The following is a 224928-nucleotide window of genomic DNA, read 5'->3' as shown; positions in this document are numbered from 1 at the left end:
CCTGAACACCACCGTGATTTACGGCGGCGTGTCCCAGCAGCGCCAGGAAAAGGCACTCAAGGCCGGCGTCGACATCGTCATCGCCTGCCCGGGCCGCCTCGAAGACCTGATGAAGCAGAAGGTCATCAGCCTCGAGTCCGTCGAGATCACCGTCCTGGACGAGGCCGACCACATGGCGGACCTCGGCTTCCTGCCGGTTGTCCAGCGCCTGCTGGACCGCACCCCGGAAAAGGGCCAGCGGATGCTGTTCTCCGCCACGCTGGACAACGGCGTGGACAAGCTGGTCCGCCGTTACCTGTCCAACCCGCTGACGCACTCCGTGGATGAGCCGCAGGCAGCGGTGTCCACCATGGAGCACCACGTGCTGCTGGTCCAGGACCAGACCGCCAAGAAGCTGCTGGTCAAGGAACTGGCCGGTGGCCAGGGCCGCCGCATCATGTTCATGCGCACCAAGCACCACGCCCGCAAGATGGCCCAGTTCCTCACGGACAACGGCATCCCCACGGTGGACCTGCACGGCAACCTGTCCCAGAATGCCCGTGACCGCAACCTGGCGGAGTTCGCGTCCGGCGACGTCCGCGTCCTGGTCGCCACCGACGTCGCCGCCCGCGGCGTCCACGTGGATGACGTTGAACTCGTGGTCCACATTGATCCGCCCACGGAGCACAAGGCCTACCTCCACCGTTCAGGCCGTACGGCCCGCGCCGGATCCAGCGGAACCGTGGTGACGCTGACCCTCCCGGAGCAGAAGAGCGAGGTGTCGAAGCTGATGAAGGCTGCCGGCGTCGACGTTTCCATCGAGAAGGTCAGCCACAATTCGCCGTCCATCGCCAAGCTTGTCGGCGAACGCGCGGCTGTTGTGGAACCGCACGTCCGCGCTGCGCAGCTTGCAGCCAAGTCCCCGCAGCAGGGCGGCGGCCGCTCCACCGGCGCCAACGCCCAGCGCAAGCGCGCAGCCCGCAGCACGGGTGCTCCCCGCGCCGGCGGACGCGGCGGTACAGGCGGACGCGGCCGCGTTTCGGCTGAACGCCCGGACCGCAGCGAACGCAACGACCGCGCAGCAGCAGGCGACGACCTGCGTACGCAGCGCCCGGCCCGGTCTTCGGACGGACGCCGCAACAGCGCATCGGCTGCGACCGCATCCGGCCGTAACCGCCGCCCGGCAACCGGCCAGCGCGCCGAGGGTGCCGGCGGCGGCCAGCGTGCAGGCGGAGCCTCCCGCGGCGCCGGTGCAGCTTCCGGCCGTCCGGCACGCGCCGCCGGTCCCCGCCGCGCCACCGCGCCGGCGTCGAACGAACGCCGTTCCCGCTAAGGCATAGCAACAGCCGAAAGAGGCGCCGCACCCACGAGGTGCGGCGCCTCTTTTGGCGTCTGCTTTACGCGCGAGCGGGCTACTCCGTGTAGAGCCCCATTCCACGCAGCACATTGCGGCGGGCAGCATTGGAGAGAAGGAACCGGCGGCCGGTTGTCAGTTCCGGATCAATGCGGACAAACGCGTTTTTCGTCCCCGCCTGCCAGGGGAAGAGCGGGAGTTCCTCGGAATCCAGGATCTCCGAGAAGTCTTCGAGCAGGGTGGCGCCGCCCTTGAGCACCACGCTCCAGGCGGAGGACAGCGTGTCATCGTAACCGTCAATTTCGAACGCAACCCGATTGCCCGAGAGCGCGCCGGCCAGCTTGGTTCCGGTCGCGGTGCGGAAAACCACCGTGCCGTGGTCAACGGCGAAGTTAACGGGGAAAATTTCGGGATGTCCGTCGACAATTACGGCGAGCCGGCCGAACTTGGCTTGTCGGACGTAGGTCCAGCACTGGCTGGAAGTCAGGTGGTCTGCGGGGTTCTCGTCGCTGATCGGCATGGCGCCAGTCTAGGACAGGTGCAGGCGGGCGGGTATGCAGGCGGCGAAGCCGTGGCTAATCAGTACCGGGTAGAGAACAATGGAGCCATGAAAGCGATCCTGAACGTCATCTGGCTTCTGTTCGGCGGTATCTGGCTTGCCCTCGGTTATGCACTGGCGGGTGTGATCTGCTGCCTGCTGATTGTCACCATCCCGTTCGGTATCGCATCCTTCCGCATCGCCAACTATGCGCTCTGGCCGTTCGGTCGGACGGTCGTGGACCGGGGCGGGTTCACCGGCCCGCTCAGCCTGCTGGGAAACATCATCTGGCTGCTGCTGGCCGGCATCTGGATCGCCATTGGACACATCCTGACGGCCATCCCCATGTTCGTGAGCATCGTCGGGATTCCGCTGGGCATCGCGAATTTGAAGATGCTGCCGATTTCGCTGATGCCGCTGGGCAAGGTCATAGTGCCTACGGACACCTGGCAGATCACTCCGTACGCCGGGAACGCGTACCGGCAGCCGGGCTACCAGGGCCGGGTTGCACCCCGGCAGCAGTGGCCCTCCTGAGCCGTTCCCTTCGCGGTTAGCCCTGGGCGCCCTCAAGGAAGGCCTTCATCAGCGGCCCGCCTGAGGTGGAGCCCCGCTCACCCTGCTCCACGAACACCGCAACGGCCAGGTCGCCCTGGATCGCCAGCACCCATGCGTGGGTTTCCGGCGGCGTCTGGCTGCCGAACTCAGCGGTTCCGGTCTTGGCGAGCACGGGTTCGCCCGGCACGCCGAGCAGCATCTGCACTCCGCCTTCGGCGACGACGGCGCGCATCATTTCCCGCAGCGATGCGGCTTCCTCTGCCGTGAGGTTCCCCGGCACCGGAGCTGTCGTTTCCGGAGCGGAAGCGGTGGGAGAAGCCGAAGCGGACCCGCCGGCCGGGGCCGGCGAGGCGGATTCCCGGATCAGCGTGGGGGAGACCCGTTCACCCTTGCCGATAGAGGCACCGGCAACCGCCATGGCGAGCGGGGAGACCAGGACCTGCCCCTGTCCGATCAGCGAGGCTGCATGTTCGGTGCCTTCAGCCTCCGCCGGCACGGAGCCCAGGAAAGCGTCCGTGCCGATCGAAGCATCCACACCGATACCCAGGTCTCCGGCGGCAGCGGAGAGGCCCTGCTGGGAAACGGTGCCCTGGGCATTGAGGAAGGCAGTGTTGCACGAGTTCGCGAATGCCGTGCGCAGCGGGATGCTGCCAGTGGCCTCGGCCGGGTAGCCGGGGACGTTGTTGAACTTCCGGCCGTCGACGTTAAGTTCGGACGGGCACTCCACAGTGCTGTCCGGTGTGGTGCCGTTACGCAGCATTGCCAGCGCGGTGGCTGTCTTGAACGTGGATCCCGGCGGGTACTGGCCCAGGAGGGCGGTTTGCTGGCCTTCGCTGCCGGGGCCGTTCGCCACGGTCAGGATTTCGCCGGTGGAGGGCTGGATGGCCACGATGGCGGACGCCGACGGCTCCTGCTCCAGGACTTCCTCAGCCAGCTGCTGCAGCCGTGGATCCAGGGTGGTCTGCAGATCAGCACCCGTCTGCGGGTCGATGCTCTTGACGGTGTCGCTGGTTCCGGCTGCATTTTCGACGGTGACTGTTACGCCGGGACTGCCCTGGAGCTGCGGGTTGTACTGCTTCTGCAGCCCGGACAGACCGGTCTGGTCCCCGGCGGACACCCTGCCCTCGGATTCCTCAACCAATTCCGCAGTCGCCTCGCCCACTGTGCCCAGCAGGGCACGGGCAAAGCTGCGGGTGGGCGCCAGGATCCGCTGCGCGGGTATGGCAAGTGCGCCGGGGATGGCTTCGATGGCCGCCGGGGTTGCCGGTCCCTCAGCTTCCTCACGCTGGACAAGCGCCTCGACAAAGGCTTCGGGGCCGGAGGCCTGCACCTGGGCGGTGTACGAGGATGGGTCCAGCCCCACCAGTTCGGCCAGTGCCGCCGACGAGGACGCATACTGCTCCTCGGAGAGGTCCGGCTTGTTGATGCCGATGCGGAGCACCGGCCGCGCGTTCATCAGCGGTTCCCCGTTGCGGTCGAGGATGTCTGCGCGGCCGCCTGGAGTAGTGGAGCGGACCAGCCGATCGCCGTCGACAAGGGGACTGAACAGTACCGATGGTGCCCACTCAACCAGCCACTTGTCGTCTTCACCGCGGCGGAGCTGGGCGGAACTCTCATAGGTCCAGTCGGGCTCCGAATCACTGTTGACGTCCCAGGCATAGGTCAGCCGTGCGGTGGCGGCGGCGTCGTCGTCCTCGTCTTCCTCAACGCCGGCCACCGCGACGGCAGGGCGGATCGGGCCCATGCCGGCGAGCAGCTCTTCCAGCTCGGCATTCACGTCGGCGGGGGTGCCCGCCGTAAAGGCAGACGCCGAAACATCCATCTGGCTCAGGCCCTCCGCCAATTCGGCGGCGGCGTTGTCAGGCGCCGGCTTGTCCCCCGAGCAGGACACCAGGGTCAGGGCCAGGGCGGCCACGGCAAGGACGGAAACGGAAGTACGGTTTTTCCCCATCCGCACAGGCTACCCGGGGTGGGTCCCGACTATGGATTCGGGACACGCAAAGGACGGTGCGGAATCTATCAAAGGGATTTGCGCTGTTCCGATTTCCTCGATGCGGCTCACCATCGGTGCCCGTCTGCTGTGATCCCGGGGCCGGTTTGCCCCGGTCGGGAACCCTGTGCAGGGCATGTTTTCCCTGCTACGGTTTTTGGAAACGGCCAGGGACGTGGCCTTATAAATACAACTCGCTTCCACCGGCACCTGCGGACAGCCGGAACGGCCGCAAAGGCCGCTGGAGGACCGGATCGGTTGCCGGTTGTTCTACGGCAGGAGTGGGCAAAATGTCCGATCTGGACATAATTCTCGAGAAGACGGTGCGGTCCTACGGGCGGCGGCAGATCCAGGCCGGCCACGCACTGATGATCGTCATGGCACGCGATATTCCATACCCCATCGGAGAAGTGTGGTCCGCGCTCGCGGATCCGGAACGATTGGGTCAATGGGTGGCGCTTCCCGAAGGGGACCTGCGGCGAGGCGGCACCTACAGTCTCCCGGACGGATCCCACGGAGCGATCCTCCGTTGTGACGGCCCCCGCCTTCTGACCGTGTCCTGGGCGCGGGAAGGAACCTCCGCTGCCGAGGTGGAATTTCACCTGACCGGGGAGAACGGCGATACCCGGCTGGAACTGCGGTACGCCTCGGTGCGCAAGGGATTCGCGGTAACCGCGGCCCCCGGCGCAGGACTCTGGACCGGCGGTGCGGGGTGGGAATACTTCCTCGACGTCCTGGAAGAGTACCTGGCCGGGAATATCCCCGAGGAGCCGCCCGGGATCCGTTTTGAAATCGAAGCAGCCGGGCCGCTGGCACAGCTCTTTGAAGCGCGGAACGAACGCTGGCGAAGGACGGCAGACGAATTCGACCGGGAGCACATCCCCTAGGCGTCCCCAGCCGCGGTGGTGCGGTAGGGAACTTTACTTCAAAAGTTGAGCGAACTAGACTCAACTTTGTTTAGCATTGCGGAAGCATTCTTCGCTGAGGTTTTGAGGAGCCACCGTGGAAACCAAATTCACGAACAAGAGCCAGGAAGCACTTTCGGCTGCGGCCATGAACGCGAACACTGCGGGGAATCCGCAGATTGAACCGGCGCATCTGCTGAAAGCGCTTATGGACCAGCGGCAGGGGGTCGCCGTCGCCCTCCTGAAGGCTGCAGGAATCAATGTGGACACCGTCAGCGCCGCTGCCAGCACCGCCATTCACCAGCTGCCTTCCTCCTCCGGCAGTTCAGTGGCGCAGCCCCAGTTTTCCAGGCCCCTGCTTCAAGTCATCAACGCGGCGCAGCAGGAGGCAGAGAAGCTGGGGGATGCCTTTGTCTCCACCGAACACCTCCTGCTCGGGTTGTCCCTCGACAACGGTCCCGCAGGAAAAGCGCTTCGGGACAACAACGCCGGGCACGACGCGCTCAGCGCCGTGCTTCCAACCGTACGAGGAGACCGCAAAGTGACCAACGCTGATCCGGAGAACACCTTCCAGGCCCTGGAAAAATTCAGTACCGACCTGACGGAAATGGCCCGCTCGGGCAAGCTGGACCCCGTGATCGGGCGGGACGCCGAGATCCGGCGCGTCATCCAGGTACTCAGCCGCCGCACCAAGAACAACCCGGTACTCATCGGCGAGCCGGGCGTGGGCAAGACCGCGGTCGTCGAAGGATTGGCCCAGCGCATCATTGCAGGGGACGTGCCCGAGAGCCTGAGCGGCAAGACCCTGCTGTCCCTTGACCTTGGATCCATGGTCGCCGGCGCCAAGTACCGCGGCGAGTTCGAGGAGCGGTTCAAGGCCGTGCTCGAGGAAATCTCCAATGCCGAAGGCCAGATCGTCACCTTCATCGACGAGCTGCACACCGTAGTAGGGGCGGGTGCGGCCGAAGGGTCCATGGACGCCGGCAACATGCTCAAGCCAATGCTGGCGCGCGGAGAGCTGCGGCTGATCGGCGCCACCACGCTGGACGAATACCGCGAAAATATCGAAAAGGACGCGGCATTGGAGCGCCGTTTCCAGCAGGTATACGTGGGCGAGCCCAGCGTCCCGGACACCATCGGCATCCTGCGCGGCCTGAAGGAGCGGTACGAGGCCCACCACAAGGTCGCCATCGCCGACTCCGCCCTGGTTGCCGCCGCAACGCTGTCCAACCGCTACATCACCGGACGCCAGCTTCCGGACAAGGCCATTGACCTGGTGGATGAGGCTGCTTCCCGCCTGCGGATGGAAATCGACTCCGCGCCCGAGGAAATCGACGAGCTCCGGCGCGCCGTAGACCGGCTCACCATGGAGGAACTCGCACTGGCGAATGAAACGGACGAGGCCTCGATTGAGCGGCTGGCCGTCCTGCGCGAGGACATGGCCAATAAAAAGGAACAGCTGGCCGCGCTCAACGCCCGGTGGGAAGCCGAAAAGGCAGGCCTCAACCGCGTCGGTGACATCAAGGCCCAGATTGACGAGCGGCGGAGTGAGGCGGAGAAGTTCCAGCGCGACGGCGACCTCACGGAAGCCTCCCGCATCCTGTACGGCGAAATCCCGGCTCTCCAGAAGGAACTGGAAGCAGCGCAGCAGGCGGAGGCGAACAGCTCCGGAGAAGAAACCCGTGAACTGATGGTCTCCGAGGAAGTCACCGCAGACGACATTGCCGAAGTGGTCTCCGCCTGGACGGGTATCCCCGCCGGGCGGATGCTGCAGGGCGAATCCCAGAAACTGCTGGACATGGAAGAAGCCATCGGCTCGCGCCTGATCGGGCAGGGCAAGGCCGTGGCGGCGGTCTCGGACGCCGTGCGCCGCTCGCGGGCAGGCGTCAGCGACCCGGACCGCCCCACCGGTTCCTTCCTGTTCCTAGGCCCCACCGGCGTCGGCAAGACCGAGCTGGCGAAGGCCCTGGCGGACTTCCTCTTCGACGACGAGCGGGCCATGGTCCGCATCGACATGAGTGAGTACTCCGAGAAGCACGCGGTATCCCGCCTGGTGGGTGCGCCTCCCGGATACGTGGGCTATGAAGAGGGCGGCCAGCTCACCGAAGCGGTGCGCCGCCGCCCCTACTCGGTGATCCTGCTGGACGAAGTGGAGAAGGCACATCCGGACGTCTTCGACATCCTGCTGCAGGTGCTCGACGACGGCCGGCTGACTGACGGCCAGGGCCGGACGGTGGACTTCCGCAACGTCATCCTGATCCTGACGTCCAACCTCGGGTCCCAGTTCCTGGTGGACCCGGGCCTGACCGAGGAGCAGAAACGCGAATCGGTGATGTCCATGGTCAACGCGAACTTCAAGCCGGAGTTCCTCAACCGGCTCGACGACGTGATCCTGTTCGATCCGCTGAGCCTGGAGGACCTGACCCGGATCGTGGACATCCAGGTGCGTGCCCTGGCCAACCGCCTCCACGAGCGCAGGCTGGTGCTTGACGTGACCGATGCAGCACGGGAATGGCTGGCGCTGACCGGCTACGACCCCGCGTACGGTGCCCGGCCCCTGCGCCGCCTGGTGCAGCGTGAAATCGGCGACCAGCTGGCCCGCGGGATCCTGGCCGGAAAGATCAGCGACGGCAACACGGTCCTGGTGGATAGGCCCGCAGACGGTCTGGACGGGGACGGACTGGTGGCCGAGCCCGGGCTGACGGTGGCAGCGGTCTAGGTCCGAAGACCAAAAGGCGCGCGGCGGATGATGCCCGCCGCGCGCCTTTGTGCTGTTTGGCTGCGCTTACTCCCGTACCCGCTTACTCCTGCACCAGGGACTCGGTGAGGTCCTGGCCCTCGGGGGCGAAAACAATGCAGTCCACGCGGCGGTCGCCGGAGGCCCAGGTCTGCTCGGTGGGGATGGACTTGGTCAGCTTCAAGCCCGGGGACTCCGCGGCGGCGTCGGCATACTCCACGGCCTTGCAGACCTCGTTGACCCGCTCCTCCAGGGCGCCGGTGCCGGGGAAGGCAGCATCCTCGGTGTAGCTGTCGGTGGCGACCAGCTGGGCGTTGTGCGGCGTTTCGCAGGTGACTACGGTGGCGCCGGAGTTGACGTCGTCCCAATCCTTCAGGCACGCGCCCTCCACCAGCTCCAGGGGGCTCACATCCTCGGAGATGACGCCTTCCTCTTTGTCGTTAAAGACGAACACGAAAAGCAGGATGGCGACGACGGCGGCGAGCACAACGCCGCCGAGTACCAGAAGCAGGCGGGTGTTGCTCTTGCCCTTGCCGCTGCCCTTTGCCGCGGCGGGAGCGATGGCTGCCGCCGTCCCTGCCCCTGTTGCGGAGGCCGTGGTGCCGGAGGCTGCGCCGGGCTGCCTGGATGCTGCTGTTGCCCCCGCTGCCTGGCTTTCGGCCAGCCGGCGTGACCGGCGGGTGTCGCCCGCCGGCACAGCTGCCGTAACGGGCTCCGGTTCGCCGGACGCAGCAACCGGGGCGACTGCGCGCTCCTGGGGTGCGGCGGTCATCGGTGCGGCCGCGTTGATGCCATGCAGGGGATGCGGTTCAGTGTCCCCTCCGGACGGCTCCTGCTCCGCTTCAGCGGCCGGTTCAGGTGTTTCACCGGGCGCCGGAACGTCTAGCCCTGCGGCGGCTTCACCTTCGCCGCCATCGGCTTTGGGGCCCTCAGCCTCGTCGGTGCTGTCGGGCACGGCTTCAGTCTCGGTGCCCTCGGCGTTGGAGTTATCTGCACCGTCACCGTGGTCCGCGGCGTCTTCCGTACCGTCGGTGCCGTGTGGCACGGCTTCAGCCTCCGCGCCGTCGGCCGCAGCGGTACCGGCAGCTGAACCGGAGGCCGTTGCCTCGCCATCTTCGGGTGTTGAACCGGAAAGAGCGGTCGTCTCGTCAGTTTCTCCAGGCCCATCGGTGCCGGCGGCGTTAGCGTCCACCTGGACTTCGGTCCCGGCAGGAGCCGGTTCAAGTCCGGACAGGCGCCCTGCTTCCGCCGCGTTGGCCTCGGCTGCAGCGGTTTCCGAGGCAACCTGGTCGAGGGCCGCTGCTTCCACGGCGTCCTCACTCAGGGCCGGCTCGGCCAGGGAGGGTTCTTCCAGTTCGAGGTCCTCGGGTGCCACCACCACCGGCTCCGCGGGAAGCTCCAACGCAGCGGTTTCGTCACCGTCGCGTTCAGTTCCGGCGTCCGTAGCCAGTGCAGTCGCTGCGGAGCCCGCGCCGTCAGCCCCTTCGGCAGCCATGTCAGGCTCCCCGGCACCCTCGAAACTGCGTTCCCAGACACCGGCGTCGTGGTTTCCGTCTTCGGAGAGCCACGCGGGGGAGTCCGAATGCGCGCTCAGATCGGGGAGGGCTCCCGGCGTACTGTCCTTCTCCGGCGGCGGATAAACCGCTTCCGGTGTACTTTTCTGATCGCTCATGGTGAACGTCTGTCCTCCCTGTAGGCGGTGGCATGATGCACCCCAAAACTGTCTCTACCCCTGACTTTAGCCAATATCAGAGGGTGGGCGCAGGGACCGGCGTGCCGGAGGCCCTGTGCTAATGCCCCGGGAATACTCCTCGCCGCGGTCAAGGGGGCACAAGCCAGCGGGAAAACATGTAACCTGTACTTACGACAAATTGACCAAATATTCCGGGGCCCTCGTTCATCTGCCCGAACGACTAACCTCCGGATCGACGCAAAAAGGGGGTCACGCCATGGGGCGCGGCCGTCAAAAGGCAAAAGCAACCAAGCAGGCTCGGGAGATGAAGTACTTCACCCCGGCCACGGACTACTCGGCGCTGCAGCGTGAGCTCTCAGGACCGACGAGTCGTCCATCCAGTCGATATCCCGAGGAGCCGGCTGAGCCCGACTACTCGGCGTACGAAGATAAGTACGCGGATCAATTTGGCGACGATGACGATGATGAGGGTAACCGCCGCGTAGGCTAGCGGTAATTTCCTCAACGACGTTGGCCAATTGCCTCCTTCAGCGGATCACCTTAGGGTGGGTCCGCTGATTGGCGTTAAGCCTGTAAGTAGGTTTCTCTTAGGTCAAGGCCCCGCACCGGCGTATCCGGTGCGGGGCCTTGCTCTACCCGGCCGGAGCGCTCAGGCGTAGGTCCCGACCAAGCGGACGGCACCGCCGTCGACGCCCTTGGCGCCCTGCACAAAATCGGAATCGGCGCCGGACGGCGTTTCAATCCCGCCGACGGTGCCCATGACCCATGCAGGGACGCCGCGGGCCGCGAGGCGCTCGAGGGCGGCCTCCGCGCTTCCTGCATCGACGATCGCCACCATGCCGACACCGAGGTTCAGCGTCCGTTCAAGGTCCGGCTGAGGCACGTTGCCCAGTTCAGCGATCAGCTTGAACACCGGCGGCAGTTCCCAGGTGGAGCGGTCCACCGTGGCCTGCAACCCCTTCGGCAGCACACGGGCCAGGTTTGCTGCCAACCCGCCGCCGGTCACGTGGCTGAAACCATGCACTCCGGCCGCCTCGTAGCGGGCGAGGTCAAGGCAATCCGCGGCGTAGACGCGGGTAGGTTCGAGCAGTTCCTCGCCCAGGGTGCGTCCCAGTTCGGAAACCTGGCGTTCAAGCTGCCACCCGGCATGGTTGATGACGCGGCGGACCAGGGAGTAGCCGTTGGAGTGGATCCCCGAAGATGCCATACCGATGACTACGTCGCCGCGGCGCACCCGGTCCGGGCCGAGGAGCCGGTCCGCCTCCACCACGCCCGTGGCAGCGCCCGCGACGTCGTACTCGTGCTCACCCAGCAGGCCCGGATGCTCGGCGGTTTCCCCGCCGACCAGCGCCGTGCCGGCCACCTCGCAGGCCGCCGCGATGCCGCGGACTATGTCGGCGATGCGCTCCGGCACCACCTTGCCGCAGGCGATGTAGTCCGTCATGAACAACGGCTCGGCTCCCACCACCACGATGTCGTCCACCACCATGCCCACGAGATCGAAGCCGATGGTGTCGTGGATGTCCATGGCCTGCGCGATGGCAACCTTGGTTCCGACGCCGTCCGTGGACGTTGCGAGCAGCGGCTTCCGGTAGCTGAGCAGCCGCGAGGCATCGTAAAGGCCGGCGAAACCGCCCACTCCGCCCAGCACCGACGGATTGTGGGTGGCCTTGACGGCCGCCTTCATCAGTTCAACGGCTTTATCGCCGGCTTCGACATCCACTCCTGCGGACGCGTAGGTGATGGAGGTGGCGTTCATACGGCTTCTTTCTTTTCGGCGTCGGTAAGCAGGTTCTCGTATTCGCTGTCCGGTCCCGGGTCACAGCCGTTGGATCCGGCGGCTTCCGCGGGATTGGCAGGTTCCAGCAGGTTCTTCCCCAACCGGTCCGCGGCGGGCAGTTCGATCGGGTAGACACCGGTGAAGCACGCCGTGCACAGCCGTTCCCGCGGCTGCAGGGTCGCATCGATCATGCCGTCTTCGGAAATGTACGCCAGGCTGTCCGCACCGATGGACGCGCGGATTTCCTCCACGGCAGCGCCGTTGGCGATCAACTCGGCCCGGGACGCGAAGTCGATGCCGTAGAAGCACGGCCACTTCACCGGGGGAGAGGAGATCTTCACGTGGACCTCGAGGGCGCCGGCTTCGTGCAGCATCCGGACAATGGCACGCTGCGTATTGCCGCGCACGATGGAATCATCCACCACCACTACCCGCTTGCCGCGGATTACCGATTCGAGGGCGTTCAGCTTCAGTTTGATGCCGAGCTGGCGAAGGGTCTGGCTGGGCTGGATGAAGGTACGGCCAACGTAGGAGTTCTTGACGAACCCGTGGGCAAAGGGAATGCCGGACTCCTCGGCGTATCCCACTGCCGCCGGGGTGCCGGATTCCGGAACCGGGATCACGATGTCCGCCTCGACCGCGTTTTCCCGTGCCAGCTGGCGGCCCATCTCTACCCGGGATTCGTAGACCGACCGGCCGGCAATGGTGGCGTCGGGGCGGGCGAGGTAAACGTACTCGAACACGCAGCCGGCCGGCGTCGGCTCCCCGAAGGTGCGGCTGCGGACCCCGGATTCGTCAATGGCAATGAATTCGCCCGGCTTGATCTCCCGGATGAAACTGGCTCCCACCGTGGCGAGGGCGGAGCCTTCGGAGGCCACCACCCAGCCACGCTCCAGCCTTCCAAGCACCAGCGGCCGGACGCCGTAGGTGTCCCGCGCGGCGTAGAGGGTGCCCTCATCCATAAACACAAAGGAGAACGCGCCGCGCAGTTTCGGCAGCAGCTCCATGGCCGTGTCCTCCAGGGAGCGTCCGTCGCTGCCGTTGAGCAAAGCGGTGACCAATGCCGTGTCGGAGGTGTTGCCCTGGGCGATTTCGCCGGAGCGGGGCCGGCCTTCGCGCTCGAGGATCAGTTCATACAGTTCAGCGGAGTTGGTCAGGTTGCCGTTGTGCGCCAGGGCCACGGTGCCGCTCGCGGTGGCGCCGAGGGTGGGCTGGGCATTGGCCCAGTGGGAGGCTCCGGTGGTCGAATACCGGCAGTGCCCCACCGCAATGTGCCCCAAAAGTGTATTGAGCGTGGTTTCGTCGAAGACCTGGGATACCAGCCCCATGTCCTTGTATACGCTGATGCGGTTGCCGTCGCTGGTTGCTATGCCGGCGGACTCCTGTCCGCGGTGCTGCAGGGCGTACAACCCGTAATAGGTAAGCTTCGCCACCTCTTCGCCGGGGGCCCAGACTCCGAAGACTCCGCAGGCATCCTGCGGGCCTTTTTCTCCGGGCATCAGATCATGGGAAAGCTGTCCGTCTCCACGTGCCATGTGTGAATTGTCTCATGGACAACCGTCGGCGCGGGCTGTGCGCGCAACCGTTACGACGACGGCTGTTCCCGGCTCTCCGGTTCCGCGGGATCTACGCTTTCCACCATGGACCGGCGGGCCCTGCGGACACTGATCCAATCCAGGATGAGGGCGGTCAAGGCGCCCAGCAGCAGCCCCGGGAGGCCGAACATGACGGTGAAGAACCCGAGGGTGGCTTCACGCGTGAAGCTGGGGTTCTCGGCCCCGCCGTAAGCGACGAAGAGGGCAGCAATAAACCCGGCAACCACGCCCAGTGCCAGGAAAGGGACGAAACGGGGAGCGCGGCGGACCGTAATCTCGCGGCGCTCAGGGCTGTGCTGCTCGGAAACCATGCTTCGATTCTACCGGCCGGGCACTCTCCCGCTTGCCGATGGAAACCAGGCGCGGACGGGACGGATCCCGGCCGGGGATCCTAGGACCCGGTCCGGAAGAGCGGCAGGACCTCGGAAAGGTCCGCGCGCAGCCCCGAGGCGGCCACCTTCCCCGCGGCAACGGCGTCGGCCCAGGACTGCCGGCCGGTGACCAGCGCCAGCCAGGTGGCGCCGTCGGTCTCGATGACGTTCGGGGGAGTGCCGCGGGTGTGCCGGGGGCCGGCCACGCACTGGGTCACCCCGAAGGGCGGAACCCGGACCTCGACGCTGTTGCCGGGGGCGCGTTCGGCAAGTTCCTCCAGGGCATACCGCACTGCCATGGCAGTGGTGCCGCGGTCAGTTGCCCCGGCTGCCGCTGCCTGCAGGGCGGCCCTGCCGTCTTCGCCCGAGATCCGGCGCCGTGCCACGCTTCTAGCCCAGCAGCGCCGTGACCGGCGCACCCAGCCGCAGGCTTCCCACGGGCTGTCCGCCGCCGAGTACCGGCTGCATGATCTTGGTCAGCACCTTCTCCACGGCCAGCGGATCGACGGCGCCGCTGGCAGCCAGCAGCGTCAGGCCCACCAGGGATGCGGCGCGGGTATTGCCGTCGAGCATCTTCAGCGCCACGGCAACGCCGGTGTCGGTGCCCAGCACCAGGACACCCTCGGCGCCGTTCTTGGCGATGATCCCCAGGTCCTCCATCACAACCGAGTTCTCGCGGCCGTGGCCGTGCACCGCCCACGGGTAGTCGAGCATCGCGGTGGCAACCGTTGCCGCACGGGCGTTGCCGTGCTTGCCGGACGGCGCCTTGGCCAGCCGGCCGATGCCGCGGGCCAGCCCGGTCAGCGAGACAGCGGCCAGCGGCGCGCCGCAGCCGTCCACCGCCCAGTGCTGCACGGTTTCACCGGTGAACTCCTCGATCACCTCTGCGATGCGGCGCTGCAGCGGATGCTGGGGATCCAGGTAGGTGGCGTGGTCCCAGTTGTTCTCGGTGCACGCCCAGAGGAAGGCGGCATGCTTGCCGGAACAGTTGAATGCGATCCGCTGAGGCCCCTTGCCTTCGCGGATGAGTTCATTTCGAGCCTCGGTGTCCTGCGGCCAGTCCTCGGGGCACTGCAGGTGCCCCTCGGTGACGCCGGCGGCGGCCAGCATGCCGCGGACGACGTCGGTGTGTTCCCGGGAGCCGACGTGGCTGGCGGCGGCAAGTGCCACCTGCGGCCCGCGCAGCGGCACCCCGGACTGCATGGCCGCGACGGCTTGGAACGGCTTGAGCGTGGAGCGGGGGAAGATCGGCGTGGTGATGTCACCGAGTGCCGTGACCACGGTGCCGTCGGCGGCCATCACGACGGCGGAGCCGATGTGGCGGGATTCAATAAAACCGTTGCGCTCCAGCACTGCCAGTTCAACGGCGTCGGACGCGGTAAAAGTTGCGTTCATGTTATTCAGTCTAAAGGGGTGCGGGGGGCGAACCGGCGATGACGGCCCCGGCACCGCCGTCGATCTCGCTGCCCCCCGCCGTTCCTCGGTATGCGCCGCACCGCTGCAGCGCCCGCACTTCCACTATCGATCCGCCTCGGGGCTACCTGCAAGGGACGCCGGCCTGCAGGTACCGGACGAATGGCAAATAGGTAGCCACGGATGCCAAGCTGCCGCGGGCAGGCATCCCGGCGGGCAATCCGTGCCGCGGCGTCATGTTGGGCAGGTGCTTTCAGGCGGTCCATCCCAGCAAGTACCCTGATCTACTGTGAAGGTTCTCGTAGTAGGCCCCGGCGGCCGCGAACATGCCCTTGTCCGAGCGCTCCTAGCTGATCCCTATGTCCGCGAGGTCCACGCGGCACCCGGGAACGCAGGCATTGCCCAGCTGGTGCCGGTCCACCCGGTCGAGGCCACCGACCCCTCCGCGGTCACGGAACTGGCCCGCTCCCTCGGTTCCGACCTGGTGGTCATCGGGCCGGAAGCACCGCTCGCGGCAGGTGTGGCCGACGCGCTGCGGGAGGCGGGGTTTGCCGTGTTCGGTCCGTCACGGGCCGCCGCCCAGCTCGAAGCTTCCAAAGCCTTCGCCAAGCAGGTCATGGCGGCCGCCAACGTTCCCACGGCCATGGCGCGCATGGCCGGCACCATGGAGGAAGCCGCCGACGCACTCGACACCTTCGGCACCCCGTACGTGGTCAAGGACGACGGGCTGGCCGCGGGCAAGGGCGTGGTGGTGACTTCGGACCGGAACGAAGCACTGGAGCATGCCCGCGCCTGCTTCGAGGCGGGCGGAACCGTGGTGATCGAGGAATTCCTGGACGGCCCCGAGGTCTCGCTCTTCGTGCTCTCGGACGGACGGCATGTGGTGCCGCTGGCTCCGGCCCAGGACTTCAAGCGGATTTTCGACAACGACGCCGGCCCCAACACCGGTGGCATGGGCGCCTACTCGCCTGTGGACTGGGCACCGGCCGGGCTGGTGCAGGACGTAGTCCGCCGGGTTGCGCAGCCGACCATCGACGAAATGGCTTCCCGCGGCACCCCTTTCGTGGGCGTGCTTTACTGCGGGCTTGCCCTGACGACGCGCGGGGTGCGGGTCATCGAATTCAACGCCCGCTTCGGTGACCCGGAGACGCAGGCGGTGCTGGCCCGGTTGAAGACACCGCTCGGCGGGCTGCTGATGGCGGCGGCCAAGGGGGAGCTGGACGCCATGGAACAGCTGAAATGGGACCCGCGCCCCGCCGTCGCCGTCGTGGTCGCAGCAGAAAACTATCCGGGCAAGCCGAGGACCGGTGACCGGGTGCGCGGGCTGAAGAAAGCCGGGCGGCTGGAGGGCGTACACGTGCTGCACGCCGGGACCAAGCTCAAGAAGGACAAAGTGCACAGCGCCGGCGGGCGGGTACTTTCCGTTGTCGCGCTGGGTTCGGACCTGAACGAGGCGAGGGACCGTGCCTACGCCGGCGTCGATCTGATCCGGCTCGAAGGGTCCCAGCACCGCACCGATATTGCCCTGAAGGCTGCCCGCGGCGAAGTGCGGGTTCCGGAAGGCAGCTCGGGGCAGCCGGGCAGCACCGCCGAGCCGGAGGCCGAAGTGGCCCGCGAAGGGAAACTCGCATGAGTGACGGTACGGGCCGTGCGCCCCAGCTGCCCGGCTGGCGGCATGTGTATTCGGGCAAGGTGCGCGATCTGTACGTGCCCGAAGGGGACGGGGACGACGCCGGCCGCGTGCTGGTAGTGGCCAGCGACCGGATCAGCGCGTATGACCACGTGCTGGCCAGCACCATTCCGGACAAGGGCCGGATCCTCACCCAGCTCAGTCTTTGGTGGTTTGACCAGCTGGGGGACATCCCGAACCATGTGATTTCCGCGCGGGAGGGTGTTCCGGAGGCGGTGGCCGGCCGGGCGATGATCTGCAAAAAGCTGGAGATGTACCCGGTGGAGTGTATTGCGCGCGGTTACCTGACCGGCTCCGGGCTGGCCGAGTACCAGGCCTCCCGCACAGTATGCGGGTTGCCGCTGCCTGCCGGGCTGGTGGACGGTTCGCGGATTGAACCGGCCGTGTTTACCCCCTCGGCCAAGGCCGAGCAGGGCGAACATGACGAGAACATCACCTATGAGGCAGTGGTGGACACAGTGGGCCCCGGCACGGCGGAAGAGCTGCGTACGCTGACGCTGCAGATCTACACCCGGGCAGAAGCCGTCGCACGGGAACGCGGGATCATCCTTGCGGATACCAAAGTGGAGTTCGGAAAGGATCCGGTGACCGGTGCGGTCACTTTGGGGGACGAAGTGCTGACCCCGGATTCGTCCCGTTTCTGGGACGCGGCACTGTATTCACCCGGCCAGGCCCAGCCGTCCTTCGATAAGCAATATGTGCGGGACTGGCTTACCTCACCGGCCTCGGGCTGGGACCGGTACTCCGATGCGCCGCCCCCTGCCCTCCCGGACGACGTCGTCGGACGCACCCGGAGCCGGTATGTGGAGGCCTACGAACGGCTTACCGGGGAGAAGTTCGTCTAGTCCCGGCATGTGCTCTTGGCACCTTAACGCAAAAGGGCCGGTCAGATTTCTCTGACCGGCCCTTTCTGGTCGGGGTGACAGGATTTGAACCTGCGACCTCGTCGTCCCGAACGACGCGCGCTACCAAGCTGCGCCACACCCCGTAACCACTGTTCCGCTGAAGTGTTTGACGACCTCGCGAAGCAACTTTACAAGGATACTAGACAAATCCCGATTCCGCGAAACGGACGTCTTGAACCTCTCCGGCGGCCCCTGCGGAAGGCCGGTCCGGAGCCCGATCCGGGCTTAGGTGTCCCGCGCCGTCAGGGTCAGCAGGACTGCCTCGGGACGGCAGGCAAAGCGCACCGGTGCGTAGCGCGAGGTGCCGATGCCGGCGGAGACGTTCAGCGGCACCCGGCGTCCTGCGTGTGCCCAGGAGGTCAGGCCGCGGGCCTGCCAGGTCGGCAGGTCGCAGTTGCTGACCAGGGCGCCGTAGCCGGGAATGCAGACCTGTCCACCGTGGGTGTGCCCCGCGAGGATGATCTCGGCGCCTCCGCCGGTGAACTCGTTGAGCACGCGCTGATAGGGAGCGTGGGCGACGCCGATCTTCACTTCGGGTGCTGCGTTGTTTCCCGGGGATGGGGATACGCCGGACGGAGCAAAGCCCTGATATTTGTCCCGTCCCAGGTGCGGGTCATCCACTCCGGAAAAGTTCAGGCGCAGGCCGGGCAGGTCCATCACACTGCTGGTGTTGGTCAGGTTCTGCCAGCCGGCGTCCTGGAAGGAGTCGAAGAGGCTGCCCCAAGGCAGCTTCTCAGGTTCGCGCCGATGCTTGGAGGGGCCGGTGAAGTATGTGAACGGATTCTTCAGGACCGGGGCGTAGTAGTCGTTGGAGCCCGGGACAAAGACGCCCGGGAAACGCATCACGGGTTTCAACGCCTCAAGCACGGCTGGTACTGCCTGCGGGTGGCTGAGATTGTCGCCGGTGTTGACTACCAGATCCGGTTCCAGCTCAGCCAGGCCCTGCAGCCAGCGGACTTTCCGCTCCTGTCCGGGAACAAAGTGGATGTCCGAAAGGTGCAGGACCCGCAGGGGAGCGCTTCCGGTCGGCAGGACCCGGACGGTTTCTTCACGGACACCGAAGAGGTTCCGTTCTATCAGGGAGCCGTAGGCGAAGGCCGCAGCGCCGGTGCCGGCGAGGCCGCCGGCCAGCCATGCTGCCTTCCGCACCACGGAGGTGAGGGTCGAATCAGCCACTAGCCGTTACCGCCGCCGTTACCGCCGCCGTTGCCGCCGCCGTTACCGTTGCCGCCGCCTTCACCGCCGCCGTTACCGCCGTTACCGTTGCCGCCACCGTTACCGTTGCCGCCGCCTTCACCGCCGCCGTTACCGCCGTTACTGTTGCCGCCGCCGTTGCCAGGCCCCTGATCTGCGGCAGGGGATGCCGGCGGGGAAGCCGGCGGAGTGGCGCGGGGCGGTGCCGTGTTGCCGACCATGCTCGCCGGGGGAGCGGTAAACGCGTTGGCTTCGTACTGGCCGGCAATCCGCTGGATGTAATTCTTCCAGGAGGGACCGGCGATCAGGGAGCCGTCGATTTCCGGGTAGGTCCGTCCGCCGATCAGCTTGTCGGACATGGTGGTGTTATTGGCTTTCCAGTTGCCGATCCACGAGGCGGTGACCATTCCGGTGCTGTAGCCCATGAACCAGGTCTGCGAGCGGGTGTCGTTGGTGCCGGTCTTGCCGGCGGTGGGAACACCGACCTGCAGGTTCACACCGGAACCGTTGGTCATCACCCGCTGAGTGGCCATATTGACGCCCTGGGCAACCTCTTTGCGCATCACCTGCTCGCAGGACTGCTCCGGAACCGGATATTCGGTGCCGTCGGCGCCGGTGACGGACTCAAGCGCAATGGGGTCACACTTCACGCCTTCGGCGGCAAGAGTAGCAAAACCGGTGGCCATGGACAGCGGAGAGGCGTCGCCGCCGCCGCCGAAGGTGGACGGCGGGTCGACGGAGAGCATGTCCTCTTTGCCTTCCGAGCTCTTGCCGTTGTGGATTCCTGCGGCAAAGGCGATTTCCTGGAAGGAGCACAAATCCAGCTGGTTGATCTCCGCGAGGGTGATGGTGTTGTAGGACTGCGCCAGGCCGTCCAGGACGGTGGTGCTCTTGTAGTTCGTGTCGCCGTAGTTGATGGGCGTCCACGGTTCAAGTGCAACGTAGCGGCCGCCGGGCAGGCACTTGGCGTTCCAGGAGTGCCCCGCGGGGTAGGTGCGCTTGGACCCGTTCAGGGTGGTGTTCAGGGTTTTGCCCGAATCCAGCCAGGCAGCAACTGTGAACGGCTTGTACGTGGACCCGGGCTGGAAACCACCCAAGCCGTTGAGCGGTTTGCTTGGATCACCGTCTTGGTTGACGTCCACGTTGAAGTTCTGGACGGAGTTGCCGTCCGCGAGTTCCGGCGTGTACCGGGTGTTCTGGGCCATGGTCAGGATCTTGCCGGTGCCCGGTTCGATGCTGACCATCGCGTGGCCGATCTCAGCGTCGGTGGTGTCCGGATTGGCCGTTTCGTTGACGGCTGTCTGCGCGGCATTCTGGAAAGTTGGGTTCAGGGTGGTCTTGATGGTCAGGCCGCCGCGCTTGAGCAGCTTGTCCCGATCTTCCTCGGTGGCGCCGAAGTTCTCGTCGTTGAGCACAAGGCGTGTTACGTAGTCACAGAAATAGGGGGCCTGTGAGGCACCAACGCAGTTGCTCGATACCGGCGTGATCTGCAGGTCCAGTCCGGTGGCAACAGCGGCGTCGAAGTCTGCCTGCGCAATGCGGCCCTTATCCAACATGGCCTGGAGCACCAGGTTCCGGCGTTCCAGGGCGCGCTCGGGGTTCAGCTCCGGGCTGTAGAAAGTGGGACCGTTGACGACGCCGGCCAGCAGGGCCGACTGGGCGATGGTCAGGTCCTTGGCATCAACGTTGAAGAAGTAGCGGGCCGCAGCCTGGACGCCGTACGTGGTGCCGCTGAACGGAACGATATTGAAGTAGCCCTCAAGGATTTCGTCCTTGCTGAGCTCTTTTTCCACCGCAATTGCAAGCTTCATTTCGCGAAGCTTGTCGCCAACCGATTTACCGCCGCTGAAAACAACTTCCTCGTTGTTCTGCATGTTGGTGTCAATGATGACGTTGTTTACGTATTGCTGGGTGATGGTGGAAGCACCGCGCGTGCTGTCACTGGTGGCATTGGACACAAGGGCCCCCATGATGCCCTGCAGGTCCACCCCGCCGTGATCGTAGAACCGGTCATCCTCGATGGCCAGCATGGCATCCACCATATTCGGCGACACCTGGTCGAGGGTCACCGGCTGGCGGTTCTCCTCGTACACCGTGGCGATCAGGGAGCCGTCGTTTGCGTAGATCTTTGACGGCGTGGCCAGTGCCCCGCGTTCCAGCTCCGAGGGAAGCTGGTCAAAGAACTGGATGGATCCGGATGCGGCTGTGCCTGCTGCTGCGGCTACGGGAACCAGGAGACCGGCAGCCAGGACTCCGCAAAGAGCACTGATGCCGAAGAACGCGACGAGCTTCCCGAGAGTGGTCGCCGTGTCAAAGAACGGTGATTTGCGTGCTGCCATGCGAGACAGTCTACAAGCACGTTACGCTTTCCCTTATGACCAAATGGGAATACTTCATTACGCCTCTTCCACTGCACACACCCGGCCAAGTCCTCAATATGCACGGGGACGAAGGCTGGGAACTGGTACAGATCGCTTCGGCGCCGAACGGAACCGGTTCCGTCGCCTACATGAAACGCGAAAAAAACCAGTGACCAGCGCTGCCGGTGCAGTCTCGGCTGTTGAGGTCAGGCTCCGGGAACTGGGCCTGAGCCTTCCGGCCGTCGCGTCTCCGGTGGCCGTCTACGTTCCGGCCGTGATCACCGGAAACCTCGTCCACACTTCCGGCCAGTTGCCGTTTGTGGACGGGGTCCTGCCGGCCACGGGCAAGGTCGGTGCCGAAGTGGGCGCAGAGGAGGCCGCGTCCTACGCGGCCATCTGCGCCGTCAATGCCCTGGCCGCCGTGAAGGCTCAGATTGGTGACCTTGACCGCGTGGTACGCGTGGTGAAGGTGGTGGGCTACGTCGCCTCCGACCCTTCCTTCACCGGCCAGCCGGCCGTCATAAACGGTGCTTCCGAGCTGCTGGGAAATGTCTTCGGCCAAGCGGGAAGCCATGCCCGTTCCGCCGTCGGCGTCGCGGTCCTGCCCCTGGACGCGCCTGTTGAAGTAGAAATGATCGTTGAATTTGCCTAACTCCACAGTCCGGCTTTTCCCGGTAGCCCCAGCGGACCGAGTGGCGGCCCAGACATGGTTCGAGCGCCCCGACCGCACGCCCCGCAAACCGCGGCTGGCGTCCTCGGTGGTGCTGCTGCGGGACTCCCCGCGCGGTACCCAGACGTACCTTTCCTACCGGCGCGGCGAATCGCCCCTGGGTAAGGTCGCCTTCCCGGGCGGCAGCATCGAAGAGAACGACGACGCGCAGGTCGCGTGGTACGGTCCGGCCCCGGCACTGTGGGCGAAGTCCATGGGTGCCGACGACGCGCGGCTCGCCCGCCGCCACGTCGTGGCCGCGATCCGCGAGTTGTTCGAAGAAACCGGCATCCTGCTCGCCGGCCCCGACGAGTCCACACTGCTGGAAAGCAACCGCGGCCCGGAATGGATGGCTGCACGGACGGCCATTGCCACCCAGGAGGCATCCTTCCTGGAGCTGCTTAAAAAGCGCGGCCTCGGCCTGCGCACTGACCTTTTGCGCCCGCTCTCCAACTGGCACAGCGCCGACTTTGCGCTCCGGCGCTTCGATACCCGTTACTTTGCCGCGGTCCAGCCGGTGGGCCAGGATGCCACCCTGCTGGAGGGTAAAGGTGTCTGGGCAGACTGGAAACCGGCGGCGGAAGTCATTGCCGCGCGGGACAGCACCGAGCTGGGCGACGAAATTGGCCAGCCGGACACGACCGGGCTGACCCTGGGCGAATTGGTGGTTCCCGCCGTCGAACTCACCCTGGAAAAGGTAGCGTCCGCCCGAGGCTGTATCGCGTATCTTTCGAGCCGCCGGCCCGCGGCCGTTTACCAGCCGGAACTGGTCGAGGTTGATGGGAAGCCCTGCGTAGCCGTCCGCCCAGGTGGCGGCACCGAAGGATCCTCCCAGCACGGGCGTTAGCCGGCCTCGGCTCGGCCGGTGCACAAACGTGCACGGATCTCAACCAACAACGGCGGCATCGGTCCCAGGGACCGGCGCCGCCGTTGTTGGTGTTTCGTGCCTTTAGCGGGAGCGCTGGCGCAGCCGCTGGACATCAAGAATGACAACCGCGCGGGCTTCCAGGCGCAGCCAGCCACGCTGGACAAACTCGGCGAGGGCCTTGTTCACCGTTTCGCGGGAGGCGCCAACCAGCTGGGCCAGCTCCTCCTGGGTGAGCTCGTGCGCAACCAGGATGCCGTCGGTCGCGGGACGACCGAAGCGGTCCGCCAGGTCCAACAGCGCCTTTGCCACGCGGCCCGGAACGTCGGAGAACACGAGGTCCGCCAGGGACTCGTTCGTCCGGCGAAGCCTGCGGGCCAGTGCCTGCAGCAGCTGGACGGAAACCTCGGGGCGGGTTTCAATCAGGGCGCGCAGGTTCTCGTGCCGCAGGCCCGCAAGGCGGGTTTCGGAAACGGCGGTTGCCGTGGCGTTCCGGGGCGAGGGATCAAAGAGGGCCATCTCGCCGAACAGTTCGCCCGGGCCGAGGATCGCCAGCAGGTTTTCCCGGCCGTCCGGGGCGGAGCGGCCAAGCTTGATCTTGCCGGAGACGATGAAATAGAGCTGGTCGCCCTGATCGCCTTCGCGGAAGACGGAGGCGCCGCGTGAGAGGTCGACCTCAGTGAGCTCTTCGGTCAGGGCGGCGAAGACGTCGTCTCCCAGAGAGGCGAACAACGGCGCGCGGCGCAGTACCTCGATATCCATGAAATCTCCTGTAAATAGTGGTCTCTCCTTATTATCTTGCCGCACGTCACCCCCTAGTGATACCTAAAGCACGTTTGTTCACCGATAGGTCCGAAAAAGAGGGCAGGACCACAGGCGCCGGGTCAATCCTGATAACGGGTTCCGGAGGTTGTCCCTATAAACTCGCACTGCAGCGGCCTTCCACCGCCCGGCCACCCGATTGACACGCTTGGAGCTCTTTGTGCTCGGACTGACACTTCTGGACATCATCCTGCTCCTCGTCCTGATCTTCTACCTCGTTGCAGGACTGCGCAACGGACTGGTGGTGACCCTCGGCGGGATCGTGGGATTCGTTGCCGGCGCCGTTGGCGCCTTCTTTGCCATTCCGCTGGTTGCCGAATGGGTCCCGGATAACGGCTGGCGGCTGACGGTGGTCATTGCCACGGCCGTCGTCCTGGTGCTCGTGGGCCACGCGGCCGGGGCCGCGCTTGGCGGAATGATCCGCAGGTGGCTGAATTTCCCGCCGCTGAAGTTCCTGGACCGCGTACTCGGCGGTGCCGCCAACCTTGTAGTGGCAGCGCTGGTCATGGCCATGCTTGCGTTCAGCGTGACGACGCTGGGCGTTCCGTTCCTGTCCCAGCAGATTGCCGCCTCGAAGGTACTCACCACCATTGACGATGCCACCCCCGAGCAGGTGAAGACCTGGAGTGCGCAGATTCGTTCCTTCACTGTCTCCGAGGGGCTGCCGACCATCCTTGACAGCGCCGCACCCCAAACGGCTGTCCCGCCCAGCGCGGAGGTGGACTCCGAGGAGCTGCGGACCGCGTCGGCGTCGGTCCTCAAAATCACCGGCACGGCGTATCAGTGCGGTCAGAACCAGACAGGGTCAGGCGTTGTGGTGGCGGATGACCGCGTGCTCACCAACGCACACGTGGTTGCCGGCGTGAACGAACCAGTGGTGGAGGTCCCCGACGGCAGCGTGCTCCCCGGACGGGTGGTCCACTTCGATTCAGCACGCGACCTGGCCGTCCTCGCTGTGGAAGGGCTCGACGCCGATCCCGTCCCCGTGGGCGAGCCGCTTGCGGCCGGCACCACCGCGGCCTTTGCCGGTTATCCGGCAGGCGGCCCGTTCCGGCTGCAGGCCGCAAGCGTCGAGGGCCTGTCCAACGTGTCGGTCCGGGATATCTACGGAACCTCCCCCACGGTGCTGGAGGTCTACACCCTGGCCGCGAACGTGCAGCAGGGTAATTCCGGCGGGCCGCTGCTGGACATGGACGGCCGCCTCGCCGGCATCATTTTCGCCAAGACCACCAGCGACCAGCCGATCGGCTATGCCCTCTCACTGGCTGAGGTCGGCCCTGTGGTTGACGCCGCACCGGGTTACGACAGCCCGGTTTCCGCCGGCCAGTGCACCAGCAAATAATCCTGCCCCAGCTGCGCCGTGCCGGCCATGGCTACTCCGCGGCCCGGCCGCCCGCGGACCCGATCAGGTAGTCCACCGCCATGCGGTAGCCGCTGATACCGGCCCCGCAGATCACTACCTCCGCCACCGCGGAGACGAAGGAGTGGTGGCGGAACTCCTCGCGGCGGTGGATGTTGCTCAGATGAACCTCGACCACCGGCAGCTCCACGCCGGACAAGGCGTCCGGGATGGCCACCGACGTGTGGCTGTAGGCACCGGGATTGATGACAATGCCGTCCGCAGTGCCGCGCGCCGCGTGGATGGCATCGATCAGATCGCCTTCGTGGTTGGACTGGACACAGTCCACGGTCCAGCCGTGGGCGGAGGCCGCGGCCATTGCCGCGGCCTCCACATCCGCCAGGGTGGAGCTGCCGTAGATCGCCGGTTCGCGGGTGCCCAACAGGTTCAGGTTGGGGCCGTTAAGGACGAGGAGGTTGCGGGTTCCGGCTGCAGTCATGGCTTAACTATGCCGGAGCTTGGATAAGAAGGCTGCACGGCGGCCGTGTTGCGCGCTGTCATGCGGCGGGCGGCCAGCGCGCCGGCAATGGTGATCAGGGACATCAGGGCCAGGGCGACGCCGGGATGCCACCACGCACCGCCGGTTGCGTTGGAGAACACCTGGGTGATGGACGGGGTGAACCCGGAGAGGATGCCGGCCAGGCTGTAGGCCAGGGACATGGCGGTGAAGCCGGTTCGGGCCGGGAACAGATCCGCCATCAACCCGCCCAGTGCCGCCCATGCCGCCGTCGGCGCGATGCCGCCGATGAGGATGGTCAGGATGTAGACCGGCGCGGTGGCATTGCTGATGATGAAGTACAGCGGGAAGGAGATCAGCAGGGTGGCCACGGCTCCGGCCATCACCATCCGTGCCGAACCGATCCGGTTGGCCAGGAAACCGAACGCGGGGATAGTTGCCAGCTGCAGCACCGAACCGACCAAGGCCGCGTTTAGGACCGTGGATTCGGACAGCCCAAGCACAGTTGTGCCGTAGGACTGGGTGTAGGTGGTCATCAGGAAGTAGGAGCCGATACCGAGCAGTGCAGCCGCGGCCGCCACCAGGACTGCAGCCCACTGGGTGCGGAGCACCTCCAGCAGCGGAACCCGGGTGATCTGGTGGTCCTGTGCCACGCCCTTGAAAACGGGGGTTTCATCGATGGCCAGCCGCAGGTACAGGGCGATGCCCATAAAGGGGAAGGCCAGCAGGAACGGAATGCGCCAGACCCCGGCCGCCAGGTCCTCGTCGGAAACCTGGGTGAGCAGCAGGAAGATGCCGGTGACCATGATGGTGCCCACCGGCGAACCGATCTGCGGGATGGCCGCGTACAGCGCCCGCTTTCGGGGAGCGGCGTGCTCGGTGGCAATCAGGATGGAACCGCCCCATTCACCCCCGACGGCCAGGCCCTGGAGGAGGCGCAGCGCCACCAGCAGCAGCGGCGCCCAGATCCCGATGGTGTTGTAGTCCGGCAGCAGGCCGACGGCGCCGGTGGCGGTACCCATCAGGACGATGGTTCCGATCAGGGACGTTTTGCGTCCTACCCGGTCACCGATGTGGCCGAAAAGAATGGCGCCCAGGGGCCGGGCGATGAAGCCCATGCCCAGGGTCAGGAAGGACAGCAGGATGCCCGTCGCTGCATCCACGTCGGGAAAGAAAATCCGGTTCAGGATCAGGGCTGCGGCGGTGCCGAAAACATAGAAGTCGTAGGACTCCAAAGCGGTGCCGATAAACGAGGCGCCCGCAACTTTGCGGGCCATCTTGGAAGAGGAGGGGGTGGGGGGTGCGGCTGGTGCGGCCGGTGCGGGTGTAGTAGACACAGACAGGAATTGTCCTAGCAGCGGCGGCTTTCACCAAGTCCATGAGTCCAATGTCACATCGGCCCGGATTTCCGCGGAGCTAGGAGGGCTGTCCCGGTTTCGGGAGGCGGGGAAGAACCAGCGCCCTTCCGGCGGTGATCAGTGCCGGTTCGACGGCGGTGCCGTCCGCCACGTATCCATGCACCATTGCGCCGTCCCGCAGCATCAGCAGCTGGTCCGCGAGCTGTCCGGCGTCCGCGATGCCCAGCTGCTGCAGCCGTTCGGTGACGAGGGAATGCAGCCACGCGCGGTGCTCGGAAACAACCACCCGGACGGGATGGCCGGGGTCCGGATATTCCGCCGCCGCATTGATGAACGGGCAGCCGCGGAAGCCTGCGCTGCAGGCCTCGGCACCCATCGCTTCAGCGAACTGCAGCAATCCGGTGCACGGATCCGGGTCCAGCTCCGCGGCCCGTGCCCGCATTGCCGCCGACTGCTCCCGCAGGTAAGCGACCACGAGGTCATCCTTCGAGCGGAAGTAGCGGTAGAAGGTCACCTTCGTGGTGCCGGCAGCGGCAATGATCTTGTCGGCACTGACTGCCCGGATTCCCTCTCGGTAAAACAGGAGAGAGGCCTGTGCCAGGATGCGCTCCCGCACGGATGTAGCTGCCATCATGGTTCCCCTGACTCCCTCACTTGCAGTAGACGTACTAGTTAGTCTACCTTGAGGTCTACCGACTTTTCCCCACAAAAGGAGTTCCCCATGAGCGCTTTGTACACTGCCGCCGCCACCGCCACCGGCGACGGCCGCAACGGTGAAGCCCGTAGCAGCGACGGCAAGCTCGAGGTGAACCTGTCCACTCCGACCGAAATGGGCGGTTCCGGCGAAGGTACAAACCCGGAGCAGCTTTTTGCCACCGGCTACGCCGCATGCTTCCTCTCCGCACTGAAGATGATTGCCCGCGCGGAAAAGGCACCAATCTCGGATGCCGCCGTGACGGCGGACGTCAGCATCTTCAAGAACGACGACGGCGGCTTCAAGCTGGGCGTTGAACTCCACGTGGAGATGTCCGGCGTCGACGAAGCCACTGCGGACAAGCTGACCCAGGCCGCCCACCAGGTCTGCCCCTACTCCAACGCCACCCGCGGCAACATCGACGTGAACCTGGACGTCACCGTCGGCTAAGCCGCACGGTTAAACAACGGCAGGTGCCGTCCCGATCAGGGGACGGCACCTGCTGTTGTCTGCGGGGCCTACTTCTTGAGCGAAGCCGCAATCTGCTGCATCACTGTATTGTCCGCCAGCGTGCTCGAATCGCCGGCTTCGCGGCCCTCGGCCACGTCCTTGAGCAGCCGGCGCATGATCTTGCCGCTGCGGGTCTTGGGCAGTTCGGGAACCACCAGGATGTGCCGCGGCTTGGCGATGGGACCGATCTCCTTGCCCACGTGGTTGCGCAGGGTGGTGACAATGTCGTCGTCGTCCTTTGCGCTGCCGCGCAGGATCACGAAGGCAACCACGGCTTCTCCGGTGGTGTCGTCCGCAGCGCCGACGACGGCGGCTTCGGCCACCGACGGGTGGCTGACCAGGGCGGACTCGATCTCCGTGGTGGAGAGCCGGTGCCCGGAGACATTCATAACGTCGTCCACGCGGCCGAGGAGCCAGATGTCACCGTCCTCGTCCTTCTTGGCACCGTCACCGGCGAAGTACATGTTGTCGAACCGGGACCAGTAGGTCTCCTTGAAGCGTTCCGGGTCACCCCAGATGCCGCGCAGCATGGACGGCCAGGGTTCCTTGACCACGAGGAAACCGCCGGACCCGTTGGGCACCGATTCGCCCATCTCATCCACCACGTCCACTGAAATGCCGGGGACGGCCACCTGGGCAGAGCCCGGTTTGGTGGCCGTGATGCCGGGCATCGGCGCGATCATGTGGGCGCCGGTTTCCGTCTGCCACCACGTGTCCACGATGGGGGCGGGGTGTTCCTTCTTGCCGCCGTTGGCGCCGATGACCTGCCGGTACCACATCCACGCTTCGGGGTTGATCGGTTCGCCCACGGAGCCCAGTACCCGGATGGAGTCGAGGTTGTACTTCTGCGGAATGTCCCGGCCCCACTTCATGCAGGTGCGGATGGCGGTGGGCGCGGTGTAGAGGATGGAGACCTTGTACTTCTCCACCAGCTCCCACCAGCGGCCCTGGTGCGGGGTATCCGGGGTGCCTTCGTAAATCAGCTGCGTGGCTCCGTTGATCAGCGGGGCGTAGGCGACGTAGCTGTGGCCGGTAACCCAGCCGATGTCCGCGGTGCACCAGTACACGTCCGTTTCGGGGTGCAGGTCAAAGGTGTTCAGGTGCGTAAAGGCAGTCTGGGTGAGGAACCCGCCGGTGGTGTGCAGGATGCCCTTGGGCTTTCCCGTGGTTCCCGAGGTGTAGAGGATGAACAACGGATGCTCGGAGTCGTGGGCTACGGGGGTGTGCTCGGCGCTCGCAGTGTCCACGACGTCGTGCCACCAGCGGTCCAGGCCGTCGTTCCACTCCACGGGCTCGCCGTTGCGGCGGACCACCAGCACGTTTTCGACGGTATGGCCGTCCTTGGCGAGGGCTTCGTCCACGGCGGGCTTGAGTGCGCTGGGCTTGCCGCGGCGGTAGGAGCCGTCCGCCGTGACCACAAGCTTCGCCTCGGCGTCATCGATCCGGCTGCGCAGGGCGTCGGCGGAGAAACCGCCGAAGACCACCGAGTGCACGGCGCCGATCCGGGCGCAGGCCAGCATGGTGATAACCGCTTCGGGGATCATCGGCAGGTACACCGCTACGCGGTCGCCCTTGGCGACACCCAGGGATTCGAACGCATTCGCCGCCTTCTTGACCTCTTCGGTCAGCTGCGCATAGGTGTAAGTGCGCGTATCCCCGGGTTCGCCCTCGAAGTAAATGGCCACCCGGTCTCCGCGGCCTTCTTCGACGTGCCGGTCCAGGGCGTTGTACGCCGCGTTGAGCTTGCCGCCGACAAACCATTTGGCGAACGGAGCATCAGTCCAGTCCAGCGCCTGGGTGAAATCCTGTTCCCAAGAGAGAATGCTCCGCGCCTGCCGCGCCCAGAATTCGGGGCCCTCGGCTGCCGCCTCCTCGTACAGCGAGGGCCGGGCCACTGCGGATGCTGCAAATTCGGCACTCGGCGGGAAGCTCCGGCTCTCATGCAGCAGGTTCTCGAAGGCGTCTCCGTGCTTCTTTGCAGGGGACTGATCAGACATGGTTGAACCCTTTCACTTCGCTGAAAAACCATCACTAGGGGAATCGTGCATGGCTGCAAACCACCCTATCCCCGGATTTACGCCACTGTGTCCGCGCTCACATAATCGGTTACAAAACGGCGCGATTATGCGGTGAGCGGTATGTCACTCCGCCGGGACGCGCCGCCCCCGCGCTAGTCTGCCTCGCCGTCGTTGATTAGGCTGTCTGAAGGAAGCAACCGCCTACGTACCGTAGATGCGCACCTCCAGTTCTTGTCCGCACCCCGTGCGGACAAGCGGCAGGGGGGTCGTGAATGGAGATCAGTATGAACAACCCCCCTGTTGAGAACGAGGCCCGCACCACGGCCGGATCTTCGGAAACCGGCGGACACCCCTCCGCGACGGACAAGGGCCTGCAGGCACATCCGGCCGCCACGGACCAGGAAGCCCTCGTTGGGCCCTTCGGGCTTCGGGACACCGTTGTAGGCGCCTCGGTCCTGGTGATGCTCGTGGGCAGCATCCTGCCGTTCTTCACGGTGACCCGTCTTGGGTTTGAAGAGGACTTCAACCTTTGGAATGCGTTTTCCCTGTTCTTCATCGGCATTGGCATCCTGCTGCCGCTGCTGGTAGCCGGACTGTTTGCCGGCCGCCGCCTCGCACCCAAGATGAAACCCCGCGTCGGATCGCTTTCCCTGGACCAGTTCGCCTCCGTGGCAGCTGTGCTGGCCCTGGCGTTCTTCTTCATCCAGACGGTGACCGACTTCAGCGTCGGCGCGATGGTCGCGCTGGTCGGTTCCCTGGGCCTGGTGGTGTCCACCACCCTGGCGCCGCACCTTCCCTTCTTTGCCCGGGAATTCCGTAACCGCCCCGAAGCTGCTGCCGCGCTGACTGCCCGCGACGCTTTGCCGCTGCGTCCGCGTCCGGCCCGCCCGAAGCCTGAAGCGAAGCCGGAGACGGAGAACGCCGCCGGCGCCCGCCGTTTCACCAACCCGCTGCGCCGCAACGAGGACACTCGCACCACCGTGCATGACGCGCCGAGCCAGGGCGGCTCCGAACTTTCCGCTCAGGGCGGCACCGCCGTCGTCGGAACCTCCACCGCCGGGGCGGCAGCGGCCGCTCCCGCCACCTCCGCGCACGCTGCCTCCGCCCCCTCGACGCAGGTTTCCCCTGCCACGGCATCACCGGCTACGCAGGCGCAGCCCGCTGCCGCTCCGGCCGCCGGAATGCAGGCCGAGGAGCCCATGGCCGCCACGACCGTGAATCCGGTGGTCCGCGGCGCCGGAACCCCCGAAACGTCCGCAGCAGGGGCCCACGAAGCCGAAGCCGGCAACGCGGAACCCATTACCGCTACCCGTGACGAGTCCGAGGCAGTGGTCGAGGCGTTCTGGTTCGCCGTGGGCACCCCCCGCCAGATTGTCGACGAGCGCACCGGCCTGCCGCTGTTTATGTTCCACCCGGGTGACTGGGAACTGGGCCTGGAAGACCGCGGCGACGAATTCCTTGTCCAAGACAAGCGCACCGGACGCATCGGCGTGCTGCGCGACCTCAGCAACATTGAGCGCGTCGACGCCGACCAGTAGGACGTTCGGGCCATCAGCAGTATCCAACCGTCAGTAGAAGGACACCCAGCAGTGGCAAAGGCAACCGGCAGCGATCCGTCCCTCCTCGCTTTGAAGCGGAGGGCACGGCGGATCAACCGGATGCTCGGCGAGGTTTATCCCTACGCCGTGGCCGAGCTGGACTTCACCAACGCGTTTGAGCTGCTGGTGGCCACTGTGCTTTCGGCGCAGACCACGGACATCCGGGTCAATGCCGTCACGCCCATCCTCTTCGCCCGGTACCCCGACGCCAAGGCGATGGCGGAGGCCGACGAGGAGACGCTGCAGGAGATAATCCGGCCCACCGGATTCTTCCGTGCGAAAGCGGCCAGCGTGAAAGCTTTGTCCACCCGGCTGGTCGACGAGTTCGACGGCGAAGTGCCGGACCGGCTCGAGGACCTGGTCACCCTGCCCGGCGTCGGCCGGAAGACCGCCAACGTGGTGCTTGGCAACGCTTTCGGCGTTCCGGGAATCACGGTGGACACCCACTTCGGGCGCCTGTCCCGCCGGTTCGGCTGGACCACTGCCACGGACCCGGTGAAGGTGGAAGAAGACGTTGCGGCGCTGTTCGAGCCGAAGGACTGGACCCCGCTTTCCAACCGGGTGGTGTTCCACGGCCGGCGGGTCTGCCACGCCAAGAAACCCGCCTGCGGCGCCTGCGCCGTCGCCCAGCTCTGCCCCTCCTACGGTGAAGGCGAGACGGACCCCGAGAAGGCACGCAAACTGCTCAAGTATGAGCTGGCCCCCGGCCGCGAGGAACTGCACGCCCGGATGATGGCCGCCGAAACCCGGGCCCAGCTGCGGGCCGCCGGCTTCGGTCTGGAAGCATGAGCGCCTACGCCGATCTGCGGGCGCTGGGTGTCTCCGCAGCGGCCCGCACCACCTACTTCGACGCGAACCTGGAGCTGATGCGCCGCAGCGTGGATCCGGCCACGGCCCGCCGTGCCGCCGTGCTGATTCTCTTCGGCAACCTGGATGACAAGCCCTCGGACTTCCGCTCCGCCGGGGTCCCCGCCGAACTCGATGTCCTGCTGATCGAGCGGGCAGCCACACTCAACGACCACCCCGGTCAGGTGGCCTTTCCCGGCGGCTCCCTGGATGCCGGCGACGCCGGCCCGGAAGCCGCTGCCCTTCGCGAAGCCCGGGAGGAAACGGGACTGGACCCCGACGGCGTCACGGTCCTCGGGACCCTGCCGGAGGTGGGGCTGCCCGTCAGCAACTTCCTGGTCACCCCGGTGCTGGGCTGGTGGGACCGGCCCACGCCGGTGGACGTGGTGGACTACGGAGAGTCCGCATCGGTGTTCCGCGTACCGGTGGCCGACCTGCTCAATCCGGAAAACCGGCGGACCGCCGTCATCACGAACGGCTCGCGGACGTACCGTTCGCCGGCCTTCCGCGTGAACGGGGTGCTGGTGTGGGGCTTCACCGGCATCATCCTCAACGCCGTGCTGGATGAACTGGGCTGGACCCTGCCCTGGGATGAGGGCCGGGACATCGTTCCGGCTCTCTAGTCGGCACTGCTACTTGGCGTCCGCGTAGGAGTCCACGGCAACTGTAACCACCGGGAACTCCAGCGGAATCGGCCCGAACAGCAGCCGTGTGGCCGCCGATGCTGCCTCCGTCACCAGCGCGCTGACCTCCTCGACCCGTTCGGCGGGGACCTGGAGCATCACCTCGTCATGCAGGAAAAAGACCAGTTCCCCGGCGGGGGAGGACGAGGACGCCGCCCGCAGCCGCCGTCGTATCTCCGCCAGCCAGCACAGCGCCCATTCCGCCGCCGTCGCCTGGACCACGAAGTTGCGGGTGAACCGGCCCTGGGCGCGGGCGAGTGAATCGGCGCGGCGCTGCTCCTCGGCGCTGGTGCTTTGCTGGGCGCGGAGCCAGCGTTCCGAAACAGGCGGCGAAGTGCGGCCCAGATGGCTGCTCACCACCTGCCCGGCCTCACCTGCCCGGGCGCCGCGTTCCACCACGGCGATGGCCTGCGGGTAGGCGCGGGTCAGCACCGGCATCAGCCGGCCCGATTCCCCGCTGGTGGCACCGTACATGGCCCCGAGCATTGCCATCTTGGCCTTGGCCCGGTCGCCGTCGAAACTGCGGTCGGCGATGCCCTGGTAGAGGTCCTTGCCGCGGGCCGCTGTCGCCAGTGCATTGTCCTGCCCCAGGGCAGCGAGGACCCGGGGTTCCAGCTGCGCGGCGTCGGCCACGATGAGCCGGTGGCCGGGGTCCGGGCGAACGGCGTCCCGCACGGTCTTGGGAATCTGCAGCGCCCCGCCGCCGCGCGAGGCCCAGCGCCCGGACACCACGCCGCCCACCACGTACTCGGGCCGGAAGCGGCCGCCGTCCACCCAGGCATCCAGCCAGGCCCACCCGTTGGCGGTCAGGAGCCGGGACAGCTTTTTGTACTGCAGCAGCGGCTCGATGGCGGGATGGTCCTGCTGCTGCAGCTCCCAGGAGCGGGTGCTGTGCACCTCGATGCCGGCGCGGTGCAGGGCACGCAGCAGCTCCTGCGGGGAGTCCGGGTTGAAGCCGGGGTTGCCCAGCAGCCGGCGCAGCTCCGCGGCCAGCTGTTCGAGCTTTTCGGGGCGCTGGCCCTCCGGGGGCCGGGGGCCGAGGGTGTCCCGGAGCATGGCTTCGTGGATGTCCCGGCGCCACGGGATGCCGGAGTTTTCCATTTCCACGGCAATCAGGCCGCCGGTGGACTCCGCGACGGCCAGCAGGTTCAGTTTCGCCGGGGACGCGGAACGCGCGATCGCATCCAGTTGGTCCGCCAGCTCGGCGGCGAGCTCTGCAGCGGTGGCCTGCTGCGGTCCGGCCGCCGTGCCGGCGGGGGCGTCGAGGGTATCGAAGATGGAGGTCTGGTCGGGGGAGTGCTGGACCGGGAGCAGCTGGCGGGGTGCCGGGTCTGGAGCCTCTTCCGCGGCGCGCAGTTTTTCGATGTAGGGAGTGGAGGGCACCGACTCGGCGAACCGCAGGATCCCGCGGACCAGCGCGAGGTCGTGGCAGCGCTCCACCGTGAGTCCGGCATCCAGCAGCCGGAAATAGACTGCGCGGGCGGATTCCCAGACCCAGCGGACCGGCTGTTGTTCATAGTGCCGAACGGCCGCGGCCAGCCGGTCCCGGGTGATGACGACGGCGGGCGCGGAGGGAACGCCGGCGTCGTCGGTTTCCTGCAGGGTCCAGGTCTCGTCCTTCGCCTGGGCAGCGCCGGTGCCGGGTGCGAGGACGATGTACATGCTTCTATTCTCACCCGGAACCGGCAGCACCGTGCTTAGCTGCTTCGGGCGGGGGAACCTGCGGTGCGGCGATAGGGGAGACTGGAAGCTCACCAACTCTCAGGGCGGAACCACTTGATCACTCTTCAGCAGGACAATGACGGCTTTATTCGTATGGACCGGCATTTCCCGGCCTCCGCCTCCATCGCGGTCCGCTTCAGCGACGGAACCAGCGAAGTGCTCACCGGCGCCCGGCTGAACAAGGCGTACGACGACGCCGTGGCCGTTTTCCGCGCAAAGAACCATCTGGATGCCAAGGGTTTCTCCCGTGTGCCGAAGAAGGTTTTCCCCGGCGCCAACAAGATCAATGTCGTTCCGGTGCAGCCCGGGATGGGCGACTAGCTCAAACTCACGCCGATTCCACGGTGCGGGCGCCCAGGTGCCCGGTGACGAGCCTCAGCAGTTCGGGCACCACCGCGGGGGAGAAGTAGTGGCCCATACCGGGGATCGTGGCCAGCCGTGAGCCGGGTATGGCGGCCACCGTCGCGGCGCCCCCGCTGGGATGCACAATCGGATCCCGGTCGCCGTGGATGACAAGTGTCGGTACCCGGATTCCGGCCAGGGCCCCGGTGCGGTCGGCGGAGGCATGGATGGCGCCGAGCTGCCGGGCCCGGGCCGTCCCGCCGTCCGGATAGGCTCCGCGGTCCCAGGCCTGGCCGGCCAGTTCGGCTTCCGTCGCCGGATCCGCCGGGTGGGTCCGCCCGGAAAGATGACGCATCATGGCCACGCGTGCCCGGATGAACTCCTCGCGGGTCCGCGGCGGCCGTGCCGCGAACCGGCGCTTGGTGGAGAAAGCTGCGGCACCCACGTCCCGGGCTCCCGTGGTGGAGATGACGGAGGTCAGGGTCAGGACGCGGTCCGGGTGATGGGCGGCCACGGACTGGGCGATCATGCCGCCAAGCGACATCCCCACCATGTGGGCCCGGCCCACCTGCAGGTGCTCGAGCAGCCCCGCGACGTCGTCGGCCATGTCCTCAATCCGGTAGGCGCCGGGCATCGGCCGGGCGAGTGCCTGATGCAGCAGGGTGGGCGTGGGGGTGTCCATTCGACCGGAGCGTCCGACGTCCCGGTTATCCGGCCGGATGACGCGGTAACCGGCAGCAGTCAGGCCCTGCACGAATTCCGCCGGCCACGCCGCCAGGTCCAGGCCGAGGCCGGACAAAAGAACCACCGGCTCGCCGTCGTCGGGCCCCTCGATCCGGTAACACAGCCGCAGCCCGGACTCGAGCGTGACGAACCGGTCCTCCGCCGAATTGTCGGCCCCGCCGGCATCGCCGCTGAAGTGCAGGTACTCGTCCGCCAGCGCGCCTTTCTGCAGGTCCCTCCGGTCGGCCAGGAAGTTCATGGTCATCAGCCAGGGAGCCTGGTCGCCCTGCCGGGGCAGCGACGACAGGCTGCGCTGGACATACCCGGCGCCAAAGTCCAGCAGCGGCCGGGTGGGCATGCCCGGCGGCGCCACGGGGACGGCCGATGTGTAGCCGTGCCGGTCCATGGAACTGAGCAGCCGCGAGAACCACTGCGTCAGAAGCCCGACCTTCAGCGTCCAGGAGGCGTTGGTGTAACCGATGGCGAAGGCCATGTTCGGGATGTCGCTGAGCATCACTCCGCGGTAGGCAATGTGCTCGGCCAGGTTTACCCGCACGCCGTCAAGCTTCAGTTCCATACCGCCCAGCACCTGGACGGTGAATCCGGTGGCGGTCACCACGACGTCGGCCGCCACTTCCTCTCCGGAGGCCAGCCGGAGGCCGCGCTCGGTAAACCCGGTGGTCCGGCCGGTCACCACGGTTGTGTTGCCGCTGCGCAGGGCGGTGAAGAAATCGCCGTCCGGCACCGCGCACAGCCGCTGGTCCCACGGCCGGTACGGCGGGTTCAGGTGCTTATCCAGCTCAAAACCATCCGGTACATTACGGGACTGGATACCGCGGATGAGCTTCCGGGCAAGGTTCGGCCAGCGCTGGCAGAACACCCAGATGGCCCGCTGGCGGCGGGCACTGACCTCGGCCATGATCCGGCCGGTGCGTTCGGGCCCGACGACGCCGCGCAGCCGCCGGGCCAGCGGATCCTCCGCCGGGACGGGAAGGATATAGGTAGGCGTGCGCTGGACCATCGTCACGCTGGCGCCCATCTCCGCCAGCGCCGGAACCAGGGTGACGGCCGTAGCGCCGCTGCCAAGGACCGCAATCCGTTTCCCTGCGACGTCCAGTTCCTCGGGCCAGTGCTGCGGATGCACCACCGGTCCGGCGAACAGTTCCCGGTCGGGCAGCTCCGGTGCGTAGCCCTCACCGTAGCGGTAGTAGCCGGCGGCATTGAAGATCCAGCCGGCGGTGAGCTGCAGGATCTCCCCGGTCCCCACCGGTTCGGCCGGGACAAGGTCGGGGCCGGCTTCCGGCGTCCGCGTGCGCTCGACCGTGACGGTCCAGTGCGCGTCCCGGCTGGACCAATCCGCGGAGAGCACGCGGTGGTGGTAGCGGATCAGGGAATCCACACCGTACTCGGCGGCGGTCTCTTTGAGGTAGTGCAGGATGCTCGGGCCGTCGGCAATGGCTTTCTCTTCACGCCACGGGCGGAAGTCGTAGCCGAAGGTGTAGAGGTCCGAGTCGGAGCGGATTCCGGGGTACCGGAAGAGGTCCCAGGTGCCGCCTGCGCGGCCGCGGGTCTCCAAGAGGGCGACGGAACGCCCCGGATGGTCCATGCGCAGGCGGCAGGCCGCGCCGATGCCGCTCAGGCCGGCGCCGATGATTAGCACGTCCAGATGTTCCATGTCGGTTTCCATAACTCTCCGCTTCCTTCGCCGGCACGCCGCTGTGCCGGATTGTCGGTGCCGAACCGTCGCTGAACCGTTCCTGCTGCATTGTCCGCTCCCGGTTAGCGCCGACCCTATCGGATTCCTCCGACGGTAGCTGATGCAGCCGGAGGCGGCCGGACCTTTCCTCCACAACCTTCTTGCCGGCAGCAGTTCCTCAGGATGCATCGGGCGGCAGATACACCGGGCCGGTCCTCGGTGCGACGGTGAAGCGCATGGACATGGAGCGAGGTGCGCCGGGCACCGGCCGGACACGCACCCGACGGCTGCCGGAAACACGGCCCGGCCGCAGGCTGCCGGGCACGGCTGGCGGGGACGCCGTCGTCGCTGTGCTCGTGGCCGCGGATCAGGCGCTGCAGGATGAAGTGGCCCGGGTCGCTGCAGCTGCCGGCGTGGAGATTCCCGTGGCTCCGGATATCCCAGAGGCGATGGCCTTGGTACCGGATGTGCTGCTGCTGGGCAGCGGGCACCTCCGGTTCCTGGCCGAACAAGGAGGGCCGGGTCGCGCGCTCGCCGCTGCGGGAGCCGGTTCGGCAGGAACGGGGAAGCCCGAGGTCATTGTGGTCAGCCTAGCGGAGGACTCCAGCGTCTGGGACGCGGCTGCGGGAAGTTCCGCGGGCCGGGTCGCGGTCCTCCCCGCAGCGGCCGGCTGGCTCGCGGGCTTTCTCGGCAGACGGCGCAGCCTCGCCGGGGGTACGGTCCTGGGGGTCTTGGGCGGCGGGGGAACCGGTGCCTCCACCGTGGCGTGCTGGTTGAGTGCCAATGCCGCTGAGATCGGCCACTCGGTGCTGTTGCTGGAGGGGGATGCCTGGGGAGTCGGCTTGGAGTGGGCTTTGGGGGCCGCCGATCTGGAGGGGATCCGCTGGCCGGATTTGGAGGGGCTAAGCGGCAGCCTGAATCCCGTGCAGCTCGCGGCCGGGTTACCGGCGCTCGCCGGCTTTTCGCTTTTGAGCAGGGGGACAGGGTTCCCTCCGGCTGATGAGGCTGTTGCCGCGGCGGTCATGGACGCAGCGCGGAGCGGATATCAGCTGACCGTTGTTGATTTGGGCCGGACCGTCGGCGCAGCGTCGCTGCTGCCTTTCTGCGACCAGGTGCTGTTGGCGGTGCCGGGCCGGACAAACGGGGTCCTGGGGGCGCAGGCATTGCTGCCGTACCTCCGGGAGGTGCCGGCCCATGTAGTGGTGCGCGGGCCGCTTGGAAACGGATTGGACGAAGTCCTGGTGGCCGAAGCCCTGGGGTTGCCGCTGTCCGGTTACCTGCCCTTCCAACGGGGAAGCGGCGGGGAGTACGGCCAGGCGCTGGCGGGTGCGGGAAGGCGCCGGATCAGGCGCGTATCGCAGCGGATTCTGGCGACGGTGTTGTCCGGGCCGGTTGGGGCAGCGCCGTGAGTATGTCCGGTGCCGGCAGCGGGGGAGTTCACCGCCCACGGCGTGGCCAGCCGCTTGGCCAGCCGCTTGGCCCGGATCCGCTGTTGGCACGGGTGCGGGACCGGATGCTGGCACGCTCCGAACCGGTGACTGGAGCACGGCTCGCGGCAGCGGTGCAGGCCAGCGGGCAGCTCCTGGGCTCCGAGGGGACACTGCACGCGGTGGACCGCATGCGCGCCGAGCTGCAGGGCCTGGGCCCGCTTCAGCCGCTGGCATTGCTTCCCGGCGTCAGCGACATCCTGGTGAACGGTCCGGACCGGGTCTGGGTGGATGCCGGCCGCGGCTTGGAACTGACGGCCATCCGGTTTGCCTCGGACTCGGAGGTGCAGGCCCTTGCCACGCGCCTGGTGGCGGCCGGGGGCCGGCGGCTGGACGATTCCTGTCCCTGCGTCGATGTCCAGCTGCAGGGTTACCGTGTGCATGCAGTGCTCCGCCCGGTTTCCACCGGGGCTACGCTCCTCTCGGTCCGTATTCACCGGAGCCGGTCTTTCACCCTGGCGGAACTGATACGCGGCGGAACCCTGGACCGTGAGTGTGAAGCCCTGCTCCGCGCCATTGTCCGCCGACGCTTGAACTTTCTCGTCAGCGGAGCCACCGGCACCGGGAAAACGACGCTTCTCTCCACGTTGCTTTCCCTAAGTGGACCGCAGGAACGGCTGGTGCTGGTGGAGGACGCAGCGGAACTGGAACCGGACCATCCCCATGTGGTGGGCCTGCAGAGCCGGCACGGAAACGTGGAGGGCAGCGGGGTATTGGATCAGGCCGAACTGGTGCGGCAGGCCCTGCGCATGCGGCCGGACCGCCTCGTGGTGGGGGAGTGCAGGGGAGCCGAGGTCCGGGAACTCCTGGCAGCGCTGAACACCGGCCACGACGGAGCCGGCGGAACCATTCACGCCAACTCTGCCGCGGGAGTGCCTGCCCGGTTGGTGGCATTGGGCGCACTTGCCGGTATGGCGCCGGAAGCAGTGGCGCTGCAGGCCGCAGCAGCCCTGGACGTGGTGGTCCATCTGCACCGGTCCGCCGGCACCCGCACCATTGCCGAGATTGCGGTCCTGGTGATCGCCGACGGAAAACTGACTGCCGTTCCGGCCCTGGTCCTCAGCGGAGGGGAATACCGGCGCGGCAGCGGGTGGTCCGAGCTCGAACAGCGGCTGGAGGTACGGGCAGCCGCTGAAAGCGGTGCCGGATCCGTGCCGGCGGGCAGTTAGTGTCGGCGTGGCAGGGCTGACCGTCGCGGTACTCCTCGCCACGGCCGCGGCCCTGACACTCGGGGCTCCGCCGCGCCGGCCGCCGGTTGCCCGCCGCAGGTCTGCGCGCGTAGCGGACGGCCTTCTTCTCCGGCGGCGCCGTCGCCCTCGCCCAAAACTCGACGGTGATGCCCCGGCGCTGCTGGTGCGGGAACTGGCGGGGCTGCTGTCGGCGGGACGCTCAACCCATCGGATCTGGGCGGACGCAGCCACACTGTACGAAGCCCCGGATTCAGCGGAGATCCCCGTTCACCCCTTTTCCCCGGTGCTGCAGGCGGCCGCGGCGTCGGCAGCGCTGGGTCTTAGTCCGGTGCCGGTGCTTGCCGCCGCGGAGCGGGCAGGCATCAGGGAAACCGATCCGGCACTGCAGCAGCTGTGGTCCGGTTTGGCTGTCTGCCTGCGCGTATCGGAGCGGAGCGGTGCCCCGTTGGCCGTTGTGCTCAGCCGGTATGCCGGGCAACTGGAAGCCGCCCGTGATGCCGCCTCGGACCGGGAAGCGGCAATGGCCGGCCCGCGTGCCACTATGCGGCTCTTGACCTGGCTGCCGGGCGGCGGGATCCTCCTGGGCTACCTGCTGGGCGGCAACCCGCTGCAGATCCTGACGGCGACGCCGCTGGGGTGGCTTGCGGCTGCAGCCGGGACCGGGTTCTGGCTGGCAGGGCGTCTGTGGTCTTCACGGCTGGTGCGGAACGCCCAGGCTCCGGTGCAGGGCAATTCCGGATGACCGGCCTGCTGGTGTTCGCGCTCCTTTCGACGGCCGCCCTGCTCCTGACCGGATCCGAGGAGCGTCCGCGGCAGCAGCACCTCCGGCAGAGGATCGAACCCGGGTCGGAGGGCAGCACCGGCGATCCCGCCCTGATGCTGGATTTGATTGCGGCGATGTTGGAAGCGGGACAACCGCTGCCCTCGGCGTTGGCCATTCTGCGTGACGGCGTGGATCCGGCTACGTCCCAGGATCTTGACCGGCTCCTGCAGGCACTGGACCTCGGAATTCCCTGGGATGCCGCGTGGCAGTTGTCCGCCGGTTGCGCCTCCGCCGGAGCGCAGCCAACGGGTGGGGAACGGGTATCCCGGGTCAGCGGAATGCCAGCCTCGGCACTCGCGGCACTCGGTCCGGCGCTGCGCTTCACAGCCGTTACGGGGGCACCGTCAGCTGCTGTGCTTCATTCCCAGGCGGACGCCCTTCGGCGGCGCCGGCAGACGGAGAGCAGGCGGCGTGCAGCGGCGCTCGGGGTTCGTCTGGTGATGCCGCTGGGGTTGTGTTCGCTGCCCGCGTTTGTGGCTTTGACCGTGGTACCGCTGCTGATGTCCCTGCTGCCAGGGTGGAAATAACCCGTTTCGGCAGGACTGGTTTCACCTGTTTGTTCCTCCACAGCCCACCGCCGGATCGGGGTTGTCCCCATCAGCGTCGGGGCTGCAACCGTCGGCCGGCGGCCGGAGGCAGGATCGAAGTTCAGACCCTTTCAGCAGGAGGAAAGACACATGCCACACAGCACCAGATCCGTCGCCGCACCATCCCAGGCCGCTGCCCGCTCCGAAATGGATGGGGGAGGGCAGGACAGACGGCAGGCCTGCCCGAACCCGGAATCGGACGGCAGCCACGGGGTGTACAGCCTGTCCGGGCGCACTGCCGAGGAAGCTCCCCGCCTGACACTGGTGAAGCCGCTGCCGGCAACGCAGGAACCGGTGGATCCGTCGTGGGATGACCGAGAGGCCGGCATGGCCACCGCCGAATATGCCATTGCCACGCTGGCGGCCGTGGCTTTTGCGGGTTTGCTGGCCATCATCCTGGGCGGTGACGAGGTCCGCGGCATGCTGGTCTCACTCATCCGGTCCGCGCTGACTTTGGGGTAGGCGAAGGGAACGGAGTGCGGGAAAGTGCCAACGGGACAGACATGCCTGGACCAGCCGTCACAGCGGAGTCGGCGGGGATCGCAGCCGTGAAACCACAGGACGCGAGGCAGAAGATGACAGCCGCCGGTGCGGCACGCGAAACTCCGAGACAGAGCGACCGCGGAGCGGTGACAGCCGAGTTCGCGGTGGCGCTGCCAGCCATTGTGCTTGTCCTGGTGGGCGGGCTGACCGGTATTTCCGCAGGTATCACCCAGCTTCGGCTGGAGGAGGCAGCCCGGGCGGCGGCGCGTGAGGTCATGCGCGCAGATCAGCCCGCCGCGGCGGCTGCAGTTCAGCGGCTGGCCGGCGATTCGGCCGAGCTGATCCTCTCTGTTGAGGGGGCATGGACCGCTGTGGAGGTGCGCAGTTCCCTGACCCTGCCCGTGCTGAGCCTGCTCCCGCTGGAACTCTCCGCCGACGCCGTCGCTTTCCCGGGGGACGGAGGCCTGCCGCATGGCATTCCGTCCACCGGGTAAACCCCAAGCCGAAGATGTGGCCGGAGCCCACGGGGATCCCGACGCCAGCCGTCCGGAAGGCGGAACGGAAGGCAGGACGGAAGGCAGGGATGAAGGCAGGACAGAACCGGCCAACACCGCTGCTAACACCGCACCGAATGACCGGGGTGCCGGTACGGTTGCCGCGCTGGCGATCTGCATGGTGTTGCTGGGGTTCTCCGTGGTCGCACTGGTGATGGTGCAGGCATCAGTGGCTGCTGTACGGGCCGCCGCTGCCGCGGATCTCGCCGCGCTCGCCGGTGCGGATGCCCTGCGCGGGCTGGGGCCGCCCGGAACCGCTCCCAGCGCGGACTACGCTGCCGGCATTCAGGGTTCCAGCGGCCTCGGTGGCGGTACGGGCGCCGATGCCGGCAACCAGGGTTCCAGTCGCCTCGATGCCGATGCCGACGCCGACCCCGGTGCAGGTGCCGCTTCCCGCACCGGGAATGCCTGCAGGGTGGCCGGAGAAGTAGCCGCGCGCAACAACGCCGCACTGCGCGACTGCACTGCGGATCCACGTTCCGGCACCGTCACCGTGGAAATGGAAGTGCAGGTCCCGGCGCTTCCGGTGCCGGCCACGGCCCGGGCACGAGCCGGACCTCCCGGCTAGGTCTGGCGGCCGTCCGGCTAGGAGGTCAGGGCCAGGGCCTCCGGAGCGTGGTCCAACAGCACATTCAGGAGCGTGACGGCACCCTTCTTATCCAGCGGATTGTTCTTGTTGCCGCATTTGGGGGACTGCACGCAGGAGGGGCAGCCGCCGTCGCATTCGCAGGCACGGATGGCATCGCGGGTCGCAGCCAGCCAGATCCGTGCCGCCTCGTAACCTCGCTCGGCAAAGCCGGCGCCGCCGGGATGCCCGTCGTACACGAAGATGGTCGGCTTCTCAGTGTCTGCATGCAGGGCAGTGGATACCCCGCCGATGTCCCAGCGGTCGCTGGTCGCCACGAGCGGCAGCATGCCGATGGAAGCGTGTTCGGCGGCATGCAGGGAACCGGGGAAATCAGCAGAGGCAAGCCCGGCCGAGACGAGGAACTTCTCATCTATGACAAACCACACGGCCTTGGTGAACAGTTCCTTGGCCTCCAGTTCCAACGGCTCCTCACCGAGGATCTCGTTCGAGATCAGGGCCTTGCGCTGGTAGGAGACCACCTGCGTGGTGACCTTCACCGTGCCGAAGCAGACCTGGATGCCGTTCCACTCGGAGGTGCGGTCCGTTTCCAGCACCTCTACCTGCGTGATGTCACGGGCCTGGGTGTAGAACTCCGGATTGGTGAGGGTGACCATGGCGCAGTGGTCGGCCTCGTTGAGCTCATCCACCAGGAACGTCTGCCCCTGATGGACGTAGATTGCCCCGGTGTGCGCCTGGTACTGCGCCTGCGGGGAGTCCATGGTGCCCAGCAGCGTGCCGGTCTCGGTTTCGACGATGTTGATCGGCCCGCCGCCGGCCGCCCGCAGGTTGACCATGGACGCGGCGCTTTCCGGATGCGTCCAGAACCAGCCGGAGGGCCGGCGCCGCAGATAGCCCTGGTCCACGAGCTGCTCCAGCAGCCCGCCCGCGGTGGGACCGAACAGCTCCCGTTCGTCCGGAGTTATCGGCAGCTCGGCCGCGGCAGCGCACAGATGCGGTCCCAGCACGTACGGGTTGGACGGGTCAAAGACCGTCGCCTCCACCGAAATGTCGAAAATGGCCTCGGGATGGTGCACCAGATAGGTGTCGAGCGGATCGTCGCTGGCGACAAAAGCGGCCAGCGCATCCTGCCCGGACCGCCCGGCCCGGCCGATCTGCTGGAACAGCGATGCCCGGGTGCCAGGCCAGCCGGCAACCAGCACCGCGTCCAGCCCGGAAATGTCTATGCCCAGTTCCAGCGCCGAGGTGCTGGCGATACCCAGCAGTTCACCGCTGCGCAGCCGCCGTTCCAGCTCCCGCCGTTCCTCCGGCAGGTAGCCGGAACGGTAGGCCGCCACCCGGTCCGGCAGGGATGGATGTACCTCGTCCAGCAGCCGCCGGGTGATGGTGGCAATGGTTTCCGCCCCGCGGCGGGATTTGATGAAAGCGATGGTGCGGACCTGCGCTGCGACCAGGTTGGCCAGCAGATCGGCGGTCTCCGCCACCACTGTGCGCCGCGACCGTGCTCCGTTCTCGCCCTTCAGCTCGGTCAGCTGCGGCTCCCACAAGGCCACCGTGGTGGACCCGTGCGGCGAATGATCCTGCGTCACGGCGGTGACCGGTGCACCGATCAGCCTGCTGAAGGAATCCGACGGTTCGGCGGAAGTGGCCGAGGCACCGATGAACACCGGATCGGCACCGTAGTACCGGCAGATCCGCCGGAGTCGGCGCATCAGGTTGGCGACATTCGAACCGAAGACCCCGCGGTAGCTGTGCGCCTCGTCGATGATGACGTATTTCAGGCGGCGGAAGAACCGCGCCCACCAGGCGTGGTTCGGCAGGACGCCGAAGTGCAGCATGTCCGGGTTGGCGAGCACGAGGTTGGCATGGTCCCGGATCCAGCGCCTGGCACCCGTGTCCGTGTCGCCGTCGTACGTCTCGGCCCGGACCGTGGGAAGCTGCAGCGACTTGACCGCGGCAAGCTGATCGGCAGCCAGCGCCTTGGTGGGGGCCAGATACAGTGCGACGGCGCCGGAGGGCTCCAGCGTGGCGCGGTCGTCGAGGGAAGTACGGTGGATCGCGTCGAGGACGGGCAGCTGGTAGGCCAGCGACTTGCCCGACGCCGTGCCGGTGGCAATGATCGTGTGCTGCCCGCTGTGTGCGGCTTCGGCGGCTTCCATCTGGTGCGCCCACGGCTCGTGGATGCCGCGGCGCTGGTAGGCGGCAACGACGTCGGGGTGCGCCCATTCGGGCCACGGCGCGGTGACGGCACGGCGCGCAGGAATATGGTGCACGTGCATCAGCTGCTCGGGCTCGGCGCCGCCGCCCAGCAGCGGAATCAGGGAATCATGAAGAGCCACGTGCTCATTGTCCCACCCGGAAATCCGCGGGCACGCATGTTCACTGCCGGGGGAAAAGGGGGTACGAAGGTCAAAGCCGCGGCTCGAACATAACGACGGCGGCGAGGGACTCCCAGCCCAGGTACCGGTAGAGCTCCTGCCCGTCCAGCGAGGCGATAAGCAGCCCGGAATCGGCGTCGTCCTCCAACGCCAGCGCGGTTAATGCCCGCATCACGTAGCTTCCCAAGCCCCGGCGACGGTACGCAGGCTCCGTGATGATCCGGTCAAACACGGCGTAACCGTCGATCACAGCGACCCGTCCCTGCGCTATCGGCTGCCCCGCGTCAAGCACCGTTACGGTGCCCACCTTGTTCTCGTGGGTGCTTTCGGTTTCATAGTCGTCCCACGGCAGCACGGGGTATTCGATGTCCTGGCCCGCCATATCGGCGACCATCAGGACCTCGTCGCTTGAACGGAGGTGCAGCCCGTACACGGACGCCGCCCCATGGATTTCGTGGACCCGCGTGGTCACGATGGTGAACAGCCGGGTGGGGCTGTGCCGGGCGGAAGAAGCCAGGGCGGCGAACTCGTCGTGGGAGGGTTCGAGCGCGAAATACTCCCAGTCATTGGTCCGGTCATGCAGGAGTGCCGCCGGAAAGCGGCCCTCATGGCGGGTCCGGTACCCTCTGGCCTGGGCCCACCCGGAGACCCAGGTCTCAAGCAAATCGTCATCCAGCGCTCTCATAGATGCACACTAGCGGCCACCCGGTGCGAACGGTATGCATCCGAGATGAAATGCGGATGCCTGCCTCGGTCTACCCTTGTCTTGTGGCACTGAACCGAATCGCACTGTATTACGCTTTCACTCCTCTTCCCGACCCGGAGGCAATCCGCCTCTGGCAGCGCGCGCTCTGCGAAAAACTGGGCCTGCGCGGGCGCATCCTGATCTCGCAGGACGGCATCAACGGCACCGTCGGGGGAGAGTTGGACGCCGTCAAGGCCTACGTCAAGGCCACCCGGGAATACCCCGCCTTCAAGAAGATGGACATCAAGTACTCCGAGGGCTCCGCGGAGGATTTCCCGCGCCTGAGCGTGAAGGTGCGCAACGAGATAGTGAGTTTCGGCGCACCGGGCGAATTGAAGGTGGACGAAAACGGCGTGGTCGGCGGCGGCACGCACCTGCGCCCGGAAGAACTCCACCAGCTGGTCGAAGAGAAGGAAAAGGCCGGCGAGGAAGTGGTCTTTTTCGACGGACGCAACGCCTTCGAAGCGCAGATCGGCAAGTTCAAGGGCGCCGTGGTGCCCGACGTGTCCACCACGCATGACTTCATCGCCGAACTGGAATCGGGCAAGTACGACGACCTCAAGGACAAGCCGGTGGTCACCTACTGCACCGGAGGCATCCGCTGCGAGGTGCTCTCCAGCCTGATGGTGAACCGCGGGTTCTCCGAGGTCTACCAGATGAAGGGCGGCATTGTCCGATACGGGGAAACCTACGGCGACAAGGGCCTCTGGGAAGGCTCGCTCTACGTCTTTGACAAGCGGATGCACACCGAATTCACGGACGACGCCGTGACCATCGGCCAGTGCGTGCGTTGCCAGGCCCCCACGAGCAAGTTCGAGAACTGCTCCAACCCGTCCTGCCGCAAGCTGACCCTGTACTGCGCGGACTGCGCCTCGGACCCCGCCACGCTCCGCTGCCCCGACGGCTGCGACGGGTAACGCCCCAAACTTACTTAGGCTGCGGCTAACTGCCTATATACTTCCCCACCCGCCGTTGTTAGCATCGCGGCACGGGCGCTGGCGCCCGGAACAGGCCTGAGCGGAACCGGCGTCTGCCGGGCACCCCGGATTCGGGCGCAGCCCAAAGGCGGGGGAATATGGAAACGGTTGACACGGCAGACGCCGCAAAGAAGACAAATGAATGGGACCGGATAGTCGATGTCCTGGTGGTGGGATCGGGCGCAGCCGCGCTGACAGCGGCCATCACCGCAGCGGACGAGGGACTGGATGTCCTGGTCGTGGAAAGCACCAAGCTCTGGGGCGGCACCACCTCCATTTCCGGCGGCGGTCTCTGGATGCCCAACAACCCCCTGATGAAAGAGGCAGGGGTGCAGGACAGCCAGGAGAACGCGCTCACCTATATGGAAGAGGTGATTGCCGACGTCGGTCCGGCCTCCTCGCGCGAACGAAAACTCGCGTTCCTGCGCACCGTGCCCGAGGTCGTGACGTTCCTGGGCGGTCTCGGGGTGCAGTGGATGCGCTCCAAGGACTACCCGGACTACTACCCGGACCGGCCCGGCGGCATGGTCGGACGTTCCCTCGAGGTGAAGGCCTTCGACACGAAACTGCTGGGGCCGTGGTTCAAGCAGTCCCGTCCGGCGGCATCGGGCATCCCCGCGCCGCTGGCCACCGACGACGTCTGGGAGCTCTCCAGGGCCTGGTCTACGCCGAGCGGGTTCATCCGCGGTGCCCGCTTCGTTTTCCGCACCCTCGGGGGCCTGGTCCGGGGCAAACGGCTGTACGGCCTGGGCGGAGCCCTGTCCTCCTCGCTGATGTACATCGTGCGTAACCAGCAGACGCCGGTCTGGCTCTCGGCACCGCTGACGGACCTGGTCCAGGACGACGACGGCGCGGTGCTGGGCGCCGTCGTCCGCCGTCAGGGACGGGACGTCCGGATTCGGGCAAGGCGCGGCGTGGTGCTGGGCGCCGGCGGCTTTGCACGAAACGCCGAATGGCGGGAAAAGTACCAGGGCCTGGAGAAGGAATACTCCTCGGCGCCGGAAGGCGACCTCGGACAGGCCATCGACATTGTGGCCTCCCGGGGCGGCGCGCTGGCGCTCATGGACGATGCCTGGTGGGGGCCGACCGCCGTCGGGCCCAAGGGAAAGGTCACCTTCACCCTTGCCGAGCGGTCCATGCCGTTCTCCCTGGTGGTGGACGCTGCGGGCAAGCGGTTCCTGAACGAGTCCGAATCCTACGTGGATTTCGGCCACCACATGCTCGAGAACAACAGAAAAGTACCGGGCGATCCCGCCTGGCTGGTGTTCGAGGCCCGGCACGCCCGCCGCTACCTGTTCAACGCCCTGCTGATCGGGCGCAAGGACTGGACGCGGCAGGGACTGCTGCTTCGGGACGAGACGGTGGAGGGACTGGCGGAGAAGATGGGTGTGCCGCCGGCCGCCCTGCAGGCCACTGTGGAACGGTTCAACGGCTTCGCGCGGACCGGGGTCGACGAAGATTTCCATCGCGGCGACACCGTCTATGACAACTACTACAGCGATCCGCGGGTGAAGCCGAACCCGAACCTGGGTCCGCTGGAGAAGGCGCCGTTTTCCGCCGTGCGCCTGTACCCCGGAGACCTGGGCACCAAGGGCGGACTGGTGACGGACGCCGATGCGCGGGTGCTCCGCGAGGACGGCAGCGTCATTCCCGGCCTGTATGCCGCGGGAAACACCACGGCGTCCGTCATGGGCCGGACCTATCCAGGGGCCGGGGCAACCATCGCACCGGCCGTGGTCTTCGGTTACCGTGCTGCCCGGCACGCGGCGGCCCACGGGCTCTCCGCTGTGGACCCGGCGGAGGCAACACCGGCGGCATTTGAGTCAGCACCGGCGGAGGCAACACCGGCAGCACCGGCAGCAACACCGGCGTCGGCGGCCGGAGTGCAGGGCACGGCCGGGTAGCGGGCTCTCAGGCAGGGCGGACGGGCATCCGGATGCGAAGGAGGTGCCCGTCCGCCGATTGCACGGACCGCCGATAGCGCGGCCCTAGACTGGGGGATGTGATTGATTTCTCTTCCGTTCCTTCTGCACCCCTGAGCCGCGACACCTGGCTCCTCAAGGCGCTCGCCGCCGATTTGGAGGAGGCCGGATACACCGTAAACGGTGTGGCCGGGTTCCTAGGCGAGGCCGCCTCGGCGGCCCTGCAGCGGGACCAGCTGGTTCCGGCCCTGCTGGCCTGCCGTGCGGAAGCGGAAGCGGCTTCTCCCCGTCGAGTGGCGGTTCCCATCCAGCTTTGGCTGTTGGGGGAAACGGCTGAGCGGGCCGAACTGGACAGCGCGTTCCCGCGCACCGGCACCGAAGGCCTGCTGGAACTCGGACTCATTGAACGCGGACGCATCTTCGGCACCTTCCGGGCAGCAGTGGACCTGCGCCCCTACGGCACCGACGACGGCGGCTCCGGTTCCGCCGGGAATCCCGACGGTGACCTCTGGGTGGCCAGCGACCTGGGCAGCCACCAGCGGCCCGGTGTGCTGCGCCGCGACCACGTCCTCGGCATCGGGCAGGCCTCCCTGAGCCTGGCCCAGCTCACCGTACGCGCGCCGGTGGGACGTGCCCTGGATCTGGGCACCGGATGCGGGATCCAGGCCTTCCATCTGCTCCGGCACGCGGACCACGTCACGGCAACCGACATTTCCGAGCGAGCCCTCGGCTTCGCCCGGTTCAACCTGCTGCTCAACGCCCCCCAGCTGGACATCGATCCGGACCAGCCCGAGGAGCGGTTCACCCTCCGGCTCGGCAGCCTGCTGGAGCCAGTTGCCGGCGAAAAGTTTGATCTGGTGGTCTCCAACCCGCCGTTCGTCATCACTCCGCGCACCGGCGGCGGCGACGATGAGAGGTACACCTACCGCGACGGCGGCCTGGCCGGTGACGGCATCGTCGCGGCCCTGGTGGCCGGACTGGAGGAGGTCCTGCGTCCGGGCGGCACCGCCCAGATGCTGGGCAACTGGGAGATCCCGGCCGGCCGGGACGAGGAATGGTCCGCCCGGCTCGAGGAATGGCTTCCGGACGGGACAGACGCCTGGGTCATCCAGCGTGAAACCCTCACCCCGACGGAGTACGCCGAAATGTGGCTCCGCGACGCCGCGCAGGGCCGCGAACGCGAGGAATACGCTGCGGCGTACGCCGGTTACCTGGCGGATTTCGCTTCCCGGAATGTCGGCACTGTGGGGTTCGGCTCACTTTGGCTGCGCCGACGCCGGAAGCCCGGCGCCGAACCGCTGCGCAGGTTCGAGGAAATCACCCATCCCATCGAACAGCCCGTGGGCCCGCACCTGGATGCCGCCGTACGCCGATTCGACTGGGTCAGCAGCCGCACCAAGCTGGAGACCGTGCACCTGCTGGTTGCCGACGACGTGACGGAGGAACGCCATCAGCGCCCCGGAGCCGAGCATCCCGGGGTGATTCTGCTCCGTCAGGGCGCGGGACTGCGGCGGACCAACCTCATGAGTACGGAGCTCACCGGGTTCGTGTCAGCCTGCGACGGCGAGCTCTCCGTGGGACAGATAGTCTCAGCCCTCGCCGCCCTGCTGGACCGCCCGGAACCTGAGTTTGGCGAAAACCTGATCGCGGAAGTGCGTAATCTGGTCTTGGACGGGTTCCTCGTTCCGGACCGCTGGTAGGCACTGCGCCTGTCCCGGTGCAGATCATGCCTGCGGTGCTTTCCGGTTACCCTAGTGCTGGGGCATCGCGCATACTGTCTGTGGATGTACCGGACTGCCGATGCACCAAAGCGCCGGAACGACGCGCCCCGAACTTATTTGAACCACCCCGTTACGTAGGAGAACAGTGCCAGTTAAGGCAACGGACAAGAAGACCGGCAAGAAGAAGCTTGTAATTGTCGAGTCTCCGGCCAAGGGCAAGACCATCGCCGGATACCTCGGCGAAGGCTTCGAGGTGACGGCGTCGATGGGTCATATCCGTGACCTTCCGCAGCCCTCCGACCTGCCCGCCGAGTTGAAGAAGACGGGTGTCGGCAAGTTTGCCGTGGACCTCGACAATGACTTCGAGCCGTATTACGTGGTCTCCGCGGACAAGAAAAAGAAGGTCGCCGAGCTCAAGGCAGCCCTCAAGGACGCCGACGAACTCTACCTCGCAACTGACGGTGACCGCGAAGGTGAAGCCATTGCCTGGCACCTGCTCCAGGTGCTCAAGCCCAAGGTCCCGGTGCACCGCCTGACCTTCCCCGAAATCACCAAGGAAGCCATCCAGCGCGCCCTGCTGGAAATGCGCGACGTCGACGTCGCCATGGTGGATGCCCAGGAAACCCGCCGTATCCTTGACCGGCTCTACGGCTACGAGATTTCCCCGGTGCTGTGGCGCAAGGTTGCCCGCGGCCTGTCCGCCGGACGCGTGCAGTCCGTCGCCACCCGGCTCGTGGTCGAACGCGAGCGGGAGCGCATGGCGTTCCGCGCGGCGTCGTACTGGGACCTTGTGGGAACCTTCGCTACGGAAGCGGCCGAGAAATTCAAGGCCCGCCTGGTTTCCGTCGACGGCTCCCGCGTAGCCACCGGCAAGGACTTCACAGACCGCGGTGAGCTGAAGTCCAAGACTGCCGTGCACCTGGACGAAGCAGCAGCCGTGTCGCTTGCCGCCGGCCTGGAATCGGCCGCGTTCAGCGTCCGTTCCGTCGACACCAAGCCGTACACCCGCCGTCCGGCCGCGCCGTTCACCACCTCCACCCTGCAGCAGGAAGCCGGCCGCAAGCTGCGCTTCTCCTCGCGGGTGACCATGCAGGTGGCCCAGCGGCTGTACGAAAACGGTTACATCACCTATATGCGTACGGACTCTCCGGCGCTGTCGGACCAGGCCATTAACGCCGCCCGCCGCCAGGCCTCGGAGCTTTACGGCCCCGAGTACGTGCCCGAAGCCCGGCGCGTCTACAAGGGCAAGTCCAAGAACGCCCAGGAAGCGCACGAAGCCATCCGCCCCGCCGGTGACTCCTTCCGCACTCCGGCGCAGGTGGCCTCCTCGCTGCGCGGCGACGAGTTCCGGCTCTACGAGCTGATCTGGAAGCGTACCGTCGCCTCCCAGATGGCCGACGCCAAGGGTTCCACGGCATCCGTGCGCATCGGTGCAGTATCCGCTGACGGGCGCGACGCCGAGTTCTCGGCTTCCGGTACGGTCATCACCTTCCGCGGCTTCATGGCTGCCTATGAAGAGGGCCGCGACGCCGTCCGCGACGACGACGAGGCCGAGGGCACCGAAGGCGCCCGCCTGCCGGTGTTGAAGGCCCAGGACACCCTGACCGCTGCAGACATCGCTGCCGGCGGCCACGAGACCTCCCCGCCGCCGCGTTTCACTGAAGCGTCGCTGGTGAAGATGCTCGAAGAACTCGGCATCGGCCGCCCCTCCACGTACGCCGCCACCATCTCCACGATCATGGACCGCGGCTACGTGACCAGCCGCGGCCAGGCCCTCGTGCCGAGCTGGATCGCGTTCTCCGTGGTCCGCCTGCTGGAGGAACACTTCACGGATTACGTCGACTACGACTTCACCGCGGAGCTCGAAGAGGACCTGGACCGTATCTCCCGCGGCGAAGCCGGCCGTGTGGAGTGGCTGAACCAGTTCTACTACGGCGACCGTGTGCAGACCGGCCTGCACACCATCGTGAACGACCTCGGCGAAATCGATGCGAAGGCGATCAACTCGATCGAGATTGCCGACGGCATTGTGCTGCGCGTGGGCAAGTTCGGCCCCTACCTGGAGCGTCCGCTGCCCGCAGACGCCCCCGAAGGGACCGAGCCCGAGCGGGCGAACGTTCCCGAGGACCTGGCCCCTGACGAACTCACCGCCGAAAAGGCCGTGGAACTGATGGAGACCGCCGCTCCCGAGGAGCGCGTGCTGGGCACCGATCCGGAGACAGGCCGGACCATCGTGGCCCGCAACGGCCGCTATGGACCGTACGTGATCGAGCTGATCCCGGAACCCACCGAAGAGGACCTGGCGAACCAGCCGGTGGAGTACTACAAGAACGGCAAGCCCAAGCCGCCGAAGAAGCCGGTGAAGGTCAAGCCGCGCACCGGGTCGCTCTTCAAGTCCATGAGCGTGGAAACGGTGACCTTGGACGAGGCGCTGAAGCTGATGAAGCTGCCGCGCGTCCTGGGCACCGACGCCGAGGGCAACGAGATCACGGTGCAGAACGGCCGGTTCGGTCCGTACCTGAAGAAGGGCACGGATTCACGGTCGATCGGTTCCGAAGAGGAGATCTTCACGATCACGCTCGAGCAGGCGCTGGAGATCTATTCCCAGCCGAAGCAGCGCGGCGGCCGGCAGGCTGCGGCACCGCTGGCTGAATTCGGTGCCGACCCCGTGTCGGAAAAGCCGATTGTGGTGAAGGACGGCCGCTTCGGTCCCTACATCACGGACGGCATCACCAACATCACGGTGCCCCGCTCCACGGCCATCGAAGAGCTGACCCGGGAGCAGGCCATTGAGCTGCTGGCGGAGAAGCGCGAGAAGGGCCCGGCGAAGAAACCCGTGAAGAAGCGCGCGGCGCCTCGGAAAGCCCCGGCGAAGAAGTAGGGGCCGGTAGAGCGATAATGGAATCATGCGCCTAGGCGTTCTCGACATCGGGTCCAACACCGTCCACCTCCTGCTGGTGGACGCCCATCCCGGTGCGCGTCCCGTCTCCTTCGCCTCGCACAAGCGCCCGCTGCAGCTGGTGTCCTATCTGGACGCCGACGGCGCGATAAGCGAGGCCGGGCAGGACGAACTGATCGGGTTCGTCAACGAGGCCTGGAACTTCGCCCGCCGGCACGGCGCGCAGGATCTGCTGGCCTTCTCCACCTCGGCCATCCGGGAATCGGCCAACGGCGCCGAGGTCCTGGCCCGGGTGCAGCGGGAGACTCCGGTGCAGCTGGAGGAACTCTCCGGCGGAGACGAAGCGGCGATGACTTTCCTCGCCGTCCGCCGCTGGTACGGCTGGGGTGCCGGTTCCATCCTGGACCTGGATATCGGCGGAGGTTCCTTCGAAATGGCACTGGGCCAGGACGAGCTTCCGGAAATCGCCCGGTCCCTGCCGCTCGGTGCCGGACGGCTGACCCGGGACTGGCTTCCCGAGGATCCGCCCTCGCCCAAGAGCATCAAAAAGCTGCGCAAATACATCCGCGGCATGGTCGGGGAAGCAGCTGAGGAGTTCAGCGCCTTCGGCCGCCCGGACCTCGTCGCCGGAACGTCCAAGACCTTCCGGTCGCTGGCGCGCATTGCCGGCGCCGCGCCGTCGGCCGCCGGACCGTTTGTGCCCCGCGTGCTCACATTGGAGGACCTGTCCCTCTGGACCAAGCGGCTGGGTGCCCTGAGCGCCCGGGACCGTGCCGGACTGGACGGTGTGTCCGCGCTGCGCGCACCGCAGATGCTCGCCGGAGCGCTGGTGGCGCAGGCCGCCATGGAAGCCTTCGACGTGCAGTCCCTGAAGATCTGCCCCTGGGCGCTGCGCGAGGGCTTGATCCTGCGCCGATTCGACACGCTTCGTTTTGAAACAACCGGCGACCTGCCCCGCGGCCCCGCCGAAGGGGAGGAATTCCTCGTGGCTGCAGGGGCGGGTCCTTCGTCCAATGGAAAGCCAAGCTGAACATGCCGACGTCCCTCCCGCAGCCCGGACGCGCCGCTATTCCGGTGGCGCTGTCCAGCGCTTCCGTGTACCCGCTGTCCGTACATGACACCTTCGCGGTGGCTCATGACCTGGGCTATGACGGTGTCGAAATCATGGTCACCAACAGCCAGGTCAGCCAGGACCCGGACTCCCTCAGGGAGCTGAGCGAGCAGTACCGGCAGCCGATCCTGGCCATCCACGCTCCCACCCTGCTCCTGACGCAGCAGGTCTGGGGTGCGGCCTGGACAAAGATCGAGCTGTCCGCGGCGATGGCCGCGGAAGTAGGTGCTGCCACCGTGGTGGCACACCCTCCGTTCCGGTGGCAGACGGGTTACGCGGAGAACTTCGCCGAAGGCGTGAAGGACATCGCCGAACAATACGGCGTCACCATCGCCGTGGAGAACATGTATCCGTGGCGGGTCCGGGGGCGCGAGGCCAAAGCCTACCTGCCGCACTGGAACCCGATCCCCGAGCCGTATGAAAACGTCACCTGGGACTTTTCCCACGCTGCCATCGCCGGTATGGACTCCTTTGAACAGATCCGCAAACTCGGGGATCGGCTCCGGCACGTCCACCTGACGGATGGAACTCCCAACGGCAAGGATGAGCATCTGCTGCCCGGCGAGGGTACGCAGCGGTGCGCCGAGGCGTTGTCCTACCTGGCCGACGGCGGTTTCGACGGCGTGGTGGCCGTGGAGGTCAGCACCCGAAAGGCGCGGGGAGCGGGGGAGCGCGAGGAACAGTTGAAGCAGACCCTGGAGTTCGCGCGGGAACACCTCCGGCCCAAAGCCGTCCTGGCCGGACACGACGCCTAATAGCCGGCGGGCTTTGCCGGTCCGAACCGGCGTATTAGCGGCATGACAGAATCGAAGTCATGGAAAGCGCACAGAATCCCCGACTGACATTCCTTGGCTGCGGCTCGATGAACGAAGCCATCCTCGGCGGAATCCTCGCCGGAGGCCTTGCCGCCGAGCAGGTAACCGCCACCGTCCGCCGCGCCGAACGGGCTGAAGAGCTTCGCACGGCCCACGGCATCACCGTCCTTGCAGGCAGCGAGGATCCGGACGCGAACCGGAAAGCCGTCGCCGAAGCCGACCTCGTCATTGTGGGCGTCAAGCCCGTGGGCGTGGCTGACCTGCTGCGCGAAATCGCTGCGGACCTGCCCCGCGGCGCCGTCGTCCTCAGCGTGGCTGCCGCCGTGCCGCTGGCCCTGATGGAGTCGCTGCTGCCGGAAGGCCAGTCCGTCATCCGCGCGATGCCCAACACCCCGTCCCGCCTCGGCCGCGGCGTCACGTCCATTTCCGCCGGCCGTTCCGCGGGCCCCGACGCGATGGACCTGGCCCGCCGCGTGCTGTCCGCCACCGGCACCGTGGTGGAGGTGCCCGAAGAACAAGTCGACGCCGTTTCCGCCGTCAGCGGTTCCGGCCCCGCCTACGCGTTCTACCTGGCCGAGGCCATGGCCCGGGCCGGCGTCGAGCTCGGCCTGGACCCGGATCTCTCCGCCCTGCTGGCCCGCGAAACGGTGGCAGGCGCCGGGTACATGCTGGCCGAGCCCGACGCCGATGCTCCGGCCCTGCGTCGAGCCGTCACCAGCCCCAAGGGCACCACGGAAGCGGCGATCCGGACCTTCGACGAGCTGAACCTTCCCGGCGTGATCGAGGCCGGTGCCCGTGCGGCAGCGGCTCGGGCCGAAGAGATTACGAAGCAGCTGACTGCTTAGGGCTGGTTTCCTGGCTCCGCCGGCTGGATCTGTTGGGTCCGGGTCTGGGCCCGTGGCTGGGCCGGCTGCGCCGGCCTCCGGGCCTGGCTCCGGCGGCAACGAAATTCCTACGCTCGCAGGGCTCGCTCGGAATATTAAAGCCGCCTCCGCCAGGCCCTTCGGCCGGCTCGTTTCGCTGCAAGTCCAGCACTGCGCCCAGGATCCCCTCGGTTTGTCGGGTTCCCTGCGGTTTGTGACAATCCCTGCGCCGCGCGGCGGAGGGAAGTGCACAAACCGCAGGGCTTTGGACAAACCGCAGGGTTTGCGTTCGGTCGACAGGCATCACCGGCGCTGCCGGCTGGGCGGGTTGTTGTGATTCCTTCTGCCGCCTTTGCCTCGGCGACTGCGCGCATCAACGAGTCCGGTGCCCGTGCGGCAGCGGCCCGGGCATCGGAAATCACGAGGCAACGCACCGCGCAGATCTGTCTAGCTCTACAGACGGGGTGCGTGCAGGTGCGAACCGCCGGAAGGCGTGGCGGAGGCGGCTTTAATGTTCCAAGCGAGCCCTGCGAGCGAGGAATTTCGTTGCCGCCGGAGCCACGCCTGAAGCCGGCCCGGCAGGCTACCGGAAAACCGACCTACGGCCGGGCCGCAAACCGTTCCAGCAGATCCACGTGCCCGGACACGATCAGGGTGTCGCGGCTGGAGACCTTGGTATCGGGCTGCGCGTAGGTGAAGTCCTCACCGGGGGATTTCACGCCGACCACGGTGACGCCGTACTTCGCCCGTACATTGGACTCGCCGAGGGTGAAGCCCTGCGTCTCCTTCGGCGGGTACATCTTCACGATTGCGAAACCGTCATCGAACTCGATGAAGTCCAGCATGCGGCCGCCCACCAGGTGCGCGGCCCGCCGTCCGGCGTCGGCCTCCGGGTAGATCACGTGGTTCGCCCCGATGCGGGTGAGGATCTTGCCGTGCGCCGGCGTGATGGCCTTGACCCACAGGTGCTCAATGCCCAGGTCCACCAGGTTTACGGTGATCAGCACGCTGGACTCGATCGAGGTTCCCACGCCCACGACGGCGGCGGAGAAGTCCTCGGCGCCCAGTTGTTTGAGTGCCTCGATGTTGGTCGCGTCGGCCTGGACCACGTGCGTCAGCAGGCCGGACGCTTTCTGGACGAGCGCCGGATCGCGTTCCACGGCCAGTACCTCGCGGCCCTGGCGGACCAGCTGCTCGGCGGTGGCGGCACCGAAGCGGCCGAGTCCGATGACCAGGACCGGTGCGTTGTGGGGAGGTCTGTCAGCCAATGATCGGCCTTTCTTCGGGGTAGTGGTAGAGGGTGCTGCGGTGGCGCACGGCGAGTGCCGCGGCAAGGGTGATGGTGCCGACGCGTCCGGCGAACATAAGCATCGACAGGACGTACTTCCCGGACGGCGGCAGGGCTTCGCTGAGGCCGGTACTCAGCCCCACCGTGGCGAAGGCGGAAATAACCTCGAAGAGGACCGGCTCCAGGGACTCATTCGTGATGACCAGCAAGGCCGACGTGGCCACCGCCACCAGGGTGGCGCCCAGGATGGTCACCGAGATAGCAACCCGCATGGCGCCCTGCGGGATGGTGCGGCCAAAGGCCCGGACGTCGGCGTCGCCCCGGGCCTCGGCCACCACGGCCAGGAACAGGACGGCGATGGTGGTGACCTTGATGCCGCCTGCCGTGGAGGCGGAACCGCCGCCGGCGAACATCAGCATGTCGGTAAGGAGCAGGGTGCTGGAGTCCAGGTCCGTCATGGAGACCAGGTTGAAGCCGCCGGACCGAGTCATCACCGAGGCGAAGATCGAGTGGATGATCTTGTCCCCCAGGGACAGGTCCCCGATGGTGCTGGTGTTGAACCACTCAAAGGCGCCCCAGATTATCGCGCCGGCCACCAGCAGGATGGAGGACACCAGCACGGTCAGCTTGGTGTGCAGGTTCCATTTGCTGACCCGGGCACGGGTCTGCAGCAGGACCATGATGACCGGAAAGCCCAGCGAGCCGATAAATACACCGAGCATCAGCGGAATGAGGATCCACAGATCTTCTTCGTACGGCACCAGGCCGTCGGAGTGCGGGGTGAAACCGGCGTTGTTGAACGCGGAAATGGAATAGAAGACCGCATGCCAGATTGCCTGGCCGGGGGATTCACCCAGGATCATGAACCGCGGCGCCATGATCAGGGCCAGGGCCAGTTCAATGACGACGGCGGTGCTGAAGACGATGCGCAGCAGGTGGCCCACTTCGCCGAGCCGGCCCGTGTTCATGCCTTCCTGGGCCATGAGCTTGCCGCGGACGCCGAGCCGCTTGTTCACGGCCAGCGCCAGCAGCGAGGCCAGGGTCAGGATGCCCAGGCCGCCTACCTGGATCGCGATCAGGATCAGCACCTGTCCGAAGGCGGACCAGTAGGTGGCAGTGGAGACCACGGTGAGGCCGGTGACGCAGACGGCCGAGACCGCGGTAAAAAAGGCGTCGTGCAGCGGCGCGGATTCTCCGCTGCTGGAAGCGGCAGGCAGGCTCAGCAGGGCGGTGAAGAGCAGGATGACCAGGCTGAACACGATAAGCGCCAGCCGCGCGGGCCGGCCGGTGACCAGCCCGCCCACAAACTCACGGATCCGGGCAACGATGGCGGGACCGCTGTGCTGCTCTTTCTCCAGCAGGGATTGCCGTGGGATTGCCATGGGTGGTCCAGTTCTTTTCCGCGGTGGTTCCGCTCAGTAGTAGCACTTATCCGGCAGATGGGCGCGGACACCAATATCAGAGTAGCGCCCGCATCACGTAGCCTGTCTGCATGATCAGTTCCGGGCTAAGCCTTCCCATTATGCCGACGTGCATTGTCTGGGATGAATCCATGCTGGCTTACGATTTCGGCGCAGGCCATCCGATGAGCCCGGCGCGCCTGGACCTGACGGCCCGGCTGGCCCGTGAACTGGGACTTTTCGACCTCGAAGGCGTCTCCATGGCCGAGCCGTACGTCGCCTCGGCGGCCGACCTGCTGACCGTCCACGGCTTCGACTACATCAGCGCCGTGCAGGCAGCCGGAGCCGACCCCGCGAACTGCAACACCCTGCTGGGACTGGGCACCGAGGACACGCCGGTCTTCGCCGGCATGCACGAAGCCAGCGCCCGGCTGGTCGGCGGTTCCCTGGCCGCCGCAGACGCCATCCTCTCCGGCGAGGCGACGCATGCGGTCAACTTCGCGGGCGGCATGCATCATGCCGGCTATGAAAAAGCGTCCGGATTCTGCGTCTATAACGACGCCGCGGCCGCCGTCGCGCGGCTCCTTGCCAACGGTGTGCAGCGGGTGGTGTACATCGACGTCGACGCCCACCACGGTGACGGCACGCAGAACATTTTCTGGGACGATCCGCGCGTTATGACCATCTCGCTGCATGAAAGCGGACTGACCCTGTTCCCGGGGACGGGATTCGCCAACGAAACCGGCGGCAAGGCAGCCGAAGGAACCGCGGTCAACATTGCCGTACCGGCGCGTACCACCGACGCCGGCTGGCTGCGGGCCTTCCACGCAGTGGTACCCCAGCTGACTGAGGCCTTCGCCCCGGAAGTGATTGTCAGCCAGCACGGCTGCGACAGCCACACGGATGATCCCATGACCAGCCTCCGGGTCAGCGTGGAGGCCCAGCGGCAGGCCGCCCTGACCATCAGCGACCTGGCCGGCCGCCTGTGCGAAGGACGCTGGATTGCCACCGGCGGAGGCGGCTACAACGTTGCCTCCGTGGTGCCGCGGTCCTGGGCGTTGCTGATGTCGGTGGCTGCCAACGGTCGGGTGCGTCCCGCCACCCCGCTGCCCCCGGCCTGGCGCGACTACGTGCTGGAGAAGCACGGCGTGAAGACGGGCGAGACGCTGGGTGACGGGGCCGATATCTGGTGGCGTTCCTGGGAAGTGGGCTACGACCCGAATGACGAGATCGACCGGACCGTGATGGCCACCCGCAAGGAACTGTTCCCGCTGCACGGGCTGGATCCTTGGTTCGACTAGGCGGTTCCTCGGGGATGCTCCCGGTCCCATATCCGCTAGGGTAAATGCCATGGTCTTTGACGATGTGTTTGCAGTAATCGCGGAAGGTACGCGGCGTGAAATCCTGGGCGCCCTGCGTACCGGCGACAAGTCCGTAGGGGCACTGGTGGAGGAACTCGAGGTCAGCCAGCCCACGGTCTCCAAGCACTTGAAAGTGCTGCGCGAAGCCGGACTCGTCTCCATGCGGGCCGAAGGCCAGCGCCGGTACTACTCCCTGGAAACTGCTCCGCTCGAGGAACTGGTCCTGTGGCTGCGGGCCTTTGAGCTCGCGTCACTCACGGAGTCCCGCCTGGCATCCGTTTCTGCAAGCCCCCAACCCGCCACCGCTGCTGCCGCAGCGGCCGGTGCGCTGGTGCCCGGCGCCGCAGAGACCCGCTCGCTGCCGGTGGACGCCGGCGTGCAGAACCTCGGCCGCACGGTGGGGCGGGCCGCAGAGCGGGCCGCCGACCTGTTCGGCCAGTTCCCGAAATTCCGCCGCCGCCGGCCCTAGGGACGCGGCCCGCAGGCACTTTGGCCCGCCTTGCATCGCATCCCCGGCATCCGCGGGGCTAGCGTAGTCCTAACCGGGGAATCCAATCTCTAAGGAGCAGCACATGGAACGTGTACTGACGCGCGTACGCGACGACGTCTTCCGCCGCAATCCCGGGGAAACCGAGTTTCACCAAGCCGTCGTGGAAGTCTTCGACTCCCTCGCCCCAGTGCTGCGCAAGCATCCCGAATTTGCCGAGGCCGCGATCCTGCAGCGGATCTGCGAGCCCGAACGGCAGATCATCTTCCGGGTGCCCTGGGTAGACGACAAGGGCCAGGTGCAGATCAACCGGGGCTTCCGGGTGGAATTCAACTCTGCCCTCGGCCCGTACAAGGGCGGACTCCGCTTCCATCCCTCCGTGTACCTGGGCATCATCAAGTTCCTCGGTTTCGAACAGATCTTCAAGAACGCTCTCACCGGCATGCCGATCGGCGGCGGCAAGGGCGGCTCGGACTTCGACCCGCGGGGCAAGTCCGACGCTGAAGTGATGCGCTTCTGCCAGTCCTTCATGACCGAGCTGTACCGGCACATCGGCGAGTACACGGACGTTCCGGCCGGTGACATCGGCGTTGGCGGCCGCGAGATCGGTTACCTCTTCGGACAGTACAAACGCATCACGAACCGCTACGAATCAGGCGTCCTCACCGGGAAGGGCGTGAGCTGGGGCGGATCCCTGGTCCGTCCCGAGGCCACCGGCTACGGCGCGGTGATGTTTGTCGAGGAGATGCTCAAAACCAAGGGCATGAGCCTGGACGGGCAGCGGGTGATTGTCTCCGGCTCCGGCAATGTGGCCATCAACGCCATAGACAAGGCCCAGATGCTCGGCGCCACGGTGGTGGCCTGCTCGGATTCCGCGGGCTACATAGTTGATGAAAAGGGCATCGACGTTCCGTTGCTGCGGCAGATCAAGGAAACGGAGCGGGGCCGGATCTCGGAATATGCCGAGCGCCGCGGACACTCCGTGAACTACGTGACGGAGGGTTCCATCTGGAACGCGGGAGCCGGCGTCGCCCTGCCCTGCGCCACCCAGAACGAACTGGACGAAGCGGACGCGCTGGCATTGATCAAGTCCGGGGTCCGGGCCGTGGCCGAGGGTGCGAACATGCCGTGCACTCCGGCCGCCATCAGCGCCTTCCAGGCCGCCGGGGTGCTGTTCGGCCCGGGTAAGGCGGCCAACGCGGGCGGCGTCGCCACCTCCGCGCTGGAGATGCAGCAGAACGCGAGCCGGGACTCCTGGTCCTTCGAGCATACGGAACGCCGGCTCAGCGAGATCATGGTCAACATCCACGAGCGGTGCGCCCGGACTGCGGAGGAATACGGTTCCCCCGGCGACTACGTAGTGGGCGCCAACATCAGCGGCTTCGTGAAGGTAGCCGATGCGATGCTGGCCCAGGGCGTGATCTAGACCGGCTTGCACTGCCCGGGCCCCGCGGCCGCGGAAAGAACTTCCACTATGGTTACTCCTGCCACTACAGTAGGGACCATACGGGGCCATCAGTGACGCACGTCGCAACAGGCCGGTGACGCGATATCCTTCAGCCGCAGGTGCTCCCACATGGCTTGCTGTCGGGAGCGGCGGCAATGAGCAAAGGAACGGGACTAAATGGCAGACGAGGGAAACTTCTCGGATGTGCGGTTTCTGACGGTATCGGAAGTTGCCGACGTCATGCGGGTCTCCAAGATGACTGTGTACCGACTGGTCCATTCCGGCGAGCTGCCGGCCGTCCGTTTCGGCCGGTCCTACCGTGTGCCGGAATCGGCCGTCCAGAAGGTGCTCCGCGACGCCGTTATTGACCGGCGTACAGACACTGCCTAAGCCCTGCCCCGGGTATCCGTCTTCAGATAACAGCGACGGAGTGGACCGTTCCCGGCTGCTGTTCCGGGCTGGCAAATTCCACAGCCCCGAAGCTGTACCCTGTTAAGGAACGTTTTAATCGAAAGCCAGTAACTACCGGCAACCAGCCCCTGTGCCCACGGCAACAGGGGAAGGGAATCGGTGACTCCTAATAAGTTTGTGAGGACTCTGTGGGTTCAGTAATCAAGAAGCGCCGCAAGCGTATGGCCAAGAAGAAGCACCGCAAGCTGCTTCGCAAGACCCGCCACCAGCGTCGTAATAAGAAGTAGATCCTTCTTAGCGACCGTTGTCAGCTGGCCCCCGCTGCATGTGCAGTGCCGGGTCCGCTAAGGCAGAGCCCGCCAGTCCCCAGGGATAGGCGGGCTCCGGTTTTTAAGCAGCCGGGCGGCTAGCTCTGCCGGGCTGTCAGCGGGCCCGCACCCAGGAGAACCCCCGCCACAGCCCGTAGGCAGCCCCGGCAACGGTTGCGGACTTCAGGCCCAGTGTTGCCGCCCTGCGGCCTGAACGGAAGTCGTACACGGGCCAGTTGCGCTCACGGGCATGACGGCGCAGGCGCGCGTCCGGATTGATCGCCACCGGATGGCCCACCAGACTCAGCAGCGGAACGTCGTTGTAGGAATCGCTGTACGCCCAGCAGCTTTGCAGATCCAGGCCTTCCTTCTCGGCCAGCGCCCGGACACCGGCAGCCTTGGCCGGCCCATGCAGGAACTCACCCACCAGGCGCCCGGTGTACATGCCGTCGGCGACCTCGCTGACTGTGCCGAGGGCGCCGGTGAGATCGAGCCGGCTGGCGATAACCGAAGCAACTTCGATGGGCGTTCCGGTGACCAGCCAAACCGGCCTGCCGGACTTCATATGCTGCTGGGTCAGCGCCCGGGTGCCGGGCCAGATCTTGGAGACAATCATCTCGTCGTAGACCTCTTCGCCCAGCGTGCGCACGTCCTCCGAAGAGAGGCCGGTCGCGAAGGCCAAGGCGGCGTCGCGGACCGAGTGGACGTCCTTGAGGTTTTCACCCTGCAGCATGAACCTCAGCTGCTTGCTCGCGAACCCGGCTGCTTCACGGATGGTGAAGACTTTCCGCTGGTACATCTTCCGGCCCACATGGAACAGGCTGGCACCGCGCATGAGCGTATTGTCGACGTCGAAAAAGGCCGCTTCGCCAGGTTTGCCCACCGCGTCTGTGGTTCCGGTGGCTCGGACTACAGTGGCTCGGGGCATGGTCCGAGTCTACGCAAAACCCGGCCTGAGCGCGGAAATCCGACGTATTGGGGCTATTTTGGACATATGAGTGAATCCGTCGGACCGGAAGTCGTCCTCCTTACCCGGCCGGGCTGCCATTTGTGCGAAGACGCCCGCCTGGTGCTCCGGCGCGTGGGGGAGGACCTTGGCATCCCCTGGCAGGAACGCAGCGCGGAGGAAGACCCGGAACTCGCCGCCCGCTTCGGTGAGGAGATCCCGGTGTTGTTCATCGACGGCGTCCAACGGGACTTCTGGAAAATCGACGAAACACGGCTGCGGCGCCTGCTGGGGTCGTGATGGCATCCGAGGAAGTCCGGTCGGAACGAGCCGATCTGGAGAGCGGGACGGCCAACAGCGGCCAGGCGGCCGGAACGTCGTCGGCCGCAGCGGGCGAAGGGCGGCACATACCGCCGGCGTCACTGGCGCGGTTGACCATCTACTTGAGGGCGCTGTCCGCCATGCTGGCCGACGGGATAGAACGTGTGTCCTCTGAAGAGCTGGCTGAAGCCGCCGGCGTCAATTCGCCCAAGCTGCGCAAGGATCTGTCCTACCTGGGGTCCTACGGGACCCGCGGCGTCGGATACGACGTCCCGTATCTCAGCGGACAGATTTCCGCCGCTCTTGGCCTGACATTGAACTGGCGGGTGGCCATAGTAGGAGCCGGCAACCTCGGCCGCGCCTTGGCAGGCTATCCCGGGTTCGGCTCGAGGGGCTTCGAGGTTGTGGCACTGTTCGACGCCGACCCGATGGTAATCGGCCAGGAGGTGGGCTGGCTAAGGATCAGCCCGGTGGACTCGCTGGAAGCAGTGCTCGCGAAGACCGGGGCAAACATGGCGGTGCTTTCGGTGCCCGCCGAGGTTGCCCAGGATCTATGCGACCGCCTCGTGGAATCCGGGATTACCAGCATCCTCAGCTTTGCTCCGGTAGTGCTGCAGGCGCCCGAAGAAGTCCAGATCCGCAAAGTGGACATGGCGACCGAACTGCAGATCCTTGCCTACCACGCACAGCGCTCACAGGTTTCGCAGATCGCCGCCCGGGCCCGTCTGGCGCGCTAGGGCCGGATCCGGCTGCAGGGTTTCCGCCTGGGCCCCGAGACGATGGTGCGGCTTTGCCTGGTGCCGTTGCGGTCCGAACGGCTGCACGGAGGGTACCCGCGGGTGGAACCACGGAGCTGCTCCCTTGGTGAAGGTGATCGCGGCTCCTGCGACACCCAGGGCTGCCGCGAGAGACTGGGTGCCGGTTCCTGCGTTCACCGCGTAGAACAGTGCGGTGCCGGCAAGGACCGCGGAGACTACCCGCGCCCAGCGCCGCTTGTCCCGAACGGCAACCGCAAGCAGCAGGGCGGTTCCCATGATCACCAGGGCATAGGCGATCGCTATCGCCGCGAGCGTCCTGGCATAGTGGGTGCCGGTCACTCCGTACCGCTCGAGGAGGGCAAGGGCAGGCGGCAGCGAATCAGGTACGGGCATCCGGGAAACGGCTGAAAGGGTGCCCCACAGATTGAACAGGCCCGCACCTGAAATCAGCGCGAATGCGGCTGCAATGGCAGGAACCGGGTTGCCGGTTTTCGCCGGCAGCCGGCGTTGCACGGCCCGCACCACCACGGCTATCGCGTGCCCTGTGGTGCGGGCTGCCACTGAGGTGGTGTGTGCGACGGCGCGGGCACCGACGGCTGTGGCGTGCCCTGTGGTGCGGGCTGCCACTGAGGTGGTGTGTGCGACGGCGCGGGCACCGACAGCTGTGACGCGCGCTGTGGTTCGGGTACCCACGGCCGTGGCGTGCCCTGTGGTGCGGGCTGCCACTGAGGTGGTGTGTGCGACGGCGCGGGCACCGACGGCTATGGCGTGCGCCGTTGTTCGGGCTGCATTGGAGATGGCATTTCCGATGGTGCGAACTACCACGGCACCGGCGTGCGCCGTGGTGCGGGCGGCCGTCGCAACGGCGTCAGCGACAGTGCGGGCAGCCGACGAAACGGAACGTGCAACGGTCTGGGCCGCCACCGACACCGCATGGGCGGCAGCCCGCGCCCCTGCGACCGTCGTGTGTACGGCGGATTGGGCCGCCGCCGATGCGGCGTGCGCAACAGACAGTATCCAGTTCCAGACGGCATGCGCCACGGCTTGGAGCCATGCCGAGGCGGCACGGGCTCCGGCGCCGACACGGTTGGCCCCGGACTGGACCGCAGCGCTGGTGGCATGGGCACCGGCCTGGACCTGAACGGATGTTGCATGCGCCCCGGCGTGGACACCTGCAGAAGTTGCGTGGGCCCCCGCTTGAACCCGGGACGAAACGGCGTGTGCCCCGGTGCGGACCCGAACAACCCCCGTGCGGACGCCGGCAGAGGTGGCCCGGGCTCCCGTTCGGGCTTGGTTGGAGGTGGCCTGCGCCGCGGCTTGGATCCGAGTGGACGCACGGCGCACCAAGCTGCGGAGCCAGGAGTAGGCTCCCTGCACTCCTATGCGGAGCCAGACGGCGGTCCCGACCGCCCCGGCCCGAAGCCAGGCGGATAGGCCACGCAGGCCTGCGCCCAACCACGCAAAGGTGCCGCGAATACCGCTGCCAATCCAGGCGACGACACCCTGGAGCCCGGTTCGGAGCCAGAGGTAGAGGGCGTGGCCGCTGCCATTCTCCCCGGTCCCTGAGGATGAGCCGGGTTCAGGGGAGGTAAGTTCCTCCCGGTCCGGAGAGCCGCGGCCGGGATCGGAACCTGCTGGGGAGCCCCCGGATACCGTCGGGGGATGGAGCGGTGCTTCCGGGATGAAGATGTTGGCCCCTGCATACTCCGGAGAATCGACTGCCCGGTGCAGATAGCGCAGGGGAATGCGTGTTTTTTGTTGCTGCGGGTTAGGAAGCAGAGCTGCCATGGTCCTCCCCTTCACGGCGGAACGGCACCTCCGGGGCACCTTGCGAAGCAACTGGCCGCCGGAGGAGAACACAACGCTACGCGGGCACGGCCGGTGTGTGACCCCTCCACTGCGAAACCCGATCCGGCAAGGGAAAAGTCCCGCCGAAACCGACGGGACTCTGCGAACTCAGTAGGGGTAGAGCGGAGCCTTGCGGAAGTACGGGGTGGACGGCCGCAGATACAGCATCACGATCCCGGCAATTCCCAGCAGGCTGGAGGCCAGCGAAATCAGGCTCAGTGGTGAGGTGAAGTAAGCGCCCAGCATGGTGAGGATGCCGATCAAGGAGAAGGCGGCAAACACGGTGCCTAGAATGCGGGCCCAGTTTTTCCCCCTCCGCACAAAGAGCGCGATCAGTAGGTAGATTGCAAAGCCGATCAGGGCCACGACGATGCCAAAGGAAATGAGGAAGGAGCTCACGCCTTCTTCGTCCAAACCGGTTTCGGCGAACGCCTCCTGCTCCTGGGACGTCATGATCGACGGCAGGCTGAAGGAGGTGATGATGTTGTTGATGAGGCTCAGCACGCCTGCCGCAATGATCAACCAGGATCCGATGATGACCTCGCGAGGGGCAGGGCCCTTCGCCGGTTTGACCGGCGGTGCATAGGAGTAGGGCTGGGCGTAGCCGGAGGGCTGGGTGTAGCCGGAGGGACCGGACTTGTCGTAGGGGCCGCCAGGGGCATACTGGCCGTACTGCGGCTCAGGGCGGGAGCCGGGACCGGCTCCGGGAAGGGTGAATCCATCGGGATTCGCAGCGCCGCCTGCACCCGCGGGGGTGGTGGGGCCGTCCGGATTGGTCGGGTGGTTGGGCTCGCGCCCTTGCTCGGGAGTGTTTTCTGGTGTGCTCATGTCCGCCTGCTTGCTGGTTGGTGTCTCGAAGCGGCTGGACGAAGGTGCCGTCGGCGTGGCCGGGGCGCCCCCGCAGCCAAACATCCAGCGTATCGCGGTGGGGTCGGGACGGTCAGGGGTCCCGGAAAGATGGCCCCGGAACGCACCCCGGAAAACAGCCCCAAAAAAACGGCCCCGGACCAATTGGTCCGGGGCCGCCCTGTGGGGGGGAATATGGGGGTCTAGGCTGCTACGAAGGCCGCGTCGACGTTGATGGTGACCTTGTCGCCCACCAGGACGCCGCCGGTTTCCAGTGCCGCGTTCCAGGTCAGGTCGAAGTCCTTGCGGCTGATCACCGTGCTGGCGGAGAATCCGGAGCGGGTGGCGCCGAAGGGATCCACGGCCACACCGTTGAACTCCGTGTCCATGACGACGGAGTGGGTGATGCCCTTGATCGTCAGGTCGCCGGTGACCTTGTAGGTGGAGCCGGCGCTTTCAATTCCGGTCGCAGTGAACGTCAGCTCCGGGAACTGCTCGACGTCGAAGAAGTCCGCGCTCTTGACGTGGGCGTCGCGGTTGGCGTCGTTGGAGTTGAAGGAGTCAGCGGCAATGACGGCAGTTACCACGGTGTCAGCCAGGGTCTCGCCGACCACGAGCGTGGCCTCGACCTTGTCGAAGTTGCCGCGGACCTTGCTGATGCCGGCGTGACGGACGGTGAAGCCCACTTCGCTGTGGGAGGCGTCGAAATTCCAGGTTCCGGTGGTGAGGCCGCTGGGGATCATGGAGAGCTCCTTCTGGTAGCGGTGCTGCCGGGAGGCCCCGACGGCACTTTCATGCATTTGCATACAGTGTTGCACGGTTTGGTTAAAGGTTCAAGTGAAATGGGCCTGTCGATTTCGAAGATTTAGCTGACGGCTCCAACTCTGCGAAACTGGGACACATGTCCCGCTCATCCATACACCTCGTGCGCCACGGTGAAGTCTTCAATCCGGACAAGGTCCTTTACGGACGCCTTCCGGAGTTCCATTTGTCCGACCTCGGGCGCCAGATGGCGGACCGGGTGGCGGAACACTTCATCGAAGAGCGCAGCAAGGGGGCCAACCTGGTCTACCTGGTTGCTTCGCCGCTGACCCGGGCCCAGGAGACCGCCGCCCCGCTGGCGGCCGGACTGAACCTGGAGATCGCCACGGACGAGCGGATTATTGAGGCGGAAAACCGCTTTGAGGGTATGTCCCGCATCAAGAGCCAGCTGCGCAATCCGCGCTACTGGCCGCTCCTGCGCAATCCCATGCGGCCTTCCTGGGGGGAGCCGTACGCCAAGCAGGTTGCCCGTGTGATGTCCGCCGTTGATGATGCGCGGATGCGCGCCGTGGAACTCGGCGGAGATGATGCCGAAGCCGTTTTGGTCAGCCACCAGCTGCCGATCTGGGTCACCCGGCTCGCCGCCGAGGGGCGGAAGCTCTGGCATGACCCCCGCCAGCGCGAGTGCACATTGACCTCCGTCACCACCCTGGAGTTCGACGGCGCCGTACTCACCGGCGTGCGCTACGCCGAGCCCAGCGCGGACCTCCTTCCCGGTGCAGCAAATGTTCCGGGAGCATAATAGAATTACTACGCGTTGTAGAAGTGGCTCCTCCCTGCCGCGATGAAAGCTGGAAATCCTTGAAGAACCGCACACGCCCTGCTGAGCCGGAAGCCCTTGGACGCCGTTCCTTCCTTCGGCTCGGTGCCGGGCTGGCCCTCGCCGTCCCCTTTGCCGCAGCTGCCGCCGGCTGTTCCACGGATGACCCCCTGGCCGAGCAGGCCAACGCCGGAGACAACAAGAACTACATTGCCGGAGACGGCTCCGTCACTGAATACGACGCCGCCGAACGCGGCGAAGCGGTGCAGTTCTCCGGTTCCCTGTTCGACGGCACCGAGGTTACCTCCGCCGACTGGGCGGGCGACGTCGTCGTACTCAACTTCTGGTACGCGGCCTGCGCCCCGTGCCGGAAGGAAGCCCCGGACCTGGTGGAGCTGCACGATGAGTTCGCCGGTGCCGGTGCCCGCTTCTACGGCGTGAATATCCGGGACGAGAAGGCCACCGCGGAAGCCTTCGAACGGAACTTCAACATTCCGTACCCCAGTTTCCGGGACAAGGACGGCGGCGTGCTGCTGGCCATGACCAACTTCGTTCCGCCGTCGGCCGTACCCACCACGCTGGTGCTGGACCGGCAGGGCCGCGTGGCTGCCCGCATCCTCGGACTGGCAGACAAGGGCACCTTGAAGGCCCTGATCAGCGACTCGCTGGCAGCGTAGGGACAGTGTCCTTCCTTACTGCCGTCGTGGCCCCGGTGACCGAGTCCACCGCCAATACCTTTGCCGACACCGTCCTGAACGGGTCCGTCCTGCTGGCTATCCCCGTGGCTGCCCTCGCAGGCCTCGTATCCTTCCTTTCCCCCTGTGTGCTGCCCCTGGTTCCGGGCTACCTCGGCTATGTCACCGGGTTGACCGGCGTCGACCTGCAAAAGCAGCGGCGGGGACGGATGTTCGCCGGCATCGGATTGTTCGTGCTCGGCTTCTCCGTGGTCTTCGTGGCCCTGGGCGCCGGAATCGGACAGCTGGGTGCGTGGTTGAAAGGCTCCGAACAGGCTTGGATCTCGCAGGTCCTTGGCCTCGTTGTGATCCTGCTGGGCATCGTGTTTATGGGCGGCATGAGCTGGTTCCAGCGGGACCGCAAGATCGAAGCCAAGCCGCCGGCCGGGCTCTGGGGAGCTCCGGTGCTCGGCATCACCTTCGGGCTGGGCTGGGCACCGTGCATCGGCCCAACGCTTTCGGCAGTTCAGTTGCTTTCCTTCTCCGGCAGCGACGCCAGCGCCGCAAAGGGAGCCCTGCTGACCTTCGTGTACTGCCTCGGACTGGGGCTGCCTTTCCTGCTCATTGCCGTCGGGTTCCGCCGCGGCATGGGCGCCCTTGGCGTCTTCCGCCGGCACCGGCTGGCCCTGCAGCGTTTCGGGGGCGGCATGCTGATTGCCCTGGGCCTGCTGATGGTCAGCGGTGTCTGGAACCAGTGGATCAACCAGCTCCAAGGTTGGTTGGGTAATGTGACCCTGCCGATCTGATGCCGAAACCCAGTGAAGAACAGACGACCAATGAGAACACCTTGACCCCGGGACCGGATGACGTGACAGACAAAGCAACAACGCCCCGCCCGTCCAACCCCCGCCCTGCCAAGGGACGCCGGGACGACGTTGCGCTGCCCGCCCTGGGGCTGCTTGGCACGCTGCGCTGGGCCTGGAACCAGCTGACCAGCATGAAGACGGCGCTGTTCCTGCTGCTTCTGCTCGCCGTCGCCGCCGTGCCCGGATCACTGTTTCCGCAGCGCCCCGCCGATCCCTCGGTAGTCACGCAGTACATCAAGGACAATCCCGAAACCGGGCCCTGGCTGGACCGCTTCCAGCTTTTCGACGTGTATTCCTCCGTCTGGTTCTCGGCGATCTACCTGCTGCTGTTCATCTCGCTGATCGGCTGCGTGATTCCCCGGGCCAAGGCCCACTTCAAGGCCATGCGTTCCAAGCCTCCGCGCACCCCGAGCCGTCTCTCCCGGATGCCCGAATACGGCACGCTGACGGTTCCGGCGTCGATGTCTATGACGCCGGCCGAAGCCGTGCGCGACGCCGCGAAGATCCTGCGCCGCCGCGGTTACCGTGTGGATGTCCGGGACGCGGACGGCGACCGACCCTCCGTTGGAGCCGAGCGCGGCTTCGCCAAGGAACTGGGCAACCTGGTGTTCCACACCAGCCTGATCGGCGTCCTGGCCTGCGTGGCTCTGGGCGGGTTGTTCGGCTACAGCGGACAGAAGATCGTGGTGGAGGGGGAGTCCTTCGTCAACACCCTCGTCAGCTACGACACCTTCACACCCGGCTCCAACTTCACCGAAGCCCAGCTGAGCCCCTATTCGCTGACACTGGACGACTTCCAGATCGAGTTCGACCGCGAATCCGAGACCCACTACGGACAGCCCCTGGACTTCACGGCGAACGTGACCGTGAAAGAAGACCCCGGGGCCGAGCCCGAGGAACAGGTCCTGAAGGTCAACTCGCCCCTGACGCTGGGCGGCACCCGGGTGTACCTGGTGGGCAACGGCTACGCCCCGGTAGTGACCGTGCGCGACGGCGAGGGCAACGTGGCGCTGGAAGGCCCGGTCGTGGCCGTTCCCACCGACGCCATGTACACCTCCCTTGCCGTGATCAAGGCCCCGGACGCCAAGCCGGACCAGCTCGGCTTCGTCGGATTCTTCCTGCCCACCGCCATGATCGACGAAGCCGGAGTCAGCTACTCCGGCGACCCGGATCCGATCAACCCCCAGCTGAACCTCAACTCCTACTACGGCGACCTGGGGCTGGACGAAGGTGTGCCCTCCAACGTCTACGTGCTGGAAACCGAAGACCTGACCCCGCTGAACAACCGCGACCTCGACGCCGGCGGCATTGTGCTGGGCGCCAACCAGACCTACGAACTCCCCGACGGCAAGGGATCCATCACCTTCGACGGCCTCAAACGGTACGCCGCCCTGGACATCCACTACGATCCGGGAAAGACCGGCGTCCTGGTGTTTGCCGTGCTCTCCCTGTCCGGTCTGGCTGCCTCGCTGTTCCTGGCACGTCGGCGGGTCTGGGTGCGGGCAGGCCAGCATCCCGACGGACGGGTCATGGTCGAATACGGGCTGCTGGCCCGGGGCGAAGATCCCCGGCTGACCAGTGAAGCAGCTGCGCTCCGCGGACTGTTCGCGGAGAAGTGGTTGGCACGGCAGGACGCAGAAGGACAGAATGTTGGACGGGCCACCGTCTCCGCAAACGCAACGGCGGACAGCAATGCCGCAGAAAATCCAGGTAAGGACCAGTAATGCCCTCCATCGATTACACCCTCGCCCTTTACAGTGAGCGCTTTATGCTGCTGGCGGCGTTCGCCTACACGGTCGCCTTCCTGGCGTTCGCGTGGGACCTGGCAAAGAGCAGCAAGACCATCCGGGCGGTGGAGAGCCGGCTGGAACAGAAGACCGCCGTGCGTGAAGCCGTTCCCGCCGGCTCCGGCAACGGCTTCGCCCGGGACTGGGATGCCGACGGCAGCCGCGAGGCACAGACCGCTGACAGCGCCATGGGCTACACCGGTCCGCGGCGCAACGCAGCCCGGGTAGGCGTTGCCCTGACCGTGCTGGCCGCAGCCGTCCACGCGGCCGGCGTCATCACCCGCGGCATGGCCGCGCACCGGGTTCCCTGGGGCAACATGTACGAGTTCTGCACTACGGGCGCCCTGGTGGTGGCCGTGGTGTTCCTGCTGGTGCTGACCCGCCGGGACCTGCGCTTCCTCGGCACCGTGGTGGTGGGCCTGGTGCTGGTTATGATGATGGCCGCCACTATCGGCTTCCCGACGCCGGTGGCACACCTGGTTCCGGCGCTGCAGAGCTACTGGCTGATCATCCATGTTTCGGTTGCCGTGATTGCGTCGGCACTGTTCACGCTGACGTTCGCCATGTCCGTCCTGCAGCTCCTGCAGGCTGACCGCGAAACCCGGATCCGCTCCGGGCGCAAGGAACGGCTGCCGTTCATGCGCATCGTGCCCTCCGCGCAGAGCCTGGAAAACCTGTCCTACCGCATCAACGCAGTGGCTTTCGTATTGTGGACCTTCACCCTCATGGCCGGCTCCATCTGGGCCGAACAGGCGTGGGGCCGGTACTGGGGCTGGGATACCAAGGAAGTCTGGACCTTCGTCATCTGGGTGGTCTACGCAGGCTACCTGCACGCCCGTGCCACCCGCGGCTGGACCGGAACCCGTTCCGCCTGGCTGTCGATCGTCGGCTACCTCTGCGTGGTCTTCAACTTCACGATCGTCAACATGTTCTTCTCCGGCCTGCACAGCTACTCCGGCGTCTAACTCAACCGGGGTCCAGCCCCACAAGGGCTTGGCTGCCCGGCCCCGCAGACATGGAAAGACCCGTTCCGGGACATCCGGAACGGGTCTTTTTATATGCAGCTATGGCTGCGAAGTTGCTGCAGGGGCCTCAGGCGCCGGGCTTGCCGTCGTCGTTCTGTTTGTCCCTGCCTTCTTCCTTGGCCCGCAGCGCGGCCTCCCGGGCCCGCAGCTCGGCTTCCTTCTGTGCCTGGCGGCGCCGGACCTCGAGATTGCGCAGGAACTCCGGATCGTCGTCGGGCGCCGAGGGGCGCCGCGGCTCGCGCGGGCCGGGCCCGGCGGAGGGCCGGCCGAACAGGAACCAAAGCACTGCGCCCAGGACCGGAATGAGGACGATGGTGAACATCCAGGACACCTTGGAGATGCTGCGCACCTCGTTTGCCCGGGACATGAGGCAGTCGATAACGGCGTAAATGATCACGGCAGCGACGATGATGACGCCGAACAAGACAAGACGGGGCATACGGACATTGTAGTGGAGGGCACGGTCCGTGGCGTCGGATGGACGGAAGGAACACCGGGGACGCCGAGCGCCTAGAATGAAGGCGTGGCTTTCTGGAAATTTACTGCTCTCCGCCTGGGTTTGGTGGCCGTCTTCTTCGTGATCTGCATGGTGCTGCAACTCGGCCTCCTGCTCTCGGCGCTTGCCGCCGCCGTCCTGGCCTGGTGCGTGACCTACCTGTTTGCCCGCGATATGCGGGACGAAGCGGCCCGGACGGTACAGCGGCGCTTCACCGAGGAACGTGCACCCAAGCGCAACCGCGGCGAACTGGATGATTCCGCGGCGGAGGACACCTTGGTGGCCGAGAACCCGGACGTGCAGATCGACAACGACCGCCGCCGCGACGCCTAGCCTGCCGCGGCGACGCGGTAAGCCTAGGCCAGCAGCCGCGTAAGGACGAGTCCGGCGCCGTAGAGCACGCTGAAGCCGAGGTTGATCAGGCCGGTGTGCTTCAGGACCGGGATCAGGCTGGAACCCTTTTTACCCGTGAGCATCAGCCCGCAGGGCAGGATGCACGCCGGAATGAGCAGCAGCACCAGCAGGATCCACGGGTAGCTGCCCGCGATGAAGAGCGGCAGCAGCAGCGCCAGGGCCAGCATCATCACGTAGCTGATCCGTGCCGCGCCGTCGCCCAGCCGCACGGCGAGGGTCCGCTTGCCGGCCACCCGGTCCGTGGGGATGTCCCGGACGTTGTTGGCCATCAGCAGGGCCATGGCGATCAGGCCGGTGCCGATGGCGCCCAGCACCGAGGCTGTGTTGATTTCCAGCGCCTGCGTGTAGGTGGTGCCCAGCGTGGCCACCAGTCCGAAGAACACAAAGACGAAGATGTCGCCCAGCCCCCGGTAGCCGTAGGGGTTCTTCCCGCCCGTGTAGCCCCAGGCAGCGGCAACGCAGCCGATGCCCACGAGGATCAGGTACGGCGTGCCGGCCAGGACCACGAGGGCCACTCCCGCCAGCATGGCGGCGGCGAAGCAACCGAACGCCGCGTACTTGACCTGCTTCGGGGACGCCAGCCGGGAACCGGTCAGCCGCAGCGGCCCCACCCGGTTGTCATCCGTGCCGCGGATGCCGTCCGAATAATCGTTCGCGTAGTTCACGCCCACCTGCAGCAGTACGGCAATCAGGGCGGCCAGGACGGCACGGACGGGAGAGAAACCCCCGAGGTCGTACGCGGCGGCGGATCCGATAATGACCGGCGCGATTGCCATCGGCAGCGTCCTGGGACGGGCGCCTTCTAACCATTGGGCGGCTGTAGCCACGGTGTTGTTCCTTAGTTCTTGAGTTGAGACAGGTGCGTAAAAGACGGGTCAGTGCCGCGCGGCGGCCAGCAGCCGCAGCAGCGTCATGCGGTCCGCCTTGCCGTTGGGCAGCAGGGGCAGGGATTCAAGCAGCAGGACCACCTTCGGGACGGCAGCGGCGCCCAGCCGGGAGCGGACGGCATCTCGGATCAGTTCGGGGTCCACGCTGCCCACGACGGCGGCGCCCACCCGGGAGCCCCATTCGGCGTCGTCCAGGCCCAGCACAAAGGCCTGGTCGACGCCGGCAACCGTCTCCACTGCCTCGGCCACGGCCTGCGCGGAGACCTTGATCCCGCCGCTGACAATGACGTCGTCCAGCCTGCCGGAGACGGTGACCCTGCCGGCGTCGTCCACTGTGCCGGTGTCATCCGTGCGGAACCAGCGGCGTCCGGAGTTGAACCGGAAACGGTCCTCGGTCAGGTCCGGACGGCCCATGTACCCGTCCGAAAGGACGTCACCGGCAATCCAGAGGCGGCCCTCCCACCGGATGACGTCGACGCCGGGCAGCGGAACGCCGTCGTAAACGCACCCGCCGCAGGTTTCGCTCATCCCGTACGTGGTCACAATGTTCAGCCCGTAGCCGCGGGCCTTTTCCAGCAGGGGAGCGCCGGCCGGAGCGCCGCCGAGCAGGATGGCGTTGAACCGGCGCAGCACGCGCAGGGTTTCCGGCGCCGGATCCTGCAGCAGGCGGTGGAGCTGGGTGGGCACCAGCGAGGTGAAGCGGTTGCGGTCCGTCATGTCCTCGGCGGCGCGGGTGAACACCTCGGCGCTGAACGGCACGGACAGGTCCATGAAGACCGGCTGCGTCCCGGCGTACAGGGAGCGGACCAGGACCTGGATGCCGGCAATGTAATTGACCGGCAGGGCCGCCAGCCACTGCCCGTCCGCCTTCAGGGCCATGGCGGTGGCCATCGAGGACGCAGCCAGCGCGTCCGTGCTGAGCATGGTCTGCTTCGGGGTGCCGGTGGAGCCGGAGGTGCTCACCACCAGGGCAATGTCGTCATTGGGCAGTTCACCCTCGAACGTCTGGTCCGGGTCGGTGTGCGGCGCCACCGCGGGGCCTTCACCGGCCAGGGCATCGGCAAGCGGGGAGAGGAGCATGCCGGCGTCGAAGCCGGGGGTAATCAGGACTGGGAGCAGTTCCAAGGAGGTCCTAGAAGTAGTAGGGGAACGAGGACCAGTCCGGGTCGCGTTTGGCAAGGAACGCTTCCTTGCCCTCCACCGCCTCGTCCGTCATGTAGGCCAGCCGCGTCGCCTCGCCGGCAAAGACCTGCTGCCCGGCCAGGCCGTCGTCGGCCAGGTTGAAGGCGAACTTGAGCATCCGGATGGCCTGCGGCGACTGCCGGGCAATGTCTGCGGCGTATTCCAGTGCGACCTTTTCCAGGTCCGCGTGGTCCACGGCTTCGTTGACGGCGCCCATGGCCACCATCTCCTCGGCGGAGTACTCCCGGGCGAGGAAGAAGATCTCGCGGGCCTTTTTCTGGCCGATCTGCCGGGCCAGGAGCGCCGAGCCGTAACCGGCGTCGAAGCTGCCCACGGTCGCGTCGGTCTGCTTGAACTTGCCGTGCTGGCGCGAGGCGATGGTCAGGTCCGAGACCACGTGCAGGCTGTGGCCGCCGCCGGCTGCCCAGCCGTTCACGACACTGATGACCACCTTGGGCATGGTGCGCATCAGGCGCTGCACTTCCAGGATGTGCAGCCGGCCGGCGCGCGCCGGGTCGATGGTTTCCTTCGTCTCTCCCTCGGCGTACCGGTACCCGTCTCGGCCGCGGATCCGCTGGTCCCCGCCGGAACAGAAGGAGTGGCCGCCGTCCTTGGGGGAGGGGCCGTTGCCGGTGAGCAGGACGGTGGCGACGTCGGGCGTCATCCGGGCGTGGTCCATGGCCCGGTACAGCTCGTCCACGGTGCCCGGGCGGAAGGCATTGCGGACCTCCGGCCGGTTGAACGCGATACGCACGGTCGGCAGGTCACGCACGACTGCGCCGTCGGCGTCGCGCTCCACCTGGCGGTGGTACGTCATGTCCTGCAGGTCCTCGAACCCGGAAACAAGACGCCACTGCTGCGGGTCGAAGATATCGGACACCTGTACTGGAAGTTCTGTGCTCACAAACCGAGTTTATCGCCAGTGGGCAAAACCGCCGGACGGCGGGCTCCCGTCCGGCGAAGCATCCGCCCGGGCACCGGTGTGCCCGGCTCCGGGGCCAGTTCTCCGCTTACCCCTGTCGGGTCCGTGCGCCCTGCCCCAAGCTTGTAGGTATGGCTGGCTCCGTTTCGGGGATCGATGGCCCCGCATCCGATGCAATGCTCTCTCTCGGCAGGTTCTTCACCCGGTGGGATGAAACGGGTGACGGACGGGCCGTGTTCCGGGAAGGCGGCCGTGAGGGGGACGCCTTCTACCGGAACCGGTGGAGCCACGACAAGGTGGTGCGCTCCACCCACGGCGTGAACTGCACGGGCTCCTGTTCGTGGAAGGTGTACGTCAAGGACGGGATCATCACCTGGGAGGCGCAGGAAACCGACTATCCTTCGGTGGGGCCGGACCGGCCGGAGTACGAGCCCCGCGGCTGCCCCCGCGGTGCGGCCTTTTCCTGGTACACCTATTCCCCCACCAGGGTCCGGTTCCCCTACATCCGCGGGGTGCTGCTGGAAATGTACCGGGAGGCCAGACAGCGCACGGGGGACCCGGTGCTGGCCTGGGAAGAGATCGTGAATGATCCGCAGCGCCGCCGGACCTACCAGCAGGCCCGCGGCAAGGGCGGGCTGGTGCGCTCCAGCTGGGCCGAAGCACTGGAGATGACGGCCGCAGCGCACATTTCGACGATTCGGAACTACGGACCGGACCGCTGCACAGGCTTCTCGCCGATTCCGGCCATGTCCATGGTGTCGCACGCGGCCGGAGCGCGGTTCATCAACCTCATCGGCGGGGTGATGAACAGCTTCTACGACTGGTACGCGGACCTTCCCGTGGCCAGCCCGCAGGTCTTCGGCGACCAGACAGACGTCCCCGAATCCGGGGACTGGTGGGATGCCACCTACCTGATGATGTGGGGCTCCAACATCCCGGTGACCCGCACCCCGGATGCGCACTGGATGGTGGAAGGGCGCTACCGCGGGACCAAGGTGGTCTCCGTCAGCCCCGACTATGCAGACAACACGAAGTTCGCGGACGAATGGCTGCCGGCCGCCGCCGGCTCCGACGGTGCGCTCGCCATGGCCATGGGACACGTGATCCTCAAGGAAAACTTCGTGGACCGGCGCGTGCCGTTCTTCGAAGGCTACGTGCTGCAGTACACCGACCTGCCGTTCCTCGTCACGCTCGAGGAGCGGGACGACGGCACCGTGGTCCCCGGAAAGTTCCTCACCGCCGCGGACCTGGGACGCCGCGAAGCCAAGGCCTCCGACTCCGCGTTCAAGACGGTCCTGCTGGACCGAGAGGCCGGCACACCGGTAGTGCCCAACGGATCGGTGGGCTTCCGGTACAACGAGGCCGACGCCGGCAAGTGGAACCTCGACCTGCAGGGCGTGGTGCCGGCACTGTCCATCGCGGATGCCGCGAGCGTCCGGCAGGGGACCAGCCGGGTGGACCTGCCCGCCTTTACGGATCCCGGCGGCACGGGGTCCGTCCTGCGCCGCGGCGTGCCGGTGACCACCGTGGCGGGAAAAACCGTCACCACCGTGTTCGATCTGATGCTTGCCCAGTACGGACTCGGGCGGAACGGCCTGCCGGGGGACTGGGCGGCGGGCTACGACGACGCCGCAACCCCTTACACTCCGGCGTGGCAGCAGGAGGTCACCAACGTGGCCCCCGAAGCCGTGATCCGCACGGCCCGGGACTTCGCGGCCAACGCGGAGAAGTCGAACGGCCGGTCCATGATCATCCTCGGCGCCGGCATCTGCCAGTGGTACCACGGGGACGTGACCTACCGGGCCATCCTGGCTCTGCTGATGCTCTGCGGCTGCCAGGGCCGCAACGGCGGCGGCTGGGCGCACTACGTGGGCCAGGAAAAGTGCCGGCCCATCACCGGCTGGGCGGCCATGGCTTCGGCCGGGGACTGGAACCGGCCGCCGCGCTTTATGATCGGCACCGCGTTCTGGTACATGCATACCGACCAGTTCCGTTCCGACGGCTATTCCTCCGACTCGATGCAGTCACCCCTGGCCAGCGGACACCTGCGCGGTCTGCACACCGCCGACGTCATCGCGAAGTCCACCCGGATGGGCTGGATGCCTTTCTTCCCCCAGTTCGATGCGAAGAACTCCCTCGATGTTGCCGACGAGGCGGCTGCAGGGGTGGCCCGGGGCGAGGCGCCCGACGAGCCGGGGTGGGTGGCGCAGCAACTCAAGGACGGGCGGCTGCGGTTTGCCGTGGAGGACGTGGACGCTCCGGAAAACTGGCCGAGGACGCTGATCCTGTGGCGGTCGAACCTGCTGGGCTCCTCCGCCAAGGGGGAGGAGTATTTCCAGAAACACCTGCTCGGCACGCTGAACAACGTGATGGGCGCGGATCACAGCGAGTCCCGGCCGCGCGACGTCGTCTGGCGCGAAGACGCGCCGCAGGGCAAGCTCGATCTGCTGGTTTCCGCCGACTTCCGGATGACGAGCTCCACGCTGCTGTCCGACGTCGTGTTTCCCGCTGCCACCTGGTACGAGAAATACGACCTTTCCTCCACGGACATGCACCCCTACGTGCACGCGTTCACGCCCGCCATCCCGCCGCCGTGGGAAGCGAAGACGGATTACGACCTGTTCCGCCTGCTCTCGGAGGAGTTCTCCCGGCAGGCCGCCACGCACCTCGGCGTGCGGAAGGACATGGTGGCCACGGCACTGACCCATGACACGCCCGGAGAGATCGCGCAGCCCGGAGGGCACGCCCCGGACTGGAAGGGCACCGACATCCCCGCGGTTCCGGGAAAGAACCTGCCCTCCCTTGCCGTGGTGGAGCGGGACTATACGGCCATCGCCGAGAAGTTCGCCGCCGTCGGACCGCTGGCGGACAAACTGGGATTCACCACCAAATACGTCAAGTACGACGTGACGCGGCCCTTGGAACAGCTGGCCCGCAAGCACGGCGTCTTTGACCGGGGCGCGGCGGCGGGCCGCCCGGCCGTGGACACCGACGCCCGCATGGCCGAGGCGATCCTGCTGCTCTCCGGTACCACCAACGGGGAACTGGCCGTGCAGGGGTTCCGGACCCTGGAGAAACGGACCGGAACGCCGCTCGTGGATCTGGCCGAGGGGGCCGAGGACCGGCAGATCACATTCCGAGACACCCAGGACCGGCCGACGCCGGTGCTGACCTCCCCGGAGTGGTCCGGTTCCGAGACCGGGGGCCGGCGCTACGCACCGTTCACGATCAACATCGAACGGCTCAAGCCCTTCCACACCCTGACCGGGCGGATGCATTTCTTCCTCGACCATGACTGGATCCTGGACATGGGCGAGGCCCTGCCGATCTACCGGCCTCCGCTGGACATGCACCGCCTGTTCGGGGAACCGCAGCTGGGCACCCGCGGGGAGCTCTCCGTGGCAGTGCGCTACCTGACCCCGCACAACAAGTGGTCCATCCACTCCGAATACCAGGACAACCTGCTGATGCTCTCGCTGTCCCGCGGCGGAACCTCGGTATGGATGAGCCCGCAGGACGCCGCCCTGATCGAGGTATCGGACAACGAGTGGGTGGAATGCGTGTCCAACTCCGGGGTGCTGGTGGGCCGGGCGATTGTCAGCAGCCGGATGCCGGCCGGAGTGATTTACGTCTACCACGCGCAGGAACGCATCATTGACGTGCCCAAGTCCGAAGCCACCGGCCGGCGCGGCGGCATCCACAACTCCGTGACCCGGATCCTGGTCAAACCCACCCACATGATCGGCGGGTATGCCCAGCTGTCCTGGGCCTTCAACTATCTCGGCCCCACCGGCAACCAGCGGGACATTGTCTCCGTGGTGCGTAAACGTTCCCAGGAGGTGCAGTACTGATGCGGATCATGGCGCAGACAGCAATGGTGATGGCGCTGGACAAGTGCATTGGCTGCCACACCTGTTCGGTGACCTGCAAACAGGCCTGGACCAATCGTGCCGGCACCGAGTACGTGTGGTTCAACAACGTGGAGACCCGGCCCGGGCAGGGATATCCGCGCAGGTACGAAGACCAGGAGCGGTGGAAGGGCGGCTGGGAGCTGAACAACCGCGGCAGGCTGAAGCTCAAAGCCGGCGGGAGGCTGGCTAAACTTTTTGGCATTTTTGCCAGCCCGGTCCAGCCGGAGCTGAATGACTACTACGAGCCCTGGACCTACGACTACGAAAACCTGATCAACGCACCGGCCGGCAACGACTTTCCCGTGGCCAAGCCCAAGTCCCTGATCACCGGCAAGGACATGAAAATCACCTGGTCGGCCAACTGGGACGATGACCTGGGCGGGTCCGAGCGCACCGGCGGGCAGGACCCGGTGCTGGAGAAAATGCGCCGGGACGCGGAGGAGAAGGTGAAGCTGGAATTCGATTCCACCTTCATGTTCTATCTGCCGAGGATCTGCGAGCACTGCCTGAATCCCTCCTGCATGGCTTCCTGCCCGTCGGGCGCAATCTACAAGCGCGAAGAGGACGGCATTGTGCTGGTGGACCAGGACCGCTGCCGGGGCTGGCGGCAGTGCATCACCGGCTGCCCGTACAAGAAGATGTACTTCAACCACCGCTCCGGCAAGGCGGAGAAGTGCACGTTCTGCTATCCGCGCATCGAGGTGGGCATCCCCACGGTCTGCGCCGAAACGTGTGTGGGCCGGCTGCGGTACATCGGGATCTTCCTGTACGACGCCGACCGGGTCACCGAAGCCGCGTCCGTGCCCAACGAGCAGGACCTCTACGAGGCGCAGCTGGACCTGATGATGGACCCCAATGATCCGGAGGTCATTGCCGGCGCCCGGGCCGAAGGCATCCCGGAGGACTGGCTGGACGCCGCCCGGCGCTCGCCGGTCTACGCCCTGGCCAAGGAAATGCGGGTGGCGCTGCCGCTGCACCCCGAATACCGCACGATGCCGATGGTCTGGTACGTGCCGCCGCTGTCCCCGATCGTGGACGTGCTGAAGGAGCAGGGGCACGACGGCGAAGCGGCGGAGAATCTCTTCGGCGCCATCGAGGCCCTGCGGATTCCGGTGGAATACCTCGCCGAACTGTTCACAGCAGGGGACACGGACCTGGTCACCGCAGTGCTGCGGAAACTCGCCGCCATGCGCGCCTACATGCGGAACATCACCCTGGGTGATGAGCCTGACGAGCGGATCGCGGCCGACGTCGGCATGACCGGCGCGCAGATTGTCGCGATGTACCGGCTGATGGCCATTGCAAAGTACGAGGAGCGGTACGTGATTCCCGCCGCGCACGCGGAGGACGCGCACAACCTTGAGGAGATCGGCTGTTCCCTGGATGTGGACGGCGGCCCCGGGATGGGGCAGACAGGGGTCTTCGGTGAGGCTTCCGGGCGGCCGATGCCCGTGGCGGTGGAGAACTTCGAGGCCCTGCAGGCCCGGCAGCGCGGGGAGGACCCGACGGGCAACGGCAACCTGGGCGGGCGGGTGAACCTGCTCAACTGGGATGGACGGGGCTCTCCGCAGGGGCTGTTTCCGGCCAATAACAACCGCGGGGCACCCGATGAGGGTGCCGGCGAGGGCCTGGGCGCGGGATACGACCAGGCCGAGGGCGACGGGCCCGGTTCGGATCAGGGCAGGGCTGATAAATGAGCCTGCTGGAGAAGCTGCTCGGCAAACCCGGGAAGGGCACCCTGGCGCCCGAGCCCTACGCCGATGCCCGGCCGGGCCGCAGCCGGGTGATCCGGCAGGCGGCTGCCCTGCTGCTCGAATACCCCGACCAGCAGCTGGTGGAACTGATCCCGGGAATCCGCGCGGCCCTGGCTGAAGCCGGGGCACCGGCGGAGGAGCTGGAGCCGCTCTTCGCCTGGCTGTCGTCCCGGCCGCTGCCGGATGTGCAGGCGGCCTATGTGCAGGAATTCGACCTGTCCAAGCGGCACAGCCTGCACCTGACCTACTGGACCGACGGGGATACCCGCCGCCGGGGCGAGGCACTCGCCGCCTTCAAGGAGATCTACCGCTCCCACGGTGTGCTGCCGGAAGGCACCGAGCTGCCGGACTACCTGCCCCTGGTGCTGGAATTCGCCGCCAAGGTTTCTCCGGAGGACGGTTACGAACTGCTGCAGCGCTACCGTCCGTCAGTGGAACTGCTCCGGCTGGCCCTGCGGGACGACGACCTGCCCTACGAGGGCGTCCTGACCCTGGTCTGCTCCACCCTTCCCGGTGTGTCACCCGAAACCCAGGCCGCCGTGATGCGTACGGCGGGCTACGGCCCGCCCACCGAAACCGTGGGGCTGGAACCGTACAGCTCGCGGCTGCTGCCGGTGAGCGAAAGGAGCCACCCATGACTGCCGTACCCGCACCGCTGGACGTGCCGCCGCCGGGGAACGTGCAGGTGGGTGTGGACGACGTCATGCTTTGGGGAGTGCTGCCCTATCTGGTGCTGGCCATCCTGGTGCTCGGCTCCATCTGGCGGTACCGGTATGACCAGTTCGGCTGGACCACCCGGTCATCCCAGCTCTACGAGTCCCGGCTGCTGCGCATTGCTTCCCCGCTCTTCCACTTCGGGATCCTGGCGGTGATTGTGGGGCATTTCGTCGGATTGGTGATTCCGAAAACCTGGATGGATGCGATCGGACTCAACGAGGACACCTACCATTTCTTCGCCCTGAGCGTGGGCATCCTGGCGGGCGTAGCCACACTGGTGGGGATAGTGCTGTTGATTTACCGACGCCGGACCACCGGCCCGGTCTTCATGGCCACCACCCGCAATGACAAAGGGATGTACATCTTCCTCCTGGCGGCGATCCTGACCGGACTCGCGACCACGGTCTTTTCCGTTTTCGACACGAACATCGTCAACTACCGGGACACCGTGGCGCCGTGGTTCCGCTCCATCTTCATCCTGCAGCCCGACATCACGGGAATGACGGCTGCCTCCATGTCCTTCAAGATCCATACGGTCTTCGGGCTGGTGCTCTTTGCCCTCTGGCCCTTCACCCGGCTGGTCCACGCGTTTACCGCGCCCGTGCACTACCTGTTCCGGCCCTATATCGTCTACCGCTCACGGGGCCGGCGGCCGGTTCCGGGGGCCAGGACGCCGCGCGGCGGCTGGGACCCCGTGGGGACCCCCGACCGGGACCGCCCGGGCACACCTTAGGAACCGAGTTCATCTGGCGGAAGGCAGGCAGCCCATGTCCACAGCATCTTCTCCTCCGGCCGCAGGCGCAGACCTCCGGTCCGGCCAGCTGCGGAACCTGATCGTCGCAACCATCGCCTCCACAGTGGGGTTCTGGGCCTGGACGATCATCGGACCGCTCTCCAGCCGCTACGCCGCAGACATGGACCTGGGTGCCGGACAAACCTCGGTCCTTGTGGCCATGCCGATCCTGGTCGGCTCGGTGGCCCGGATTCCCGTCGGCGCCCTGACGGACCGTTACGGCGGCCGCGTTATGTTCACCGTGATCCTGGGAGTGACGGCGCCGCTGGTACTGCTTACCGGAATCGTCGGCCAGCAGGGCAACTTCCCCTTCCTGGTGGTCATCGCGTTCTTCCTCGGCATCGCCGGGACCGTCTTCGCGATCGGCATCCCCTTCTGCTCCGCCTGGTACGAACGCAGCCGGAAGGGCTTCGCCACCGGGGTGTTCGGGGCCGGCATGGTGGGGACGGCCGTATCGGCGTTCTTCACCCCGCGGCTGGTGGCCGCCGTCGGCTACATGGGCACCCACATCACCATCGCCGTCGTCGTCGCGGCCATGGCAGTGCTGAGCTGGCTGATCCTGCGCGAATCCCCGGCCTGGTCAAGACCCACGGAACCGGTGCTGCCGAAGATCACCCACGCCTTCACCCTGCGCGTCACCTGGCAGCTGTGCTTCCTGTACGGCGTGGTGTTCGGTGCGTTTGTGGCGTTCTCCAACTACCTGCCCACCTATCTGGGCAATGTCTACGATTACGATGCGACCGCGGCAGGAACCCGGACCGCAGGCTTTGCCGTGGCCGCCGTCATCGCCCGCCCGATCGGCGGCACCATCGCGGACAAGGTCGGGCCGAAACTGGTCACGCTCGCTTCCTTTGCCGGCACGGCGGTCCTGGCCGTTATTGTTGCCCTCCGGCCGGAGGAGGAGGAGGTCTACGGTACGGCGTTCATCCTGATGGCCTTGTTCCTGGGGCTGGGCACCGGCGGAGTGTTTGCCTGGGTGGGCCGTGCCGCTCCGGCGCAGGACGTGGGCACCGTCGGCGGGATTATTGCCGCCGCCGGCGGGCTCGGCGGCTACTTCCCTCCGCTGGTTATGGGGGCAACCTATGATCCGGCGAACCGCAGCTATTTCGTGGGCCTGATGCTGCTAGCGGCCTTTGCCGCCGTCGCCCTGCTGCTGACGTTCACGGTGCGCAACGGCGGCAAGGTGGATACCCGCTCCGGTACCTGAGCCCTTGGCCTCCGGGGACCGGCGGGTAGAGTCGGAGCATGGGTGCAACTGAACTGATTCTGGTCCGCCACGGTGAATCCGCCGGCAACGTGGCCGCTACCCGCGCAGGCCGCGAGGGCGCCGAACGTATCGACCTTCCCTGGCGGGACCCCGATGTCCCGCTCAGCTCCGACGGCGAGCAGCAGGCGGCAGCGCTTGGCCGCTGGATTGCCGGGCTTCCCGCCGAAGAGCTGCCCGAGTCCGTCTGGTGTTCGCCCTACCTGCGGGCCCGGCAGACGGCCGAACTAGCGGGGCTGGCCGGCCTCACCGGTGGCATGCAGATTGATGAGCGTCTGCGGGACCGGGAACTCGGGATCCTGGATCTGTTGACCTCCGCCGGCGTCGCGGCGCGTTTCCCCGGGGAAGCCGAACGCCGGTCCTGGCTGGGGAAATTCGCCTACCGTCCGCCGGGCGGCGAGTCCTGGGCCGACGTCGCGCTGCGGCTGCGGTCGGTGTTCCGGGACCTCGACGACGAGGAAGACGGCAAGCGTGTGGCAGTGGTTTGCCACGACGCCGTGATCCTGCTGATCCGCTACGTGCTGGAACGGATGAGCGAGCAGGAACTGCTGGACACCGCCGCCGCCAACAGCGTGCGGAACGGATCAGTGACCCGACTGGTGCGCCCCACCGGCACCGGGCCCTGGAAACTACACACCTTCAACAGCGTGCTCCACCTGCAGGACAGCGGAGCACCGGTAACCGAACATGCAGGAGAAACCGATGACATCCACCCCCGTTGAGCTTGTTACCCCCGCACTGCTGCGAGGCTGGCGGCTTTCCACCGAGGCCTCCGGGAAGGAGGACCGCGGCACCGTGCTGGTGATCGGCGGAGCGCGCAGCACCCCGGGAGCGGTGATGCTGACCGGGCTTGCCGGACTGCGGGTCGGCGCCGGCCGCCTGACCATGGGGTTGGCGGAATCGGCGGCGATCGCCGTCGCCGTGGCCATCCCCGAATCCGGGGTGGTGGGACTGCCGGAGGAAGACGGCGGGATTGACGGCGCGGCGGCCGGCAAGCGGCTCGAATCCGATCTTTCGACGGCGTCGGCAGTAGTGATCGGCCCCGGCCTGGACGACGCCGAGCAGGCCGCAGCGCTCCTGCGGTCAGTGGTTCCGCTGCTCGGGGAAAAGACACAGGTGGTACTGGACGCCTTTGCCCTCGGAGTGCTGCCCGGGCTGCCGGAACTTTACGACACCCTGGCCGGCCGGCTGGTCCTGACCCCGAACGGTGCTGAAATCCTGCGCCTCCTCGAGGACGAGGATGCCGACGAAGACTCCCTGGACCTGCCGAAAGCCTCCCTGGAGGTGGCACGGAAATACCGGGCGGTGGTCAGCGCGCACAACGTCATTACCGCTCCTGACGGAAGGAGCTGGGAAGTGCCGGCCGGGAACTCGGGCCTGGGCACTTCCGGGTCCGGGGATGTCCTTGCCGGTGCGGTGGGCGGGTTCCTTGCCCGCGGTGCGACGCCGGAACAGGCAGCGTGCTGGGGCACCTATCTGCACGCGGTGAGCGGGGACCGGCTCTCCGCCTCGCGGGGACCGCTCAGCTTCCTGGCGCGGGAGCTGCTCGAGGCCATGCCGCCGGTGGTCGCGGAGTTGAGCTAGCGAGGGCTGTATCCCGGCGGAACGGCCCATATCCTGAGGTAATGACAGCGAACGAATACCGGACCGGCCCTCCGGGGCGACCTGCGGCCCACATTCCGTGGCTTTCCTACCGTTTCACCCGCCGTGACGCCGTGGCAGCAGGTTTCTACGTGGTGTTCCTGCTGGTCCTGAGCTTTGCGCCCGGACTCGTTATGCCTGTCCTGGTGATGCTGGTTCCGGATCCGGTTGCAGCCGCCTACGTCCTGAACCTGGCGTTTTACGGGGTCGCGGGCCTCCTGGCTTTCCTCGCGGCCCGGCCCTACGTGGTGCGGGAAACGAAGATTCTGGCTACCCGGCCGGTGCTGTCCCTGTCCCTGATTCCGGCAGGCGTCCTCGCGATGCTCATTGTCACTATGATCGGGGCGTTGCTGAGCGGGCAGGTCGAAACGGCGGTGAACCAGGAAGCGGTAGAGGGATTTGTGGGGTCCGTTTCGCCGTGGCTGGTGGTGCCGCTGCTGGTGGTGCTGGCGCCCTTTGTCGAGGAGTACATTTTCCGCCACCTGCTGATCGGCAAGCTCAGCCGGTACTGGAACCTCTGGGGCTGCTGCATCCTGTCGGTCCTGTTATTCGCCTCCATCCACATTGTGGGCAAGGAATCCCTGACCCTGCCGGTGCTGATGCCCTACCTGGCGATGGGCGCCACCCTCGTAGGCATCTACGTCTGGGCCGGAAACAATTTCGTGCTTTCCTACGGTGTGCACGCGGCGAAAAACCTGCTGGGTGTCATCCTCCTCTACAGCGTGCCGCCGGAGCTGTTGCAGCAGTAGCTGCGCCGTTGATGCCGCCAGCCGTGCCGACTGACCACTCCGGTAGCATCAGCACCATCCGGTCGGCAAAGGCAAGCCGGCAACAACGTGGGGGACACATGGCACTAGGGTCGGCGTTTGGAATTCTGTATCTGCTCGTGGTTATCGGGACGGCGGCTCTGGTGCTGTGGGTACTGGTGTTGTTGATCGTCTTCCTGCGGCTGCGCATTGCCCAGCTTCGTGGTGCGTCAGGGGAAACCGGACCGCAATAGCATCGCACTGTTCCAATGCGGCCGGTTTCGTCCGCAGGGCTTGCTCTGCCCCGGAACCCGTTGGAATTCCGGGGCAGAGCGGCAGCTAGGAGTCGGCCTTTTCGATCCGCTCAGTTTCCGGGGCCCGAACCAGGGAGCCGTTGCAGGGAACCACCCGCTCCGGCCGGGCCAAGTAGAAAAAAGAACTCCGGGCATCCGAGTCGAATCCACCGGGCACCATCAGTGTGGAATAGCGCTGGCACCACTGCGGGGTATCGACGGCGGCCGCGAGCGCCGTGGCGACGGCCGGAACATTGTGGAACCACATCAGGTGCTGGGTACCTTCGGACACCAGGTAGATGAGGTCCAGCTGCGGATCGGCCGTGACTTCGACGTCCGACCACTGTTCCCAGCCCTCGAGACGGCGGCTGTGAATCCAATGGATGTTGTGCCCCGGGGCGAAGCCGCTGCAGTTGCTGAGACCGGATTTGCTGACACTGGAGATGCTCACAGTGGGTTCCTTTGCAGGTTGTCCTTGCCTGCGACGAATGACGCAGGCCGCTTCGTCATCCGAACCACCCGCCGAACAGTGGGGTTGGTGTGGGGCCAGTCGGAGCTTTTGTGCCCGGCAAACCGGGCAAAGGCCACATCTCGTGAAGCTGAAAACTACTCTAGCGGAGGCCACTGACATTTCGACAGAGGCCGTTTCAGAGGGTGCCGCTGGGTTGGGCGTGCGTCGTGTGGGTGTGCGCCGGGCGGACCGGAACGGCGGCAACGAAAATCCCTGCTCGCAGAGCTCGCAAGGATTATTAAAGCCGCCTAACCCGGCCCGTCCGGCACCCACGTTCGCACCTCGCCTTCCGTCGGCGCGAGGACCTCGGGGGCGAACGTCTGCACACTCACACCGGGGGCCCGGGGTTGGGGGGATGCAACCGTAGCTGGGAGGAGCTGGACAGCACGCGCCCGCCGCCGGAGGGGCTGGAGGAAGGCGGCTTTAATATTTCCCGCGAGCTCTGCGAGCGGGGAATTTCGTTGCCGCCGTTCCAGCCCCGCAGGGGGGCGGACCCGAGGGGCGGACCCGGAGGACCGGGGCGGACCCGGTCCAGGGACGAAACCTACCGCCAGCCGGCCCCCGGCGCCACAAGCTTGACGATGCTCTCCAGCAGATGCGCGTTGTACTCCACACCCAGCTGGTTGGGCACGGTCACCAGGACAGTGTCGGCTTCCTGCACGGCAGCGTCCGCGGCCAATTCGGCAGCAATAACATCGGGTTCACCGATGTAGCTCTTGCCGAACCGCGCCAGCCCGCCGTCGAGGTGGCCCACCTGGTCCCGTCCTTCGGCCTGCGCGCGCAGCCCGAAGTAGTGCCGGTCCTGCCCGGTCACCAGCGGAATGATGCTGCGGCTGACGGACACCCGCGGGGCACCCTCGTGTCCGGCGTCGGCCCAGGCCTTCCGGTACACCGCAATCTGCTCGGCCTGCAGCTGGTCGAACGGCACCCCGGTGTCCTCGGTCAGGAGCGTGGAGCTCATCAGGTTCATGCCCTGCTCACCGGTCCACTTGGCGGTGGCCCGGGTCCCGGACCCCCACCAGATCCGCTCCGGCAGTCCGGGGGACAGCGGGTCAATAGCCATGGCTCCGGTGCTGCCGGTCATGGCCGGATCGGCCTGCGCCACTCCGGCGCCGGCAATGGCGGCACGGAACACTTCGGTGTGCTGCCGGGCCATGTCGGCGTCGGAGGAATCCGGGCCGGGAACGTAGCCGAAGGACTCATAACCGCGCAGGGCGGGCTCGGGGGATCCCCGGCTGATGCCGAGCTGCAGCCTGCCGCCGCTGATCAGGTCCGCCACTGCGGCGTCTTCTGCCATCGCCAGCGGATTCATGTAGCGCATGTCGATCACTCCCGTGCCCAGCTCGATCCTGCTGGTCCGCGCGGCCATGGCGGCGAGCATGGGGAAGGGGGCGGAGAACTGCGGGGCAAAGTGGTGCACCCGCATATACGCGCCGTCGACGCCGATTTCCTCGGCGGCGACCGTCAGCTCAATCTGCTGCAGTATTGCGTCCTGCGCACTGGGAGTCATCGACCCCACGGCATTCCGGTAATGTCCGAAGGACAGGAATCCTATTTTCTTCATAGAAGCTCCAGCGCCGGAAGCGTCGGCAGTATTCCCGGTCACCTGCGCCGAACCAGCGAAAGGAAACAGCCCTCATGCACATCACCATGGTCCCGGGCTATCAGGGCTCACCGCCGGAGCAGTGGCAGAGCCGCTGGGAAGCGGAGCTGCCGGACGTCACCCGCATCGCGCCGTCGTCGTGGGATGACCCCGAGCTTCAGGACTGGATGGAGGCGCTGGACCGGGCCGCCGGCGCGCAGAAGGGGCAGACGGTCCTCGTGGCCCACAGCCTGGGCTGCCTGGCCGCGGTGGAGTGGCTGCATCGAAACCCCGACGGCGCCCGCGGAGTGTTCCTGGTCAGCCCGCCGGATCCCGTTGCCGCCTCGTTTCCGCAGGCCGCGGAAACGTTCCGGAATCCGCGGATGCAGGAACTGCCAGTGCCCGGCCTCCTGATTGCCAGCGAGAGCGATCCGTACTGTGCGCTGCCGTCCGCCCAAAGCATCGCTGCGGCCTGGAAACTGCCCGTTATCAACGCCGGCGAGCTCGCCCACATCAACGAAAAGAGCGGGGTGGGCTACTGGGAGCAGGGCCGCGACCTGCTCACGGCCTTCACCGCAGGGCTGGGGGAACCGGCCGCAATCGGATAAGAATGGGCACATGGACCTTCCAGTGATGCCTCCGGTTGCGCCGATGCTGGCCAAATCCGTCAGCGCCCTGCCCCGCGGGGACTACCTGTACGAACCCAAATGGGACGGATTCCGGTCCATCATTTTCCGGGACGGCGACGACGTCGAGATCGGCTCCCGGAACGAAAAGCCGATGACCAGGTACTTCCCCGAACTCGTCGAAGCGCTCAAAGCGAACCTGCCTGAGCGGTGCGTGCTGGACGGCGAGATCGTCACGGTGGCTCCGGACGGCAAACGGCTGGACTTCGAACTGCTGCAGCAGCGGATCCATCCCGCCGCCAGCCGGGTGAAACTGCTCGCGGAGGAAACCCCGGCCCGGTTCGTGGCCTTCGACCTGCTGGCCCTGGGCGACGTCGACTACCGGAACCGGCCCTTCTCCGAACGCCGGGAGGCCCTGGTGCAGGCGTTGAAAACGGCGCAGGCACCGGTGTCCGTCACCGCCGCCACCGACGACGCCGACCGGGCGCAGGACTGGTTCGGCCGTTTTGAAGGTGCCGGCCTGGACGGTGTGGTGGCCAAACCCCTGGCCGGCCCCTACGCGCCGAACAAGCGCACGATGGCCAAGCTCAAGCACGAACGCACGGCGGACTGCGTGCTCGCCGGCTACCGGGTGCACAAGTCCGGCCCCGATCTGATCGGCTCCCTGCTGCTGGGGCTCTACAACGACGACGGCGTGCTGGTGAACGTGGGGGCGGCAAGTTCCTTCCCGATGGACCGCCGCCGGGAACTGTTCGAGGAACTCCAGCCGCTGGTCGCCGTCGAGGACGGACACCCGTGGGCCGAGGGGGAACAGGAGAAGGGGACACGCACCCCGCGCAACTCCGAGGGCAGCCGATGGAGCGGGAAAAAGGACTTCTCTTTCGTGCCGCTGCGCCCGGAACGGGTGGTGGAGGTGCGCTACGACCACATGGAGGGGGAGCGGTTCCGCCATGTGGCCCAGTTTTCCCGCTGGCGGCTGGACCGCACGCCCGAATCCTGCACTTATGAGCAGTTGGAGGAACCGGTGAAGTTCGACCTGGCGGAGGTGCTCGGGAGCTAGCGGAAATTGTCCGGCGGGGCTAGGCAGGGAAGCACTTCGGTGCCTAGCATTTTTTGGCGGCATCTCCGGTCCGCGGGCCCGGCGGCCGCGGACACCCGCCCACAAGGAGCCAAAGATGATCCAGGCAGCCGACCTCGAAACCCTCCGCAACGTAGTCCACGGCCCGCTGAACAGTCCCGGGGAGCCGGGGTACGCCGTCGACACCGCCGGCTTCAACCCCTCGGTGATCCAGCGTCCCGATGCCGTGCTCGGGGCAGCCGCCGTCGAGGATGTACAGAATGCCGTCCGCTGGGCAGCTGAGCGCGGCATTCCTGTCGGGATGCAGGCGACCGGCCACGGTGCTGCCGCCGTGATGGACGAGGGCCTGCTGATCAACACCTCCCGGCTGCAGGACCTGGCGGTGGACCCCGACGCCGGCACGGTCACCGTGGGTGCCGGCGTCCGCTGGCGCTCCGTGCTGGAGGAGACAGTGCTGCTCGGGCTTACGGGCCCGCACGGCTCCTCCGGAACCGTGGGAGTGGTGGGCTACGCGTCCGGCGGAGGGCTGCCGCTGATGGGCCGGGCGCTGGGATTCGCCAGCGACCATGTGCAGGCGATCGATGTTGTGACTTCCGACGGCAGCCTGAGGCACCTCGAAGGAGGCAGCGCCGAAGACGCCGGGTTGTTTGCGGCGCTGCGCGGCGGCAAGGGCAATTTCGGCGTCATCACGTCCATGACGCTCGGGTTGACCCCGTTCCGGGAGTTTTACGGCGGCGGCATCATGTACCCGGAAGACGCCGGTCCGGAGGTGCTGGCTGCGTTCCGAGCCTGGACACCCCAGCTGCCGACGGATGTTTCAGCGTCCCTGGCCTTCCTGCACCTGCCGGATGTCCCGTTCCTTCCCGAGGAACTGCGCGGTACCGCGCCGGTGCACCTGCGGTTCGCTGTGTTCGGCAGCCGGGAAGAGGGCGACACGCTGCTGGAACCCATGCGGCATGTATCCGCGCCCTTCATGGATACGGCCGGGCCGATGGACTACGGGGCAGTAGGCAGCATCCACATGGATCCGGACGAACCGGTGCCCGGCCTGGACCGCGGGACCCTGCTGGCCGAGCTGCCCGATGAACTGGCGGCCGGTTTGCTGGGCCAGGTGGGGCCGGGATCGCATACTCCGCTGATGATGACGGAAATCCGGTTGATGGGCGGATCCCTGGCTCTGGATCCTCCGTTCGAGGATGCGGTGTCCGGCCGGCAGGCAGGCTTCAACCTCTACTCCGTGGGACTCAACGTCCCGCCGGCCGCGGACGCCACAGCAGCGGCCCTGGATCTGCTCGACGTCGTCGTCGGCCCCTACACTGCGGGTGCGCTGGTCAACCTCAGCGGACCGGCACGCACGGAGGCGGGCGCCCAGCCTGCGTGGGATCCGGAGGTTTTCGGACGGCTGCAGGCGGCCAAGGCCGCCTATGATCCGCAGAACCTCTTCCGGTTCGGCCACGCGGTTCCGCTGCCGGCCTCCTGAGAACGGTTTCTGTGGCTGGGTCGACCCGTACGGAAGGTGGCGCTACCGATGGTGCCCTCGCCGGCAGCCGACCCCGAACTCGCTGCCTGCGTCCTCGAGGATGGCCGCGGTGTAGCCCTCCCGGTAACCCGTCTCCGTGGGGTGCAGGTTGTACGGGCTTGCAGTGTCGAAGATGATCCACGAATCGGCGGAACCGACACCGTGCCCGGCAAACTCGTCCACCACGTCCACAAACACGCCGTCTTCGGGAACCTGCGCGGCGATGACGGCATTCAGGGCGTCGGTGCCGCCATTGAACAGGGCCTGTGCCTCGGCACTGAGCGGTCCCGGAGCGCCGGCTTCGAACAGATGCGGGTATCCGGTAACCACCAGGGTGGCCCGTGGTGCCGCCTCGGCGATACTGGCAAATGCCGCAGCCAACTGCGGTGCCAGCGCGGTTTGGGCGTAAGCGGTGGCCTGCTCGATGGCCGGGGCGCAGGTGACCGGCAGCTGCGCCCCGGCGCAGGCGGCCACCACGGCACCGAACCGGACGTCGTTGCCGCCGATCGTCAGGGTCACGACGTCGGTCCGGGCGTTGAGCTCGCCGTAGGCTGAGGCATTGTTGATCTGTTGGGGCAGGTCCACCGGCGCGTCGGACGGAGTGCTTAGGGCCGTTGCGCCGGCGCAGGTGGCGTCAGCTTCCAGATCCACCCGGTTCAAGGCGTCCAGCAAGGCGGGGTAGCCCTGTGCGGTACGGCCGCAGGCGTCCAGTAGGGGACCGCCGCCGTAGCCGGAGGCGTAGGAATCTCCGAAGGCCACATAGTCGACGTCGCGTCCCCAGCCCTGACCGCCGCCGTGCCCTCCGCCGTGGCCACCTCCATGCCCGTGCCCGCCGCGGGAATCGGATTCGTGGCCACCGGCAGTGGCCGGGGCAGTGCCACCGGCAGTGGCCGGGGCAGTGCCTCCGGCCAGGAGGGCGGCGGTGGTCAGGGTCAGGACAGCCAGACGGCGGAACAGCAGCGGTTTGGGGCTCATCATCGTGCTCCTTAGCGGGGGTATTGCAAACGTTCGAGGGCAGAAGTCTGTCGCAGGGAGGGGGCAGCGGCAACCAGCAGTACGCTGTCGCGGCACCGCGGCAGTATTTAAAGTCCAACGGGTGTGGGAAGGGCGGCTTTCGGCTAGGGTGTCGATATACCGACCGCATGGTCAGTAATCCCGCGGCAACGATGCCTGCAGGAGAGCGGCTGCGGTTTCTTCCCGTTTCGAAAGGCACCGAAATGACGGCCACCGCCATCGACGTCGAAACCGTTCCCAGCTACGTCCGGGGGGCCTGGTGGACACCGGATCCCGCCGGAGTCCGCGGCACCGAAGTGCACGATGCCAGCACCGGCGAGCTGCTGGCGCTGGTCAGCAGCGAGGGTCTGGACACCGCCGCCGTCGTCGACTATGCCCGAACCGTCGGGCAGGCCGAACTGGGGAAGTCCACCTTCCACCAGCGGGCCCTGCTGCTCAAGGAACTCGCAATGCACCTCAATGCGCAGCGCGAGGAGCTGTACGCCGTGTCCGCCCGCAGCGGCGCCACCCGGACCGATTCCCTCGTGGACATTGACGGCGGGATCGGCGTCCTGTTCGCCTACGGTTCCAAGGGCCGCCGCGAACTGCCGAACTCCACCGTGATTGTCGACGGCGCCGTGGAACAGCTCGCCAAGGACGGGTCGTTCCTCGGTGAGCACATCTACACCCGCATTCCCGGCGTCGCCGTGCAGATCAACGCCTTCAACTTCCCGGTCTGGGGCATGCTGGAAAAGCTGGCCCCGGCGTTCCTCGCCGGGGTGCCGAGCATCGTCAAGCCCGCCAGCCCCACGGGGTACATCACGGCAGCGGCCGTGCGGATGATCGTGGACTCGGGCATTCTTCCCGCCGGATCCCTGCAGCTGATTTCCGGTTCCGCGCGGGACCTGCCGGACCACCTCGACTACCGGGACATGGTCTCCTTCACCGGCTCGGCCTCCACCGCCGAACGACTGCGTGCCCATCCGCAGATCGCCGTCGGCGGTGTCCGCTTCACGGCGGAAACAGATTCGCTGAACGCGGCACTCCTGGGCCCGGACGCCGTTCCCGGTACCCCCGAGTTTGACGCCTTCATCCGCTCCCTGGTCACCGAAATCACGGCCAAGGCCGGCCAGAAATGCACCGCAATCCGCCGGGCCATCGTCCCTGCCGGGCTCGTCGATGACGTGGTTTCCGCCGCCGGGGAGCGCATCCGCGGGCGCGTGGTCCTGGGCGATCCGCGTGCCGACCACGTGACGATGGGTGCCCTGGCCTCCCGGGAGCAGCTCGACGGGGTCCGGGAAGCGGTGCAGCGGATGCTGGCGGCCGGCGCGCAGCTGGCGCTGGGATCGCTGGACGCCCCCGACGTCGTACGCGCCGACGGAAGCGAGGGAACCTCGCCGGACGGCGCCTTCATGGAGCCGCTGCTGCTGACCTGGCCGGACAGCGACGCGGATGCCCTGCACAATATCGAAGCCTTCGGCCCCGTGGCCTCGGTGGTGGGCTACACCGACGCCGCCGACGCCGTCCGGCTGGCCGCCCGCGGCGGAGGATCGCTGGTCGCCACGGTCTGCACCAATGACCCGGACGTGGCCCGGGAAATGCTTACCGGCATCGCCGGACACCACGGGCGGGTATTGTTCCTGAACCGCGAAGACGCGCGCTCCTCCACCGGGCACGGTTCGCCCGTGCCACACCTGGTGCACGGCGGTCCAGGCCGTGCCGGCGGCGGCGAGGAGCTGGGCGGCATCCGTGCGGTGCGGCATTACATGCAGCGCACCGCCGTGCAGGGCTCACCGAATATGCTCACCGCCCTCACCGGTATCTGGCATCCGGGGGCGGACCGCCGGTTCGACGCCGGCCATCCGTTCCGCAGGCACCTCAGCGAGCTGCGGGTGGGCGACGCCGTGCGGTCGGACCTGCGGGAAGTGACCCTCGAGGATATCGCCGCCTTTGCGGAGACCACCGGGGACACGTTCTACGCCCACACGGACGCTGCAGCCGCGCAGGCGAATCCGTTCTTCCCGGGCATCGTGGCGCACGGCTACCTGCTGCTGTCCTGGGGTGCTGGCCTGTTCGTGGATCCCGCGCCGGGGCCGGTGCTGGCCAACTACGGACTGGAAAACCTGCGGTTCCTGACGCCTGTGGCGGCGGGGGACTCCATCCGCGTGACGCTGACCGCCAAGAAGATCACGCCGCGTGAAACGGACGGGTACGGCGAGGTGGCCTGGGACGCCGTCCTGACCAACCAGAACGACGAACTGGTGGCCACCTACGACGTGCTGACCCTGGTGGAGAAGTAAGTTCCGGAGGGGCGGGCCAGGAGTTCGGGCTAGGCATTCCGTTTGCGGTAGGCCTGCATCTTTGTGCGGGCGCCGCAGATCTCCATGGCGCACCAGGTTCCGCCCCGGTTGCGTGAAGTATCGAAGAAGACCCAGCGGCAGACGTCCCGGCGACACGCTTTCAGGCGCTGAAGCTGGGCCGGGTCGGCATGGACCAGGACGGCACCGATGCGGGCGAGTGCCTCGCGCACCGGGGGCTGGGGGACCGGTTCGACGCGCGGCTCTCCTCCGGAGGCCACGACCCGAACGGGAAGCTGCTCCAGGGCGCGGTCCAGGCGCTCCAGGCCGACGACGGTGTCGGGTGCCGGTGTGCCGTGCAGGTGCCCGCCGTCGTCGTGCGCAGCCTCGCTGTGCCCGCCGTCGTGGTGCGTGAGGAAGAGGGAACGCAGCCCCTCCCGAAGTTCGATCGCCAGGGCAAGGTCCTCATCAGTAGCCTGCGTGCCTGCTCCGACGAGCCCATAGCTGCCCAGCCACGCCGTCAGGCTGTCGGTGTTGTCCAGGGCGTCCTGCCCGGCTTCCCGGTCGGCAGTATTGGCGAACACCTGGAGGAGCCGCAGGGGAGCAGGGGCCGGTGCGCGCCCGCCCGGCTCCGGGTATCCGCTGTCCGCAGGAACATTTGGTTCCGCAGTGTTACCACTCATAGCTGATTGCCGGTAACGTATGCCGGAGCAGCGGAAAAGGACAGGCCGTCAGGGGACCCAGCTATGCACGCATCAGCTCGATCGAGGATGGCTCGTCGTCCCGACCGCCTGGCTCGATTCTTCGTCGCAGCGGGTCTCCCTATCCGGCACATGCCTTCATTATTGCCCGTCACAACCGCAGCCGCCGTACAGCCGAGGGCCGCGGCATGAAGGACCCGAGCTGGGTGCTGCTGCGCACCGACCGCAGTTTCCGCCGCTACTGGCTGGGGCAGGGCGCTGCCAGCGCCGGGGCCCAGGTCACGGGCATCGCGGTTCCGCTGGTTACAGCCATCGCCCTCGATGCCGGGCCGGCGGCGGTCAGCCTTGTCGCTGCGGCCGGCACCCTGCCGTACCTGCTGCTCTCGCTGGTGGCCGGGCATCTCCTGCAGGGACGGGACCAGCGGCGCTCCATGGTGGCGGCCGATCTTGCCCAATGCGTGCTTCTGGCCCAGATTCCCGTGGCCTGGGCCGGGGGATGGCTCAGCGTCCCCCTGCTGGCCGCCGTCACCTTCCTCAGCGGCTGCTGCGCGTTGATCTTCGGGTTATCGGCCTTCGCCTTCGTGCCCGCGCTCGTTGCGGACCGGGACCTCGCGCCGGCCAACCGCGCCGTCCAAGCCACTCGAACCGTCACGGAGATCAGCGGCCCGGGGCTGGCCGGCCTGCTGGTCTCGGCTGTGGGTGCCCCCGGCGCCTTGATTGCCACTATGCTTGGGCACCTGGCTTCCGCTGCGGGAGTAGCCTCGAGCCGCCCCCGGTCCCGGACTGTCGGTGCGGGCTCGACGGCGGTGGTCCCCGACCCCGGCCCCGAGCCCGGCCGATCCTCGAAACCCGCCCCGTCCAAGGAGAAGCGGCCCACCATCCTCACCGGACTGCGGATCCTGTTCGCTGACCGCCATCTGCGCGCCTTGACCGTCCACGCGGCCACCTATAACGCGGCGGAACAGATCCTGATGCTCAACCTGATTCTCTGGGCGGTGCAGCAGCAGGGCGTCGGTGTTGGCGCCTATGGCCTGGCGCTGGCCGGAGCCGGTGTCGGCGGGCTTCTCGGCACCCTGGTTGCGCTCCGCCTGGCCGACAAAGCAGGCCTTGGCCCGGCATTTGCCGTTTCGCTGGTGCTGTCCTGCGCGGTGCCGCTGCTGCTGCCGGTCTGGCCGGTCACCGGGTGGACCCTGGCTGCTGTCATTGCTGCGGTCATGCTGCTGCGGGGCATCGGCGAGGGCAACGCCAATATCTACTCGCTGACGATGCGCCAGCAGCTCATTCCGCGGGATGAACTCACCCGCTCCGCCGGTGCCTATACCCAGGTGATGTACGGCTCGATTCCGCTGGGCGCCCTGCTGGCCGGCGTCGTCGGCGAATCGCTGGGGGTCCGCGCCGGAGTCCTGATCGGCGCCGTCGGGCTGGTGCTCTCCGCGGTGCCGATGCTCACCCCCGCGTTCCTGCGGCTCCGCACCATCCCTGTCCCTGCCGCCGCCTGACGGCTGCGGGGACACATGCTCAGGCCCGGCGGGTGTGCAGCCCGTCGAAGACCATGGTGATGATGTTGTCCGCGAGCTTCTGCGCGGGCAGCGGCCCGCCGGGTCGATACCATTCCACGATCGAGTTGATGGTGCCGAACAGCAGGCGCGTGGTGGTGCGCGGATCAATGTCGCTGCGCACCGACCCCTCGCTGCGGGCCGCGTCCACGAGCCCGGACACCCGGTGGTCGAACTCGCGGCGGCGAGCCAGGGCACTGCGTTCGATTTCTGTGTTGCCGCGCAGGCGCAGCAACAGCGTCACGAACGGCAGCCGCTCCGTCAGCACCTCGATGGTGCCGCGCAGGACGAATTCCAGCCGGGCATCCGCCGCACCGGCCGAAGCCCGAGGATCATCCAGCACCGCCTCAAGCCCGTCCAGCGCGTGGTCCAGCGCCAGGCGCAGCAGATCGCCCTTGGACGTTACGTGGTGGTAGATCGCGGACTTCGTGATGCCCAGGTTTTCCGCCAGGATTCCCATGGACGCGGCTTCATAGCCGTGCCGGTTGAAGACGTCGACGGCCACATTCAGAACTGTCTGCTGGTCGTATCCGGGCCGGCCGCGGCGCGGTCCGGATGCCGGGCCGGACGCAGGGCCGACGGCGGCAGCGGTCTGCTCCGGTTCAGTCTCGGCAGCGGGAACGGGAGCAGGTTCGGAGGAAGCTCCGGCGGCGGCAGGCATGGCGCTATTTTCCCACGTCAACGGGCGGTTCACTGCGCCGGGGCGGTATCGGTGCCACGGCGCAGGTCGTAGATCCGGCGCAGCTTGCCGCTGGAGCGTGCCAGCGTCCCGGGGTTGACCACCTCAACGAGGCAGGAGGAACCGACGTGGATCTTGACCTGCGCGGCGAGTTCCAACGCAGCCGCCGCGGAGTCCGGCGTCGTGGCGTCTTCACGGCGCTCGATCCGGACCGTGAGCTCATCCAGGCGTTCCGGGCGGGTGATTTCGAGCTGGAAGTGCGGGCTGAGCGCCGGGATGCGCAGCGCGATTTCCTCGATCTGCGTGGGGAAGAGATTGACGCCGCGCAGGATGATCATGTCGTCGCTGCGGCCGGTGATGCGTCCCATCCTGCGCATGGAGGGCCGGGCCGTTCCGGGCAGCAGACGGGTCAGGTCATGGGTCCGGTAGCGGATGATCGGCAGCGCCTCTTTCGTCAGGGAGGTAAAGACCAGCTCGCCCGGCTCGCCGTCGCCCAGGACCCGGGTCTCGTCAAACGGGTCGATGATCTCCGGCCGGAAGTGATCCTCCCAGATATGGGCCCCGTCCTTGCTCTCCACGCACTCGCCGGCCACGCCGGGCCCCATGACTTCCGAGAGTCCGTAAATGTCGCACGCGTCCAGGTCCATCAGCGTTTCGAGTTCGTGCCGCATTTCCTCGGTCCACGGCTCGGCCCCGAGGACCGCGTTCTTCAGCGAAGTCGAGCGCGGATCGATGCCGGCCGCTGTCATGGCGTCGGCGATGGCCAGCAGGTAGGTCGGCGTGCAGAGGATGGTGTCCGGTTCGAAGTCCACGATGAGCTGGACCTGCCGCTCCGTCTGCCCGCCGGAAACGGGGATCACCGTGCAGCCGAGTCTCTCCGCGCCGAAGTGGGCCCCCAGCCCGCCGGTGAAGAGACCGTAACCGTAGGCATTGTGCACCTTGTATCCCCGGCGCACTCCGGAGGCACGCAGGGAACGGGCCACCAGGGTGCTCCAGCGGTCCAGGTCTCCGGCGGTGTAGCCGACGACGGTAGGCCGCCCCGTGGTTCCGGAGGACGCGTGGATGCGGGCCACCTGCTGCTGCGGGACGGCGAACATCCCAAACGGATACGTCGAGCGCAGGTCCTCCTTCGTGGTGTACGGGAACCGTGCGAGGTCGCTCAGTTCGCCCAGGTCGGAGGGGTGCACCCCGGCGTCGTCGAACTTGCGCCGGTACAGCGGAACCCGTTCGTATGCGTAGGCGACGGTCTGCTTCAGGCGCACCAACTGGAGGGCCTCCAGTTCGTCCCGGCTCATACGTTCCTCCGGGTCCAGCGTCGAGGGATCGGCTGCGGCGGACTTGATCGGAGCAGAGGGGGCTTTCATGGGCGGCTTTCGATCGAGGCGCCGGACGGTGTCCGGGCGGGGTTGGGGATGGTGCGCGAACGTCCGCGGAAGAGGGCGACGACGGCGGCGGTCCCGTCGGGGCGTTCGGACCGCACCTCCACGTCGTAGACGCCGCTGCGGCCGTTGCCGGCACGGTGGTCGGCGGAAGCAGTCAGCCGGTCACCAGCCCTGGCCGGAGCCAGGAAGGTGACGTCGGCACCGGCGGCCACCGTGATGTGTTCCCGTTCCCGTGCCGGCCCGCCGCCTTCCGGATTGCAGGCCAGGGCGAAGGCCGTGTCGGCAAACGCGAAGACCATCCCGCCGTGCCCGATGCCGAAACCGTTGACCATCTGCGGGCGGAGCAGCATCGAAATACGTGCCGTGCCGGGGCCGATGTCCAACACGTCAATGCCCATCCAGGCCGAGGCTGCGTCGTCGACCAGGAGGGGATGGGCAGGGGACGCGACCCCGGGAACCTCGGTGTCAGCCATGGGACCTCTTTTCTTTACCGAATGTTCATTAGGTAATCCCGCCATGCGTTCGGCTGTCAAGGATTCCGGCTGTCCCGGTCGGCGGCCGCCTGCGGACCGAACTTCCAGACAGTCGGGGAATGGCTGGGGGCAGTGGCGTAACCTAGTGAGGTGACTCTCTCTGCGGCCACAGCCGTTTCCGGTCCTGTCCGCCCTCCAATGTCTTCCCTTTTGCCTGAGTGGCTGGACCCCCAGGTATTCCTTGCCGACCCGGCCCTCGCGCCGTGGGTGGTCCTGATGGTCTGCGGCATCGTGTTCGCAGAAACCGGGCTGCTGATCGGCTTCTTCCTGCCGGGGGATTCCCTGCTGTTCACCGCCGGGCTCCTGGTGGCTACGGGCACCATCGATATCAACGTGTGGCTGCTTGCTGTCCTGGTCTTCATCAGCGCCTTTGTAGGCGACCAGACCGGCTATTACATCGGCAGGAAGGCCGGCCCCGCCGTCTTCAACCGGCCGGACAGCAGGCTCTTCAAGCGGGAGAACGTAAGGCGTGCCCAGGTGTTCTTTGACCACCACGGCGGCAAAGCCGTGATCCTGGCCCGGTTCGTACCGGTGGTTCGGACCTTCACCCCGGTGGTGGCCGGCGTTGCCGAGATGAAGTACAAGGCGTTCGTTTCGTTCAACGCGGTGGGTGCGTTCGTCTGGGGCGTCGGCGTGACCCTCCTGGGCTACGTCCTCGGCGACCGCGTGCCCTTTGTCCGGGAAAACCTGGACCTGATCTTCGTGGCCGTGGTGGTGCTCTCCGTGATTCCGATTGTCATTGAGGTCCTGCGCCAGTCCCACAAGGCCGTCACCAAGGATGATGACGAGGAGGACGACGGCGAGGACAGCGGCACCGAAGCGGCTGCGTCAGCAAAGGAAGCCGGTACCGTACCGGAGCGCAACGCCGAGACCGGACGTGCCGCCGACGTCGTCGAACACTCCGGCCGGCACGCCGGTTCCGCGGAAGCCCGCCGCATCACCGCACCGAAGCCGAAGGTGGAAGGCGCAGGCGCGGTCGAGTAGCCGTCGAAGCCCCGGCTGGAGAACGTCCAGCGCAAGCAGGCCCGGACCGATTGGCCCGGGCTTTTTTGTGCCCGCCGGAGCCGGACGGCGGGGCATCCCTCGGTAACGATTTCATAACCGCCGCGGCCCCATCAGGGGGTTGACCTGCGGATACGTAGCTGGGGTGATTTTTTGCGGGGCGTGTGGGAGCGCTCCCACTTGACATGTGATTCAGCACACATCACGATGGCCTGAGCTTGTGGGAGCGCTCCCACCGTTTTATCTTGGCCGCCGGTTCGGCAGCAGGGCGCATCCGTAAGGCAGCGGCACGGAACGCGCGGAGGTATCGCGGACGCTCGTGCTTCGATACCCGGATTATGACAAAGGAGTCAGCAATGAGTACCAAACCCACTTCCGCCGGCCGTGCACGCCGCGGACCTGCGCTTGCCGCATCCGTTGCAGCCGCAGCCCTTCTCCTGACCGCCTGCGGCGGGGGCGACGACGGAGCTTCCGACGGCGACGGGACGGTGACGCTCAGCGTCAGTACCTTCAATGAGTTCGGTTACGAGGACCTGTTCAAGGAATACGAGGAGGCAAACCCCAACGTCAAGATTGTCCATGACAAGAAGGCGACGTCGGACAATGCGCATGACAACCTGAACACCAAACTCGCTGCCGGTTCCGGGTTGTCGGATATTGAAGGCATCGAGGTGGACTGGCTGCCCGAACTGAAGCAGTACCCGGACCAGTTTGCCGATCTTGCCAGTCCCGAGGTTGAGGGCCGTTGGCTGGACTGGAAGACCGAAGCCGCCACCACCGAGGACGGCAAGCTGATCGGTTACGGCACCGATGTTGGCCCCGAAGGCGTCTGCTACCGCGCTGATCTCTTCGCCGCTGCAGGCCTTCCGACAGACCGCGAGGAAGTTGCCGAGCTGCTGGAGGGCGACTGGGACCACTACTTCGAGGTGGGCGAGCAATTCACGGAAAAGTCTGATGCCGCGTGGTACGACTCGGCCATGGCTGTGTACCAGGGCCAGATCAACCAGGTCCAGAACGCCTACGAGGAAAATGACGGCACCGTCATTGCCACCGAGAACCCGGAGGTGAAGGACATTTACACCAAGGTCCTCGAGAACTCCGTGGACAAGGACCTCTCTGCCCACCTGGAACAGTGGTCCGACGACTACACGGCAGGTTTCCAGAGCGGCGCCTTCGCGACCACGCTGTGCCCGGGCTGGATGCTTGGCAGCATTGAGGGCAACGCAGCCGGCGTTGAAGGCTGGGACATCGCCAACGTGTTCCCCGGCGGCGGCGGCAACTGGGGCGGCTCGTACCTGACGGTTCCCTCGCAGGGCAAGAACCAGGAAGAGGCCATCAAGCTGGCGCAGTGGCTGACAGCGCCCGAGCAGCAGATCAAGGCCTTCGAGTCCAAGGGGACCTTCCCGAGCCAGGTCGAAGCGTATGAATCCGAAACCCTGCTGGGCTCCACCAACGAGTTCTTCAACAACGCACCGGTGGGCGAGATCCTGGTGGACCGGGCGGAAGCCGTCACCATGACGCCGTTCAAGGGCCCGAACTACTTCACCATCAACACGTCGATGGCGCAGGCACTGAACCGGGTGGACGTGCTCAAGACGGATGATGCCGACTCCTCCTGGGAGAAGTTCGTAGCCAGCGTGGACGCTCTGCAGTAATCCCTCCAGGCCACCGGTGCCTGCGGCTGCATACTGCGTCGCAGGCACCGGACCACCACTTCTTGCCCTCGCAACGTTAGGAAGAAACCCATGGCCGTCACCGTCAAGCCGCCCGCAGCGCGGACGCCGGTACGCCGGGTAGGGTTCAGCAGCAGGCTGGCCCGCTGGGACGTAAAAGTCTCCCCGTACCTCTATATCTCGCCGTTCTTTATCCTGTTCTCAATCGTGGGACTGTTCCCGCTGATCTACACCGGATGGGTCTCGCTGCACAACTGGAACCTCATCGGCGGCAACCTCGGATTCAGCGGCACGGAGAACTTCACCTTCGTCCTGTCCCAGCCCTACTTTTGGAACGCCGTCGGCAATACCTTCAGCATCTTCCTGATCTCGGCCGTTCCGCAGATCATCGTGGCCATTGCCATTGCTGCGGTGCTGGACGCCAACCTGCGCGCCAAGACATTCTGGCGCATGGGTGTGCTGCTTCCCTACATTGTTGCGCCGGTGGCCGTGGGACTCATCTTCGGCAACCTCTTCGCCGACCAGTCCGGTGCCATCAACGGTGCGCTGACGTCTTTGGGGCTGAGCCCGGTTCCGTGGCATGCCAATCCTCTCGCCAGCCATGTGGCTATTGCCGTCATGGTGGATTTCCGCTGGACCGGCTACAACGCGTTGATCTTCCTGGCAGCCATGCAGGCGGTTCCGCGGGATATGTACGAAGCGGCAATCATCGACGGCGCCAGCCGCTGGCGGCAGTTCATCTCGGTGACTGTCCCCATGCTGCGGCCCACCATCATCTTCGTGGTCATCACCGCAACCATCGGCGGACTGCAGATTTTCGATGAACCGCGTGTGTTCGACAATTACGGGCTGGGCGGAGCTGACCGCCAGTGGCAGACCCTGACCATGTATATCTGGGAACTGGGCTGGGGCCAGCGCAACCTGGGCCGGGCGTCAGCCGTGGCATGGCTGTTGTTCGTCATCATCGTTCTCATTGCGGCACTCAATTTCCTTATCACCCGACGCATCGCCACCCAGGGAGGACGGAAATGACTTCCGTACCCATGGTCGAACAGACCGCCGGCCGCAAGGCGGCCGAAGCAGCCAAACGCCGCCGGGACCGCGGCGGTGCGCAGCCTCCGCGCCCGTCACTGGCGCGCGGGCGGAAGACCGGCGGTTTCAACCGCCGGCCGGGCTTCCTCACCTACGGACTGCTAGGCGCCGTCATTCTTGGATCGGCGCTGCCGATCCTGTGGTCCGTCCTGGTGGCAAGCCACGACAGCACAGTGATCGCCAAGGGTGTCCCGCTGATTCCGGGCGGCAACTTCTTCGCAAACGCAGCGACGGTGCTGGATACCATTCCGTTCTGGAAAGCCCTGGGCAACAGCATCCTTGTCTCCACTGTGACTGCTGCTTCCGTGGTGCTCTTCTCTTCCATGGCAGGTTTTGCCTTCGCGAAGCTGCGCTTCAAGGGAAACAAGGCACTGCTGGTGTTCGTAGTGGCCACCATGGCCGTTCCTACCCAGCTTGGCGTCATTCCGCTGTTCATTGTGATGTCCAAGCTGGGCTGGACCGGCACCATGGGAGCGGTCATCATCCCCGGGCTGGTCACCGCCTTCGGCGTGTTCTGGATGACCCAGTACCTGCAGGACGCTCTGCCGAACGAACTGATCGAGGCGGTGCGCGTGGACGGTGCCAATATGTGGCAGGCGTTCTGGCACGTGGGCCTGCCGGCAGCGCGCCCGGCTGCGGCGATGCTGGCACTCTTCACCTTTGTCGCCACCTGGACCAACTTCTTTTGGCCGTTGATTGTGCTCAATGCGCAGAACCCGACCCTGCCGGTGGCCCTGCAGCAACTGCAGTCCGCACGCTTCGTGGACTATTCGGTGGTCCTTGCCGGCGTCGTACTCTCCACCATTCCGCTCTTCATTGTCTTTGCCCTCGCAGGACGGCATCTGGTTGCAGGAATCATGCAGGGAGCGGTGAAGGGATGACCATGAACAACAACTCCTCATTCCCGTCCGGATTCGTGTGGGGTGCGGCGACCGCCGCCTACCAGGTGGAGGGCGCTGCTTCGGAAGACGGCCGGAAGGATTCCATCTGGGACACTTTCAGCCGCGTTCCCGGAGCCGTGGTGAACGGTGACAACGGGGACATCGCCTGCGACCACTATCACCGGATGGACGATGACGTGGCCCTCATGAAGTCACTGAACCTGGACTCTTACCGGTTCTCCACGTCCTGGGCACGGATCCGGCCCGACGGCGGCCCGGTCAACGCTGCGGGGCTCGACTTCTACAGCCGGCTGACGGATTCGCTGCTCGAGGCCGGGATCCAGCCGTGGCTGACCCTGTACCACTGGGACCTGCCGCAGGCACTGCAGGACCAGGGCGGCTGGGCCAACCGGGATACTGCCTATCGGTTTGCCGACTACGCCCTCAGCGTCCACGACGTACTGGGGGACAGGGTGACGGCCTGGACCACCCTGAACGAGCCCTGGTGCTCGGCCTATGTCGGCTACGCCAGCGGCGAGCATGCGCCCGGACTGCAGGACCGAAAACTCGCGGTTGCCGCGAACCATCACCTGCTGCTGGCGCACGGACTTGCCGTCCAGGCGCTCAAGGGCCGGGACGCGGGCCTGGACACCGGCCTGACCCTGAACTTCACGGTCGCGGATCCCGCCGATCCGCACAACCCCGGCGACGTCGACGCAGCCCGCAGTATCGACGGGCAGTTCAACCGGATGTTCGCGGACCCCGTCTTCCACGGGAAATACCCCGAGGACGTGGTGGCGGACCTGGCTCCCTACGGCTTCGAATCCCACGTCCAGGACGGAGATTTGGCGGTCATCAGTTCCCCCATCGACTTCCTGGGGGTGAATTACTACCACGGTGATGCCTTCACCAAGACCCCGCCGACGGAACCCCTGACGACGGCGGCGCCGTCGGCACGTCCGACGGCGAGCCCGTATCCTGCCGCGGACGGGATCCATGCCGTGCGGCGCGGACTGCCGCAGACGAACATGGGCTGGGAGATCCAGCCCGAGGGACTTCGGCGGCTGCTGAACCGGCTGCAGCACGACTACACCGGGCCGGCGGGTGTGCCGCTGTACATTACCGAAAACGGTGCAGCCTTCGATGACGACGTTGTGGCCGACGGGACCGTCCAGGACCTGGACCGGCTCGACTTCATCCGCTCGCATCTGGCAGCGGTGCAGGAGGCTGTGGCGGACGGCGTCGACGTCCGGGGCTACTTTGCCTGGTCACTGATGGACAACTTCGAGTGGGCCTGGGGCTACGCCAAGCGGTTCGGGATTGTGCACGTCGATTACGAAACACTGCAGCGCACGCCCAAGGCCAGCGCCCGCTGGTACGCGGAAGCGGCAGCCACCAATGCCCTGCCCCCGGGCCTGCCGGTACCGGGCGCCGCAACCCCTGCGTATGTCGTATCGTCGAAGCGATGAGCACCCTTAAGCCCGGGCCCCGGAGCGGGTCGGTGAAACCCCGGCGCAGCAGCCCCACGTTGGAAGACGTGGCGGCGCTGTCCGGTGTTTCCCGCTCGACCGTTTCCCGAGCCATCAACGGCGGTGCCCGGGTCAGCGCCCAAACGCAGGCCGCCATTGACGCGGCGATCGGGGAACTGGGGTTCACGCCCAACCGCGCGGCCCGTTCCCTGGCCACCAGCCGTGCCGATTCCATTGCCCTGGTGATCCCGGAGCCGGATGGCCGGGTCCTGGTGGATCCCTTCTTCGCCATGACGTTGAACGGAATCACGGAGGCTTTGAAGGATACCGAGGTGCAGCTGGTACTGCTGATTGCCCGGCAGGGCGAGAAGGAAGGGCAGTTCATCCGATACCTGCGCAGCGGCCACGTGGACGGAGCCATCATCGTTTCCCACCACAAAGCCGACGCCCTGGAAACCGAGCTGGCGGACGCAACGCTGCCGGCCGTGTTCATCGGCCGGCCGTGGCAGGACCGTGCCGGACTGGCTTTCGTGGATACGGATAACCGAACCGGCGGACTGCTCGCTGCCCGGCACCTTACGGGCCGCGGCTACCGGCGGATCGCCACGGTCACCGGACCGGCGGACATGACAGCCGCCCAGGACCGGACCGAGGGGTGGCGGCTGGGACTGGCCGAGGCAGGGCTCGAACCGGCCGGCGTCGAATCCGGACACTTCACCACCGAGGGCGGTGCCGCCGCCGCCGCCCGGCTGCTCGACGCCGACCCGGGCATCGACGCGATCTTCGCTGCATCCGACCCGATGGCCCTGGGTGTGCTGGAGGTTCTGCGCGAGCGAGGACTGTCCGTGCCCGGCGACGTAGCGCTGGTGGGATACGACAACCACCGGCTCGCATCCTCCAGCACGCCGGGCCTGACCACGGTGGTCAACCCGATGGTCGAGATGGCCCGGCGGGCCGCCGAGATGCTGCTGCGCGAAATCGAGGAGCCCGGTTCACATCTGGAGCCCGTCGTCTACCCGCCGGAACTGGTGGTCCGGGAGTCCGCCTAGGCTACCGGGACATTCTGCCGCCCTTAGCGCCGCGACCCCGCCCTCCATCTCGCAAGCTCGGGGAGGGAACCCTGGTTCGCGGCTGCCTCGCTCGTTCCTCGCTCGGCGATGCAGGCTACGCAGAATGCCCCGTCCGCCTAGGCCGCGTTTTCCCGGCGAGCAGCCGGCAGCAGTTCCCGGGCGCCGAGTGCGGACAGGATGAACGCGTAGTCCCACGCCCGGTCCTTCCATGCCTCGTACCGGCCCGATGCTCCGCCGTGGCCGCCGTCCATTTCGATCTTCAGGACAATCGGTTCGCTGCCGGTAGTGGTCTCGCGCAGCTGTGCCACCCACTTGGCCGGTTCGACGTACAGCACACGGGTGTCGTTGAAGCTGGTGACCGCCGCGATCTGCGGGTAGTCCACGGCCCGGATGTTTTCGTACGGGGTGTACTCCTTCATGTACCGGTAGACCTCCGGATCGGTGATGGGGTTACCCCATTCCTCCCATTCCAGGGCCGACAGCGGCAGGTCGGGATCCAGGATGGTGGTCAGCGCATCCACGAAAGGCACCTGCGCCACAATGGCACGGTACTTTTCCGGGGCCAGGTTTGCGACGGCGCCCATCAGCAGGCCACCGGCGGAACCGCCCATTGCGGCAATCCGGTCCGGATCCGCCCAGCCCGAGGCGGCAACCCAGTCCGTGGCATCCACGAAGTCGGTGAAGGTGTTCTTCTTGTTCAGCTTCTTGCCGTTGTCGTACCAGGCGCGGCCCATCTCCCCGCCGCCGCGGATGTGCGCCACCACGTAGACGACGCCGCGGTCCAGCAGCGACAGCCGGGCGATGTTGAATGCCGGATCCATGCTCAGTTCGTAGCTGCCGTACGCGTAGACCAGCGCCGGGTTGCTGCCGTCCCGCTGCAGGTCCGCCCGGCGGATGACGGAGAGCGGAATGCGGGTGCCGTCCGCCGCCGTCGCCCATTCGCGTTCGGCGACGTACTCCTCGGAACGGTAGCCGCCCTTCACGGGGGTTTCCTTCCGCAGTTCCAGCTCACCGGTGGCCAGCACGTAGTCGTAGACGCGCGGCGGCGTGAGGTAGGAGGTGTAGCTGAGGCGGATGATCGGGGAATCGAACTCGGCGTTGGCCAGGTTGGCCGTGTAAAGCTCTTCGTCGAAGGCCGGTTCCACGGGCGTGCCCTGCGCCGGAGTGCCGAGGCCGTCCACGGGAAGGATCTGCACCCGCTCGGTGGTGTCCTTGCGGACCGACACGAGCACATGGGTGCGGGTGACGGCGGCACCGTTCACACGCACGGTGTCATCGTGCGCAATGACGGTCTCCCAGTGCTGGTCCGCCAGCGGCTTGGCGAATTCCTCTTCGGCGACGAGCGAGAGCATCGAGTTCAGGGCGTTCCGGTTGTGCGTCACCAGGTATTTGCGTGCGCCGTCCAGGGTCAGCGGCTCGGCTTCGTAAAGGATGCGCTCGCTGCGGGGAATCAGCGTGCGGACGGTGCCGGAGGGGTCGTCGAAGTCCAGGACCCGGTATTCGCTGTATTCGGAGCTGCTGATGCCGATGAGCAGCTGCCGGCGGTCGGCCGAGAGGTCGAAGCCGGTCCACATGGCAATGTCGTCTTCCTGGTAGATGACGACGTCGTCCTCCACCGGGGTGCCGAGCGTGTGGGCCTTGACCTGGTAGGGACGCCAGGAATCATCCACCACGGTGTAGAAGACGCGGCGGCCGTCGGGGGAGAAGGCCACCGAGTAGAAGACGTTGGAAATGACGTCCGGCAGCAGGTCGCCGGTGCGCAGGTCCTTGATCCGCAGCGTGAACCGCTCGTCTCCGGCGTTGTCCTCGGAGTAGGCCAGCAGGTTTCCGTCTTCGGTGACCGCCAGGCCGCCGAGCGAGAAGAAGGGCTTGCCCTCGGCCTCGGCGTTGCCGTCCACGAGGATCTGTTCGCCCGGAACCGGAACACCGGGGACCACGGCGGGCGGCGTCCAGTCGGCGTCGAGGTTCCCGGTGTCCTGTGCGGCCGTGCGGCAGTGGATGGCGTACTGCTTGCCTTCCTCGGTGCGGGTGTAATACCACCAGCCCTTTTTGCGTGCCGGAACGGACAGGTCCGTTTCCTCGGTGCGGTTCTTGATTTCGTTGAAGATCTGTCCGCGCAGCTCTTCCTGGTCTGCCGTCATCGCGGCGGAGTAGGCGTTCTCTGCCTTGAGGTGTTCCACCACCTCCGGGTTTTCCTTCTCCCGGAGCCACTCATAGTTGTCAATGAACGTGTCACCGTGGCGGGTGCGTTCGGTGGGGACTTTCTTGGCAACCGGAGGCAGGGGAGTAGTCATGCTTCGAATATATCCATCCCGGCGGCGGCGTCGAAGGACCGCGCTGCCGTTATGCTCGCGGCTTAGCCCCGCGGCCGGTCTCCGGGGGTTGGTCTCGAGGTTGGCCGTGGGCCAATCCCGGGCGGTTAATCCCCCGGGCGGTTAATCCCCGGGTGGGCTAGTTCCCGGCAGGCTAGTCTCCCAGCAGCAGCCAGGCGCAAAGTGCACCGGCGGCGAGGAAGAGTGCCCAGTTCACTGCCACCACCAGCAAAGTGGAGGTAAAGGAGCGCGCGGAGGCTTGGTGCCGGGGAAGCAGCACCGGCTCGGGCGCCGGACCCTTGCGGAACTGGCCCCACAGGCTCGTCGACAGCAGGACGCCTCCTCCGCACAGGGCCAGCGGGAGCGCCGGCAGCGAGAACAGGATCATCTCCGGTGCGAACAGGAACAATAGGGTCTCCATCAGGAGGCAGGCCGCCAGCAGGAGGGCCGGCCGCCGAAGGGATCCCCAGGTGGGATTCACTGCGTAAAGCGGGCTGACTCCGGCCACCACCATGGCGGTAAGGGCCAGCAGCAGACCCGGAACGGTGACGCTGACGGTCGCCTCTTCAGCAGTCACGGCTGCCGACACGGCAAAGAAACCCAGCAGACCCAGAAGCGTGGGGACGATGACGGCCGCAGCCGACGCCCGTCCCGTCGGTCCGGTTCCGACCAACTCCGGCGAGGGTCCGCTGCTGGCCGAAGCTACACCCGCGCGGATGGCCCGACGGCCGGCGTCGGGCTCTGGAACACCCATGACTTTCCTTTCCGCAACGCAACGTCTACTCACCAGTTTTACATGGCCTGCCCCTTGACGGGCCCATTCCGCCTCCATATCCTGAACGAACGGTCGGTAATTATTCAGCGGGACGGCTACCGGTCGGAATGACTGCTATTCGGCGCAATGAAAGCGGAGAAACCATGAGCGGGCAAGAGCACTTTGACGCACTCATTGCAGCGGATGCCCGGGTGGAGCCGCGGGACTGGATGCCCGAGGGGTACCGAAAGACGCTCGTCCGGCAGATCTCCCAGCACGCACACTCGGAAATCATCGGCATGCAGCCGGAAGCAAACTGGATCACCCGTGCACCGTCCCTGAAACGCAAAGCGATCCTGATGGCGAAGGTGCAGGACGAAGCAGGCCACGGCCTCTACCTCTACTCCGCCGCTGAAACCCTGGGCACCCCGCGGGACCAAATGACTGCCGACCTCATTGCCGGCAAGGCGCGCTACTCCAGCATCTTCAACTACCCCACGCTGACGTGGGCGGATATGGGTGCCATCGGCTGGCTGGTGGACGGTGCCGCCATCTGCAACCAGGTCCCGCTCTGCCGTGCCTCCTACGGTCCCTACGGGCGGGCCATGGTCCGGATCTGCAAGGAGGAGTCCTTCCACCAGCGGCAGGGCTTCGAGATCCTGCTGGAGCTGGCCAACGGCACCCCCGCACAGCGGGAGCTGGCCCAGGACGCCATCAACCGCTGGTACGCCCCCTCGCTGATGATGTTCGGACCGCCGGACGATGATTCGCCGAACTCCCGCCAGTCCATGGCGTGGAACATCAAACGCTTCTCCAACGACGAGCTGCGTTCCCGTTTTGTCGGCATGATTGTGGAGCAGGTGAAGGTGCTCGGCCTGACCCTTCCCGATGCGGATATCCGTTACAACGAGGAGACCGGACGCTGGGAACACGGGCCGCTGGACTGGGACGAGTTCTCCGAAGTCCTCGCCGGCCGCGGCCAGTGCAACTCACAGCGGCTGGCCCGACGGCGGGAAGCCCACGAAGACGGTGCCTGGGTGCGTGAAGCCGCGGCGGCCTATGCCGCCCGCCAGGCCGGCCACAGCAGCGAAGGCGCGATGTCCAGCGAAGCGGGGGCGGCGTAGCCATGACGGGCGGATCAACCACGGGCGACGACGGTTCGAAGCCTGCCGTCGCGGGCACGGGTACGGCCGCAGGGAACGACGGCGGCGCGGCGCCGGGTGCCGTACGCGATGGTGGCCTGCAGCCTGCGGGCACGCCAACGGGTACACAGACCCCCACTGCGTCCTGGCCGCTGTGGGAAGTGTTTGTCCGCTCCTCCCGGGGCCTGTCCCATGTGCATGCCGGTTCGCTCCATGCACCGGACGCGGATATGGCGGTACGCAATGCCAGGGATCTCTACACCCGGCGAAACGAGGGTGTCTCGCTCTGGGTGGTGCCGGCGTCGGCCATCATCGCCAGCGATCCCGACGCCAAGGGACAGTTCTTCGAATCCCCGCAGGGCAAGGATTACCGCCACGCCACCTACTACACCAAGTCGGAAGGGGTGAAGCACCTGTGAGTTCAGACAGCGCCACCCGGATTACACCGGGCAACGCCCTGCGGCCGGAGGACATTGCCGCCGCGGGAACGCGTGCGGATCCCGACGCCGCCGCTTACGCTCTGCGCCTGGGCGACGACGCACTGGTACTGGCGCAGCGGCTCGGCTGGTGGATCTCCCGGGCACCCGAACTGGAAGAGGATGTGGCACTGGGAAACATTGCCCTGGACCTGATCGGGCATGCCCGGTCCTTCCTCAGCTATGCCGGCAGCGCCGACGGCCGTACCGAGGACGATCTCGCGTATTGGCGGAAGGAAACAGAATTCCGCTCCGTGCATCTGGTGGAACAGCCCAACGGCGATTTTGCCCGCACCATTGCCCGGCAGCTCGTGGTGTCCTTCTACCAGTTCGAGCTGTACGGCGCGCTGCAGCATTCCACGGATCCCACCCTTGCAGCGATCGCGGCGAAGGCGGTCAAGGAAGTGGACTACCACCGGGACCACAGCGCACAGTGGGTGCTCCGGCTCGGCCTGGGCACGGACGAATCCCGACGCCGGATGATCCGTGCGCTCGAACTGACCTGGCCGTACGTGGCAGAGCTGTTCGACGACGACGAGCTCGTGGCTTCGCTCGGCGACCGGGCCGTTCCGCCCTCGTCCCTGAAGCCTGCCTTCGACGGCAAGATTTCCCGCGTGCTGCGCGAAGCGGAACTGGACCTGCCCGCGGTGCCGCCTGCTCCCGGCGGCGGCCGGCGCGGACGGCACAGCGAACATCTGGGTTATCTGCTGGCCGAGATGCAGGTGCTGGCCCGCGAACATCCCGGCGCATCGTGGTGAGCCTGATGGAATCCTCCCTGCGTCCGGCGGACCCTGCCGCAGCAGCAGCCTGGGATATCGCCGCCACGGTCTGCGACCCCGAAATCCCCGTACTGACCATCGAGGACCTGGGTGTGCTCCGGCGGGTGGAGGTCATCGGCGCGCGGGTGTTGGTGGCCGTTACCCCCACCTATTCCGGCTGCCCCGCCATGGACGCCATCCGGCAGGACGTCGCCGCCGCCCTGGATGCTGCCGGTTATCCCAGCGTCCAGGTTTCCCTGGAACTGGCTCCGGCGTGGACCACCGACTGGATGAGCAGTGCAGGCAAAGCAAAGTTGGACGCCTACGGAATCGCGCCGCCGTCGGGACAGGCCGCTGCGGGGCCCGTGCGGGTGGGCCTGAGCGTGAAATGTCCCCAGTGCTCCTCTTTGAATACCCGTGAGCTGACCCGCTTCGGCTCCACGTCCTGCAAGGCGCTGTGGGTGTGCGGCGACTGCAGGGAACCGTTCGACTACTTCAAGGTGCTCTGAAGCCATGACAGCCCTTCCCGAAGCGCCGGCCCGCCGCGGCGCCTTCCATCCACTGACCGTGGCCGCAGTGCGCCGGTTGACCGAAGACGCCGTCGAGGTCACCTTCGCGGTGCCGTCCGGGCTAGTGGAGGCCTACTCCTATCTGCCGGGACAGTACGTTGCCCTGCGCACGGTGCTGGACGGCACGGAATTGAGGCGCAGCTACTCCATCTGCGCCGAACCGAAGCCCGGCGAACTGAGGGTTGCCGTCAAGCGGGACCTGGGCGGGTTGTTTTCCTCCTGGGTAAACGAGCATTTGAGGGCCGGGGACGTGCTGGATGTGATGAGTCCGGCCGGCAGCTTCATCTCCCGGCACGCCCCGGGCCAACCCGGACTGGAAGCGGTGCACGGGCAGGTGTTTGCCGCCGTAGCCGCAGGGTCCGGCATCACCCCGGTGATCGCAATTGCCCGCACCGTGCTGGCGTCGTCCGACAGCACGCGCTTCGACCTGGTCTACGCCAACAAGGCGGCCATGGATGTGATGTTCCTGGAGGAGCTGGCGGACCTGAAGGACCGCTACCCGTCCCGGTTCGCCCTGCACCACGTCCTCTCCCGCGAGCAGCGGATTTCGCCGCTGCTCAGCGGACGGCTCGATGCCGGGAAGCTCACTACCCTGATCGACTCGGTGCTCCCTGCAGCAGCTGTCGATGAGTGGTTCCTCTGCGGCCCGTTCGACCTGGTGCAGTTGTGCCGTGATGCGCTCGCCGAACGCGGGGTCGACCCGGCCCGGGTGCGTTTTGAACTCTTCACCACCGGGCGTCCCGACCGCCCGGAAGGTTCCGCCGGCCGTCCGGTCCTGCCCGACAGCTCGGGCGAGAACTTCGACATCACCTTCCGGCTGGACGGACTGCAGGGCAAGGTGGCCAGCCCGGTGCACGCCCGGGAATCCGTGCTCAACGCAGCCCTCCGCGTCCGCCCGGACGTGCCCTTCGCCTGTGCCGGCGGCGTCTGCGGAACCTGCCGGGCCAAGCTGGTTTCCGGCACGGTGGACATGGAGGAGAACTACGCGCTGGAACCGGAGGAACTGGAGCGCGGCTACGTGCTGACGTGCCAGAGCCGGCCCACCAGCCCGGAGGTGACCGTTGATTACGACTTCTAGGAGCACCCGTTGATTGAACTCGACATCCACGAAGGCGTGGCCGAAGTGGTCCTAAACGCCCCGCAGAAACTCAACGCCCTGGACGCCCGCGCCCTGGCGGACCTGGGGCGGGCGTACGACGACGCCGCTGCCGCGGGCGTGCGTGCACTTTTGCTGCGGGGTGAGGGCAGGAGCTTCTGTGCAGGGCGGGACCTTTCCACTGTCTCGCCGGACCACGACGATGCCCGCGGCTACCTCGTGGATGACCTGTTGCCGCTGCTGCAGAAAATGTCCGCCTTTCCCGCGCCGACGTTCGCTGCTGCCCAGGGTGCGTGCCTGGGAGTGGGGCTCGGATTGTTGGTGGCCACCGACGTCGTCTACGTAGCTGCCGACGCGAAGATCGGCTCGCCGTTCGCGAACCTGGGTGCGGCGCTGGATTCGGGCGGGCACTGGCTGTTCACGGAACGGCTGGGGCCGCACCGCACGCTGGACCTGATCTACACGGCGGAACTGATGAGCGGTGCGGAAGCGGTGGCTGCCGGACTGTTCAGCCGCGCCATGGACCCCGCCGAACTGCTGGAACGCACCCGTGCCACGGCCTTGAGCGTCGCCTCCGGTCCCACGCAGGCCTTTACCGCGTCCCGGGAACTCGTGGCACAGATCCGCGACCGGCGGCTGGGTTTCTGGGAGGCTCTCGATGCGGAGAACACCGTGCAGGAAAAGCTCAGCGGAACACCCGACTATGCGGAGGGCTTCAAGGCCTTCCTGGCCAAGCGCAAGCCCGTTTTCCAGGGCTGACGTGTTCCTGCTCAGCTTGTGATGCGGTGGACACCGGACTACCTTGGAGGTAACTCGTAAGCATGCTTACAACAGGTGCTTGCCGGCGCTAGAGAACCCTGAGACACCGAGGAGGCAGGAATATGGCCGAAAGCTATAACCCGAACAATGACCCGGCGAACCCGGATAAGCCGAAGGATGCGCAAAAGGGCTCCAATACGCAGGAGGGCACCGGCAACCATGCCCACAGCGAGGCCAAGGCCGGGAGCACCAATCCGGATCCGATGGACGGCAACATCACCGGCCTCGAGCCCGGCGGCGGCGTTCCTCCGGGAGAGACCCCTCCGGCGGAGGACCAGATGAGCACCGACCAGGGCCATGACGAAAACTGACCTGCCGGACTGGATGAACCGCTTTGGCTAACGAAGCAGCCCGGGCAGCGTCCGGGCAGACATAAAAAGCAGACGAAAAAGCGGGGCCTGCAGTTGCGGGCCCTGCTTTTTGCCTTCGCTGCTGCGCCGCTAGCGGGTATCGCGTTCCTCGAAGACCAGGAACGTCTGAGTGTCCAGGACACCCGGCATGGACTGCAGCTGGTCGAAAATGACCCTGCGCAGGTGAACGTTGTCCTCAGCCCGGACCAGCACGATAACGTCGAACGAGCCGCCCACCAGGGCAATGTGGTGGATCTCCGGCACCTCGCTGAGCCGGTCCTTCAATTCCCGCCAGGCGTGCTGGCGGACCTTCAGCGTCACGTACGCAGAAGAACCCAGTCCGGCCTTCTCCGGATCCACCAGCGCGGTGAACCGGCTGAGGACTCCGGACTCGGTGAGCCGGGCAATCCGCGAGTAGGCGTGCGCCCGGGAGATATGGACCGCCTGCGCGACGGCGGTAAACGAGGCCCTGCCGTCGGCCCGCAGGACGGCCAGGATTTTCCGGTCAATGTCATCCAGCGCCTGCACCTGCGTTGTAGTCATAATGTCCACGCTCTCCCCAAGTAATCTGCGTCACATTTGCAAGGTGTCCATCAGATTACTCCCGCAGGCCGCTGGCGTCCAAGATTTCGGGGAATGCTGGTAACAATTCAGCGCCCGAAAGCATACTGGCAAGACAGAAGTTCCGCGTGCAAGGATGCCGCGGTACTGCGGACGGAGGCTCGCGATGACCATCTCTACCGACAGGACCCGCCAGGCTGCCTTTGGCACCGAAAGCGGTTCCGGGAGCGTTGATGCCCTGTTGCCCTCGGACGTCCCCGTCCAGCTGATCGATGCCGGCGGCGCAGCCCGCCAGGATTCCCGATACGCGATGCCCGCCGATGAAATGCTGCTGGACGCCTATGCCCGTCTGGTGGCGGGCCGGCGCATCAATGACCAGGCCAATGCCCTGGTGCGTCAGGGACGGCTGGCCGTCTACCCTTCCTCCCACGGGCAGGAAGCCTGCCAGGTAGCAGCCGCTGCGGTGCTCCAAACACAGGATTGGCTGTTTCCCACGTACCGGGACAGCGTTGCCGTGATGTCCCGCGGCGTGGACCCGCTGCAGGTGCTGACGCTGTTGCGCGGAGACTGGCACAGCGGATATGACCCGTACGAGCACCGGGTGGCACCGCAGGCCACCCCCCTGGCCACCCAGCTGCTGCACGCCGTCGGCGTTGCGCACGCCGCGAAACTCAAGGGGGAGGACACCGTGGTGCTTGCCCTGTGCGGTGACGGTGCCACCAGCGAGGGCGACTTCCACGAAGCGCTGAACTTTGCCGCGGTGTTCCACGTGCCCGTGGTGTTCTTCATCCAGAACAACGAATACGCCATCTCGGTGCCGCTGAAGAACCAGTCCGCGGCGCCGTCGCTGGCCCACAAAGCCATCGGATACGGCATGCCGGGGGAGCGGGTGGACGGAAACGACGTCGGCGCCCTCCTCTCCGTCCTGGGTGCGGCAGTGCTGCGGGCACGCGAAGGCGGCGGACCGGCACTGGTGGAAGCACATACCTACCGCATGCAGGCCCACACCAACGCGGACGACGCCACCCGGTACCGTTCGGCGGAAGAAGTGCAGGACTGGTTGCCCCGGGACCCGCTGGCCCGGACCCGCACCTACCTGCGCGGCCGCGGGCTGCTCGATGATGCACGAGAGGATGACCTGGCCGCGGCCGCCGAAGCCCTCGCGGCAGCCATGCGCGAGGGCCTGAATGCCGACGTTGAACCGGACCCGCTGGCGCTGTTTGAACACGTCTATACCCGGCGAACACCGCAGCTGGCGGAGCAGTCCGAGGTGCTGCGCGGTGAACTGCAGCGCGACGTGCTCGAACGCTATGCGCTGGTCCGCCACGCCGATGCAGGCCCGGGCGACGCCGGGAACCCCGCAGATCCCGGCGCTTCGCGGTGACACCTCCTGATCCGAAAGGCAGCACCATGGCAGCAACTCCAACGGTCACTGAGCCCCGGACGGGGGAGATGGCCGAGGCCGGGGCAGAGTCCGGTCCGGAAATCCTGACCTTCGCCAAGGCGCTCAACACCGCGCTCGCCGACGAGATGGCGGCCGATCCGACGGTGGTGGTTTTCGGAGAGGACGTGGGTCCGCTCGGCGGGGTCTTCCGGATCACCGACGGGCTGACTGCTCGGTTCGGAACCGGCCGCTGCTTCGACACTCCGCTGGCCGAATCCGGGATCATGGGCATGGCCGTGGGCATGGCGATGAACGGTCTGCGTCCGGTGGTGGAGATGCAGTTTGACGCCTTCGCCTATCCTGCGTTCGAGCAGGTGGTCAGCCACGTGGCGAAGATGTCCAACCGCACCAAGGGAAAGGTGAAGCTTCCGCTGGTGATCCGCATTCCGTATGCGGGCGGAATCGGCGGGGTGGAACACCACTGTGATTCCTCCGAGGCCTACTACGCGCACACCCCGGGCCTGACCGTCGTCGCGCCGGCAACCGTAGCGGACGCCTACACGCTGCTGCGCGACGCGATCCGGCTGAATGATCCGGTCGTTTTCCTGGAACCGAAGAAGCTCTACTGGAGCAAGGAACCAGTGGACCTGGCCGTCCTGCGCCGCGCCGCCGATGAAGCGCTGCGCACAAGCCAACAGGTTTCGGGCGGGATCGGCACCGCTGCCGTGGCACGCACCGGAACGGATGCAACGTTGGTGGCTTACGGGCCGTCAGTGTCGACGGCGCTGGCTGCAGCGGCAGCCGCCGAAGCAGAGGGCCGGTCCCTGGAAGTCATCGACCTGCGCTCGATTGTTCCGTACGACGACGCCACCGTGGACGCGTCCGTCCGGCGCACCGGACGGGCATTGGTGATTGCCGAAGCACCGGGGTTTGCGTCTGTCGCTTCGGAAATCGCGGCCCGCATCTCCGAACGCTGCTTCCATTCCCTCGCCGCACCGGTGCTGCGGGTGACCGGCTTCGATGTGCCGTATCCGGCGCCGAAGCTGGAACACTGGTTCCTGCCCGGAGTGGACCGCATCCTGGACGCCGTGGATGAACTGCAGTGGGAGGAGCCGGAGGCTCCCGGTGCCGGCACCGGCACCCGAAGTTCTGCTTCGGAGGATCCCCGATGAGCGTGCGTACCTTCCTGCTGCCGGACCTGGGTGAGGGCCTGACCGAGGCGGAGCTCGTCCACTGGCTCGTGGCTGTGGGGGACACGGTGGTGGTGGATCAGCCTGTTGCCGAAGTGGAAACGGCAAAGTCCCTGGTGGAAGTTCCGTCCCCCTTTGCGGGCCGCGTGGCGCAGTTGCACGGCCAGGCCGGCGAGAGTGTCGACGTCGGGCGTCCGTTGATCTCCGTGGACACTGCGGCTGCGGCAACGGTGGGGGCCGGTCTCGCCGCCGGAATGACAGCGACGGGAACCGGGGAAACGATGGCACCTGCGGCGGCCGTTGGACCGGCGGAAGCGGCCGAAGCAGTAGCGGCTGCGGCATCGGCCGGCGAGACTGCGGCAGGGGAGGCCTACCGGGAGGAAGAGAAGGCAGGGTCCGGGAATGTCCTCATCGGCTACGGAACCCCGGCCAACGGGCAGTCCCCGCGGCGCACCCGTGCGCCGCGGCGGCGGACGGTCGCGGCTGTCGGCCAGGTTGCCGGCCCCTTTGCGGGCGCGGTTGCCGGTCAGGTCGCCGGCCAAGTTGCCGGCGAAGTTGCCGGCACCTCGGCTCGAACGGAAGCTCCGCGTTGTGTATCCCCTCTGGTCCGCCGCCTGGCCCGTGACGCCGGATTGACGCTGGCGGATGTAGCCGGCAGCGGTCCCGACGGGCTGATCCTGCGCCGCGATGTCGAAGCCGCCACGGCGCCCGCTGGGGTGGAAGGAACCGCTGGAGAAGCGGCTGCCCGAGGTAATGCCGACGGCACCCGGTCCGGGACCGGCCGGGAAGTTGATTCTGCCCGGAATGCCGGAGCCACTGGCGAATCCGGGGCCGCAACGGATCCGAGGACGCGGCTCACCGTCACCTCGCGCACTCCGGTGCGCGGCCTGCGGCGCACTGTCGCCGCAAACCTGAGCCGCAGCCGCAGCCTGATCCCCGAGGCGACCGTGTGGGTGGACGTGGATGCCACGGCCCTGATGGACCTGCGCACGGACCTTTCCGGGCAGGGGAAGGACGCACCGTCGCTGCTGGCTTTCCTGGCCCGCTTCACGCTGGCCGGACTCACCCGGTTCCCGGAACTCAACACCCGGTTTGTGCCTGCGGAGGAGAGAGTCGGTGCGGGCCCGGGCGAGGACACACGGGATAACGCGGACGAGGCCAAGGACGGCCAACAGGCCGTGATTGAGGCCTTCGACGGCGTGAACCTGGGCATCGCAGTGCAGGCTGAGCGCGGGTTGATGGTCCCCTCGGTTCGGCGGGCGGACACCCTGTCCACTCGGGAACTGGACGCGGAGATCCGCCGTCTCACCTCTGCTGCCCAGGCCGGCCGGGCAACCCCCGCCGAACTTTCCTCAGGCACATTCACGCTCAACAACTACGGTGTCTACGGGGTGGACGGCAGTGCTGCCATCATCAATTACCCCGAGTCGGCCATCCTTGGAGTGGGACGCATCATCGAAAAACCGTGGGTGGTTTCCGGCCAGCTCGCGGTCCGGAAGGTCACCCAGCTGACCCTGGTGTTCGATCACCGCGTCTGCGACGGCGCGACCGCCGGAGGCTTCCTGCGCTACGTTGCCGACGCCGTCGAAAACCCGGGCCGCGTGCTGGCGGACCTGTAATACGTGCCGCAGACAGCCACCCGCGATAGGTTGGAAACCGGCCGGCGAAAAGGAAAGCTGACATGACAGAGACACCGCAGCAGCACATCCCCACCCAGCACAGCTGGAAGGAGGTTGCACCCCGGGTATGGGTGCGCGCCAATGCTGCCTTTGCCGTCAATACCGGGCTGGTGATCGGGGACGATCGGGCGCTGCTGATCGATACCGGAGCAGGACCCGGCATGGCGCAGGAAATTTACGATTCCGCCCGGATGCTGACCGACCTGCCGCTCACAGCCGTCAACACGCACGCCCACTTTGACCATTACTTCGGCAACGCCCTGATGCTCGCCAACGGCGTCGAGGATATCTGGGGTACCGCCGGATGCGCTGCGAGTATCCGTGAAAACGGGATCAGCCACCGTCCGCAGGTCGCCGACGTCGAACCCGAGATGGCTGCGGCCATGGGCGAAAACACGGAAATCGTCGAACCGACGAAGCTGGTGGAGGACGCACCGGTGGACCTGGACCTGGGCGGCATCTCCGTGACCCTCTTCCACCTCGGACGCGGCCACACGGACCACGACCTGCTGGTGGGAGCCGGGGACGTGCTCTTCACCGGCGATCTCGTCGAACAGGGCGCCGATCCGGCCTTCGAGGATTCCTTCCCCAAGGACTGGATCCGCACGCTGGGGAAAATTTCGGCACTCGAGGACCTGTACACGGTTTTCGTTCCGGGGCACGGCAAGCCCGTCACGGTGGATTTCGTGACCACTCAAATGAACAAGATGCGCACGGCCGTCGCCGTCACCCGCAGCGCCATGGACCAGGCCTCGGTGGACATGACGAAGGCAATTCCCATCCTGCCGTACGGGCCGGACCAGTCCCGGGCATTGCTCACCCGCCTGCGGACCCTTGCCCGGTGGAAGTGGCTCAAGCAGTAACCAGACCCGGACCGGAACCGGTTTGGCGATAGTCTGGGGCCGTGCCAGCGGATGATTTCAGCCTTCGGAAAATAGCTGTCCCGGCCTACGGGCCTACCCTGCTTTACGGGTTGGCGACCGGAGCCATCCTGCCGGTCATTGCGCTCAGTGCCCGCGATCTGGGCGCCACTGTTGCCCTGGCGGCGCTGGTGATCACCCTTACCGGCGTCGGTTCACTCCTGACAAACGTGCCTGCCACGATTGTGACCACGCGGTTCGGGGAGAAATGGGCGCTTGTCGCTGCTTCGGCCTGGTGCGCGCTGGCGATGGTCCTTGCCGCGGCAGTCCCGGTGCTGGCGGTTTTCGCCCTGGCCGTGTTTATGGTCGGTATGGCGGGGTCGGTCTTCGGGCTGGCCCGGCAGAGTTACCTGACGGAAGCCGTACCGGTGAACTTCCGGGCACGGGCCCTGTCCACACTTGGCGGGGTGAACCGGATCGGCGTCTTCATCGGCCCTTTCGCAGCTGCCGGTGCAATCCACTTCTTCGGCACCACCGGGGCGTACTGGGTGGGTGCCGCGGCTGCCGTCGGCGCCGGGATCCTCAGCCTCCAGGTACCGGATCTTGTGGTCCGTTCCGGTAGGAGCGGATCGGGGATGGTGTCCAAGGCCGACGCCGGCCCCGCGCCCACCGTGCGGTCCATCCTGCGAAGCCATGCCCGGATTTTCCGGACCATCGGTATCGGGGTGCTGCTGATCGCTGCCGTCCGTGCGACACGGCAGGCAGTGATTCCGCTCTGGGGCCAGCACATCGGCCTGGACCCCACCGCCACGGCGCTGATCTACGGGCTATCCGGAGCCATCGACATGCTGATCTTCTATCCCGCGGGCAAAGCCATGGACACCTGGGGGCGGCGTTCGGTGGCGGTGCCCTGCATGCTGATCATGGGGCTGGGCCTCGGGCTGCTGCCGCTGGCTTCCGAAGCAACCGGACTGCTGCTGGCTGCGCTGCTGATCGGGTTCGGCAACGGCATCGGCTCCGGGATCGTTATGACCCTTGGTGCGGACTTCTCGCCTTCACCCGGACGTCCGCAGTTCCTGGGCATCTGGCGGCTGCTGGCCGATTTGGGGACCATGGGCGGCCCCGGCATCCTCTCCGGTGTGACTGCCCTCGTGTCGCTCTCGGCAGGGATCGGGGCCACCGCTGTCCTGGGACTGCTGGGCGCCGTCGTGCTCTGGATCTGGGTTCCCGGGCGGAAGGCCGCAGGCAATCCGCTGACCGCCGGGCAGGCCCGCTAGCGGCGATTGCCCCGGGAACCGCCCACTACCCGTGCGGGGTCTCCGGCCTGCTGGTTGAACAGCCAGCAGGCGAGGGCGCTGACGAGGAAGCCGACACCCACTATCAGGGTCAGGCCCGCCCAGAAGTACAGCGGTGCGGAGGTGCTCACCGCCGTCGGGTTCCAGCGGGCATAGAAGTACAGGCCCAAGCTGGCAGCCGTGGCCAGCACTCCGGGCACGGCGCAGATCACGGCAATCACTTTCGCTGTTCCCTGTGCCGCTCCGTTGGCGGGCCAGCGGTTCCAGTCCGGGTTGGTCCGCATCATCACCAGGCCGCCGACAAGGGTCCAGGCGGCCACCACCAGGAGCGAAGCGACGACGTCGGCCGGCCGGTGCCAGAGGTTGAGGAAGGTGGCCGCGCCCGCGAGCACGGCGTAGCTGCCGCCGAAGAGTGCAACCAGGGGCCGCCAGCGCGGCGAGGCGAGCAGGAAGACCGCCGCGGCTGCAGAGGCAGCCAGCGTGGTGTGGCCGGACGGCAGCGAGTTGAAATCCAGGGTCACCACCCCGCGGTCCGGCCGGTCCAGCACGGTCCGTTTCAGCAGCTGGCTGCTGACATTTGCTGCTCCGAAAGTGCCGAGGGCAATCACCGCCGGTGAAATCCGGTGCCGCAGGATGGATACAAACACCACCACAATCACGGCGATGAAGACGGAGATCAGCGGCAGCTCGTCGAGGAAAGCGATCACCGGCCGTTCGGTGGCAGGTGCAATCAGCTCCGCTTCCTGGAAAGCGGACTCATCGGCGAGCTGGCCGGTGGTGGTGCGGACGAAGAACCAATACGTTGCGGCAACGCCGGCAGCGCAGAGGAGGGCCGCGAACAGAAAGAGCGCCGGATTATGCGCAGCCGGTCGTTCGGCACGGGCGCGCTGTGCCAGCAAGTTGCGAGTATCCATTGCATCCAGATTGCCACATCATCGTGGTCCTTACCTGTTCGACCCGAAGCGGGCAGCCGGTGAGCGTCAAAGCGTAGGCTGGCAGGGTGCCGAACAATCCTGACCTGTCTGCCCTCCTAGCCGGAGCCCGCGTGGTCTCCATTCCCATGCGGGTGAAGTTCCGCGGCATCCTGCACCGCGAGGCCCTGCTGATCGAGGGGCCGGCAGGCTGGGGCGAGTTTGCCCCGTTCCCGGAATACTCCGACGCAGAGGCCTCACCCTGGCTCGCCTCGGCCTTGGAAGCGGCCTGGCAGGGCTATCCCGCAGCGGTGCGGAAGTCCATCCCGGTGAACGGCACGGTCCCCGCCGTGCCGGTGCACCAGGTGGAGGGCGTGCTGGCCCGGTTCGGGAAGGTCCCTGCCGTCAAGGTCAAGGTTGCCGAGACCGGCCAGGCCCCGCAGGAGGACCTCGCCCGGGTGGCCGAGGTCCGCCGGCTGCTGCCCGACGCCGGTATCCGGGTGGACGCCAACGCGGGCTGGGACGTGCCCACCGCCGTCGACACGCTGACCCTGCTGGCCGAGGCCGGGCTGGAATATGCCGAACAACCCGTAGCGGGCATTGACGGCCTTCGTGCCGTCCGGACCGAGCTGCGCCGGCGCGGAGTTCCCGTGCTGATCGCCGCCGATGAAAGCGTGCGGAAGGAAAGCGACCCGCTGAAGGTCGCCCGGGAAGACGCCGCGGACCTGATCGTCATCAAGGCGGCCCCGTTGGGCGGGGTACGCCGGGCCGTCGAGATTGTGGCGCAGGCCGGGCTGCCGGCCGTGGTGAGCTCCGCCATCGACACATCCGTGGGAATCCGTACCGGCGTCGCGCTGGCCGCTGCGCTGCCCGAGCTGCCCTATGCCTGCGGGCTGGGTACCTTGTCGCTCATGGCCGGAGACGTGACCGAAGAATCGCTGGTGCCCGACGGCGGTGCCCTGGCCGTGCGGGACGTGCCGGTGTCCGAGGAGTTGCTCGAACGGTTTGCCGCCCCGCCGGAGCGACGGAAGTGGTGGCTGGACCGGTTGGAGCGGGTGCATGCGCAGTTGGTGACGGCCCGGCAGCGTTAGGATACCGAGCCGCGCATATGTCACGTCGGCGTCAGCCGCCGATGCCGGTGACCCCCACCATGATGGGCACAATGCTGATGATGAGCGCTGCCCCGAGGATGTCGAAAACGAGTCCCGTGCGGATCATCCTCGTGATGGGTATGGTTCCGGACCCGTAGACAATGGCGTTCTGCGGCGTCGATACCGGGAGCATAAAGCCGAACGACGCCGCGAAGCTCGCCGCCAGGGCGGGGATGAACGGGTCCACGTCCATCGCTATGCACAGGGGAATCACGATGGGTACGACGACGGCCGCAGACGCGGTGTTGCTGGTGGTTTCGGAGATAAGGATCGCCAGGATCACCGAGAAAGCGGTGATGGTGATGACGCTGGTGACACCCAGGGTGTCGGAGGCGGTGGTTCCTATGGTTTCGGCCAGGCCCGTTGCCGAGAGCAGGGAACCGAAGATGATGCCGGTACCGAAGAGGATGATGGTTCCCCAGTCGATCTTGGCGGCATCCGCCCAGGTGAGGGTGGCTTCGCGCTTCTTCCAGTCGGTGGGCAGGATGAACAGCAGCGAGGCCCCGAGCACTGCCACGATGCCTTCGTCCAGCCTGTCGTCCAGGAAGATGTACTGCCCGGAGTCCGTGCCGAAGATGAGGCTCGCGAACGCGGGGAGCAGCCACAGGGTGACGGTAAAGCCGAAGGCGATGAGGGTGTTGACCTCCGCCCGCTTCATCTTGCCCTGCTCGGCCTTTTTCTCGCTGATGAACCCGTCAACGCCTTCAATCCTGCGGATCTCGGGCTTGTTGAGCAGGAACATAACGAGCGCGAGCACGATGAACATGGCGAGGCAGAGCGGTGCAGCGGTAGCGGTCCACTGGGCAAACGAGATGCGCACCCCGGTCGCTTCCTCAATCAGGCCCCGGCCGATGAGGTTCGGCGGGGAACCCACGGGCGTGAGTAGGCCGCCGACGCTGGCGCCGTAGGCCAGCATCAGCATCAGTGCGGCACCGACGCGCAGGCGCAGCGGATCGAAGTCGGATTTGACGGTGCCACGGGCCTGCATAAGTTCGCCGATGACCGTCAGGATGCCCAGGGCAGTAGGCAGGAGCATGGCCACCGTCGCGGTGTTCGAGACGAAGGCCGAGAGCAGGCAGGTGATCACGCCGAAGGCGGTGATGATGCGGTAGGTCGATTTTGCCACTCCCGGGATGGACAGGACGGCGAAGGCCAGCCGCTGCGCGATGCCGTGCTTGAGCATGGCCTGGGCCAGTATGAAGGCGCCGATAAACGTGAAGATGGTCGTGGAGCCAAAGGGCTGCAGAACCTCTGCGGCCGGTGCGATCCCGAGGATCACGACGGCGGCAACCCCCATGAGGCCACCCACGGGGATGGGCACCGGTTCACAGATCCACAGGATGATCACCCCGAGCAGGACGGCAGCCAGCAGTTGCTGGGTCGGGTCCATCGCTGTGGGCAGGAGGGCAAAGACGAGTGCAACGGCCGGGGCGAGGAACAACCCCAGCGTCTGGCGTGCCCGCTCAAACTTCTCCTCACGGGGAGAGAGGGACTGTTCGCTCAGGCTTCGGAACGTTTTCCCGCCCAGCAGGGCGGCTTTCACATCGGTGAACCCCGGCGTCTTCGGGGCCGGCATGGACAGCGGCACATTCTGGGACATCTTCGTCCTCCGCATATTGGGTGCATTTTCTCGGTTCGACGGGCCGCGGCCCGTGGTGTGCCGCCGTGGAGCTGAAGCGGCAACATACGACCGTCGAAACCCCTTCGGGTTATCCGGCGGCTACGGCACTGATTTCATCGGCTATGGCCTTTCCCAGCTGTTCGGTGGTTCCGCTGCCGCCGAGATCGGGCGTGAGGGAGACGTCTGACCGGGCCAGCACGTTCTCGAACGCCTGGACCACGGCGGCTGCTGCTGCCTGCTCGCCCAGGTGCTGCAGCATCATGGACGCGCTCCAGATCTGGCCGATGGGATTCGCGATCCCCTGGCCGGCAATGTCCGGAGCGGATCCGTGGACAGGTTCGAAAAGGCTCGGGAAGCGGCGTTCGGGGTTTATGTTGCCGCTGGGCGCGACGCCGATGGTGCCCGTGCATGCCGGGCCCAGGTCCGAGAGGATGTCGCCGAAGAGGTTGCTGGCCACGACCACGTCAAACCTGTCGGGATGCAGCACGAAGTGCGCCGTAAGGATGTCGATGTGGTAGCTGTCGATCCTCACATCTGCGTACTTGCCGGACATTCGAGCTACCCGCTCGTCCCAGTACGGCATGGTCACCGAAATTCCGTTGCTTTTGGTGGCGGAGGTCAGGTGCTTCTTGGGCCGGCTGCGGGCCAGGTCGAATGCGTACTTGAGGATGCGGTCTACACCGGTCCTGGTCATGACCGTTTCCTGGATCACCGTTTCCCTGTCGGTGCCCTCGAACATCCGCCCGCCAATGCTGGAGTACTCGCCCTCGGTGTTCTCGCGGACCACGTAAAAGTCGATGTCCCCGGGCCGGCGTCCGGCCAGCGGACTCCGAACTCCGGCCAGCAGCTTCACCGGGCGGAGGTTGACGTACTGGTCGAAGTGGCGGCGAAACTGGAGGAGGCTTCCCCACAGGGATATATGGTCCGGAACCGTCTCAGGGGAACCGACAGCGCCGAAAAAGATGGCGTCGAAACCCTCAAGCTGCTCAACCCAGTTGTCGGGCAGCATCCTGCCGTGCTTGAGGTAGTAGTCGCCGTTGGCAAAATCGAAGTCGGTGCTTTTCAGGGTGAAGTCAAAAGCCTCAGCTGCGGCAGCCAACGCCCGCATTCCTTCGGGCACCACTTCCTGTCCGATCCCGTCTCCGGCGATGGTTGCGATTCTGTGGGTCTGCGTCATAGCGGACCTTCCGGTCTCGGCGCGCCTGTGCGCCGAACGAGTCTCAAGGTGCTGGTTCCAACAGTGTAGGGACGGCGCGAAGCTACGGTTAGACCTTCCGGGCAAAGCATTATGTCCCGTTCAGAAAGAAGGGATTCGGCTCGGTGTGCAGCTCGGATCGGGAGCCCTTGCCCAGCGACCCTGCACTGCGGCTGCTACGGCCCGGATGTCCCGAACCCTAGGATGGAAGGGTGAACGGAACCCCGAAGTCTCCCAACCCGTCCTCCGCATCCGGACCGTCTGCCTCCTCTGCGGCAGGCACTCCTGACCCAGTGGATGGGTCGCGGACCGGATTGAGCTCCCTGCAGGCAGCCCGCTCCGCCGTCGCCGCCCTGGCTTCCGCAGGAGTGCGCGACGTCGTCCTGGCCCCGGGATCGCGCAGCGCACCGCTGGCCTACGCGCTGGCGGAAGCGGAACTGCAGGACCGGATGCGGGTGCACGTACGGATTGATGAACGGGTTGCCGGCTTTACTGCCCTCGGCCTGGCGCGCGGCGGGCGCCGTCCCGCAGCCGTCGTGACGACGTCGGGCACTGCCGTGGGTGAACTGATGCCTGCCGTGATGGAAGCCCACCATGGCGGCGTTCCGCTGGTGGTCCTCTCCGCGGACAGGCCGGCCGAGCTGCACGGCACCGGTGCCAACCAAACCACCGTGCAGCCGGGCCTCTTTGCCCACTTCCCGGTGACGGCTGCGGATGTGGAGGCCGGCACCGATCCTGCCGAAGCCATTTCCGCCGCCCTGGCCCGCCTCGGCAACGGCATTCCCGTGGGACCGGTGCACGTGAACCTCCAGTTCCGGGATCCGCTGACGCCCGGCGAAACCGACCCCTTGTTCCTTGAATCCGGTTCCATTCCGGAGGCTTTGCCTGCCTCCGCACCGGTTCCGGCGGAGGACCGGGTCCCCGCCGCCGATCCGCCGATTCCCGGCGCTCACCGCACCGTGGTGGTGGCGGGTGACGGCGCCGGGGAGCTCGCTGCGCTCTTTGCCCTGCGTGCCGGGCTGCCGCTGCTGGCGGAACCGTCCTCCAACGCCCGCTTCGGTCCCAACGCCGTGGGTGCGTACCGCCTGCTGCTGCCGGAACTCGGACCGATGATTGAACGCGTTGTGGTGTTCGGCCGCCCCACGCTCTCCCGTCCGGTCGCCGGACTGCTGGCCCGTACCGACGTCGAAAAAGCCCTTTACCTGCCCCGGCCGGTGAACTGGTTTACCGAGGGACGGCGTCCGGAAACCATCATCAGCGACATTCCCGGGCTCTTCGAGTTCGCCGGAACCGGTGCGCCCGGCTGGCTTGAGCAGTGGCGGACGGCCTCGGAAGCGGCCATGAACACGCTGAACAACCTGCTGGAACAGCAGGCCGGACTCACGGGCCTGCAGGTCGCGGACCTGGTGTGGGACGCTGCAGACGCAAATCTGGTACTCGGTTCCTCCAACGTCATCCGGGACATGGACCTGGTTGCCTCTCCGGGCTGGCATCCGCTGGACGTGTACGCGAACCGCGGCCTGGCCGGAATCGATGGGACCATTTCCACGGCCACGGGCATTGCGCTCGCCAACGGCATTCCCACCCGGCTGCTGCTGGGTGACCTCACATTCCTGCACGACGCCGGTGCCCTGCTCCTTGGCGACGGGGAGGATGAGCCGGACCTGCAGATCATCGTGTTGAACGACGCCGGCGGCGGCATTTTCTCCGTCCTCGAACATGGTGCACTGGGGGAGGACCCCCGGTACACGGCCTTGGTGGAACGATTCTTCGGGACACCGCACCGGGCCGATCTGGCCGCACTGTGCCGCGGCTACGGTGTCCGGCACCAAGTGATCCGCTCTGCCGACGAACTCGAAGCCGCCCTGGCCGAACCTGTCTGCGGACGGTCGGTGCTGGAAGTACGCACCGCGCGCCAGACGCTGCGCAGCCTGCATCAGCAGGTGCAGTCGGCTGTGGGGGCAGCGGTGCGGAGCTAGTGCTGCGCGGGTAGGGCCGGAAAACGTCCCTTCGCACATCCTCCACCTAGTCGAGGACCCAGATGCTGATCCGAACCGCCGAGGGAAGCCTCGTACCCGAACCAACGAGGATGCGGGAGGATAGCCAGGCCCATTCGGGTCCGCCCGAGAGCATTCGGGGCGTGCATCGAAAGTAGATGCGTGCGGGATCGACTTCATCGCCGCGCACCAAGGCGGCAATGTCCTCGGCTGATCCAGACCGAACGCCGAAATTGGTGACGTAGATCCGCTCTCCGCTGTCCGTCTCGATCGAATACTTGGCTTCGAGCTCAGTGAGGGTAGCTGAGCGCAGCAGTTGGAAGTCCGCTCCGCCCGGCAGGACCTTGCCGTTGAGCAGCGGGCCCCGGACCGTGCCCCCGAGGATCGGGATAAGGCGTCTGGTGCCTTCGGTGGTGGGCCCGATTTCGAGGGGTTCCCCGATATCGATGACGAAGGTGGCCAGGAAAACCATTCCCGGGGTGCTGGGCGGCTGGGCATCGTGTGATGCTGCAGCCGGGGCCGTGGAGGCTCCCGCTGCCGGGGCCGGGGTTTCTCCCGGAGCTTCTCCCGTCGCCGGGGGGACCGATTCGCCTGTGCCGCGGGAGCTGTCAGCGCCGCTGCTGCCGGTGCCGGATGTCTGCGTCGTCATGGCTTTGACGGTACCTCTGCCGGAGGGCAGCCGGGATGGCTGTATTTCCGACATGGCATGGCGGAAATAACTCGTTGAGGTTTTCAACGGTCACGGCGACACTGTGAGGACATGAGTCCACCCGCTCGATGAGGAGCCGCAATGACGCAGAGTTACGAGACCGCTCCACCCCGCGCCAGGGGGCGGAAAGGCAAGGATCTGCTGGCCGTAAACATCGGCAACGCACTCGAATGGTTCGACTGGAACATCTATGCGATCTTCGCGCCCTTCTTTGCGGCCCAGTTCTTCGTTTCCGAGGACCCGATTTCCAGCCTGCTTTCAACCCTCGCCGTCTTTGCCGTTGGATTCCTCATGCGTCCGGTGGGCGGCTGGGTCTTCGGCCGGATTGCGGACGAGCGGGGCCGGCGATTCAGCCTCACCCTTGCCATCCTGCTTGCGGCGGTGGGAAGCCTCGCGATCGCCGTGGCGCCCACCTTTGAATCGGTGGGAGCATTCGCCGCGGTCATCCTGTTGCTGGCACGAATCCTGCAGGGGCTCTCCCACGGCGGTGAAACCGGATCGGCGTTTACCTATCTTGCGGAAATGGCACCGAAGGAGAAGCGGGGGCTGTGGTCCAGCACCCCGTGGCTGGGAGTGGCAGCCGGCACAATGCTTGCCACAGGCCTCGGCGTGCTGCTGACCGCTCTCTTCACGGCAGACCAGATGGCAGATTTCGGCTGGCGTATTCCCTTCGCCGTCGGGGCCGTGCTTGGCCTTTATGCCATCTACATCCGCCGGACCATGAGTGAATCCGATGTCCACACTGCGGCCAAGGAAGCCGCCGGCGGAGAGCGTCCGACCCTCTCGGCAGTGTTGGCCGAGCTGGGCCGGGAGCGGGCAGCCCTGCTGCGCATTGTCGGACTGACCATCAGCGGCGTCGTCGCCTTCTACACCTGGTTCATTTTTGCGCCGGGCTACGCGGCCCGGGAGTTCGGGATGGATCCGAATGCCTCCCTCGTGGCCGGGCTGCTGGGCCAGTCGGTGTTCCTGCTGGCGGTGCCTGTCATGGGCAGGCTCTCGGACAAGTGGGGCCGCAGGCCGGTGCTGATGGTCTTCGCTGCCGGCTTTGCGCTGATGGCCTTCCCGCTGGAAGGCATGCTCAGCGGCAATCCGCTTGCGCTGTTCGGCACGATGGCGATCGGCTCCGTGCTGCTGGCGGCCAACTGCGCACCGCTCGGGGCAGTGTTCTCCGAGCTGGTGCCCACCCGGCTGCGCGCCACCATTATCGGGATCGGCTATGCCACCTCCGGGGCTATCTTCGGCGGGACCGCGCCCTACCTGAACACGTGGTTGTCGAGTCAGAGCATTCATTGGATTTTCGTCGCCTATATGGTTGTCTTGTGCCTGATCAGCGCGTTGGTCATCATCAAGATGCCCGAGACCAAGGGCACCGAGCTCCGGTAGCCGGATCGAGCGGGGAGGCGGGCAATGCCGAAGTTCACCCTCCGCCAGCTCGAGTATTTCCGGGCCGTTGCTTTGAACGGCAGCATCAGTGCGGCAGCCGAAGCGGAGCGGGTTTCGCGCTCTTCGGTTGCAGCGGCCCTTGATGACCTCGAATCGGCCCTGGGCAGCGCCCTCTGTATCCGGACCAAGGCCCAGGGGATCGATCTGACTGCCAACGGGCGGATCATCCTGGCCAGCGTTGAAACGATTTTGGACGACGTAGCGGAACTCCAGCAGCTCGGCAGCGGGACCGAGCTAAGTGGAACGCTGACAATCGGCTGCTTCCCGTCCCTTGCCCCCACCATGATTCCGCTCCTGTGGCAGGACTTTGCCCGCGATCACCCCAAAGTGAAGCTGGACGTAGTCACAGGCAGCCGTTCGGAATTGGTGGAGAAGCTGGCCCGCGGGGAGGTGGACCTGGTGCTGGCCTACAACCTGCATGAGTTCGATTCCGTGGAGTCCGCGGCGCTTTATGACACCTGCATGCACGCGATCCTCGCGCCGGAGCATCCGCTGGCCTCCCAGCCGAGCGTCTCTGCAGCTGACCTGGCAGAGGAACCGCTGCTATTGATGGACGTGCCGCCGTCTGCCGACGATATTCTGGGCTATTTCTCGTCGTTGGGCCTGTCTCCGCGGATCGGGTTGCGCAGCCAGCAATTCGAATTCATCCGCTCATTGGTAGCCCGTGGTGCAGGGTATTCGCTGTTCATCCAGCGTCCCCGCACATCCACCAGCTATGAAGGCCTGCCGGTTGTGGCCCTGCGGGTTGTGCCGGCGCCGCCGCTGGAGCGTGCGGGAATCGGATGGTCAAGCCGTCGGCGGCTTTCCCGCCGGTCCAGGGCTTTCATTGACCTGGTCCGGGCCCGCGCGGCTGATCTTGCGCCGGAGCCCGTATAGGAGCGGTGATTCCACGAAAACAGCCCTTCCGGACAAAGCCGGAAGGGCTGTTTTTTTGGGAGGAACCGGGTTAGAGAACCTTGGAGAGGAACGCCCGGGTGCGCTCGTGCTGCGGGTTGCCCAGGACGTCTTCGGGACGGCCCTGCTCCACGACGACACCGCCATCCATGAAGACAACGCGGTCGCCCACTTCGCGGGCGAATCCCATCTCGTGGGTCACCACCATCATGGTCATGCCTTCCTCGGCAAGCTGGCGCATCACGGCGAGCACGTCACCAACGAGTTCCGGGTCCAAGGCGCTGGTCGGCTCGTCGAACAGCATCATGTCCGGATCCATGGACAGTGCGCGGGCAATGGCCACACGCTGCTGCTGGCCGCCGGAGAGCTGTGCGGGGAAGGCCGTTGCACGGTCCTCCAGGCCCACCTTGGCGAGGTTCTTCAGCGCCACCTTGGTGGCTTCCTCCTGGCCGCGCTTCTTCGCCCGGCGCTGCGCCAGGGTCAGGTTGCGCAGCACGTTCAGGTGAGGGAAGAGATTGAACTGCTGGAAGACCATGCCGATCCGGGTGCGTACCTTGTCCAGGTCCGTGTCGGGATGGGTAATGTCAACGCCCTCCACCAGGACGGTGCCGCTGGTGGGCTCCTCCAGGCGGTTGACGCAGCGCAGCAGAGTGGACTTGCCGGAACCGGACGGACCGATCACGCAGACCACTTCGCCCTGGTCTACATGGAAGTCGATGCCTTTCAGCACCTCGTTGCTTCCGAAGGACTTGTGAAGGTTGCGGACCTCGATGGCAGGGGCGTTGGTGTTCGGGACGCTCATGGCTGCTACCTGCCTCTCTGGTTGTGTCGTTCAAGCTTTGCCACCAGCTGGGTCAGCGGCAGCGTAATGATCAGGTACATCAGGGCAGCGAGCACCAGGGGTGTGGCGTTTGCGGTCTGGGACACGGAGTCACGCGCAAACGTGGTCAGCTCGCGGTCCTGCAGTGCCATACCGGCAATGAACAGCAGCGAAGTGTCCTTGATCAGGATGACCAGTTCGTTGGTCAGCGGCGGCGTGATGATCCGGAAGGCCTGGGGCAGGGTCACGGAAATCATGGTCCAGGTCGGACCCATGCCCAGCGAACGGGCAGCCTCGGCCTGACCGGAGGGCACTGCCTGGATTCCGGCACGGATGGTTTCGGCGATGTAGGCGCCGGAAACGATGATCAGGGCCAGGAGCCCTGCGCCTGCGCTGCCTCCCGGCGGACGCCAGTCAAAGGCGATCGGCACGGCGAAGGCGAACCCGAAGATCACCAGCAGTGCGGGGAGTCCGCGGAAAAGTTCGATGTAGGCCGTGGCGGCCCAGCGGTACGGCGCTACCGGGGAAAGCTTCATCAGCGCCAGCAGCAGGCCCAGGAGGAGCCCGCCGGCGAAAGCAATAACGGTATAGACAATCGTGTTCTTGACCGCCACCGTGATGATGGTGGGGAAGGCCTCACGGGCCACCTCGGCGTCGAAGAAGTTCTCGCCGATGGCTTCCCAATCGGCAGCCAGCACTACGGCTACGAGTGCGATGACGAAAACGGCGTACAGGACGCCCCGGAACAGGCGTCTGCGGGTGGAGGGTTTCAAAGTGGGGAGCCTTCCAAGGAAGAAAAGGGGTCGTCCCGGGCACCCGGGCCCGGGACGACTCAGTGGTCTAGGCGTTATTCGGTGAAGTACTTGTCGTAGATTTCCTGGTACTTGCCGTTGTCCCGCAGCTTGGCGAGCTGCTCATTGACGGCGGAGATGAGTTCGGTGTTGTCCTTCTTCATGGCGAAGCCGTAGGACTCATCCGTCTCATACTCTTCGGCGATGGTGAATTCACCATCCTCCGTGTGTCCAATGTTCACCGGCAGGTCCTGGAGCACAGCATCGACGTTACCGGACTGGATGGCAGGGAAGAGTTCGGCATCGCTCGGGAAAGCCACGATTTCCGCTCCGGGAGCATTCTCGCGGGCGTAGGACTCACCGGTGGTGTTTCCCTGGACGCCGAGCTTCTTGCCCTCCAGGTCCTCGATGCTCTTGATATCCGAGTCGACGGGGACCAGCAGCGACTGCAGCGAGTCATAGTACGGATCGGCGAAGCCCATGGCCTCTTGACGTTCCGGGGTGATGGTGATTGCGCTGGCCTCAAGGTCACACTGTCCCGCCGCGAGCACGGTGCCGCTGGCAATTCCCTCGAACCCGGCGTCCTGGACTGCGAGTTCAAGGTCAAGGCCGGTCGCGATCTCCTTGACCAGGTCCATGTCGAAACCGGTGTATTCGCCGTTCTCTTCATACTCGAACGGAACGTACGGGATGTCCGAGCAGACTGTCAGCGTGCCTTCGGATACCAGGTTGTATCCGTTGGCAGCGTCGTCGGAGGCTCCGGCGTCGTCACCACCGCAGGCGGTCAGCGAAAGGGCGCCGATAGCCAAAAAGGCGAAGGCGGCGGTGCGGGCTTTGTACGGCATTGGTTAACAACCTTACGTCGGACGGTGTGAGCAGTCTCACCCGTAGCTGGGTATTGGGATGCAGTCTAGAGCGTACGTAGTCCATATTTCGGTAACGTGTCCGCCACTGTCGGCAGCAAAACAGAAGCCCCGTGGCGTGCCGTACTGCGGCACCCGGTTCCCTGGGCTGCTACTTCGTGAAGAACCGGTCGTGGAGCTCCTGGTACTTGCCATTCTCCCGTAGATCAGCAAGCTGTTCATTCACCTTCGAAACCAGTTCCTCGCTGCCTTCCTTCTTCATGGCGAAGCCATAGGACTCACCCGTCTCGAAGCTCGCTGAGATCCGGAACTTGCCGTCCTCGGTGTGGTCCTGGTTCACCGCGTGGTCCTGGAGGACCGCATCAATGTTTCCGGCCTGCAGTCCCTGGAACAGCTCCGCATCGGTCTGGAAGGACATAATCTCTGCGTCGGCGGCGTTTTCCCGTGCGTAGCTCTCACCGGTGGTGCCCTGCTGGACCCCTACCTTCTTGCCCTTGAGGTCTGCCAGGGAAGCAACCGAGGAATCGGCAGGAACCAGGAGGGTCTGAGGCGAGTCATAGTACGGGTCCGAAAATGCCAGTTTCTCGGCCCGCTCATCGGTGATGGACATGGCCGCGGCAATCACATCGCACTGGCGGGCGGCCAGTACGGTTCCGCTCTGCAGGCCGTCGAATCCAACGTTCTGCACCTCATGCTCCAGGCCCATGCCCTTGGCAATTTCGCGGGTGAGCTCGATATCGAAGCCGGTGAACTCACCGTCCACCACGTATTCGAACGGCTTGAAAGGAACGTTGGAGCACACCGTGAGGGTGCCCTCGTTGACGGTCGTGAGACCGGACTCCGCGGAGTCGTCTCCTCCGCCGCAGGCGGTCAGGGACAACGCTCCGATAGCAAGGAAGGCGGCAAGAGTGGTGCGGGCTTTGTGCGGCATTGCGATTCAGAACCTTAGGTCGGCAGGAACAGAAGAGGCCGCAGGCGGAAACCAAACCGTCTCCAGAGCGGCATAGGGCGGAACGGCCACGACGGCACGATCCGAGTTTCTATTCTACCCACTGTAAATTTATGCAACGAACCAAACGGTTATGCAGCCGGTCTCCGACGGAGGGGGCGAGGGGCCTCAGGAGCCGGCGGGAGAGGATGCGAAATCGGGGTTGCGCACCGGAACGGCGCGGGGCCGGTCCAGGCCCAGGGCCTCAAGCATTGGACGGAACTTGCTCCAGGTTTCCTCTAGTTCCGCGGCAGGATTGGAGCCAGCCACAATTCCACAGCCTGCATAAAGGCGCACTTCCGTGCGGCTCTCGATCACAGCGCCGCGCAGGGCGATACCCCATTCACCGTTTCCGGCAGCGTCCATCCAGCCGACGGGTCCGGAGTAGGGGCCGCGGTCCATGTGTTCAAGCTCACTGATAAGTTCGCCGGCCACGCTGGTGGGGAAGCCGCAGACAGCGGCAGTGGGATGCAGTGCTTCGACCAGGGTCAGGGGCGTGGGAATCAGTCCGCCCGCATCCCGCGCGAGCTCGGCAGTGACGTCGGAGGCCAGATGCCAGACGTTGGGCAGTTCGAGGACAAACGGCTCCGTATGGGAAGTCATCGACGAGGTAAAAGGTTCAAGGGACCGGGTGAGGGAATCGATGGCAATTTGATGCTCGTGCTGCTGCTTGGCGGACCCGGCCAGCACCCGCTTGGCGTAGTGGGGATCGTCGGCAGGAGCAGTAGCGCGGTCCAGTGTTCCGGCCAGCACGCGTGCCTCGGCGGTGCCGTTTTCGACCTTGATCAGCATCTCGGGCGTGGACCCGATCAAGCCGTCCACCGAATACGTCCAGCAGTCGCGGTAGCGCACGGCCAGTTCACGCAGTACCTGTGAAGCCACGAGGGGGCTGCCCAACTCCACGGCAATGTCGCGGGCCAGGACAATCTTGCTCAAATCGCCGGCTGCTACATGGGCCACCGACCGCGCCACGGCATTTTTCCACTCGGACTCGCTCAGCATTCCCGGCAGGACCCGGTCGGCGGGATCACTTTCCCGGTAGAGCGGAAGATCGTCCAGATAGCGGGCCAGGGCGGCCTTCGCTGTCTCCGCGTTTAGTTCCACTTCGGGATCCGCGGTTGTGTACGTCACCCAGCCGGCGCCGTCGCGCAGTCCGACGACGATTTCCGGAACCACCAGGCGGGATTCAAAGGGGGAGCGTTTGGAAAAAGCGAAGGAGCCAAAGGCGACGATGCCGGTGCCGGGAGTGTTAAGAGGGTTCTCGACGTCGGCTTCCGCAAGGAGGGACCGCCACCATTCCTGTGCGCGGGCAAAGCGCTCGGGGCCGCTGGAAGTGAAGCGGGCCGCTTCGCCAAAGCCGACCAGTCCCTCCTGGCGCCGAATCCAGCACAGTTGCTCGTCAAGAACCAGATACTCCAGGAGACCGATGGCGGCGGAAAGCTCACCGACGGGCACTGTCACAGAACGCAGGGTGGTCATAGTGGTTCCAGACTACTCCGCCGTAGGTACCTGCCCGATATCGGGGTCGGTGGCTGAGAGCAACACGACAGCGCAGCGGCCGGTTCGGCGGCCCTCCCATTGTTTGAGACAATGACAGAGTGAACCGCGCATCGTTGGAAAAACGCCCGGATGAAGTTGCTGCCATGTTTGATGACGTGGCACCTAAATACGACGTCGTAAACGACGTGCTGTCCCTGGGGCAGACGCGCCGCTGGCGCCGCATTGTGGTGGACGCCGTCGGAGCCGTGCCCGGACAGCGGGTCCTGGACCTGGCCGCCGGCACCGGCACCTCAAGTGAGCCCTACGCGGACGCGGGAATCGACGTCGTTGCCTGCGACTTCTCGCTCGGGATGCTCAAGGTCGGCAAGCGCCGGCGCCCGGATATCGACTTCGTTGCCGGTGATGCCACCAACCTGCCGTTCGAAGACAACTCCTTCGACGCCTCCACCATCTCCTTCGGCCTCCGCAACGTCAACGAGCCGAAAAAGGCCCTGGCGGAAATGCTCCGGGTCACCAAGCCCGGCGGCCGCCTTGTCATTGCGGAATTCTCTTCGCCGGTCATTCCGGTGTGGCGCACCATGTACACCGAATACCTGATGCGTGCCCTTCCTTCGATCGCCCGCAAGGTCGCCTCCAATCCCGATGCCTACGTCTACCTCGCCGAATCCATCCGGGCCTGGCCGAACCAGGACGGCCTGGCCGCCTGGATTGCGGAAACCGGCTGGCAGGATGTTGCCTACCGCAACCTGACCGGCGGCATCGTGGCTGTGCACCGCGCCGTCAAGCCCGGAGGGCATCCGGCCAAGTGAAGGTCCTTATCGTCGGTGCCGGCCCGGCCGGCTCCACAGCCGCGTACTACCTCGCCTCTGCAGGGGTGGATGTCACCGTTCTCGAAAAGACCGCTTTCCCGCGGGAAAAGGTCTGCGGCGACGGACTGACCCCCCGCGCCGTGCGCGAAATCCAGTTCCTGGGCCTGCCGCACGAAGAAGCCGAAGGGTGGCGCCGGAATAAGGGGCTACGCCTGATTGCCGGCGGCCGGACACTGGAACTGCCGTGGCCTGCGCTCTCGGATTTCCCCGATTACGGCCTGATCCGCACCCGTCTCGGTTTCGACGAGGCCCTTGCCCGCCACGCGCAGGCTGCCGGAGCGAAGATCCTTGAGCGGCACACAGTGGTCTCTGCCATCCGCGGCGACGACGGACGCGTGGAAGGTGCAGTCGCCAACATCCTGGATGAAAACGGGAGGCGCACAGGCGAACGGCGGGAGTTCTTCGCCGACGTCGTCCTGGCTGCCGACGGAAACTCGAGCCGGACCGCCCTGAGCGTGGGCATCGAAAAACGCGACGACCGTCCCATGGGCGTGGCCGTGCGCACCTACTTCGAGAGCCCGCGCACCAATGACGACTGGATGGAAGGCTGGCTGGAGCTTCCGGATGCCTCCGGCAATCCGCTGCCCGGCTACGGCTGGGTCTTCGGAGTGGGAGACGGAACCTCCAACGTCGGCCTGGGCATCCTGAACTCCTCCAAGGAATTCGGAAAGCTGGACTACCGCAAGGTCCTGCGCGACTGGACCGCCGGCATGCCCGCAGAATGGGGCTTCACCCCGGAAAACCAAGTGGGCGAGATCCGCGGGGCAGCCCTGCCCATGGGCTTCAACCGCACGCCGCACTACTCGCCGGGGCTGCTGCTGCTCGGCGATGCCGGCGGCATGGTCAGCCCGTTCAACGGTGAAGGCATTTCCTACGCGATGGAATCGGCCCGGTTTGCGGCCGAACACATCATCGAAGGCTCCGGGGCCGCACTGGCGCCGGGCCTGCTCACATCACGGGCCGCGTTCGACGTCGAACTGCGCGCCTATGCCGGTCACGTGCGGGATGAATGGGGCAGCCACTTCACGCTCGGCCGCATTTTCGCCGCCATGATCGGCCGCCCCTCAGTCATGAAACTGGCACTGCGCACAGGAATGCCGATTCCCGTGCTTATGCGTTTCGTGGTGCGTATGCTCGCTAACCTGACGGACAGCAGTTCCAAGGGCATAGAGGATAGAGTGATTGCCTTACTGGAAATGCTGGTTCCGCCGGCAAGCAACCAAGGAACGCCGATAACTCCCCGGCAGCCCGCGCAGCACCCGTGACTTCTATGCCTGTTGTCCACCCGTTCCGACAAATAGTGAGTCTTGAACAGTGACTGAATCCACCAACACCAGCCCGGAAACCGTGCCGGCCACTTCCGCACTGCCGCCGGGCTTCGCCCTGCTGGCTGAGGACCCGAGGCTTGGCCCGTCAATGACCGCATCCCTGGAGCAGGTGGAACTGCGGCTGCGCGAAGCTGTAGCCAACTCCGATCCCTTCGCCGACGTCACCTCCCGGCACCTTGTGGAGGCCGGCGGCAAGCGGATCCGCCCGCTCCTGACCCTTCTGGCTTCCCATCTTGGTGCCGAGGATGCGCCGGAAAAGGTTATCCAGTCGGCCGTGGTCGTCGAGCTGACGCATCTTGCCACGCTCTACCACGACGACGTGATGGACGAGGCACCGTACCGGCGCGGAGCCCCGACTGCGCATGAACTCTGGGGCAACTCGGTTGCCGTGCTCACCGGCGACCTCATCTTCGCGCGGGCTTCCAGCCTGGTCTCCGCCCTGGGCGGCCCGGCGCTGGCTATCCAGGCACACACGTTCGAGCGGCTGTGCCTGGGCCAGCTGCATGAAACCGTCGGCCCTGCCGAAGGCCAGGATCCGCTCGAACACTACTTATCCGTCATCGCGGACAAGACCGGATCCCTGATTGCCGCCTCCGGCCAGTTCGGTGCATTGTTCTCCGGTGCGGGCCAGGAAACCATCGACATCATGGTTGAGTACGGCGAGAAGGTGGGCATCGCCTTCCAACTGGCCGACGACGTCATTGACGTTACGGGCAAGCAGGCGAAGTCCGGGAAGACGCCGGGCACCGACCTGCGCGAAGGCGTTCCCACCTTGCCCGTGCTGCTGCTCCGACGTGCCGCAGCAGGCGGGGATGCCGATGCCGCAGCCGTGCTCGAATTGGTGGAAAAGGACTTGAGCTCGGACGAGGCGCTGGCCGAAGCCGTAGCTGCCCTGCGCAGCAGCCCGGTCACCGAACAGTCCTGGGAAGTTGCACGCAGCTGGTCCGAAGACGCCGTAGCTGCCCTCGCACCGCTGCCCGACTCCGTCGTGAAGGAAGCCCTGGCCGCTTTTGCGCGAGCCGTGGTCAACCGCGAGGTCTAGGTTCTGCTGCCGGGCCGGCTGATTCCCGAAATTCCTCGCACGGCTGCAGTTTCCTGCTGGAACTGCGGCTACAGGACCGCGCGCAGCTCGGCGGCCTTGCGGGCCCGGACAGCCGGCGGCACGATGGGCCGCTTGGGTGTGAAGTAGAGCCCGTCGTCCGTCCATCGGGGGAGCACATGCTGGTGGTAGTGCCAGACGTGCTGGCTCCCTGCGGGCTCGTTGTGCTGCCTAGTCGTGACACCATCGGGGTGCCAGGCCTTCTTGATGGCCACCGCCATATCCCGGGTCACGAGCATGATCCGTGCCGCGACGTCGTCGGGCAGCTCATAGAGCAGTTCGTAGTGCCGGCGCGGGGTGACGAGGACGTGGCCCGGCTCAGGATCAAACCCGTGTGAAGCGATGAACGCAAGCACCAGCTCATCGGAGTAGATCAGGTCCCCGGGCTCACAGAGGTTTCCGGGATACCGGAATTCGCCCGAGGCCATGTCGCAGAACGGGCACTCATAGCCGTCCGGCGCGTGGCTTTTCCAAGCTGTTTCGGGGAAAACGTCCTTCATCGACGACTCAGTCCTCGTCTTCATCCTCTTCGAAGACCCACTCGAACATGTCCAGGACATACTCGCTCAGGGTGCCTTCTTCGCTCTGCCAGTCACCGCGCGCGTTGTTGCGGCGCCACACGATGGGGTCGGGAACGTCCAGCTGGTCGGCACGGATGCCCCAGACGAACTTCTCGTCCTCATCTTCGAGGAAGAGCAGGTAACCGTCTTCGATCTCCAGCTCGTCCGGATCCCAGAAGAAGTGGAAGGCCTCCATCAGGTCTTCGCATCCGCCGAGGGCGAGGTAGAACTCACGCAGTACCAGCGGGATGTTGAAATCGTGGGCAGCCAGCATCGCATCGAGCTCCCCTTCGGGGATGCCGTCCTCTTCCCTCCAGTTGTCCTCAAGGTACTTGGGGACCAAGGCGCGGAACCGATCCAGGAAAATTTCACTCATGTGGTCTCCAAGCGTGCGTTGAGTGGATGTATTCCAATCCTAGCCGGGACACGGAGCAGGTCCGGACGTGGGGAACCTTTGCGGAGCCTGGGAGCTTAGGAGGCGTGGGCCTTGGGCCTTGGACCCTAGGGCAGGCGTGTGGCCAGTCCGGGATAGTCGATGACCATGCCGTCGGCGTCCACGGTGAGTTCGGCGGTGAACCCGCGGTTGGCCGAGCTGTAGAGGACGACGGCGTGGCCCGGGTCAGGGGAGTAGGCCCGCACCTGTGAATACACCTGTTTGCCGGGCAGGACCCGCAGGCTGGGCATTTCCACCCAGGCCATTGTCAGCTGTGTCTCATCCGGGGGAGCGGAATCGTTCAGCAGGTCGAGCCGCAGGATCGGCATGGTGTTAGTCAGCGGGCACAGCCCGAGGTCACAGTCCTGGGCTTCGTCGAGGCTGCGCGGGTCGGCGATCCCGGGGGAGGGCAGGTCCGTGAGTCCGGACGTGGTTGTCTCCGCGCTCCATCTGCCCTCGGTGCTGCGTTCGAGCTCCAGGCTCCGGGACCAGCCCTTTCCCGTCACCTCTACCGTCAGCCGCCGGGTGACCCACCCCGGGATGGTGGAGAGTGTCCAGGATGCCCGGTATTCGGCGGTGACAGAGGTGCCGGCTGCGGCTAGTTCCCGGTCCCGGAAGGAGACCACTACCGTGTCCGTACGCTCCGGATCGTCCTGTCCCTGCCAGCGGACGGTCCGGGCCTGCGCGGTTGTAGTCATCCCTACAGGTTAACTGCCCAAGCGGCGGACGTTCAGCGCAAGGTACAGGTGTACCCGGTCTGCGGTCACCGCCGGGTCGTATCCGGTCAGCTCGGCAATCTGTGCCAAGCGGTAGCGGACAGTGTTGCGGTGCAGGCCCAGATCCGCGGCGACGGCGGCCACGGATCCGTTCAGGAGCAGGTAGGTGTCCAGGGTGGGAATCAGTTGCGCGCCGTGCCTGCTGTCGAAGGCGACCAGAGGGTCCAGGGCTTCGGCTGCCAGATCCGATAGCGGAACATCGCGGCTGGCCATCAGCAGGGACGTGAGGTTCAAACGGTCGGGTTCGTTCACAGCTGCACCGTTGCGGAGTGCCTCCCGTGCCTCGTAGTAACTCCAGCGCAGCCCTGCTGTTTCGGTGTACGAGCCGCCGATCCCCACCTTTGCCGTCAACCCTGCTCCAAAGAGATACGCACTCAACTCAGCGGCCAGCCCGTTCGCGTCCGCAGCGGGAACCACCAAAGCCAGCCGGTTTTCATGAAGGGCAGTGGGCGCGCCGTTGAACCCCGTCGGCAGCGGGAGAGCAGGCAGGGTGCGGATCTGGCCGGACGCTACTTCCACCAGAAGCACGGCTTGCCGCAGGTCCGGGTCGATACCCGCAGCCTGCAGCCTCACAGCAGCGTCCTGGCCTGCGAGCCGGCCATCCACCACGTCTCCCAGGAGCTGGCCGGTGACGGCCCTGCTGCTGGCCCGCCTGGCGGCCTGGTTGTTCAGCTCTACGCCGATCAGGCTCTGCGCGTAGGCAATGATGTCCGGTTGTACAGACGGTTCGGCAATCGCCAAGGTGCAGCGGTCCCGCATTCCGGTGGGGACGGGGATCCGCCGCCAGGAAGGATCGGGGTCGGAGGTCGCGAAGACCGGTGCGCCGTATTGGAAGAGGGCAACGTCGGCCTCCACCAGTCGGGAGAGTTGTGCCAGCAGCCGTGGCAGTCCCTTGCCGCTGAGCAGCGCCTCTGCCAGCACCTGATGGCCGGAAAGCAATTGGTGCAGCTGTGCGACGTGCTGGGCAGAGAGAGAATCCGCAACCAGCTTTCCCAGAGCCATGAACGGTGTGCCGTAGGGGACCTCGAATACGGGCATGCCGAGTCGGTCCGCCTCGGCGAGCAGGGGAGCCGGCACCGAAGCGTGGCTGAGGCCGGTGCCGAAACCGATTCCCAGCGCTCCGGCCCGCTCCACGCTTTGCACAAAGCGTTGCTGGGCCGCGCTGCTGCCGTGCCGCAGACCCGTAGTCAGAACCACCTCTCCGCCGCCGAGGAACGGAGAGGGATCCTCCAGTTCGGTCACAGCAACCCACTGAATAGGCCGTGGAGACAGGGGCGCAGACCCGTGGCGCGTCAGTTCCAGCCCGCCCGCCGCCAGCAGGTCCGAGAGTGTGATCGACATTGCACCACTATAGACCGCGGACTTTTATGCGATCGCACTGCATCTGCCTCAAATGGCTGTGCAGGCGGCCGTATGTGTGACCTGCGCTTCACAGTAGGTTTGGGGTAATCGAATACGCACCCGCCCGCCCCGAAAGGACGTCCGGCATGGCTGAGACACTGCAGAACTTCATTAACGGCGAGTTTGTCCCGTCCCGCGGAACCGAGGTGCTGGATGTCGTGAATCCCACCAACGGCGAAGTGGTTGCCGTGTCGCCCATATCCGTGCAGGCGGACGTCGACGCAGCAATGGACGCAGCCGCGGCGGCGTTCCGTACGTGGAAGCGCACCACTCCCAGCGAACGCCAGCGCATGCTGCTTCGTCTGGCGGATGCTTTTGAGGCCCATTCCGACGAATTGGTGGAAGCACAGCACCGCAATACGGGTCAGGTTCGCTCATTGATTGCCGCAGAAGAAGTGGCCGTCGGGGCGGATCAGCTCCGCTTCTTTGCGGGTGCGGCCCGGCTTCTGGAGGGAAAATCCGCCGGCGAGTACATGGAAGGCTTTACCTCCTTCATCCGCCGCGAGCCGATCGGCGTCGTCGCCCAAGTGGCTCCGTGGAACTACCCGCTGCTGATGGCGGTCTGGAAGATCGGTCCGGCGCTTGCCGCGGGAAACACGGTGGTGCTCAAGCCCTCCGACACCACCCCCGAATCCACCTTGGTTCTGGCCCGTCTTGCGGCGGACATCTTCCCTGCCGGCGTGTTCAACGTAGTGCTGGGCACGGGTGCTACCGGTGAGCTGATGGTTGAACACCCCGTGCCCGGCCTGGTTTCCATCACGGGGTCCGTGCGGGCAGGCATCGCCGTGGCCTCCGGTGCGGCGAAGACCCTCAAGCGGGCCCACCTGGAACTGGGAGGCAAGGCACCCGCAGTCGTATTTGCAGACGCAGACCTGGACCGGACCGCCACGGCCATTGCCGAATTTGCGTTCTTTAATGCCGGCCAGGACTGCACTGCCATCACCCGCGTCCTGGTGGAGGATTCCGTGCATGATGCACTGGTGGACAAGCTGGTGGCTGCTGCCAAGGAGTTGAAGACCGGCAGCGACAACGACGAGGAAAACTACTTCGGTCCGCTGAACAACATCAACCACTTCAACGCCGTGAATGCCGTGATTGAAGCTCTGCCCGCGCATTGCCGTGTGGAGACCGGCGGACGGAGGGCAGGGTCCAAGGGCTTCTTCTTCGAACCCACCGTCATCACCGGTGCCCGCCAAGACGACGACGTGGTGCAGAAGGAAACCTTCGGCCCGGTCATCACCGTGCAGAAGTTCGACAACGAGGAGCAGGCCGTGGAAATGGCCAACGACGTCGAATACGCCCTTGCCTCCAGCGTCTGGACCACGAACCACGGCCGGGCCATGCGCCTGTCGCGGGATCTGGATTTCGGAGCCGTCTGGATCAACACGCACATCATGCTCACCGCCGAGATGCCGCACGGAGGCTTCAAGAGTTCCGGTTACGGCAAGGACCTCTCCATGTACGGCGTGGAGGACTACACCCGCATCAAGCACGTGATGAGTGCGCTGGACGCCTAGCCCGGCATCCGAACCCTGTTCCTCACGCAGTACTTCCGAAAGGCAATCCCATGAGCATCTCCGTCACCACCCCGAGTTACCGCATCGAACAGCGACGCCGGATTACCGGCACTTTCCCGGGCCCGAAGTCTGCGGCGCTGGAGGCGCGGCGTGCTGCAGTTGTTGCGAAGGGCGTTGCCTCGAGCATTCCCGTGTATGCCGCTGACGCCGACGGCGGCATCATCGTGGACGTGGACGGCAATGCCTTCACTGACCTGGGCTCGGGCATCGCCGTGACCAGCGTGGGTGCCTCCGATCCAGCCGTTGTCGCCGCCGTGCAGGAACAAGTGGAGCACTTCACGCACACGTGCTTCATGGTGACGCCCTACGAGGGGTATGTGGCCGTTGCCGAACGTCTTGCTGCCGTGACTCCGGGGGACTTCGAAAAACGGACCGTGCTGTTCAACTCCGGTGCCGAAGCGGTGGAGAACGCCGTGAAGATTGCCCGCTCGGCTACCGGGCGCGACGCAGTGGTCGCTTTCGACCACGCGTACCACGGCCGCACCAACCTCACCATGGGTTTGACGGCCAAGGCCATGCCTTACAAGACAGGGTTCGGACCGTTCGCTCCGGAGATCTACCGGATGCCCATGAGTTATCCGTTCCGTGAAGAGAATCCGGACCTTACCGGCGTGGAGGCTGCGGACCGGGCCATCCTGGCCATCGAGAAGCAGATCGGTGCGGACCAGCTTGCCGCGCTCCTCATTGAACCGATTCAGGGTGAGGGCGGATTTATTGTTCCTGCGGAGGGATTCCTGCCGCGGCTCGCGGAGTGGGCGCAGGCCAACGGCGTGGTCTTCATCGCGGACGAGGTGCAGTCCGGCTTCTGCCGTACGGGCGAATGGTTTGCGGTACAGCACGAGGGGGTAGTTCCTGACCTCATCACCATGGCCAAGGGGATTGCCGGAGGGCTGCCGCTTTCGGCCGTCACGGGACGCGCGGAATTGCTCGACGCTGTCCACCCCGGGGGTCTGGGAGGTACATATGGCGGCAACCCCGTGGCCTGCGCAGCTGCGCTGGCGGCGATGGACACCATGGTTTCGCAGGACCTGGCCGGTCGGGCCCGGCACATCGAGGAGCTTGTGCTGCCCCGGCTGCAGTCACTTGCAGTGGAAGGCGGCGTCGTTGGCGATGTCCGCGGACGCGGTGCCATGCTCGCGATGGAATTCGTTCGCCCCGGATCTAAGACGCCCGACGCCGAGGCGGCGAAGGCTATCGCGGCAGCCTGCCTGCAGGAGGGTGTCATTGTGCTGACCTGCGGAACCTACGGGAACGTTATTCGGCTGCTGCCGCCGCTGACCATTGACGATGAGCTCCTGCTTGATGCACTTGAGGTTCTGGAGGCCGCCGTCCGCGCCCGGAGCTGATGCCGTCACGGAAGGTCCTTGCGGTGAGGCGTCAGGTTCCGTTTAGGGTTCCGCCGGAGGCTGGGAAACCAGGGTGGAAGTAGGTGTTCCGCAGCGGTCTGCGCTCCGGATCCACGTAAGCCGGCGGCCGGAACCAGGGAATGCCTGCCTGCATTGATACGGGCCAGTTGCCCTGATGGATCAAGTGGTGGTGGAAGGAACACAGCAGCACCCCGTTTCCGATGCTGGTGTCTCCGCCCCGCTCCCAGAAAGTGACATGGTGCGCTTCGGTCCAAGGTCCCGGAACTGTACATCCGGGGAAAGCGCAGCCTCGGTCGCGGGCGTGGAGGGCCTTCCTCAGGTGGGGAGGGAAGAGTCTTGCCGCCCGGCCCAGGTCCAGCACCTGTCCCTTGGATCCCAGGACTACCGGAATCAGGTCCGCGTCGCAGGCTATGCGCCGGACAGTCCGGGTGTCGATTGGTCCGGAGAAGGCAGCGATGCCAGGCGACGGAGAACGTGATGTTTCGGTGTTCCTGTTATCCGGACCATTGGCGGAATGCGGTTCGTCTGGGCGATCCCCGCGGATCGTGCGGTTCCTCGCGTCCGGCTCGCCCGTTGCGTTCGTCAGCCCCAGCAAGAGGGCGTCGTGACTGATAGTGACCATAACTTGGGGACGCAGCCCTCCGGAAGCGGGCAGGCCCCCGGAAGCCAGGGCAGCGCGGACAGCGGCGAGCAGCCCCTCCAAGAGCAGTTGCGGGCGGGTGGGCCTGGGCAGCCGGTCAAGGATATGGGGGTGCGGAGGTGAATCCTGTCCCGCTGCTGCCGGTGTAAAAGCTCCCTCAGCGGGAATGTGGCGCTCGGGCTGAGTGCTGCCGGGTTTGGTCGCGCGGTCCGGATTGGTCGCAGGGCGGGGTTCTGTCGCGCAGCCCGGTGATGTCGCGCAGCCCGGTTCGGTCGCACTGCCGGCTGATGTCGCGCAGCCTGGCTCGGTCGGACCGCCGGGTTCTGTCGCGCAGCCTGGCTCAGTCACACTGCCGGGTTCTGTCGCGCAGCCTGGCTCGGTCGGACCGCCGGGTTCTGTCATGTGGGCTGGTTCCGGTGTGCCGCGGTTGGTACCGTCCTGGCCGTTCACCCGCGGGTTGGAGGCGCTGTTCATCAGGGTGGTGAGCGCCTCGTGCTGTTCGTCGGTGCAGTAAATGTGGAGATGGTTCAGTCCATTTCGGCGCCGTCCCGGGAAGATCCCTTGGAAACGGACGAGCTCTTCCTCGCTGGGTGGCCGGTCCTGGTCCAGCAAGGCGGTCCAGTGTTTCGCCGTACGGACGAGAAAATCATGGTCCTGATGGGAGCCGATATCAGTGAGCTGCTTTTCCATGGCGTCGAGAGCCTGTGGTTCCATCCGCGGAAGCGCTTCTTCCAACGCATGTGCGATCACATCCGCAGCAGTTGCAGCGAGAGCGGCATCAGCACATGCCTCAGCTAACCGCGGATACGCGGGTGGGCGACTCCCGCCTGTGACAGTGCTCGTGGGAAGGACAGCCGAACCGAGTGCCAGCCGGCGGCGCGCTTCGGCGCGTGAGATCCGAAGGCGGGCTCGCATGAAGTCCGGAGTACTCCGGAACTCCCGCAGGCCGCCCTCGCCAAACGTCTGAGCGGGTCTCTGCCGATCGATGGCCGCGGCTGCGACCAGCTTCAGGTAGTCCGTAACGCGTGAAATACCCTCAACGGCCGCAGCGAAATCCACCGCGTCCTGAAAACCTGGAAGATCCCAGGCCTCAGTCGCGTCTCCACAGAGGTCACGGGCTTCCGCGACAAGCGATTCGGCACGCTGCATCAGGCTCACACCTGTTGTAGCGACGGACAATTCCGCCGGTAGCTGCAACTCGCTCAAAGTTTCCGAAGCCATGCATCAAGGCTGCCGGAGTGGAGCGACTGATGGTCCGGTAGGCCCCCGCGTTGGGGACAACGATCAAGACGCGCTGTCCAGGGCGAAGCGGGGGAGGACTAGTCGGCAGACCGCCCCTAACCTCGCCAGACGGCCTCTAACAACGCAACCGCGCGGATAACCTCGCCAGACCGCCCCTAACCACACAGACCGCCCCTAACCACACAGTCCGCCCCTAACCACACAGTCCGCCGGAGCAGGCCCGATCGGGGTGGTTCGGGACGGCCGGGTGGGCGTGGTTAGGACATCTGCTTCGCTGAACTAACCCCTAGACAGCCGCCGCAGCACGCAGCCGCCGGTTGCGGCGGGGTCCGCCGATCATGTCGACCGTCAGCATCACCAGCGCAAGCCAGACGAGGCCGAAGCCCGCCCAGCGCTCGGGCGGCATCGCTTCCTTGAACACGGTCAGCGCCAGGATGAATTGCAGGGTAGGCGCCAGATACTGCAGCAGTCCCACAGTGGACAGCGGCAGGCGGCGTGCAGCCGCCCCGAAGAAGATCAGCGGCACGGCAGTGATGATGCCGGACGCGACCAGAAGCCAGAGATGCCCGGCCCCGTTGGTAGTCAGCGTGGCCGCTCCGGTCACCGAAAGCCAGATCATCACGCCGACTGCGATAGGTGTGAGCACAGCCGTTTCAATCGTCAGGCTGGAAACTGCGTCAACACGCGAGCCGATGCCCTTCTTGACCAAGCCGTAGAACCCGAAGCTGAAGGCCAGGGCCAAAGCCACCCAAGGCACGGTTCCGTACGCAAAGGCCAGGACCAGAACGGCAATGAAGCCCACTGCCATGGCGGCCCACTGGAGCGGACGCAGTATTTCCTTGAGCACCAGCACGCCGAGCAGGACCGACACGATCGGATTAATGAAGTAGCCCAACGCTGCTTCCACTGCGTGTTCGTTCAACACGGCCCAGGAATACGTCAGCCAGTTCACGGCGATCAACAGGGCGGCGCCCGCCAGGGTTCCTACTGTGCGGGGGTTCCGTCCGGCGGCAAGCATCGGCTTCCAGGCCCGCATGACGGTGAGCAGGATCGCGCAGAACACCAGTGACCAGACAACGCGGTTGGCAACGATTTCCACCGCACCGGCCGGCTTGAGGACCATGAAATAGAGCGGAAGCAGACCCCAGAGCCCGTACGCGCCAATTCCGAAGAGGATGCCGGGAAGGTTCTCGCGTCCCGTCCCGGCAGGCCCGGACGACGACGGCCCGGACGACGACGGAGCAGCGGACTGGTCCGGCGCACCTGGCGCCCCGGACGAACCGGCGGTCGCACCGGCGGACGGGCCCCCGGACAGGCCGGAGGACGCGTCGGCGCCCTCGCCGGGCATGGCGGTACGGACGCCGCGGCGGGCGGGGACAGGCTTTGAGAAAGGCACGCAGGGCTTAACGCGCCTGCACCCGTGCGTATTCCCAAGGCGTCCCGCAGCCGTTTTTTCGAGCCGTTTAGACGGTGGCGAACCCGGCATTTAGAATAAATAACTGTGTGTTAATTGCGCACCCAGAAGCTCAGAAGAGAAGAAGGACTATCAGTGACTAACCCTGCCGCGGACAGCGCCCAGCGTCCTTTGAGGGTCGCCATTATCGGCGCAGGCCCCGCCGGTGTTTACGCCGCCGACATCCTTACCAAAGCCGATCGGGACTTCGAGGTCAGCATTGACCTCTTCGACCAGTACCCCGCGCCCTACGGGCTCATCCGCTACGGTGTGGCTCCCGACCATCCCCGGATCAAGGGCATCGTCAATGCCCTGCACAAGGTGCTGGACCGCGGGGACATCCGATTCCTGGGCAACGTCAACTACGGCCGCGACCTGACGCTGGCAGACTTCCGGCACTTCTATGACGCCATCATCTTTGCCACGGGCGCCATCAAGGACGCCCCGCTGAACGTGCCCGGCGTCGATCTGGAAGGCTCCTTCGGCGGTGCGGAATTCGTGTCCTGGTATGACGGGCATCCGGACGTGCCGCGCGAATGGCCGCTGGACGCCAAGGAAGTTGCAGTGATCGGCAACGGCAACGTGGCCCTCGACGTCGCCCGCATCCTTTCCAAGCACGCCGATGACCTGCTCACCACGGAAATCCCGACCAACGTCTACGAGGGCCTGAAGAAGTCCCCGGTCACCGATGTGCACATCTTCGGCCGCCGCGGACCGGCGCAGGTGAAGTTCACGCCGCTGGAACTGCGTGAACTCTCGCATTCGCGCGACGTCGATATTGTCCTGTACCCCGAGGACTTCGAATTCGACGAAGGCTCCGACGAGCAGATCCGCACCAACAACCAGACCAAGACCATGGTCAACACCCTCACCAACTGGCTGGTGGAGGAGCAGGACACCGGAGCTTCCCGCCGCCTGCACCTGCACTTCCTGCACAGCCCCGTGGAGATCTATGACGATCCCGCTGATCCGGGCAAGGTCGCCGGCATGAAGTTCGAGCGTACCGAGCTGGACGGCACCGGGAACGTCCGCGGCACCGGCGAGATTGTCGATTACCCGGTCCAGGCCGTTTACCGGGCCATCGGGTACTTCGGCTCCGAGCTGCCCGAAGTGGGCTATGACGAGCAGCGCGGCGTGATCCCCAACGAGGGCGGCCGCGTCATCAACGAAGACGGCGCTCCGGTGCCGGGCATCTACACCACCGGTTGGATCAAGCGCGGCCCCGTGGGCCTGATCGGCCACACCAAGGGCGACGCGCTGGAGACCATCGGCTTCCTGCTCGAGGACCGGCTGAACCTGCCGGCCGCCACGCACCCGGACCCGTCGTCGATCATTGAGCTGTTGGAAGAGCGCGGCGTCAAGTACACCACCTGGGAAGGCTGGCTGAAACTGGATGCCTATGAGCGCAGCCTCGGCGCCTCCTACATCCACCCCGACCCGCTGACCGGCGAACTCGTCCGTGAGCGTGTCAAGGTGGTCGACCGCGAGGAAATGACCCGCATCTCCCGCGGCGAGTAGTCGTAAGCAGCACCCTGCAGTTCCTCTGGCCTCCGCCGGTCCGCGCATGGGAGCATATCCAGCAAGGTGTGTTCCCTACCGGACAACGTCCATTCCGAGACGTTGTCCGTTTATCAGCGTGGATAGGCGGGGGCCGTGCGCATTGCGGCGCGAAATGAAGGTTTGGCCCAGAACGGGCAGTCCGGTGTCCTGCCGCGGATACCGGCGGACGCGCTGCTTCGCAACGCCCTCCGGGCCCACGAGTCGCTCGGTGCCGGCAGCGGCTGGCTGGACCGGCTTAGGCCTTCCATCCGGGAGTCCTGGCAGCGTTCGCTGCAGCACCACTCGGACCCGGACGTTTCGCGTCCCGAGTTGGTGTTCGACGACGCCGCCCTGGACCGTTACCGTGCCGCGCATCCGCTCGCTGCCGTGATGCCGGTAATCCGACGCCTGCTCGTGGAGCCCGGAGAGGACTCCGGGCTGTTGGTGGCCGTAGGCGACGAACTGGGCCGCCTGCTGTGGGTCGACGGCGATGCTGCCCTGCGCCGCCGCGCGGAAGGCATGCTGTTTCTGCCCGGCGCGGATTGGTCCGAACGAACGGTCGGCACCAGTGCGCCCGGAACCGCCCTCGCCACAGGGGCCGACGTGCAGATCGCCGGACCGGAGCATTTCAGCCGGCTTGTGCACTCCTGGAGCTGCACCGCCGTGCCCGTGCATGACCCGGACACCGGTTCCGTGCTGGGCGTCGTGGACGTCACCGGCGGCCCCGAAGCCGTCGCTCCGCATACGCTCGCCCTTGTCCGGGCAGCTGTCGCAGCCGCCGAAGCCCGGCTCCAGGTCCAGCGGCTGCAGGCCCGCCGGGATACCCGTAACGGATCATCCACCGCCTCCGGAGCTCCGCTGCGCCGTCGTACCCGCCGGAAGCCCCCGCAGCCTGTCCCCGACTCCACGGAAAGCCTGGAGCTGCTCGGCCGGGACCGGGCCGTCCTGCATATCAACGGCAGGTCGGTGGAACTCAGTTCCCGCCACGGCGAACTGCTGGCCGTGCTGGCACTGCACCCGGGCGGGCTGACGGCAGAGGAACTGGCCTCCCTTGCCTACCCCGACGGCGGGCAGGCAGGCACGGTGCGCGCCGAGATGCTGCGGCTGCGCAACCTCATGGAAGGCGTGGCCGCCGGAACCGAGCCGCTGGTGCCGCGCTCCCGCCCCTACCGCCTGGCCCGTCCGCTCGAAGTGGACGCCGCACAGGTCCTGCGGTTCCTGGAACACGGCGCCTACCGGTTGGCCCTGCGGAGGTACGGCGGACCGGTGCTGCCGCGTTCGGAGGCGCCCGCCGTCATCCGGCTGCGGACCGAGGTCTCTGCCGTACTGCGCCAGGCCATGCTGTCCGACGCCGGTGCAGACACCCTGCTCCAGTACCTGCACCTGCCGGAGGCAGAGCACGACGCCGAGGCCTGGCAGCTTGCCCTGCGCGTGCTTCCGCCGCGCTCGCCCCGCAGGGCCGCCGTCATCGCCGCCCTGGAACGGATCGAACGGGACCTGGCCTGAAGGCACAAACCTTTCGTTGCAACCTGCTTGCAACGTTGCGCTCCGTAGCCTCGGGGATGTCCGCAACCGACACCGACGTCGAACGCACAAGGAGCGCAACATGACCGTTTACGCACAGCCAGGCACCGAAGGCTCGAAAGTCACCTTCAAACCGCGCTATGACAACTGGATCGGCGGCGAATGGGTGGCCCCGGTCAAGGGGGAGTACTTCGAGAACATTTCGCCGATCAACGGCCGGGCATTCTGCGAAGTGGCCCGCGGTACATCGGCTGACATCGATCTCGCGCTGGACGCCGCGCACAAGGCCGCCGGGGCCTGGGGCAAGACTGCGGTAGCCGAACGGGCCCTGGTCCTGACCCGCATCGCGGACCGGATCGAAGCCAACCTCGAAATGCTCGCCGTCGCCGAAACCTGGGACAACGGCAAACCGATCCGGGAAGTCCTGGCCGCCGACCTGCCGCTGGCCGTCGACCACTTCCGCTACTTCGCCGGAGCCATCCGCGCCCAGGAGGGCGGCATCTCCCAGATCGACGACAACACCACCTCGTACCACTTCCACGAGCCGCTGGGAGTAGTGGGACAGATCATTCCGTGGAACTTCCCCATCCTGATGGCCGTCTGGAAACTGGCTCCGGCGCTGGCGGCAGGCAACGCCATCGTGCTGAAACCCGCCGAGCAGACGCCGACGTCGATCCTGGTCCTGATGGAACTCATCGCGGACCTGCTGCCGGCTGGCGTGCTGAACGTGGTGAACGGCTTCGGGGTGGAAGCCGGCAAGCCCCTGGCATCCTCGAACCGGATCCGGAAGATCGCCTTCACCGGTGAGACCACCACGGGCCGGCTGATCATGCAGTACGCCAGCCAGAACCTGATTCCGGTGACCCTCGAGCTGGGCGGCAAGAGCCCGAATATCTTCTTCGCCGACGTCGCCGCCGCCGATGACTCGTTCTACGACAAGGCGCTCGAAGGCTTCAACATGTTCGCCCTGAACCAGGGCGAGGTCTGCACCTGCCCGTCCCGTGCACTGGTCCAGGACTCCATGTATGACTCCTTCATGGCGGACGCACTGGCCCGCACGGCACAGATGATCCAGGGCAATCCCCTCGATACCAACACCATGGTGGGCGCCCAGGCGTCCAACGACCAGTTGGAGAAGATCCTCTCCTACCTGGATATCGGCAAGCAGGAGGGTGCACGGGTCCTCGCCGGAGGCGAGCGGGCCCACTTCGACGGCGACCTTGCCGGCGGCTTCTACGTCCAGCCCACCGTTTTCGAGGGCACCAACAACATGCGCATCTTCCAGGAGGAAATCTTCGGTCCGGTGGTTTCCGTGACCCGGTTCTCCGACTACGGGGAGGCCATGGCCATTGCCAATGACACGCTGTACGGCCTTGGTGCCGGTGTCTGGTCCCGGGACGGCAACACCGCCTACCGGGCAGGACGCGATATCCAGGCCGGCCGGGTATGGGTGAACAATTACCACGCCTATCCTGCCCATTCCGCTTTCGGCGGCTACAAGTCCTCCGGCATCGGCCGCGAGAACCATGCCATGATGCTGGACCACTACCAGCAGACCAAGAACCTGCTGGTCAGCTACGCGGAAAACAAGCAGGGGTTCTTCTAAGCGGCCCGCGGACCTGCCTAGGCTTGGGTGTCACTCGCTTTCCACTGGAATTACCCTAAACCGCTGACAGAACGAGGACCCCATGGCAAGCATGCAGGCAGCAGTAGTGAACCAACTCGGTGAAGGCCTCTCCATCGAGGAAATGGCGGTGCTTGAACCAGGTCCGGGCCAGGCGCTCGTCAAGCTGGTGGCGACTGGTGTATGCCATACGGACCTCCATGCCGCAGACGGTGACTGGCCCGTGAAGCCGACTCCGCCGTTCATCCCCGGCCATGAGGGGGTGGGGGAAGTGGTGCAGGTCGGTGAAGGGGTTACCGACCTGCACCCGGGCGACATGGTGGGCAACGCCTGGCTCGCCTACGCCTGCGGTGTGTGCGAGTACTGCCGGACCGGCTGGGAAACCCTGTGTGAGCAGCAGAAGAACAGTGGTTACTCCGTGGACGGCTCCTTCGGCCAGTACATGCTGGTGGATGCGCGTTTTGCGGCGCGCATCCCTGACGGGGCCGATCCGCAGGAAATCGCTCCGGTCCTCTGCGCAGGCGTCACGGTCTACAAAGGACTGAAAGTCAGCGAGGCACGGCCCGGTCAGTGGGTCGTTATCTCCGGCATAGGCGGTCTGGGACACGTGGCAGTGCAGTACGCCATTGCCATGGGACTGCGCGTCGCCGCCGTGGATATCGCAGATGACAAGCTGGAGCTGGCCACGAGGTACGGAGCCGAGGTTGTGGTCAATGCGAGCAACGAGGACCCGGCCGAGGTTATCCAGGAAAAGACCGGCGGTGCGCACGCAATACTGGTCACCGCGGTGCATCCGACAGCCTTCGCACAGGCCATCGGCATGGCCCGGCGCGGCGGGACGATTGTCTTTGTCGGGTTGCCGCCGGGGGACTTCCCGGCCCCGATCTTTGACACCGTGCTCAAGGGCCTCACCATCCGGGGGTCGATCGTGGGTACCCGCCAGGACCTGGCGGAGGCAATCGACTTCTACGACCGCGGACTGATCCACCCCAACATCACCGTCCGCAGCCTGGAAGAGATTAATGACGTGATGACTGAACTCCGAGAAGGCCGTGTTGATGGCCGTGTGGTGATTGGATACTGATGGATTCTTCGCTTGCTTCTCCGCTGGAAGCGGCTGCCGCACTGCCCGGGGAGACGTTCTCCCGGGTGGCGCTGACGCCGCAGGCGCAGGCCCTGCTGCTGCGGCTGCGGCCCATCCACGGTGCGCTGATGTTCCACCAGTCCGGAGGCTGCTGTGACGGGTCCTCGCCCATGTGCTTTCCGAAGGGGGAGTTTCTCACTTCAGATGCCGACGTCCTTCTGGGAGTCTTCGACCTGGCAGGTGAGGAACTGGAGTTCTGGATGTCGCGTGAGCAGTTTGAGTACTGGAAGCACACCCATCTGACCGTGGATGTCGTCTCCGGACGGGGAAGTGGGTTTTCCGTGGAAGCACCTGAGGGTAAACGCTTCCTTATCCGGTCCCGTCTGCTTGACTAGGATCCAAATAGTAAGCTGACTGTTGAACCTGCCGTTTTGAACGGTAGGGTGCAGTGGACGGAACTTATCAAGGCCCCGTGAGGGCAGGAGAAGAGGAAGACCATGGTAAAGAAGTTTGTATTTCTGGCGGGCGCGGGTATTGGCTACCTGGTTGGCTCCAAGGGCGGCCGCGAAAAGCTGATGCAGCTTTGGAATGACCCGAAGGTGCAGGAAACCGTTTCCCACGGCACCGACTGGGCGAAGGAAAAGGCCCCGGGCCTGCAGGACAAGGTTACGGGCGTCGCCAAGGATGCCGCCTCCAAGGTCACCGGTTCCAGCAGTGGATCCGGCTCTTCCGGCAGCACCGGATCCGGTTCCACCGGGTCCTCCACGGGTTCTTCCGCGGCCGGCAGCACGGGAACCAATGGTTCCTACACCTCCGGCGGCGAGCAGAAGATGTCTCCGGCCGAACCGCAGCCTGAGGCATAACCGCAAAGAGCAAGAGAAGCACCGGACAGGCAGGCGAAAACCTGTTTGTCCGGTGCTTTTTCGTTCCCCTTGCCCGTCGTGCAAAGTTGCACTTAGTGTATTGGCGTGGCAGCAGGAGAAACAGCCGCCCCCTCACGGCGGGAACAAAACAAATCGGTGACACGCGCAGCCATCGCCGCGGCTGCCCTCAGCCTGGTCCGCAGTAACGGCCCGGGCAATTTCACGGTGGACGACATCGCGGAGCGGGCCGGCGTCTCGCGCAGGACCTTCTTCAACTATTTTTCCAGTATTGAAGCGTCGCTTACGGTGGCCATGGAAGGATTCCTGGAAACCGTGCTGGGCCACTTCGAGTCCCGTCCGCAGACCGAGAACATCGTGGAGTCCATGCTGGAGGCCCTGACCGCCCCGGCGGACCCTGAGCGGCTGGCGGTGACTGCCGAGCTCTACGCCATTGCCCAGGACAACCCGGAAATGATGCGGTTCCAGCTGGAGGCCTGGAACCGGGCGGAACAGCGCATCGTCGCTTCCATCCGGCAGCGGTTGGGCGATGCCGCCGATCCGTTCTACAGCTCCTGCCTGGTGGGTTCAGTGCTGACCTGCGGGCGAAGCGCCTTTGCCCAGTGGGAACGGCGCACACAGGGCGTTATTACCCCGGAGTCACTTAAGCTGCTGGAAGAGCTGTTTGCCGAAGCGATTGGCTTCCTCCGCCACGGATTCAACCGTTAACAAGTCCCGCCGAAAAAGCGGAACCAGCACGGATGGACGCACGTTGGGTAGGAAAGGGTGCGCGGGGGACCGCATAATGGACCCGCGGACGGCTTCCCGGCACAACGCGCACTTTCGGCGTCCGCGGGGCGGACGCCCAAGGTCCGGAGAAAGAAAAACGGCAGCCGAACGGCCGATGGGAATAGTACGAGACCGTACAACCGTTATGTTCGGCTAGTATCGAGTGCCCCGGAAACAACATAACTACGGATTTGGAGTGTGAGCCGAGAATATGGCTACAGATTATGACGCGCCGCGCAAGACTGAGGAAGAAGCCGGCCCGGCTTCTATCGAAGAGCTTCAGGCACGGCGCAGTGACAAGCAGTCTGCCGTAGTTGACGTGGATGAAACCGAGGCAGCTGAAGGATTCGAACTGCCCGGCGCAGACCTGTCCGGTGAAGAACTGCTCGTCCGCGTAGTGCCGCCGCAGGAAGACGAGTTCACCTGCAACTCCTGCTTCCTGGTCCGCCACCGCTCCCAGCTGGCCGTCGAAAAGAACGGTCTGGCCTACTGCAAGGACTGTGAAGGCTAATAACCCGAAACCTCAGCCGTCGCACCACCTAGGGTGCGGCGGCTGCCTGTTTAAGTCCGGACCGGAGTGGGGACAGACCAATGATCGGAACGACGACGGCGGTCCTGCTGGCTGCCGGTGCCGGCAGACGCCTCGGCCGCGGACCGAAGGCGCTGCTGCCTTTCCGCGGGCGGCCCCTGATCGAGCATCAGGTCGCGGTGCTCCTGGCCGGCGGGTGTACCCACGTGGTCGCGGTGCTGGGCGCCGGTAGCGCTGACATTTTGGCCTCAGCTCGGCTGCAGGATGCTGCACCGGTCGTGAATCCGCAGTGGGAGCTGGGAATGGGCACCAGTTACCGTTGCGGGATTTTGGCGGCACTGGCCCGGGAACCGGAGACCTCGGTCCTAGTGGCCCTGGTCGACCAGCCCGGATTGACTCCTGCCGTGGTCTCCCGCGTCCTCGCCGCGGGGCAGCCCGGCAGGATCACCGCCGCCGGCTACCGGGCGCCGGATGGGAAGTTGCGGCGCGGACACCCCGTTCTGCTCGATGCTTCCCTGGCCGCGCGCAGCTTGGAACCGGAGGCAAGCTATGCAGGGGCTGAACCTGCGGGAGAAAGGAGGCCGGGAGCCAATCCGGATTCCGGGGCCCGTGCGTTCCTCGCCGCCCATCCGGAGCTCCTGCATGTCGTGGACTGTACCGATCTGGCCGACGGGCGGGACGTGGACTGCGATGCGGACCTGGCCCTGTTAGACTGAGGGCTTCGTAGGGGAGTATCCCAGAACGCAGATATCCGTCAACACGTGGAGCACCGACGCTCCGCCGGGTTCAGCGGCCAGCCAGTCCATGGTGGCGGGAGAGACCTATGCTCCTTTGGCATACCCTACGAAAGCAGAGATTCCATGACTGTTTCCCCCTTGGTCTGGGGAGTGACCATCGCGGTCATCCTGGCCCTTTTGGCCTTTGATTACTTCTTCCACATCCGCAAGGCGCACATCCCTACGCTGAAGGAAGCGGCCATTTGGTCCTCCATTTACGTAGGCCTGGCCTTGATTTTCGGCGGTGTTGTCTGGGTCCTTGGTGGAACCCAGATGGGCACCGAGTACTTCGCCGGATACATCACCGAGAAAGCGCTTTCGGTGGACAACCTGTTTGTCTTCCTGATCATCATGGCGAGCTTCCGGGTTCCGCGTGAAGACCAGCAGAAGGTCCTCCTCTTCGGCATCGTCTTCTCCCTGATTGCCCGTACCGCGTTCATCCTTCTCGGCGCCGCGCTGATCAACTCCTTCTCCTGGGTCTTCTACATCTTCGGCCTGATCCTGCTGATCACCGCGGGCAACCTGCTCAAGCCTGAAAGCACGGAGGGCGACGACGAAGCCAATAACTTCATCATTCGGCTCGCCCGCAAAATCTTCCACACGTCGGACACATACGACGGCGACAAGCTCTTCACCATGGAGAACGGCAAGCGCGTCCTCACCCCGATGCTGCTGGTGATGGTGGCCATCGGCGGCACCGACATCCTCTTCGCGCTCGATTCCATCCCCGCGATCTTCGGCCTGACGCAGAATGTCTTCATTGTCTTCACCGCCACGGCGTTCTCCCTGATGGGCCTGCGCCAGCTCTACTTCCTCATTGACGGACTGCTGGACCGCCTGATCTACCTCAGCTACGGCCTGGCAACCATCCTGGCGTTCATCGGCGTCAAGCTTGTCCTGCACGCCCTGCATGAGAACACCCTGCCGTTCATCAACGGCGGCGAGCACGTTCCGGTTATCGAGATCACCACCGGCCTCTCGCTCTCCGTCATTGTGGGCGTCCTGCTGGTGACCGTTGTTGCGTCCCTGGTCAGCCCGGCCGGCAAGGCCATGACCGCCGTGAACAACGCGCGGCGCCATGCGGATTCCTACCTGGACCTCTCCTACACCGCCGATCCTGCAGAGCGGGAACGGGTCTACAAGGCCCTGTGCGATGAGGAACAGGACATCCTGAAGATGGACCTCAAGTACCGCAACAAGGTCAAGGACATAGAAGAGATCCGCGAAACCGTAGCCCGCGCCCACAGCGAGCACGAGCGGTACCTCTCCCGCTAGCGAGAACAGCCGGCGGTGATCCGCCGGCAGTGCAGGGCATTCCGGGCAGCACAGCTGCCCGGAATGCCCTTCGCAGTTAAGCCCGGATGCGCCGGGCCACAGCCTGTTCTGCCAGCAGCCGCGCGATCCCGGGCTAGCGGTGGGCGCGGTGCGGCAGCGGGGCATTCGGCCGCGCTCCGGACCGGCGGACCGCAAAACCCAGGCACAGGCCGGCCGCCAACGCGCCCAGCCCTCCGGCGGCCAGATCTCCCATGGTGTCCGCGTACCCGACGTTGATGCTTGCATCCACGTACGTGTGGCCCCACCACTCACCGATTTCCCAGAGCACACTCATCCCCAATCCCAACGCCAGCACCAGCAGGGGAACCACCACGGGGAGCGAGGGGGAGTGACGGTGCGGGCGCTGGACGGCAGGTACTGCGCCGAACTGCACCAGCAGGAAATAGGCCATCACGGCCAGCGCACCTGTGGTGGCAAAGTGGATGGCGAGATCCCACCAGGAGATGCGGGCGTAGAGGTCTGCCACGCTGCTCCACGCCGCGGCCAGCAGCACCACGCCGTAGGCGGCGTCGAAACCAGGGAAGACCGCCAGGGCACGGGAGACCAGAAGTCCCAGCAGCACCAGCAGGAACAGAGCCGTTTCCACCGGTCCGAGCAGTACCAGCGCCGTCAGGACACTCAGCACTCCCAGTGCACGTACCGTGTCGGCAAGGTATGCCTGCCGGGACTCGGGCGGGCGGAGCAGCGCATCGATCATTCTCATACGGTAGCCCGGCACCACTGACCGAGGCAGTGGGCACCGGAAACGGGCCGGGAGAACCAGTGGCTCCACGCTAAACTCAGCCCATGCCTTCTGAGCTTCCGGCAGTTGCCGTGGTCATCCCGTGCCGCAATGATGCCGCCCTCCTGGAAGCGTGTCTGGAGTCCCTGGCCGGACAGAGCCTGCAGCCACGGGAAATAGTGGTGGTGGACAACAACAGCAGCGATGCCAGCGCGGAGGTTGCCCGGCGGTTCGGCGCCCGCGTGGTTTTCGAACCGGCTGCGGGAATCCCTGCCGCTGCCGGTGCCGGGTACGACGCCGCTGCTCAGGGCCTCGACGCGGACGCCATTATTGCGAGATGTGACGCCGATTGCGTCCTGCCCCCGGACTGGATTGCGCGCATAGCTGAAGCCTTCGCTGCCGACCCGCAGCTGGAAGTGCTTAGCGGTCCCGGTGTTTTCTACGGGATGCCCCGCCTCCCGGCGCTGCTGCTCTCCCGGTTGTATCTGGGGTCCTATTACCTGGCCATGGGTTCAGCTTTGGCCCACTGGCCGTTTTTCGGCTCGAACCTGGCTCTGCGTGCCGGAACCTGGCAAGCGGTCAGCGGCGAGGTGCATAGGAACGATGCGCAGATGCACGACGACGTCTGCCTCAGCTTCCATCTCGGCCAAGGCCGTCGCTGCCGCCGGGATCCGCACCTGACCGTGGGAATGGCGCCGCGGGCGGTGCAAAGCCGGGCAAACGTGGCCCTGCGCTTTCGCAGGGCCTTCCACACCCTGTCCGGCCACTGGCCCCAGGAATACCCCTGGGTCCGCTGGGCCCGGAGGTTCGCGGGCAGCAAAACCGCCGCACCGGCAAACTGAGCGCCTGCCGCGCAGCAGGCCGAACCCATACCGTCAGGCAGCACGCACACACAGCCAGGCCGACCCCACACCGCCAGGCAGGCCGGACCGGATCTAGGGGTAGAGCAGCGGCAGCTGCAGCACCAGCCAGGGACTGAACGCCCAAGGCGTCAGCCGAACCGCCGGAACAAGCTGCGCCGGATCCGCCCACTCCCAGTCCATGACCTCGTCCGGTGCCGGGACCGGATCGGCGTCGGCCACGGCCGTGTAAACGGGGCAGATCTCATGCTCGACAATCCCCGAGGCATCCACGGCACGGTAGCGGAAATCCGGCAGCCGCAGCGTCAGGTCCCGCACCTCGAGCCCCAGCTCGCGCCGGGCGCGCCGGTCCACGGCGTCCTCCGTAGCTTCTCCTGGACCGGGATGGCCGCAGAAGGAATTCGTCCAGACTCCCGGCCAGGTCAGCTTGGACATCGCCCGGCGGGTAACCAGCAATTCGCCGCGGGTATTGAAGACGTGGGTGGAGAACGCCAGATGCAGCGGCGTGTCAGTGGTGTGCACGGCGGCCTTGTCGCGGGTGCCCACGGGACGGCCGTCATTGTCTACCAGAACCACGCGTTCTGAGCCGTCTGTCATTTCTTCCCCTAGTCCCATACGTGTTTACTTTACCTATGCAGATGCACCCCCCGCTCGACCTGTCTATCGGCCAGGACTTGGTCGAGACCGTTCTGAACCGGTTTTACGAGCGGGCAAAAGACCGCGCGGCCAAACTGGGTCCCGGCTACCTCTCACTGTGGCAGGCACTGGAAAACTCGACCGCCGGAGGCAAACGGGTGCGCCCGCGCATCCTCTTGACGGCTTACCTGAACCTCGGCGGTACCGACACGGCGGCAGCGGCCAGGGTAGGCGCCGCTTTCGAACTGCTGCATACGGCCCTGATCGTGCACGACGACGTCATCGACCTGGATTTCACCCGCCGCGGCCACGAAAACGTCTCCGGCGTCTATCGGGGGCTGGCCGCCGCCGCAGGCGTTGAAACAGGTGCCGCACGGCACCGCGGGCTCTCCGCCGGGGTCATTGCAGGGGACCTGGCCTTGACCGGCGCATTCCGCATGCTGGACAGTGCCGAGGTGGACACCGGCATCCGGTTACGGCTGGCCGAGATCCTGGACGAGGCCGTCTTCGCATCCGCCGGCGGAGAGCTGATCGACGTCGACCTTTCCTTCCATCCGGATGCCCCGCCGATCTCCGAAATCCTGCACATGGAGCGGCTCAAGACCGCCGTCTACTCCTTCGAAGCGCCGCTGCAGGCCGGGGCGGTGCTTGCCGGGGCATCGAACGACGTCGTTACCACCCTCGGCCTCTACGGCCGGGACATCGGGATTGCCTACCAGGTGGTGGATGACCTGCTGGGGGTTTTCGGCACGGAGAGCGCCACGGGCAAGTCCAGTTTTTCGGATCTGCGCGAGGGAAAGCGGACGGTGCTGGTTTCCTATGTGGCACAGAAGCCGGAATGGGCAGAACTCTCGGGCCTGATCGGCAACCCCGAGCTGACCGCCCGTGATGCCGCCCGCGCCCGGGAACTGCTGGTTTCCTCCGGTGCCCGGGACCATGCGCAGCAGCTGGTGCGGGAATATGCAGACCGGGCCCGCCAGCACCTGGACTGCCCCGCGGTCACCCCCGGGCTGCGCGCCGCCCTGTCGACAGTGGTTGACGACGCCGTGAACAGGGGACGGTAGTCCGTGCCAGCTGAGCAGGGCCTGCCCCTTTATAACGCCGTTGCGCGCCGGACTTCGGCCGTGCTGATCCGGTCCTATTCGACGTCCTTCGGGCTGGCCTCCCGGCTGCTGCCGGCCCGGACGCGCCTGCAGATTGAAACCATCTACGCGCTGGTCCGGCTGGCGGACGAGATTGTCGACGGCGTGGCGGCGGCCGCACTGGTGCCCCGTACGGAGATCGGCGGGCTCCTCGATGAGCTGGAGGCGGACACGGAACGTGCCCTGCGCACCGGCTACAGCGTCAATCTGGTGGTCCATGCGTTCGCACTGACGGCGAGGGAAACCGGCATCGGAACGGACCTCACCCGCCCGTTCTTCGCCTCGATGCGCGCGGACCTGGACCAGATGGAACACACCGAGGCCAGCTTCAACGAGTATGTCTACGGCTCCGCCGAGGTGATCGGGCTGATGTGCCTGCAGTGTTTCCTCGACGGAGTTCCGCTGCCCGATGACCAGGCCAAGCGGCTGCACGAGGGCGCCCAACGGCTGGGGGCGGCCTTCCAGAAGGTCAACTTCCTGCGGGATCTTGCGCAGGACTTCGAGACCCTGGGACGCAGCTATTTCCCGGGCGTCACCGTGGCAGCGTTCAGTGAGGCGGACAAGCACCGGATCCTGGCCGGCATCGATGCTGACCTGCTGGTTTCGGGTGCCGCGGTGGCGGAGCTGCCGGCAAACTGCAGGGCCGCCGTCGCACTGGCCCAGGACCTGTTCGGTGAATTGGCCCGCAGGCTCCGGAACACTCCCGCCGAACAGCTGCGGACCACCAGGGTGCGCGTCCCGAACCCCGTGAAGGTCCGCATCGCAACGCGTGCGGTTCTGACCCGCCGGGTCGCCGGTCCTGTCGGGCTCCGGCACGACGGCGGAAACCAAGCTGTCCCGGGAAACGAAAGGCAACCATGAGAATGCGTCCGCGCACCGCCGTCGTAATCGGCGGCGGGATCACGGGACTGGCCACCGCGGCACTGCTGTCGCGGGAAGGCCTGGAGGTCACGGTGCTGGAGAAGCAGCCGGAGACCGGGGGACGGGCCGGCAGCTGGGAGACCGGAGGGTTCCGCTTTGACACGGGGCCGTCCTGGTACCTCATGCCCGAGGTCTTCGACCACTTCTTTCGGCTGCTGGGCACCACCGCTGCCGAACAGCTGGAGCTGGTCCGGCTGGATCCGGGGTACCGGGTGTTCTTCGAGGACACCGCAGAACCGGTGGACGTGGCCGCCACCCGGGACGGCAACATTGCGTTGTTCGAGTCGCTGGAACCCGGTGCCGGAGCCCGGCTCGAGGAATACCTGGAGTCCGCCGAAGAGGTCTATGCGATGGCCAAGAAGCGGTTCCTGTATACAACGTTTGCCTCGTTCCTGCCGCTGCTGCGCCCCGATGTCCTGCGCAGCGGCCCCCGGCTGGCCAGGCTGCTGCTGGAACCGCTGAGCACCTTCGTTGCCCGGCGTTTCACGGATCCGCGGATCCGGCAGATCCTGGGCTACCCGGCCGTTTTCCTGGGCTCCTCGCCGTTCACCACGCCCAGCATGTACCACCTGATGAGCCGGCTGGACCTGGCGGACGGGGTGCTTTATCCCATGGGCGGCTTCCACCGGATATCCTCGGTCATTTCCGACCTGGCGCGTGCAGAGGGCAGCCGGGTCATCACCGGTGCCGAGGTCACCAGGATCCGTACGTCCGCGCAGGACAACCCCACGGGCGGCCGGGCCCGCTTCCCGCGGGGCAAGCCCCGCGCCGTGGGCGTGGAGTACCGGGATGCCGGCGGCTCGCTGCTGTCGCTGGATGCGGACCTGGTGGTTTCTGCAGCGGATCTGCACCACACCGAGACCACCCTCCTGCCCCCGGCACTGCAGACCTATCCGGAGGAATACTGGGAGCACCGGGTCCCCGGCCCCGGCGGGCTGCTGCTGCATCTCGGAGTGGAGGGGAAACTGCCGCAGCTGGAACACCACACCCTGCTGTTCACCCGGGACTGGGAAGCCAACTTCGAGAAGATCTTCGGCCAGGAGACCTCCGTGCCGGATCCGGCCTCCCTGTACGTCTGCCGTCCGAGCGCGACAGACCGCGACGCCGCGCCGGAAGGACATGAAAACCTGTTTGTGCTGGTGCCGGTACCTTCGGATCCGTCGCTGGGAGCCGGCGGGATCGACGGCGCAGGGGATCCCCGGATCGAGAAGATGGCCGACGCCGTCATCGAGCAGCTTTCGTCCTGGGCCGGCATTCCCGATCTGGCCGAACGCATCATCATCCGCCGCACCGTGGGACCGCAGGACTTCGTTGCCGACCTCAATTCCTGGCGCGGAACCCTGCTGGGACCGGCGCACATCCTGAAGCAAAGCGCGTTCTTCCGCGGAACGAACGCCAGCCGGAAGGTGGAGGGGCTGCTTTACGCCGGCGGGTCCACCCTGCCGGGCATCGGCCTGCCCATGTGCCTGATCAGTGCGGAGCTCGTGCTCAAGCGGCTGCGCGGGGAAACGGGCACCGAGGCGCTGCCGGAGCCCGCTCCGTGGTCCGCGCAGGTGCCGTCCGGCCAGCTGTCCGAAGAACAGCCCGCGGCCCCGCAGCCGTCCGCTGAGGCGGGGGCGTAATGGGCGTCCTGTACCTGCTTTTCCTGCTGCTGTCCCTGGGCTGCATGGTGCTCCTCGACCACCGGTTCCGGCTGTTCTTCTTCGCCGACGCACGTAGGGCGGCAGCAGTGCTGGCCATCGGGGTGCTGTTCTTCACCGGCTGGGACCTGGCCGGCATCGGCTCCGACATCTTCTACCGCGGCGAGACCCCCTTTATGCTCGGCCTGACCTTGGCACCGCACCTGCCCGTGGAGGAGATCTTTTTCCTCGCCTTCCTTTGCTACCTGACCATGGTGCTCTTCGGCCTGGTGCGCCTGGTCGCAGCCCGGACCGGCGCACGGGCCGCCGCACGAAACACCGACCGGGCCGGCGGACCCCCGGCCCGCAGGCCGAGCGAGAGGACCCGGCCGTGACCTACTGGACCCTCAATGCCCTCTTCCTCGTACCGGCAGCCCTGATCTGCGCAGCCGCCCTGCTGGGCCGGAACCGCCGGCGGCACTTCGCAGCCGCGGCGGCCGTCACCGCCGTCGTCCTGTTGGCCCTGACCGCCGTCTTCGACAACCTCATGATCCGCGTGGGCCTGTTTTGGTACAACGAGGACCGCATATCCGGAGCCTTTGCCGGCGCTGCGCCGCTGGAGGATTTCGCCTACCCGCTGGCGGCCGTGCTGCTGCTGCCGGCGCTCTGGGCGCTGCTGCCAGGACGCGCCCCCGCGCCCGGAGGCGTCCAGCCGAACACGAAGGAAACACCGTGAGCCCCGCCGCCACCTCGACCGCGGGAACCCTGCGGATGCTGCTGGTGTCTTCGCGGCCGCTCTCCTGGGTGAACACTGCGTATCCGTTTGCCGCCGCCTATCTGCTCACCACCGGGCAGATAGACCTGACCTGGGTCATCGGTACGCTGTACTTCCTGGTTCCCTACAACCTGGCGATGTACGGCATCAATGACGTCTTCGACTACGAGTCGGACCTGCACAATCCGCGCAAGGGGGGAGTGGAAGGCGCCGTCCTGGACCGCGGTTTCCACCGCATCACGTTGTGGGCAGCGGCCATCACCAACGTGCCGTTCCTCGGGGCCTTGATCCTGCTGGGAAGCCCGCTGTCCTGGCTGGTGATGGCAGTCAGCGTCTTTGCAGTGATTGCGTACAGCGCACCCGGACTGCGGTTCAAGGAACGCCCCTTCCTGGATTCCATGACCTCGAGCACCCACTTTGTCAGCCCTGCAGTGTACGGGCTGGTCCTTGCCGGCGCGGTGTTCACTCCGGGGCTCTGGGCAGTCCTGGGGGCGTTCTTCCTCTGGGGCATGGCCAGCCAGGCCTTCGGTGCGGTGCAGGACGTGGTGCCGGACCGGGAAGGGGGGATCGGATCCATTGCCACGGTGCTGGGGGCGCGGCCGGTGGTATGGCTTGCCGCCGCTGCGTATCTCGCCGCCGGCCTGCTGATGCTGCTGACTCCCTGGCCGGCGATGCTGGGCGGGCTGCTGGCCCTGCCCTACATCCTCAACCTGGTGCCGTTCCTGCGGATCACCGATGCCGGGTCCGGTGCGGCGAATGCCGGCTGGAAACGGTTCCTGAAGCTGAACTTCCTCACCGGTTTCCTGGTGACGCTGCTGATCATCTGGTACTGGCCTACCCGGTAGGAGGCAGGACTAGGAGGCAGGACATACAGCAGCGGCCGGCCCCCGAAGGGACCGGCCGCTGCTGGTTTAGCGGGTGCTGGAATTACTCAGCAACGCCCACGAACTCGGCCTTTTCGTTGGCCGTGGTTTCGCCCTGTGCCAGGGAAAGGCGCAGCTTCTCGCCCAGGGTCGCGTCAACGTTGGTCCAGTACTGGATCGCAGCTTCGCGGATGTGCGGACGCTTCACGCCGGAGATGGCGCCGGTGATGGTTTCCAGGAAACGCTGCTTGGCGGCGTCGTCGTAAACCTCGCGGTACAGGGTACCGGCCTGGACGAAGTCGCTGTCCTCGGAGTGCAGGGTCGCGGCGGCACGCACCAGGGCGCCGTCGTTCTCCCAGCTGCCCGAACCGGCCAGCGCTGCATCGGCCGCGGGGCCGCCCAGCGTGTTCGGTGCGTAGACCGGAGTCTGCGGGGAATTGTAGGAGAAGCGCATGGCGCCGTCCTGCGAGTAGTTGTTAACCGGAGCCTTGGGTGCATTGACCGGCAGCTGGTTGTAGTTGGCGCCGATGCGGTAACGCTGGGCGTCCGGGTAGGAGAAGATGCGGGCCATCAGCATCTTGTCCGGGCTGGCGTCGATGCCGGGAACCAGGTTCGCGGGAGACAGGGCAACCTGTTCGATCTGCGCGAAGAAGTTTTCCGGGTTGCGGTTCAGGGTGTGGGTACCCACCTTGATCAGCGGGTAGTCCGCGTGCGGCCAGACCTTGGTCAGGTCGAACGGGTTGAACCGGTACGTCTTGGCATCTTCGTACGGCATAACCTGCACGTGCAGGTCCCAGGACGGGAAGTTGCCGGCCTCGATGGCCTCGTACAGGTCGCGGCGGTAGTAGTCGGCGTCGGCGCCGGCAATCTTCTCAGCCTCGGCACCGGTGATTTCATGGTTGCCCTGGTTGGACGTGAAGTGGTACTTCACCCAGAAGCGCTCGCCGGCGGCATTGATCCACTGGTAGGTGTGCGAGCCGAAGCCGGGCATTTCGCGCCACGACGTCGGAAGCCCGCGGTCGCCCATGAGGTACGTGACCTGGTGGGCGGACTCGGGGGAGTTGGTCCAGAAGTCCCACTGCATGTCCGCGTCGCGCAGGCCGGAACCCGGAAGGCGCTTCTGCGAGTGGATGAAGTCCGGGAACTTGATGCCGTCGCGGATGAAGAACACCGGAGTGTTGTTGCCGACGATGTCGTAGTTGCCCTCGCTGCTGTAGAAACGCAGGGCGAAGCCGCGCACGTCGCGCCAGGTGTCGGGCGAACCCATTTCACCGGCAACTGAGGAGAACCGCTGGACGGTTTCGGTGACGGTGCCCGGCTGGAAGACAGCGGCACGCGTGTACTTGGAGACATCTTCGGTGACAACGAACTCACCGAATGCGCCGCCGCCCTTGGCGTGCACGATGCGCTCCGGAATGCGCTCCCGGTTGAACTGTGCCAGCTTCTCGACCAGGTAACGGTCGTGAAGGGCAATGGCGCCGTCGGCGCCGGTGCTCAGCGAGTGTGCGTCGCTGGCAACCGGGGTGCCGGTCTGCGTGGTGGTGAAGTTGGACATACTTGTTCTTTCTCTGGTGCTGACAAAAGGGAGGAAAGGCTTGGGGCGGGCTACGAGGCTGCGGCGGCGCAGTCGGTGCAGATCCCGCGGTAGAGCACATCCGCAATCTGGATGGTCATACCGTGTGTGTTTCCGGGGGTGAGGCAGGGAGCGTGGCCGACGGCGCAGTCCACGTCCTCGATCCGTCCGCATTCAATGCAGATGGCGTGGTGGTGGTTGTCATTCACGCGGGTCTCGTACCGGGCCGGAGAATCGGGGGTTTCGATTTTCCGCAGCAGGCCTGTTTCGGTGAGGTCGGCCAGGATCACATAGACGGACTGCAGGGAAATATCCGGGAGTTCCCGGCGCACGCCGGCCGCGACGTCGTCCGCCACCGAGTGCGGTGCGGAGTCAACGGCACGGAGTACGGCGAGGCGCTGCTTGGTCACCCGACGGCCGTGGGCGCGCAGCTCATCGGACCACCTGGCGGTGGTTTCCTCTGCAGCTGCGTTTCCGTTCATGTCCAACATCCTATCCTTATTCTGAGTTATTCATAATAAGGATCGCCTAACCTGGTCCGGTCCCGGTACGCTGGCCATAAAGCGTCCCGACAAGCGTCTCGACGGAACAGGAAGCAGAGGCACAGTGCCTGCAGCAGAAGCTCGAACGGGATTCCAGCGCGTGACGGTAGGGGACACACAGGTGGACATCCGCACCTACCGCCGCTTTGACGACGCCGGGACACCCGACTGGCACGAGACCCGCAGCGAGGTGGTCCTGGTGCACGGGATCGGTGCCTCGGAGCGGTACTACCGCCCGCTGATCTGGGAACTGGCGCGCACATCCATCGTCCATACGCTCGAGCTGCCCGGCTTCGGATCCACCCCGAAGCCGCGCAGGCAGCTGCAGATGGAAGACTTCGGGCGCATCGCCGCCGAGGCGCTCGATGCCGCCGGCATCCGGGGCGCCCAGTGGGTGGGCCATTCCATGGGCTGCCAGGTGGTGGTGGAAATGGCGCTCGCCGCCCCGGACGCGGCGTCCTCGGTGGTCCTGCTGGGGCCGACCATTAACGACGCCGAGCGCTTCGCCCCGCTGCAGGCCCTGCGGCTGATGCAGGACTGCCTGGTGGAACCACCGGCCGTCAACTTCATTCTGGTCACCGACTACCTGCGTGCCGGGCCGCGCTGGTATCTCTCGACGCTGCCCGTGATGATCCACCACCGCCTCGAGGAGCGGATCCGCGAGGTAAAGCCTCCGGTCCTGCTGGTGCGCGGCGGGAAGGATCCCGTGGTGCGCGCCGACTGGCTGGCCCGGCTGGCCCTTGCCCGGCCGGGTGCCGTGACGGCGGAAATCCCCGGCCAGCCGCACGTGATGATGTACACCCGTCCGAAAGAAACCGCCGAGCTGATGCGCACGGCGGCCGCCGTACAGTGACATCCTTCCGCCCTGGATTCCGTCCGCGCCGGCAGGGGCGGATCTTCCGGTGGGCGCGCCAGGCACGGGGCTGGGCCTCGGACTATGCCTACGTGGCCTACTGGCAGGTGCACGGTTTTATCTTCCGCCGGGACCCGTCGGCGTACCTGCATCCGGAGGGTGAGGTACGGGCACCGGTAGTGCTGATTCCCGGTGTCTTTGAAAACTGGCAGTTTATGCGGCCGCTGGCGGACTACCTGTATGAGCGGGGACATCCCGTGCATACCGTGGCCCCGCTGGGCTACAACCGCGGAGCCATCGAGGACATGGCCGTGCTGGTGGAACGCTATCTGGTGGAACGGAACCTGACGGGCGTGCTGGTACTGGCGCACAGCAAGGGCGGCCTGATCGGCAAGCACCTGATGACCCTGCCGGACGGCGGGTCCCGGGTGGAGCGGATGATTGCCGTCAACACACCTTTCTCGGGCTCCGTCTACGCCAACCTGTTTCCCCTGGCCTCGATCCGGGCCTTTGCCCCGCGGGACCCGTTCCTGCAGAAGCTCCTGCGCAGTGTGGACGTCAACGCACGGATCACTTCTGTGTACAGCAGCTTCGATCCGCACATCCCGGCCGGGAGCCACCTGGCCGGTGCGCGGAACATCCAGCTGGAAACCATGGGGCATTTCCGGCCCATCGGGGATTCCCGGCTGCTGGAGGTCCTGGAACAGGACCTGGCTGCAGCCGAGCGGTAAAGGGAGGCTAGGACGCGCCGCGGGCCAGGGCCTGCTCCACAGCCGCCGCCGAGCCGTCCCGCCACGGCTCTCCGTGCCCGGTGAGCAGCAGGGGAGCATTGGTCTCGGCCAGCAGTGAGAGGGAAGCGAGTGCCTGGGCGCTGTCCGCGGTGGCCGCTCCCGAAACGATCTGCGGGCCCTTCGCACCGGTGTAGGGGTCCAGGGTGACCAGCGAGTCCCCGCTGATCAGGGTGCCGCGGTCCGGATAATGCAGTGCCACGTGCCCGGAGGTATGCCCGGGCGTGTGCAGGATCCGGGGCTTGCCCGGCAGGGCGTCGCCGGAATCCGGGGCCAGGCTGTGCACGTCGGTCACGCCGCGCACGTTCAGCGCTCCGGCGAGGGTCATCGCACCCAGGACGGGAACCGACTTGGGATAGCGCAGCGGATACAGGAACCGGTTGGTCTCGTGCCGGTAGCGGTAGGGATGTGCGGCAATGTACCGGTCGGCGTCGTGCACCAGGATCGGTGTGCGGTACTCCTGCCGAAGCCGTGCCGCAGTGCCCACGTGGTCGAAATGCGCATGCGTCAGCACCAGGGCCCGGACATCGCCGGCACCGTAGCCCAGTTCGTCGAGCGCGCCGGTCAGGTGCGGCCACATCCCCGGCAGGCCCGCGTCGATCACTGCGATGCCGTCGTCGTCCTCGACCAGGTAGACATTCACATGGGCATGCTCAATGCGGTGGATTCCATCGGCTACGTTGCGGGTAAACACGGTGGCTACTCCTTCGGCAGGGTGCGGGGCAAGCGGTTCCGTCCCATCCTAAGCATGCTTTCTATTACCGTGCGCGCGTGGTGCGCCGGAACCGGCCCGGCAGGACCCTAGACTGCTCTGGTGCCAAGACTGCTCGCTGACCTTACCCCGCTGCGTGAAAGCCCCGAATTCCGCCGGCTCTGGACCGGAACGGCGCTCTCCGCCGTCGGCACCCAGCTCACCCTCGTGGCGGTGAGCCTGGAGGTCTACGAACTGACGTCGTCGAGCTTCAATGTCGGTCTGCTTGGACTGGTGGGCCTGGTGCCCCTGGTCCTGGCCGGACTGTACGGCGGATCGGTGGTGGACGCGTATGACCGGCGCAAGGTCGCGCTGTTCTCGTCGGGACTCCTCTGGCTCAGCACCATCGGGATAGCCGCCCAGGCCTGGGCCGGAGTCGGCAACGTCTGGCTGCTGTACTTCCTCGTGGCCGTCAACGCAGGTGCCGGCGGGCTGAACCACCCGGCCCGCAGCGCCATCATTCCCCGCCTGGTCCGCCCAGAGCTGCTGCCTGCCGCCAATGCGCTGAGCATGATGACCTTCGGCCTGGCCATGACCGCGGGACCGCTGCTGGCGGGAGTGCTGGTGGCCCGGGTGGGCTACGGCTGGACCTACACCATCGACGTCGTTACCTTCACTGCCGCCATGTGGGCGCTGTACCGGCTGGCGCCCATGCCGCCGGTGGGCAAGGTGCAGAAGGCCGGGCTGGGCTCCGTGCTGGAGGGGTTCCGGTTCCTGGGCACCCGCCCCAATATCCGCATGACCTTCGTGGTGGACCTGTGCGCCATGGTCTTAGCCCAGCCCCGTGCACTGCTCCCGGCCATCGGAGCGCTGATGCTCGGCGGCGGCGCCGCCACCGTGGGGGTGTTGCTGGCAGCTACCGCCGTGGGTGCCTTCCTCGCCGGCCTGTTTTCCGGGCCGCTCGGGCTGGTGCGCCGGCAGGGCCTGGCGGTGCTCTGGTCCGTAGCGGCCTGGGGGCTGTCGGTGACGGCGTTCGGCGTGGTGGTGGTGCTGGCCGGACACAACGACGGCGCGGTCCCCTCCCGGTGGCTTCTTCCCGCGGCGCTCGCGATGGCCTGCGCCGGGATAGCCGATTCCATCAGCGGTGTCTTCCGGTCCACCATCCTGCAGTCCGCCACCCCCGACGCCATGCGCGGCCGGCTGCAGGGTGTGTTCGTGGTGGTAGTGGCCGGCGGACCGCGGCTGGGGGACCTGGTGGCGGGCGTGGATGCCTCCCTGGTCGGGGAGGGCTGGGCGGCAGTGCTGGGCGGACTGATCTGCCTGGCCCTGGTGGCGGTGCTGGCCCGCACCCAGCCCCGGTTTGCCCGGTACGATGCACGGCATCCGGAGCCCTGAACCGCTCGTCGGAGCAGGAGCAGGAGCAGGAGCAGGAACAGCCCGCCCCGGTTAAACGTTGAAGTATATGGATAAAACCGAGAGTGCGGCCCGAAACGGCCTGCGTGAAAGGACCATGTACCCGTGCACCGACATTTCAACGGCCTCAAGACGGCAGCCCTGTTCGGCGTGCTTTTCGCCGTGCTGCTGGGAATCGGGGCCCTGCTTTCAAGCGGAACCGGAAGCCCGACGTTCATCTGGGTCTTCCTCTTTATCGGCCTGGCCACCACTGCGTACAGCTACTGGAACAGTGACAAGCTCGCCATCCGGGCAATGCGTGCCGTGCCCGTCACCGAGGCGCAGGCTCCGGAAATGTACCGGATTGTCCGCGAGCTTTCGCTGCAGGCCGGGGAGCCCATGCCGCGGCTCTACATTTCGCCCACCATGGCACCCAACGCCTTCGCCACCGGCCGGAACCCGCAGCACGCTGCGGTGTGCTGCACACAGGGCATCCTGGCGCTGCTGAACGAGCGTGAACTGCGAGGCGTGCTCGGCCACGAGCTGATGCACGTCTACAACCGGGATATCCTCACCTCCTCGGTGGCGGCTGCCATTGCCGGCGTCATCACCTCGCTGGGACAGTTCCTGCTGTTCTTCGGGGGCGGGGACCGGCGCAATGCCAACCCGCTGGCCATGATTGCCATGGCCGTCCTGGCGCCGATGGCCGCGTCGCTGATCCAGATGGCTATCGGCAGGACCCGCGAGTACGACGCCGACGAAGACGGCGCGAAGCTCACCAACGATCCGCTGGCACTCGCTTCGGCCCTGCGCAAGCTGGAGAGCGGAACCCAGCGTGCACCGCTGCCGAGCAATGACCAGAAGCTGGTGAACACCTCGCACCTGATGATCGCCAACCCGTTCCGTGCCGGCGTGCGCGGCCTGCTGGCCACCCACCCGCCCATGGCGGACCGCATCCAGCGGCTGGAACGCATGGCCGGGCGCACCCTGGGCGCCTGACGCCGTGCTGATCCGTCTCCTGCTGACGAAGTAGGCTTCGAGCATGCGACTGATACTTGTCCGCCACGGTCAGACCCCCTCCAATGTGGAGCATTTCCTCGACACCGCAGTCCCCGGACCGGGACTGACGGAGCTGGGGAGGCAACAGGCGGCGGCGCTGCCCGAAGCCCTGGGCCACGAACCCATCGACGGGGTCTTTGCCTCCAACCTGGTCCGCACCCAGCTCACCGCCGCGCCCCTGGCCGCCGCCCTGGGCCTGCCGGTCCAGATCCGCGACGGGCTGCGGGAGGTCTTCGCCGGCGACTTGGAAATGCGCAATGACCGGGACGCGATTATTACCTATCTGAAGACCGTTTACCGCTGGGTCTCCGGTGACACAGCCGTCCGGATGCCCGGCGGCCCGGACGGAGCCGAGACGCTGGGCCGCTTTGACGCCGTGGTCGAGGAGCTGGCCGCCGAGGGGTTGAAGTCCCCGGTGATCTTCAGCCACGGGGCGATCATCCGGGCCTGGGCCACGGCCCGCGCCGAAAACGTGGGAGCGGACTTTATTGTCGCGAACGCCCTGAGCAACACCGGCATTGCCGTGCTCGAAGCGGGAGAGCTGCCCGACGGCAGCCTCGGTCCCTGGGAGCTGCTGACCTGGATGGGTGAACCCGTAGGCGGGGAAGAACTGGAAGACTACGGCGACGACGGCCCCGCTGCCGACGACGTCGCGCTCTAGGACGACGTGCTGCTTGAAGCCTTAAAACACAGACGGCGCCGTCCCCGCTGCGGGGGAGGCGCCGTCGCAAGTGCTCCGGAGAGGCCTAGCGGAAGTTGATGAACTGCAGGTCGACCTCGAGGTCTGCGCCCTTGAGCAGGGCCATGGTGGCCTGCAGGTCATCGCGGGACTTGGAGCTCACCCGCAGTTCGTCGCCCTGGATCTGGGACTTGACTCCCTTGGGGCCTTCGTCGCGGATCAGCTTGTTGATCTTCTTGGCCTGGTCCTGGGCGATGCCCTCCTTCATGGAGGCTTCAATCCGGTATTCCTTGCCGGAAGCGTACGGCTCGCCGGCATCCAGGGACTTCAGGGAGATGCCGCGCTTGACCAGCTTGGACTGCAGCACATCGAGTACGGCCTTCACCCGGTCTTCCGAGTTGGCCTTCATCAGGATCTTCTCGCCGCTGAAGTCCACCTCGGCGCCGACGCCCTTGAAGTCGTAGCGCTGGACGATTTCCTTCTGCGCCTGGTTCAGCGCGTTGGCCACTTCCTGCTTATCGATCTTGCTGACGACGTCGAACGTGGACTCGCTGGCCATTTCGGGCTCCTCTAAGTTGGTGACTTTTCCTGGTACTTAGCGTAGTAGGTCCGAGCCGTGATGGCGCCCCGCTCCCAGCCGGTACACAGCAAACACCCGGCGTCGTCCCATCGGGGCGGGGAAGGGTCAGGGGGTGGAAAACAATTCCGGTGCCGTCTCCCGTCCATCCTTCCGCCGTCCCGCAGCTGTCCGGATCCGCACCATGGCGGCCGGTTCCTTCCTGGCTGCAGCGTCCGCCGCAGGGCTTGGTGCCATTGGTGCCGCCCCGGCGAGGGCCGCACTGGTCCCGCCTCCGGTCTTGTCCGCTCTGGAATGTGCGACGCAGGCAGAAGGCACCGAGTGCGGAAGCCAGGAACGTCTGGCAGGCATCCGCGCCGACCTGGGGAACGCCGTGGCCTGGGGATCGGTGACCCAGGACCAGGCCGACCGGTTCTACGCGCAGCTCGAAGACCGGATCTCACGGGGGCTGTAGGGCGCCCGGCAGGGGCCGGAGGAGGTCCCGCGGCCCCTGCCGGCAGCGGCCGGAAACGGTCCGGCAGGACCCGGTTTGGGGCTCGATTCGTAACTTCGGAGAATCTTCGGTAAAGTTGTCTTGTCCGCAGCTGCTGCGGACAAGGTCTTCACTTGAAGACACTCGGCAGATTACCCGAGCGGCCAAAGGGGGCTGACTGTAAATCAGCTGGCAACGCCTTCACTGGTTCGAATCCAGTATCTGCCACAGACAAACCCGTCCTCACCACTGGTGAGGGCGGGTTTTTCCTTTCCCGGGGCCCTTGCGCCCAGAACTCCTAGATATTAGGCTCCCTAAATATGACTAGCGATCCCGCCCTGGACGACCTCGCCGAGGAATTCCGTGAATCCCTCCGGCTGGCACTGTACATTGCCCGCAACATGGACGCGGATACGGACATCAGCGCCACGCAGGTCAGCATCATGAAGATGGCCGCCGGCGAGGGGATGCGGGTGAGCGAGATTGCACGGAACCTCGGAGTGAAGGTCCCCAGCGCCACGGAGCAGATCATCCGCCTCGAGGGTGCGGGCCTCTTGAAGCGCAGCCCCGATCCCCATGATTCCCGCGGTGTCCGGGTGACTCTCACTTCGCAGGGAGGCGAAGTGCTTCAGGAAGCCAACGGCAGCAGGACGGCATTGATGGCGGCCCTGCTGGAACAGTTGAGCAGCGAGGAGCGGAACGCCCTGTCGGCAGCGCTGCCCGTCATCCGCCGGCTGACGAAACTGCCCGGGGCCTAGAGGCCTTCACCGGACAGCGAACAGCTACAGACAATGCCACCGGCCCCGGTTAGCGTTGGACCATGGCTACTATCGACATCACCGAAGCAACGTTCCCCGAGACCATCGAGGAAAATGACATAGTCTTCGTGGACTTCTGGGCGGACTGGTGCGGTCCCTGCAAGCAGTTTGCACCCGTGTATGAATCCGTTTCGCAGCAGCACGACGACATTACCTTTGCCAAGGTGGACACCGAGGCTGAGCAGGGCCTGGCAGCTGCCGCCGGCATCACCTCCATCCCCACCCTCATGGCGTTCCGTGAAAAGGTACTGGTGTTCTCCCAGCCCGGAGCCCTGAATGCCAGCCAGTTCAGCGAACTGGTGGAAGCAGTCAAGGGCCTGGACATGGCGGCCGTGCACGAGCAGATTGCCGCGCAGGAGCGCGAGGCAGCAGCAGGCTCAAACGGCCAGGCCAAGCAGGCTTAGCCCCACCCGCTTTTCTTCAGGGAAGCATCCGCTCCAGGATGCTTCCCTGAGTGCGTTAAGGATGCCGTCCGGCCTACGCGGATTCGAAAACGCCACGTCTACCGTCGCCGCAGCGGTCGTTGTACTCTCGCTTCCATAAGGCGCACCGCCTGGGGAGCGCATGGGGGAGCGTACGGGGGAGCGAGCAGCGCGGACGTCAACGACGACGAGACGACAGCGAGGACAACATGAGTTCCAACCGAGGGATTGCCTATCTGGAACCGGGTGTGGTGGAAGTCCAGGACATCGACTACCCCACCTTCGAACTGAAGGACGGGCCGGGCGTTAACCCCGCCAACATAGGGCGCAAACTTCCACACGCCGCCATCCTGAAGGTGGTCACCACCAACATCTGCGGATCCGACCAGCACATGGTCCGCGGGAGGACGACGGCGCCGCCCAACCTGATCCTGGGCCATGAGATTACCGGGGAAGTGGTGGAAACCGGATCGGACGTGGAGTTCATCAAGGTGGGCGACCTGGTTTCGGTGCCGTTCAACATTTCCTGCGGCCGCTGCCGCAACTGCAAGGAACGCAAGACCGGCATCTGCCTGAACGTGAACCCCGACCGCCCCGGCAGCGCCTACGGATACGTCGATATGGGCGGCTGGGTGGGCGGCCAGGCCGAGTATGCCCTGGTGCCGTACGCGGACTGGAACCTGCTGCGGTTCCCGGACAAGGACCAGGCCATGGAGAAGATCCTTGACCTCACCATGCTCTCCGACATCTTCCCCACCGGCTATCACGGCGCAGTCACCGCAGGGGTGGGGGTCGGCTCCACCGTCTACATCGCCGGGGCAGGGCCCGTCGGCCTGGCGGCAGCAGTCTCGGCACAGTTGCTGGGGGCCGCCGTGGTGATCGTCGGTGACCTGAATGAGGAGCGGCTGGCCCAGGCGCGCAGCTTCGGCTGCGAAACCGTGGATGTATCGCTGGGTGCTCCGCAGGACCAGATCCAAATGATCCTCGGGGTGCCGGAAGTGGACTGCGCCGTCGACGCCGTCGGGTTCGAGGCCCGCGGCCACGGTGCCGGGTCAAGCAGCGAGGCACCGGCCACTGTGCTGAACTCGCTGATGGACGTCACGGCTGCCGGCGGGGCACTGGGCATCCCGGGACTGTACGTGACCGGAGATCCGGGCGGCGTGGACGAGGCGGCGCAGAAGGGTTCGCTCAGCATCAACCTGGGTACCGGCTGGGCCAAATCGCTGTCCTTCACCACCGGGCAGTGTCCGGTGATGAAGTACAACCGTGAACTGATGACGGCGATCCTGCATGACAAGGTGCAGATCGCCAAGGCGGTCAGCGCCACTCCGATCAGCCTGGACCAGGCACCGGAGGCCTACCGCGAGTTCGATTCGGGCGTGGCGAAGAAATACGTCATCGACCCGAACGGGATGGTGGGTTCGCACTAGTCAACCGGTCCGTCCGCTAAGCAGGAGGACGGACGAACAGCAGCACGGCCGGCAGGACCGAAACCAAATCGGTCCTGCCGGCCCGTCTTCGCGCCCGCACCCTTCTGATGCCTCCGGGCCCGGCGGTACGCTCAATTGGTCCGGGGTCCCGTCACAGCTTTTCGGGCCTCCGCCACTCGAACGCCCACGGCTTGATAAAAGCGGAGTTGGAAGCGGGGATCGTATGTGCGGCAGCAACGGAACAATCGGCAAAGCAGGAACCGGAACACCTGACACCCCGGGGAGCCGGGCATGAACGGGGCGGACACCGCGTGGGTGCTGATCTGCGCCGGGCTGGTGCTGTTTATGACCCCGGGCCTGGCACTCTTCTACGGCGGGATGGTTCCCGTCCGTAACGTCCTGACCATGCTGATGCAGAACATCATCCCGCTCGGAATCATCTCGGTGACCTGGATCCTGGTCGGGTACACCCTGGCCTTCAGCAACGGGGGCAACTCCGTGCTCGGCGAATTCGACGCCTTTGCGCTTATCGACGTCGACACTCCGCAGTTCCACACCGTTGCGGCGGGCGTGACCATTCCGGCGCTGGCCTTCGTGGCGTACCAGATGATGTTCGCGGTGATCACTCCCGCACTGCTCACCGGTGCGACAGCCGGCAGGCTCCGGTTCGCCGGCTGGGTGGTTTTCCTTGCCGCATTCTCCATCCTGGTTTATCCGCAGGTGGCGCGCTGGCTCTGGCATCCAAAGGGATGGCTGTTCCAGCTTGGCGCCCAGGACTGGGCCGGCGGCATGGTGGTGCACGCCTCCGCGGGTGCCGCCGCCGTGGCGGTGCTGCTGGTGGTGGGCCGGCGGCGCGGGTGGCCCAACCTGCGGACCTCGCCCAACAACCTTCCGCTGATGCTGGTGGGCGGCGGCATTCTCTGGTTCGGGTGGTTCGGATTCAACGCGGGTGACGGGCTGCAGGCCAACGACATTGCCGCGCAGGCACTGATCAATACCCACGTGGCAGGATCGGCCGCGATGCTCACATGGTTGCTCGTGGAGCGGATCACCAGAGGGCACTGCACGCTGGTAGGAGCAATTTCCGGTGCAGTTGCGGGCCTGGCCACCATCACGCCCTGCGCCGGTTATGTCGGCACCGGGGCGGCCCTGCTGATCGGACTGATCGCGGGCTGCGTGTGCGTGGTGGCGGTGCGGCTCAAGAGTGTCCTGCATTACGACGACGCCCTGGACGTCATTGCCGTCCATTTCGTGGGCGGCGTGCTGGGGTCCTTCCTGCTGGGTTTCTTCGGGGACAGCTCAGTGAACCCGGCCGGAGATGACGGCATCTTCTCCGGCGGCGGGGGAATGCTGCTGTGGCACCAGAGTGTTGCCCTCGTTTCCGTGGTGCTCTTCTCCTTCGTGCTCAGCTGGGTCATTGCCGCCGTCATTTCCCGGACCATAGGGCTAAAGGAGCCGGGTCCGGAGCAGGAGGACCTGGACCGCGTCCAGCAGGACTCGTCCGCGTATTCACTCAGCGGAATCAGTGCCCGGCCCACGGCCGCGGGCCGGGCGGCGGTGGACGGAAGCCCGGGCGGCGACGCCCGGCACTCCGCCGCCAGCCATGTCATCAGCGCCTTGGTCAACACCGAGCGCATAGACGGGCTGCGGGACGCGCTTCTGATGGCCGGCGCCCGCTCCCTGGAGCTCTCCGAAACCGCTGTCTACTCCGGGAAGATCCGGAGCGATACTTTCCGCAGCGAAAAGCGGCTGATCGATTTCGATGAGCGGTTCCGGGTGCAGGCAGCAGTGGACCCGGAACACGAGGAAGCGGTGGTCGCGGTGCTGAAACGGTTCGGGGCGGAACCCGAATCCATCTACCGGATGGCAATCGCCCCGAACTGACGCCGGGTTAGACCTGTTCCACCTTGAGCGGTTCGGCCAGCAGGGCACTGAGGGATTCCTGCAGGTCCTGGAGGGCGGCACCGCGGGCATGGCGCTCCAGGTCCTCACGGGAGGCCCACTGCTCCGCCAGCACAATTGCCGACTCCGAGTCCTCGATGATTTCGTAGCGCAGGCAGCCCGGTTCCGTCCGTACCTGCTCAATGGCGATGTCCAGGGCCAGCTTCACGCGCATGTGCTCGCCGGCGTTGGGGACCATGGTGGCGCGGAGATTGATGGGGGTATTGGTTTCCATTCCCCCACCATAGGACTGTCCACGGAAATTGCCGTGCAACCGATCCGCAACCCTGCCGATACCTCAGCGGCGGCGGTGGTCCATCGGGGCGAGCTTCGGTCCGTAGGTGGGTTTGCGGTAACCGCTGAGCATGATCATCCGCACCACCCGCTGGCGGTGTCCCCGCCAGGGTGCGAGCAGCTCCAGCATGCCGGCGTCGTCGGTCCGCTTCCCGGTGAGGGCCGCGCCCACGTAGGCGGCCAGATGGTAGTCGCCAACGGAGACGGAATCCGGAGCACCGTGGGTCCGCTGGGTGATTTCCGCAGCGCTCCACACCCCGATTCCCGGAACGGAGCAAAGCTTGGCGGTCAGGTCCTCGCCGAGCGGATCCCCAGCCAGCCGCTCCAGCCCCGAGGCGAGCGCACAGGCCCGCAGGATGGTGGTGGAACGGGAAAGGTCCACCCGTGCCCGGTGCCAGTCCCAGCTGGGGATCTTCCGCCAGGTCTCCGGGGCAGGGGAGGCTTTCATGCCCGACGGCGCCGGGCCGGGTGCGTCAACGCCGTAGCGGGTCACCAGGTAGCGCCAGGCGTAGTAGGCCTCCAGCACGGTGACTTTCTGCTCCAGCACCACCGGGATCAGGCTGTCCATGATCCGGCCCGTGCTCGGCAGCCGCAGGGAGAGGTTCCGGCGCCGGGTCTCCGTGACCATCCGGGGCAGGGTCGCGAGGAACTGGTCGTCGTCAAAGCCGGACCAGTCGTCGTGTTCACCCAGCAGGGCGGGTACCGAGTCCAGCGCGCACCGGGCACCCGGCCCCCAGGCCTGGGCGCGGACCCGTGCGCCGGGGGCCGGGACGGGTTCCTCGCGAAGGTGCAGGGTGGCCGGACCTTCCGGGGTGAGGAAGGCCAGCCAGGCAACACCCGGCCCGAGGCGGATGGTCGGATCCTGCTTACCGCGGACCAGGATGCGCAGCGAGGTCTGCAGGCAGTACGGGGCGGGGGACTCCCAGCAGCGCACCAGACCGGAGGGAGCCTGCTGCAGCGCTGGAACAGCGGCAGTGAAGGACATGCAACTATCGTTGCACGTACCACCCCCGCTTCTGCCCGCACTGCCGGCTGCCCGGATGTGGCTTTTGCTACGCCGCGTTCCGCCCCCCATGCCACAGCGGGAAGGAAGAAGTACCGTGGGTCACATGAAGTATGCCAATACCGTCCTGGACCTGATCGGCAACACTCCCTTGGTGAAGCTCCACCACGTGACCGAAGGCATCAGTGCCACCGTCCTGGTGAAGCTGGAGTACCTGAATCCGGGCGGATCCGTGAAGGACCGCATTGCCGTGAAGATGATCGACACCGCCGAGCGTGAGGGGAAGCTGCTGCCCGGCGGCACGGTGGTTGAGCCCACCAGCGGCAACACCGGTGTCGGGCTGGCGTTGGTGGCCCAGCAGAAGGGCTACAAGTGCATCTTCGTTACCCCGGACAAGGTGGGGGTGGAGAAGCGGGACGTCCTGCGTGCCTACGGTGCCGAAGTGGTGGTCACCCCGACGGCGGTCGCTCCGGACAGCCCCGACTCCTACTACGGAGTCTCCGACCGGCTGGTGCGCGAGATCGACGGCGCGTACAAGCCGGACCAGTTCTCCAACCCGTCGGCCCCGGCCAGCCACTTCGAATCCACGGGACCGGAAATCTGGGCGGATACAGACGGCCGGGTAACCCACTTCGTGGCAGGCGCCGGCACGGGCGGCACCATTACCGGCACTGGACGCTACCTGAAGGAAGTCTCCGCGGACCGTGCCTCCGGGCCGGTACGCGTGATTGCCGCGGACCCGGACGGCTCGGTGTATTCCGGCGGCACGGGCCGCCCCTATTTCGTGGAAGGCGTGGGGGAGGACATGTGGCCGGACAACTACGATCCGTCCGTGCCTGACGAGGTGATTGCCGTGAAGGATGCGGACTCCTTCGCCATGACCCGCCGCCTCGCCCGGGAGGAAGGCCTGCTGGTAGGCGGGTCCTCCGGCATGGCCGTCACCGCCGCCCTGGAGGCTGCGCGCTCGCTGGGGCCCGACGACGTCGTCGTGGTCCTGCTGCCGGACAGCGGCCGCGGATACATGGGCAAGATTTTCAACGACGAGTGGATGCGCTCCTACGGTTTCCTGCAGGACGGGGGAGAGCAGGCCACCGTCCGCGATGTGCTGGCTACCAAGGACGGCTCGCTGCCGGAACTGGTCCACACCCATCCAAACGAAACCGTGCGGGACGTCATCGCGATCCTGAACGAGTACGGCGTCTCGTATCTGCCTGTCCTCTCGCAGGAACCGCCGGTGGTCCTGGGCGAAGTCCTCGGATCGGTGGATGAGCGCTCGCTGACGGAGAAGCTTTTCCGCGGCGAGGCCAAGCCGACGGATCGGATCAGCGAGCACATGGGGCCGCGTCCGGCGCTGGTGGGTACGGGGGACACCGTGGCCGCCGCGCGTTCCAAGCTGCAGGAGGACGACGCCGTCATGGTTACGTCCGATGGCGCAGCCGTTGGCATGCTGACCCGGCACGACCTACTTTCGTACCTGAGCCTGTAACCCCGGCGCACCTTCGCAGGGGTGCTGCCTGCACCGATCTGCCGGTCCCTGCCGGCGCTAGGAGAACACCATGAGCAGCTTCAGTACGCGCGCCATCCATGCGGGGCAGGAACCGGATCCCACCACTGGCGCAGTCATTCCGCCCCTGTACCAGAGCACCACCTACGCGCAGGACGGCATCGGCGGCCTGCGCAACGGCTATGAGTACGGCCGCGGAACCAACCCCACCAGGGATTCGCTGCAGCAGCAGCTTGCTGCACTGGAAGGCGGCAGGCATGCCTTCTCCTTCAGCTCCGGGCTGGCCGCGGAGGACGCCCTCATCCGGGGGCTGCTGGCTCCCGGGGACCACATCGTCCTGGGCAACGATGCCTACGGCGGAACCTACCGCCTGATCAACAAGGTGCTGGGCAAGTGGGGAATCACCAATGCTGCCGTGGATATGTCCGACGCCGCCGCGGTTGCGGCTGCCATCGCCGTCGGGAACACGAAGATTGTCTGGCTCGAAACACCGTCGAACCCGATGATGAAGATCAGCGACATCGCCGCAACGGCACAGGCAGCGCACGACGCCGGCGCCCTCCTGGTGGTCGACAACACCTTTGCGTCCCCGTACCTGCAGCAGCCGCTGGCCCTGGGGGCCGACGTCGTCGTCCACTCGACCACCAAGTACATCGGCGGGCACTCCGACGCGGTAGGCGGTGCCGTCATCCTGAACGACGACGCCCTGGCGGAGGAGGTCGGATTCATCCAGTTCGCTGTCGGCGCGGTGTCCGCGCCGATGGAAGCCTGGCTGACGACCCGCGGACTGAAGACCCTCGCGGTGCGGATGGACCGGCATTCCGCCAGCGCCATGGCCGTGGCGAAGTGGCTGAAGGAGCAGCCCGCCGTGGAACAGGTGTTGTATCCGGGGCTGGAAGAGCACCCGGGGCATGACCTGGCCAAGGCCCAGATGAAGGACTTCGGCGGCATGGTTTCCGTGTCCTTCAAGGGCGGCGAGGCAGCGGCCCGGAAAGTGGCCGAATCCACCCGGCTGTTCCTGCTCGCCGAATCCCTGGGCGGGGTGGAGTCCCTGATGAACTACCCCTCGGAAATGACCCACGCCTCGGTCAAGGGCACCGAGCTGGCCGTGCCGGAGAACCTGCTGCGGCTTTCGGTGGGCCTGGAGGATGTCGAGGACCTCATTGCGGACCTCGACCAGGCGCTGGGCCAGCTCTAGGAAGCCGTACCCCTGCGCCCCTTGCGCTTCTTCGGGTCGCGGAGCTGGAAATACCTGCTGCTCTGCGGCAGCCAGAGCAGCGCCGTGCAGGCCAGCAGCACCAGGCCAACGGCTACCAGCGCCGGGCCGCGGAAGAGCAGCGGGAACCCGGCAATTACACCGATACTGCTCAGAGTTTCCCGGGCGCTGCGCTTACCCGACCGCAGGCGCAGCACGCTGTAGGCGCTCAGGGCAGCAAGCACCAGGGCTAGGATCCCCAGCAGGGTCAGCGCAGCGCTGTCCTGATGCTGGGTCCGGGCCGAAATGATGAACGAGACGCCCGCTGTGGCCACCAGCGCGGCTGCCGCGAGCCATGCGGCGGCCGCTGCCCGGATGATGCGGGGCGGGCGGGTGCGAGGCGGGGGAGTGAGCGGCGCGGGAGTGCCGGAACCCGGTCCCATCAGCGGGGCGCCACTATCTGTTCGCGGGCGTCAAGGTCGTAGCGGTAGACCTCCCGGCCGCCGATCCATACCTTCAGCGCCCGCTGCATCACGTCCAGCGGATTGCCGCTCCACAGGACCAGATCCGCGTCCTTGCCGGGTTCCAGGGAACCGAGGCGGTCCGCGAGGCCCAGGACCCGGGCGGGATTGATCGTCACGGCACGCAGTGCCTCGTCGGGGTCCAGTCCCTCCTTCACCGCGAGCGCGGCTTGGTAGATCAGGAAATTGATGGGGACCACCGGATGGTCGGTGATGATGGAGATCTCCACCCCGGCAGCAGCCAGTTTCCCGGGATTGGCCATACTGCGGCCGCGCAGCTCCACCTTCGAGCGGGTGGTGAAGAGCGGCCCGATCAGCACCGGGACGCCGCGTTCGGCCAGGACATCGGCCAGCAGATGGGCCTCGGTGCCGTGGTCCAGCACCAGGTCGTAGCCGAACTCGTCCGCCAGCCGCAGGGCGGTGCCGATGTCGTCCGCCCGGTGGGCATGCTGCCGCCAGGGGATTTCCCGCTTCAGCACCATGGCCAGGGCTTCAAGGTGCGGGTCGCGGGCGTTCGGGTCCGCCTTGCCCAGATAGTTCTGCGCATCCATAAAGGCCTGCCGGATCACCATCGCCGTACCCAAACGGGTGGAGGGGGTCTGCTTCTTGTCGCTGTAGATCCGCTTCGGGTTCTCTCCGAGCGCGGACTTCAGTCCGCTGGGCGCGCGCAGCACCATTTCCTCCAGGTAGCGCCCGTGCGTGTGCAGCGCCACTGCCTGCCCGCCGATCGGGTTGCCGGAACCGGGGTTGATGTTGGCCGTGGTCACTCCGCCGGCCAGCGCGTCGTCGAACCCTGTGTCAAAGGGGTTGACGGCGTCCAGGGCGCGGACGCCCGCCATCACCGGGTCCGTCATCTCGTTGGAATCGTTGCCGGCCCAGCCTTCACCCTCCTCGTGCACGCCGAGGTGGGTGTGCGCATCCACCAGCCCGGGCAGCAGCCACTGGCCTCCGGCGTCGAGCACCTGGGCGCCTTTGGGCACCACGACGTCGGGACCCAGCTCCCGGATCCGTCCGTCCTCGACGAGGACGGTGCCGTCGAAGGGCCTGCCGGTGACCGGAACCACATGGGCATTGGTGATGGCTTGAAGCGCGGGGGACATGGGGACCTTTCGCTTACTGATCTGGTCCGGCCAGCCTATCGCCTGCCTCCGGACGGGGGAGGAGGAGCGGGCTGCCCGGTAGACTTGCGGGTGTCAAGATCGACGAAAAAACGCTATGTAGCGCCACGCGCGCGGCCGGCAGTCTTACAGGGAGAACAATGGGCCAGATCCACCGATCCGCTTTTGTGCGGACCGTTGCGACCCTGGGGGCGCTGGCATTAGCCGGGTTGCTCGTATGGACAGCTTTCGACTTGTCGCCGCGCCACGGCCTCGACTTCAGCGTCTATCTTTCCGGCGGGCAGAGCGTCATCGACGCCGCCGGTGAACTGTATACGAAGTCGGTCCAGTACGACGCCGACAGCAGCCTGCTTTTCACCTACCCGCCTTTTGCCGCGCTGGTCTTTGCCGTGCTGGCGCCGTTCGGCCAGAGCGTGGGGCTGAACATCTTCACCGGCATTTCCATCGCCATTGCCGCAGCCACCGCCGTCTGGGCAGTGCGCTATGTCTTCCGCCGCCGGGGCGGAATGGATGTACTGAGCCACCCTTGGCTCCGGCCGCTGGCGATCGCCGGCACCGGGCTGATCGTGCTGCTCGGCCCGTGGCGCGAAACGCAGGCCTTCGGGCAGATCAACATCCTGCTCTTTGGACTGATCATGGCCGACTTCGTGATCAAGAAGGAAAGCTGGCCCACAGGTCTGCTGACCGGGGTGGCGGCCGGACTGAAACTCACCCCGCTGGTTTTCGGTCTGTACTTCCTGGCGCGGGGCGACTGGCGCGGGCTGCGCAACATGACCTACGGCTTCCTCTCAACCTTCGCCCTGGGCTTCCTGATCCTTCCGCGGGAATCCCGCACGTACTGGCTGGACCTGCTGCCGGACACCTCGAGGATCGGCGGTGCCGGCTACGTGGACAACCTCTCGATCAAGGGCGCGATCCTGCACTTCGGCGGCCCGGATTTCCCCGTCGACCTTCCGTGGCTTCTCCTGTCACTGCTGGCTGTCGCCGCTGCCGCCGTCGTCATCCGCATTGCCGGCAACCGCGGGCAGACCTTCACCGCACTGGCAGTCACCGCGCTGCTGATGCTCTTGATTTCCCCCGTCTCCTGGTCACACCACTGGGTCTGGGTGGCCCTCTTCATCCCTGTCCTGGCCCGGAACGTGATGGATGTGGAGCCGGAGCGCCGGAGACTGAAGATCACCGGGTTCCTCCTGCTGGCCTCCTCGCTGGTGATCTTCATATACTCGCCCAAGACCATCGGCGAACTGTTCAATGCGCCCAACCTGGACTCCCAGCTGCCCGAGCCGTGGCTGATGGCCTCCAGCGCCGGTGTCTTCTGGGGCATCGGGCTGCTGGCCTGGTGGTACGTCGACTATTGGGGCAGCCGCCCGCGCCAGTGGTGGCGAAACAATCCGCCCGGGTTGCAGCGGGCCACGGAGCCGCAGCCCTAGACTGCTGGCATGAGAACCGGTTCCCTGCTCGCCGTATGCCTGCTGCACGGCCTTCTGCCCACGAAGGACGCCACCGGCGTCACTGCCATCGACAAGCGTGCCGTGGCAGGACCGGTAAAGGTCCATCCCCTGGGGCTGACCGGAGACCTGCAGGCCAGCCGCAAGCATCACGGCGGCGAATCCAAGGCAATCTATGCCTATTCCCAGGACGACGCCGAGTACTGGGCCCGGGAACTGGGACGGGAGATCCCGCCCGGACTGTTCGGCGAAAACCTGCGGCTGGACGGTATTGACGCCACTGCCGCCCTGATCGGCGAGCGGTGGCGGATCGGTGCCGACGTCGAGCTGGAGGTGACCTGCCCCCGCACCCCGTGCCGCAACTTCCAGCGGCGGATGGAGGTGCCGAACTGGCAGCGCCGCTTCGCGGAGGCCGGCCGGGTGGGCACCTATCTGCGGGTCCGCCGCCGCGGCAGCATCGCTGCGGGGGACACGGTGGAAGTGGTGACCGCACCCAGCCATGGCGTGAGTGTCCGCGACGTCTTCCGTGGCCTCGACGCCGATCAGGCGGCGGCGCTGCAGGCGTCCCGGAGCGCCGGCGAGATCACGCTGTCACCGGAAATACTCAAGGTCCTGCGCACCATGTCGGCCAAAGCAGTGCGGTCCACGGCGGCAGTGCCGGCCGCGGGTTAGCCCTGTGCGCAGCCCTGCGCACAGCGCCTGTGCGCAAGCTCACCGGCTCCGACCACGCACCGGGCGCCGGGATGCCGTACACTGGAAAACATCCCCCACTCCGGTATTCCCTTATTTCCTACGGTTCAATCCGTACGGTTCGTTGTGTTGGGGCTCGCATCTAATGCGGGCAGATTCATCTTTCGGGGAGCGCCGGCAAAGAAATCGTCACACCGGTCGTAGGCACAATCCAGTGAAATCGGCCCACAGCTGTGACGGAAAGTCCTGCCTGGGATTGCAACAGCGCCGGACTTACGTCCTGCAGCCTATTGGTTGCCCGGTCCCGATTGAATGAGGATTACCTCTTGTCTGAAGCCACGCTGGAAAACACCAACGTCGAAAATGCCGCTCCCGAAACCGAAGAGAACACCGTGCTGTTCAGTGACTTCGGATTGGACGAGCGCGTCCTGGCAGCCCTGAAGGATGTCGGCTACGTAACGCCGTCTCCCATCCAGGCAGCTACCATCCCCCTGCTGCTCGAAGGCCGCGACGTCGTCGGCCTGGCCCAGACGGGTACCGGCAAGACCGCGGCATTCGCCGTTCCGGCCCTGTCCCTGCTCGCCGGCCGCCCGGCAACCAAGGACACCCAGGTGCTGGTGCTTGCACCCACCCGTGAACTGGCCCTGCAGTCTGCAGAAGCCTTCACTTCCTACGCCGTCCACATGGATGGCATCACCGTGCTTCCCGTCTACGGCGGTTCCGCCTACGGCCCCCAGCTCAACGGCCTTCGCCGCGGCGCCCAGGTTGTTGTGGGCACCCCCGGCCGTGTGATTGACCACATCGCCAAGGGTTCCCTGAACCTGTCCAACCTCGAGTACCTGGTGCTCGATGAGGCTGACGAAATGCTGCGCATGGGCTTCGCCGAAGACGTGGAGCAGATCCTTTCCTCCACTCCGGCGAGCAAGCAGGTTGCACTGTTCTCCGCCACCATGCCGCCGGCCATCCGCAAGATTGCCAAGAAGTACCTGAACAACGCTGCGGAAATCACGGTCAAGTCCAAGACCACCACCGGTGCGAATACCCGCCAGCGCTACGTGCAGGTCATGGGCCCGCACAAGCTGGATGCAATGACCCGCATCCTGGAAACCGAAGAGTTCGACGGCGTTATCGCGTTCGTCCGGACCAAGGCGGCCACCGAAGACCTGGCTGACAAGCTCAAGGACCGCGGCTACAGCGCCGCCGCCATCAACGGCGACATCCCGCAGCAGCAGCGTGAGCGCACGGTCGAGGCCCTCCGCGACGGCAAGATCGACATCCTGGTTGCCACGGATGTTGCCGCCCGCGGCCTCGACGTCGAGCGCATCAGCCACGTCGTCAACTACGACATCCCGCACGACACCGAGTCCTACGTCCACCGCATCGGCCGCACCGGCCGTGCAGGACGCACCGGCGACGCCATCCTGTTCATGACCCCGCGCGAGAAGTACCTGCTGCGGGCCATTGAAAAGGCAACACGCCAGCCGGTTGAGCACATGCAGCTTCCCAGCGTCGACATCGTCAACGAGAAGCGCCTGGCCAAGTTCTCCGAGAAGATCACGGAAACCCGTACTTCCGAAGACATCTCGGTATTCAAGGACCTGGTCACCAAGTACATCGCCGAGCACGACGTGCCCGCCGAAGAGGTTGCCGCAGCCCTTGCCGTCATGGCACAGGCCGGACGCCCGCTGCTGCTGCAGGAAGTCGCACAGGCTCCCGCCCGCCAGCGCGAGCGTTCCGAAGGCCGCAACGACGGCGTCGGCTCACGCGGCCCGACGCGCCCGCTGACCGAAGGCAATGCAACGTACCGCATCGCCGTCGGCCGCCGCCAGCGCGTGCTGCCCGGTTCGATTGTCGGCGCCATCGCCAACGAGGGCGGCCTGTCCTCCGCGCAGATCGGCGGCATCGACATCCGTGCAGACCACACCCTGGTGGAACTGCCTGCAGATCTGTCCAAGGACCAGCTGCGCGCCCTGTCCCGCACCCGGATCGGCGGCGAACTGATCCACCTCGAGCTGGACAAGGGACGCAAGCCGGCCCGCGAGCGTGAAGGCGGCGGCAGCTTCAACGACCGCGCCGACCGTGGCGGATTCAAGAAGGATTTCAAGAAGCGCGACGGCGAGCGTTCCTTCGGGGACCGCGGCAGCGACCGCCCGTTCAAGAAGCGTGAAGGCGGCTTCCGCGACAGCGCCGCTGCCGGTGCCCGCAAGCCCCGCTTCCGCGACTAGGAAGCCTGCGGCGCCGGAACCTAAGGCGCCGCAGCGCAACTCCGTATAACAAGAAGGACGCCTCCCGCTGCGGGAGGCGTCCTTCTTGTTATGCCCTGTGGCGCCGGGTTGCAGCTCCGGCTAGTGGACCGACCCGCCTGCGCGGCGGCTTTCGAGGCGCATTTCCAGGTCATTCATAACAATCGCGGCCAGGTCCGAGAGTGTTGCCGCATCCTCGGGGGAGAAAGTGCGCGTCTTCGTATCCAGGATGCAGAGCGTGCCCAGATTGAACCCGTCACTGGTCTGCAGCGGAACGCCGGCGTAGAACTGCAGGCCGAAGTCTCCGGCCACCAGCGGGTTGGCCAGCGTTCGCGGATCCTGCCGGGCGTCGTCGACCACATACACGCTGTCCTGCAGGATGGCGGAGGCGCACAGGCCGGGATCGCGGCCGATCTCGACGGCGTCGGTGCCGTGGTGGGACTTGAACCAGATCCGGTCGGTGTCCACCACGCTGACGATTGCCACGGGGACGTCGAAGAGGCGGGAGGCCAGGGCCGTGACCCGGTCGAAGGCACCGTCAGGGGGAGTGTCCAGCAGGTCATAGCGGCGGACCGCGTCCATCCGCTGGGCTTCGTCGGCGGGCAGGATCTCCGGGTCAACCCGGTGCCGGCCGCGCGCGGCGATGATCATGTCATACAGGACCTGGGAGACGTCGTGGGCGCTGGGACGCCCTGCAGCGTCCTGAGCGGTCATGGCGCGCAGCAGGGACACCCAGTCCGCTCCCAGCTCTGCGGGGATCTCAGGGTCCCGGAGAAGGCGCGCGAGGGCACTCTCCAGGGCGGGGCCGGGGAAGGCCGGCTCTCCCGTGAGGCACTGCAGCAGTACCAGGCCCAGCGAATACACATCGCTGGACGGTCCGGCCTGTTCGCCGCGGGCCTGCTCGGGGCTCATGAACGCCGCGGTGCCGGAGAAGGTGCCGTGCTGCGACTGCGGGTCGCCGGACACGAAGGCAACGCCGAAGTCGGTGAGCTTGGCCCGGAGCCGGGCATCGGCGCTGCGGTAGTCGAACAGCATGATGTTCGCGGGCTTGACGTCCCGGTGCACCACGCCGTTGTCGTGGATGTACTCCAGTCCGATGGCGAGGTCGTAGCCGAGCATCGCGGCCTGGCGGCGGGGCAGCCGGCCCTCTTTCAGCCGTTCGCGCAGATCGAGGCCCTGGACAAGTTCCATCACGAGGTAGATCAGCGGCGATTCCGGGTTGGACGTGTCCGATCCGGCATCCAGCAGGGTGACCAGGCTGTGGTGGTTCAGGCGCGCCAGGATCTTGGCCTCGGCGTCACTGCGCCGCAGGTCGATCTCACTGGTGGCTGACGGGCGGATGATCTTCACCGCTACGTCCCGGTCCAGGAACTCGTCCTTGGCCCGGTGGACGGTGCCCATGGCACCTGCCCCGATTTGATTCAGGAGCCGGTATCTTCCACCCAGGAAGAGACCTTCTGAAACATGGTTCGGCACTATGCTCACGTGCCCTCGCTTTCTCGTAGCATAAGCATACTGATAAACAGGGCAGGATTTGACCTTTTTTGCCGCACGGAACGGCGTGTCGGGCGGGCAGAAAGTGTCGCTGGTCACCTTTGGGCCAAACGGTCCATCTCGATTTCATGTTCCTGAAAAGTGCTGGTAGAGTTTTATGTCGTTGCCCCGATAGCTCAGTGGTAGAGCGCCATCTTGGTAAGATGGAGGTCCCGGGATCGATTCCCGGTCGGGGCTCTCAATGGGAGGGCCCGCGTTGCTAAGGCTGTTTGTTTTTGCAGAGGCCTATGTAGGGCGGGCTTTACTCATTTTGGCGGTGTAGCTCAGTTGGTTAGAGCGCACGACTCATAATCGTGAGGTCGGGAGATCGAGCCTCCCCACCGCTACAAACAGGGCAGGTCCTGAAGATTTCAATCTTCCGGTACCTGCCCTTTTTGTTTGCCCTGGGCCGGTGGCCGCGCACCGCCGCGCCGCTCCGACAGTCCACTAAGGTTGCTTATCATTGCCGGTTCTCCATAGGGTGGGCGTAGCGGAAAACCGAAAGGTTTCCCGATCCAGGCACCACCACCGTAGAAGCATCGCTGCGGCCCGCAGGTTTTCCGGCCGCAGCTGAAACGAACGGAGTCACCATGGCAGAGCACGATATTTCCGGCAAGAAGGTAGCTTTCCTCCTCACCGACGGCGTGGAGCAGATTGAGTTGACCAGCCCCTGGGAAGCAGTCAAGAACGCCGGCGGCGAGCCGGTCCTCGTGTCCCCGAAGAAGGGCACCGTCCAGGGCTTCGACGGCATGGACAAGGGTGAAACCTTCACCGTCGACCTGGACGTGGCCGACGCCGACGCAGGCGACTTCGACGCCCTTGTCCTGCCCGGCGGCGTCGTCAACGCAGACTTCCTCCGCGTGGACAAGAACGCCCAGCAGTTTGCCCGTGCCTTCTTCGAGGCGCACAAGCCCGTGGCTTCCATCTGCCACGGCCCGTGGCTGCTGATCGAGGCCGGCGTCGTCAAGGGCCGCGACCTGACGTCCTACCACACGCTGGCAACGGACCTGAAGAACGCCGGCGCGAACTGGACCGACGAGGAAGTGGTGGTGGACCAGGGGTTCGTCACCAGCCGCAACCCGGACGATCTGCCGGCTTTCAACGACAAGCTCGTTGAGGAAATCGCCGAAGGGGAACACGCGGGCCAGCACGCCTGACACCTCCCGAAACACCGCCGAAGGGTGGGGTAACGTGAAAAACGTTATCCCACCCTTTTGGCGTTATCCGGGAGGTCCACCATGCCTGCAGCCGGGGGCACCGCAGCATCCGCCGACGCCGGCAGGTTCCTGTGTTCGGGGACCTCCTGGGACACGTCCGGTCCGAACCTGGCACTGCACATTCCCAGCGGGCAGGCCGAAAAGCAGCCGCTCGCTCCGGGCACCGAACTCCGGTTCCGTGTCCTGGCGGACGCCAGCGGCAACGAGAAGTTCTGCCTCGGCTCCTGGCAGGTGAACGACGACGGCGTCCAGTCCCACACTCCCTGTCCAGGCCAGGCTCCTGCCGAGCGCGGTTATCAGTGCAGCAGCTGCTTCATCCGGGACGAGGTGCGCGGCATCCACAACAGCCATCGGGTGGACAGCATCCCCGACGCGCTCCGGCGCTACCTGGATCAGCCGCACTGGCTGTACGTGGCCACTTTCGCCGACGGATCCACCAAGGTCGGCACTGCCGCGGACGGGCGCAAGCAGCTCCGCCTGATTGAGCAGGGGGCAGTCCGCGCCCGATATGTCGCCCGTGCCGGCGACGGACTGGTGGTGCGGGTGCTCGAAGACGCCGTGACGGCCGTGGTCGGCCTGCAGCAGGCAGTCCGGGCGGGAACCAAAACAGCGGCGCTGGCCCGGCCCCTGGCCGCCGCGGAACTGGACGCCCGCAACGCCGAGGCCGCGGAGTCGGTGCGTTCCATGCTGCCGGACGTGGCGGTTACCGGTTTCCGGACGGCCGACGAAGTCTGGGAACCACCGGCCCAGTTCGCCACCGTGCTGGAAACGCCGTGTGAGCTGTATCCGTGCGACCCGGCATCCGGAGAGCACGGCATGGTCATCCAGGCCGTCCTGGGTGCAACGGCCTTGGTCCGGGTGGACGGCGAAGAAACCCTGTTTGCAGCGGACCTGTCCCGGCTGAAGGGCCGCCGGCTGCAGTACGGTCGCTTCCGCACAGCCGTCCCTGCACTGCAGGCCGCGCTGTTCTAGCGGGAACCGCGCGCGCACCGTTTCGGGCCCTTCCCGCCCGCGCCTGTATTCTGAAGACATGCTAAATACCCCTTGGGAAACCGGCTCGCCCCTCTACCGGAAACTTGTCGTGAGCGCCCTGGCGCTCAGCGGCCTCGGGGTGCTGCTGGTACTTCTGGGAGCTGTCCTGGACAACCAGGTCCTGATGTACATCGCCCTTCCCCTGATTGTGGTGGGCCTGAGCACGCACCTGAGCGGTATGGTGATCCGCGCCAGGGACACCCGGAGCCGCATCAAGGGCATGGAGGGCAAAAAATGAGCATCAACCCCCAACTCCAGGGACGCACGTACCCGGCAGGGGCAGCGTACTCCGTGGGCCGCGAGAAGATCCGCGAATTCGCTGCGGCCGTCAAGGCCACCAACCCGGCCCACTTCGACGTCGCCCGCGCCCAGGACCTGGGCTACGCAGACCTCGTTGCCCCGCCCACCTTCGCCATCATCGTTGCCCAGCGTGCCGACGCGCTGCTGGTTGCCGATCCCGATGCAGGCATCGACTTCTCCCGGGTGGTCCATGCCGATCAGCGCTTCACCCACCACCGTCCCATCGTGGCCGGAGACGAGCTGGTGGCCGAGCTGCACGTGGACTCCGTGCGGGCTATGGGCGACGGCGCCCTGATCACCACCCGTGCGGAAATTTCCACAACCGAGGGCGAGCAGGTAGCCACCACCCTTTCATCCATCCTCGTCCGCGGAGAGGGGCAGTAACCGCTATGTCCATTGCACTGAGTGAACTGTCCAAGGGTGCCGAAATCGGTTCCGCGGCGCTGGAAATCTCCCGCGCCGACCTCGTCCGCTACGCCGGTGCCTCCGGAGATTTCAACCCCATCCATTGGAACGAGCGCTTCGCCCGCGAGGTGGAACTGCCCGGCGTCATAGCGCACGGCATGTTCACCATGGGCACCGCAGTCCAGCTGGTGAGCGACTGGATCGGAGATCCGGGAGCAGTGATCGACTACCAGACGCGGTTCACCCGTCCCGTCCTGGTGGAGGACATCGACGGCGCCCCCGGGGCGGTCGTGGAGGTTGCCGGTGTCATCGGCGCCATCGACGCGGACAACTCGACGGCACGCGTGGATCTCACCGTGACCTTCAACGGACAGAAGGTGCTGGTCAAGGCACAGGCAGTGGTGCGGGTCTGGTGACTGCTTTGACCCGGATGCCGCTGGCATCCCTGACCACCGCACGCGTAGGCGGACCGGCCCGCCGCTACCTGGAAGCAGAAACCGAAGACGAACTCATCATCGCCGTCCGCGCCGCGGATGAGGCCGGGGAGCCGCTGCTCATCATCGGCGGCGGTTCCAACCTGTTGATCTCCGACGAAGGTTTCGACGGCGCCGTCATCCACATTGCCAGCCGCGGACTGGACATCCGGGAGGCCGGGGACGGAACTGCCGTCCTGCGCGCAGAGGCCGGGCACCCGTGGGACGAACTGGTGGCGTACACCCTGTCGGAGGGCTACTCCGGCCTGGAGGCGCTTTCCGGTATTCCGGGGCTGGCCGGAGCGACGCCGGTGCAGAACGTGGGTGCCTACGGCGCCGACGTCTCGCAGGCCATCACTTCGGTGCGGGCCTGGGACCGCACAGAGCGCACGGTAGTGGAATTCGCCAACGCCGATCTCGAATTCGGCTACCGGGATTCGGTGCTCAAGCGGAGCACGAAAAACGGCTCTCCCCGCTACGTGGTGCTGACCGTGGAGTTCGCCCTCTCCAAGGGGTCCACCAGCGCTCCGGTCCGCTACGCCGAGCTCGCCCGGGCTCTGGGAGTGGAGATCGGCGAGCGTGCCGACGCCGTGGACGTGCGCCGCGAAGTCCTCCGGCTGCGGGCGGGGAAGGGCATGGTCCTGGACGCCTCGGACCCGGACACCTACAGCACCGGTTCGTTCTTCACCAACCCCATCGTTGATGAGGAAACCGCAGCCGCGCTGCCGGCAGACGCTCCCCGCTACCCGGTGGCGGAACCCGGCAAGGTGAAGCTCAGCGCCGCGTGGCTGATCAGCCACGCCGGTTTCCGCAAGGGCTTCGGGCTGGCCCCCGAGGACGGCACCGGCGGGCGGGCCTCGCTGTCCACCAAGCACACCCTGGCCGTCACCAACCGCGGCGACGCCTCCGCCGAGGACCTGCTGGTGGTGGCCCGTGCGGTTGCTGCCGGCGTGGAGAAGGCTTTCGGCATCCGGCTCCACCCCGAGCCCCTGCTGGTGAACTGCGCGCTGTAGCGGTCTGGGGCACGGCAGGACTCAGCCGCCGGGATTGTCGCCGAGCGCGGGTCCCGGCGGTCCAGGTCCTTCCTCCGCAAACCCCTTGCGTGCAGGTCCCTTCCGCGCAGGGCCTTTCCGTGCCTCGGCAGCCGCTGCCCGCGCACTCCGGATGGCCGGGCGGTCCCGGCCCGGATCCAGCAGGCAGCTGTTGCACAGCCACTGGATCAGCCGGGGCGTCAGGGCCACCTGGGTGCGCCGGTCCTGCAGATCAGGCAGCAGCCACTCCGGCTCCAGGAAACCGCTGAGGGCATAGGCGAGCTCGTGGGCGCCGAACAGCCGGGCGAAGGCCGCTTCCGGCTCAAGGCTCCGCTCAAGCGCCAGCAGCGCCTGGTCCTCGGCGCAGAGGATGCGTGCGCCCTCGGCCTCGAGATACCGGCGCAGCTGGAGCGCCACGCGGAGATAGCGGGCGCGGGTGGGGGTCTGCTTGCCGGCACAGCTGAAGGCGAAGAAAGTGTTAAGGACGAGATCCACGCTTTGCTTCTCCATGCGGACAACATGCCACCCGGCACTGACATTTTTCAGGCATCCCGGTTTCAAGCCGCCAACCGGTTTTGGGAACCAACGCCCGTTAACGCAGCGCGGGTCCGCTCCACGGGGGAGCGGACCCGGTACGGGAACCGAGAATCAGAGGTTGCCGGTGGCGATGCGCAGCATCCGGCGCAGCGGTTCGGCGGCGCCCCAGAGCAGCTGGTCGCCGATGGTGAAGGCGCTGATGTACTCCGGACCCATTTCCAGCTTGCGGATGCGGCCCACCGGGATGTCCAGCGTGCCGGTGACCGCCACCGGAGTCAGCTCGACCATGGTGGCTTCCTTGGTATTGGGCACCACCTTGGACCATTCATTGTCCGCGTCGATGATCTTCTCGATCTCGGCCACGGAAAGGTCCTCGGTCAGCTTCAGGGTCAGGGCCTGGGAGTGGGAACGCATGGCGCCGATCCGAACGCACAGCCCGTCAAACGGTATCCGTCCGTCGGTCCCGCGGCCCAGGATCTTGTTGGTTTCCGCACCGCCCTTCCACTCTTCCTTGGACATGCCGTTACCGAGGTCCGCATCGATCCAGGGGATCACCGAACCGGCCAGCGGCACGCCGAACTGGGAGGAGTCCATGGACGGGTTTTTCTGCTGGGCCAGGACGGCGCGGTCAATCTCCAGGATGGCCGACGCCGGATCGGCGAGGTTGGGCGCCACCGCAGCGTTCAGCGCACCGAACTGGTTCAGCAGTTCACGCATGTGCCGGGCGCCGCCGCCGGAGGCTGCCTGGTAGGTCATGGACGTGCCCCACTCGACCAGGCCGTTGCGGAACAGTCCGCCGAGGCCCATCAGCATGCAGGACACGGTGCAGTTTCCACCCACGAAGTTCTTCACGCCGCGGGCCAGGCCCGCGTCAATCACGTCACGGTTGACCGGATCCAGCACGATGATCGCGTCGTCGTCCATGCGCAGCGTGGAAGCGGCGTCAATCCAGATGCCGTCCCAGCCGGCGGCGCGCAGCTTCGGGAAGATCTCCGCCGTATAGTCGCCGCCCTGGGCGGTGACGATGATCGGCAGCTTGGCCAGCGCGTCGACGTCGTACGCATCCTGCAGCGGTTCAGCTCCGGCCGCGAAGGACGGCGCGTTGCCGCCGGCGTTGGAGGTCGAGAAGAACACCGGGTTGACCAGCTCGAAGTCGCCCTCGTCCTGCATGCGCTGCATCAGGACGGAACCGACCATGCCGCGCCAGCCGACGAAACCTGCACTGGGAAAAGCGGGAATGGAGGAAGAAGTCATGGTTTCCACTCTAGGCCAGCGGGTCCGCCGCGTCTTGGTTGTGTCCGTCACGGTCGTCTTCCCCGCGGTCCCGTGTCCAGAGGGCAATCCGGTAGCGGGTGCCGTTGGAAGACGTGTACCAGTCGGCGGCAGGACTGACACCGCTGAAGGTCCAGTCCTGGCCCAGTGCCGGGGCGAACGTGTCGCCTTCGGTTTCCACGTCGATGACCGTCACCACCGCGGTATTGGCCACGGAAACGGCTGCTTCATACAGCTGTGCACCTCCGATGATCCAGATTTCCGTGCTCCCGGAACTGGTTCGGGCCAGGGGCAGGGCATCCTCGAGGGAGCCGACGACGACGGCGCCGGCCTCCGCGGCTTCGTCCCGCAGTGCGGCACTGGAGGACACGATGATGTTTGTCCGCCCGGGCAGCGGACGGTAGGCAGCAGGGAAGGACTCCCAGGTGCGGCGGCCCATGATGACCGGGTGTCCCGCCGTCGTCGCCTTGAAGTGCGCCATGTCCTCGGGCAGGTGCCACGGCATGCCGCCGTCGCGTCCGATGACGCCGTCAACGGTCTGGGCCCACACCATGCCAATGACGGGTTCACCCTCGGGTACCGTGCCGCGCTCCTGGAGGACCTGGCCCAGGTCCGCGCCCTCACCGGAGCCGCCGCCTACCGGGAAGTAACGGGTGGGGCCGGCCGGGGCGGCAGTAGTTGTTACGGGAAGGGACTCGGTCATGGTTGTCCTCTCAAACGGCGATCGGAGCTTTGATACCGGGGTGGTGCCGGTAATCGAGGACCTCGAAGTCCTCAAGGGTGTAGTCGAAGATGCTCTCGGGAGTACGGCGGATCCGCAGCTTCGGGTACGGGAAGGGCTCCCGGCTGAGCTGTTCACGGACCTGGTCCACATGGTTGTCGTAAATGTGGACGTCGCCGCCGCTCCAGACAAATTCGCCGGGCTCCAGCCCGGTCTGCTGGGCCACCATCAACGTGAGGAGCGCGTAGGAGGCGATGTTGAACGGGACCCCGAGGAAGGTGTCCGCGGAGCGCTGGTACAGCTGGCAGGACAGCTTCCCGTCCGCCACGTAGAACTGGAACAGGGCGTGGCAGGGCGGCAGGGCCATGTTCTCCACTTCGGCCGGGTTCCAGGCCGTGACGATGTGGCGGCGGGAATCCGGGTTCTTCCGGATGCCTTCGACCAGTTTCGCAATCTGGTCGATATGCCCGCCGTCGGGTGTGGGCCAGGAGCGCCACTGGACGCCGTAGACCGGGCCGAGCTCGCCGTCCTCGTCCGCCCACTCATCCCAGATGCTGACACCTTGTTCCTGCAGCCAGCGCACATTGGAGTCGCCGCGCAGGAACCAGAGCAGCTCAAGGGCCACGGATTTGAAGTGCACCCGCTTGGTGGTGATCAGCGGAAAGGACTCGCTCAGGTCGAAGCGCATCTGGCGGCCGAACACGCTGCGCGTGCCGGTACCGGTGCGGTCCGATTTCTGCGTTCCGTTGGCCATGACGTCGCGCAGCAGGTCTTCATACGGGGTAGGAATGCTCACCCGGCCAGTCTAGTTCAGGTCGGCACGCGGGCAGGGGGAATGCGAGGCGTGCCACAACGGCCCCTGGTCAGCCGGTGCTAGTCGTCGAAGGCCCGGTATTTTTCCAGGGACACAATCCGTCCCTCATCCGCACTGCTCACCTGGCAGATCACGGACTCGCCGGGTGCCAGGTACGGGTCCTTGGCAGGCAGCCCGTCGGCCATGTCCACGGGCATGTGCCCCGCCAGCACGTCGAAGACCAGGGGCAGCACCGGCCGGTGGGTGCACACCGCCACGGGTTTGGCCTTGTCGAAGAGGCCTTCAATGGCGTTCCGGGCCTTGCCCGGCTTGCGCTTGGCACTGTGCTCGGTAAGCGCGTCAACCGTCTTGAACTTGGTGCCTTCCGCCTTCACATACGGGCGGACGGTCTGCACGCAGCGCACCCAGGGACTGGAAACCACGCGTTTGGGCCGCCAGGCCACCAGCAGCCGGGAGACCGCCATGGCCTGCCGCAGGCCCGTAGCTACCAGCGGACGTTCGCCTTCTGCCCGGGTCCACGCGGACCGGGGCTTGGCCTTGGCATGCCGGACAATGATCAGCGGCCAGGTCCTCAGGCGCTGCTCGTTCCAGGCCGCCGCCAGTTCCTTCAACGGCAGTCTGTCCGTGGGGTTGGTGAGTGCCTCGGCGGCTTCCTCCGGGGTGCACCAGCGTGTGCCGTCCACTTCCTTGCCGTCCGGGCGTGCCTTGTCCGAGTCCACGTGGGAAGCCCAGTAGTGCACCATCTTCATGCCCGAAGCCACCGGGTAGAGCGTGGAGGGCAGCGGAATGCCGAGGCTGATCCTCAGGCCCACTTCCTCACGGACCTCCCGCACGGCGCATTCCGGAGTGGTTTCGCCTTCATCGAGCTTGCCCTTGGGCCAGGACCAGTCGTCATACCGGGGACGGTGGATCATGAGGACCTGCAGCTTGCCCTCCCGTTCGCGCCAGCACAGGGCACCCGCAGCCACTACCTTGACAGGGGTGTCTTCCTGGACCGGAGCGGCGGCGGGGGACTGAATTGCTTCCATCAGCGACGAGCCACGGAGCGCTGGCGGGAACGGGACGCCAGCAGCCAGGACTGCACGTCCTGCAGCGGGTTGCCTTCCTCGTCCTTGTGGTGGCGGATCCAGGCGCCCTCCGGATCCAGATGCCAACTTGCCGTGCCGGGATCCATGTACCGGTCCATCAGGCCGATCAGGTCGGCGACGTCGTCGCGGGCCACCAGCTGGACCAGGGCCTCCACGCGGCGGTCCAGATTGCGGTGCATCATGTCCGCCGATCCGATGAAGACCACCGGGTCACCGCCGTTGGCAAAGGCGAACACCCGGGAGTGCTCCAGGAAGCGGCCCAGCACCGAGCGGACGGTGATGTTCTCGCTCAGGCCGGGGACACCCGGACGGACCGAGCAGATTCCGCGGACAATGACGTCCACCCGGACCCCGGCCTGGGAAGCACGGTAGAGGGAGTCGATGATCGCCTCGTCCACCATGGAGTTGACCTTGATAATCACGCGTGCGCTGAGGCCGGCCTTCTTGTTCGCGATCTCGCGCTCAATCCGGTCAATCAGTCCGGACCGGACCGAGCGCGGAGCCACGAGCAGCCGCTTGAACGTGGACTTCGGCGCGTAGCCGGAGAGCTGGTTGAACAGCTTCGTCAGGTCTTCGCCCACCTGCTCATTGGCGGTCAGCAGGCCCAGGTCCTCGTAGTAGCGGGCGGTGCGCGGATGGTAGTTGCCCGTGCCGATATGGCAGTAGCGGCGCAGCCCGTCCACTTCCTGCCGGACCACCAGGGACAGCTTGCAGTGCGTCTTCAGGCCCACGATGCCGTAGACCACGTGCACACCGGCCTGCTCCAGCTTGCGCGCCCAGGAAATGTTGGCCTGTTCGTCGAACCGGGCCTTGATTTCCACCAGTGCCAGGACCTGCTTGCCGGCCTCGGCGGCGTCGATCAGGGCGTCAACGATGGGCGAATCGCCGGAGGTGCGGTACAGCGTCTGCTTGATGGCCTGCACCCGCGGATCGGCGGCCGCCTGCTCCAGGAATGCCTGGACGGACGTCGAGAAGGAATCGTACGGATGGTGCAGGAGGATGTCCCGACGGCGCATGGCCGCGAACACGTTCGCCGGCTTCGAAGTCTCGGACTCCTTCAGGTGGCGGTTGGTGTGCGGCACCTGCTTCGGATAGTGCAGGTCCGGCCGGTCGATCCGACTGATCGGGGAAAGGCCGCGTAGGTCCAGCGGCGCGGGCAGGACATAGACTTCGTCCGCTTCCACGCCCAGCTCGCGTTCGAGCAGTTCCCGGATATTCGGGTTCATCTCCGGGGTAACTTCCAGGCGCACGGGCGGCCCGAAGCGGCGCCGCAGCAGTTCCTTTTCCAGGGCCTGCAGGAGGTTCTCGGCGTCGTCCTCTTCCACCTCGAGGTCTTCGTTGCGGGTCACGCGGAACGTGTAGTGCTCAATAACGTCCATGCCCGGGAAGAGCTGGTCCAGATGCTGGGCAATGATGTCTTCAAGCGCGATGAACCGGGCCGTGCGTCCGGCCACGTTGCCCGCGCGGGGCCCGTCCACGGAGATGAGGCGGGGGAGCTGGTCCGGAACCTTCACGCGTGCAAAGAATTCCTTGCCGCTGACCGGGTTGCGGACCACCACGGCCAGGTTCAGGGAGAGGCCGGAAATGTACGGGAAGGGGTGGGCCGGGTCCACGGCAAGGGGAGTCAGGATGGGGAAGACCTTCGAAGCGAACTGCTTGTGCAGGCTCGCCTTGGCGGCGTCGTCCAGTTCGTCCCAGCTGACCAGGTAGATCTGCTCTTCCGCCAGCGCCGGCCGGATCTGGCTGGCGAAGACGTCCGCATGGCGCTGCTGCAGCCGGTAGCCCGCCGCCACGATTTCCTCGAGCTGTTCAATCGGGCTCTGGCCTGCAGCGGAGGGAACCGCCAGTCCGGTGGCGATGCGGCGCTTAAGGCCGGCTACCCGGACCATGAAGAACTCGTCCAGGTTCGAGGCGAAGATGGACAGGAAGTTCACCCGTTCCAGCAGGTACAACTCAGGGTCTTCAGCGAGTTCCAGGACCCTGGCGTTAAAGTGCAGCCAGCTGATCTCCCGGTCCAGGAACCGTTCCGGCGTGATATCTCCGCTGGGAACAAGGGCAGGACCGAAGTCCGGGATGTCGATGCGGTCCTGGGTGGCCCGCGGTGCCGACATCGCCTCTGCGGACCCGAAGGTCGAGCGGGGCTCTGCGTCGGTATCGAAACTCATAGTGTCTCCCTGAGGTGCTGGCGGCGGATCAGGGCAGGCGTTACGGGCGGACCGCCTGGCCCTGCAAACAACATTACAAGCTGCGCACCCTATGCGGGTGCGTACATTACGTCCTGGTCCCAGCGGACGAAGCCGAGCCGGCGGTACAGGGCGACGGCGGCGGTGTTGTCGGCGTCGACGTACAGCATTACGGCGTCCAGTCCCGCAGCGTGCAGGTGCTGGATTCCGGCTACCGTCAGGGCTTTGCCGAGCCCCCGGCCCTGTGCCTCGGGGTTTACGCCGACCACATACACCTCGCCGATGGGCGGGTGGCCTCCGGTGCCGGGGTGGACCTTGGTCCAGTGGAATCCGAGGATCGTGCCTTCCTCGTCCACGGCCAGGAGGAATCCGGCCGGGTCAAACCAGTCCTCGTCCATGCGGGCCTGCAGATCGGCAAGGCTCATGGAGCCCTGCTCCGGGTGGTGGGCAAAGGCCGCGGCGTTGACGTCCAGCCAGGCCCGCTCATCATGGCCGGGTTCGAAGGGGCGCACCGATACCCCTGCGGGGAACTGCGTTTCGGGCAGCGAGGCGCTGGACCGGCTCAGTCGCATCTTCCACAGGTCACGGACGGGACGGTAGCCGAAGCGGGCCGCCAGCTCCACGGCCGCCTCGTGGTTTCCGTGCGACCAGGCAGCGGGCCGGGGGTCGCCGTCGCCGGTGGACGGGCTGTTCCGCACCGCATCCTGGACCGCGGCGGCAAGGGCCGTGCCGACGCCCTGGTTACGGTAGTTCGGGTGTACCACCAGTTCCAGCACCCCCGGATCCTGCGGAGTTTCGGATACCAGGACGGCGACGCCGGCCAGCCATTGCCCGCTGCCGGTGTCGGAACCGGAGTCACTGGCATAGGTGGTGAAGACGGAGAGGGTGTCCGGATCGGCGTCGGGGGAGCGCAGGTCCACGAGCGTCTGCTCGGACAGCGGCGGGTTGCCGTCCGAGTCCTGCGCGGCGGACGCCAGTTGCAGGATGTCGGCGAGGGCGGCGGGCTCGGGCGTGCCGCGGGTCTCGACTACGGGCCAGGCTGTCTGCGGTTCTTCACTCATGCCGAAAGCCTAGCGCGGCTGGTGCCCCTGCGCAGGGCACCAGCCGCGGGAGCAGGGCTCAGGCGTCCTGGCTGGCGGCTGCCGTGGTTTCGGCCCGTGAGCGGGTGAACCGGTAACCGACGTTGCGCACAGTGCCGATCAGCGTCTCATGGTCCGGTCCCAGCTTGGCCCGCAGCCGCCGTACATGGACGTCGACGGTCCGGGTGCCGCCGTAGTAGTCGTAGCCCCACACCTCGTGGAGCAGTTGGTCGCGGGTGAACACGCGGCCGGGATGCTGCGCCAGGTACTTAAGGAGTTCGAACTCCTTATAGGTCAGGTTCAGGGCCGTGCCGTTCACGCGGGCGGTGTAGCTTGCCTCGTCAATGACGACGCCGGAGGCGCGGATCTCGGTGGAGGGAGCCTCGGCTGTTCCGGCGCCCCGGGCCGCTGCCAGGCGCAGCCGCGCTTCCAGCTCTGCCGGGCCCGCGGAATCGAGGATGACGTCGTCAGCCAGCCAGTTGGGGGCTACGGCAGCCATCCCGCCCTCCGTGAGGATCAGGATGAGCGGGGTGCCCAGGCCCGTGGCTTTCAGCAGCTGGGTCAGGGACCGCGCGCCAACAAGATCCCTGCGGGCATCCACCAGGATGACGTCACTGGGATCGGTGTCCAGAAGGGCCGTAGGTTCCGCCGGCACCACGTGGACCTTGTGGTTCAGGAGTTCCAGCGCAGGCAGGACGTTAACCGAGGAACCCGAGCTGTTGGTAAGAAGCAAAATGTGCGACATAGGTCCTCCGAATGTTGGGCGCACACCATCGGGCAGTTTCCTTCGCCGATCCGCTTGGCTTGAAGTGATCGAAAGTATACCCATCGAGCTAACGGGCCTGTCGTTTTTCTTCTGGACGCCGTAATAAGGCAGGATAACTAGGGTGAAACTTTGGAGCTTAGCGGTGCCGGCGGCGCTTGCCATTATCGGTATCGTGAGCGCTTCCTACCTGTCCGTGCCCGCGGTGGCCGTGATCAGCGGTCTGGCCGCCGTCCTCACAGGTGTCTGCTGGCCGCACCTGATAGGGGTGCCTGCCCGCAAGACACAGGGCGCAACCCTGGGCCTGGTCGGCGCCGGAGCAGTGGCGGCAGCGTACTTCGCGCCCGCCGCGGCCATGCTGACCTGGTTGCCGGCCGCCGTCGCCGTAGGCGTCGGAGCGGTCTTCCTGATCCAGCTGCTCCGCGGCACCGGGCAGGCGCACCGGCTCGAATCCATCGTCGGCATCATCTCAGGCGTGCTGGTTACCGCAATGGGCTCCGGCTGGGTGGCCGCTGACCGTCTGGCCGGCACCGACGGGAATTCCGCGCTCCTGAGCATGGCCGGCAGCGCCGCACTGGCGGCCCTTGCCGTGACGCTTATTCCGCTCCCGGACCGGATGGCCGCCCCGCTGGGCCTGCTCGCCGGCGGACTGACCGCAGCCCTGGTGGCCCTGGCTGTGGCCGGCGTTTCCTGGCCGGCAGCAGCGTTCAGCGGCGTGGTGATCGCCGCCGTCGTGATGGCGTTCCGCCGGCTGGCACTTTCCCGCAATGATGCTTCCAACGCTGCAGGACGACTGGCGCTCGGCCTGGCCCCGGTGGTTACACTCGGATCCGTCGTCTACTTCCTCGGACGGCTCCTGGGCTTCTGAGCAGCTGCATTCCCTGACCGGTTGCGCGGGGCTGCGGCGTTCGACCCCTCAACGGGGTTTGGCCCGCAGGTCCCTGTCATGATCGAATGGCGGGAAGGAAACTGTTCCTCCCGCGCGTTAGGATGTAGCCATGGTTGCTCTCGAAATTTTCTTTATTGCCCTGCTGGGCATCACCGGCCTCGCGATGGCCGGATTCGCTGCACTGGTTATCTCCCGCCTGTACAAGGGCCAGAAGTAAGCACCGGCCAGAAGTAAACACCCGGAAGTAAGCACCGGCTTCGCCCGCCGGCACCAGCCACCCGTTACATCGAAGGACAGGTTCCACCATGCCAATGGAGATCCCCACCGATCTGACCCCGGAACTGGTACCGCTGTCCTGGCTCCTCGGCACCTGGGAGGGCTCCGGACGGCTGGGCGAAGGCGAGGCTGATTCGGAGCACTTCACACAGAAGGTCACGTTCACCCAGAACGGCCTGCCGTACCTGCAGTACACCGCGGAAAGCTGGCTCACCGATGAGCAGGGCACCCGCCTGCGGCCGCTGGCCGTCGAGACCGGATTCTGGGCCCTCGACCGCCCCCTGAACGACGCCGACGGCGGTCCGGGCCTGATTCCGGCGGATATCGTGCCGGCCCTTCGCAGCGCTGACGAGGTCGAGGAGCTGCGCAATGACGCCGGTGGTTTCGATATCACCGCCACCATCGTGCACCCCGGAGGCATCGCCGAGCTGTACTACGGGCAGATCAAGGGACCGCAGATCCAGTTGAGCACCGATGTGGTGATGCGCGGCGTGAATTCCAAGGAATACTCGGCAGCCACCCGGATCTACGGGCTGGTCAACGGCGACCTTTACTGGCGCTGGGACGTTGCCTCCGAGGGCGAGGCCCTGAAGGCCCATGCCTCGGCGATCCTGAACAAGACCTCCTAAATAAAACCGGCAAAGCCGGCCGGAGGAATAGGCCCGAGCCGCTAGGACGTTGCACCTGATATGACGTATTCCAGCCCCCTGCTTTCCCGCCACGGCGCCGTTGAAGCCGGCGGACTCGACGCCGGTACGGCCTCGCACTACGGCGATCCGCTCCGCGAACAGCGCGACCTTGCCCGCGGCAGCGCCGTCGTCGACCTTTCCTTCCGCGGCGTGGTCACCGTCTCCGGCCCCGACCGCCTCAGCTGGCTGAACACGCTGTCCTCCCAGCAGGTGGCGGATCTTCAGCCGGGCGTGAGCTCGGAGCTGCTGCTGCTCAGCGTGCAGGGACGGATTGACTATGACGCGCGGATCATCGACGACGGCGCCACGTCCTGGCTGCTGGTCGAATCCGCTGAAGCGCCGGGCCTGACCGAGTGGCTGCAGCGGATGAAGTTCATGCTCCGGGTCGACATCGCGGACGTCACTGACCAGTGGGCCGTGGCCGGTGCAACGGTTGAGGTGCCGCAGTGGGAGCAGTACCTTCGCTGGACCGATCCCTGGCCGCACATTGGTGCCGGCGGGTTTGCCTACACCGCCGTGCCGGAAGATGCCCACCCCGGGCTTGAGCGGCCATGGTACGAATACCTGATTCCACGGGCCGGGTTCGAGGCCGCCATGGACGCCTCCGGGCGCACCCTGGCCGGCTCCATGGCTTCCGAGGCCCTGCGCATTGCCGCCTGGCGTCCTCGGCTGGGCGCGGAGACGGACGAGAAGACCATCCCGCACGAGCTGGACCTGATCCGCACCGCCGTGCACCTGGCCAAGGGCTGCTACAAGGGCCAGGAAACCGTGGCGCGGGTACACAACCTGGGGCACCCGCCCCGCCGGCTGGTGTTCCTGCAGCTGGACGGGTCGCAGCACACCCTTCCGGCCGCCGGCAGCCCGGTAATGCTGGGGGAGCGGCAGGTCGGCACCCTGACCTCGGTCGGCGCCCACTATGAAATGGGCCCCGTGGGCCTGGCAGTGGTGAAGCGGTCCGTGGATCCGTCCGTACAGCTGGTGGTGAACGACGACGGCGAGCTCTACGCCGCCGCGCAGGAACCCATCGTGGCTCCGGATGCGGGCGCCGTGGTGGGACGAGCCTCGGGCTTCCTGAAGGCACCGCGGCGCTGACCGCAAGCTTCCTTTTGCGCAAAAATGACAGCCAGAACATCAATACCCCCAGGAGCACCATGAGCACCCCCGAATCCCGTCCCCCGATTGACGATGACGTTATCGAGCTCGCAGGCATGGTCTTTGATGCCGCGCGTGCCGGCGACACCGAAGGGATCCGCCGCTACCTTGACGCCGGCGTGCCCGTGAACCTGACGAACGGCTCGGGAGACAACCTGCTGATGCTGGCCTCCTACCACGGCCACGCGGAGCTGACCGCGCTGTTGGTGGAACGTGGAGCGGATGTCAACACGCAGAATGACCGCGGCCAGACACCGCTCGCCGGCGCGGCGTTCAAGGGGTACGTGGAGATCTTCCGGATCCTGGCGGAAGCGGGTGCGGATCCCGACGCCGGGTCGCCCACCGGGCGGGACACCGCCGGGTTCTTCAAGCGGCAGGAAATGCTGGACCTGCTCGGTTAGTGCGCGTGCGCGGTGCCTAGGCGTTCAGGGCCACGGAGGTGCGGCTTCCGGCGGGGATGAAACCGGATCCCACTGCGGTCCTGGCGGCGCCTACGTTGTCCATCCGGGCCCGCCACTGCGGGATCAAGCCGCCTGCCATGGCGTCCTCAAGGGCCACCGAACTGATGTAGCTGCCCAGCCCGCGCAGCCGGTGGCCCGGGGCGGTCAGCACGCTCATGTCCGCCAGGATTCCGTCGGTGATGCTGTATCCCGCACCTGCCACGGGGCGCGGCTCGTCCTGGGAATCGTCCACCAGGACAAAGACTTCTTCCTTCTCCGCCAGACCGGCCTCCGCCACGTCGTCCGGAGGGCACAGCCGTTCGAGGACGACGGCGAGAGCCGGTTCGTTGCTCACGGCAAGCTCGTCGAGCGGAATGACGCTCGGGAAAACGTCAGCGAAAAACAGCTGCTCGGCGCCCAGGACCCGTCCGCCGTGTTCCATGGACATCTGGATGAGCCCTGAATTGCGGGTCAGCTGCGCAGCGCTTTGGGTCCGGGCGCGGTCGGCAGCCCATTCGGGGCCGCTGAAAACCTCGGCACCGAAAAGGCGCAGGAAGCATGCTGTGTCGGCCTGGTCCTGGACGCTGTAGATGCGTTCGCCGGTGTCCGTCTCCGCCAGGGCATTATCCGCCAGGCCCAGATGGCGGGACCAGGCCAGCTGGATGATCGCGATGGTTCCCGAGTCCAGATTCATGGTTTTCAACCTACACCGCGGCATGCACACGCATGCAAACGCCCTGCCGGAGCATACGGAATCCTCAGCAAATGCACAGGATCGCTGACGGAATCCGTACGCCGGCGGCAGGGCGCGGCCGACGACGGCCGGGCGAACCCGCCCCCCGGCCTAACCGAACAGGATGGCGGCCTCGTCGTAGCGGTGCTCGGGGACCGTCTTGAGATTGCCGAGGGCCTTTTCGAAGCCCACGTGCACAATGTCCGTACCGTGCAGCGACACCATGGTTCCCCACAGGCTGTCCACCACCGAATCCACTGCCGCCATGCCCAGGCGGGTGGCAAGGACCCGGTCGTAGGCGGTCGGTACACCGCCGCGCTGGATGTGGCCAAGAACCGTGGCACGGGTTTCGATGCCGGTCCGCGCTTCGATTTCCGGCGCCAGCAGTTCCCCGATGCCGCCCAGCCGCGGGCGGCCGAAACTGTCGAGGCCCCGTTCCGAGTGCGGCATTTCCATATCGGTGGTGACGAAACCTTCGGCAACAACCACCAGCGGGGCGCGTCCGCGGTCGCGGGCATCACTGACCCACTGGGCGATCTGCTCGATGCTGACCGGGTGCTCGGGAATCAGGATGGCGTGGGCACCGGCGGCCATGCCGGAGTGCAGGGCGATCCAGCCCACGTGCCGGCCCATGACTTCGGCCACCATGCAGCGGTGGTGGGATTCGCCCGTGGTCCGCAGGCGGTCGCAGGCCTCGGTGGCAATTTCCACTGCGGTATCGAAGCCGAAGGTGTAATCGGTGGCATCAAGGTCGTTATCCACGGTCTTGGGCACGCCGACGATTTTCAGGCCGGCGTCCGTGAGCCGCTGGGCCGCCGCGAGGGTGCCCTCACCGCCGATGGCGATAACGGCGTCGATCCCGAGGCGTTCCAGCGTGGCCTTGATCTTCTCCGGTCCGCCGTTTGGACCGTCAAACGGGTTGGTGCGGGACGTCCCGAGGATCGTTCCGCCCTGCTTTGAGATGCCGCGGACGCGGGAGCGGGGCAGGTCTATGATGTCGCCATCGACCACGCCGCGCCAGCCGTCACGGAAACCGACGAACTCGATGTCCTCGTATTCCTTGATGCCTTTGAGGACGGCACCGCGGATCACGGCGTTCAGCCCGGGGCAGTCCCCTCCGCTGGTGAGGATACCGATCTTCATGTCATTACCCCTGGATCTGCTGGCGGTGGTTAGGTCCTGGCTTTGATTCTAGCCAGCAGACCGGTGGAGGACTAAGCGCGGGGGCTCACGAGGCGCTGGAGGATGATGGTTCCGTCCGTCTTCGGCAGCAGCAGCCATGCCACGACGTACGTGCCCAGGCCTACAAACGGCAGCAGGAAACTGAGGAGGACGCCGATCCGGACCAGGGAAACATCCCACCCGTAGGTTGCCGCGATGCCGGCGCAGACTCCGCCGACCCAACCTCTCTGCCTTTTGATGGGGGAGGAGCGCACGATGCTGAAGAACTTTTCCATGTACTAAGCCTTATCTGATGGTGTTGAAATAGGGAAATAGGGGCACCGGTCCGCCGAGACGGTGACCGGGATAAGCCTTCAGCGGGAGCGGCTCCGCTGAAGGCCGGAAAGGAACCCGCCCAGCAGGAGGGCCAGTCCCGCACCAAGGGTGAGGCAGAGAACCAGCAGGACAGGATCCACCGAAAGGTTCACGGTGTTCACCAGCAGCAGGAGGACGGCCAGGACGGTCAGGACCAGGCCCCACACCACCGTGCCCACCTGCAGTGCGCGGGGCGGGACCGCAGCCGGGTTGTCGTCGGTCTCCACCGTCGCTGCAGCGGAGCCGCGGGGCTCCACCTGGTCTGTTTCGGGACTGCCGGGACCCGGGTCCGCGGCTGGTGCCGACGGCATCTCCCGGTTCGGGGCTTCGTAGCTTTCGGGTCCGTACTGGCGTCCCAGGTAATCCCTCTCGTTGTCCTGTTCCATGGCTAGAGATCGCTTTCTTCAGTCGTAACGAGTACGTTGCCCGCGAGTCCGCGGACATCAATGGTGATCCGGTCTCCGTCGGCGCCGTCGTTGAGCGTGCGCTCGTCGGACGGCTGCCACAGCCCGCTGTATTCCTGCCGGTCCGACCCGTCGTTGACCTCGACATTTCCCGCAGCCATGCCGAACCTGATGGTTACCGGCGCGTCGTCGGGCACGAGGATGGCGAGGTTCCCTGCGGCGACGCTGGCCGGGACCTCGAAGTTCCCCGAAGTCTCGGTCTCGCGCAGGTCAACGGTGCCGTTGGCCGCGATCACGGTGTAGCCGCCGCCCGCCTGGGCAGCATCCCGGGGCACCCAGTCCGCATTGCTGGCCACCAGGAGGTTGGCGTTGACCATGCTGCCCTGGGTCAGGAGGGAAGCGACGAGTGCTGCTACTGCCGCCGCGCCGATCCCGCCGGAGTGCCTGCCGACCACTCCCAGGATCACGATGCCGAAGCCCAGGACGGCGGCCGCCGCTGCCAGGGCAACGGATACCGGTGCGCCCAGGGAAAGGAGGTCGAGGTAATCGAGGGCGAGGACGGTCCCGCCTGCGAGCAGGGCGGCACCGAACAGGGCCGCGGCGAAGGACCCCGGGGCTCCCGGGACGTGCTTTGCCTTACCGGCGGGTTCCGCGTCCCGCTTCGATTCGGCTGAAGGCGGCGGTACCGGTCCGGACGGAACGGCAAACCCGCCGAGCGGAGCGGCGGCAAAGGGGGCCGTGCCGCCGGCGGGTGCAGAACCGGCAGGGTCGGTGCCGGCGGCGTCCATGCCGGGTTTCGCAAGCGATACGGGCTTCCCGGGACGGGCTTCCGGCGCGCTGGCCCCGGCACCGGCAGGAGGAGCGGGGGCGACGGTGCTGTCCGGGTCCCCGGACGCATCCGCAGCGGTCCTCTGCGCGGAAAGGTGGAACCGGCCCTTCCCCGTGGAGAACCAGTAAACGGCAGCCACGCCCGTACCGATCCAGAACAGCGTCCAGACGACGGCGCCGAACCAGCTGTCCGCGCCGAGGAAGGAAGCACCGGGCCCGCCCATGCCGAGGATGGCGAAAATGAGTGCTCCGGTCATGCCGGATGCCCAGTCGCCGCGGATCGCCTCTTCGAGATGGATCCTGCCGTCCGGTTCCGGGAGCAGTGCCCAGGCGACGCCGTAAACCAGTAGCCCTATGCCAAAAGCCCCGAGGACTACGAACAGTCCGCGGACAAGCACGGGGTCCAGCCCGGTGCGCGCAGCGATCCCGGTCGCGACGCCGCCGAACCAGCGGTCACCGCCGCGCGGAAGGCCAAGGGAGCGGACCCAGTTAAAGAAACCGCTGTGGAATCCGCCGGATGACGGTGCGCCGGGTCCTCCCGCGGGGGTCGAACCGGTGCTCGTGGAACCGTTGCCTGCCGCGTGGCTGCCTGCAGGGGCCGGACGATGCTCAGCGGAAGGATGCGCTGCGGGGCCTTGGGCCCCGGGATCAGGGGATGGGGAAGGGTTCATGTCTCCAGTCTTCTCCGGCCGCAGCCATACTGCATCAGGGACTACCCTGACCCGCCCCTGAACGGCCCCTGAAGAAAAGGAATTATTGCCGTCAGGGCCGGTGCCCGGCGGCTTCCCCGTGTTTGGATAGGTCCATGAGAGAACCCTTGGTGCGTCCCCGCGAACGGATCATTGCCGGCGTCTGCGCCGGGCTGGCCGCGCACTTGGGCTGGCCCGTGAAGCTGACCCGGATCGTCATGGCCGTGCTGGTGCTTGGCGCTGGAAGCGGGTTCATCCTCTACGGATGGCTGTGGATCATGGTTCCGACCCAGGAGGAGCAGGAGAAGAAGGAACAGGTATCCGCCAACCCGCGCAGCATCGCCGAGAACTATGCGAGGCAGCTTCGCGAAGGGGCCGTTCCCGCCCGGCAGCCGGGTAAGACCGGGCAGCGGGAGGTTGCGGCGGGCATTGCCCTGCTCCTGGTGGCAGCTGCCTTTATTGCCCAGCGGTTGGGCGCCGACCTGAACTGGGGCTTGTTTGTTCCGGTCGCCGCCATCGCCGGCGGTGCGGTGTTGGCCTGGACGCAGCTGGACGAGAGCCGGCGGGCGGGGCTGATGAACAGCGCCGGAGCCGACCGGGCCTCGGGCATGATCCGCCTGGCGGCGGGCCTGCTGCTGGTGGTCGCCGGCGTGCTGGTGGTGGTCTCGGGCGCAGTGAGCTGGGATGTCCTGATGTCGGGGCTGTTGGCGTCCGCTGCCGTGTTGGCCGGCGTGGCACTGGTGTTCACTCCGTGGGCGATTAAGCACTGGCGGGACCTGGAAGCCGAGCGGTCCGGACGGATTCGGCAGACCGAGCGGGCCGAAATTGCGGCCCACCTGCATGACTCGGTCCTGCAGACCCTGGCCCTGATCCAGAAGCGCGCCGGTTCCGAGCAGGACGTCATCCGCCTCGCCCGCGCCCAGGAAAGGGAGCTGAGGCAGTGGTTGTATTCCGACCGTGCCCGGGCCGAAGACCACCTCGTGGAATGCATGCGCCGGATTGCAGCAGAAATCGAGGACGCCTACGGCCACCCGATTGAGCTGGTGGCAGTCTCGGATGCCGCACTGGATGAGCGGACCGAAGCCTTGGCCTCCGCTACACGGGCTGCCATGCTGAACGCCGCCCAGCATGCCGGCGGCACGGTTTCGGTCTATGTTGAATGCAGGCCGGAGCAGCTTGAAGTCTTCGTGCGGGACCGCGGCTCCGGATTCGACCTGGACGCTGTGCCTGCTGACCGGATCGGCGTGCGGGGGTCCATCATCGGAAGGATGCGGCGTGCAGGAGGCAGTGCGGCCATCCGCAGCACTGCCGACGGCACCGAGGTCCGGCTGGTGCTGCCGCTGCCGAAAGGCACGGAAAACGGTGCCCGTGACGACGTACCCGGCGCGGCGAACAGCACGGGCAACGGCAGCACGGCCCATGCCGGCGCACCACAGAAGATTCCCTCGACGGACAACCGCGTATCGAGCAACGGAGCACAACCCCAATGACGGTCCACCCCTCGCCGCCGATCGACGTCGTCGTGGTTGATGACCATGCCATCTTCCGCTCCGGCCTCCGCGCGGACCTCGACGCCCGCATCAACGTGGTGGCGGAAGCGGACAGCGTCGAAACCGCGGTTGCCGCGATCACGGCCCGGCGTCCCGCCGTCGTCCTCCTCGATGTCCACCTGCCCGGCGGCAACGGCGGCGGAGGCGCCGAAGTGCTGGCGGGGTGCGCCGGGCTGCTCGGGGTGACCCGTTTCCTGGCGCTGAGCGTCTCCGATGCCGCCGAAGACGTGGTCACGGTCATCCGGGCCGGTGCGCGCGGCTACGTCACCAAGACCATTTCGGGTCCGGAGATTTCCGATGCCGTCCTGCGGGTGGCCGGCGGCGACGCGGTGTTCTCGCCGCGCCTGGCGGGATTCGTGCTGGACGCCTTCGGCACGGCGAGCGTGGCCGCAGTGGATGACGAACTGGACCGCCTCTCGGCCCGTGAGCTCGAGGTCATGCGGCTGATCGCCCGCGGCTACAGCTACAAGGAGGTGGCCCGCGAGCTGTTCATTTCCGTGAAGACGGTGGAAACCCACGTCTCCTCGGTGCTGCGCAAGCTCCAGCTGTCCTCACGCCACGAGCTCACCCGCTGGGCCGCGGACCGCCGCCTGCTCTAGCAGCCCCTACCGGCCCTTGCCGAGGAAGTCCTGCAGGCGCTCCATCCCGGTGGCGAGGTCTTCGTCGCCCAGGGCGTAGGAGAGGCGGAGGTAGCCCGAGGGGCCGAACGCTTCACCGGGAACCACGGCAACTTCGACGGTGTCGAGGATCAGTGCCGCCAGCTCGGCGGACGTCTGCGGCCGGACCGGGCCTTCCTTGCCCGGGAACTCGCGCCCAAGCAGGCCGCGGACGTCTGCATAGGCGTAGAACGCGCCTTCGGGCATGGGGCATTCGACGCCGTCGATGGCGTTGAGGGCCGACACCATGGCGCGGCGGCGGCGGTCGAAGGCCTGCTTCATTTCATCCACGGCCGTCAGGGGTCCGGACACGGCGGCCAGGGCGGCCATCTGCGACACGTTGGACACGTTGGAGGACAGGTGGGACTGCAGGTTGGTGGCGGCCTTGATGACGTCAGCGGCCGCGATCATCCAGCCGACCCGCCAGCCGGTCATGGCGTAGGTCTTGGCTACGCCGTTCAGCACCACGACCTTGTCGCCCAGCTCCGGGGCCGCGGTGGCGATCGAGGTGAAGGGGACGCCGTCGTAGGTCAGGTGCTCGTAGATTTCATCCGTGATGACCCACAGTCCGTGTTCTGCCGCCCAGCGGCCGATTTCGGCGACCTGTTCCGGAGGATATACGGCGCCGGTGGGGTTGGACGGGGAAACGAAGAGCAGGACCTTGGTGGCCCCGGTGCGGGCTGCCTCAAGCTGCTCGACGCTCACCAGGTAGCCCTGCTCCGGGCCGGCGAAAACCTCTACCGGGACACCGCCGGCGAGCCGGATGGCTTCCGGGTACGTGGTCCAGTACGGGGTGGGAACCAGGACTTCGTCGCCCGGGTTCAGCAGCGTAGCGAAGGATTCGTAGACGGCCTGCTTGCCGCCGTTGGTGACCAGGACGTGGGCGGGGTCAACGGCGTAGCCGGAGTCCCGCAGGGTCTTGGCAGCAATCGCCTTCTTGAGCTCAGGGAGCCCGCCGGCGGGGGAGTAGCGGTGGAAACGCGGCTGGCGGGCGGCGTCGACGGCGGCGTCGACGATGTAGCCCGGGGTGGGGAAGTCCGGTTCGCCCGCGCCGAAACCAATCACCGGGCGCCCGGCGGCCTTTAATGCCTTGGCCTTGGCATCCACTGCGAGGGTTGCGGACTCGGCAATGGAAGCGATGCGCTCTGAAATACGGCCGGTGGAAGACATGGGATTCCCGTCTGGTGTGTGGCGGCGGCTAACGTTTGCCGCGTCGGTCCTGCCGGACGACGGCGGCGTTCCCCAGTTTAGGCGCTTGGAATCCCGGCTGCAGGTCGGCACGGCACGGGGCGGAGAAGCCCCGGTTCGACGGGACGGAAAAGTTTGCGTAGACTGGTTCTTCGGTGGTTGAGCACACCACGCTGCTTTGTGCCTTTCGGTCGGGGAAATAGTCTTCCGTTCGTTACGGCTACAATGGTGGCGGTAGGGTGAGTTTTCCTCCATAGGGTAGTGGCGCAATTGGTAGCGCAGCGGTCTCCAAAACCGCAGGTTGCAGGTTCGAGTCCTGTCTGCCCTGCGCAGAACTGTCATTTCCGGCAGCTCAGCAGTCCTTCATGGAATGAGCAGTCCCAGCGCTTGCTGCGATTGTGAACCGACACAGATGAGTGAGGCGAAGGTGACCGAGACAGCTGCCAGCAGCTCCAAGGGACACCCCTCCAGCGGGCCCAAGAAGCGCGGGTTCTTCGCCGGTATCGCTCTCTTCCTGCGCCAGGTGATTGCCGAGCTGAAAAAGGTGGTCACCCCCACCCGCAAGGAACTGCTGAGGTACACGCTCGTTGTCCTCGCGTTCGTGATGGTGATGATGCTTATCGTTACGGCTCTCGACTTTGCCTTTGGCAGGGGCGCACTGTGGATCTTCGGCTCGGGCGGCGGCGAAAGCTAGCCAGAGACCTAAGGTTCCCCCCCCGTTGGGCGTGGAACCGGAGACCATGAGCTAGTGACAAACCCGATAGTGCTCTGAAGAAGAAAGCAGGAATCTACGTGTCCGAGCAAGAACTCGAATCACAGATCAATGACAACGCTGATCTGGATACCGAGGATCAGATGACCGCAGCCGACGTCGACGAGGCGCCCGCTGCTGTTGATGCTTCGGCAGACGAAGAAAACGCAGCCGAAGAGGCTGCCGATTCCGCAGAAGACGCTGAGCCCGAGGAAGATCCGGCTGTTGCCTTCAAGGCAAAGCTGCGCCGCCAGGAGGGTGACTGGTACGTCATCCACTCCTACGCCGGCTATGAAAACCGCGTGAAGTCCAACCTTGAGACCCGCATCCAGACCCTGGACATGGAAGAGGACATCTTCGAAATCCAGGTCCCGATGGAAGAAGTCGTCGAGATCAAGAACACCACGCGGAAGATCGTCAACCGCGTCCGCATTCCCGGTTACGTCCTGGTGCGCATGAACCTCACCGACGAGTCCTGGGGCGTTGTCCGGCACACCCCCGGCGTCACCGGCTTCGTGGGCAATGCCCACAACCCGACTCCTCTGAGCCTGTCCGAGGTGTACTCGATGCTCGAGCACACGATCGTCTCCCCGAAGACCGAGGCCGGCAAGCCTGCACAGCAGCAGTCCTCCAACATTGCCGTTGACTTCGAGGTCGGCGAGCCCGTAACGGTCAACGAAGGCCCGTTCGAGACGCTCCAGGCCACCATCTCGGAGATCAAGCCCGAGTCCCAGCAGCTGGTGGTCCTCGTGACCATCTTCGAGCGCGAGACACCTGTGACCCTCGGCTTCGGCCAGGTCACCAAGCTCCAGTAGCTTTCAGATTTCGCTGTCCGCAGGTCCGCTTTAACCTGCAGGCAGCGTCCGGCCGCCAAGCCATGGCGGCCACCGCCCCGGACGGACGCTCCTGTCCTTCGGGAACATAATTTAGAGAAGGACCCTTTCATGGCCCCCAAGAAAAAGGTCACCGGCCTCATCAAGCTGCAGATCAACGCAGGTGCCGCCAACCCGGCTCCTCCGATTGGTCCGGCACTTGGCCAGCACGGTGTCAACATCATGGAATTCTGCAAGGCGTACAACGCTGCAACGGAATCCCAGCGCGGCAACGTTATCCCGGTGGAAATCACCGTCTACGAAGACCGTTCCTTCACCTTCATCACGAAGACTCCTCCGGCTGCACAGCTGATCAAGAAGGCTGCCGGTGTCGCCAAGGGTTCCGCAACCCCGCACACCACCAAGGTTGCCAACCTGACCCAGGCACAGGTCGAAGAGATCGCCACCATGAAGATGGAAGACCTCAACGCCAACGATGTCCAGGCAGCTGCCAAGATCATCGCCGGCACCGCCCGTTCGATGGGCATCACGGTACAGGGCTAAGTCCCCGTACTCGTTTCACATTCACATAACTGCCGCCGCCCCTGACGGGCGACGGCGCGTGGCAGGGCCCGGCGCGGTCCGACAGACCACAACTGCACAAGGAGAAAAAGCAGATGGCAAAGCGCAGCAAAGCATATGAAGCAGCTGCAGCCAAGATCGATGCGGACAAGCTGTACGCACCGGTCGAGGCTGTAGAGCTGGCGAAGGACACCAATCCTTCCAAGTTCGACGCAACCGTTGAGGTGGCTTTCCGCCTGGGCGTTGACCCCCGTAAGGCTGACCAGATGGTCCGCGGCACGGTCAACCTGCCCCACGGCACCGGCAAGACGGCCCGCGTCCTCGTTTTCGCGACCGGCGAGAAGGCTGAAGCAGCAATCGCTGCCGGCGCCGACTTCGTTGGTTCCGACGACATGATCGAAAAGGTTGCAGCAGGCTGGACCGACTTCGACGCCGCAGTGGCTACCCCGGACATGATGGGCAAGGTCGGCCGCCTGGGCCGCGTGCTCGGCCCGCGTAACCTCATGCCGAACCCGAAGACCGGTACGGTTACCCCGAACGTGGCCAAGGCCGTCACGGACATCAAGGGTGGCAAGATCGACTTCCGCGTCGACAAGCACTCCAACCTGCACTTCATCATCGGCAAGGTGTCCTTCGACGCCCAGAAGCTGGCTGAGAACTACGCAGCAGCTCTGGAAGAGGTCCTTCGCCTCAAGCCGTCGGCAGCCAAGGGCCGCTACATCTCCAAGGCGACCGTGTCCACCACGTTCGGCCCGAGCATCAGCGTTGACCCCAACGTCACCAAGGTTCTCGCCGACGCATAGTCAGCAGTAGTACCCGGGGATTTTCCCTAAAAGAGCGGCCGCAGCCTTTGCTGCGGCCGCTCTTTTGTGTCCGGCCGGTGTGCATCCCGATTCGGTTTTGGAGCCCGGGGCCGCGTGCGGCAGGATGTGTGCCATGACACAGCCGCCCGTTTCCATCGAACCGATTGCCGTCCCGCCCGCCCTGGACGCACCCGGCGCGGCGGACTTCATTACCGTTGCTGAACTGCTGAATGCCCAGCTTCGCGAGTTCTGGGGCAATGACGACTTTTACGGGCCGCCGCAGGCGCAGCTTGCCGGACGGCGCAGTACTCCCTCGCGCCGGCGGGAGATTCTGGCCGCCCGGGCCGGTGCCGACATCGTGGGTGTAGCCCTGGTCAACCTGCCGCTTACGGACAACCTCCACAGTGGAACGGTCAACGTTGTGGTGGCGCCTTCCGCCCGACGCCGCGGCGTCGGAACGCAGCTCTACGCCGCGGCGGAGCAACTGGCCGCGGCGGACAACCGGCGCATGCTCATGGCGGAGACGGACCATTTGCTCTCCGATGAGACGGGACCGATCGCCGGTACGGCGTCGCTGGTCCCGCAGGACGCCGCCGCCTTGTTCGCTTCCGCGTTGGGCTTCTCGCTGGAACTGGTGGACCGCGTCAGCCGGCTGGAGCTGGGAAGCCCTGCAGATGATGAAGCCGTGCTGGAACAGGCGCGCGCCGCAGCCGGAGCGGACTACGAACTCGTCTTCTGGAGCGGGGCGTGCCCCGCGGACCTGGTGGATGCCTACGCGCTCCTGCGGCAGAAAATGAGCATCGATGCGCCGATGGGGGGACTGGAGCTGGCGGAGGAAGCCTGGAACGAAGCACGGGTGCGGGAGTCCGAAGCGCAGGCCCGCGACATGGACGCGGAAGTCCTGGTCAGTGCCGCACGGAAGGTCGCGACGGGTGAGCTTGCCGGGCATACCGTCCTGGAAATCTTCCGCAACAACCCTGCCGTGGTTTACCAGGATGACACCCTGGTGCTGGAGGGCCACCGGGGGAACCGGCTGGGCATGCTGCTGAAAGCCGCGAACCTGGTCCGGCTCCGGGAGGCGGTGCCCGAAGCACGCCGGGTCTACACCTGGAACGCCGAGGAGAACCGGTACATGCTCTCCATTAATGAGCGGCTTGGCTTCCGGCCCATCGGCTACTCCGGGGAATGGCAAAAGGGGCTGTCCGCCGAGTGACATCCGGGCGCCGGCCGCGTGCGGCATCCGCCTGAAGCTGCCGCCGGCCCCGGGATTTGTTCCCCGCCCCGATCTCCCGTACTCTGGAACTACCAAAGACCGTCGGTCGATGTGCATTCAATCCCACCGTAAGGCTGAACCTTCAGCCCGCCACTGTGGAACCCGGTTGGACAAACATCCGAAAGTCCCTTGATAGGGCGGCCTGCGCAGGTGAACGAACTGCACTCCGGAACAACGTGTCCGTAGAGTGAAGCCCCGTGCATCTGCCCGGGGCGTTTTTTATGTTCGGGACCCGATCCACCGGCACTATTTCCCCGGAAGGAGGGTTATGGCAACGCCAACAAAGGTGTCAGCAGTCGAGGAAATCACCACCGATTTCAAGGAATCGACCGCTGCTGTCCTAACCGAATACCGCGGGCTCACCGTTGCACAGCTCAAGGAGCTGCGTCGTTCGCTCGGCCAGGACACCAAGTACTCGGTCGTAAAGAACACCCTGACTGGCATTGCAGCCAAGGAAGCCGGCATCGACGCGTTCGAAGGCCAGCTTGCCGGACCTACTGCAATTGCCTTCATCAAGGGTGACGCAGTTGCAGCTGCAAAGAGCCTGACGGATTTTGCCAAGACCAACCCGCAGCTCATCATCAAGACCGGTGTCTTCGAGGGCAATGCCCTGGATGCCTCCGGTGTAGCCGCACTGGCTGCCCTTGAGTCCCGTGAGTTCCAGCTTGCACGCGTCGCCGGTGTCCTCAAGGCACCGATGTCCATGCTCGCCCGCACGGCTGATGCACTGCGCATGAAGCTTGAAGAGGAAAGCGGCGCCCCCGCTGCCTCCGCTGCAGAAGAGGCTCCGGCCGCTGCAGAAGAAGCTCCGGCAGCAGAAGCAGCCACCGAAGAGTAATTCCTCTTCTCCATCAATCTCCGGTGCCTGCGTGCACCAACTATAGGAAGGACGCCACACCATGGCGAAGCTCACCAACGAAGAGCTCATTGAAGCTTTCAAGGAACTGTCCATCATCGAGCTCTCCGATTTCGTGAAGCTCTTCGAGGAGACGTTCGACGTCACCGCTGCTGCTGTCGCAGTTGCCGGCCCCGCTGCCGGTGCCGCTGAAGCCGCTGAAGAGAAGACCGAATTCGACGTCATCCTCGAAGCTGCCGGCGACAAGAAGATCGCAGTGATCAAGGAAGTTCGCTCCCTGACCTCGCTGGGTCTGAAGGAAGCCAAGGACCTGGTTGACAGCGCTCCGAAGGCCGTCCTCGAAGGCGCCAACAAGGAAGCCGCTGACAAGGCCAAGGAAGCTCTCGAAGCTGCCGGCGCCACCGTCACCGTCAAGTAGTTTTTACTGCCTCACCGCGTAAAAACGCTTAGCAGAAGGCCCCGTTCCGAAAGGAACGGGGCCTTCTGTGTTTATTTAGGGGCGGTCACTCCGGGGTGGTCACTCCGGGGCGGTTACGCTTCTTCGCGGTAAAGCAGCAGCGCCTCACCCTGCCCGCCGCCGCCGCAGAGCGCGACGCCGGCCCGGCCGGATCCGCGCCGGGCAAGCTCATGTGCTGCCGTGAGGGCCAGCCGGGCGCCCGAGGCCCCGATCGGATGCCCGAGCGCGATCGCTCCGCCGTGCAGGTTGCACTGTTCCAGGTCCATCCCCAGTTCGTTGAGGGACTGGACCGCCACGGCGCCGAAGGCCTCGTTGATCTCGATGAAGTCCAGGTCCGAGGTGCTCCAGCCGGCCCGGCCGAGCGCGGCGAAGAGGGCGTTGGAGGGCTGGGAATGCAGCGTGTTGCCCGGTCCCGCGACCTGGCCGGGAAGCCCGACGGCGGCGAGGACAGTCAATCCGTTGGCTTCGGCGTAGTCCCGGGTCGTGATGACCAGGGCTGCCGCGCCGTCGGACAGGGGAGAGGAGTTGCCTG

The 224928-nt window shown here is 66.3% G+C and carries 215 protein-coding genes, 5 tRNA genes and 1 riboswitch (2 of these 221 cut by a window edge); of the genes, 139 read left to right on the top strand and 81 right to left on the bottom strand.

Annotation, left to right across the window (positions count from 1 at the left end; translation table 11 throughout):
- Positions 1-1312 carry the 3' portion of a DEAD/DEAH box helicase gene (locus tag NNX35_RS03190; RefSeq protein ID WP_255765086.1) on the top strand. 314 nt of this gene lie to the left of the window's left edge, so the window shows 1312 of its 1626 coding nt (coding positions 315-1626); its start codon lies beyond the left edge, outside the window; the stop codon is at positions 1310-1312.
- A gap of 79 nt (positions 1313-1391) precedes the next feature.
- Here NNX35_RS03190 and NNX35_RS03185 read toward each other — a convergent pair whose 3' ends face one another.
- Entirely contained in the window at positions 1392-1853 is a 462-nt protein-coding gene (locus NNX35_RS03185; protein ID WP_255765085.1) for a pyridoxamine 5'-phosphate oxidase family protein, read from the bottom strand.
- An 87-nt stretch (positions 1854-1940) separates the two neighbouring features.
- On the opposite strand from NNX35_RS03185, the gene NNX35_RS03180 reads away from it, so the two are divergent.
- Positions 1941-2405, top strand: coding sequence for a YccF domain-containing protein (locus NNX35_RS03180; protein ID WP_255765084.1), 465 nt, complete (start codon positions 1941-1943; stop codon positions 2403-2405).
- 16 nt (positions 2406-2421) lie between these two features.
- On the opposite strand, the gene NNX35_RS03175 is transcribed toward NNX35_RS03180, so the two are convergent.
- Positions 2422-4377: a penicillin-binding transpeptidase domain-containing protein gene (locus tag NNX35_RS03175; RefSeq protein ID WP_255862509.1), complete on the bottom strand. Its 1956-nt coding sequence runs from the start codon at positions 4375-4377 to the stop codon at positions 2422-2424.
- Positions 4378-4706: 329 nt separating this feature from the next.
- On the opposite strand from NNX35_RS03175, the gene NNX35_RS03170 reads away from it, so the two are divergent.
- Positions 4707-5303, top strand: coding sequence for an SRPBCC domain-containing protein (locus NNX35_RS03170; protein ID WP_255765082.1), 597 nt, complete (start codon positions 4707-4709; stop codon positions 5301-5303).
- 115 nt (positions 5304-5418) lie between these two features.
- Positions 5419-8040 carry an ATP-dependent chaperone ClpB gene (clpB, locus tag NNX35_RS03165; protein ID WP_255765081.1) on the top strand — a complete coding sequence of 874 codons (2622 nt, stop codon included), beginning with the start codon at positions 5419-5421 and terminating at the stop codon, positions 8038-8040.
- 82 nt (positions 8041-8122) lie between these two features.
- Here the strand turns inward: clpB and NNX35_RS03160 are convergent, their stop codons facing one another.
- Complete coding sequence (locus NNX35_RS03160) at positions 8123-9730, bottom strand: septum formation family protein (RefSeq protein WP_255866958.1); 1608 nt, start codon at positions 9728-9730, stop codon at positions 8123-8125.
- Between the two features lie 277 nt (positions 9731-10007).
- Here NNX35_RS03160 and NNX35_RS03155 point away from each other — a divergent pair, with 277 nt between their 5' ends.
- The gene (locus NNX35_RS03155; RefSeq protein WP_146361664.1) at positions 10008-10241 is read left to right on the top strand and encodes a DUF3073 domain-containing protein; all 234 of its coding nucleotides are present in this window, start codon (positions 10008-10010) and stop codon (positions 10239-10241) included.
- A 159-nt stretch (positions 10242-10400) separates the two neighbouring features.
- Here NNX35_RS03155 and purM read toward each other — a convergent pair whose 3' ends face one another.
- The 5 genes from purM to NNX35_RS03130 form a co-directional block, all read right to left on the bottom strand.
- Positions 10401-11510, bottom strand: a complete 1110-nt coding sequence (gene purM / locus NNX35_RS03150; RefSeq protein WP_255765079.1) for a phosphoribosylformylglycinamidine cyclo-ligase — start codon at positions 11508-11510, stop codon at positions 10401-10403.
- Complete coding sequence (purF, locus tag NNX35_RS03145) at positions 11507-13066, bottom strand: amidophosphoribosyltransferase (RefSeq protein WP_255765078.1); 1560 nt, start codon at positions 13064-13066, stop codon at positions 11507-11509. The genes purM and purF overlap by 4 nt, the downstream gene beginning before the upstream one ends.
- A gap of 50 nt (positions 13067-13116) precedes the next feature.
- The gene (locus tag NNX35_RS03140; protein WP_255765077.1) at positions 13117-13437 is read right to left on the bottom strand and encodes a hypothetical protein; all 321 of its coding nucleotides are present in this window, start codon (positions 13435-13437) and stop codon (positions 13117-13119) included.
- 80 nt (positions 13438-13517) lie between these two features.
- Entirely contained in the window at positions 13518-13883 is a 366-nt protein-coding gene (locus NNX35_RS03135; protein WP_255765076.1) for a sterol carrier family protein, read from the bottom strand.
- A 4-nt stretch (positions 13884-13887) separates the two neighbouring features.
- Positions 13888-14892 carry an asparaginase gene (locus tag NNX35_RS03130; RefSeq protein WP_255866957.1) on the bottom strand — a complete coding sequence of 335 codons (1005 nt, stop codon included), beginning with the start codon at positions 14890-14892 and terminating at the stop codon, positions 13888-13890.
- Between the two features lie 307 nt (positions 14893-15199).
- Here NNX35_RS03130 and purD point away from each other — a divergent pair, with 307 nt between their 5' ends.
- Positions 15200-16543 carry a phosphoribosylamine--glycine ligase gene (gene purD, locus NNX35_RS03125; protein ID WP_255866956.1) on the top strand — a complete coding sequence of 448 codons (1344 nt, stop codon included), beginning with the start codon at positions 15200-15202 and terminating at the stop codon, positions 16541-16543.
- Positions 16540-17445 carry a phosphoribosylaminoimidazolesuccinocarboxamide synthase gene (locus NNX35_RS03120; protein ID WP_255866955.1) on the top strand — a complete coding sequence of 302 codons (906 nt, stop codon included), beginning with the start codon at positions 16540-16542 and terminating at the stop codon, positions 17443-17445. The genes purD and NNX35_RS03120 overlap by 4 nt, the downstream gene beginning before the upstream one ends.
- Before the next feature lie 66 nt (positions 17446-17511).
- Here the strand turns inward: NNX35_RS03120 and NNX35_RS03115 are convergent.
- From NNX35_RS03115 to NNX35_RS03105, 3 genes are all read right to left on the bottom strand, one after another.
- Positions 17512-17588: transfer RNA gene (locus NNX35_RS03115), tRNA-Pro, on the bottom strand.
- A 142-nt stretch (positions 17589-17730) separates the two neighbouring features.
- Entirely contained in the window at positions 17731-18681 is a 951-nt protein-coding gene (locus NNX35_RS03110; protein ID WP_370646933.1) for a metallophosphoesterase, read from the bottom strand.
- Positions 18681-21038, bottom strand: a complete 2358-nt coding sequence (locus NNX35_RS03105) for a transglycosylase domain-containing protein (RefSeq protein WP_255866954.1) — start codon at positions 21036-21038, stop codon at positions 18681-18683. The genes NNX35_RS03110 and NNX35_RS03105 overlap by 1 nt, the downstream gene beginning before the upstream one ends.
- 35 nt (positions 21039-21073) lie before the next feature.
- Between NNX35_RS03105 and NNX35_RS03100 the strand changes: the two genes are divergently transcribed.
- The 3 genes from NNX35_RS03100 to NNX35_RS03090 are packed head-to-tail and all read left to right on the top strand — an operon-like array spanning position 21074 to position 22615.
- Positions 21074-21232 carry a DUF4177 domain-containing protein gene (locus NNX35_RS03100; protein ID WP_227919175.1) on the top strand — a complete coding sequence of 53 codons (159 nt, stop codon included), beginning with the start codon at positions 21074-21076 and terminating at the stop codon, positions 21230-21232.
- Entirely contained in the window at positions 21229-21711 is a 483-nt protein-coding gene (locus tag NNX35_RS03095; protein WP_255866953.1) for a RidA family protein, read from the top strand. The genes NNX35_RS03100 and NNX35_RS03095 overlap by 4 nt, the downstream gene beginning before the upstream one ends.
- Positions 21704-22615, top strand: a complete 912-nt coding sequence (locus NNX35_RS03090; RefSeq protein WP_304661042.1) for an NUDIX hydrolase — start codon at positions 21704-21706, stop codon at positions 22613-22615. The genes NNX35_RS03095 and NNX35_RS03090 overlap by 8 nt, the downstream gene beginning before the upstream one ends.
- A 102-nt stretch (positions 22616-22717) precedes the next feature.
- Here the strand turns inward: NNX35_RS03090 and NNX35_RS03085 are convergent, their stop codons facing one another.
- The gene (locus NNX35_RS03085) at positions 22718-23395 is read right to left on the bottom strand and encodes a Crp/Fnr family transcriptional regulator (protein WP_146360700.1); all 678 of its coding nucleotides are present in this window, start codon (positions 23393-23395) and stop codon (positions 22718-22720) included.
- A gap of 220 nt (positions 23396-23615) precedes the next feature.
- Between NNX35_RS03085 and NNX35_RS03080 the strand changes: the two genes are divergently transcribed.
- Positions 23616-24797: a MarP family serine protease gene (locus tag NNX35_RS03080; protein ID WP_255765069.1), complete on the top strand. Its 1182-nt coding sequence runs from the start codon at positions 23616-23618 to the stop codon at positions 24795-24797.
- 31 nt (positions 24798-24828) lie between these two features.
- Here the strand turns inward: NNX35_RS03080 and aroQ are convergent, their stop codons facing one another.
- The 3 genes from aroQ to NNX35_RS03065 form a co-directional block, all read right to left on the bottom strand.
- Positions 24829-25293, bottom strand: coding sequence for a type II 3-dehydroquinate dehydratase (gene aroQ / locus NNX35_RS03075; protein ID WP_255765068.1), 465 nt, complete (start codon positions 25291-25293; stop codon positions 24829-24831).
- Positions 25290-26588 (bottom strand): MFS transporter, encoded by a 1299-nt coding sequence (locus tag NNX35_RS03070; RefSeq protein WP_255866951.1) that lies wholly within the window; start codon positions 26586-26588, stop codon positions 25290-25292. Before NNX35_RS03070 ends, aroQ begins: the two co-directional genes overlap by 4 nt.
- A gap of 139 nt (positions 26589-26727) precedes the next feature.
- Entirely contained in the window at positions 26728-27303 is a 576-nt protein-coding gene (locus tag NNX35_RS03065; RefSeq protein ID WP_255866950.1) for a TetR/AcrR family transcriptional regulator, read from the bottom strand.
- Between the two features lie 87 nt (positions 27304-27390).
- Here NNX35_RS03065 and NNX35_RS03060 point away from each other — a divergent pair, with 87 nt between their 5' ends.
- Complete coding sequence (locus NNX35_RS03060) at positions 27391-27813, top strand: organic hydroperoxide resistance protein (protein WP_255765064.1); 423 nt, start codon at positions 27391-27393, stop codon at positions 27811-27813.
- 68 nt (positions 27814-27881) lie between these two features.
- Here NNX35_RS03060 and acs read toward each other — a convergent pair whose 3' ends face one another.
- Positions 27882-29870, bottom strand: coding sequence for an acetate--CoA ligase (acs, locus tag NNX35_RS03055; RefSeq protein WP_255862521.1), 1989 nt, complete (start codon positions 29868-29870; stop codon positions 27882-27884).
- A 305-nt stretch (positions 29871-30175) separates the two neighbouring features.
- Between acs and NNX35_RS03050 the strand changes: the two genes are divergently transcribed.
- Genes NNX35_RS03050 through NNX35_RS03040 form a run of 3 tightly spaced genes read left to right on the top strand, consistent with a single transcriptional unit; the run spans position 30176 to position 32958 of the window.
- Positions 30176-31429 (top strand): hypothetical protein, encoded by a 1254-nt coding sequence (locus NNX35_RS03050; protein ID WP_255866949.1) that lies wholly within the window; start codon positions 30176-30178, stop codon positions 31427-31429.
- A 51-nt stretch (positions 31430-31480) separates the two neighbouring features.
- Entirely contained in the window at positions 31481-32278 is a 798-nt protein-coding gene (nth, locus tag NNX35_RS03045; protein ID WP_255866948.1) for an endonuclease III, read from the top strand.
- A complete protein-coding gene (locus tag NNX35_RS03040) occupies positions 32275-32958 on the top strand; it encodes a CoA pyrophosphatase (protein WP_370646932.1) in 684 nt (227 codons plus the stop codon). Before nth ends, NNX35_RS03040 begins: the two co-directional genes overlap by 4 nt.
- 9 nt (positions 32959-32967) lie before the next feature.
- On the opposite strand, the gene NNX35_RS03035 is transcribed toward NNX35_RS03040, so the two are convergent.
- Complete coding sequence (locus NNX35_RS03035) at positions 32968-34680, bottom strand: bifunctional 3'-5' exonuclease/DNA polymerase (protein ID WP_255866947.1); 1713 nt, start codon at positions 34678-34680, stop codon at positions 32968-32970.
- Between the two features lie 114 nt (positions 34681-34794).
- Between NNX35_RS03035 and NNX35_RS03030 the strand changes: the two genes are divergently transcribed.
- Complete coding sequence (locus tag NNX35_RS03030; RefSeq protein ID WP_255866946.1) at positions 34795-35061, top strand: hypothetical protein; 267 nt, start codon at positions 34795-34797, stop codon at positions 35059-35061.
- 7 nt (positions 35062-35068) lie between these two features.
- Here NNX35_RS03030 and NNX35_RS03025 read toward each other — a convergent pair whose 3' ends face one another.
- Positions 35069-37492, bottom strand: a complete 2424-nt coding sequence (locus NNX35_RS03025; protein WP_255866945.1) for an alpha/beta fold hydrolase — start codon at positions 37490-37492, stop codon at positions 35069-35071.
- Between the two features lie 245 nt (positions 37493-37737).
- On the opposite strand from NNX35_RS03025, the gene ssd reads away from it, so the two are divergent.
- From ssd to NNX35_RS02990, 7 genes are all read left to right on the top strand, one after another.
- A complete protein-coding gene (gene ssd, locus NNX35_RS03020; protein ID WP_255866944.1) occupies positions 37738-38910 on the top strand; it encodes a septum site-determining protein Ssd in 1173 nt (390 codons plus the stop codon).
- Positions 38911-38912: 2 nt separating this feature from the next.
- Positions 38913-40157 (top strand): TadA family conjugal transfer-associated ATPase, encoded by a 1245-nt coding sequence (locus tag NNX35_RS03015; protein WP_304661092.1) that lies wholly within the window; start codon positions 38913-38915, stop codon positions 40155-40157.
- Between the two features lie 7 nt (positions 40158-40164).
- Positions 40165-40920: a type II secretion system F family protein gene (locus tag NNX35_RS03010; RefSeq protein WP_255866942.1), complete on the top strand. Its 756-nt coding sequence runs from the start codon at positions 40165-40167 to the stop codon at positions 40918-40920.
- Complete coding sequence (locus NNX35_RS03005; protein WP_255866941.1) at positions 40917-41528, top strand: type II secretion system F family protein; 612 nt, start codon at positions 40917-40919, stop codon at positions 41526-41528. The genes NNX35_RS03010 and NNX35_RS03005 overlap by 4 nt, the downstream gene beginning before the upstream one ends.
- 150 nt (positions 41529-41678) lie before the next feature.
- A complete protein-coding gene (locus NNX35_RS03000; RefSeq protein WP_255866940.1) occupies positions 41679-42050 on the top strand; it encodes a DUF4244 domain-containing protein in 372 nt (123 codons plus the stop codon).
- A gap of 86 nt (positions 42051-42136) precedes the next feature.
- Entirely contained in the window at positions 42137-42565 is a 429-nt protein-coding gene (locus NNX35_RS02995) for a TadE family type IV pilus minor pilin (RefSeq protein WP_255765047.1), read from the top strand.
- On the top strand, positions 42543-43193 hold the full coding sequence (locus NNX35_RS02990) for a hypothetical protein (protein WP_255866939.1): 651 nt from the start codon (positions 42543-42545) through the stop codon (positions 43191-43193). The genes NNX35_RS02995 and NNX35_RS02990 overlap by 23 nt, the downstream gene beginning before the upstream one ends.
- Positions 43194-43210: 17 nt before the next feature.
- Here NNX35_RS02990 and NNX35_RS02985 read toward each other — a convergent pair whose 3' ends face one another.
- On the bottom strand, positions 43211-45550 hold the full coding sequence (locus NNX35_RS02985; protein WP_255866938.1) for a DEAD/DEAH box helicase: 2340 nt from the start codon (positions 45548-45550) through the stop codon (positions 43211-43213).
- Between the two features lie 70 nt (positions 45551-45620).
- Positions 45621-46274: a GNAT family N-acetyltransferase gene (locus NNX35_RS02980; RefSeq protein WP_255866937.1), complete on the bottom strand. Its 654-nt coding sequence runs from the start codon at positions 46272-46274 to the stop codon at positions 45621-45623.
- 83 nt (positions 46275-46357) lie between these two features.
- On the opposite strand from NNX35_RS02980, the gene NNX35_RS02975 reads away from it, so the two are divergent.
- From NNX35_RS02975 to proC, 7 genes are all read left to right on the top strand, one after another.
- Complete coding sequence (locus NNX35_RS02975) at positions 46358-47251, top strand: rhodanese-related sulfurtransferase (RefSeq protein WP_255765043.1); 894 nt, start codon at positions 46358-46360, stop codon at positions 47249-47251.
- Positions 47252-47409: 158 nt separating this feature from the next.
- Positions 47410-49215 (top strand): FAD-dependent oxidoreductase, encoded by a 1806-nt coding sequence (locus tag NNX35_RS02970; protein ID WP_255866936.1) that lies wholly within the window; start codon positions 47410-47412, stop codon positions 49213-49215.
- Between the two features lie 98 nt (positions 49216-49313).
- A complete protein-coding gene (locus tag NNX35_RS02965; RefSeq protein WP_255765041.1) occupies positions 49314-50933 on the top strand; it encodes a methyltransferase in 1620 nt (539 codons plus the stop codon).
- 166 nt (positions 50934-51099) lie between these two features.
- Positions 51100-53835 carry a type I DNA topoisomerase gene (gene topA / locus NNX35_RS02960; protein WP_255765040.1) on the top strand — a complete coding sequence of 912 codons (2736 nt, stop codon included), beginning with the start codon at positions 51100-51102 and terminating at the stop codon, positions 53833-53835.
- A 25-nt stretch (positions 53836-53860) separates the two neighbouring features.
- Entirely contained in the window at positions 53861-54883 is a 1023-nt protein-coding gene (locus NNX35_RS02955) for a Ppx/GppA phosphatase family protein (RefSeq protein WP_255866935.1), read from the top strand.
- Between the two features lie 2 nt (positions 54884-54885).
- Complete coding sequence (locus tag NNX35_RS02950) at positions 54886-55719, top strand: sugar phosphate isomerase/epimerase (protein WP_255765038.1); 834 nt, start codon at positions 54886-54888, stop codon at positions 55717-55719.
- A 59-nt stretch (positions 55720-55778) separates the two neighbouring features.
- Positions 55779-56624 carry a pyrroline-5-carboxylate reductase gene (gene proC, locus NNX35_RS02945; protein WP_255866934.1) on the top strand — a complete coding sequence of 282 codons (846 nt, stop codon included), beginning with the start codon at positions 55779-55781 and terminating at the stop codon, positions 56622-56624.
- 617 nt (positions 56625-57241) lie between these two features.
- On the opposite strand, the gene NNX35_RS02940 is transcribed toward proC, so the two are convergent.
- Together NNX35_RS02940 and NNX35_RS02935 are read right to left on the bottom strand one after the other, a co-directional pair.
- Complete coding sequence (locus NNX35_RS02940; protein ID WP_227919084.1) at positions 57242-57910, bottom strand: TrkA family potassium uptake protein; 669 nt, start codon at positions 57908-57910, stop codon at positions 57242-57244.
- Positions 57903-59312, bottom strand: coding sequence for a TrkH family potassium uptake protein (locus NNX35_RS02935; RefSeq protein ID WP_255866933.1), 1410 nt, complete (start codon positions 59310-59312; stop codon positions 57903-57905). The genes NNX35_RS02940 and NNX35_RS02935 overlap by 8 nt, the downstream gene beginning before the upstream one ends.
- Before the next feature lie 110 nt (positions 59313-59422).
- Here NNX35_RS02935 and NNX35_RS02930 point away from each other — a divergent pair, with 110 nt between their 5' ends.
- From NNX35_RS02930 to NNX35_RS02910, 5 genes are all read left to right on the top strand, one after another.
- Positions 59423-60631, top strand: a complete 1209-nt coding sequence (locus NNX35_RS02930; protein WP_255765035.1) for an acetoin utilization protein AcuC — start codon at positions 59423-59425, stop codon at positions 60629-60631.
- Positions 60632-60680: 49 nt separating this feature from the next.
- Positions 60681-61160 carry a helix-turn-helix transcriptional regulator gene (locus tag NNX35_RS02925; protein WP_255765034.1) on the top strand — a complete coding sequence of 160 codons (480 nt, stop codon included), beginning with the start codon at positions 60681-60683 and terminating at the stop codon, positions 61158-61160.
- Between the two features lie 103 nt (positions 61161-61263).
- Positions 61264-62604, top strand: a complete 1341-nt coding sequence (gene gdhA, locus NNX35_RS02920; protein WP_255862557.1) for an NADP-specific glutamate dehydrogenase — start codon at positions 61264-61266, stop codon at positions 62602-62604.
- 198 nt (positions 62605-62802) lie between these two features.
- The gene (locus NNX35_RS02915; RefSeq protein WP_227919077.1) at positions 62803-63015 is read left to right on the top strand and encodes a helix-turn-helix domain-containing protein; all 213 of its coding nucleotides are present in this window, start codon (positions 62803-62805) and stop codon (positions 63013-63015) included.
- 209 nt (positions 63016-63224) lie between these two features.
- On the top strand, positions 63225-63323 hold the full coding sequence (locus NNX35_RS02910; RefSeq protein WP_003792170.1) for a 30S ribosomal protein bS22: 99 nt from the start codon (positions 63225-63227) through the stop codon (positions 63321-63323).
- 136 nt (positions 63324-63459) lie between these two features.
- Here NNX35_RS02910 and NNX35_RS02905 read toward each other — a convergent pair whose 3' ends face one another.
- Positions 63460-64272: an HAD family phosphatase gene (locus NNX35_RS02905; RefSeq protein WP_255765032.1), complete on the bottom strand. Its 813-nt coding sequence runs from the start codon at positions 64270-64272 to the stop codon at positions 63460-63462.
- A 66-nt stretch (positions 64273-64338) separates the two neighbouring features.
- On the opposite strand from NNX35_RS02905, the gene NNX35_RS02900 reads away from it, so the two are divergent.
- Together NNX35_RS02900 and NNX35_RS02895 are read left to right on the top strand one after the other, a co-directional pair.
- Positions 64339-64590 carry a glutaredoxin family protein gene (locus tag NNX35_RS02900; RefSeq protein ID WP_255765031.1) on the top strand — a complete coding sequence of 84 codons (252 nt, stop codon included), beginning with the start codon at positions 64339-64341 and terminating at the stop codon, positions 64588-64590.
- Positions 64590-65348 (top strand): redox-sensing transcriptional repressor Rex, encoded by a 759-nt coding sequence (locus NNX35_RS02895; protein ID WP_255866932.1) that lies wholly within the window; start codon positions 64590-64592, stop codon positions 65346-65348. Before NNX35_RS02900 ends, NNX35_RS02895 begins: the two co-directional genes overlap by 1 nt.
- Here NNX35_RS02895 and NNX35_RS02890 read toward each other — a convergent pair.
- The 3 genes from NNX35_RS02890 to NNX35_RS02880 form a co-directional block, all read right to left on the bottom strand.
- Positions 65304-67157, bottom strand: a complete 1854-nt coding sequence (locus NNX35_RS02890) for a hypothetical protein (RefSeq protein WP_255866931.1) — start codon at positions 67155-67157, stop codon at positions 65304-65306. The two genes, NNX35_RS02895 and NNX35_RS02890, sit on opposite strands and share 45 nt — an antisense overlap.
- A gap of 168 nt (positions 67158-67325) precedes the next feature.
- On the bottom strand, positions 67326-68045 hold the full coding sequence (locus NNX35_RS02885) for a hypothetical protein (protein WP_255866930.1): 720 nt from the start codon (positions 68043-68045) through the stop codon (positions 67326-67328).
- A gap of 221 nt (positions 68046-68266) precedes the next feature.
- Positions 68267-68806, bottom strand: a complete 540-nt coding sequence (locus NNX35_RS02880; RefSeq protein WP_255765712.1) for a YceI family protein — start codon at positions 68804-68806, stop codon at positions 68267-68269.
- Positions 68807-68964: 158 nt separating this feature from the next.
- Between NNX35_RS02880 and NNX35_RS02875 the strand changes: the two genes are divergently transcribed.
- Genes NNX35_RS02875 through ccsB form a run of 5 tightly spaced genes read left to right on the top strand, consistent with a single transcriptional unit; the run spans position 68965 to position 73937 of the window.
- Complete coding sequence (locus NNX35_RS02875) at positions 68965-69627, top strand: histidine phosphatase family protein (RefSeq protein WP_227919063.1); 663 nt, start codon at positions 68965-68967, stop codon at positions 69625-69627.
- A 59-nt stretch (positions 69628-69686) separates the two neighbouring features.
- Positions 69687-70322, top strand: a complete 636-nt coding sequence (locus NNX35_RS02870; RefSeq protein ID WP_370646931.1) for a TlpA family protein disulfide reductase — start codon at positions 69687-69689, stop codon at positions 70320-70322.
- Between the two features lie 5 nt (positions 70323-70327).
- Positions 70328-71125, top strand: coding sequence for a cytochrome c biogenesis CcdA family protein (locus NNX35_RS02865; protein ID WP_255765027.1), 798 nt, complete (start codon positions 70328-70330; stop codon positions 71123-71125).
- Positions 71125-72909, top strand: a complete 1785-nt coding sequence (locus NNX35_RS02860; RefSeq protein ID WP_370646930.1) for a cytochrome c biogenesis protein ResB — start codon at positions 71125-71127, stop codon at positions 72907-72909. The genes NNX35_RS02865 and NNX35_RS02860 overlap by 1 nt, the downstream gene beginning before the upstream one ends.
- Complete coding sequence (ccsB, locus tag NNX35_RS02855) at positions 72909-73937, top strand: c-type cytochrome biogenesis protein CcsB (protein WP_255765026.1); 1029 nt, start codon at positions 72909-72911, stop codon at positions 73935-73937. Before NNX35_RS02860 ends, ccsB begins: the two co-directional genes overlap by 1 nt.
- A 127-nt stretch (positions 73938-74064) precedes the next feature.
- Here ccsB and NNX35_RS02850 read toward each other — a convergent pair whose 3' ends face one another.
- Positions 74065-74436 carry a PLD nuclease N-terminal domain-containing protein gene (locus tag NNX35_RS02850; protein WP_255765025.1) on the bottom strand — a complete coding sequence of 124 codons (372 nt, stop codon included), beginning with the start codon at positions 74434-74436 and terminating at the stop codon, positions 74065-74067.
- Between the two features lie 84 nt (positions 74437-74520).
- Here NNX35_RS02850 and NNX35_RS02845 point away from each other — a divergent pair, with 84 nt between their 5' ends.
- A complete protein-coding gene (locus NNX35_RS02845; protein WP_255765024.1) occupies positions 74521-74826 on the top strand; it encodes a DUF4229 domain-containing protein in 306 nt (101 codons plus the stop codon).
- Between the two features lie 23 nt (positions 74827-74849).
- Here the strand turns inward: NNX35_RS02845 and NNX35_RS02840 are convergent, their stop codons facing one another.
- From NNX35_RS02840 to NNX35_RS02830, 3 genes are read right to left on the bottom strand one after another with little or no spacing between them, the layout of a single operon-like run.
- On the bottom strand, positions 74850-75734 hold the full coding sequence (locus NNX35_RS02840) for a 1,4-dihydroxy-2-naphthoate polyprenyltransferase (protein WP_227919052.1): 885 nt from the start codon (positions 75732-75734) through the stop codon (positions 74850-74852).
- Positions 75735-75782: 48 nt separating this feature from the next.
- Entirely contained in the window at positions 75783-76919 is a 1137-nt protein-coding gene (locus NNX35_RS02835) for an AMP-binding protein (RefSeq protein WP_255765023.1), read from the bottom strand.
- A 7-nt stretch (positions 76920-76926) separates the two neighbouring features.
- Positions 76927-77880 carry a 1,4-dihydroxy-2-naphthoyl-CoA synthase gene (locus NNX35_RS02830; RefSeq protein ID WP_255765022.1) on the bottom strand — a complete coding sequence of 318 codons (954 nt, stop codon included), beginning with the start codon at positions 77878-77880 and terminating at the stop codon, positions 76927-76929.
- A 149-nt stretch (positions 77881-78029) separates the two neighbouring features.
- Between NNX35_RS02830 and NNX35_RS02825 the strand changes: the two genes are divergently transcribed.
- From NNX35_RS02825 to NNX35_RS02785, 9 genes are all read left to right on the top strand, one after another.
- Entirely contained in the window at positions 78030-81749 is a 3720-nt protein-coding gene (locus tag NNX35_RS02825; protein WP_255866928.1) for a nitrate reductase subunit alpha, read from the top strand.
- Entirely contained in the window at positions 81749-83506 is a 1758-nt protein-coding gene (gene narH, locus NNX35_RS02820; RefSeq protein WP_255866927.1) for a nitrate reductase subunit beta, read from the top strand. The genes NNX35_RS02825 and narH overlap by 1 nt, the downstream gene beginning before the upstream one ends.
- A complete protein-coding gene (gene narJ / locus NNX35_RS02815; RefSeq protein ID WP_255866925.1) occupies positions 83503-84201 on the top strand; it encodes a nitrate reductase molybdenum cofactor assembly chaperone in 699 nt (232 codons plus the stop codon). Before narH ends, narJ begins: the two co-directional genes overlap by 4 nt.
- A complete protein-coding gene (gene narI, locus NNX35_RS02810) occupies positions 84198-85013 on the top strand; it encodes a respiratory nitrate reductase subunit gamma (RefSeq protein WP_255765018.1) in 816 nt (271 codons plus the stop codon). Before narJ ends, narI begins: the two co-directional genes overlap by 4 nt.
- A gap of 34 nt (positions 85014-85047) precedes the next feature.
- Entirely contained in the window at positions 85048-86280 is a 1233-nt protein-coding gene (locus tag NNX35_RS02805; protein ID WP_255866924.1) for an MFS transporter, read from the top strand.
- A 38-nt stretch (positions 86281-86318) separates the two neighbouring features.
- Entirely contained in the window at positions 86319-87059 is a 741-nt protein-coding gene (locus tag NNX35_RS02800) for a histidine phosphatase family protein (protein ID WP_255866923.1), read from the top strand.
- Positions 87040-87921, top strand: a complete 882-nt coding sequence (locus NNX35_RS02795) for an NAD(P)H-hydrate dehydratase (protein ID WP_255866922.1) — start codon at positions 87040-87042, stop codon at positions 87919-87921. The genes NNX35_RS02800 and NNX35_RS02795 overlap by 20 nt, the downstream gene beginning before the upstream one ends.
- Before the next feature lie 41 nt (positions 87922-87962).
- Positions 87963-88727, top strand: coding sequence for a CPBP family intramembrane glutamic endopeptidase (locus NNX35_RS02790; RefSeq protein ID WP_255866921.1), 765 nt, complete (start codon positions 87963-87965; stop codon positions 88725-88727).
- A gap of 98 nt (positions 88728-88825) precedes the next feature.
- Positions 88826-88978, top strand: a complete 153-nt coding sequence (locus NNX35_RS02785) for a hypothetical protein (RefSeq protein ID WP_255866920.1) — start codon at positions 88826-88828, stop codon at positions 88976-88978.
- A gap of 85 nt (positions 88979-89063) precedes the next feature.
- Here NNX35_RS02785 and NNX35_RS02780 read toward each other — a convergent pair whose 3' ends face one another.
- Both NNX35_RS02780 and NNX35_RS02775 read right to left on the bottom strand, forming a co-directional pair.
- Positions 89064-89468, bottom strand: a complete 405-nt coding sequence (locus NNX35_RS02780) for a hypothetical protein (protein ID WP_255866919.1) — start codon at positions 89466-89468, stop codon at positions 89064-89066.
- 15 nt (positions 89469-89483) lie between these two features.
- A riboswitch (SAM riboswitch) is annotated at positions 89484-89616 on the bottom strand.
- Positions 89617-90072: 456 nt separating this feature from the next.
- The gene (locus tag NNX35_RS02775; RefSeq protein ID WP_255866918.1) at positions 90073-91092 is read right to left on the bottom strand and encodes an LLM class flavin-dependent oxidoreductase; all 1020 of its coding nucleotides are present in this window, start codon (positions 91090-91092) and stop codon (positions 90073-90075) included.
- Between the two features lie 74 nt (positions 91093-91166).
- On the opposite strand from NNX35_RS02775, the gene NNX35_RS02770 reads away from it, so the two are divergent.
- The 3 genes from NNX35_RS02770 to NNX35_RS02760 all read left to right on the top strand — a co-directional run bounded on the left by NNX35_RS02770 (position 91167) and on the right by NNX35_RS02760 (position 94294).
- Positions 91167-91718 carry an alpha/beta hydrolase gene (locus NNX35_RS02770; protein ID WP_255866916.1) on the top strand — a complete coding sequence of 184 codons (552 nt, stop codon included), beginning with the start codon at positions 91167-91169 and terminating at the stop codon, positions 91716-91718.
- Between the two features lie 10 nt (positions 91719-91728).
- The gene (locus tag NNX35_RS02765; RefSeq protein ID WP_255866915.1) at positions 91729-92796 is read left to right on the top strand and encodes an ATP-dependent DNA ligase; all 1068 of its coding nucleotides are present in this window, start codon (positions 91729-91731) and stop codon (positions 92794-92796) included.
- A gap of 115 nt (positions 92797-92911) precedes the next feature.
- Positions 92912-94294, top strand: a complete 1383-nt coding sequence (locus NNX35_RS02760) for an FAD-binding oxidoreductase (RefSeq protein WP_255862569.1) — start codon at positions 92912-92914, stop codon at positions 94292-94294.
- Between the two features lie 42 nt (positions 94295-94336).
- Here NNX35_RS02760 and NNX35_RS02755 read toward each other — a convergent pair whose 3' ends face one another.
- A complete protein-coding gene (locus NNX35_RS02755; RefSeq protein WP_255866914.1) occupies positions 94337-95308 on the bottom strand; it encodes an SGNH/GDSL hydrolase family protein in 972 nt (323 codons plus the stop codon).
- Positions 95309-95550: 242 nt separating this feature from the next.
- Here NNX35_RS02755 and paaZ point away from each other — a divergent pair, with 242 nt between their 5' ends.
- Positions 95551-97626 carry a phenylacetic acid degradation bifunctional protein PaaZ gene (gene paaZ / locus NNX35_RS02750; protein ID WP_255866912.1) on the top strand — a complete coding sequence of 692 codons (2076 nt, stop codon included), beginning with the start codon at positions 95551-95553 and terminating at the stop codon, positions 97624-97626.
- A 29-nt stretch (positions 97627-97655) separates the two neighbouring features.
- On the opposite strand, the gene NNX35_RS02745 is transcribed toward paaZ, so the two are convergent.
- Entirely contained in the window at positions 97656-98306 is a 651-nt protein-coding gene (locus NNX35_RS02745; RefSeq protein ID WP_255866911.1) for a CGNR zinc finger domain-containing protein, read from the bottom strand.
- A 206-nt stretch (positions 98307-98512) separates the two neighbouring features.
- Here NNX35_RS02745 and NNX35_RS02740 point away from each other — a divergent pair, with 206 nt between their 5' ends.
- A complete protein-coding gene (locus NNX35_RS02740) occupies positions 98513-99823 on the top strand; it encodes an MFS transporter (protein ID WP_255866910.1) in 1311 nt (436 codons plus the stop codon).
- Between the two features lie 19 nt (positions 99824-99842).
- Here the strand turns inward: NNX35_RS02740 and NNX35_RS02735 are convergent, their stop codons facing one another.
- From NNX35_RS02735 to NNX35_RS02725, 3 genes are read right to left on the bottom strand one after another with little or no spacing between them, the layout of a single operon-like run.
- Entirely contained in the window at positions 99843-100541 is a 699-nt protein-coding gene (locus tag NNX35_RS02735) for a TetR/AcrR family transcriptional regulator (protein ID WP_255866909.1), read from the bottom strand.
- Between the two features lie 29 nt (positions 100542-100570).
- Positions 100571-101923, bottom strand: a complete 1353-nt coding sequence (gene paaK, locus NNX35_RS02730) for a phenylacetate--CoA ligase PaaK (RefSeq protein ID WP_255866908.1) — start codon at positions 101921-101923, stop codon at positions 100571-100573.
- Positions 101920-102414, bottom strand: a complete 495-nt coding sequence (locus tag NNX35_RS02725) for a hotdog fold thioesterase (RefSeq protein WP_255866907.1) — start codon at positions 102412-102414, stop codon at positions 101920-101922. The genes paaK and NNX35_RS02725 overlap by 4 nt, the downstream gene beginning before the upstream one ends.
- Before the next feature lie 198 nt (positions 102415-102612).
- Here NNX35_RS02725 and NNX35_RS02720 point away from each other — a divergent pair, with 198 nt between their 5' ends.
- The 6 genes from NNX35_RS02720 (at position 102613) to NNX35_RS02695 (ending at position 109640) form a co-directional block, all read left to right on the top strand.
- Positions 102613-103458 carry a VTT domain-containing protein gene (locus tag NNX35_RS02720; protein ID WP_255866906.1) on the top strand — a complete coding sequence of 282 codons (846 nt, stop codon included), beginning with the start codon at positions 102613-102615 and terminating at the stop codon, positions 103456-103458.
- 374 nt (positions 103459-103832) lie between these two features.
- On the top strand, positions 103833-105131 hold the full coding sequence (locus NNX35_RS02715) for an ABC transporter substrate-binding protein (protein ID WP_255866905.1): 1299 nt from the start codon (positions 103833-103835) through the stop codon (positions 105129-105131).
- A 90-nt stretch (positions 105132-105221) separates the two neighbouring features.
- Complete coding sequence (locus NNX35_RS02710) at positions 105222-106181, top strand: carbohydrate ABC transporter permease (protein ID WP_255764999.1); 960 nt, start codon at positions 105222-105224, stop codon at positions 106179-106181.
- Positions 106178-107122: a carbohydrate ABC transporter permease gene (locus NNX35_RS02705; protein WP_255862575.1), complete on the top strand. Its 945-nt coding sequence runs from the start codon at positions 106178-106180 to the stop codon at positions 107120-107122. The genes NNX35_RS02710 and NNX35_RS02705 overlap by 4 nt, the downstream gene beginning before the upstream one ends.
- A gap of 2 nt (positions 107123-107124) precedes the next feature.
- The gene (locus tag NNX35_RS02700) at positions 107125-108591 is read left to right on the top strand and encodes a GH1 family beta-glucosidase (protein WP_370646926.1); all 1467 of its coding nucleotides are present in this window, start codon (positions 107125-107127) and stop codon (positions 108589-108591) included.
- A complete protein-coding gene (locus NNX35_RS02695) occupies positions 108588-109640 on the top strand; it encodes a LacI family DNA-binding transcriptional regulator (protein ID WP_255764996.1) in 1053 nt (350 codons plus the stop codon). The genes NNX35_RS02700 and NNX35_RS02695 overlap by 4 nt, the downstream gene beginning before the upstream one ends.
- 137 nt (positions 109641-109777) lie before the next feature.
- On the opposite strand, the gene NNX35_RS02690 is transcribed toward NNX35_RS02695, so the two are convergent.
- Positions 109778-111955, bottom strand: coding sequence for a S9 family peptidase (locus tag NNX35_RS02690; RefSeq protein WP_255866903.1), 2178 nt, complete (start codon positions 111953-111955; stop codon positions 109778-109780).
- A gap of 172 nt (positions 111956-112127) precedes the next feature.
- On the bottom strand, positions 112128-112727 hold the full coding sequence (locus NNX35_RS02685) for a hypothetical protein (protein ID WP_255862579.1): 600 nt from the start codon (positions 112725-112727) through the stop codon (positions 112128-112130).
- Positions 112728-112891: 164 nt separating this feature from the next.
- On the opposite strand from NNX35_RS02685, the gene paaA reads away from it, so the two are divergent.
- The 7 genes from paaA (at position 112892) to NNX35_RS02650 (ending at position 117898) form a co-directional block, all read left to right on the top strand.
- Entirely contained in the window at positions 112892-113851 is a 960-nt protein-coding gene (paaA, locus tag NNX35_RS02680; RefSeq protein WP_304661036.1) for a 1,2-phenylacetyl-CoA epoxidase subunit PaaA, read from the top strand.
- Between the two features lie 2 nt (positions 113852-113853).
- A complete protein-coding gene (paaB, locus tag NNX35_RS02675) occupies positions 113854-114288 on the top strand; it encodes a 1,2-phenylacetyl-CoA epoxidase subunit PaaB (RefSeq protein ID WP_255862581.1) in 435 nt (144 codons plus the stop codon).
- A complete protein-coding gene (paaC, locus tag NNX35_RS02670; protein WP_255866902.1) occupies positions 114285-115103 on the top strand; it encodes a 1,2-phenylacetyl-CoA epoxidase subunit PaaC in 819 nt (272 codons plus the stop codon). The genes paaB and paaC overlap by 4 nt, the downstream gene beginning before the upstream one ends.
- Positions 115104-115108: 5 nt before the next feature.
- The gene (gene paaD / locus NNX35_RS02665) at positions 115109-115612 is read left to right on the top strand and encodes a 1,2-phenylacetyl-CoA epoxidase subunit PaaD (RefSeq protein ID WP_255866901.1); all 504 of its coding nucleotides are present in this window, start codon (positions 115109-115111) and stop codon (positions 115610-115612) included.
- 4 nt (positions 115613-115616) lie between these two features.
- Positions 115617-116750 carry a 1,2-phenylacetyl-CoA epoxidase subunit PaaE gene (paaE, locus tag NNX35_RS02660; RefSeq protein WP_255862583.1) on the top strand — a complete coding sequence of 378 codons (1134 nt, stop codon included), beginning with the start codon at positions 115617-115619 and terminating at the stop codon, positions 116748-116750.
- A gap of 9 nt (positions 116751-116759) precedes the next feature.
- A complete protein-coding gene (locus tag NNX35_RS02655) occupies positions 116760-117527 on the top strand; it encodes an enoyl-CoA hydratase/isomerase family protein (RefSeq protein ID WP_255866900.1) in 768 nt (255 codons plus the stop codon).
- A 122-nt stretch (positions 117528-117649) separates the two neighbouring features.
- Positions 117650-117898, top strand: coding sequence for a DUF6480 family protein (locus NNX35_RS02650; protein ID WP_255764987.1), 249 nt, complete (start codon positions 117650-117652; stop codon positions 117896-117898).
- Between the two features lie 129 nt (positions 117899-118027).
- On the opposite strand, the gene NNX35_RS02645 is transcribed toward NNX35_RS02650, so the two are convergent.
- A complete protein-coding gene (locus tag NNX35_RS02645) occupies positions 118028-118480 on the bottom strand; it encodes an Lrp/AsnC family transcriptional regulator (RefSeq protein ID WP_255764986.1) in 453 nt (150 codons plus the stop codon).
- A gap of 184 nt (positions 118481-118664) precedes the next feature.
- On the opposite strand from NNX35_RS02645, the gene pdhA reads away from it, so the two are divergent.
- From pdhA to NNX35_RS02620, 5 genes are all read left to right on the top strand, one after another.
- A complete protein-coding gene (gene pdhA, locus NNX35_RS02640; protein ID WP_255866899.1) occupies positions 118665-119882 on the top strand; it encodes a pyruvate dehydrogenase (acetyl-transferring) E1 component subunit alpha in 1218 nt (405 codons plus the stop codon).
- Positions 119883-119950: 68 nt separating this feature from the next.
- Entirely contained in the window at positions 119951-121054 is a 1104-nt protein-coding gene (locus NNX35_RS02635) for an alpha-ketoacid dehydrogenase subunit beta (protein WP_255867302.1), read from the top strand.
- On the top strand, positions 121051-122691 hold the full coding sequence (locus tag NNX35_RS02630) for a dihydrolipoamide acetyltransferase family protein (RefSeq protein WP_255866898.1): 1641 nt from the start codon (positions 121051-121053) through the stop codon (positions 122689-122691). Before NNX35_RS02635 ends, NNX35_RS02630 begins: the two co-directional genes overlap by 4 nt.
- Before the next feature lie 62 nt (positions 122692-122753).
- Complete coding sequence (locus NNX35_RS02625; RefSeq protein WP_255866896.1) at positions 122754-123614, top strand: MBL fold metallo-hydrolase; 861 nt, start codon at positions 122754-122756, stop codon at positions 123612-123614.
- 41 nt (positions 123615-123655) lie between these two features.
- The gene (locus tag NNX35_RS02620; RefSeq protein WP_255866895.1) at positions 123656-124888 is read left to right on the top strand and encodes an MFS transporter; all 1233 of its coding nucleotides are present in this window, start codon (positions 123656-123658) and stop codon (positions 124886-124888) included.
- On the opposite strand, the gene NNX35_RS02615 is transcribed toward NNX35_RS02620, so the two are convergent.
- Entirely contained in the window at positions 124885-125820 is a 936-nt protein-coding gene (locus NNX35_RS02615) for a phosphatase PAP2 family protein (protein ID WP_255866894.1), read from the bottom strand. The genes NNX35_RS02620 and NNX35_RS02615 overlap by 4 nt on opposite strands.
- Positions 125821-125906: 86 nt before the next feature.
- On the opposite strand from NNX35_RS02615, the gene NNX35_RS02610 reads away from it, so the two are divergent.
- Positions 125907-126908: an o-succinylbenzoate synthase gene (locus tag NNX35_RS02610; RefSeq protein WP_255866893.1), complete on the top strand. Its 1002-nt coding sequence runs from the start codon at positions 125907-125909 to the stop codon at positions 126906-126908.
- Positions 126909-126939: 31 nt separating this feature from the next.
- On the opposite strand, the gene NNX35_RS02605 is transcribed toward NNX35_RS02610, so the two are convergent.
- A complete protein-coding gene (locus NNX35_RS02605) occupies positions 126940-128568 on the bottom strand; it encodes a DASS family sodium-coupled anion symporter (RefSeq protein ID WP_255764979.1) in 1629 nt (542 codons plus the stop codon).
- 109 nt (positions 128569-128677) lie between these two features.
- The gene (locus tag NNX35_RS02600) at positions 128678-129766 is read right to left on the bottom strand and encodes a tartrate dehydrogenase (protein ID WP_255866892.1); all 1089 of its coding nucleotides are present in this window, start codon (positions 129764-129766) and stop codon (positions 128678-128680) included.
- A gap of 332 nt (positions 129767-130098) precedes the next feature.
- On the opposite strand from NNX35_RS02600, the gene menD reads away from it, so the two are divergent.
- Positions 130099-131763 (top strand): 2-succinyl-5-enolpyruvyl-6-hydroxy-3-cyclohexene-1-carboxylic-acid synthase, encoded by a 1665-nt coding sequence (gene menD / locus NNX35_RS02595; RefSeq protein ID WP_255866891.1) that lies wholly within the window; start codon positions 130099-130101, stop codon positions 131761-131763.
- 46 nt (positions 131764-131809) lie between these two features.
- Here menD and NNX35_RS02590 read toward each other — a convergent pair whose 3' ends face one another.
- Positions 131810-132430 (bottom strand): DUF3237 domain-containing protein, encoded by a 621-nt coding sequence (locus NNX35_RS02590; protein ID WP_255866890.1) that lies wholly within the window; start codon positions 132428-132430, stop codon positions 131810-131812.
- Between the two features lie 141 nt (positions 132431-132571).
- Between NNX35_RS02590 and NNX35_RS02585 the strand changes: the two genes are divergently transcribed.
- Complete coding sequence (locus tag NNX35_RS02585; RefSeq protein WP_255866889.1) at positions 132572-133873, top strand: MFS transporter; 1302 nt, start codon at positions 132572-132574, stop codon at positions 133871-133873.
- Positions 133874-133897: 24 nt separating this feature from the next.
- Positions 133898-134809: a LysR substrate-binding domain-containing protein gene (locus tag NNX35_RS02580; RefSeq protein WP_255862594.1), complete on the top strand. Its 912-nt coding sequence runs from the start codon at positions 133898-133900 to the stop codon at positions 134807-134809.
- A 70-nt stretch (positions 134810-134879) separates the two neighbouring features.
- On the opposite strand, the gene NNX35_RS02575 is transcribed toward NNX35_RS02580, so the two are convergent.
- The 5 genes from NNX35_RS02575 to NNX35_RS02555 all read right to left on the bottom strand — a co-directional run bounded on the left by NNX35_RS02575 (position 134880) and on the right by NNX35_RS02555 (position 139768).
- Positions 134880-135629, bottom strand: coding sequence for an amino acid ABC transporter ATP-binding protein (locus NNX35_RS02575; RefSeq protein WP_255764974.1), 750 nt, complete (start codon positions 135627-135629; stop codon positions 134880-134882).
- A 5-nt stretch (positions 135630-135634) separates the two neighbouring features.
- Positions 135635-136420 carry an amino acid ABC transporter permease gene (locus NNX35_RS02570; RefSeq protein ID WP_255866888.1) on the bottom strand — a complete coding sequence of 262 codons (786 nt, stop codon included), beginning with the start codon at positions 136418-136420 and terminating at the stop codon, positions 135635-135637.
- Between the two features lie 74 nt (positions 136421-136494).
- The gene (locus NNX35_RS02565) at positions 136495-137283 is read right to left on the bottom strand and encodes a basic amino acid ABC transporter substrate-binding protein (RefSeq protein WP_255866887.1); all 789 of its coding nucleotides are present in this window, start codon (positions 137281-137283) and stop codon (positions 136495-136497) included.
- A gap of 169 nt (positions 137284-137452) precedes the next feature.
- A complete protein-coding gene (locus NNX35_RS02560) occupies positions 137453-138232 on the bottom strand; it encodes a basic amino acid ABC transporter substrate-binding protein (protein ID WP_255764972.1) in 780 nt (259 codons plus the stop codon).
- Between the two features lie 186 nt (positions 138233-138418).
- Positions 138419-139768, bottom strand: coding sequence for an isochorismate synthase MenF (locus NNX35_RS02555; protein WP_255866886.1), 1350 nt, complete (start codon positions 139766-139768; stop codon positions 138419-138421).
- A 119-nt stretch (positions 139769-139887) separates the two neighbouring features.
- Here NNX35_RS02555 and NNX35_RS02550 point away from each other — a divergent pair, with 119 nt between their 5' ends.
- Genes NNX35_RS02550 through NNX35_RS02540 form a run of 3 tightly spaced genes read left to right on the top strand, consistent with a single transcriptional unit; the run spans position 139888 to position 143028 of the window.
- Entirely contained in the window at positions 139888-140598 is a 711-nt protein-coding gene (locus NNX35_RS02550) for a demethylmenaquinone methyltransferase (protein WP_227918937.1), read from the top strand.
- Positions 140595-141923 (top strand): geranylgeranyl reductase family protein, encoded by a 1329-nt coding sequence (locus NNX35_RS02545; protein ID WP_255866885.1) that lies wholly within the window; start codon positions 140595-140597, stop codon positions 141921-141923. The genes NNX35_RS02550 and NNX35_RS02545 overlap by 4 nt, the downstream gene beginning before the upstream one ends.
- A 49-nt stretch (positions 141924-141972) precedes the next feature.
- Positions 141973-143028 carry a polyprenyl synthetase family protein gene (locus NNX35_RS02540; protein WP_255866884.1) on the top strand — a complete coding sequence of 352 codons (1056 nt, stop codon included), beginning with the start codon at positions 141973-141975 and terminating at the stop codon, positions 143026-143028.
- Between the two features lie 68 nt (positions 143029-143096).
- Here the strand turns inward: NNX35_RS02540 and NNX35_RS02535 are convergent, their stop codons facing one another.
- The 4 genes from NNX35_RS02535 to NNX35_RS02520 all read right to left on the bottom strand — a co-directional run bounded on the left by NNX35_RS02535 (position 143097) and on the right by NNX35_RS02520 (position 146195).
- Entirely contained in the window at positions 143097-143585 is a 489-nt protein-coding gene (locus tag NNX35_RS02535; RefSeq protein ID WP_255764968.1) for an HIT family protein, read from the bottom strand.
- A gap of 7 nt (positions 143586-143592) precedes the next feature.
- Complete coding sequence (locus tag NNX35_RS02530) at positions 143593-144021, bottom strand: hypothetical protein (RefSeq protein WP_255862598.1); 429 nt, start codon at positions 144019-144021, stop codon at positions 143593-143595.
- A 125-nt stretch (positions 144022-144146) separates the two neighbouring features.
- A complete protein-coding gene (locus NNX35_RS02525; RefSeq protein ID WP_255866883.1) occupies positions 144147-144776 on the bottom strand; it encodes a putative glycolipid-binding domain-containing protein in 630 nt (209 codons plus the stop codon).
- 9 nt (positions 144777-144785) lie between these two features.
- The gene (locus tag NNX35_RS02520; protein ID WP_255866882.1) at positions 144786-146195 is read right to left on the bottom strand and encodes a PucR family transcriptional regulator; all 1410 of its coding nucleotides are present in this window, start codon (positions 146193-146195) and stop codon (positions 144786-144788) included.
- Positions 146196-146341: 146 nt separating this feature from the next.
- Here NNX35_RS02520 and NNX35_RS02515 point away from each other — a divergent pair, with 146 nt between their 5' ends.
- The gene (locus NNX35_RS02515) at positions 146342-147772 is read left to right on the top strand and encodes a gamma-aminobutyraldehyde dehydrogenase (protein WP_255866881.1); all 1431 of its coding nucleotides are present in this window, start codon (positions 146342-146344) and stop codon (positions 147770-147772) included.
- A gap of 50 nt (positions 147773-147822) precedes the next feature.
- Positions 147823-149178 (top strand): 4-aminobutyrate--2-oxoglutarate transaminase, encoded by a 1356-nt coding sequence (gabT, locus tag NNX35_RS02510; protein WP_255866880.1) that lies wholly within the window; start codon positions 147823-147825, stop codon positions 149176-149178.
- A gap of 31 nt (positions 149179-149209) precedes the next feature.
- On the opposite strand, the gene NNX35_RS16030 is transcribed toward gabT, so the two are convergent.
- Both NNX35_RS16030 and rarD read right to left on the bottom strand, forming a co-directional pair.
- Positions 149210-151060 carry an HNH endonuclease signature motif containing protein gene (locus NNX35_RS16030; protein WP_304661033.1) on the bottom strand — a complete coding sequence of 617 codons (1851 nt, stop codon included), beginning with the start codon at positions 151058-151060 and terminating at the stop codon, positions 149210-149212.
- Between the two features lie 307 nt (positions 151061-151367).
- Complete coding sequence (gene rarD, locus NNX35_RS02495) at positions 151368-152477, bottom strand: EamA family transporter RarD (protein WP_255866879.1); 1110 nt, start codon at positions 152475-152477, stop codon at positions 151368-151370.
- Between the two features lie 153 nt (positions 152478-152630).
- Between rarD and NNX35_RS02490 the strand changes: the two genes are divergently transcribed.
- The 10 genes from NNX35_RS02490 to NNX35_RS02445 all read left to right on the top strand — a co-directional run bounded on the left by NNX35_RS02490 (position 152631) and on the right by NNX35_RS02445 (position 162534).
- Positions 152631-154052, top strand: a complete 1422-nt coding sequence (locus NNX35_RS02490; RefSeq protein ID WP_229950156.1) for an FAD-dependent oxidoreductase — start codon at positions 152631-152633, stop codon at positions 154050-154052.
- A 162-nt stretch (positions 154053-154214) separates the two neighbouring features.
- Complete coding sequence (locus NNX35_RS02485) at positions 154215-155579, top strand: GAF domain-containing protein (protein WP_255866877.1); 1365 nt, start codon at positions 154215-154217, stop codon at positions 155577-155579.
- A 100-nt stretch (positions 155580-155679) separates the two neighbouring features.
- Positions 155680-157203 carry an aldehyde dehydrogenase family protein gene (locus NNX35_RS02480; protein WP_255764959.1) on the top strand — a complete coding sequence of 508 codons (1524 nt, stop codon included), beginning with the start codon at positions 155680-155682 and terminating at the stop codon, positions 157201-157203.
- Between the two features lie 82 nt (positions 157204-157285).
- Positions 157286-158305, top strand: coding sequence for an alcohol dehydrogenase AdhP (gene adhP / locus NNX35_RS02475; protein WP_255764958.1), 1020 nt, complete (start codon positions 157286-157288; stop codon positions 158303-158305).
- Complete coding sequence (locus NNX35_RS02470) at positions 158305-158700, top strand: DUF779 domain-containing protein (protein WP_255764957.1); 396 nt, start codon at positions 158305-158307, stop codon at positions 158698-158700. Before adhP ends, NNX35_RS02470 begins: the two co-directional genes overlap by 1 nt.
- 102 nt (positions 158701-158802) lie before the next feature.
- Positions 158803-159168 carry a hypothetical protein gene (locus NNX35_RS02465; RefSeq protein ID WP_255764956.1) on the top strand — a complete coding sequence of 122 codons (366 nt, stop codon included), beginning with the start codon at positions 158803-158805 and terminating at the stop codon, positions 159166-159168.
- A 156-nt stretch (positions 159169-159324) separates the two neighbouring features.
- Positions 159325-159894: a TetR/AcrR family transcriptional regulator gene (locus NNX35_RS02460; protein WP_255866876.1), complete on the top strand. Its 570-nt coding sequence runs from the start codon at positions 159325-159327 to the stop codon at positions 159892-159894.
- 271 nt (positions 159895-160165) lie between these two features.
- Complete coding sequence (locus NNX35_RS02455; protein WP_146360892.1) at positions 160166-160465, top strand: DUF4193 domain-containing protein; 300 nt, start codon at positions 160166-160168, stop codon at positions 160463-160465.
- Positions 160466-160545: 80 nt separating this feature from the next.
- Complete coding sequence (locus tag NNX35_RS02450; RefSeq protein WP_255862606.1) at positions 160546-161199, top strand: NTP transferase domain-containing protein; 654 nt, start codon at positions 160546-160548, stop codon at positions 161197-161199.
- Between the two features lie 144 nt (positions 161200-161343).
- The gene (locus NNX35_RS02445) at positions 161344-162534 is read left to right on the top strand and encodes a TerC family protein (protein WP_255764953.1); all 1191 of its coding nucleotides are present in this window, start codon (positions 161344-161346) and stop codon (positions 162532-162534) included.
- A 133-nt stretch (positions 162535-162667) separates the two neighbouring features.
- Here NNX35_RS02445 and NNX35_RS02440 read toward each other — a convergent pair whose 3' ends face one another.
- Entirely contained in the window at positions 162668-163291 is a 624-nt protein-coding gene (locus NNX35_RS02440) for a hypothetical protein (protein WP_255866875.1), read from the bottom strand.
- 89 nt (positions 163292-163380) lie between these two features.
- Here NNX35_RS02440 and NNX35_RS02435 point away from each other — a divergent pair, with 89 nt between their 5' ends.
- On the top strand, positions 163381-164157 hold the full coding sequence (locus NNX35_RS02435; protein WP_255866874.1) for a glycosyltransferase family A protein: 777 nt from the start codon (positions 163381-163383) through the stop codon (positions 164155-164157).
- Positions 164158-164250: 93 nt separating this feature from the next.
- Here NNX35_RS02435 and idi read toward each other — a convergent pair whose 3' ends face one another.
- A complete protein-coding gene (gene idi / locus NNX35_RS02430) occupies positions 164251-164772 on the bottom strand; it encodes an isopentenyl-diphosphate Delta-isomerase (protein ID WP_255866873.1) in 522 nt (173 codons plus the stop codon).
- Between the two features lie 35 nt (positions 164773-164807).
- On the opposite strand from idi, the gene NNX35_RS02425 reads away from it, so the two are divergent.
- From NNX35_RS02425 to NNX35_RS02400, 6 genes are read left to right on the top strand one after another with little or no spacing between them, the layout of a single operon-like run.
- Positions 164808-165875 (top strand): polyprenyl synthetase family protein, encoded by a 1068-nt coding sequence (locus NNX35_RS02425; protein ID WP_255866872.1) that lies wholly within the window; start codon positions 164808-164810, stop codon positions 165873-165875.
- 3 nt (positions 165876-165878) lie between these two features.
- Positions 165879-166814, top strand: coding sequence for a squalene/phytoene synthase family protein (locus tag NNX35_RS02420; RefSeq protein ID WP_255866871.1), 936 nt, complete (start codon positions 165879-165881; stop codon positions 166812-166814).
- A gap of 2 nt (positions 166815-166816) precedes the next feature.
- Positions 166817-168496 carry a phytoene desaturase family protein gene (gene crtI / locus NNX35_RS02415; RefSeq protein ID WP_255867300.1) on the top strand — a complete coding sequence of 560 codons (1680 nt, stop codon included), beginning with the start codon at positions 166817-166819 and terminating at the stop codon, positions 168494-168496.
- Entirely contained in the window at positions 168496-168888 is a 393-nt protein-coding gene (locus NNX35_RS02410) for a lycopene cyclase domain-containing protein (RefSeq protein ID WP_255866870.1), read from the top strand. Before crtI ends, NNX35_RS02410 begins: the two co-directional genes overlap by 1 nt.
- The gene (locus NNX35_RS02405; protein ID WP_255866869.1) at positions 168885-169229 is read left to right on the top strand and encodes a lycopene cyclase domain-containing protein; all 345 of its coding nucleotides are present in this window, start codon (positions 168885-168887) and stop codon (positions 169227-169229) included. The genes NNX35_RS02410 and NNX35_RS02405 overlap by 4 nt, the downstream gene beginning before the upstream one ends.
- A gap of 35 nt (positions 169230-169264) precedes the next feature.
- A complete protein-coding gene (locus tag NNX35_RS02400; protein WP_255867299.1) occupies positions 169265-170113 on the top strand; it encodes a prenyltransferase in 849 nt (282 codons plus the stop codon).
- A gap of 82 nt (positions 170114-170195) precedes the next feature.
- Here the strand turns inward: NNX35_RS02400 and NNX35_RS02395 are convergent, their stop codons facing one another.
- Both NNX35_RS02395 and NNX35_RS02390 read right to left on the bottom strand, forming a co-directional pair.
- Positions 170196-171686, bottom strand: a complete 1491-nt coding sequence (locus NNX35_RS02395; protein WP_255764945.1) for a catalase — start codon at positions 171684-171686, stop codon at positions 170196-170198.
- Positions 171687-171736: 50 nt separating this feature from the next.
- Positions 171737-172186 (bottom strand): Fur family transcriptional regulator, encoded by a 450-nt coding sequence (locus NNX35_RS02390; protein ID WP_255862614.1) that lies wholly within the window; start codon positions 172184-172186, stop codon positions 171737-171739.
- Positions 172187-172310: 124 nt separating this feature from the next.
- On the opposite strand from NNX35_RS02390, the gene NNX35_RS02385 reads away from it, so the two are divergent.
- Together NNX35_RS02385 and NNX35_RS02380 are read left to right on the top strand one after the other, a co-directional pair.
- Positions 172311-173099: an alpha/beta fold hydrolase gene (locus NNX35_RS02385; protein ID WP_255866868.1), complete on the top strand. Its 789-nt coding sequence runs from the start codon at positions 172311-172313 to the stop codon at positions 173097-173099.
- On the top strand, positions 173096-173830 hold the full coding sequence (locus NNX35_RS02380; protein WP_255862616.1) for a triacylglycerol lipase: 735 nt from the start codon (positions 173096-173098) through the stop codon (positions 173828-173830). The genes NNX35_RS02385 and NNX35_RS02380 overlap by 4 nt, the downstream gene beginning before the upstream one ends.
- A 7-nt stretch (positions 173831-173837) precedes the next feature.
- Here NNX35_RS02380 and NNX35_RS02375 read toward each other — a convergent pair whose 3' ends face one another.
- Positions 173838-174581, bottom strand: coding sequence for an MBL fold metallo-hydrolase (locus NNX35_RS02375; protein ID WP_255866867.1), 744 nt, complete (start codon positions 174579-174581; stop codon positions 173838-173840).
- Positions 174582-174701: 120 nt separating this feature from the next.
- Between NNX35_RS02375 and NNX35_RS02370 the strand changes: the two genes are divergently transcribed.
- The 3 genes from NNX35_RS02370 to NNX35_RS02360 all read left to right on the top strand — a co-directional run bounded on the left by NNX35_RS02370 (position 174702) and on the right by NNX35_RS02360 (position 177690).
- A complete protein-coding gene (locus NNX35_RS02370) occupies positions 174702-175973 on the top strand; it encodes an MFS transporter (protein WP_255866866.1) in 1272 nt (423 codons plus the stop codon).
- Between the two features lie 123 nt (positions 175974-176096).
- Complete coding sequence (gene htpX, locus NNX35_RS02365; RefSeq protein ID WP_255764938.1) at positions 176097-176969, top strand: zinc metalloprotease HtpX; 873 nt, start codon at positions 176097-176099, stop codon at positions 176967-176969.
- A gap of 43 nt (positions 176970-177012) precedes the next feature.
- Positions 177013-177690 (top strand): histidine phosphatase family protein, encoded by a 678-nt coding sequence (locus NNX35_RS02360; protein WP_255866865.1) that lies wholly within the window; start codon positions 177013-177015, stop codon positions 177688-177690.
- Between the two features lie 85 nt (positions 177691-177775).
- Here the strand turns inward: NNX35_RS02360 and NNX35_RS02355 are convergent, their stop codons facing one another.
- Complete coding sequence (locus NNX35_RS02355; protein WP_227933012.1) at positions 177776-178267, bottom strand: YajQ family cyclic di-GMP-binding protein; 492 nt, start codon at positions 178265-178267, stop codon at positions 177776-177778.
- A gap of 133 nt (positions 178268-178400) precedes the next feature.
- On the opposite strand from NNX35_RS02355, the gene NNX35_RS02350 reads away from it, so the two are divergent.
- The 6 genes from NNX35_RS02350 to NNX35_RS02325 all read left to right on the top strand — a co-directional run bounded on the left by NNX35_RS02350 (position 178401) and on the right by NNX35_RS02325 (position 183311).
- Entirely contained in the window at positions 178401-178739 is a 339-nt protein-coding gene (locus NNX35_RS02350) for a hypothetical protein (RefSeq protein WP_255866864.1), read from the top strand.
- Positions 178740-178903: 164 nt separating this feature from the next.
- A tRNA-Tyr gene (locus NNX35_RS02345) sits at positions 178904-178985 on the top strand.
- A gap of 92 nt (positions 178986-179077) precedes the next feature.
- The gene (locus tag NNX35_RS02340) at positions 179078-179515 is read left to right on the top strand and encodes a MarR family winged helix-turn-helix transcriptional regulator (RefSeq protein ID WP_255866863.1); all 438 of its coding nucleotides are present in this window, start codon (positions 179078-179080) and stop codon (positions 179513-179515) included.
- Positions 179516-179577: 62 nt separating this feature from the next.
- A complete protein-coding gene (trxA, locus tag NNX35_RS02335) occupies positions 179578-179979 on the top strand; it encodes a thioredoxin (RefSeq protein ID WP_227918870.1) in 402 nt (133 codons plus the stop codon).
- 227 nt (positions 179980-180206) lie between these two features.
- Entirely contained in the window at positions 180207-181427 is a 1221-nt protein-coding gene (fdhA, locus tag NNX35_RS02330) for a formaldehyde dehydrogenase, glutathione-independent (RefSeq protein ID WP_255866862.1), read from the top strand.
- 291 nt (positions 181428-181718) lie between these two features.
- Complete coding sequence (locus NNX35_RS02325; RefSeq protein WP_255866861.1) at positions 181719-183311, top strand: ammonium transporter; 1593 nt, start codon at positions 181719-181721, stop codon at positions 183309-183311.
- A 7-nt stretch (positions 183312-183318) separates the two neighbouring features.
- Here NNX35_RS02325 and NNX35_RS02320 read toward each other — a convergent pair whose 3' ends face one another.
- Together NNX35_RS02320 and NNX35_RS02315 are read right to left on the bottom strand one after the other, a co-directional pair.
- Positions 183319-183603: a putative quinol monooxygenase gene (locus tag NNX35_RS02320; RefSeq protein ID WP_255866860.1), complete on the bottom strand. Its 285-nt coding sequence runs from the start codon at positions 183601-183603 to the stop codon at positions 183319-183321.
- A 63-nt stretch (positions 183604-183666) separates the two neighbouring features.
- Complete coding sequence (locus tag NNX35_RS02315) at positions 183667-184647, bottom strand: DNA-3-methyladenine glycosylase (RefSeq protein ID WP_255866859.1); 981 nt, start codon at positions 184645-184647, stop codon at positions 183667-183669.
- A gap of 124 nt (positions 184648-184771) precedes the next feature.
- Between NNX35_RS02315 and NNX35_RS02310 the strand changes: the two genes are divergently transcribed.
- Both NNX35_RS02310 and NNX35_RS02305 read left to right on the top strand, forming a co-directional pair.
- Positions 184772-186151 (top strand): cystathionine beta-synthase, encoded by a 1380-nt coding sequence (locus NNX35_RS02310; protein ID WP_255866858.1) that lies wholly within the window; start codon positions 184772-184774, stop codon positions 186149-186151.
- A gap of 70 nt (positions 186152-186221) precedes the next feature.
- A complete protein-coding gene (locus NNX35_RS02305; RefSeq protein ID WP_255866856.1) occupies positions 186222-187367 on the top strand; it encodes a cystathionine gamma-synthase in 1146 nt (381 codons plus the stop codon).
- On the opposite strand, the gene NNX35_RS02300 is transcribed toward NNX35_RS02305, so the two are convergent.
- Entirely contained in the window at positions 187364-187807 is a 444-nt protein-coding gene (locus tag NNX35_RS02300) for a hypothetical protein (RefSeq protein WP_255866855.1), read from the bottom strand. The genes NNX35_RS02305 and NNX35_RS02300 overlap by 4 nt on opposite strands.
- The gene (locus tag NNX35_RS02295) at positions 187807-188985 is read right to left on the bottom strand and encodes an amidohydrolase (RefSeq protein WP_255866854.1); all 1179 of its coding nucleotides are present in this window, start codon (positions 188983-188985) and stop codon (positions 187807-187809) included. Before NNX35_RS02295 ends, NNX35_RS02300 begins: the two co-directional genes overlap by 1 nt.
- A gap of 158 nt (positions 188986-189143) precedes the next feature.
- Here NNX35_RS02295 and NNX35_RS02290 point away from each other — a divergent pair, with 158 nt between their 5' ends.
- The 3 genes from NNX35_RS02290 to NNX35_RS02280 all read left to right on the top strand — a co-directional run bounded on the left by NNX35_RS02290 (position 189144) and on the right by NNX35_RS02280 (position 193366).
- Positions 189144-190433 carry a glycosyltransferase 87 family protein gene (locus NNX35_RS02290; protein WP_255866853.1) on the top strand — a complete coding sequence of 430 codons (1290 nt, stop codon included), beginning with the start codon at positions 189144-189146 and terminating at the stop codon, positions 190431-190433.
- Between the two features lie 9 nt (positions 190434-190442).
- A complete protein-coding gene (locus NNX35_RS02285) occupies positions 190443-191123 on the top strand; it encodes an MOSC domain-containing protein (protein WP_255764924.1) in 681 nt (226 codons plus the stop codon).
- Positions 191124-191467: 344 nt separating this feature from the next.
- Entirely contained in the window at positions 191468-193366 is a 1899-nt protein-coding gene (locus NNX35_RS02280; RefSeq protein WP_304659652.1) for a DEAD/DEAH box helicase, read from the top strand.
- A 120-nt stretch (positions 193367-193486) separates the two neighbouring features.
- Here NNX35_RS02280 and NNX35_RS02275 read toward each other — a convergent pair whose 3' ends face one another.
- Positions 193487-194860: a protein kinase gene (locus tag NNX35_RS02275; RefSeq protein WP_255765703.1), complete on the bottom strand. Its 1374-nt coding sequence runs from the start codon at positions 194858-194860 to the stop codon at positions 193487-193489.
- Positions 194861-195043: 183 nt separating this feature from the next.
- Between NNX35_RS02275 and NNX35_RS02270 the strand changes: the two genes are divergently transcribed.
- The 8 genes from NNX35_RS02270 (at position 195044) to NNX35_RS02235 (ending at position 199357) form a co-directional block, all read left to right on the top strand.
- Positions 195044-195115 (top strand) — tRNA-Thr (locus NNX35_RS02270).
- 75 nt (positions 195116-195190) lie between these two features.
- A tRNA-Met gene (locus tag NNX35_RS02265) sits at positions 195191-195264 on the top strand.
- 243 nt (positions 195265-195507) lie between these two features.
- The gene (locus NNX35_RS02260; RefSeq protein WP_255866852.1) at positions 195508-196074 is read left to right on the top strand and encodes a type 1 glutamine amidotransferase domain-containing protein; all 567 of its coding nucleotides are present in this window, start codon (positions 195508-195510) and stop codon (positions 196072-196074) included.
- Positions 196075-196155: 81 nt separating this feature from the next.
- The gene (locus tag NNX35_RS02255; RefSeq protein ID WP_255866851.1) at positions 196156-197106 is read left to right on the top strand and encodes a DUF2797 domain-containing protein; all 951 of its coding nucleotides are present in this window, start codon (positions 196156-196158) and stop codon (positions 197104-197106) included.
- A 58-nt stretch (positions 197107-197164) separates the two neighbouring features.
- Entirely contained in the window at positions 197165-197404 is a 240-nt protein-coding gene (locus NNX35_RS02250; RefSeq protein ID WP_255866850.1) for a hypothetical protein, read from the top strand.
- The gene (locus tag NNX35_RS02245; RefSeq protein ID WP_255764920.1) at positions 197401-197850 is read left to right on the top strand and encodes a MaoC family dehydratase N-terminal domain-containing protein; all 450 of its coding nucleotides are present in this window, start codon (positions 197401-197403) and stop codon (positions 197848-197850) included. The genes NNX35_RS02250 and NNX35_RS02245 overlap by 4 nt, the downstream gene beginning before the upstream one ends.
- Before the next feature lie 5 nt (positions 197851-197855).
- Positions 197856-198287: a MaoC family dehydratase gene (locus NNX35_RS02240; protein ID WP_255764919.1), complete on the top strand. Its 432-nt coding sequence runs from the start codon at positions 197856-197858 to the stop codon at positions 198285-198287.
- A 5-nt stretch (positions 198288-198292) separates the two neighbouring features.
- Positions 198293-199357: a UDP-N-acetylmuramate dehydrogenase gene (locus tag NNX35_RS02235; RefSeq protein ID WP_255867298.1), complete on the top strand. Its 1065-nt coding sequence runs from the start codon at positions 198293-198295 to the stop codon at positions 199355-199357.
- A 21-nt stretch (positions 199358-199378) separates the two neighbouring features.
- Here NNX35_RS02235 and NNX35_RS02230 read toward each other — a convergent pair whose 3' ends face one another.
- From NNX35_RS02230 to NNX35_RS02195, 8 genes are all read right to left on the bottom strand, one after another.
- Positions 199379-199885 (bottom strand): hypothetical protein, encoded by a 507-nt coding sequence (locus NNX35_RS02230; RefSeq protein ID WP_255866849.1) that lies wholly within the window; start codon positions 199883-199885, stop codon positions 199379-199381.
- A gap of 138 nt (positions 199886-200023) precedes the next feature.
- Complete coding sequence (gene asd / locus NNX35_RS02225; protein ID WP_255866848.1) at positions 200024-201166, bottom strand: aspartate-semialdehyde dehydrogenase; 1143 nt, start codon at positions 201164-201166, stop codon at positions 200024-200026.
- A 10-nt stretch (positions 201167-201176) separates the two neighbouring features.
- Positions 201177-201887 carry a dihydrofolate reductase gene (locus tag NNX35_RS02220; RefSeq protein ID WP_255866847.1) on the bottom strand — a complete coding sequence of 237 codons (711 nt, stop codon included), beginning with the start codon at positions 201885-201887 and terminating at the stop codon, positions 201177-201179.
- 10 nt (positions 201888-201897) lie between these two features.
- Positions 201898-202701 (bottom strand): thymidylate synthase, encoded by an 804-nt coding sequence (locus NNX35_RS02215; RefSeq protein ID WP_255764915.1) that lies wholly within the window; start codon positions 202699-202701, stop codon positions 201898-201900.
- A gap of 77 nt (positions 202702-202778) precedes the next feature.
- Entirely contained in the window at positions 202779-203747 is a 969-nt protein-coding gene (locus NNX35_RS02210; RefSeq protein ID WP_255764914.1) for an NUDIX hydrolase, read from the bottom strand.
- On the bottom strand, positions 203747-205972 hold the full coding sequence (locus NNX35_RS02205; RefSeq protein ID WP_255764913.1) for an RNA degradosome polyphosphate kinase: 2226 nt from the start codon (positions 205970-205972) through the stop codon (positions 203747-203749). Before NNX35_RS02205 ends, NNX35_RS02210 begins: the two co-directional genes overlap by 1 nt.
- 89 nt (positions 205973-206061) lie before the next feature.
- Complete coding sequence (gene mshD / locus NNX35_RS02200) at positions 206062-207051, bottom strand: mycothiol synthase (protein WP_255866846.1); 990 nt, start codon at positions 207049-207051, stop codon at positions 206062-206064.
- Between the two features lie 58 nt (positions 207052-207109).
- Positions 207110-207814 carry a response regulator transcription factor gene (locus NNX35_RS02195; RefSeq protein ID WP_255764911.1) on the bottom strand — a complete coding sequence of 235 codons (705 nt, stop codon included), beginning with the start codon at positions 207812-207814 and terminating at the stop codon, positions 207110-207112.
- A gap of 193 nt (positions 207815-208007) precedes the next feature.
- Here NNX35_RS02195 and NNX35_RS02190 point away from each other — a divergent pair, with 193 nt between their 5' ends.
- From NNX35_RS02190 to NNX35_RS02175, 4 genes are all read left to right on the top strand, one after another.
- Positions 208008-208700, top strand: coding sequence for a hypothetical protein (locus NNX35_RS02190; RefSeq protein WP_255764909.1), 693 nt, complete (start codon positions 208008-208010; stop codon positions 208698-208700).
- 326 nt (positions 208701-209026) lie between these two features.
- Positions 209027-209626 carry an FABP family protein gene (locus tag NNX35_RS02185; protein ID WP_255866845.1) on the top strand — a complete coding sequence of 200 codons (600 nt, stop codon included), beginning with the start codon at positions 209027-209029 and terminating at the stop codon, positions 209624-209626.
- A 60-nt stretch (positions 209627-209686) separates the two neighbouring features.
- On the top strand, positions 209687-210778 hold the full coding sequence (locus NNX35_RS02180) for a folate-binding protein YgfZ (protein ID WP_255866844.1): 1092 nt from the start codon (positions 209687-209689) through the stop codon (positions 210776-210778).
- 59 nt (positions 210779-210837) lie between these two features.
- Entirely contained in the window at positions 210838-211239 is a 402-nt protein-coding gene (locus NNX35_RS02175; protein WP_255866843.1) for an ankyrin repeat domain-containing protein, read from the top strand.
- 16 nt (positions 211240-211255) lie between these two features.
- Here the strand turns inward: NNX35_RS02175 and NNX35_RS02170 are convergent, their stop codons facing one another.
- The 5 genes from NNX35_RS02170 to NNX35_RS02150 all read right to left on the bottom strand — a co-directional run bounded on the left by NNX35_RS02170 (position 211256) and on the right by NNX35_RS02150 (position 215450).
- The gene (locus NNX35_RS02170) at positions 211256-211972 is read right to left on the bottom strand and encodes a GNAT family N-acetyltransferase (RefSeq protein ID WP_255764905.1); all 717 of its coding nucleotides are present in this window, start codon (positions 211970-211972) and stop codon (positions 211256-211258) included.
- Positions 211973-212122: 150 nt separating this feature from the next.
- Entirely contained in the window at positions 212123-213154 is a 1032-nt protein-coding gene (locus NNX35_RS02165; RefSeq protein ID WP_255764904.1) for a 6-phosphofructokinase, read from the bottom strand.
- A 71-nt stretch (positions 213155-213225) separates the two neighbouring features.
- A complete protein-coding gene (locus NNX35_RS02160; protein WP_227918799.1) occupies positions 213226-213468 on the bottom strand; it encodes a PspC domain-containing protein in 243 nt (80 codons plus the stop codon).
- A gap of 78 nt (positions 213469-213546) precedes the next feature.
- A complete protein-coding gene (locus NNX35_RS02155; protein ID WP_255866842.1) occupies positions 213547-213933 on the bottom strand; it encodes a hypothetical protein in 387 nt (128 codons plus the stop codon).
- 2 nt (positions 213934-213935) lie between these two features.
- Positions 213936-215450, bottom strand: coding sequence for a PspC domain-containing protein (locus tag NNX35_RS02150; RefSeq protein WP_255866841.1), 1515 nt, complete (start codon positions 215448-215450; stop codon positions 213936-213938).
- A 134-nt stretch (positions 215451-215584) separates the two neighbouring features.
- Here NNX35_RS02150 and NNX35_RS02145 point away from each other — a divergent pair, with 134 nt between their 5' ends.
- A complete protein-coding gene (locus tag NNX35_RS02145) occupies positions 215585-216958 on the top strand; it encodes an ATP-binding protein (protein WP_255866840.1) in 1374 nt (457 codons plus the stop codon).
- A complete protein-coding gene (locus NNX35_RS02140) occupies positions 216955-217617 on the top strand; it encodes a response regulator transcription factor (RefSeq protein ID WP_255764900.1) in 663 nt (220 codons plus the stop codon). The genes NNX35_RS02145 and NNX35_RS02140 overlap by 4 nt, the downstream gene beginning before the upstream one ends.
- A 6-nt stretch (positions 217618-217623) precedes the next feature.
- On the opposite strand, the gene NNX35_RS02135 is transcribed toward NNX35_RS02140, so the two are convergent.
- Complete coding sequence (locus tag NNX35_RS02135; RefSeq protein WP_255866839.1) at positions 217624-218844, bottom strand: pyridoxal phosphate-dependent aminotransferase; 1221 nt, start codon at positions 218842-218844, stop codon at positions 217624-217626.
- A 273-nt stretch (positions 218845-219117) separates the two neighbouring features.
- Here NNX35_RS02135 and NNX35_RS02130 point away from each other — a divergent pair.
- The 8 genes from NNX35_RS02130 (at position 219118) to rplL (ending at position 224357) form a co-directional block, all read left to right on the top strand.
- Positions 219118-219190, top strand: a tRNA-Trp gene (locus NNX35_RS02130).
- Between the two features lie 84 nt (positions 219191-219274).
- Positions 219275-219556 carry a preprotein translocase subunit SecE gene (secE, locus tag NNX35_RS02125; RefSeq protein WP_227918785.1) on the top strand — a complete coding sequence of 94 codons (282 nt, stop codon included), beginning with the start codon at positions 219275-219277 and terminating at the stop codon, positions 219554-219556.
- Positions 219557-219654: 98 nt separating this feature from the next.
- A complete protein-coding gene (gene nusG, locus NNX35_RS02120; protein ID WP_230021194.1) occupies positions 219655-220428 on the top strand; it encodes a transcription termination/antitermination protein NusG in 774 nt (257 codons plus the stop codon).
- 129 nt (positions 220429-220557) lie between these two features.
- Positions 220558-220989 carry a 50S ribosomal protein L11 gene (gene rplK / locus NNX35_RS02115; protein ID WP_227918781.1) on the top strand — a complete coding sequence of 144 codons (432 nt, stop codon included), beginning with the start codon at positions 220558-220560 and terminating at the stop codon, positions 220987-220989.
- Positions 220990-221102: 113 nt separating this feature from the next.
- The gene (rplA, locus tag NNX35_RS02110) at positions 221103-221810 is read left to right on the top strand and encodes a 50S ribosomal protein L1 (protein ID WP_227918778.1); all 708 of its coding nucleotides are present in this window, start codon (positions 221103-221105) and stop codon (positions 221808-221810) included.
- Between the two features lie 133 nt (positions 221811-221943).
- Positions 221944-223023: a GNAT family N-acetyltransferase gene (locus NNX35_RS02105; protein ID WP_255866838.1), complete on the top strand. Its 1080-nt coding sequence runs from the start codon at positions 221944-221946 to the stop codon at positions 223021-223023.
- 328 nt (positions 223024-223351) lie between these two features.
- The gene (gene rplJ / locus NNX35_RS02100; RefSeq protein WP_227918774.1) at positions 223352-223921 is read left to right on the top strand and encodes a 50S ribosomal protein L10; all 570 of its coding nucleotides are present in this window, start codon (positions 223352-223354) and stop codon (positions 223919-223921) included.
- 61 nt (positions 223922-223982) lie between these two features.
- Positions 223983-224357: a 50S ribosomal protein L7/L12 gene (rplL, locus tag NNX35_RS02095; RefSeq protein WP_227918771.1), complete on the top strand. Its 375-nt coding sequence runs from the start codon at positions 223983-223985 to the stop codon at positions 224355-224357.
- Positions 224358-224470: 113 nt separating this feature from the next.
- Here the strand turns inward: rplL and NNX35_RS02090 are convergent, their stop codons facing one another.
- Positions 224471-224928 carry the final stretch of an acetyl-CoA C-acetyltransferase gene (locus NNX35_RS02090; protein WP_255866837.1) on the bottom strand. Its footprint extends 778 nt past the window's final position, so only the last 458 of its 1236 coding nucleotides appear in the window; its start codon lies off the right edge, out of view; its stop codon occupies positions 224471-224473.

The organism is Arthrobacter sp. zg-Y844, from assembly GCF_024385465.1.
Classification (GTDB): domain Bacteria; phylum Actinomycetota; class Actinomycetes; order Actinomycetales; family Micrococcaceae; genus Arthrobacter_B.
The sequence above is the reverse complement of the archived record's forward strand: the minus strand, read 5'-3'. Positions and strand labels throughout refer to the sequence as shown.

Bases quoted from the DNA above. Each gene is read 5' to 3' on its own strand.
- NNX35_RS03185 (WP_255765085.1), bottom strand. From the start codon at position 1,853: ATGCCGATCAGCGACGAGAACCCCGCAGACCACCTGACTTCCAGCCAG.
- NNX35_RS03180 (WP_255765084.1), top strand. From the start codon at position 1,941: ATGAAAGCGATCCTGAACGTCATCTGGCTTCTGTTCGGCGGTATCTGG.
- NNX35_RS03175 (WP_255862509.1), bottom strand. From the start codon at position 4,377: ATGGGGAAAAACCGTACTTCCGTTTCCGTCCTTGCCGTGGCCGCCCTG.
- NNX35_RS03170 (WP_255765082.1), top strand. From the start codon at position 4,707: ATGTCCGATCTGGACATAATTCTCGAGAAGACGGTGCGGTCCTACGGG.
- NNX35_RS03160 (WP_255866958.1), bottom strand. From the start codon at position 9,730: ATGAGCGATCAGAAAAGTACACCGGAAGCGGTTTATCCGCCGCCGGAG.
- NNX35_RS03155 (WP_146361664.1), top strand. From the start codon at position 10,008: ATGGGGCGCGGCCGTCAAAAGGCAAAAGCAACCAAGCAGGCTCGGGAG.
- purM (WP_255765079.1), bottom strand. From the start codon at position 11,510: ATGAACGCCACCTCCATCACCTACGCGTCCGCAGGAGTGGATGTCGAA.
- purF (WP_255765078.1), bottom strand. From the start codon at position 13,066: ATGGCACGTGGAGACGGACAGCTTTCCCATGATCTGATGCCCGGAGAA.
- NNX35_RS03140 (WP_255765077.1), bottom strand. From the start codon at position 13,437: ATGGTTTCCGAGCAGCACAGCCCTGAGCGCCGCGAGATTACGGTCCGC.
- NNX35_RS03130 (WP_255866957.1), bottom strand. From the start codon at position 14,892: ATGAACGCAACTTTTACCGCGTCCGACGCCGTTGAACTGGCAGTGCTG.
- NNX35_RS03120 (WP_255866955.1), top strand. From the start codon at position 16,540: ATGAGTGACGGTACGGGCCGTGCGCCCCAGCTGCCCGGCTGGCGGCAT.
- NNX35_RS03105 (WP_255866954.1), bottom strand. From the start codon at position 21,038: ATGGCAGCACGCAAATCACCGTTCTTTGACACGGCGACCACTCTCGGG.
- NNX35_RS03100 (WP_227919175.1), top strand. From the start codon at position 21,074: ATGACCAAATGGGAATACTTCATTACGCCTCTTCCACTGCACACACCC.
- NNX35_RS03085 (WP_146360700.1), bottom strand. From the start codon at position 23,395: ATGGATATCGAGGTACTGCGCCGCGCGCCGTTGTTCGCCTCTCTGGGA.
- aroQ (WP_255765068.1), bottom strand. From the start codon at position 25,293: ATGACTGCAGCCGGAACCCGCAACCTCCTCGTCCTTAACGGCCCCAAC.
- NNX35_RS03070 (WP_255866951.1), bottom strand. From the start codon at position 26,588: ATGGCCCGCAAAGTTGCGGGCGCCTCGTTTATCGGCACCGCTTTGGAG.
- NNX35_RS03065 (WP_255866950.1), bottom strand. From the start codon at position 27,303: ATGATGGCAGCTACATCCGTGCGGGAGCGCATCCTGGCACAGGCCTCT.
- NNX35_RS03060 (WP_255765064.1), top strand. From the start codon at position 27,391: ATGAGCGCTTTGTACACTGCCGCCGCCACCGCCACCGGCGACGGCCGC.
- acs (WP_255862521.1), bottom strand. From the start codon at position 29,870: ATGTCTGATCAGTCCCCTGCAAAGAAGCACGGAGACGCCTTCGAGAAC.
- NNX35_RS03050 (WP_255866949.1), top strand. From the start codon at position 30,176: ATGAACAACCCCCCTGTTGAGAACGAGGCCCGCACCACGGCCGGATCT.
- NNX35_RS03040 (WP_370646932.1), top strand. From the start codon at position 32,275: ATGAGCGCCTACGCCGATCTGCGGGCGCTGGGTGTCTCCGCAGCGGCC.
- NNX35_RS03035 (WP_255866947.1), bottom strand. From the start codon at position 34,680: ATGTACATCGTCCTCGCACCCGGCACCGGCGCTGCCCAGGCGAAGGAC.
- NNX35_RS03025 (WP_255866945.1), bottom strand. From the start codon at position 37,492: ATGGAAACCGACATGGAACATCTGGACGTGCTAATCATCGGCGCCGGC.
- ssd (WP_255866944.1), top strand. From the start codon at position 37,738: ATGGACATGGAGCGAGGTGCGCCGGGCACCGGCCGGACACGCACCCGA.
- NNX35_RS03015 (WP_304661092.1), top strand. From the start codon at position 38,913: ATGTCCGGTGCCGGCAGCGGGGGAGTTCACCGCCCACGGCGTGGCCAG.
- NNX35_RS03005 (WP_255866941.1), top strand. From the start codon at position 40,917: ATGACCGGCCTGCTGGTGTTCGCGCTCCTTTCGACGGCCGCCCTGCTC.
- NNX35_RS03000 (WP_255866940.1), top strand. From the start codon at position 41,679: ATGCCACACAGCACCAGATCCGTCGCCGCACCATCCCAGGCCGCTGCC.
- NNX35_RS02990 (WP_255866939.1), top strand. From the start codon at position 42,543: ATGGCATTCCGTCCACCGGGTAAACCCCAAGCCGAAGATGTGGCCGGA.
- NNX35_RS02980 (WP_255866937.1), bottom strand. From the start codon at position 46,274: ATGAGAGCGCTGGATGACGATTTGCTTGAGACCTGGGTCTCCGGGTGG.
- NNX35_RS02970 (WP_255866936.1), top strand. From the start codon at position 47,410: ATGGAAACGGTTGACACGGCAGACGCCGCAAAGAAGACAAATGAATGG.
- NNX35_RS02955 (WP_255866935.1), top strand. From the start codon at position 53,861: ATGCGCCTAGGCGTTCTCGACATCGGGTCCAACACCGTCCACCTCCTG.
- NNX35_RS02950 (WP_255765038.1), top strand. From the start codon at position 54,886: ATGCCGACGTCCCTCCCGCAGCCCGGACGCGCCGCTATTCCGGTGGCG.
- proC (WP_255866934.1), top strand. From the start codon at position 55,779: ATGGAAAGCGCACAGAATCCCCGACTGACATTCCTTGGCTGCGGCTCG.
- NNX35_RS02935 (WP_255866933.1), bottom strand. From the start codon at position 59,312: ATGGCAATCCCACGGCAATCCCTGCTGGAGAAAGAGCAGCACAGCGGT.
- NNX35_RS02930 (WP_255765035.1), top strand. From the start codon at position 59,423: ATGATCAGTTCCGGGCTAAGCCTTCCCATTATGCCGACGTGCATTGTC.
- NNX35_RS02925 (WP_255765034.1), top strand. From the start codon at position 60,681: ATGGTCTTTGACGATGTGTTTGCAGTAATCGCGGAAGGTACGCGGCGT.
- gdhA (WP_255862557.1), top strand. From the start codon at position 61,264: ATGGAACGTGTACTGACGCGCGTACGCGACGACGTCTTCCGCCGCAAT.
- NNX35_RS02915 (WP_227919077.1), top strand. From the start codon at position 62,803: ATGGCAGACGAGGGAAACTTCTCGGATGTGCGGTTTCTGACGGTATCG.
- NNX35_RS02905 (WP_255765032.1), bottom strand. From the start codon at position 64,272: ATGCCCCGAGCCACTGTAGTCCGAGCCACCGGAACCACAGACGCGGTG.
- NNX35_RS02900 (WP_255765031.1), top strand. From the start codon at position 64,339: ATGAGTGAATCCGTCGGACCGGAAGTCGTCCTCCTTACCCGGCCGGGC.
- NNX35_RS02895 (WP_255866932.1), top strand. From the start codon at position 64,590: ATGGCATCCGAGGAAGTCCGGTCGGAACGAGCCGATCTGGAGAGCGGG.
- NNX35_RS02890 (WP_255866931.1), bottom strand. From the start codon at position 67,157: ATGGCAGCTCTGCTTCCTAACCCGCAGCAACAAAAAACACGCATTCCC.
- NNX35_RS02885 (WP_255866930.1), bottom strand. From the start codon at position 68,045: ATGAGCACACCAGAAAACACTCCCGAGCAAGGGCGCGAGCCCAACCAC.
- NNX35_RS02880 (WP_255765712.1), bottom strand. From the start codon at position 68,806: ATGATCCCCAGCGGCCTCACCACCGGAACCTGGAATTTCGACGCCTCC.
- NNX35_RS02875 (WP_227919063.1), top strand. From the start codon at position 68,965: ATGTCCCGCTCATCCATACACCTCGTGCGCCACGGTGAAGTCTTCAAT.
- NNX35_RS02860 (WP_370646930.1), top strand. From the start codon at position 71,125: ATGCCGAAACCCAGTGAAGAACAGACGACCAATGAGAACACCTTGACC.
- ccsB (WP_255765026.1), top strand. From the start codon at position 72,909: ATGCCCTCCATCGATTACACCCTCGCCCTTTACAGTGAGCGCTTTATG.
- NNX35_RS02850 (WP_255765025.1), bottom strand. From the start codon at position 74,436: ATGCCCCGTCTTGTCTTGTTCGGCGTCATCATCGTCGCTGCCGTGATC.
- NNX35_RS02825 (WP_255866928.1), top strand. From the start codon at position 78,030: ATGGCTGGCTCCGTTTCGGGGATCGATGGCCCCGCATCCGATGCAATG.
- narH (WP_255866927.1), top strand. From the start codon at position 81,749: ATGCGGATCATGGCGCAGACAGCAATGGTGATGGCGCTGGACAAGTGC.
- narJ (WP_255866925.1), top strand. From the start codon at position 83,503: ATGAGCCTGCTGGAGAAGCTGCTCGGCAAACCCGGGAAGGGCACCCTG.
- narI (WP_255765018.1), top strand. From the start codon at position 84,198: ATGACTGCCGTACCCGCACCGCTGGACGTGCCGCCGCCGGGGAACGTG.
- NNX35_RS02805 (WP_255866924.1), top strand. From the start codon at position 85,048: ATGTCCACAGCATCTTCTCCTCCGGCCGCAGGCGCAGACCTCCGGTCC.
- NNX35_RS02800 (WP_255866923.1), top strand. From the start codon at position 86,319: ATGGGTGCAACTGAACTGATTCTGGTCCGCCACGGTGAATCCGCCGGC.
- NNX35_RS02795 (WP_255866922.1), top strand. From the start codon at position 87,040: ATGACATCCACCCCCGTTGAGCTTGTTACCCCCGCACTGCTGCGAGGC.
- NNX35_RS02790 (WP_255866921.1), top strand. From the start codon at position 87,963: ATGACAGCGAACGAATACCGGACCGGCCCTCCGGGGCGACCTGCGGCC.
- NNX35_RS02785 (WP_255866920.1), top strand. From the start codon at position 88,826: ATGGCACTAGGGTCGGCGTTTGGAATTCTGTATCTGCTCGTGGTTATC.
- NNX35_RS02775 (WP_255866918.1), bottom strand. From the start codon at position 91,092: ATGAAGAAAATAGGATTCCTGTCCTTCGGACATTACCGGAATGCCGTG.
- NNX35_RS02770 (WP_255866916.1), top strand. From the start codon at position 91,167: ATGCACATCACCATGGTCCCGGGCTATCAGGGCTCACCGCCGGAGCAG.
- NNX35_RS02765 (WP_255866915.1), top strand. From the start codon at position 91,729: ATGGACCTTCCAGTGATGCCTCCGGTTGCGCCGATGCTGGCCAAATCC.
- NNX35_RS02760 (WP_255862569.1), top strand. From the start codon at position 92,912: ATGATCCAGGCAGCCGACCTCGAAACCCTCCGCAACGTAGTCCACGGC.
- NNX35_RS02755 (WP_255866914.1), bottom strand. From the start codon at position 95,308: ATGAGCCCCAAACCGCTGCTGTTCCGCCGTCTGGCTGTCCTGACCCTG.
- paaZ (WP_255866912.1), top strand. From the start codon at position 95,551: ATGACGGCCACCGCCATCGACGTCGAAACCGTTCCCAGCTACGTCCGG.
- NNX35_RS02745 (WP_255866911.1), bottom strand. From the start codon at position 98,306: ATGAGTGGTAACACTGCGGAACCAAATGTTCCTGCGGACAGCGGATAC.
- NNX35_RS02740 (WP_255866910.1), top strand. From the start codon at position 98,513: ATGAAGGACCCGAGCTGGGTGCTGCTGCGCACCGACCGCAGTTTCCGC.
- NNX35_RS02735 (WP_255866909.1), bottom strand. From the start codon at position 100,541: ATGCCTGCCGCCGCCGGAGCTTCCTCCGAACCTGCTCCCGTTCCCGCT.
- paaK (WP_255866908.1), bottom strand. From the start codon at position 101,923: ATGAAAGCCCCCTCTGCTCCGATCAAGTCCGCCGCAGCCGATCCCTCG.
- NNX35_RS02725 (WP_255866907.1), bottom strand. From the start codon at position 102,414: ATGGCTGACACCGAGGTTCCCGGGGTCGCGTCCCCTGCCCATCCCCTC.
- NNX35_RS02720 (WP_255866906.1), top strand. From the start codon at position 102,613: ATGTCTTCCCTTTTGCCTGAGTGGCTGGACCCCCAGGTATTCCTTGCC.
- NNX35_RS02715 (WP_255866905.1), top strand. From the start codon at position 103,833: ATGAGTACCAAACCCACTTCCGCCGGCCGTGCACGCCGCGGACCTGCG.
- NNX35_RS02710 (WP_255764999.1), top strand. From the start codon at position 105,222: ATGGCCGTCACCGTCAAGCCGCCCGCAGCGCGGACGCCGGTACGCCGG.
- NNX35_RS02705 (WP_255862575.1), top strand. From the start codon at position 106,178: ATGACTTCCGTACCCATGGTCGAACAGACCGCCGGCCGCAAGGCGGCC.
- NNX35_RS02700 (WP_370646926.1), top strand. From the start codon at position 107,125: ATGAACAACAACTCCTCATTCCCGTCCGGATTCGTGTGGGGTGCGGCG.
- NNX35_RS02695 (WP_255764996.1), top strand. From the start codon at position 108,588: ATGAGCACCCTTAAGCCCGGGCCCCGGAGCGGGTCGGTGAAACCCCGG.
- NNX35_RS02690 (WP_255866903.1), bottom strand. From the start codon at position 111,955: ATGACTACTCCCCTGCCTCCGGTTGCCAAGAAAGTCCCCACCGAACGC.
- NNX35_RS02685 (WP_255862579.1), bottom strand. From the start codon at position 112,727: ATGGGTGTTCCAGAGCCCGACGCCGGCCGTCGGGCCATCCGCGCGGGT.
- paaA (WP_304661036.1), top strand. From the start codon at position 112,892: ATGAGCGGGCAAGAGCACTTTGACGCACTCATTGCAGCGGATGCCCGG.
- paaB (WP_255862581.1), top strand. From the start codon at position 113,854: ATGACGGGCGGATCAACCACGGGCGACGACGGTTCGAAGCCTGCCGTC.
- paaD (WP_255866901.1), top strand. From the start codon at position 115,109: ATGGAATCCTCCCTGCGTCCGGCGGACCCTGCCGCAGCAGCAGCCTGG.
- paaE (WP_255862583.1), top strand. From the start codon at position 115,617: ATGACAGCCCTTCCCGAAGCGCCGGCCCGCCGCGGCGCCTTCCATCCA.
- NNX35_RS02650 (WP_255764987.1), top strand. From the start codon at position 117,650: ATGGCCGAAAGCTATAACCCGAACAATGACCCGGCGAACCCGGATAAG.
- NNX35_RS02645 (WP_255764986.1), bottom strand. From the start codon at position 118,480: ATGACTACAACGCAGGTGCAGGCGCTGGATGACATTGACCGGAAAATC.
- pdhA (WP_255866899.1), top strand. From the start codon at position 118,665: ATGACCATCTCTACCGACAGGACCCGCCAGGCTGCCTTTGGCACCGAA.
- NNX35_RS02635 (WP_255867302.1), top strand. From the start codon at position 119,951: ATGGCCGAGGCCGGGGCAGAGTCCGGTCCGGAAATCCTGACCTTCGCC.
- NNX35_RS02630 (WP_255866898.1), top strand. From the start codon at position 121,051: ATGAGCGTGCGTACCTTCCTGCTGCCGGACCTGGGTGAGGGCCTGACC.
- NNX35_RS02625 (WP_255866896.1), top strand. From the start codon at position 122,754: ATGACAGAGACACCGCAGCAGCACATCCCCACCCAGCACAGCTGGAAG.
- NNX35_RS02615 (WP_255866894.1), bottom strand. From the start codon at position 125,820: ATGGATACTCGCAACTTGCTGGCACAGCGCGCCCGTGCCGAACGACCG.
- NNX35_RS02605 (WP_255764979.1), bottom strand. From the start codon at position 128,568: ATGTCCCAGAATGTGCCGCTGTCCATGCCGGCCCCGAAGACGCCGGGG.
- NNX35_RS02600 (WP_255866892.1), bottom strand. From the start codon at position 129,766: ATGACGCAGACCCACAGAATCGCAACCATCGCCGGAGACGGGATCGGA.
- NNX35_RS02590 (WP_255866890.1), bottom strand. From the start codon at position 132,430: ATGACGACGCAGACATCCGGCACCGGCAGCAGCGGCGCTGACAGCTCC.
- NNX35_RS02585 (WP_255866889.1), top strand. From the start codon at position 132,572: ATGACGCAGAGTTACGAGACCGCTCCACCCCGCGCCAGGGGGCGGAAA.
- NNX35_RS02580 (WP_255862594.1), top strand. From the start codon at position 133,898: ATGCCGAAGTTCACCCTCCGCCAGCTCGAGTATTTCCGGGCCGTTGCT.
- NNX35_RS02575 (WP_255764974.1), bottom strand. From the start codon at position 135,629: ATGAGCGTCCCGAACACCAACGCCCCTGCCATCGAGGTCCGCAACCTT.
- NNX35_RS02565 (WP_255866887.1), bottom strand. From the start codon at position 137,283: ATGCCGTACAAAGCCCGCACCGCCGCCTTCGCCTTTTTGGCTATCGGC.
- NNX35_RS02560 (WP_255764972.1), bottom strand. From the start codon at position 138,232: ATGCCGCACAAAGCCCGCACCACTCTTGCCGCCTTCCTTGCTATCGGA.
- NNX35_RS02555 (WP_255866886.1), bottom strand. From the start codon at position 139,768: ATGACCACCCTGCGTTCTGTGACAGTGCCCGTCGGTGAGCTTTCCGCC.
- NNX35_RS02535 (WP_255764968.1), bottom strand. From the start codon at position 143,585: ATGAAGGACGTTTTCCCCGAAACAGCTTGGAAAAGCCACGCGCCGGAC.
- NNX35_RS02530 (WP_255862598.1), bottom strand. From the start codon at position 144,021: ATGAGTGAAATTTTCCTGGATCGGTTCCGCGCCTTGGTCCCCAAGTAC.
- NNX35_RS02525 (WP_255866883.1), bottom strand. From the start codon at position 144,776: ATGACTACAACCGCGCAGGCCCGGACCGTCCGCTGGCAGGGACAGGAC.
- NNX35_RS02520 (WP_255866882.1), bottom strand. From the start codon at position 146,195: ATGTCGATCACACTCTCGGACCTGCTGGCGGCGGGCGGGCTGGAACTG.
- NNX35_RS02515 (WP_255866881.1), top strand. From the start codon at position 146,342: ATGGCTGAGACACTGCAGAACTTCATTAACGGCGAGTTTGTCCCGTCC.
- gabT (WP_255866880.1), top strand. From the start codon at position 147,823: ATGAGCATCTCCGTCACCACCCCGAGTTACCGCATCGAACAGCGACGC.
- NNX35_RS16030 (WP_304661033.1), bottom strand. From the start codon at position 151,060: ATGGCTTCGGAAACTTTGAGCGAGTTGCAGCTACCGGCGGAATTGTCC.
- NNX35_RS02480 (WP_255764959.1), top strand. From the start codon at position 155,680: ATGACCGTTTACGCACAGCCAGGCACCGAAGGCTCGAAAGTCACCTTC.
- adhP (WP_255764958.1), top strand. From the start codon at position 157,286: ATGGCAAGCATGCAGGCAGCAGTAGTGAACCAACTCGGTGAAGGCCTC.
- NNX35_RS02470 (WP_255764957.1), top strand. From the start codon at position 158,305: ATGGATTCTTCGCTTGCTTCTCCGCTGGAAGCGGCTGCCGCACTGCCC.
- NNX35_RS02465 (WP_255764956.1), top strand. From the start codon at position 158,803: ATGGTAAAGAAGTTTGTATTTCTGGCGGGCGCGGGTATTGGCTACCTG.
- NNX35_RS02455 (WP_146360892.1), top strand. From the start codon at position 160,166: ATGGCTACAGATTATGACGCGCCGCGCAAGACTGAGGAAGAAGCCGGC.
- NNX35_RS02450 (WP_255862606.1), top strand. From the start codon at position 160,546: ATGATCGGAACGACGACGGCGGTCCTGCTGGCTGCCGGTGCCGGCAGA.
- NNX35_RS02445 (WP_255764953.1), top strand. From the start codon at position 161,344: ATGACTGTTTCCCCCTTGGTCTGGGGAGTGACCATCGCGGTCATCCTG.
- NNX35_RS02440 (WP_255866875.1), bottom strand. From the start codon at position 163,291: ATGATCGATGCGCTGCTCCGCCCGCCCGAGTCCCGGCAGGCATACCTT.
- NNX35_RS02435 (WP_255866874.1), top strand. From the start codon at position 163,381: ATGCCTTCTGAGCTTCCGGCAGTTGCCGTGGTCATCCCGTGCCGCAAT.
- idi (WP_255866873.1), bottom strand. From the start codon at position 164,772: ATGACAGACGGCTCAGAACGCGTGGTTCTGGTAGACAATGACGGCCGT.
- NNX35_RS02425 (WP_255866872.1), top strand. From the start codon at position 164,808: ATGCAGATGCACCCCCCGCTCGACCTGTCTATCGGCCAGGACTTGGTC.
- crtI (WP_255867300.1), top strand. From the start codon at position 166,817: ATGCGTCCGCGCACCGCCGTCGTAATCGGCGGCGGGATCACGGGACTG.
- NNX35_RS02410 (WP_255866870.1), top strand. From the start codon at position 168,496: ATGGGCGTCCTGTACCTGCTTTTCCTGCTGCTGTCCCTGGGCTGCATG.
- NNX35_RS02400 (WP_255867299.1), top strand. From the start codon at position 169,265: ATGCTGCTGGTGTCTTCGCGGCCGCTCTCCTGGGTGAACACTGCGTAT.
- NNX35_RS02395 (WP_255764945.1), bottom strand. From the start codon at position 171,686: ATGTCCAACTTCACCACCACGCAGACCGGCACCCCGGTTGCCAGCGAC.
- NNX35_RS02390 (WP_255862614.1), bottom strand. From the start codon at position 172,186: ATGAACGGAAACGCAGCTGCAGAGGAAACCACCGCCAGGTGGTCCGAT.
- NNX35_RS02360 (WP_255866865.1), top strand. From the start codon at position 177,013: ATGCGACTGATACTTGTCCGCCACGGTCAGACCCCCTCCAATGTGGAG.
- NNX35_RS02355 (WP_227933012.1), bottom strand. From the start codon at position 178,267: ATGGCCAGCGAGTCCACGTTCGACGTCGTCAGCAAGATCGATAAGCAG.
- NNX35_RS02340 (WP_255866863.1), top strand. From the start codon at position 179,078: ATGACTAGCGATCCCGCCCTGGACGACCTCGCCGAGGAATTCCGTGAA.
- trxA (WP_227918870.1), top strand. From the start codon at position 179,578: ATGGCTACTATCGACATCACCGAAGCAACGTTCCCCGAGACCATCGAG.
- fdhA (WP_255866862.1), top strand. From the start codon at position 180,207: ATGAGTTCCAACCGAGGGATTGCCTATCTGGAACCGGGTGTGGTGGAA.
- NNX35_RS02325 (WP_255866861.1), top strand. From the start codon at position 181,719: ATGAACGGGGCGGACACCGCGTGGGTGCTGATCTGCGCCGGGCTGGTG.
- NNX35_RS02320 (WP_255866860.1), bottom strand. From the start codon at position 183,603: ATGGAAACCAATACCCCCATCAATCTCCGCGCCACCATGGTCCCCAAC.
- NNX35_RS02315 (WP_255866859.1), bottom strand. From the start codon at position 184,647: ATGTCCTTCACTGCCGCTGTTCCAGCGCTGCAGCAGGCTCCCTCCGGT.
- NNX35_RS02310 (WP_255866858.1), top strand. From the start codon at position 184,772: ATGAAGTATGCCAATACCGTCCTGGACCTGATCGGCAACACTCCCTTG.
- NNX35_RS02305 (WP_255866856.1), top strand. From the start codon at position 186,222: ATGAGCAGCTTCAGTACGCGCGCCATCCATGCGGGGCAGGAACCGGAT.
- NNX35_RS02300 (WP_255866855.1), bottom strand. From the start codon at position 187,807: ATGGGACCGGGTTCCGGCACTCCCGCGCCGCTCACTCCCCCGCCTCGC.
- NNX35_RS02295 (WP_255866854.1), bottom strand. From the start codon at position 188,985: ATGTCCCCCGCGCTTCAAGCCATCACCAATGCCCATGTGGTTCCGGTC.
- NNX35_RS02290 (WP_255866853.1), top strand. From the start codon at position 189,144: ATGGGCCAGATCCACCGATCCGCTTTTGTGCGGACCGTTGCGACCCTG.
- NNX35_RS02285 (WP_255764924.1), top strand. From the start codon at position 190,443: ATGAGAACCGGTTCCCTGCTCGCCGTATGCCTGCTGCACGGCCTTCTG.
- NNX35_RS02260 (WP_255866852.1), top strand. From the start codon at position 195,508: ATGGCAGAGCACGATATTTCCGGCAAGAAGGTAGCTTTCCTCCTCACC.
- NNX35_RS02255 (WP_255866851.1), top strand. From the start codon at position 196,156: ATGCCTGCAGCCGGGGGCACCGCAGCATCCGCCGACGCCGGCAGGTTC.
- NNX35_RS02250 (WP_255866850.1), top strand. From the start codon at position 197,165: ATGCTAAATACCCCTTGGGAAACCGGCTCGCCCCTCTACCGGAAACTT.
- NNX35_RS02245 (WP_255764920.1), top strand. From the start codon at position 197,401: ATGAGCATCAACCCCCAACTCCAGGGACGCACGTACCCGGCAGGGGCA.
- NNX35_RS02240 (WP_255764919.1), top strand. From the start codon at position 197,856: ATGTCCATTGCACTGAGTGAACTGTCCAAGGGTGCCGAAATCGGTTCC.
- NNX35_RS02230 (WP_255866849.1), bottom strand. From the start codon at position 199,885: ATGGAGAAGCAAAGCGTGGATCTCGTCCTTAACACTTTCTTCGCCTTC.
- asd (WP_255866848.1), bottom strand. From the start codon at position 201,166: ATGACTTCTTCCTCCATTCCCGCTTTTCCCAGTGCAGGTTTCGTCGGC.
- NNX35_RS02220 (WP_255866847.1), bottom strand. From the start codon at position 201,887: ATGACCGAGTCCCTTCCCGTAACAACTACTGCCGCCCCGGCCGGCCCC.
- NNX35_RS02210 (WP_255764914.1), bottom strand. From the start codon at position 203,747: ATGGAAGCAATTCAGTCCCCCGCCGCCGCTCCGGTCCAGGAAGACACC.
- NNX35_RS02205 (WP_255764913.1), bottom strand. From the start codon at position 205,972: ATGAGTTTCGATACCGACGCAGAGCCCCGCTCGACCTTCGGGTCCGCA.
- mshD (WP_255866846.1), bottom strand. From the start codon at position 207,051: ATGAGTGAAGAACCGCAGACAGCCTGGCCCGTAGTCGAGACCCGCGGC.
- NNX35_RS02195 (WP_255764911.1), bottom strand. From the start codon at position 207,814: ATGTCGCACATTTTGCTTCTTACCAACAGCTCGGGTTCCTCGGTTAAC.
- NNX35_RS02185 (WP_255866845.1), top strand. From the start codon at position 209,027: ATGCCAATGGAGATCCCCACCGATCTGACCCCGGAACTGGTACCGCTG.
- NNX35_RS02180 (WP_255866844.1), top strand. From the start codon at position 209,687: ATGACGTATTCCAGCCCCCTGCTTTCCCGCCACGGCGCCGTTGAAGCC.
- NNX35_RS02175 (WP_255866843.1), top strand. From the start codon at position 210,838: ATGAGCACCCCCGAATCCCGTCCCCCGATTGACGATGACGTTATCGAG.
- NNX35_RS02170 (WP_255764905.1), bottom strand. From the start codon at position 211,972: ATGAATCTGGACTCGGGAACCATCGCGATCATCCAGCTGGCCTGGTCC.
- NNX35_RS02165 (WP_255764904.1), bottom strand. From the start codon at position 213,154: ATGAAGATCGGTATCCTCACCAGCGGAGGGGACTGCCCCGGGCTGAAC.
- NNX35_RS02160 (WP_227918799.1), bottom strand. From the start codon at position 213,468: ATGGAAAAGTTCTTCAGCATCGTGCGCTCCTCCCCCATCAAAAGGCAG.
- NNX35_RS02155 (WP_255866842.1), bottom strand. From the start codon at position 213,933: ATGGAACAGGACAACGAGAGGGATTACCTGGGACGCCAGTACGGACCC.
- NNX35_RS02150 (WP_255866841.1), bottom strand. From the start codon at position 215,450: ATGAACCCTTCCCCATCCCCTGATCCCGGGGCCCAAGGCCCCGCAGCG.
- NNX35_RS02145 (WP_255866840.1), top strand. From the start codon at position 215,585: ATGAGAGAACCCTTGGTGCGTCCCCGCGAACGGATCATTGCCGGCGTC.
- NNX35_RS02140 (WP_255764900.1), top strand. From the start codon at position 216,955: ATGACGGTCCACCCCTCGCCGCCGATCGACGTCGTCGTGGTTGATGAC.
- NNX35_RS02135 (WP_255866839.1), bottom strand. From the start codon at position 218,844: ATGTCTTCCACCGGCCGTATTTCAGAGCGCATCGCTTCCATTGCCGAG.
- secE (WP_227918785.1), top strand. From the start codon at position 219,275: ATGAGTGAGGCGAAGGTGACCGAGACAGCTGCCAGCAGCTCCAAGGGA.
- rplK (WP_227918781.1), top strand. From the start codon at position 220,558: ATGGCCCCCAAGAAAAAGGTCACCGGCCTCATCAAGCTGCAGATCAAC.
- rplA (WP_227918778.1), top strand. From the start codon at position 221,103: ATGGCAAAGCGCAGCAAAGCATATGAAGCAGCTGCAGCCAAGATCGAT.
- NNX35_RS02105 (WP_255866838.1), top strand. From the start codon at position 221,944: ATGACACAGCCGCCCGTTTCCATCGAACCGATTGCCGTCCCGCCCGCC.
- rplJ (WP_227918774.1), top strand. From the start codon at position 223,352: ATGGCAACGCCAACAAAGGTGTCAGCAGTCGAGGAAATCACCACCGAT.
- rplL (WP_227918771.1), top strand. From the start codon at position 223,983: ATGGCGAAGCTCACCAACGAAGAGCTCATTGAAGCTTTCAAGGAACTG.